This is a genomic window from Nannocystis pusilla (genome assembly GCF_026626665.1).
GTDB classification, from domain to species: domain Bacteria; phylum Myxococcota_A; class Polyangia; order Nannocystales; family Nannocystaceae; genus Nannocystis; species Nannocystis pusilla.
This window is the reverse complement of the sequence record NZ_JAPNKE010000002.1, coordinates 8010484-8238629: the sequence shown is the minus strand read 5'-3', so window position 1 is coordinate 8238629 and position 228146 is coordinate 8010484. Positions and strand designations below refer to the sequence as shown.

The window sequence follows — 228146 nt, the reverse complement described above, 5'->3', positions numbered from 1 at the left end:
CGGGGCAGTCGCGACGGGGCGCGTCGGCGGCGGGGCGGTCGCGACGGCGTGCGTCGACGGCGGGGCGGTCGCGACGGGGCGCGGCTCGGTGGGGGCGAGCGCGTCGGGGCGACGGGCCGGGTCGGGGAGCTCGGGGAGCCAGGCGAGGGTGCCGGGCGGGGGCTCCTCGCAGGTCGGCTCCGGCGGGGCAGCTTCGACCGGCGCGACGGGGGCCGGTTCGCTGCTCGCCGGAGGGTTACACGCCAGGGCGGCCGCGAAGGCCACGCGCCGGAGCGTCATGTCGGCGGCTCATTGGCGGGCGATCGACGCCTGGATGCAACCGGCCGTGTTGCGCTGCATGATGCCGCGCGGGTTGGCCCACGACTGGGCGTTCCACAAGGTCTTGTTGTCCTTGTCGATGCCGATCACGTCGGAGGGCAAGGTGAGCTTGACGAAGGGGCGCTGGTTGTTGGAGCAGTCGGCGTAGGCCTCGACCGGACCAGGACCCCACAGCAGGGTGCGGCCGCTGATCTTGCTCGGGTCGGTGACGCGGTAGGTCACCGTCATCTGATAGATCGGGTTGGTCTCGGACGCCTGCAGGGTCTGCGCGAAGCTCTCGACCTCGCAGGCGACCAGCGGGTCGGAGACGCTCTCGCTGCACAGGCGCTCGGCCCACTCGCCGAACACGGCCTCGCCGTCCTTGCCGTTCATCGCCTGGTCGACGTTGGTCTTGGTGTAGTAGTCGATCAGGCACGGCTCGTACTTGAGAGTGACCTTGATCTTCGCGGTGCCGACGAACGGGTTCTCGTCCTGGTTCTCGGCCTGGATCAGCTCCACACACGTGAAGCCGAACGGCTCCTCTTCTTCCTCCTTGCAGGCGGACACGAAGAGAGCGCTGGTAGAGCAGAAGCCGAGAGCGGCGATGAGCGAGAGGCGGGACATCGCCGCCAGTGTTGCAAACCCGAGCGCCGGGTCGCAAGCACGTTCGCCGCGGGCCGCGCGGACGGTTTCACGGGCGCGCGGCGGCGGCTGCGCATGAGCCTGGACGGTGTCCGATCGGCGGTTTGACTGTGACGGGCATCACCAGGCCGCTGGGTCCCGCGTGCTAGCGTCGCCGGCGCCTCATGACGGCTACGGCGGCGAAATCGACGCTTCACGAGCGGCTGGCAGCGGCGCAGACCCGAGTGTTCGCTCGCGCGGCCGTCTGGCGGCAGCGGGCGGCGGTGAGCGGGCGCGCCGGTAGCGAGCCGCGCTGGTCCCTGGGTGTCCCGGACATCAGCCTCGCGTGCGAGGTGCTGCTGGCCGATCGCCTGTTCCACGACCTCACTCCCGAAGAAGCTGCAGGCCTGGCCCGGTGGATCCGCGCCGACCAGCAGCCCTCCGGGGCGTGGCACCTGCCAGGCGGCGGGCCCGACCTGTCCCTGACCGTGTTCGGCTGGTGGGCCCTGGTCGAGGCGGGCGACGACCCGTCGGCCGAGCACCTGGTGCGGGCCAGGCGCGTGGTCCACGAGCTCGGCGGGGCCCAGCGCGCCAACGCGGCGGTGCGCATGTGGCTGGCGATGGCCGACGCGATCCCGTGGAGCTGGGTGCCGACCTTCCCGGCCGAGCTGTGGCTGCTGCCGGCGTGGGCGATCCTGTCGCCGAGCCGGGTGGCGCCGTGGGGCCGCGGGGTGATGACGCCGTACCTGCTGCTGTCGCGCGCGCCGGCGCGGGTCCACCTGTCGGACCCGCGGGCGCTGCTGCTCACGCGGCCCGACGGCGAGCCGATCTTGCCGCGCTTGACGCAGCCGGGACTGGCGGGAGATCTGCTGCAGAGCTTCGACCAGGCGGTCAAGGTGATCCGCAAGCTGCCGCGCGGGCCGGTGCTGACGACCGCGCTCGCCCGCGTGCAGCGCTGGCTGGTCGACGCGCAGCAGCGCCACGGCGGGTGGTTCTCGGCCCAGCCGACGCTCCTCAGCCTGATGGCGCTGCGGGTGCTCGGGGCCAGCTTCGACGACCCGCGGATCCGCGAGGGCCTCGACTACCTCCGGCGCGCGCGCGGACGCACCCGCTTCGCCGGCGGGACCATCGGCCAGGCGGTGCACCTGGCCCAGGGGCAGGTGAGCGAGCCGCTGGCGACCACGGCCCGGCTGGTGCGGGTGGCCCTGGCCGCCGGCGACGCCGACGCCGAGGCGATGCTGACCTGGCTCTTGGACCAGGAGGTCACCGCGCCCGGCGAGTGGCAGCTGCGGGTCAACGCGCCCGCGGGCGGCTGGCCGTACGAGCCAGGGGCCGACCGCTACGTCGACACGCTGTCGACCTGCGCGGTGCTCGAGGCGCTGGCGGCGGCGCCGAAGTCGTCGCCGCTGCAGACGCGGATCCGCGCGGCCGCGCGGCGGGCGGTCGAGGTGCTGCTGGCGATGCAGGAGCTCGACGGCGGGTTCTGCCGGTTCGAGCGCGGCGAGTCCGACGTGTTCATGACCCGCTTCCCGATCCGCGACGTCGCCCTGCTGACGGCCGGCGACCCGCACGGGCCCGGGCGCGTGCGCGTGACCGCGGCGGCGCTGCGCCGCTGGCCCGCCTCGGGTTCCAGGGCGACGACGACCGCGTGGCCCGCGGGCTCGAGTTCCTGTGGCGCCGGGTGACGATGGACCTGTCCTCGAAGACATCTGATATGTCCTCGCGGACATCCGATTACATCGACGTGGCGACGCTCGCCGAGGTCGGCCTGTGCGCGGCGGCCCTGTGCCCGCCGACCCACCCGCTGCGGCAGACGGTCGAGCGCCAGCTCCGCGGGCGCCAGCGCGAGGACGGCAGCTTCGGCGCGCCGGTGCTGACGGCGCTGGCGGCCCAGGCCCTGATGGCGCTCGAGGGCGCGGCCTGCGTGCAGACGCAGCGGGCCGTGCGTGCGCTGGTGCAGGCGATCGAGGCCGACAAGGAGGACCTCGGCGGGGCGTGGTCGGAGGGCTTCGGGCTGTCTCCGGTGTGCCACGACCCGACCGCCGGGGTGCGCGAGGCGGCGCTGGCCCTCGACCAGTTCGTGGCGCTCGGCGGCAACCTTCGAGATTGACCTTCTCTTAAAGACATGCGCGAAAGGACATGACCATGCAGCCAGACAAGAACGAAGCGGGAGCGAGGCCGGGGCGCGCTACGACGTCGTGATCATCGGCGCGGGCATGGCCGGCTGCGCGGTGGCCCAGGCGCTGGCGCTGGCCGACAAGGGCCGGCGGCGCAAGATCCTGGTGATCGACCGCCACAAGGGCTCGGCGCCGCGGTTCGCCGGCGAGTTCATCCACCCGCGCGGGGCCCAGGTGCTCGAGGACCTCGGCTTCTACGGCCCGCTCAAGGCGGCCGGCGCGGTCGACGTCGACGGCTTCACGGTGCGCGAGCGGGCCGAGGGCCGCTACGTCGAGCTGCCGTACGCCGACGTGGCGGGGCAGCGGCCGCAGGGGATCGCGGTCCACCACAAGACGCTGGTGAAGGTGATGCGGCAGGTGATCTCGCGCCGGCCGCAGGTCGAGCTGCACGAGGGCTGGACGATCAAGTCGCTGGTCCGCGGGTTCGGCGAGCGCGTGCTCGGGGCGGTGCTCAGCGGGCCCGACGGCGAAGAGGTCGAGGTGCGCGCCGACCTGGTGGTGGCGGCCGACGGCAAGGCGAGCCAGGTCCGCCGCCTCGCCGGCCTGCCCGACGACCGGCAGACGATCGGCTTCACCGCGGGGCTCGAGCTGCGCAACGCGGCGGTGTCGGCGGCGACGTGGGGCAACATCGTGCTCGGGGCGTGGGGGCCGGTGCTGGTCTACCCGATCCACCGCGACGCGGAGGGCCTGACGTACCGGGTGACGCTCGACCTGCCGGCCCAGCTGCCGGCCAAGGGCGCGAAGCTGGCGGAGTTCCTGCTCGAGACGTTCATCCCGTACCTGCCGAGCGCGCTCGGGGAGCAGCTGGCGGCGGCGATCAGCAATCACAAGGGGCCGTTCGAGATGGCGCCGACGGTCAACCTGCCGGCCCCGCGCGCGAGCTTCCCCGGGCTGGTGCTGGTCGGCGACGCGGCCGGCTGCTCGCACCCGATCACCGCGAGCGGGATGACGATGGGCCTGCGCGACGCGGAGGTGCTCGGCGAGCAGGCGCGCCTGCGGGCCGGGGCGTCGCTGCACGAGGCGTGGCTCGACGACGCGGCGGTCCGCCGCTACCGGGCGATCCACGACCGCTACGTGCCGACCCGCCAGGCGCTGGCCGACGCATGTATGAGGTGTTTCGCGGCGGCAACGAGGGGGCGCGGGCGATCCAGCGGGCGCTGTTCGACTACTGGGAGGCGAGCCACGAGTCGCGCGTGCGCTCGATGGCGCTGCTGTCGTGCGCGGAGGGCCGACCGTCGGTGTTCCTCACGGAGTACCTCAAGACGGCCCGCCACGCGCTCGAGACGAGCCTGGTGCCCCGCCACGCGCGGGCGCTGCCGGCCCGCGACCGCCTGCGCCAGGTGACAGGGGCGGCGATGCTGGCGAGCAACAAGCTCGGGCTGGTGGCGCAGGTGATGTGGGCGCAGGTCCGGCCGTCCTGGCTGCCACACCGCGACGAAGAGCGGGCGTAAAGAGAGACCCGGCGAGGCTCCGCGGCGTCGCTCGCGTGCGCGACGACCTGCGGCGCGGCGGCTCGCGCGGGGCGCTCGTGCTATACGCGGCCATCCGCTTGACCACGAAAATTCGAGAACAAGAGCTCGCGCAGGTCTGGCGCTCCTGCTGGCGGTCGTGGCGTGCGAGGCGCCCGTGGCGGAGTCACCGTCGGTGGCGGAGTCACCGTCGGTGAGCACGCCGCCCGTGAGCGCGCCGCCGACAGACCCGGCCCCGAAGACGGCAGCGGCGTTCGACGCGGCGGCGGCGTTCGACGAATGTGAAAGAGCTGCGGGCCAACTACGCGTACCTCGAGCGCCAGGACTTCGACGTCGAGGCCCACCTGCAGCGCACGCGCGAGGCGGCGCTGCGGACGACCACCGCGAGCCAGCTGCGGCGGGTGCTGCACCGCTCGGCGTTCGCGTTCACCGACCCGCATCTGCTGGTCGCGCCGCTCGACGACGACGACCCGAACGTGTGGCCGACCAGCGCGGACCTGGCGGTCGCACTGCAGGGCGATCGCTACGTCGTGGCCGACGTGCGCGCAGGCTCGGCCGCGGACGCGGCAGGCGTGCGCCCGGGGTGGACGGTGCGCAAGGTCGACGGGGCCGACATCGAGGCGTGCGTGACGGCGCTGTTCGAGGGCCTGCTCCCGGCACCCACCGTGCAGCAGCGCACCTACGCGGCGATCCTGGTGGTCAACGGCAAGCGCGTCGGCGGTCGCGTGCTCGAGCTCGAGGTCGACGGCGCGCCGCGGACGGTCGAGCTGGCGAACCCGCGCGAGCTGGCGCGCACGGTGGCGAAGATGGAGCCGCTGAGCGTCGAGGTGCGCGAGCAGGTGGCGATCTTCCGTTTTAATAATTCGCTGGATCGGCAGGAGACGATCGCTGCGTTCGACGCGGCGATCCGCGAGCACGCGGAGGTCGAGGCGATGATCCTCGACCTTCGCAACACACCGAGCGGCGGCAACACCGACGTCGCCCGCGGGATCATCGGTCACTTCGTCCGCGAGGCGCGGCCGTATCAGGTCCACGAGATCCCCGCGGTCGAGCGCAGCACCACCGTCCCGCGCCGCTTCGTCGAGTACGTCCTGCCGCGCGCACCTCTTTTCGATGGGAAAGTCGCGGTGCTCGGCAGCCGGTGGACCGGGAGCATGGGCGAAGGGCTGTTGATGGGGCTGCACGCGGCCGCGGGGGCGCGCACGTTCGCCTCGGACCTCGGCGATCTGCTCGGGGCGGTGTACTCGTTCGAGCTGCCGGCCCTGGGCGCGACGCTCGAGCTCGGCGGGGAGTCGCTGTTCCACGTCGACGGCACGCCCCGCGGCGACTACGTCGCCGACGTGCCGCTGGCCTCGGCAGAACGCGATGCGGCGGGCGGAGATCCCGCAATGGCAGCAGCGCTGGCGTGGCTGGCCGCGCAGCGGTGAATTGCGAGCAGGCGACGGGCAGCGGAGTGACCTGTCGCGTCAGGTCCTCGGCACGCGCACCATGAACGTCGCGCCGCCCGGCGAGCTCGTGACCGTCAGCGTCCCGCCGTGAGACTCCGCGATCCGCTTGACGATCGCCAGACCCAGGCCCGTGCCGCCGCTCTTGCCATGGGTCGCGAACGGCTCGAACAGCCGGGACGTCAGCTCGGGCGCGATGCCCGGTCCGTTGTCGGCGACGATGAACACGGCGTCGTCGCCGTCGAGGCGGAGCGTCGCCGTCACCCGCGGCGTGGGCGTGCGCTGCTTCGCCAGCGCCTCGCAGGCGTTCTTGATCAGGTTGACGAGCCCGCGCTGGAGCCGGGGCGCATCGACCGAGACCACCTCGTCGGTCGGCACGAGCACCTCCAGCTCCAGCGCGTCGGACTTGAACAGGTGGCGCGTCTTGTCGCGGAGCTGACGCCCGAGCTCGCCGAGGCGCACCGACACGCGCTCGATCGCCGCCTCGCGCGTGAAGTCGAGGACGTCGTTGACGATGCTCATCGCCTCGTGGCTCGACTCGCGCACGTACGGGACGTACTCCCGCACCTCGTCCGTGCGGCCGACGGCGACCGCTTCGTCGATCATGTCGCACAGCCCCTGGATGTTGCCCAGCGGGGTGCGCAGGTCGTGCACGATCATCGCCAGCGCGCCCCCCAGCGCCGAGAGCCGCTCGGTCTGCACCACGCGCTCCTGCAGGCGGGCGTTCTCCAGCGCCTGGCCCGCGCTGGCGAGGAACAGCTCCAGGAGGTAGACCTTCTCGGCGTCGAAGGAGCTCGTCTCGCGCAGCGCCGCGGCGATGCGGTACGACTCGAGGTGCATGATCGCCAGGTCGTCGCGCAGCGTGACGGCGCCGGCGGGGCCGCGGTGGGTCAGCGAGCCGACGATCCCGAGCACGGGCCCCGCGCGCCTGGGGTCTTGCCACGCCCCGACGCCGAACAGCGGGTCGAAGCGGCCGTCGGGCCCGGTGCGCCCGAGCAGCGCCGCATCCGAGCCGACCATGGCCACGACCTGGCCGAGGATGTTGTGGAGCAGGGTGTTGACCTCGCGCTCGCCGCCGCGCAGCCCGCCGATGACCTCGATCAGCGCCTCGAGGCCGCGGACCTTGTGCCAGTCATGCACGCCCTTGGTGGCGATCTGGCGGATCTCCTCGGGGGCGAACGGCTTGCAGTGGTAGCCGACGTTGGCGCCCGCCTTGGCGATCACCTCGTCGAGCGACGCGTCGCTGTAGGCCGTGACGAAGATCAGCTCGGCCCGGGTGTCGCGCTCGCGGATCCGCTGCGCCGTGCGCAGGCCGTCCCAGCCGGGCATGCGCATGTCGAGGAAGATCACGGCGTACGGGCGGCCCGCTGCGATGGCGGCCTCGACCTTGGCCAGGGCCTCGGGGCCGGTCGCCGCCTCGTCGACCTCGAACACCAGGAGCTCGGCGGAGGCCGTCGAGCCGGTCGCGGCGGGTTTGTCACCGAACAGCGCCGCGGCCGCGGACGCGAGCGCGGGGTCCTTGCGCGGCGGCGGGAGGAGCGACTCACGGATGCTGTCGCGCACGACCTCCTCGTCGTCCACGATCAGGATGCGGGTGTTGTATGCGGCGTTCATGGCGGTGCGGACTCGGGCGGCTGGCGGAGCGGGGCGTGACGGTGCAAGTCGCGCCCAGGCCGGGGCCGGGGCTGCGCAGGGTGAGGCTGCCGTGGTGCGAGGCGACGATCTGCGCCGAGGCGTACAGGCCGAGCCCGGTCCCGCCGGGCTTGGTCGTGGTGCCCCGCGCGATCGGGAACTCGCCGCCCGGCGCCGCGAAGCCGCAGGCGTTGTCGGTGAACGCGATCTCGAGCCGGTCGTCCGCGACTGTCCTTACGGACAGCTGTAGCGTACGGCCCGCGGTCCCGGCGGGCAGGGCCGCGTCGAACGCTTCGACCACGTTCTTGAGGACGTTGACGAACACCTGCATCATTCGGGTGCGATCGGCCTCGATGCGCGGCACGTGGGGCGGGATGTCGAGGCTCACCGCCACGCCGCGCTTGTGCAGCGCCGCGCGCTGGAGCGCGAGCGCGTCGTCCAGCAGCTCGGTCACCGCGAGCGGCCGGCGGACCTCGCCGCCGCGGATGAACTGGCGCTGGATGTTCATGATCTCCTGGACGTGCGCGATCGAGGCGACGAAGAAGGTCAGCGTCTCGCGCCAATGCCTCATGCGCTCGCGCAGGCGGGCCGTCACCGCGTCGACGAAGTCGACCAGCGCGCCGGCCCTGTCGGCGCCCAGCGCGGGCTCGAGCGCGGTCCGTTGCTTGCGCACGAACTCGGCGAGCCGGTCGAGCTGCTCGATCTCCTCCCACGCCGGCGCGGCGGCCAGCATGGCCGTGCGCGTGCCGATCCCGGTGATGCCGTTGCCGATGTCGTGGAGGACGCTGGTGAGCACCTCGAAGCGACCCTCTTGCACGGCGGTGAGCTGCAGCGCCTCGCGAGCGACCGTCTCGTTGTCCACGGCCTCGGTGACGTCGCCGAGCGCCGCCATGTACGTGTCGCGGTCGATGCGGATCACGTCGAGCGAGTAGTGGCGGCGGGTCGCGCCCGCGGCGACGTGCAGCACCCGGCCGCGCACGACGGGTCCGGACAGCGGCGAGTAGGACGCGACGGCCTCCCGCAGGTCGGGAGCGACGTCGGCGAGCGCGTGGAACAAGTTGTCGAGCTGTCCGCGGCGGGCGATCGGCATCAACAGCTGGGCGGCGACGGCGTTCAGCATCCGCACCTCGCCGTCGGGCCCGAAGTCGGCGAGCCCGACCGGGCACAGGTAGAGGAACCGAAGCAGGCGCTCGGACTCCTCGGCGGACGGCCGCAGCTCGTCCATGCTCATCCTCAGCGCTCGATCACGACGAGGTATTGGTTGCCCCCGTCGGCGCGCTTGAGCATGCGCAGGCGCACCGGCCTGGGCTTCATGCGGTAGGTGAACACATAGTCGAGGCGCTCGTCGAGGTCGCCGGACTCGGCGTAGCGCTCGGCGACCATGAAGTTGTTGGTGCAGGGCGCGACCTCGATGAAGAAGTTCTTGCCGATGACGCCCTGCGGCGAGAGCCCGGACAGCTGGGATTCGCGGCGGGAGAAGTTCAGGACGACGCCGTCGCGGTCCATGCGGACGACGCCGAACGCGGCGTCATCGAGCTCGCTGGCGGTGGCCCGTTCCAGGTCGGCGAGGAGGGTCGGACTGTCGAAGTTCATCGGGTCTCCAGTCTCGGCGAGGAGCAGGCGTCGCCTCGCCGGGTCGGTGCAGCGCCCGGGGCTCTTGCGAAGAGCGCGCCCTCTCGCACGGGGTAGTGCATATCATCCCTGTGAGCCCACCTTGCATGCTCGGCCGGTCGCCGCGTGCAAGACGCCTCGCGGTGAATCGGCCTCTTTGCGGACCTCGCGGCGAGCGGCGCGACGGCTCGCCCTGCGGCCGCGGCGCTCGTCGCTCGCCTCCGCCACTCGCGCGGGCGCGGCTTCGTCGACGCCCGCGTGAACTCGCGCGAGCAGCGACGACGGCGTCCGCGCCGGCACCGCGGGAAAGTCATAGGCGGCGATTCGCGGAGCGCCACCCTGCGCCGTCCGCGAAGCGGCCCCCTGCCCCCACGTCGCATCGAGGGAATTCCCTCACGGGTGCGCGATCACGAGGACCGCCCGCGCCCGGTTCAGCACGCAGCGCAGCGCCTGCTGCAGGGTCGCCGGGTCGAGCGCCGCGAAGCTCTCGTCGAGGACCACGAGGTCGACGCCCTGCAGCAGCGCGCGGGCGATGAACAGGCGGCTGCGCTCGCCGTGCGACAGCTGCCAACCTGTCTCTCCGACCATCTGCTGCAGGCCGCTCGGCATGCGCTCCAGCAGGTCGCCGAGGCCGAGCTCGCGGCAGACTGCGTCGGCCTCGGCGAGCTGGGCTTGCGTGGGCGGCCAGCCGCGGCCCATGAGCAGGTTGAAGGCGAGGGGCGCCGTGACGACGTGGTTCTCGTGGAACTGCGGCGCCGCGGCGATCCGCCGCCGCCAGCCGACCAGGCCGAGGGTCGGGCGATCGAGGCCGGCGAGCAGGACCAGGCCGCTGGTGGGCTCGCGCAGGCCGGCCACCAGCGCGCCGAGGGTCGACTTGCCGCCGCCCGAGCCGCCCTCGAGCAGGAGGCGGTCGCCGGCGGCGATGGCGAGGTCGACGTCGCGCAGGACCGGCCGCTCGCGCCCGGGGTAGCGGAAGCCGAGGCCGCGGGCCACGACGATCGGCTGTCCTTCGGGTACTGGCGGAAAAGACAGCATCAGCCCGTGCGCGCCGTCGTCGGCGGCCTCGGCGGCGCGCAGCATCGGCAGCGCCTGGCGCACCGCGACGCCGCAGCCGAGCAGCGCGGTGGCGCCGACGACGAAGGTCGAGAGGCCGCGCTGGGCCAGCAGCACCCCGCCGATGGCCGCGGCGACGGTGGCGGTCGGCGCCGTGCCGCCGACGAACGCGGGCAGCAGGGCGGCCAGGCCGAGCACCAGCCAGCCGCGCGGCAGCAGGGCGACCAGCAGCGACTCGCTGCGGTTCAGCTGCGCCTCGCGAGCGAGCACGCGGACGAGGCGGGCGTCGTCGTCGTCGTGCCAGCGCTCGGGGGCTTCTTGAGCGAGGCGCGTGCGGTGGCCGACCATGGCCTCGACGAGGTGATGCGTGAGCTCGCCGCGCGTGTCGGTCCAGGCGGCGAGGTGGCGGCCGGTGCGGCGCACGAGGACGACGCTGAGCGCGGCCCAGCCGGCCAGCAGGGCGAGGTGCAGCGCGGGCGCGGGGCCGAGGGCGAGGATCGGCACGGCCGCGGCGAACTCGAGCGCGGCCACGAGTGAGACCAGGCCGCCGCGCAGGCCGAGCGACTCGACCGCGGCGGTCTCGAGCACGCGCCCGAGCAGCAAGCCCGCGCCCTCGCGCCGCGTGAGGTCGCCGGGCAGCGCCAGCGCGCCGACCAGCAGCCGGCGCTTCAGCAGCGCGCCGGCCCGCTGGAGGATGTCGCCGGCGATCGCCGCCTGTCCCATGCGACATGGCACGATGGACAGGAGCAAGAGCAGCCAGGCCTGCGACCAGCCGGCGTCGGTGCGGCCGGCGAACACGAGGTCGCCGATGAGCGCCCAGGCGGCGATCATCAGCAGGAGCTCGGCGGCGTGCAGGCCGGCGAGCGCGGCGGTGCGGCGCACGAGGCCCTCGGCGCGCAGCAGGCGGAGCAGCGGTGCCGCCGGCGAGGGCCGCAGGACGAAGGCGCGGCCGACCCGCAAGACACCGAGGCGCTCGCGCAGCAGGGCTTCGACGGCTCGCTCGCGCCGCTGTCCCTTTAAAACCCGTGCGATCGACCAGGGCCTCGGCGCGGCCGCGCAGGGGGGCGAGGACGGGCTCGCAGACGAGGCGGCGGACCTCTGCCAGGGCGACGCGGCGCGGGCGGAGGTCGGGGGCGAGGAGCACGAGGTGGCGCCGACCGCCGCGCAGCAGGAGCAGCAAGCCGCGCCCGCCCTCGCCGACGCGCAGGACCGCGGGCGCCGCCGCTCGCAGGAGGTCGTCGATGCCGGCCAGGTCGCTGTCGACGGCCTCCGCCTCGAGCCCCAGCTCCGCGGCGGCGCCCGCGAGCCAGCGCTCGATCTCGGCGTCGTCCCGCTCGGCGAGCTCTGCCGGCCCGAGGGCGCCCAAATCGCGCAGGCTCGGCTGCAGGCCGGACGCCCCTGCCAGCGCGGCGAGGGCCTCGCCGGCGCGCTCCAGCGGCCAGCCGAGCGCGTCTAACACGTGGCCTCCGGGACATGCTCACAAAGACATGTCCATATGGACAATTTCATCATGCGGGCCGCAGCGGATGCGGTAGAGGACGGCGGACGCGAACAGGAGACATCACGGGCGCGGCGGCACACGACGGGCGCGGTGACGATACGAGCCGCGGCAGAGCGACATGTCCTCGGGGACATGGCGCGAGTTGAGGGTGTGCGGCGCGTCGAAGCGGAGCAGAACCATGTCCGCGGGGACGGACTGCGAGCGGACGAGACCGAAGTCGGCGCGGATGTCCCTAGGGACAGGACGGGAGCCGCAAGCGATGCCACCGAATCATATGTCCCCGGGGACATGTCGAGCGCGCGGCCGGCCGCGAGGATCCCCGTCGAGCTGCGCGTCATGCCGGGGCCTCTCCGGCGCGGAGCTGGCCGCCTTCGAGTCGGAGCCTGCGCCAGCGCGGGTCGCTCCAGCCCTCGGCGCGCAGCTCGGCCTCGGCGCGCAGCAGAGCCGCGTATCGTGAGTCTGGCCGATCGGCCAGGTCGATTGGAGAACCCTCTTCGACCAGGCGGCCGCCGTCGATCACCAGCACGCGGTCGAAGCCGAGGGCCGCGTCGATGTCGTGGGTGACGCACAGCAGGGTGCTGCCGCGCCAGCGCTCGCGTGCGCGGGTCAGCAGGGCGGCGCGCGCGTGGCGATCGAGGCCGCGGAACGGCTCGTCGAGGAGGACGAGGCGCGGCTCGCCGCGCAGGAGGGCGCGGCCGAGGCGGACGCGCTGGCCCTCACCGCCGGACACGAGGCCGCCGCCCTCGCCGAGGATCGACTGCAGGCCGTCGGGCAGCCGCTCGAGCACGGGGCCGAGGTCGGCGAGCTCGAGCGCCTGCGGCGACTGGTGGTGCCGAGGGTCGCTGCCGTAGTGCAGATTTCTTAAAGAGACTCGTTCCACAGCTGCACGGCCGGGTCGACCCACGCCGTGACGCGGCGCAGGGCGGCCAGCGCGGGCTCGTCGAGCGGTCTGCCGTCGACCGTGAGGCGACCGCCGGCCGGCCGGTGCCAGCCGAGCAGCAGGCCGAGCAGGCTCGACTTGCCGGCCCCCGAGGCGCCCACCACCGCCACGTGCTCGCCGGGCGCAATTTCCAGATCGAGCTCCTGCAAGATCGGGTGACCGCCAGCGACCGCGCTGACCTGCTCGAACGTCAGCGCGACGCCGCCGCTGCCCGGCCATGGCGCGGCGTGGTCCACGGGATCGGCGGCGTCGGCCGCCAGGTGGAGCGGCTCCAGCAGGCGCAGCGCGGCGGCCCGCAGCGCGGGGATCTCGAACGCCGCGGCCGCCACCTGGTCGCCGATCGCCGGCAGCGACAGCGCCCAGTAGAGCAGCAGCAGCGCGCCGGCCGGCTCGGGGTGGCGGGTGACGTAGGTGCCCCAAAGGACAGCCGCGAGGATCATCCCCAGCGCGGCGCTGAGGCCGACCGCGACGACCTGCACGCGGAACAGCGAGCGCTGGGCGCGCGACCACTCGACCAGCAGGGCCTCGTGCTCGCGCAGCAGCGAGCGCTCGGCGGCGTGGGTGCGGATCGCGGTGAGGCCGAGCAGGGCGTCGAGGTAGAAGCGGCCGAGCGCGCCGCCGTGGCTGCGGACCTTGAGGTCGCGCTCGGTCATGAGCGGCTGCAGCGCCAGCGGCAGCGCCAGCACGAGGGCCGCGGTGAGGACGATCCACGGCGCGCCGCCGGGGTCGAGCCAGATCAGCGCGAGGGCGGTGAAGATCAGCTCGAAGCCGCCGCGCACCAGGCGAGCCGCGACGTCGGGCAGGTGCCGAAGGACATGTCCTCGGTGACATCTCTCGGCCATGTCGGAGATCGGTCGGCTGGCGAGGTAGCGGTCGCCGAGGCGCGGGACCTGGGTCAGGAAGGCGACGCGCAGGCGGGCGCCGAGGCGGCGACCGACCCGGCGCACGCCGGCGGCGAGCGGGAGCTCGAGCGCGAGGACGGCGACGAAGAAGGCGAGGATCGCCGCGGCCGCGCCGAGCCGCTGCTCGCCGACGCCGATCCGCTCGCCGACGTCGAGCAGCGCGCGCAGGACCAGCGCCTCGGCGACGACCACCGCGGCGGCGGTGACGAGGCCGACCGCGAGCACCGCCGGGAGCGCGAGGCCGTCGGCGCGCACCAGCGCGAACAGCTGGCGCAGCGGCGAGATCTGCGGCTCCGTGAGGGCGGCGACGAGGTCGGGCGAGAGTGTACTTTGGGACAGGTCGTGAGGGCGCAGGGCCGGCGCGTCGGCTCGCACGCCGCGGACCCGCACGAGCACCGCGCCGCGCAGCAGGGCGGTGTCGGGGTCGTCCGGGCTCGGCGCGGCGGTGAAGAACTGCTCGGGCAGGACGGCGTACAGGGCCTCGCCCGTGAGGCCCTCGCTGGCCTCGAGCAGGCGGGCGACGAAGCGCCGGGCCTCGCCGCCGCGCGCGAGGGCGCCGGCGCGGGCGAGCGACTCGGCGAGGCGGACGGCGGCGTCGAGGCGCGCGAGGCCGAGGATGCCGGGGTCGCCGGCGCCGGCGGCGAGCCAGGCGTCGACGCGGGCGCGGGCGAGCTTCAGCGCGCGGGCGCGGGCGCGCAGCGGGCCGGTGAACTCGTCGCTGTCGAGCCACTCGCGCAGGTCCTCGGCCGGGACCGGCATGCGGTGGACGAACAGCTCGCGCTGCAGCTGCTCGCGCGGGACGAAGCGGCGGCCGACGGCGGGGTCCATGATCTGGACCAGGCCGGCGAAGCACGACCACACGACGACGAAGTGGGTCAGGCCGCCCGGCGAGAGCACGACGGCGATCGCCGGCAGCGCCGCGGACTCGGCGACGAACACGTGGTCCGGCGGGCACATGATCTGCTCGGCCTCGAGGCCGAGCTGGACCGCGACGTCCTCCATGGTGTCGATCGAGGTGCCGTCGACGTCGGTCTGACAGGCCTCGCGCAGGCGGCCGTAGCTGACCGCGAGGCCGTGGCTGTCGAGCAGGCACTTGAGGGTGGCCGGGCCGCAGTCCATGGCCGAGCTCTGGATGACCTCGGCGACGATGCGACGGCGACGCGTCGGCGAGGCGGTCATGGGGCGAGCGCCTGGCCGATCGTGCGCAGCAGCAGGGCGGCGGGCGAGACGGACTCGACCTCGACCTCGAGCACGCCGGTGAGGCCGTGCTCGGCGGGGATCTTGCTGGCTGTCCCTCCGGACATTTCATCTGTCTGTTCGGACATGTCGCACTCGACGCGGACGAGGCCGTCTTCGGCCTCGCTGGCGACGGCGGCGACGCGGCCGTGGAGGCTGCCGAACTCGGCCCACGGGAAGCCGTCGAGGCGCATGCGCGCGGGCTGGCCGGGGCGGATCCGTCCGACCCCGGCGGGGGTGAAGCGGCCGACGATCCGCAGCGGGTCGTCGGAGATGACGACCGCGACCACGGCCCCGCGCGTGAGCACGGCGCCGGCCTGCAGCGGCACCACCCCGCCGAGCCGGCCGGCGATGGGGGCGCGCAGCGAGTGTTGATCGATCTGGTGGTCGAGCGTCGCGATCGCCGCGATCTTCGCCGCCAGCACGCGCTGCAGCTCGGCCTCCTCGCGGCTGGTGCGGGCGAGGTCGATGCGCATCGTCGCCAGCCGCTCGCCGAGCTCGGCCCGGGTGCGCGCGACCTGCAGGCGGCGGATCGTCGCCACCGCGGCGCTGCCCCGCTCGCGCGCCTGCAGCAGCTCGGCGGCCTCGCTCGACTCGACGCCGAGGCCGCGCAGGCTCTCGCTGCGCTCGGACATGGTGCGCGCGAAGGCGGCGGCGATCTGGGCCTCCTGCGCGCTGGCGCTGGCCTCGCTCTGGCGCGTGCGACCGCCGGCCTCGAAGGCCTCGATCGCGGCCGCCAGCGCGGCGTGCTCGCCGGCCAGCGCGCCGAGCTCGGTGAGCAGGCCCTGGCGCTCGGCGTCGACCTCGGCGCGCGCGAGCTGCAGGCCGCGGCTGTCGAGCTCGAGCAGCAACTCGCCAACGGCGACGCGGCGGCCGAGAGCGAGGCTGGCCGAGGACACGTCCGTCGACGACCGGGGCGAGCGGCACGGCGGCCCGCGCGACCTCGAGGCGCGCCTGCTCGCTGGTGGCGATCAGGCTGACCCGCGCGAGCACCAGCCACGCGGCCCAGGCGGCGAGGAAGCCGACGGCGAGCGCGACGCCGAGGGCGGTGCCGCGAGCGCTCTCGGCCCCCAGAGCCCGCAACGAGCGCGAGAAGGCGATCGGCACGAATCGTGGGTACCGCAATCGCTGCGAGGGGTAAAGCCGGCCGCACGCGCGCGCGGCCGCGCGATCACAAGGGCGAAGACACGGATGCGAGCCGCCGCGAGACCGCGCTCGTGAGGTGCGTGCGCCGGCACTGCGGACGCGGAGGCCGACGCGCACGCGAGCGCGCGATCACTGCGTGTGCACGGGCGCGTCCGCGGGCTCGATGCCGACGCCGAGGCTGGTGCGAATGCTGGCCGGGCCGTGTAGACGCAACGAGTGGCGCCCGGCCGCGAGCGCGACGGTGCGCGGCAGTGGGTGGTCGGCGGCGACGGTGAGGCCGGGGTGCTCGCAGATCGTGCAGGGCTGCAGGCTGACGCGGGACAGCGCCGGCGGCGAAGCGCTCCGGTTCGGCGAACTCGCGGCCACCTCGGCCGTGCACGACCGCGACCGCGTCGGCGCGCGGGAGCGCGGTGGCGAGGTCGAGCCGACCGTCGTCGTCGAGGTCGACGACGACGATGCCCGCGACCTCCTGGTCGATCGACCAGGTCGTTGCACAGTGAAACCGGTGTCGCCGCCCCACACGACGGTGACGGTGCCGGCGGGGCCGCTGGCGCCGACGAGGTCGCGCGCGCCGTCGCAGTCGACGTCGACGATCGTGAGCGCGTCAGGGCGACGCCGACCTGCACGCGCGAGACGTCGGCGATCGAGAGGCACCAGCGGACCGTCGCAGGGCACGGGCGCGGAGCAGCCGGCTGGCACCAGGACGGCCGCGAGCGTGCACGCGAGGCCAGGGAGGTTCACCGAAGATCCGGAGCGGAGATAGTAATCAAACGGCGCAGCGGTGGCCTGATCGGACGCTTGTCCGGGAATTCACGAGCGCGCGGGACGCCAGATGACACGCCTGGGGGCGGTGCGATAGCGTGGTCGCAGATGAAGGGCGTCGTGTTCACCGAGTTCCTCGAGATGGTCGAGTCCCGGTTCTCGGAGGAGATGGTCGAAGAATTGCTCGGCAGCTGCGATCTGGCGTCCGGCGGGGCCTACACGTCGATCGGCACCTACGACCACCGCGAGCTGGTCGTGCTCGTCGGCGCGCTGTCCGAAGGACAGGTGCTCCGGCGGGCGCGCTGGTCCACGAGTTCGGGCGCCACCTGCTGCGCCGCTTCACCGTCGGCTTCCCCGGCTTCTTCACGGCCGCGCGCGACACGTTCGGGTTTCTGGGGCTGGTCGAGGGCTACGTCCACACCGAGGTGCGCAAGCTGTACGAGGACGCGGAGCTGCCGACGTTCGAGTGCTCGCCGGTCGCGGATGGCCGCATGGACATGGTCTATAAGTCATCTCGCGGGTTCGCCGACCTGGCGCACGGCCTCATCGAGGCGACCGCGGAGCACTACGGCGACGCGATCGCGGTCGACGTCGAGGATCTGTCGGGCGGCGCGCGGACGCACGTGCGTTTTCGGCTGCGCAAGCTACAACCTCCGGCGTGAGCGAGAGGGCCGTGGACGAGCTCGAGATCTTCCGCCGCCGCTACGACCGGGAGCGCCGGGCCCGCAAGGAGGCCGAGGTCTTCGCCGAGACGAAGACGCGCGAGCTCTACGAGACCAATCAAGCGCTGCAACGGCTGGCGGCGACGCTGCAGGAGCAAGTGGCCGAGCGCACCGCCGAGCTGCGCCGGATCGCCGAGGAGGCGGTGGCGGCCAGCGAGGCCAAGTCGCTGTTCGTCGGCGCGGTCAGCCACGAGCTGCGCACGCCGCTGAACGCGATCATCGGCTACGGCGAGCTGCTCGCGGAGGAGCTGACGGAGTTCGCGGGCGCCGGCGAGCTGGTGAGCGAGGCCGACAAGATCGTGCAGGCCGCCCGCCACCTGCACGCGCTGGTCAACGACCTGCTCGACCTGCAGAAGGTCGAGGCGGGCAAGCTGGTGCTGACGTTCTCCGAGGTCGACGTCGAGGGCGTGGTCACCGAGGTCACGGGCGCGCTGGGGGCGAAGCTGCAGGACGGGGCCAACGCGCTGCGCGTGACGGTCGAGCCCGGGGCCCGGCGGCTGCGCACCGACGAGCTGCGCCTGCGCCAGGTGCTTTATAATTTGCTCAGCAACGCGGCCAAGTTCACCCGCGAGGGCACCGTGGCGGTCCGCGTCCGCCCAGCGCTCCGCTCGGGCCGTCGTGGGGTGGTGTTCGAGGTCGAGGACACGGGGGCCGGGATGACGCCGGAACAACTGGGGCGACTGTTCACGCCCTACGTGCAAGTCGACGAGGTGCTGGCCCGCCGCCACGGCGGCACGGGGCTCGGGCTCGCGCTCACGCGCCGGCTGTGCCAGCTGCTCGGCGGTGAGATCGCGGTCGAGAGCGAATCCGGGCGCGGCTCGTGCTTCCGTGTGTTCTTGCCCGCGGCGGCGTGATCGCGCGAGCGGACGCGTGCGCGCGTCGGGGGGCGCACGCGAGGAGGGGGATGCGCGGCGTCAGCGGGCGAGCGATCGGCGTCGAGACGCATGCACGCGGGCGGAGAAGGCCGTCGGAGCGGTGTTCTTCGGCGGCTTCAGCCGATCCGCGGAGGGCCGGGGCGACGGACCGCGGGCAGCGGCGCTGCGGCGGGGGCCGGCCGGGGTGCGTCGATTCGGGCCAGGCGATGGAAGCGCCACTGCTGCACGGTCCGCAGGGCGCCACGGACCAGCATTGCGACCACGAACAAGAAGGGCACGCCGAGGAAGATCAGTGTCATGATCGCGCCGGACATGTGCTTCATATGCGATCAGCGTGGGGCCCGAATCGCCGCGGTCAACGGTCTGCACGGCCGTATTCGCGGGCGATGGACGGCGGCGATGCTGTTCGTGGGTGCGTGTGGCTCACGGGCGCCGGTCGTCGCTCCCGACGTGGAGTCGACGGCGATCGTGCTGCCGCGATCGGCCGAGGCCGAGAGGCGAGAGACAGCAGCCTCGGCGGCGCCGGTGGTGCTCGCGGAGCGCGAGGCCGCGGCGCCTGCTCGGGGATGTGAGCGGCGCGATGTCTCGTCGCTCGAGCGCTCCACGTGCTTATGCGAGGAGCAGTGCGCGCGGCAGATCGATCGCGCGGCGCTGGCGGCGAGGCTGGTGCGAGCAGGCGGCGAAGCGCCGACCTGGTTGACCACAGGACAGCCGGGGACGCTGCGTTATCCGTATCGCGAGGTCGACGGCCTCGTGCTCGAGATCGACGGCGAGGGCCGCGTCACTCGCTGCTCGCACAGCGAGTCGAACGATCCCGCCGCGACCGCGGCGATCGACTGCGCGGCGACGAGACCCACGGCGCGATGAGGCGGCACGATGGGGCGCGAGACCTCGCGCGCACGAGCCGGGTCGTGATCGCAGCCGGCCTCGGGGCGAGACGCCGGTCGCATCGTGAGCGTGCCGGTGGTGCGACGCTCGGCGAGACGACTACAGGAGCGGGACGATCGCGGCCTGGTAGGCCGAGTACGGCCTGGCGCCCACGACCTGGGCGACGACCTTGCCGGCCTTGAACACGAGCACGGTGGGGACCGTGCGTATCCCGTATCTCTGGGGCGTGTCCTGATTGTCGTCGATGTTGAGGCGGCCGACCGCGAGCTCGCCGGCGTAGTCGTCGGCGAGCTTCTGCGTGCTCGGGGCGACCGTCCGCGACGGGGCGCTCCAGGTGGCCCAGAACTCGACATGGACCGGCAGCGAGGCCTGCAGCACCTCGAGGTCGAAGTTGGCGTCGGTGAACTCGAGCACGGGCGCGTGGGTCATGGCTCATGGTGAGCACGACGCGAGGTTTGCGATCAAGCCTCCGGCAGGCCGTCGACGACGTGCTGGATCTGCGCGGCCATGCACGACGCCAGCGCCGTGTCGGGACCGCCCGTGAAGGCGCGCATCGGCAGCGCCTGGCGGAACAGCCAGGTGCCCGAGATGATGGCCAGCAGCAGGGCGGCGCGCGCCTCGGCGCGTGGAGGGCCGAGCCAGCGGGCCAGCGGCTGGATCACGCGCGCGGCCAGCAGCTCGGTGGCGAGGTCGCACACCTCGGGCTCGCCGGCGGCGTGGAGGAGGATCGACAGGGTGTCGGCCTCGCGCATCGGCTTGCTGAAGAAGTAGCGGGCGATGTGCCGGCCGACGGTGGCGCGGTCGGGCCCGAGGAACGGGCCGAGGCCGATGTCGGACTCGATGGCGGCGATGAAGAGGTCGCGCTTCGAGCCGAAGTAGCGGACCACCAGCGCAGGGGTGATGCCGGCGGCGGCGGCGATCTCTCGCATGCCCGCGTTGGCGTAGCCGCGCGTGGCGAACAGGACGCGCGCGGCGTGGAGGATCTCCGACCGGGTCTGCTCGGCGTCGCGGGGGCGCGGGGCGGCGGCGGGGCGGCGGCGGGGCGGGCTCTTGCGCTGGGCCATCGGGGCTTTTTTGTAAACGGCTGTTGACTTCTAGCACGGGCGGTCCAAGCTTGCCCGCAAGTAAACGTTCGTTTACCGAAACCGAGGAGAAGCAGGCGATGAGCGGCTGGGGCACGAAGGACATCCCACGACTGGACGGCAAGACCGCGGTGGTCACGGGCGCGAACAGCGGGATCGGCTATTACACGGCGCTGGAGCTGGCGCGCGCGGGGGCGCAGGTGGTGATCGGCTGCCGCGACGCGGCCCGCGGCGAGGAGGCGCTCAAGGGTCTGCGACAGCAGTCGGGGGGCGCGGTCAAGCTGGTGCCGCTCGACCTGTCGTCGCTGGCGTCGGTGCGGGCGTTCGCGGACGAGGTGCGGAAGCGGCACCCGAGCCTCGACCTGCTGGTCAACAACGCGGGGATCATGGCGCTGCCGCGGCGCGAGACCACGGTCGACGGGTTCGAGAAGCAGTTCGGCACCAATCACCTCGGACACTTCGCGCTGACGGGGCTGCTCCTGCCGGCGCTGCGGGCCAGCGCGGCGCCGCGGGTGGTGACCGTCAGCAGCGCGGTGGCCTGGCCGGCGCGGCTCGACCTCGACGACCTGCAGAGCGAGCGGCGCTACTCGCCGATGGGCACCTACGGGCGCTCGAAGCTGGCCAACCTGCTGTTCATGCTCGAGCTGCAGCGGCGCGCCGGCGGGACGGGCCTGCGCAGCGTGGCGGCCCACCCGGGCGGGGCGTCGACGGGGCTGCAGAAGCACGCGTTCGCCCGCAGCATCAAGTGGTTCGGGCAGCCGGCGCAGGCCGGGGCGCTGCCGTCGCTGCGCGCGGCCACTGCCCCGGACGTGCAGGGCGGCGATTACTACGGGCCGTGGCTCATGCTCATGCGCGGCGCCCCGATCCACGCGTGGATCCCCCCGCAAGCCCGCGACGAGCAGACCGCGGCGCGGCTGTGGCAGCGCTCGGAGGAGCTGACGGGGGTCAAGTTCGACCTGTCCTGACGGACAGGCGCCAAGGAGCGAGGCGATGAAGGTGCTGATCTTCGGCGCGACCGGGATGATAGGTCAGGGGGCGCTGCGCGAGTCGCTGCTCGACCCGCAGATCGATCAGGTCACGGTGGTCGGCCGCAGCCGGACAGGTCAGCACCACCCGAAGCTGCGCGAGGTGGTCCACGCGAACCTGGACGACCTGGGGCCGATCCTGCCGCTGGCGGGCCACGACGCGTGCTTCTTCTGCGTCGGGGTGTCGTCGGCGGGGCTGTCCGAGGCCGAGTACACGCGGGTGACGCACGACCTGACGTTGATGGTGGCGCGCCCGCTGGCGGCGCTGAACCCGGACATGACGTTCATTTATGTGTCGGGCAGCGGGGCGGACAGCAGCGAGCGCGGGCGCACGATGTGGGCCCGCGTGAAGGGCAAGACCGAGAACGACCTGCGCGCGCTGCCGTTCCGCGCGAGCTTCGTGGTCCGCCCGGGCTTCATCCAGCCGATGCACGGCATCCGCTCGCGCACGCGGCTTTACAACGCGCTCTACGCGGTGCTGTCGCCGCTGTACCCGCTGTGGAAGGTGCTGTTCCCGGGGCTGGTGACGAGCACGGAGCAGCTGGCGCGAGCGATGATCGCGGTGGCTCGCGACGGGACGGCCAAGTACGTGCTCGAGACGCGCGACATCAACGCGATCGGCCAGCGCGAGCTGGCCGCGCGGGCGGGGTGAAGACGTGCGGTGCGGTCGCGGCGGCTGCTGTCGGAAGGGACAGCCGTCTGAAGGATATGTCCGACCGGCGCGTCGGTTGGATGGATGTCCGAAGGGACAGGTTCCGGCCGGCGGGCATGCGTGTCCGAAGGGATACGGTCCGTCCGTGTGCGGGGTCGTCCGCGGGACCGGTCGCCTGCCAGGGGGCCGGTGAATCACCTGCGCGGACGCGGGGGCCGATGCGCGCCGTCGACCTCGAGCTCGTCGGCCCAGGCGTGCCGGGCGTGTGCGGGACCGAGGATGCTGCGGCGCGCGGCCTCGAGGGTGACCTCGGGGCGGTCGTGGTAACGGGCGCAATCGGCGTAGCTGACGAACAGCCGCGGCGAGAGGAAGACGAGCAGACCGACGGGTGAGCCGCAGGCGGCGGCCGCCGCGAGCTTGTGGTGGCCGTCGAGCACGACGGCGAAGGCGCAGCGCTCGTTGGCGTAGCAGCCGTAGGCGAGCGCGGTGGGGCGGGCGCCGGCCGCGAGGCGGTGGGTGTAGTGGTCGATGCGCGTGACGTCGGCGGCGGTGGTGAGCGGCAGCAGCAGGACCGCGAGGTCGCCGATCGTGTCGCGATACATCACCGCCGGCGCGGGCTCCGGGCTTCGAGGAGCGAAGCCGAAGGGACGGTCGTCGCCGACCTCACGGACCGCGACGCCCCACGGATCGGCCGGGTCGGTCCAGTGCAGCCCATAGTCGGCGGGGAACGTGATGCAGAGGCCGGTTTGGTGGGTCGTAGCGAGACTGACCTCGGCGTGGACGACGTCGTAGACCCCCGCGGGCAGCGGGGCGCCGGCGACCGCAAGGACGTCGGGTGCGAGCGACAACGGGCCATCGCCGGCCAGCTCGTCGTATAGCCGCCCGGACATGTCCGGTGGGACAGCATCTCCCAGGCAGCGCAAGAAGCACGCGAAGGTGTCCTGCCTCAGCTCGACGGCCGTGACGCCGCGGACCGAGAGGGCGCCGTGCTCGAGCATCTCGATCTGCAGGTCGACGAGCGCGGCGTCGGTGGCGACCACGTGATCGACGAGCAGCCGGGGCGCGGACATGGGAGCGCAGGATAGTGCTGCGAGCGGAGCGTTTCGAGCGCTCGTCCTCGCCTCCGGAGGGCCTGGGTGCGAAATGCACGTCGCTGCGGCCGCCGGGCCAAGTGGTGCTAGAGAAGCGCGATGATCGAACAGGCCGAGCTCGACCGCGTGCTCCTCGAGCGGTTCGGGTTTTCCGAGTTCCGCCCGGGGCAGCGGCGCAGCGTCGAAGAATTGTTGCTCGGCAGCGGGTCGCTGCTGTGCATTCAACCGACGGGCTACGGCAAGAGTCTTTTGTATCAATTGCCGGCGGCGCTGCTCGACGGGATCACGCTGGTGGTGTCGCCGCTGCTGGCGCTGATGCGCGACCAGCTGCAGCACCTCAACGACCGCTTCGGGCTGGCGGCGGCCAGCATCAACAGCGACCAGAGCGAGGAGGAGAACGACGCGGCGAAGGCGGCGGCGGCCCAGGGGCGCGTGCGGCTGCTGTTCGTGTCGCCGGAGCACCTCGACCACGTCGATCGCTTCGAGGCCCTGGCGGCGCTGCCGATCCGCCTGCTCGTGGTCGACGAGGCGCACTGCATCTCGACGTGGGGCCACGACTTCCGCCCTGCGTACCGGCAGATCGTCCACCTGCTGCGCGCGCTGCAGGAGCGCCACCCGTCGCTGCGGGTGCTGGGGCTGACCGCGACCGCCGACGAGCGGGTGGAGGAGGACATCCGCGCGCAACTGCAGCGGCCCGGGGCGACGCCGCTGGTGGTGCATCGCAGCAGCATGGACCGGCCCAACCTGTCGCTGGCGGTGGTCGGCCTGCACGGGATGGCGAGCAAGCTGGCCTATCTGGCGCAGATCGTGCCGCGGCTGCCGTCGCCGGGGATCGTGTACTGCGCGACGCGCGAGCGCACCGAGCTGGTCGCGGGCTACCTGCAGGCGCGCGGGCTGGAGGCGGCGGCGTATCACGCGGGGCTCGAGCCGGAGCGCAAGCGCGAGCTGCAGGGGTCGTTCCTGCACGGCGATTGCCCGGTGATCGCGGCGACCAATGCGCTGGGGATGGGCATCGACAAGTCAGACCTGCGCTACGTGATCCACGTCGACGTGCCGGGCTCGGTGACGGCCTATTATCAGGAGGTCGGCCGGGCCGGGCGCGACGGCCGGCCGGCCCGCGGGATCTTGCTGTATGACCCGGAGGACAGGCGGATCCAGGAGCACTTCATCGACTCGGCGCAGCCGCAGCCGCAGGACTTCGCGGCGATCGTCGAGGCGATCGAGCACGAGCCGCTCGGGCTGACGGCGATCAAGGTCCGCACCGGGCTCCACCCCACGCGCGTGACGGTGGTGGTCGCGGAGCTGGTCGAGCAGGGCTTTGTCCGCAAGCAGAGCGCCGGCGGCAAGCAGGTCTACGGGCTGACCCAAAAGACAGGCTCGCCGGACCTCGGCCGCTACCGCACGCAGCAGGCGGTGAGGATGCGAGATCTCGAGGAGATGCAGGCGTACGGGCGCGGCGAGGCGGACTGCCTGATGGCGACGCTGCGGCGCGCGCTCGGGGACCGCGAGGCGGCGGTCTGCGGGCGCTGCTCGCTGTGCCGCGGGCAGCAGTCGAGCGTGGACATCGAGGCGGCCACCGCGGAGGCGCAGCGCTGGCTCGAGTCGCGGCCGTCGCCGATCGCCGCGAGCGCGCGGCCGGAGGTGGCGGAGGGGCTGGCGCTGCTGGATGGGGAGATCGCCGGGCCGCTGTTCCGCAAGTTCTTTCAGGGGCGCGAGACGGCGGAGCCGCTGCCGCCGGCGCTGGCCGAGCTGCTGCGGACGCAGGTGCGCGCGCTCGGGGAGCGGTTCGAGTTCGCGGCGGTGGCGGCGGTGCCGAGCCGCGACTGGCGTCAGCGCGAGGAGGCGCTGCAGATCGCGGCCCAGACGCTCGGGGTGCCGGCCCTGCCCGAGCTGGTGGTGTGGCGCGAGGAGCCGGGGGCGCGGCAGAGCGAGCTGCGCAACAACGACCAGCGGCGCGAGAACGTCGAGAACACGATGAAGCTCGGCAGCGGCAGCGTGCGCGGCGAGGTGCTGCTGCTCGACGACTTCATCGGCTCGGGCGCGACGATCAAGGAGGCGGCGCGAGTGCTGCGCAAGGACGCGAAGCTGAAGGCGGCGATCGTGCCGCTGACGCTGGCGCGAGTGCGCTGGAAGCTCGGCTCGGCGGGACGGATCCACTGACTTCGGGGACACGTCATCGGCGAGTGATTCACGGGGAGCTCGGCGTCGCCGAGGTCGACAGGGCAGAGCTCCGATTCGGAGCGACGTCATCGGCGAGTGAGTGGCGCCGACAGGGCAGAGCCTGACTCGAGGCGACATCATCGGCGGGTGAGTGGCGGGGAGCTCGGCGTCGTTGCCGAGGTCGGCGGGGCGGTTCCACGGACTTCGGGGCGACATCATCGGCGAGTGAGTGGCGGGGAGCTCGGCGTCGTTGCCGGGCGGATCCACGGATTTCGGGCGACGTCATCGGCGAGTGATTCACGGGGAGCTCGGCGTCGTCGCCGAGGTTTGGGCAGATCCCCCGGCTTGTGGCGCCGGCGGGGCTGTGCGAGCCTCGCGGCGATGCGAGGGCAGTCGCGGAGGCGGTGGATGCAGCTCGTGGGCGGGGCGATGAGCTTGCCGGCGTGCCGCGGGCGGGCCACGCAGGCGCCGACGATGACGGAGGCGCGGCTGTTCTCCGGCGAGGATGGCGGGCAGGTCGCCGAGGCGCAGATCGTGGCGGCGATGGCGGCGAGCGACGTGGTGCTGATCGGCGAGCAGCACGGGCACCCGCTCGGGCTCGAGCTGGCGGCGGACCTGTTCGAAAATTGCTGGCGACCGGGGCCGTGGCAGCGCTGGCGCTCGAGAGCGTGACGCGCGATCATCAGGCGGAGCTCGACGCGTTCCTGCGCGCGCAGCTCGACGAGGCGGCGTTCCGCAAGGCGGCCGACCTCGAGGGCGAGCGCAAGTTCCCCGCGGGGCACCGCCGCATGGTGCTGGCGGCGCAGGCGAAGGGGCGGCCGGTGATCGCGGCCAACGCGGCGCGGGCGCTGGTGAAGCGGGCGCGGCTCGAGGGGCTGGAGCCGCTGCGGGCGCTGGGGCCCGAGGAGCAGGCGCTGGTCGAGGTGCCCGAGCAGCTGACCGAAGGGACATATCGCGAGCAGTTCGTGGCGCTCATGGGCCAGCACGCGGGCGTCGACGCGGCCACGCTCGAGGGCTTTTATCGGGCGCAGAACGTGTGGGACGCGACGATGGCGGGGTCGATCGGCCGCGCGCTGGCGGCGGGGTCGCGGCCGGTGGTGCAGGTGGTCGGTGGCTTCCACGTGGACGGGGCCGGCGGGCTGTATCAGCGTGTGCGGGCCGCGAATCCGTCGGCGAAGGTGTGGCGCCTGTCGGTGGTGGCGGAGGTCGCAGAGGCGCTGCGGGCGGAAGATCGCGGGCGCGCCGACGTCGTCGCGTACGTGGGGCCGTTGCTGGCGAGCTGAGGATCGATGGAGCGCGAGGAATTCAGGCGACGCCTGGCCGAGGCGACGCGCCGACTGCTGTCGTTGACGCGGACGTACGTGATCGACGCGCTGCCCGAGGCGGTGACTTACTCGCTGGCGATGGGGCCGTGGGTCGAGCACGTGCCGCTCGGGCCGGGGGAAGTGTTGTTCGCGGAGGATGCCGAGAGGTTCCGCGAGCGGCGCTCGTGCACGGCGGAGGAGACGATCGACCTGCTGTGGCGCGACGGCCTGGTGCCGCTGTGGATCGACATGGTGGTGGTGGCGGTCGTACACGAGCGCACGCAGGTCGAGGTCGAGGTGTCGCCGCGGTTCGTGCGTGAGACCAGGGAGCTGCAGGACGAGGAGCGACCCTTTTTGATAAAGGTTCGCAACGAGCCGCCGTGGATTCCCAGGGGGAAGATGCATGGGCCGCTGGAGCGTTTTCCGCTGCACTGGCGCGATGACCCGGAGGCGGCCAGGGTGGTGCGAGACCCGGAGGAAGGTCGCGTGTCGGTGCGACGGCTGCTGCTGCGGCGATTGCTGGCGGCGCCGCGATCGCAGAGCACGCGCGCGCTGGTGCGGCGGTATCTTCACGAGCGGCCCGCTGATCTGCCGTGGCGCGACGAGGCGGAGCAGCTCGAGGCGATCGCGGAGGCCGAGCAGGAGCTCGCCGGGTGGCCGCACGACGGGGACGACGAGGGCACGCGCTAGTACAGCGGCCCCAAAGTTCTCCAGGGGTTTCGCGCGGCATGCTTCCCTCCTCCCCCGTCTGTCCTGCGAGCGGGGTATAGGGACCGGCGATGCATGTCCATCACCCCGCATTCGGCGTCCCGTCCCCCACCGTCCCCGAGATCCGGGCGCGCTGTGAAGCGGACGCGCGCCGGCTGTGGGACGCTGCGGTGTCGCTCGCGCGCTGGCGGGTGGCGCAAGAGGAGGCGCTCGCCGCGGTGCCCTACGGCGGGCCCGACCCCGAGGCAGGTGCTGTCGAGCCTGGCGACCTCGCCCGGGCGATCGTCGCGTTGCAACCCGAGCTGCTCGGTTCGACCCTCATGGGTGCGCCCCTGGACCGCGCCCACGCGATCTGGCGGCAGCGGATCGCCGAGGCGAGCGACCTGCCGCTGGCCTACAGCTGGGGGCGTCGCTGGGCGATCCGCGAGGCGGCCGGCGCGTCCGTGGATCCGGGGGTGCTGCTCCGCAGCCTGCCGGACCGCACGCTATGGGCGCTGTCCGCCCTCGACCCGCGAAACGCCGAGGGGCTGATCACGGCCCGTGAGGCGTACTGCGCGTTGTTCGACCAGCTCGGCGCGCGGGGGCACGTCGGCCTCACCGTGCAGCCGGCCTGGCTCGAGCGGGAGCCGGACGCCGTCTGGCGCGAGCGCCTCGTCCACGGGCCGGGGTTCGCTCTCGTCGGCGAGGCGTGTTCGGGGCGACGCGCCCTGATCCGGCAGCTCCGCCGCCTTCTGCTGCAGACCCGCGGGATGAACGTCGACAACTGGCACGGCGGGGGCTCGCCCGATCCGCGGTACCGCGCCCGACCCGACGCCGTCCCCGCCTCGATCGCGCCGGGGCTCGTGTGCGCGTGGACGCGCGTGCCGGAGGACCCGCCGCTGCTCCGCTACGCCGCGGAGATGGCCCTCGATCCGGACGCCGCGTTCCAGCTGATCCTCGCCGCGACCGAGGCAGGGTGGGCACGGCTGTGCGAGATGGCGCCGGACCTCGCGCGCTGGCCGGTCGTCCCGATGCCGCCGCCGACCGACGACGAGCTCCTGCCGATCTGGCTGTGCCAGCGCCCCTACATCGAGGATGTCCTGGGCGAGCGGATCGATCTGCGCCGCCTTCTGCCGCTGCCGCCGGATCGGCTGCGCCGCCTGCTCGCGGCGGTCGATCCCCACGACCTCACCATCCCCGAGCAGGGCCACGCGGTGCGGCTCCGCGAGGCGCTGGGGGAGCTGCTCTGCGCGCGGTCCCGGGCGACGAGGCGCCAGATCCGTGAGCACCCCGAGCTCGCGGCGCTGGACGCCGGATTCTCGGGGGACGACTCGCGCTGATCACCGCGTCGCCGAGGATTCACCCGGCTCGCATGGCAATATGTCCATTCGGACATGTGCTTCTGCATCACCGCGGGAGGGACTGCGGCGCTCAGGTTGGCGGCGTGCGATGATATGTCCATTCGGACATGTTCTCTTGTACTGCCGCGTCGCGGAGTGATCGGTCAGGGGAGCCAGAGGATCGTGATGACGTGGTCGTCGATGCCGACCACGGCCGGTTCGCCGGTGAAGCCGGGGCGGGTGTTGGTGAACCATGTCGGTTCGGGGTCGGCCCACAGCTCGGCGGTGAACCACCGGCGGAGGGCGTCGAGGTCGATCATCCGGTCGGCCAGCCTGGAGGGGCTGACGGCGTCGAGCCAGCCGCCCTGTTCGGCCTCGGCGCGCTCGGCGGCCTCCTCGGCCTCGACCTCGACGATCCGGGCGCGCGCGGTGGCGAGGAGGCGGTCGGCGCAGGCGAGCATCTCGGCGCGGTCGATCGCGCGCCAGGTGCCGTCGACGAAGGTGCAGTAGGGGGCGTCCTCGGGGGTGCAGAGGCTGAAGTGATCCTCGAGGAAGGTCTGGACGACGGCGCGCCTGGCGGTCACGAGCGCGGACGGATCGGCGCCGGCCTCGGCGAGCGCCTCGCGGTGGATCGACTCGAGCACGGCGCTCGCCGGGACCGCCTTGAGCCACGCGCTGGTCCACGACGGGTACCACTGCCGCTGGATGTGCTCGGCGAGCTCGAGCCGGCGCGCGAGGTCGGGGTCGGGGCGCATGGGTCGAAGGGTAGCGAAGTTCGCGGGGACCGGGAGCGGCCGGGTGGGGCGGATCGTCGGTGGCACACCCCAGGAGCGACGGGTGCGTCGCGTCGACGCACGGCGTGACAGTCACCCGCGAGGGGCGGGTTCACGTGGGACTGTCGCCGCGAGGACGCGAGGCGCCGGGCGCGTCGCTCGCGTAAACTCGCGGGACGATGGACGTTGGCGCGTTGTTCCCCGAGTGGGAAGAGGTCGGCGAGGAGCAGCCCGCGGCGATCGCGGCGGTCTGCGCGCGGCTCGGGGTGGAGCGGGAATGGCTGGCGGAGGACGACTACATCCACGCGATCGTCGGCGGGGCGGTCGAGGGCGAGCGGGTGGCGTGGGTCGAGAAGGTCGAGAAGGACGACGGAGGCTGGGTCGACGTCGATTACTTCCTGCGCATGCGGGTCGGCGCGACGCAGGTCCGCGAGTGGACGGTCGACACGTACAACCCGTACTTCGGCTGCGAGGTCGGTCACCTGCGCTGGTGGGACGATGCGGTGGTGATGGTGTACCGGGAGAAACACCGCACGATCGTCTGCAGGGTGGGGCCGGAGGGCGCGCCGCAGCTGCGGGTCGTGGGGTTCGCGTGGACGGTGCTGAACGAGGTGCTGCTGTGCGAGAGCCGGGCGAATGGGCTGGTCGAGCGGATCCACCTGCCGGCGCTGCGGCCGATGGCGCCGCTGCCGGCGGCGCTGGCCGATCGGAGCATGGCCATGGGGGCATGTCCTGTGGGACAGCCGATCACGCGCGAGCCGACGGTGCTGCAGCGGCAGATCGCGGCGGGCTTGCCCGCGGCCTCAGGGCCGATCGCGGAGCTGTTGATCGGGGCGCTGGCGTATCGCTTCTGGGAGCCGCGGCCGCCGCTGTTCGCGACGTATCAGGAGGCGTACGCCGACGACCATCCGTGGAACACGCCGTGCTGGTTGCCGTTCTATTGGTACTGCGCGAGCTCGGCGGCGGAGCGGGCCGTGTTGCTGGCGCAGCTCGAGGCTGTCGCCGCGCGGGCGCCGGAGGCGTTCGCGGACGAAGATGACACCGCGGAGCTGGCTTGCCGGCACATCGCGGCCCGCTGCGCGAAGCTGGTGACGGCGTGCCGCGCGGGGCGGCTGCCGGACGGGGAGTCTTGCTATTTCTGGGTCGACTGGTCGCAGGAGGGGTTTGCAGGGGCAGAGGCGCTGTTTCCGGCGGGGATGTGGGCGGTGTGGCAGGCGCTGCGCCCGCGCGCCCGCGAGCTGCGGGCGTTCGGCGAGCGCAGATGAAGGAGGGCCGGCGCCGAGGCCGAGCCCGCGTCACTCGAACAGCTTGCGCAGCCGCTCGGCGAAGCCGTACCAGCCCTGCTGGTAGTCGCTGCGGTCGACCGGCGCGCCGAAGCCGTCGTGCACGATCGTCAGGCGGGTGCCCGCGCCGCCGGCCAAGGGCTCGAGCAGCCAGGTCACGCGCGTGAGCGGCTGGTCGGGCTCGCCGCGCCAGTCGGTCCAGTCGGTGACCAGCTTCTCGCCCTCGACGAGCTCGACGATCCGCGTCGGGCCGCCGTCGACGCTGCGGCCCTCGATGTCGTAGCGCCAGCCGTACGTGTACGTGCGCCGCTCGAGGTCGACCTGGGCGGCCCCGCCGAGCCAGCGGTTCATCAGCGCCGGGTCGAGCAGGGCGCGGAACACCTTGGCCGGCGGCGCCTTGATGTCGATCGAGACGCGCACCTCGTTGCGCCCGCCGGCGAAGTCGGGGAGCACGACGCCGGCTGTCCTTCCGGCCAGGTGGTCGCCGAGGTTGCCGGCGTGCAGGCGCCAGAGATCGTCGAGCACGTGGCGCGGGCGCTTGAACGGCAGGGCGCCGCGGACCGTGTGGACGACCTCGAGGGTGCTCTTCGCGGGGTCGTCGGTCGGAGCGACCGACCAGCGCACCTCGGTGTCGACGCCGTGGATCTTCCACGAGAAGGCGAGCGCGGCGTCGGGCTCGAAGGCGACGAGGCGCTGCGTGGCGTCGCCGGCCGCCGGGGCGCCGAGGGTGGCGCTGCCATGGAACGCGAAGCTGCCGCCGACGCGCGGCTCGACGGTGACGTGCTCGGCGAACCACCGCGACAGCTCGGACGGCTCGACGAGCGCGCGGAAGGCTCGCGGCGGAGGGACAGGCAGCGGGAAGCTGGCGCGGTGCTCGAATACGGGGGGGTGCTCGCTCATCTCGGTTTCCTCTTGGTGCGGGGCGCCAGCGTGCGTGCCGGCGCGGGGGGTTCGTCATCGTCGTCGGGCAGGGATTCGACGAGGTCCCGGAGGTCGCGCAGGCGCGCCGTCCAGAACACGCGGTAGGCGTCGAGCCAGGCGGTGGCGGCCTCGAGGCGCGCCGGCGAGAGCGTGTAGACCCGCTCCCGCCCGCGCCGGCGCTCGACCACCAGCTCCGCCTCGCGGAGGATCCGCAGGTGCCGCGAGACGGCCGGGCGCGTGACCGCAAACCCCCGCGCCAGCGCACCCGCGGTCTCCTCGGCGCCGCGCAGCCGCTCGAGCAAGTCGCGGCGCGTGCGGTCCGACAGCGCGAAGAACACGGCGTCGAGCGTGGCAGCGGTCGCTGGAGGGGTGCAGGTCATGTGTAAAGGAGAGGTTACGGGTTTTCGCACACGTGTCAAGAGTTGGTTACGCGTCGCGCCGGCTCGATTGCCGGGCGTCTACGCGGGCGCAGCAGCACCGCCGGGTGTGCGAGCCCGTTGCGAGGTGCGGGACCGGCACGCCGAGTTTGCGTGCGTCATCGACGACATCGCCGTCGACCGCGGCGAGCACCACCGGGCGTGCGAGGTCTGCTGGAAGCTGCAGGCCGATCGGCACGCCCGTGTGCGGCATCGACGACGTCGAGCTCGCCGTCGGCCGCAGCGTGACGGAGTATCGCCGGGCGTGCGAAGGCCGCTGGAAGCTGCAGGCCGATCGGCACGCCCGAGTTTGCGTGCGTCCTCGGCGACATCGAAGTCGCCGTCAGCCGCGGCGCGACCGGCGAGTGATGATCGTCGCGGCTGCGTCGCATGACCTCGTGCGGCAGCTCGAGCCTCGCCGAGCTCGCACGCGCGTGCCGGAGCGCAGCAGGTGATCGGTCGCTCGCTCCGCGAGCGGAAGCTCGGGCGATCCACTGTCGTCGTCACGCCCCGGGCTCGGGTGCCGAGGCGCGAGCGGATTTTTTCGTCGCGCGCTGCGACATCCGATCTGTCCGCCTGTCATGCCCGCAGGAGGCCGGACCACGCGAGCGTCGTGCTCGGCGACGGGCTCCTGCGCCGCGTCGCGAGCCTCGCGCGGCCACCAAGGATTCATCCGATGTCCACCACCTTCTCGCGTCCTCATGCTTCGATCTCCTGCTCTCTTCTCTCTGCGTCGCGCCTCGGCCCTGCGTTGCTGCTCGGCGCGTCCGTGTTCGCGCCGCTGGCCTGCGACGACGAACCGGCCGTCGACGCGTCTGCGATCGAGCTGCGCGACGGCGACGCGTGTCCGTGCGCCGGCGGCACCGACTGGCTCGGCAACCCTGTGAACACCGACGTGTGTGGCCAGCAGGTCTGCGGCGAAGATTTTCAATATTACGCGTGCGGCCCGAGCGGCTGGGTCGCGCAGGGCGGCGTGTGCGGGGGCGACGACGGCTGCGACTGTCCCGGCGGCACTGACTGGCTCGGCAACACGGTGCACGCGACCGAGTGCGGCCAGCAGGTCTGCGGCGAAGACCTTCAGTATTACGCATGCGAGCAGAGCGGGTGGGTCTCGCTGGGCGGCGTGTGCGGGGGCGGCGACGACAGCGGGGGCGGCGACGACTGCGACTGTCCGGGCGGCACCGACCATCTCGGCAACCCCGTGCACGCGACCGAGTGTGGCCAGCAGATCTGCGGCGAGGATTTTCAATATTACGCCTGCGAGCAGAGCGGCTGGGTCTCCCAGGGAGGCGTGTGCGGGGGCGACGACGGCTGCGACTGCCCCGGCGGCACGGACTGGCTCGGCAACCCGGTGCACGCGACGGTGTGCGGCCAGCAGGTCTGCGGCGAGGATCTTCAATACTACGCCTGCGGGCAGGACGGATGGGTGTCGCAGGGCGGCACCTGCGGCGGCGACGGCGGCGGCGGGCTCGTCTTCAACACGCCGGCGCAGCTGCAGAGCGCGCTCGCCGGCGGGACCGACGTCCGCGGCGCGACGATCACCTTCCCGTTCGCGCTCGACGTGGGGATGAAGGACTTCCGCGACGTGCACTTCGCCGGCGGGGTCGACGGCGGGTGGTTCTTCGGCACCGAGCTCGACGGCGCGGTGTTCTCGGGCCTGGTCCGGCGCGCGCCGTTCCTGTACGCCGACCTCGACGGCGCCGACTTCAGCGGCGCCACGCTCGATCGCTGCGACTTCGCCTTCACCTTCAACGCCGACACCGCGTCCTGGCCGGCCGCGAACGCGATCACCAGGACCGTGTGGACCGGCTCGGGCTCGCGCTCGGCGACGATGCTGCCGCACACGCGGCTCGACACGCTCGTCACGCCCGCGGGCCTCGACGCGCTGATCTCCGGCGGGCTCGTCAGCGACGGGATGCTCGGATCGTCGTGGCGCAGCTACCTCTACGACTCGTACCTCGCGTGCGTCGGCGGCGGCGGCAACAAGTACTTCCACCTCAAATCGTACGTGTTCGACGCGGTCGACGGCCGTTACTCGGGCGGGTCGTACGTGAGTCCCGCGGGCGGGCCGACCCTCGCGTTCATGCACGACCTCGACTACGAGAACAACGCCACCCCGGATTTTGCGAACTACATCGACCGCGCGCTCGCCGACCTGATCGCCTCGAACGACGCGGCCTACCTCGACGACCCGTTCGGCGGCCGCGTCAGCTGGTCGTCCGAGCGCGGGGTCGTCGACGCGCTCGCCGACGTCTACGCCGACCCCGAGGCCTGGTACGCCGCGCTGTTCAACTACGCGGTGCAGTGGAACACGCCGACCGCCAGCCGCAACGCCGCCGAGATCGCGCTGGCGCCGGACACGATCGCGGCCACCATCGCGATGCTCGGGGGCGCGGCGAAGCAGCAGTTCATCAACCTCGCCGCCGACCGGCTGTTCAGCATGGAGGACCTCGTCGGCCACCCGTATCGCACGACGATCGTGGCGGCGATCCACACGGTGCTGCGGACGCGCGCGAACGGCGGGATGCCCTGCCCGCACCTGTGAGCGCCCGCCGGGGCGTATATGTTCTTGCGGACAGGTTGTTCGCGCGGACGAGGTCGGTTTCCGCTGCGTCGCCCGATGCGATCGGCCTGCGCAGTGGACCCGTCGGCGCCTCCGTCTTCTGCCCGGGCGCCCGGTTTCTCGCCGCGCGTGCGGGCCGTCAGGTTGCTTCGAGCCGGTGCGCCATGTAACGGGCCGGCGACGTGCCCAGCGCCTTGCGGAACATCGTCACGAAGCTGCTCGCGCTCGCGTATCCGAGCTCCAGCGCGACCTGCTTGACCGAGGCGCCGCGGGTCATTCGCTGGATCGCCAGCGTCACGTGCAGGCGCTGCCGCCAGCGAACGAAACTGAGCCCGGTCTCCTTCACCAGCAGGCGATGGAGCGTCCGCTCGCCGATGCCGACGCGTCGCGCCCACGTGTCGGCGGAGGACGCGTCGGCGGGAGCGGCCACGATCGCCTCCACGAGGCGGCGGAGACGCGGCTCCGTCGGCATCGGCAAGCGGTGATTCTCCACCTTCGCGGCCGCCAGCTCGTCGAGGAGCACTCCGACGAGCCGCGCGTCGGGGCCGTCGACGTCGTACTGGGCAGGACGCGAGGCGAGTCGAAACAGGAGCTCGCGGAACAGCGTCGACACGGACACCGCGCAGCACTCCCGCGGGAGGTTCACGCCCGCCCGCGGCTCGACGAACAGGCTGTAACCCTCGAGCGGCGCCCGAGCGCGGATCCGATGGCTCACGCCGCCCGGGACCCTAGCGCGGATTGAGGCGGCACGATCCACAGCGCGTTCGAGGCCTCGCACGTGAGCTCGCCCCGGACCTGGAACACGAGCTGCGATTCGGCGTGCGAGTGGAACTCGCTCTCGATCCCGCCCGCCTCCATGCTCATGCCGATCGCGTTCGCGGGCCGCGCCACCGCGGTCCTCCACCGATCGCGCGCCTCCACGACGAAGCGGCTGGCGAGCGACTCCATCACGTCGCCCGCGCCCTTCGAATCGCTGGCGAATCGCAGCTCGCCGCGCACCGTAAAGCCGGCGCGACGGTGCTGCTCTTCACGTTTCGGGGCCATGGCTGGATCTCAAAACAATTTGTCCGGATTGCCTGATGCGGTCAAGCGACGCGAATGCCATTTTTCTCCGCGATGCATCGATTGAGTGTCGCGGAGATCGAGGCGGTCGTGGGCAAGCCGATGCCCGCCGTCCTGATGAAGCAGATCGACGCCCTCGACGAGGGCTGTCGCCGCGTGCTGACCCGGTCGCCGCTGGCGGGCTTCGGCTATCGGGACGCGGCGGGGATCCCCCGCAGCACGTTCGTCGGCGGCAGGCCGGGCTTCGTCCGCGTCGACTCGCCGAAGCGCATCGTGATCGAGGTCGGGACCGAGGTGGCGCCGATGCCCGGCAGCGGGGCCTCGTTCGTGTTCATGCTCCCCGGCGTCGGCGACACGCTGCGCCTCAACGGCGCCGTCGAAGAGCGACGAGACGGGCACCTCGTGCTCGCGGTCGCGGAGGCGTTCGTGCACTGCCCGAAATGCATCCTGCGCTCGGGGCTGTGGCAGCCGCCGCGTCCGCGCCGGACCGCAGCTCACGCCGGGGGACGGCGCGCTCGTCACCCGCGCGCTCGCAGAATTTCTCGCGTCGGCGCCGTTCGCCGTCGTCTCCACGTGGGACGCGGCGGGCGCGAGCGACACGAGCCCGCGCGGAGATCCTGCAGGCTTCATCAAGCTCCTCGACGCGCATACGCTCGCGATCCCGGACCGCCGCGGCAATCAGCGCATCGACACGTTCCACAACCTGATGACGTGCGAGCAGATCGCGCTCGCCGCGGTGGTGCCCGGACGGCAGGAGGTGCTTCACATTCACGGGACGGCATGGGTCACCGACGAGCCCGCCATCCTCTCGAGCATGGCGTTGAAGGGGAAGCCGCCGCACCTCGCGCTGTGTGTGCGGGTCCTCGGCGCCGAGCTCGTCGCCAACGAGGCGATCCGCGCCGCGAGGCCGTGGCAGCCGTCGTCCCACGTGAACCGCGCCGACGTGCCGGACCTGGTGAAGCTCGCCGCGCAGCACCTGGCCCGGAACCAGGACAGGGGCGTGAAGGCGGCGTTGCTGCGTTCGTTCGCGCGGGTCCTCGGCCCGCTCTCCGCGCCGCTCCGTCGCCTGATCGACAAGGCGCTGCGCAGCGACCTCGCCAAGGAAGGATACGAGGACGTGAGACCCGGGCTCGGGAGTCGCAAGGTGCGGGTCGCCGAGATCCGCCGCGAGACGGCGGACGCGGTGACGCTCCTCCTCGAGGACGGGGCGCCGTTCGATTTCCGGGCGGGCCAGTACTTCACGCTCTGCGTGGAGATCGACGGGGAGACGGTACGTCGCGCCTACTCCGCGTCGTCGATGCCGGGAGGCACGCGCCTGGCGCTGACGATCAAGCGGGCCCCGGGCGGACGATGCTCGAGCCACGTCAACGAGCGAGTCCGCGTCGGCGACGCGCTCGAGATCCTCGGACCCTCGGGCACGTTCGCCGTGAGCGTCGATCCGTCGACGCGGCGCGAGCTCGTCCTCGTCGCGGGCGGCAGCGGGATCACGCCGATCGTGAGCATCGCGCGGACCGTGCTCGCGCACGAGCCCGCGAGCCGCGTCGTGCTCCTCTACGGCAACCGCGGCGCGCAGGACGTCATCTTCGCGGAGGCGCTCGAGCAGCTCGGCTCCGAGCACGGCGAGCGCCTCCAGGTGTGCCACGTCCTGCAGCATCCGCCGGAGGAGTGGACGGGTGGACGCGGTCTCCTCGACGAGGCGACGTTGCGCGGCGAGCTCGAGCGCATCGCGCCCTCGTCGGCCGCGCACTACTTCGTGTGCGGCCCGGAGCCGATGCTGCTCGGGGCGCGACACGCCCTCGCAGCGCTGGGCGTCGAGGCGCAGCGCATTCACGAGGAGCGCTTCTCACCGCCGCGGCGAAGCCCCGCGAGCAAGCGAACGGTGCGCCGCCGATTGCCGCTGCTCGTCGAACAGTCGGGGCAGCGCATCGGCGCCATCGAGGTCGCGCCGGGCGAGACGTTGCTCGAAGCAGGTCTCGCGGCCGGGCTCCCCATGCCGTTCTCGTGCGCCATGGGCAACTGCGGAGAGTGCCGCGTGCGGCTCAAGAGCGGCGAGGTCGAACTGGACGAACCGAACAGCCTCACGGCCAGGGAGCGCGAGCAAGGGTACGTGCTCGCGTGCGTGACGCGTCCGCGGACGGCGACGACGGTCGAGATCGAAGAAGAAGAGCTCGAATGATTCGGCGGACCGACGACCTCGAACTCGAACACCGGGGCCGAGGAGCGATGGAGCGACGACACCGGCAGCGCCGGCCGGGATCACCCGCCGAGCGCGCGCTGGTAGTCCCGGCGATCGAACACGAAGGGTCCGAGGTCGTAGACCCAGTCGCGGTGGAACTGCTCGAAGTCCGACCAGACGACGAAGTCGTCGAAGAGGGTGATGCGGACCAACAAGAACCAACACTCGAGGATCCCGCAGGTGCACTGGAGGACGGTGGTCTTGGCGTGGATCGGATCGTCGTCCGCGACGGCGAAGCCGCGGCGGACGTCGCCCGAGGGCTCGAAAAGGTGGCGGCTCGGGAGGGCCAGCTCCTCGCGCGTCAAGTGGAGGTAGTCGCCGGCGAGCTGGTCGACGGTGAGGTCGAGCTCGGGGTCGGCACGGCGCCGCTCGGCCACCTCCCGCGCGGCGTGCGGGCGCTCGGCGTCGCGGACCCGATCGATCAGGTCACGGTCGTTGATGAGGATCGCGCACGGCTGAAACCCGCCCCCGCCCGGCCAGGAGACGTACCTCGAATTGTCGGCGAGACGGAGGCGATCGTGGGCCTCGGCGCGGCGGGCGAGCGCGAGCAGCTGCTCGGGCGAATGATGCGTATGTCCTCGGGGCCAGGTTCTCGGGCCGCGGGCAGCACCGGCGCGCGGGGCGAGGATGAACTGCGCGCCAGGTCTCGCGGGCTGCCAGCCGGCGCGAAGGCCCTCGCGCACGAGCTCGGCGACCTCGCGCGGGGTGACGGCGGCGGAGGCGAGACCGACCTCGTTGCCCGGGTGAGGGCGATGGAGTCGGACCAACATGGCGGGGCCGTCGACGCCGCGAGCCGCGACGGCGAGCAGCAGGGGCGTCCGGCCGCTGCGCTGATCGGGGGTCGGCCGCCGGCGCAGTCGCCACGAATACTCGACCCCGTCGACGACGATCCGCCTCGCTCCGCGCTTCGGGACGCTCATGAGCCTGCTCGCCGCCGCAGGATAACCGATCACGAGAGGTCGCCGTCCGGTCGGCGCACCTTCGCGTGAGCGTCGTGGCCTGTCGAGACGCAGGCGTTCGTGCGACCATCGCCGCGTGAAGCACTTCATCAACGAGCGGACCGACATCGTCCGCGAGGCGATCGACGCCGCGGTGATGCTCGGCGAGGGCAAGCTGGCCCGACTCGACGGCTATCCCGCGATCAAGGTGGTCGTCCGCGCCGACTGGGACCGCAGCCGGGTCGCGGTGATCTCGGGCGGCGGCGCCGGGCACGAGCCGGCTCACGTCGGTTTCGTCGGCGACGGGATGCTGACCGCCGCGGTGAGCGGGGAGATCTTCGCCTCGCCGAGCGTCGACGCGGTGCTCGCGGCGATCCTCGCGGTCACCGGCGCGCCGGGGTGCTTGCTCGTCGTCAAGAACTACACGGGCGATCGCCTCAACTTCGGGCTCGCCGCCGAGAAGGCGCGCGCGCTCGGCCTCGAGGTCGAGATGGTGGTCGTCGGCGACGACATCGCGCTCCCTGACGCACCGCGTCCGCGCGGCGTCGCCGGCACCCTGTTCGTGCACAAGGTCGCCGGCCACTTCGCCCGCGAAGGGGCGTCGCTCGCGGAGGTGAAGCGCGCCGCGGAGCGCGTCGCCGGGGCCGTGTGCTCGCTCGGCCTGTCGTTCTCGTCGTGCACGATCCCCGGCCAGCCGGCGGAAGCGCGGCTCGGCCCGGACGAGGTCGAGCTGGGCCTCGGGATCCACGGCGAGCCCGGGGCGGAGAAGATCCGCTACGCGCCGGTGCGCGAGCTCGCCGAGGTCCTCGTGTCGCGCCTCCACGCGCGGCTCGGCGACGCGGGCTCACCGGTGGCGCTATTAATAAACGACCTCGGCGGGGTGCCGCCGATCGAGATCGCGGTGGCCACGGGGTCGCTGCTGGCGGCGATGCGGCGCGAGGTCGGTCTGGTGTTCGGGCCGGCGCGGTTGATGACGTCGCTCGACATGAAGGGCCTGTCGCTGTCCGCGCTCGCGCTCGACCCGGAGCTCGAGCGCGCGCTGCTGTCCCCCGTCGGCCCGGCCGCGTGGGTGCCCGGGCGTCGCGTCGTCAGCGTCGCGCCGTTGCCGTTGCCCGCGCGCCTGCGGCCCGAGCCGGCTTCGCCGTCGGTCCACGCGGTGCGCCGGCGCGTGGTCGAGGTCGTGTGCGAAGAATTGATGGCCCGCGAGGCCGAGCTCAACGCGCTCGACGCGAAGGTCGGCGACGGTGACACCGGCACGACGTTCGCGACCGCGGCGCGCGCCGTGCTCGGCGAGCTCGATCGCCTCCCGTTCGCCGACGCGGGCGCGCTGTGTGCCGCGACCGCCGGGTGCCTGTCGAGCGCGATGGGCGGCTCGAGCGGGATCTTGCTGTCGATCGGGGTGTCGGCGATGGGGGTCGCAGTGAGAGCGTCGCAGGACTGGCCGGCGGCATTGCGCGCGGGCGTGGAGCGGATCCAGCAAGTCGGCGGGGCGGCGGCGGGCGATCGCACGATGCTCGACGCGCTGCTTCCGGCGATCGCGGCGCTCGAGGCCGGCGACGGGCTGGCGGGGGCCGCAGCGGCGGCGCAGCGGGGCGCGGAGGCGACGCGGACGATGATCCGGACGCACGCCGGTCGCGCGAGCTACGTGCCCGAGAGCGCGCTGCGAGGCGTGCCAGATCCAGGGGCAGTCGCGGTCGCGGCGATCTTCGGCGCGCTGGCGACTGCGTCACTCGATTGACGCGGCCTGGGCGTCACTCCGGCCGCACGACGCCGACGGCGAGATCGTGGGGAAGACCGCGGCATCGCGCCGAGGCGGCCGCGCGCGCACGAGTCTCGAGAGGCGCCGGCCGTCGTCACGAGCCACGGCGTGCGGGCTCGAGGCAGTGCTCGCGCGGCGGTCTCACGAATGACCGAATGAACATGTCACAAAAGACACATCATTGCTCCGGCGTGAGGTCGTCGCGGTGGGCCGCAACCCCGGCGAGCATGCAGGGCGGCAGCCTCGGCGGCGTGCTCGTGCAGGTTCGAGGCAGCGCTCGCGCGGCAGCCTCGAGAATGTCCGAACGGACATGTTCTTTCTTAGAAAAACACGTCAGCGGGCCGGCGTGAGGTTCTCGCGGTTGGCCGCGATCGCGGCGAGCACCGCCGGGCGGCAGCCCTCGCCGGCCTGCTCGTCGATGTGCTGCAGCAGGGCCCGGCGCATGCGGGGGTCCCAGAAGCGGCGGATGTGGCCGGCGATGCCGTCGTGGACCGCGGCGGGGTCCGGGTCGGACTCGAAGAAAGTGGCGATCTGGTTGGCCATCTGGACCAGCTTGAGCGCGTCCATGGTCGCCTCCGTCAGCGGGGGTCGGACTGCGGGGGCAGCAGGGCGTCCTGCTGCTCGCTGAACTCGCCGAAGCGGCGCTGCCACTTCGACGCCGGCTCGGTGGTCGGGCTGACCTGCACCGCGGTGACCTTGTACTCGGGGCAGTTGGTGGCCCAGTCGGAGTTCTCGGTGGTGATGACGTTGGCGCCCGAGCCGGGGAAGTGGAAGGTCGTGTAGACCACGCCGGGCTGCATGCGCTCGCTGATGGTGGCGCGCAGGACGGTCTCGCCGGCGCGGCTGACGATCTTGCACCACTCGCCGTCCTTGATCCCGCGCTGCTCGGCGTCGTGCGGGTGGAGCTCGAGGCGGTCCTCGTCGTGCCAGGTGTTGTTGGCGGTGCGCCGGGTCTGCGCGCCGACGTTGTACTGGCTGAGGATCCGCCCGGTCGTCAAGATCAGCGGGAACTTGCGATTGACCCGCTCCTGGGTGGCGACGTACTCGGTGATGACGAACTTGCCCTTGCCGCGCACGAACTCGTCGATGTGCATGACGGGGGTGCCGCCCGGGGCCCTGTCGTTGCACGGCCACTGGATGCTGCCGAGCTCGTCGAGCCGGGCGTAGCTGACGCCGGTGAAGGTCGGCGTGAGCCGGGCGATCTCGTCCATGATCTGCGACGGGTGGGTGTACTGCATCGGGTAGCCGAGCGCCTCGGCCAGCGCGAGCGTGGTCTCCCAGTCGGCCTTGCCGGCGAGCGGCGGGGTCACCTTGCGGACGCGGGAGATCCGTCGCTCCGCGTTGGTGAAGGTGCCGTCCTTCTCGAGGAACGACGAGCCCGGCAAGAACACGTGGGCGAACTTGGCGGTCTCGTTGATGAAGAGGTCCTGCACGACGAGGCACTCGAGCGACTCGAGGGCGGCGAAGACGTGCTGGGTGTTGGGGTCGGACTGGGCGATGTCCTCGCCCTGGACGTAGAGGCCCTTGAACGAGCCGCCGATGGCGGCGTCGAACATGTTGGGGATCCGCAGGCCCGGCTCGCTGTCGATGTCGACGCCCCAGGCGGCGCCGAACAGGGCCCGCACCGCGGGGTCGCTGACGTGGCGGTAGCCGGGCAGCTCGTGCGGGAAGCTGCCCATGTCGCAGCTGCCCTGCACGTTGTTCTGGCCGCGCAGCGGGTTCACGCCGACGCCGGGCCGGCCGATGTTGCCGGTGACCATGGCGAGGTTGGCGATGCCCATGACCATGGTCGAGCCCTGGCTGTGCTCGGTGACGCCGAGGCCGTAGTAGATGGCCGCGTTGCCGCCGGTGGCGTAGAGACGGGCGGCGGCGCGGAGCTCGGCCGCGGGCACGCCGGTGATCTCCTCGGTGACCTCGGGCGCGTGCCGCGGGTCGCTGATGAAGGCCTTCCACTTGTCGAAGGCGGGCTGCTCGCAGCGGGTGCGCACGAACGACTCGGCGTACAGGCCCTCGGTGACGACGACGTGCGCGAGGGCGTTGATGACGGCGACGTTGGTGCCGGGCCGCAGCTGCAGGTGATGCGCCGCCTCGACGTGGGCCGAGCGCACGAGGTCGATGCCGCGCGGGTCGATGACGATGAGCCTGGCGCCGGCGCGCAGGCGTCGCTTCATCTGCGAGGCGAACACGGGGTGGGCGTCGGTCGGGTTGGCGCCGATGACGACGATGACGTCGGCGTGTTCGACGGAGTCGAAGTTCTGGGTGCCGGCCGACTCGCCGAGGGTGGTCTTGAGGCCGTAACCGGTGGGCGAGTGGCAGACGCGGGCGCAGGTGTCGACGTTGTTGTTGCCGAAGGCGGCGCGCACGAGCTTCTGCACGAGGTAGGTCTCCTCGTTGGTGCAGCGCGAGGAGGTGATGCCGCCGACGGCGCCGCGGCCGTGCTCGGCTTGAATGCGCTTGAACTCGGAGGCGGCGTAGGCGATCGCCTCGTCCCACGAGACCTCGCGCCACGGGTCGTGGATCGATCTGCGGATCATGGGCTTGGTGATCCGGTCCTTGTGGGTGGCGTAGCCCCAGGCGAACCGACCCTTGACGCACGAGTGGCCGTGGTTGGCGTGGCCGTCCTTGTTGGGGACCATGCGCACGACCTCGCTGCCCTTGACCTCGGCGCGGAAGGAGCAACCGACGCCACAGTAGGCGCAGGTGGTGACGACGCTGTGGTCGGGCTGGCCGCGCTCGACGATCGACTTCTCGACGAGGGTGGCGGTCGGGCAGGCCTGGACGCAGGCGCCGCAGGAGACGCACTCGCTGCTCTTGAAGTCGGTGTTGCCGCTGGCGATCTTCGACTCGAAGCCGCGACCCTGCAGCGTCAGCGCGAAGGTGCCCTGGACCTCCTCGCAGGCGCGGACGCAGCGCGAGCAGGCGATGCACTTGGCGGGGTCGAAGTCGAAGTAAGGGTTCGAGGTGTCCTTCTCGGCCTGCTTGAAGTGGTTGGCGCCGTCGAAGCCGTACCGGACCTCGCGCAGGCCGACGACGCCGGCCTGCTCCTGCAGCTCGCAGTTGCCGTTGGTCGGGCAGGTGAGGCAGTCGAGCGGGTGGTCGGAGATGTACATCTCCATGACGCCGCGCCGCAGCTTGGCCAGCGGGTCGGACTGGGTCTTCACCTTCATGCCGGGCTCGACGATCGTGGTGCACGAGGCCGGGTAGCCGCGGCGACCTTCGATCTGCACGAGGCACAGGCGGCACGAGCCGAACGCCTCGAGCGACTCGGTGGCGCACAGCTTGGGCACGCGCACGCCGGCGTCGGCGGCGGCCCGCATCACCGAGGTGCCGGCCGGGACGGTGACCGCGCGACCGTCGATCTCGAGGGTGACCTGCTCGCTGCTCTTCCGCTCGGGGGTGCCGGCGTCGGGCTCTTTGACGGAGTACATGGCGTCTCTCCTGCGCGCGTCAGCGCTGGAAGTCCTCGGGGAAGTGCTCGAGCGCGCTGAGCACCGGGGCGGGGGTGAGGCCGCCCATGGCGCACAGCGAGCCGTGGGTCATGGTGTCGCAGAGGTCGCGCAGGAGGGCGAGGTTGGGGCCGCGCCGTTCATTCTTGCGGATGCGGTCGATGACCTCGACGCCGCGGGTCGAGCCGATCCGGCACGGGGTACACTTGCCGCACGACTCGATGGCGCAGAACTCCATGGCGTAGCGGGCCATGAGGGCCATGTCGACGGTGTCGTCGAAGACGACGAGGCCGCCGTGGCCGATCATGCCGCCGGCCGCGGCGAAGGCCTCGTAGTCGAGCGGGACGTCGAACTTTGACTCGGGCAAGTAGGGGCCGAGCGGGCCGCCGACCTGGACCGCGCGCACGGGACGACCGCTGGCCGTGCCGCCGCCGAAGTCGTAGACGAGCTGGCGCAGGGTCAGGCCGAAGGCCTTCTCGACCAGGCCGCCGCGCTTGATGTTGCCGGCCAGCTGGAACGGCAAGGTGCCGCGCGAGCGACCCATGCCGTAGTCGGCGTAGTACTGCCCGCCGCGGTCGAGGATGATCGGGACGCTGGCGAGGGTGATGACGTTGTTGATGACCGTCGGCTTGCCGAACAGGCCGGAGATCGCCGGCAGCGGCGGCTTGGGCCGGACCATGCCGCGCTTGCCCTCGAGGCTCTCGAGCATGGCGGTCTCCTCGCCGCAGATGTACGCGCCGGCGCCGCGGCGCAGCTCGATGTCGAAGGCGCGGCCGCTGCCGAGGACGTCGCGCCCGAGCCAGCCGGCCGCCCGCGCGGCCTCGATCGCGGCGAGCAAGGTGCGCTCGGCGTCGGGGTACTCGGAGCGGAGGTAGATGTAGCCCTGGTCGGCGCCGACGGCGAGGCCGGCGATCGTCATGCCCTCGAGCAGGACGTAGGGGTCGCCCTCCATCAACATGCGGTCGCTGAAGGTGCCGCTGTCGCCCTCGTCGGCGTTGCAGCAGACGTACTTCTGCGGGCCGGGGGCGCCGGCGACGGTGCGCCACTTGATGCCGGCCGGGAAGGCGGCGCCGCCGCGACCTCGCAGGCCGCTGCGCACGACCTCCTCGACGATGTCACTACCTGTCTTTGCGGACAGGGCGGCGCGCAGGCCCCTCAGGCCGCCGTGCTCCCGGTAGTCGGCGAGGCTCAGCGGGTCGGTGATACCGACGCGGGCGAAGGTGAGGCGCTCCTGGCTCTCCAGCCAGGTGATGTCGTCGGTGCGGCCGTGCGCGAGCGGGTGGGCGCCGCCGCGCAGGAAGTCGGCGGCGAACAGCGCGGCGACGTCGGCGACGTCGACCGGGCCGTAGGCGACGCGGCCGGCGGGGGTGGCGACCTCGACGAGGGGCTCGAGCCAGCACAGACCGCGCGTGCCGTTGCGGACGATCTGCACCGGCTCGCCGCGCGCCGCGGCCTCGCGGGCGATCGCGGCGGCGACGTCGTCGGCGCCGACGGACCGCGCGGTGGCGTCGATCGGGACGTAGACGATGTGAGTCACGCGCGCTCCTCCGCGGGGGCGACGAGCGCGTCGACGAGGCGGTCGAGGCGCTCGCCGGTGAGGCGGCCGCGCAGCTGACCGTCGAGCAGGAGCGACGGGGCGGCGGCGCAGTTGCCGAGGCAGTAGACCGGCTCGAGCGTGACGGCGCCGCCGGGCGAGGTCTCGCCGAACTTGCAGCCGAGGCGCCGCTCGAGCGCGCCCGCGAGGGCCTCGCTGCCCATGGCCTGGCAGGCCTCGGCGCGGCACAGCTTGAGGACGTGGCGCCCCGGCGGCTCGCTGCGGAAGTCGTGGTAGAAGCTGACGACGCCGTGGACCTCGGCGCGCGAGAGGTTGAGGGCGGCGGCGACGCGGCCGATGGCCTCGGGCGGGATGTGGCCGAGGCGGTCGGCGATGCCGTGCAGGACCTGCAACAAACCGCCAGGCAGGTGCCCGCTCTGGGCCAGCGCCTGGTCGATCGCGTCGGAGCTCATGGCAGCCAATCTACCGAGTTCCGCGCCCGGCCCCAAACGCGGAGTGATCACCGCCGCCTCAGCGTGTGATCCGGATGCCGCCGCTGTACACGGTGAAACGGCCTTCGCGCACGAAGCCGAGCAAGGTCATGTCGGCCTCGACCGCGAGCTCGACCGCCAGGCTCGACGGTGCGCCGACGGCGGCGAAGATCGGGATCTGGGCCATCAGGGCCTTTTGGACCAGCTCGAAGCTGGCGCGGGCGCTGACCATCAGGACGGCGTCGCTCGCGGGCAGCTGACCCGCGAGCAGGAGGGCGCCGACGAGCTTGTCGACGGCGTTGTGACGGCCGACATCCTCGCGCAGGAGACGAAGCTCACCACGGAGGTCGAACAGGCCGGCGGCGTGGATCCCTCCGGTCGCGGCGAAGGTCGCCTGCGCCCGCAGCAGCGCGCCCGGCAGGCCGGGGACCACCGTGGCGGCGAGCTGGGGGAGACCCGGGGTCAGCGGGCCGGGGGGCTGCGCGCGCAGGTTGTCGAGCGAGGCCCGGCCGCACACGCCACAGGCGGAGGTCATGACGAAGCTGCGCTTCGGGACAGCTTCGGGGAGGCGCACGCCGGCGGCGAGGTCGACGCGCACATGGTCTTCGGAGCAGGTGATGCCGGCGATCTGCTCGCGGTTGCGGACGATGCCCTCGGTGTAGAGGAAGCCGGCGGCGAGGTCGGCGTCGTCGCCGGGGGTGCGCATCGTCATCGACAGCCGGCGCGGCTCGGGGTCGTCCGCGGTGGCGACGCGGATCTCCAGCGGATCTTCGACGGCGAGCAGGTCGCGGCGAGCGCTGACCTCACCGCCGCGGTAGAGGACCGCGGCCACCGGGCGCGTGCGCGGGTCGGGCGAGGTCACGCAGAGAGGATGCCGAACTCGCGGCAGGCAGGCACGAAGTTCTCGTTCTTGTGGCTCGAGCGACTGAGCTTGTAGAGCGCGAAGCGCTGCAGCGGGGCGAGCGCCGCCCACTGCGCGGGGAGCAACGCGACGCCCTCGGCCGCGGCCTTGGTGACGACCTCGTCGGGCACGCGGGTGGTGTCGTCCCAGGCGGGCGCGGGGTCGACGGCGCAGCGCGCGGGGGCTCGCCCATGCGCTTCTCCACCATGTCGACGACGGCGGCGTTGAACCGGCGCACGCCGTCGGCGCTGGCGGGGTCGGGGCCGCCCAGGAGGGCGACGACGGCGCTGCGCTGCTCGGGGCCGAGCCTGACCCACTCCTTGAGCGAGAGCTTGATCCCGCACAGGTCGAGCTGGTGCCGCACGGCCATCGGGATGCAGCGGAGGTCGGTCTGGAAGTCGCCCTCGAAGGCGAACAGGGCGGGGTGTCGCGGCACGAGCGGGAGGCTATCGCAGGCCCGCGGCCGGCGCCAGCGCGGCAAGGATGGGACGGGTCACGGATTTCGGGCGAGAGTCAAGCGGCGAAGGAAGAGACCTGTCCTTTGGGCAATGTGTCCTCGGGGACAGGTGCTCGGCTTGACCGCGGCGGGGCGTCGGTGAAAGCTCGGCGCGATCATGGCGCCGCCGGACGACGACGACGGGTCCGACCTCGAGAGCCTGCTGCGCGGCAGGTCGTTCGAGGACCGGACGTTCACCGGGCTCGAGATGCAGGAGGCCGACCTCGCGGGCAAGGAGTTCGCGGGCTGCACGTTCGTCGGCTGCAAGGCGCAGGAGAGCCGCTGGCGCGGCTGCAGGCTCGAGGACTGCGTGTTCGACCGCTGCGACCTGACGCAGGCGCGACCGGCCGGGATGGTGGCCGGCAAGCTGCAGTTCCGCGGCTGCAAGCTGATGGGCGTCGAGTGGACGAAGCTCGGCCGCTTCGTCAACCTGAGCTTCTCCGAGTGCACGCTGCAGTTCGCGTCGTTCTTGCGCCTGAGCCTGTGCCGCACGCAGTTCGTCGACTGCACGATCACCGAGGCCAACTTCTTCGAGGTCGATCTCGGCGAGGCGGACTTCCGCGGCAGCTCGCTGACCGGCAGCGTGTTCCGCGGCTGCAAGCTGCGCAAGACCGACTTCTCGGCGGCGACGGGGGTGTTCGTCGATCCGGCCGCGAACGAGGCCCGCGAGGCGATCGTGCCGGTGGAGTCGGCGGTGCTGCTGGCGATGCACCTGGGGCTGCGGGTGGCCGGCTACTCGGGGCCGGCCGCGAAGTCGGAGCCGCGCACGGGTCGAGGGCGACGCAAGTAAGGGCCTCGCGCGGGGCCGGGGCGCGAGCGCACCGCGGACGTCGTCCTCGCGCGCGCCCGCGAACGCGCAGGTGGGCTTGCCAGGACCGGTGTTCCAGCGTCTCATCGGGGGATGAACGAGCTTGCGCGAGGTCTTGGTCGGGCGGGGTGGATGGCGGTGCTGGTACTGATCGGCTGCAGCGGGGACGACCCGGGCGCGACGACCGACAGCGGGACGTCGACGGGCACGAGCACGAGCACGAGCACGGGCGAGACGACGGACGCGCCGACGACGGGGGAGCCGGGGACGACGACGACGACGACGACCGGGGAGCCGGTCACGACGACGACGAATCCGACGACGACGGGGGAGCCGGGGACGACGACCACCACGAGCACGACGACCACGGGGGTGGACAGCACGAGCACGACGACGGGGCGGCCGACCGCGTGCGGCGACGGGATCCTCGACCCCGGCGAGCTGTGTGACGGCGACCAGATCGGCGGCGAATCGTGCGAGTCGCAGGGCTTCGACGGCGGCGAGCTCGGGTGCCTCGATTCGTGCGAGTTCGACACGCAGAACTGCAGCGCGTGCGGCGACGGCAAGGTGGATGCGGGCGAGGGCTGCGACGACGGCAATGTCGATGCGGGCGACGGCTGCGACGCAGAGTGCCAGGTCGAGGCGTGCGACCCGGACGGGCTCTACACGGTCGAGGGGGCGCCGATCGCTTATACGTGTTGCAACGGGCTGGTGTCGGTCAACATCACCGCGTTCACGTTCTCGGGCGACGGGGCGACGATCGTGTCGAGCCCGTCGAACCCGATCGGCATGACGGGCGACGCGACGATGTGCCCCGACGGCGACTTCGCCAACGAGGGCTCGATCGCGGGCGGCTGCACGGAGACGTACGCGCTCGAGGGCGACTTCGTCGACAAGGACACGTGGTCGGGGACGTACCGGCTGACGTTCACGGGCAATCAGTGCTCGTGCTTCAACGGGATGCTGGGGGCGCCGTGCGTCAATCAGATGTTCCCGGTCACTGCCAAGCGGTGAATGGTTCGCGCATGGACAGGTCTGCGAGGAGTTGATAGACCTGCCCGTGCATGCGAGCGACGGCGCGGCGAGTGACAGGGTGGACGAGCGCGCGGCGGTGGGTCGCGCGGATCCTGAGCGGAGTGGTACTGGCGTCGTGCGGACCGCGGGCGCCGGTGTCGCCGACCCCGCCGGCGTCGCCCGAGCCGCAGGACGTCGCGGCCGCTCCAGTGGAGGCCGCCGTCGCGGCGCCGCTGGTGCCGGCCGATCCGGCGGAGCAGGTGGGGTTCGAGCCGGCGGCGCTGGCGTTCGGTCGCTGTCGTCAGGGCGAGGCGGAAGAGGGGCCCTTCGTGGTCGGGGGCGCGGCCGAGAGCTGGGGCGAGGGCGAGCCGCTGTGGGTGATGACGAACGCGGGCGGGCTGGTGCGCGCGGCGGCGGGCAAGTCGTTCGAGTACTGCGGGCCGGGGATCGTCGAATCGAGCGCGGCGAAGTCGGACGAGGACGAGGAGACGTGCGTGAAGGCGGTGACGCTGGTGACCGAGGCGCCGCTGCGCTGCGACGAATCGCTCGGCAACGGGGCGGCCAAGCCGTACACGGTCGACCCCGGGCCGCCGCTGGACTTCGTGTTCGCGTTCCATCGCCGCCACACGCCGCCGACGCCGGTGCGGATGAGCTTCGCGGTGCGGGTCCACGCGGTGTGCCAAGATCCGGAAAAGGACTTCGACGAGCCGGGTGCGATGATTTCGGTGGCGGACCCGAAGGCGCCGATCGACGCGCAATTCGAAAAGCAGATCGCGGGGCTCGGCAAGCAGCGCTGGCGGGCGGTGCGGGTCGACTTTGATAAAAATGACGCGAACGAGGCGCCGCTGCACGTGCTGCACGCGGCCGAGCACGGGCGCAAGGTCAAGGCGGCGCGCTGGTCGGTGCTGCGCGAGCAGGCCGACGGGCCCGCGACCGAGCTGGTGGCAAAGGCGGACCGCTCGTGGCCCGACTCGTTCCTGCTGCGCGATCACCAGTGCGGGCTGCCGTTCTCGCTGCCGCTGCCGGTGCTGGCGTTGACGCACGGGCAGAAGCTGCACTGGGTGACCGTCGAGGACGCCGAGGCGAAGATCGTGGCGCGGGTGTGGGAGGTCGGCGAGTCACTGCGGCGAGTGACGGTGCTGCCGGTGGCGTTGAGCTCGCCGAAGTGGTGAGCCCGGGGTGTCGGTCAATCCTCGCAGAGGCGCTCGTAGGCGAGGCCGTGGAACCGGCCCGCAGCCGGGGTGCCGTCGGCGCGATCGAGGTGGGCGGTGAGGGTGGCGCGCTCGCAGCTCATCGCGGCGGGCTCGAGGCGAAAGGTGTAGTCGCCGGGTGAGACCGGGAAGCGGAGGACCTCGAGGTTGCCGAGGCGCTGTCGCTCGGGCGGTCGTTGGTGGAGTTCGTACACCTGAAGCTCGTTGTCGCCGGTGCAGTCGCCCCAATCGACGCGCACGGTCAGGTGCCCCGGCGCCTCCACGGTGAGCCGGGCGTTCTCGGGCGCTAGATCGGGCGGACTGTGCCAGGCGTGGAGGAGGTGCGGGCGATCGAGGGTGACGAGCTGCCACCGTTCGGCCCAGCACGACATGCCGCGGAGGCGCGGCACGCGACCGCCGCGGCGGCAGTGGCCTTCGTGGCAGCGCGGCCAGCCGAGCGGGGTTCGCACGCAGTCCGACGCGGGCACGCCGCATTGCGCGGAGAGGCTTTGCTCGAGGGACGCGAGCGAACGCTCGGCGGTGGCGACATTCGCGTAATACGAAGACAGACACGCCTCCGGCACGATCTCGACGCAATCGCTGTCGTGCTCGCAGAACCCGAGGGCGTCACGAGCCGGCAAATAGGCGCTCACCGCCTGACTGCAGGCCTCGACGTCGCGCGCCTGCGAAGACAGCAGGAACGGCGGCTCGGGCCGAGCGCAGGCTGTCCCGCCCCCGGCGAGCAACAGCATTGCGATGGTGAGCGGTCCGCGGATTGGTGGCCTCAGCAACGGTTGTGTCCGTGAGACAATCGGTGCGGCCTCAACGCCCGAGGCCCCGGCGGCCCAGCTCGAGGAGACGGCTGCGGCGTAGGATCGAGGCCTGGAACCAGTTGATTTGATCGTAGGCCCCCGGCGCGCCCGACAGCTTTCGCTTCCCGCCCTGGCTCATCAAGTTCTCGGGGGCCTGAGGCGCATGCGGTAGACCCACGATATGGCCGATCTCGTGGGCCAGGGTGTCCGGCGCGTATCTCCTCGCGTTTAACAGAATGAACGGGGCGCCGAAGAGATTGTCCAGCTCGCGCAGGGCCTTGCCGCGGGTGTCCCCGGTGTCGATATTCGGCACCCAGAATGCAGTGATGCGATCGGGCTCGGCGATGTGCCTGAGCACGGAGCGCTCGTCCTCGCTGTGCCGAGTGTTGCCGCCGGTTTGGAGCCAGCGTTCGTGGTTCTTCCCGACCGGGATCCCGGTGAACAACCGGGCGACTGGGATCACCGTGTGGCGGCCGCGCTCGACTTCGATCCCTAGTGGCGCGAAGAGATTGTTGGCGCGCTGAAACTGGGCGTCGATGCTGTCGGCGGCGGGTGTCGCCAGGACGGTGTTGATCACGAGCTCTCGGCTGCGCAGCCCCTGGATCCTCTTCCGCAAACCTCGGCGCCCGCGCGCGGCGCGGAGCAGCGCGGCGGCTTCGCCCGCCTGCAGGGTGTCGACGACGAGGGCGAAGCGCTCGTCGCTGAGCCCCTCGAGCAACGCGAGGGCCTCGTGCGCTCGCTCCTCGCGCAGGAGGCGACGGATCGGGTCGACGATGTCGCTGGTCTGGGCCTCGCGGGAGGCGTTCTCCTGGGAGCCGGCCTGGCCGCCGGGGAACATGGGCCGGGTGAAGCGTCGATCACTCTCGATCTGCGCGCGGACGGGATCGTCCGGCCCGGCGAAACGGATCAGCGCGTTGACGTCGACGTTGTCGAGCGCCAGGATCACGTGCCTTCGATCGGCGGCAGACAGGCCTCGTGTGGCTTGCAGCGCCTGGGACAGCAGACCCGTGTGAATGAGCGTCCGGATCCGCGCGAGCGCGAGCTCGGCGGCGGAGGGCGCGTTGGATTGGGGAGCACGACGAATCACAGGACTGGTCCCGAAGCCGCGCTGCTGGGCGACATGCGTGAGCTCGTGTGCGAGGAGCTGGACGCCGTCGCGGGCGTGCGGCCGAAACTGGTCGCGAGCGAAGAAGATGTCGCGCCCCAGGGTGAAGGCGCGGGCGTGCAACTGCCTGGCGGCCTGGGCCGAATCGGCGTTGTCGTGGATCCGCACCGCCGAGAAGTCGAGCTGAAAGGATGCCTCCATGCGGCGACGCAGCTCAGGCGCGAGCGGCACCGCAGCGCTCGTGCGCGCTCGGTCGAGCGACGCCGCACCGCTGGCAGATGGGACGGTCGAGGTTCCGCCCGGGACGGCCGCTCGCTGGACTCGCGCCAGCTCCTCCTCCTGGCTGCACGCCTCGCACGCGCGCCGCACTACGGGGGTCGGCGCGGTGCCCTGCGGCCGGGCCGCGGAATGACCGGCGGCGACGCGCGCGGCGGTTCTCTCGGCCTCAAACTCCAATGGGTCGTTGGTCGCACCGATGCGAATGTTGGTGCGGGAAGGCGCTCCGCTCCGCTGGGGTGCGCGAGCTCGCGGCGACACCGGACTGACGGGTGATCGGCGGATCAACGGAGTGTACGATGACATGGTGAACCCAGTATATGCCCGCCTGCGGTCCGAAACAGGGCGGGCTCTCGCCGTCGCTGGAGCAGGCCCAGCGGTGCGGATCTCTTTTATCGCCGCGCGGGGCCGCGAGCGGCGCGAACGCGACCAGCGACATCGCGGACGCGCTCGAGGTCAAGCGAGGGCGCGGCGGAGGGCGGCGAGCTGGCTGGCCCTGAAGGCCTTGGCGACGCTCTTGCTGCGAAACGCGTCGAAGCCGTGGAAGACGCCCGGGACGACCTCGAGCTCGACGGGGACGCCGGCGGCGACGAGGCGGCGCGCGTACTCGAGGTCCTCGTCGTGGAAGAGGTCGAAGGTGCCGACGCCGATCCACGTGGGGGGCAGACCGGCGAGAGACTCGGCGCGCGCGGGGGCGGCGTAGATCGGGACGTCGGCGCTGCCCGGCTCGCGTGCGAGGTACGAGGTCCAGCCGAAGCGGTTGCTCGGGGCGGTCCAGATCCGGTGATTCGTACCGTCGATGGTCTTGCCGACGGTGCGATCGTCGAGCATCGGATACACGAGCAGCTGGAAGGCCACCGGGACCTCGCCGCGGTCGCGGGCGAGGAGGGTGAGCCCGGCCGCGAGGCCGCCTCCGGCGCTGGCGCCGGCGACGATGATGCGATCGGGGCGCACGCGCAGGGCGCCGGCGCTGGCGTGGATCCACGTGAGCGCCGCATAAAGGTCGTCCATCGCCGCGGGGAAGGGGTGCTCGGGGGCGAGGCGGTAGGTCGGCGCGACGACGGTGATGCCGAGCTCGCGCGCGTACAGGCTCGCGAGCTCGTCGTCCTGCGCGGGGGAGCCGACGATGAAGCCGCCGCCGTGGATCCACAGCATCACCGGCGTGGGCCCGGTGACGCCGGTGGGCGTGAAGACGCGAGCGGTGCCGGCCCCCGGGATCGATCGCAGCGAGGCGCTCACGCCCGGCGTGCTGCGCGGGACGCCGTCGCTGGGGGCGATCCGGCGCATGAACTTGACGAGGCGCGGGCCGAAGGCGAAGCGTGGGATGAGGCGCGCGATGAAGGCGAGGTCGGGATGGAACTTGCTCATGGCGGGTCCTCCGAGGATAGCCGCTCGCGCGCCGCGACTGACGAGGATGCGCGGCGACGTCAGCGCGCGACGATGGTCATCGGCAGGCCGTTGGCGAGGCCGAGAGTGCCCTGCATGACCCACTGCGGCTCGTAGCCGGGGCGCAGCTTCGGCGTGAAGCGCTGCGCGAGCATGACCAGGAGCACGTGGCTCTCGAGCAGCGAGAAGTTGTTGCCGATGCAGATCCGCGGGCCGGCGGCGAACGGGTGATAGGCGTGGCCGTGACGGGCCGCCTCGCGCTCGCGGGTCCAGCGGTCGGGATCGAACCTCTCGGGGTCGTCCCAGAACTGCGGGTGCCGGTGCGTGTAGTACGGCGACAGCATCACCGCGGTGCCGGCGGGGACGTCGAAGCCGGCGAGCTTGTCGGCGGCCACGGCGTCGCGCACGTAGAACGGCGCGGCCGGGTAGAGCCGCAGCACCTCCTTGACGATCTGCAGGGCGTACGGGAGCTGGCGCAGGTCGTCGGCGGTAGGCGGGCGCCCGCCGAGCACGCGGCCCAGCTCCTCGTGCAGGCGCTCGGTCACCGCGGGGTTGCTTGCCAGGGCGTACCAGGCGAAGGTCATGGTGCGCGCGGTGGTCTCGTGGCCGGCGAAGAAGGTCGTGATCGACTCGTCGCGCAGCAGGGCCTCGGACATCGGCTGGCCGGTCTCCTCGTCGCGCGTCTTCATCAGGCGCGACAGCAGGTCGTCGGGCCAGGTCGACTCGTCGCTGGCGCGCCGCTGGGCGATGACCGCGGCGATCGATCGATGCACGGTCTCGCGCGCGGCGAGGTACCTGCGGTTCTTGGTCGTCGGCACCCACAGCGGCAGGTAGAAGCCCGTCATCGCCGTGTCTGCGAACGCGATCATCGTCCCGACCGCGTCCTTCATCTGATGGATCGACTCCATCGTCTCGGTGCTGAACATCGCCTTGAGGATGATCGAGGCGGTGATGTGGGTCATCTCCTCGGCGATCTCCACCTCGACGCTCCGCGCCGCCAGCTCGTCCCAGCGCTCGACGAGGCGCGCGCTGTCGCGGATGAACAGGCTGGCGTAGGTCTGCACGCCCTTCGGCGTGAAGAACGGGGCCATCAGCTTGCGCTGGCGTCGCCACAGCTCGCCGCTGCTGGTGACGAGGCCGTCGCCGATCAGGTACTTGCGCACCGAGTCGTAGCTGGCGCGCTTGTCGTAATTCTGCCGGTGCGAGACGCTGACGTGCTCGACCGCGTCGGGGTGCATGGCGAAGAGCAACCTGCGCCGACCGATCCGCACCTGAAAGACGTCGCCGTGCTCGCGCCACTGCTTGCCGACGAACTCGAGGAGGCCGCGCGTACGCACGCCGTGGATGAACCGCAAAAATCCAGGTCCGGGCGTCTGCATGGTGCCGGCGCAGCCTGGCACAGGGCTCCGCGGATCGCAACAAGATGTTGCGAAATGACCGGCGGCCGCGGTACGCTGCGCAAGCGAGCCGGGATGAGCACGAAGGGCCAGGGGCGGCGAGGGTCGGAGGCGCGGGGCGAGGCGGTGGTCCGCAAGGTGCTCGCGGCCGCGCTGAGCGAGGCAGGGCGCGCGGGCTACCACGGGCTGCGGATCGAAGAGGTCGCGGCGCGGGCAGGAGTCAACAAGACGACGGTGTACCGCCGCTGGCCGACCAAGCAGGCGCTGCTGCGCGAGGCGCTGCTGTCGATCACGAGCGAGGTGTTCACTTCCCCCCGCACGGGCTCGCTGCGCGCCGATCTGCTGGCGTACGTGCGCCGCAACGCCGCGCTCGCGGCCCGCCCGGAGTACCGCGGGCTGTTCCGGATCTTCGTCGCCGAGGGCGAGGACGCGAAGCTGCTGGCGATCGTGCGAGCGCTGCGCGAGGCGTTCGAGCCGGTGCCCCGCGCGGTGCTGACGGCCGCCCGGGCGCGCGGGGAGATCGGCGCAGGCGCCGACCCGGCGCTGCTGTTCGAGGTGCTCGGCGCGGCGCTCAACTGGTGGCTCTTCTTCGAACAGACGCCGGTCGACGAGGCGTTCCTGCGCCGGCTGGTCGACCTGATGGTGTCTCACATGTCTCAGCGCGCGGCCGAGTCGGCGGAGGTCACGGTGGAGATGCTGCTGGCGGCGCTCGACTGCGGCCGCGCGACGCTCTACCGCTACATCGACCGCGGGCTGCTGCCGCCGCCGGTCGAGAGCCGCCGCGGACGACCGGCCCGCTGGAGCCGGGAGGCGCTCGCGCGGGCGAGGAAGATCCGCAAGCTGCTCGCGCAGGGGTTCACGCTGGCGGCAATCGAGCAGCGGCTCGCGGAAGGCCAGCGCGTCGGCTCGACGTCTCGGTGAGACAACCGAGACATGTGGTCATTGCCACGGCGGGACGATGACCTCGCTCGTTATGTCCGACGCGGCCGTCGCGTACGCCAACCTCGTCGAGGTCGCGGCGGCGGAGGAATCGTGCGGCCTGAGCGTGCGGGTGGTCCCCGGCGCGCCGGAGGAGAGCGGGCTGTGGCGCCGCGTCCGACCGGCGGCGCTCGACGGCGGTGACATGTGCGCGGCGAAGATGCCGCTGGGCTCGATGGGCCTCGAGGCCGCCGAGGCGCAGCTCGTGTACGACTGGATCGCCGCGGGCGCGCCCGAATGAGGCGATCGCTGCAGCTCGTGGCCGGTGCCGCGACGAACTTCGACTGCAGGGCCCGATCGCCGGGCCGCCGCCCGCGGCCTCGAAGAATCGCCGGCGCGGCTCAACCGGCCGCTCTTGCTTCGGCAGCGATCGCGTCCACCTCGTCCCGCGTCAGGGCGATCGTCCGCGCGACCCAGTTCTCCTCGAGGTGGGCGAGGGAGCCGGTGCCGGGGATCGGGAGCATCACCGGCGAGCGCGCGAGCAGCCAGGCGAGCGCGAGCTGGGCCGGCGTCGCGCCGTGTCGCTTCGCGATCTCGTCGCGGACAGGTTGCGCCGCGCCGAGGTTGCCGCTCGCCAGCGGGAAGAAGGGCAGGAAGGCGATGCCGCGCGCCTCGCAGGTGGCGAGCACCGCCTCCGGCGAGTCGACTTCGGCGTGCGCCATCCGGGCCAGCGGTCCGCGTCCGCCGGCGGTGCTGTAGAGGTTCTGCACCGCGACGATCGGCGTGCGCGCGAGCGCGTCGAGGAGCTCCGCGGTGCCGACGTTGCTGAGCGCGAGGTGGCGGATCTTGCCCTCCCTCTGCAGCTCGATCATCGCGTCGAGTGACTCGCGGAAGGGCACGCCGGAGCCGGGCATGTAGCGGAGGTGCGTGACGTCGCAGCGCTCCAGTTGCAGGGTGCGCAGGTCCTCCTCGCAGCCCTGCCGGAGCTCCTCGGGCCGCGCGAACGCGGCCCACGACTTGTCCGGCAGGCGCTTGCCGCCGAGCTTGGTGGCGATGACGAGATCTTTCGGGTACGGATGCAGGGCCTCGGCGATGAGCCGGTTGGCGACGTGCGGGCCGTAGAACCAGGCGGTGTCGATGAAGTCGATGCCCAGCTCGATCGCCCGCCGCAGCACGGCGCGCGCACGGGCGGGATCGTCGGGCTCGCCCCAGACGTCCTTGCCGGGCAATTGCATGGCGCCGTAGCCGAGGCGCGTGACGGTGAGATCGCCGAGGCGAATGGTGGCCGGCGAGGCGGCGAAGTCGTGGTGCTTCTGCGAGAGGTCGACGCTCATGACGGGCAAGCTAGCCGCGAGACGCGGGCGTAACTTGGACGATGTTGGCGGTGCATGGTGCGCGCGAAGCTGCCGGGGGTGACGCCGAAGATCCGGCGAAAATGGCGGTGGAGCTGGCTCTCGTCGAAGAGGCCGACGGTGTGGGCGACCTGGGCGCCGGTCATGCCCGCGGCGAGCAGGTCGGCGGCTCGCGCCACGCGAAGACGGGTCAGGTACTCGTAGGGCGGCATGCCGACCTCGGCGCGGAAGGCCCGGATGAGGTGGAACTTGTCGGCGCCGGCGTGGGCGGCGAGCGCGTCGAGGGTGACGGGATCGGAGAGGTGGGCGCGCAAGTAATCGCGGGCCCGGCGGACCGCCCGCGGAGCCTTGTGGCGCACGGGCACCTCGCCGCGCTCGGTGCAGGTGGCGAGCACCTCGGTGAGCGTCTCGGTCACCAGCGCCTGCGCTCGGGCGTGACCGGGCCGCGTTCGGCGAGCGCCTCGTGCATGGCGGTGGCGAGCGCGGTGGCCCGCGGGGCGCGGCCTGGCTCGAGCGGCACGAAGTGCACCGGGCGCGGGACGCCGAGGGTGCGCGCGACCTCGTCCACCAGGTCCGCGGCGAACCCCGCGCCCTGCAGCGTGACGGGAGCGTGGATCCGCACGTCGCGGTAGACCTCGCCGGGCTCCTTGAGCTTGAGGCCGCCGGCGGCGAGGGTGTGCTCGTCGCCGCGATACCAGCCGTCGAAGGCGCCCTGCAAGATCACCATGACGCCGTATTGGTCGGAGTAGACGGACAGCGGGGTCGCGACGTCCTCGACGCGGTACATCCGGAGGCCGTCGAGGCCCTCGAGACGCCAGTGCTCGATGCGCGGGCCGGCCTCCTGCGAGCGCCCGCGCGCGGTCCGTCCGAGAGCCTGGGCTGAGCCATGTCCCATGGAGTCATGGTAGCCGACGGCGCGGGCGGGCGACTTGGGCGATGTTGGCGGGGACTTGTTATCCTGGGCTGTGCGTCGCCTCGCCCTCGCAGCCGCGCTGCTGGCCTGCAAGTCGTCGCCGCAGGCGCCTGCCTCGGGGACGACCGCGAGGCCCGCGTCGCCGCTCGTGCGGGCTCCCGACACCACGGACGACCGCGACGCCGACCGCGACGCCGACCGCGTGCCCGACGCGCGCGACGGATGCCCCGACGAGCCCGAAGATGTCGATGCATTCGAGGACGAAGACGGATGCGTCGATCGCGACAACGACCGCGACGGCGTGCCGGACGCGTACGAGTGGATCGACGGCCGGTGGACCAATTGCGATCGGCGGATCAAGAACGGCAACGAGACCGATTGCCGGAACCTGCCCGAAGATCTCGACGGCGAATGGGACCACGACGGCTGCCCCGACGTGATGTGCATCGATTCATGTCAGGTGAAGCTGGCCGAGCGCCTGCGACTCGATCGCCGCGGACGACCGCTGCCCGGCAGCGACGCGATCCTCGACGCAGTCGCCGAGACCCTGCGGGCCGCGCCGGACATCGAGCTCTACGTCGAGGCTCACGTCGACGCGCAGCGCGACGCGTCGGCGGCGGTGCGCGCGACCGGGCGGACGGCGGAGGCGGTCGTCGAGGCGCTGGTCGGGCGGGGGATCGATCGAGCACGGCTGACACCGCTCGGCTGGGGCCACGAGAAGCCGATCGATCGCAACACCACAGAGGACGGGCGAGCCAACAACCGACGCGTGGAGTTCGTGCAGCGCGACGGCTGCGGTTGCGAAGACCGACCGGCGGGACGGGCGGATGCGCGGCCCGCCTGGGACTGCCGGTGAGCCTGCACGTGGCGCCCAGCGGGCCGCCGGATGGATGATGCTCGCGGGCAGCGGTCAGGCGCCGACGTAGGCCGCGAGGTGCTTGCCGGTGAGCGTCGAGCGGGCGGCGACGAGGTCGGCGGGGGGGCCCTCGAAGACGACGCGGCCGCCCTCGTGGCCGGCGCCGGGGCCGAGGTCGATGATCCAGTCGGCGTGGGCCATCACGGCCTGGTGGTGCTCGATGACGATGACCGACTTGCCGGACTCGACGAGGCGGTCGAGCAGGGCGAGCAGCTGCTCGACGTCGGCGAGGTGGAGGCCGGTGGTCGGCTCGTCGAGGACGTAGATGCCGCCCTCGTCGGCCATGTGCGTGGCCAGCTTGAGGCGCTGGCGCTCGCCGCCGGACAGCGTCGTGAGCGGCTGGCCGAGGCTGAGGTAGCCGAGGCCGACGTCGGCGAGACGCTCGAGGATCGCGTGCGCGGCCGGGGTGCGCGCCTTGCCGGCGCCGAAGAACGCCTTGGCCTCGTTCACCGACATCGCCAGCACCTCGCTGATGTCGCGGCCGCCGAACTTGTACTCGAGCACCGAGGCCTGGAAGCGCTTGCCCTCGCACTCCTCGCAGGTGGTGGCGACGCCGGCCATCATCGCCAGGTCGGTGTAGATCACCCCGGCGCCGTTGCAGGCCGGGCAGGCGCCCTCGGAGTTGGCGCTGAACAGGGCCGGCTTGACGCCGTTGGCCTTGGCGAAGGCCTTGCGGATCGGCTCGAGAAGGTCGGTGTAGGTCGCGGGGTTGCTGCGCCGCGAGCCGCGGATCGCCCCCTGATCGACCGCCACCACGCCGGCGCCCGCGGGGAGCGAGCCGTGCACGAGCGAGCTCTTGCCGGAGCCGGCGACGCCGGTGACGACGACGAGGACGCCGAGCGGGATGTCGACGTCGACGTTCTTCAGGTTGTGGGCCTTGGCGCCGCGGATCTTCAGCTTGCCGGTCGGCCTCCGCACCTTCTTCTTGAGCGCGGCCCGATCGTCGAGGTGGCGGCCGGTGAGGGTGCCGCTCTTGCGCAGGCCCTCGATGGTGCCCTCGAAGCAGATGGTGCCGCCCGCCGAGCCGGCGCCGGGGCCGAGGTCGACGACGTGGTCGGCGATGGCGATCGCCTCCGGCTTGTGCTCGACGACGAGCACCGTGTTGCCCTTGTCGCGCAGCTGCAACAGCAAGTCGTTCATCCGCTGGATGTCGTGCGGGTGCAGGCCGATCGTCGGCTCGTCGAAGACGTAGGTGACGTCGGTGAGCGACGAGCCGAGGTGGCGGATCATCTTGGTGCGTTGCGCCTCGCCGCCCGACAGGGTGCCCGACGGGCGCGAGAGGCTGAGGTAGCCGAGGCCGATCGCCACGAACGAGTCGAGGGTGTGCTGCAGCTTGCCCAGCAGCGGCGCGACCGACGGCTCGCCGAGGCCGCGCACCCACTCGGCGAGGTCGCTGATCTGCATCGCGCAGGCGTCGGCGATGTTGATGCCCTTGATCTTCGACGACCGGGCGCCCTCGTTGAGACGCGTGCCGTTGCAGTCGGGGCAGACCGAGAAGGTGACCACCCGCTCGACGAAGGCGCGGATGTGCGGCTGCATCGCGTCGACGTCCTTCGCCAAGAACGACTTCTGGATCGTCGGGATCAGCCCCGCGTAGGTCAGGTTGATGCCGTCGACCTTGATCTTGGTCGGCTCCTTGTAGAGGAGGTCGTTCAGCTCTTTCTTGCTGAACTTGCGGATCGGCTTGTCGGGGTCGAAGAAGCCGCAGCCGCGGAAGATGCGGCCGTACCAGCCCTCCATGCTGTAGCCGGGGATCGTGACCGCGCCGTCGTTGAGCGACTTGCTGTCGTCGTACAGCGCGGACAGATCGAAGTCGTTGACGGTGCCGCGGCCCTCGCAGCGCGGGCACATGCCGCCGGTGATGCTGAAGCTGCGCTTCTCCTTGGTGGTGGTCTCGCCGCGCTCGATGGTGACCGCGCCGGCGCCCGAGATCGAGGCGACGTTGAACGAGAAGGCCTGCGCCGAGCCGATGTGCGGCTTGCCCAGCCGGCTGAAGAGGATCCGCAGCATCGCGTTGGCGTCGGTGGCGGTGCCGACGGTGGAGCGCGGGTCGGCGCCCATGCGCTCCTGGTCGACGATGATCGCGGTCGTCAAGCCGTCGAGCACGTCGACCTCGGGCCGCGCCATCGACGGCATGAAGCCCTGCACGAAGGCGCTGTAGGTCTCGTTGATCAGCCGCTGCGACTCGGCGGCGATCGTGCCGAACACGAGCGAGCTCTTGCCCGAGCCGGACACGCCGGTGAACACCGTGAGGCGGCGCTTCGGGAGCTCGAGGCTCACGTCCTTGAGGTTGTTGACGCGCGCGCCCTGCACGCGGATCCGGTCGTGGTTGTCCGCGGCGTGCGGCGCAGGCGACTGCGTGTCCGTCCTGGTGGCCTTGCTCATCGTCATCTCCATCGGTTGGGCGGGGCCGACGTGGCTCCGCCCCTGGCTCGATCTGTCGGCTCTCGAGCGGTCCGTCCTCGGCGACGGTCCGCGGTCTACGGAGCGGCGTCCGGCGCGGTCACGACGGCGTGCGCCGGACGGCGCGAGCCTGCTCCTGGATGCGGATCATGTTGCCGGCGGGATCGCGGACGGCGCAGTCGCGCACGCCGTAGGGCTGATCGGTGGGCTCTTGCACGATCTCGGCGGTGCTGGCCTGCAGCCGCGCGAACACGCCGTCGAGGTCGGGGGTGGCCAGCAAAAGGCTGGCGTAGGTGCCCTTGGCCATCATCTCGGCGATGGTGCGGCGCTCGTCGTCGGTGACGCCGGGGTCGGCGGCCGGCGGGTGCAGGACGATCGAGGTGGCGGACTGACCGGGAGGGCCGACGGTGATCCAGCGCAGCCCGTTGTAGCCGACGTCCTTGCGGACCTCGAAGCCGAGGAGGTCGCGGTAGAAGGCCAGGGAGGCGGCCGGATCGGTGTGCGGGAGGAAGCTGGCGTGAATGGTGATGTCCATGGCCGTGATGCTACGTGCGGCTCGCGGTCGGTGCTTCTCGATTCCTGACCGGACGCGTGACTTGCTTCGCCAGGCAGGACGGCATGCCCTCCGTGGCCTGCGCCGCGTCGCGGCGGTAGACGCTGGGCGGGACGCCGACGAGCTCGGTGAAGCGCGTGCTGAAGGTGCCCAGCGAGGAGCAGCCGACCTCGAAGCAGACCTCGGTGACGCTGAGGTCGCCGCGACGCAGCAGGGCCATCGCGCGCTCGATGCGCCGTGTCATCAAGTAGGAGTAGGGCGACTCGCCGTAGGCGAGCTTGAACTGACGGCTGAGGTGCCCGGCCGACATGTCGACGCCGCGGGCCAGCGCCTCGACGTCCAGCGGCCTGGCGTACTCGCGGTCCATGCGGTCGCGGACGCGGCGCAGCTTCGCGAGCTCCTGCAGATTCGGCGCTGCGGCGGGTCTGCTGGTCACCTGCGCGAAATTGCCACGTCGCATCGGCGTTGTCTAGCGCCGGCGTGCTCCACTCGCTGCCGCGACACGAACGTGGAGCTCGCCCGGGCCCTCGTTCGTGAAGCACTCGCACTTTGTTACGCTGCGCCATGTCTCGTCGTCGGCTGCGCGCAGGGCTCCTCGGGGTGGCGAGCGTGCTCGCGTGCGGCATCGAGGAGCTCGGCGAGCCCGAGCCGCGTGCACCGGCGACGCCGCTGTCGGTCTCGGGGCAGTTCATGCGCGCGCAGCTGGTGTCGCCGTGAGCGGAGAGCAACCGCGGGAGTTCACCGATGAGCGAATCTTTGTATGATCTCCGCGAGCACCCGTGCATGCGTCTGAGTTTTAAAGCTGCCCTGGGGCACGGTTGTTCGTCGCGGTTTGCTTGCTCGTGACGCTCGCCTCCGGCTGCGCTGCGGCGCGTTTCGAGGCCGCTCATCGGACCTGTGATCGCGCGGCCGAGGTCGAGCCGTCGGTTGCGCTGGGGTATGCCGGCCCACCCGATGCGGGCGAGTTGCGCGGGCGGGCCGCGCGTAACCATGCGGCCGCGCCACCGTGGGTGGTGGGTCAGTCGCGCGTGTATCCGCTCGATCCGTCGTTCCGCTACTGGGAGCTGTGGCCCGCCGGCGGCGACGCGAGCACTCCGCTGCTGTGCCGGCTGACCTACGACCGCACGCGCCGGCGCGGCCTGTTCGCCGCCGATCCGCTGACCGAGGTCGAGCTCACGACGGTATACGAGGTGCCCGGCAAGACGCCGCCGCAGCGGGTGCACGGGCCTGACGGGGTGCCGCAGATGTTCGTGCTCGACGGCGTCACCGAGTTCGCGCCGGGGGATGCGCTGCGCATGGCAGTGGTCGACCGCGACGTGCACTGGGGCGGCAGCTCGTTTACCGACGACCCACTGATCGCCTTCACCCTGCCCTACCGGTCGGGGGCCGCGCTCACCGGGACCAGCGGAGCGATGTGGCGCGGGACGGTCGACGTCCGCTGCGAACACCTCGACGCGTTCGCGGTGCAGTCGACCTACGTCGATGCGTTGATGCAGCTCGACGCGGGCCTGCAGCGGTGGGCCCCGCAGCTCGAGCCCCGCGACTGGGACTTCGGCCTCGCGGGCAGCGGCATGACGGCCATGCGCGCGGCGCTGGAGCGGGCGGCGTCGCTGCGCGGCTGGGACGCGCCCGAGGTGCGCGAGCGGACGAATCGCCTGCTCGCGGCTCAGCTGTGCTTCGAGCGCGCGGCGGCGCCCGAAGTGGCGCGCTGGGCCCGGCGCTCGCGTTCCGGGGGCTTCGGCGAGCTGCAGCTCGCCGCCACGGATTATCGTTGCGCGGCCGAGCCGCACGGCGAGACCGCTTGTCGGCTCACCGTCGACATCACCAGCCGCTCCGATGGGCTGGTGGCGATCCCGGTGAATCTGAGCCTGGTGCTCGCCGGCGGCCGCGAGCTCGCGCTGCTCCCCGAGCGAGCCACGGTCGCCGATCACGAGGTCCGGGACCTCGCTCCGAACAGCACCGCCACCGTGAGCTACCGGCTCGAGGTGCCGCTGCGCGACGAGCAGGGCTGGCCCGCCCGATGCTGTTGCGCTCGCGCCGGCGTCCGCTGTTCTCTTCGAGCTATCGCGTCGAGGATCTGCCGCTGCGACTCGCGCGGTGATTCGTGAAGCTGGCCAGAATCAGGTGCGATCAGGTGCCCGCGCGGGCGTCAGTCCGGCGCCTTCATGGCCGGGCCGCGGCGCATGTCGAGGGTCGAGTCGCCGATCGGGACGGCGAGCGAATCGATGGGCCGGACGGCCGCGCCTCGCGGGGTCACAGCTTCATCGTCAGCTCGACGTCGTCGGCGATCGGGATCGACAGGTAGCCGGAGCCGGGGGCGCGCACCAGGACCTTGTAGTCAGGGCAGGCGTCGGCGTTGTCGGCGACGATGCACGAGCCGGTGCGCAGGTGCGGCGCGACGAGGGCCAGGATCCGGGCGTAGAGCGGCTTGTGGCCGTCGAGCAGCACCAGGTCGATGGTCGCGGGCAGGTCGCGCGCCAGCGTCTCGAGCGCGTCGCCTTCGCGGATCTCGACGAGGTCCGCGAGCCCGGCCGCCTCGAGGTTGGCGCGGGCGTGCGCGAGCTTGTTCGGCTCGAAGTCGCTGCCGATCAACCGGCCGCCGCCGTTGTCGCGCAGCGCCGCCGCCAGGTGCAGCGTCGAGATGCCGAACGAGGTGCCGAACTCGACGATGGCGCGCGCGCGGTTGGCTCGCGCCAGCATGTAGAGCAGCGTCCCGGTGTCCGACGAGACCGGCATGTGGATGTCCTTGGCCTTGCTGTAGAAGGCCCGATAATCCGCGGCGGGATCGGACATCCGGGCGGCGCGCTCGGCGGGCGAGAGGTCGCCGAGCAGCTCGCCGAGCTGACGGCGAGACCGGGCGGCGTCCGCGAACAGCCGCTCGAGGAGCGGGGCGACGGGTGGAGTGGTGAGTGTGTTCGACATGGATCCTCTTGGAGTGGCGCTTCGTCGCGTCCCTCGTTAAAATACGAATGATTATTCGCCTTCACGATCGCGTTCGAGCGCCGCCATGCCGAGACGACCCAAGCCCGTCCTATCCCCGCGAAAGAACCCGCAGCAGGCGCGTTCGACTCGCCTCGTCGAGGCCATCCTGCAGGCCGCGGTTCGCGTTCTCGAGCGCGACGGCGCGGCCGGGTTCACTACCGTTCGGGTGGCGGAGCGGGCCGGGGTCAGCGTCGGCTCGCTCTATCAGTACTTCCCCAACAAGGAGGCGATCCTGTTCCGCCTGCAAGCGGACGAGTGGGAGGCGACGGGGCAGCTCCTCGACGGCATCTTCAGCGACACGCGCCTCGACGCCGCCGAGCGGCTGCGGGCTGCGATGCGCGCGTTCTTCCGCACGGAGTGCGACGAGGCGCCGCTCCGCCGCGCGCTCGGGGACGCCGCGCCGCTGTACCGCGATTCACCGCAGGCGCGCGAGAGACGCGAGCGCGGCCTGCCGCTGCTCGCCGGGCTCATCAGCGAGGCCGCGCCGAACATCACGCCGCGACGGCGCGCCTTCGCGGTGGAGCTCTACGTCACCCTCATGAGCGCGATCGGAAAGCAGGTCTCGGAGGCAGATCGTACGCCGGCCGAGGTCGACGCGTGGGCGACGGCGATCGCCGACATGTTCCTCGCCCACCTGCGCGAGCCGAAGCGACGCTGACCGCCAGCATCCGCGCCAGCACGAGTGCATGACACGCGAGCTCGGCGGCGACCGGCCGTCGATCGTCTTCAACCCCGCGGCCGGACCGGGGGTGGTATCGGAGGGCATCCTTTCAGGCCGACCTTGCCCTTCAAGTGCTTCAGCGCTTCGACGCTGTAGTGGTCGTAGTCGTCGATGAACGAGACGATCTCTCATTCGGAGATCCCCGGCTCGACGATGGGGTGATCGCCATCAAAGCCGAGGGCCTCGAACCAACTCTGAAGAACGACCTCTTTGAGATCGAGCGAGAGCGCGAGCAGCCACAGCAGGTCGCGCGCCCGAACGGGCCGGTGATTCGTGGCGTCGGCGCCGTAGTCCGTCACGAGCAAGGCGATGGGATCGGGGTGCGCGGCATCGGCGTAGAGCGCGACGACCTCCCTTCCCTCGGGATCGAGATCCGTGATCCCCCCGATGGTCCGCTGCCTGTCGAACAACGTCGCGCTCTGCATCCCACCGAGAAATTTCGTCCGTTCAGCTCCGCACGGAGGAAGAAGCGCTCTCGCTCGACGGCGAAGAGCTCCCGCAAGGGCCGGACGTGCGCCCTCGTTTTGCCGCGCTGAACTCGGAACCCATTGGCAGCACGGAACAGCTCCACGAACGACGGCGCGAGCTGGAAGCCCAGGTTCTTCTCCACCACACGCAGCTCGTCATCCCTCCGGGGGTCGCCGACCTCGAATGAACGCTCCAAGGTCGAGGGCCACTTGGCCGACTTCTGCTTCAAGATCGAGACACCGTGCTCGATGAGCGCGCGAAAATCCATGTCGTCATCTCCTCGCACGGCAGGACGCGGCGAGCAGCGCGACAGTCTCACGAAATTGTCGGGCCTTCGGACGAGTTTTCGGCTCCCCCGTCGAGGGCCTGGCGGAGGAGCCTGGCAGCGAACTCTCCTGCGACCTGGACGCCGGCCCAGGCGCCGCGCGGGGCTCAGGGGAACCCGGCGGCGCGTCGCGGTGGCGTCACTACCCGGCGATGAGGCACTTGCCGGTGCTGGTGCCCGTATTGTTGTCGACGCGGCACTCCTGCCATTCGGGGTGCGGGACCATGGTGTCGTCGACGATCGCGTAGATGTCGACGACGCCGTTCTTGACGTCGGCGGGGGCGTCGTTGAACGGGAGGGCGAGGGCCTCGGACTCGAGCGGGTAGAGGGCCTTGGTGGTGGTGAGCTCGCCGATCTTCATGCCGGTGTTCGGTTCGCCGGTATAGAAGCCGACGACGACGCCGGCGGGCAGGGCGGCCTCGCCGACGTTGCGGACGGTGGCGACCAGGGAGTAGTCGTCGTCCTCGCACAGCGGGGCGATGGCGACGATCGCGTCCGGGGCGCCGCGCTCGCTGTCGGGCTGCTTGTTCTGGCGGAAGTTGTTGAGGCCGGCGGCGGTCCAGTTGGGCTCCTCGCCGACGGGGAGCGAGCCGTCCTCGTTGATGTTGGTGATATGATAAGAGTGCTGATTCCAGACCCGGCGCGTGCGCACCCACTTGCCGCCGGCGGTGCCGAACACGCGCACGCCGGACTGGCCGTTGACGCCGTCCTCGACGCAGGTGATGGCCGGGTCGGCCTTGCCGTAGGCGTTGGAGACGACGACGATGTCGGCCTGACCGTCATTGTCGACGTCGGCGATCACCGGGTACTCGATCAGCGTGGCGGTGGTGTTGCAGCGCTCGAGCAGGACGTCGCCGGTCGGGCCCTCGTAGATCCGCAGGCGGTTCTGGTCGGAGTAGACGACCTCGGCCTTGCCGTCGCCGTCGAAGTCGAACACCGAGCTGCCGGTCGAGGCCGAGGAGCAGTCGACGGTCTTCTTGACCCACAGGAAGGTGTCCGGGCCGGCGACGCCGGGATCGACGAGCGCGGCGCCGCTGAACACGGCGTAGCCGATGCCGCCGGCGGTGCCGACGTCGGGGACGCCGTCGCCGTCGAAGTCGGCGACCGTGGGCGGGCCGCCGCCGTGGGTGCGGCCCCACGAGCCGGGCGCGCACGAGGCGGGGTCGAGGGTGCCGTTGATGTCGACGGGGCCGCGGACGACGACGAAGCCGTTCGGGGCGTTGGGATCGTGGCGCCAGATCGAGAGGGCGTGGTTGATGTTGTCGATGACGACGACCTCGGGCACGCCGTCGAGGTCGAAGTCGGCGATCGCCGGCCACGGGCTCTTCCAGTCCTGGGTGGCGTAGAACTGGCTCTGCGCGGCGAGCATGGTGTCGACGAAGACGCTGCCGTCGCTGTGATAGCCGCGGCTCGATGTGATGATGTCGAGGACGCCGTCGTCGTCGAGGTCGCTGACGACGAAGGATGTGTTGAGCGGGGGGTCGAAGGTGGCCTTGACGGCTCCGGTGGCGCCGTCGAGGATCGCGCCCTCGACGATGACCTCGGCGTTGCCGTCACCCTCGAGGTCGGCGATCGCCGGCATGAAGCAGGTCTGGTTGGCGGTCCACAGCAGCGAGCCGTCCTCGCCCTTGACCGCGAACACCTCGCCGTTCTTGCCGCACGCGACGACCTCGGTGCCGGGCTGGCCGTCGAAGTCGCCGCCGGCGAGCTGCTTGGTCGGGTTGACGGTGCCGGCGAGGACGTTCCACTTGTCGACGACGACGCCGTCCTCGATCGAGATCGCGTGCAGGGAGCCGTTCGTGCCGTACGCCCCGCTGGTGAAGGTGGAGAAGACGATCTCGGGGATGTCGCGCTCGCTGATCTTGCCGTCGCAGTCGTCGTCGTCGAGCTGGACGACGATCGGGGTCATCATGATGTCGCTGCTGTACGGCGGGTCGACGACGCCGCCCCAGGCGAACTTGAGGGTCGGGTTGAACTCGCCGCCGGTGGTATATTCGCAGCTCTGAAGACACTCGGGGTCGTTCGGATCTTGCGGCGGATCGTTGGGCCCGCACAGCGGGGGCTTGGTAAGACACTTGCCGGTCGGCTCGGCGACGCCGCCCATGCACATCGGGTCGGGCGGCTTCACGTCGGGCTCGCCGAGGGCGTAATCACAATACTCGGTCTCGGCGCAGTCGGCCTTCTCCTTGCAATCGGCGCCGGGCAGCTCACACTTGGTGAAGTTGCAGACCTCGCCGACGCTGCAGCACACCTCGCCGCAGAAGATCTGGCCCATCTCGCAGCACTCCGCGCCCTGACAGCTCGGGCCGGTGGTCCCGGTGGTGGTGATGTCGGTGGCGCTGACCGGGCCGCTGGTGTCGGTGGTGCCGGTTTCGGTGGTGCCGGTGCCGGTCGGCGGCTCCGTCGGGCTCACGGTCTCGCTCATCGAGCCGGAGCCCTCGGTCGCGGTCGAACCAGTGCCGGTGGGCACGTCCGTCGTGGTGGTGCCGGCGGTGCCGTCGGTGGCAGTGACAGGGGCGGTGGTCGTGGAGTTCGCGGCGCTGTCGGTGGCGGTGCCGCTGTCGCCGCAGGCGGCCAGGCCGAGCGAGGCGAGCGCGACGACGAGGCGCGCGTCGCCGAATACGTTCAAGGTGCGGTGCATCGGCCGAGGGTATCGGATCGCAGGGAGGCCGGGATCGATCGGCGATCGTCGACCCTGCGACGTCGCCGCGAGCATGAGGCGGAGATCGGGTTCGCTCGCGCCGGCCCGCGAGCCAGCGAGGCAGACGAGGCTCTGCGCGGCGCACGAGCCGCGGGCGCGTCCGGACCTGACGGGCGCGACATGCACTGCGTGGTTTTTGTGGGCAAACAAGCGCCATGCGCCTGCTGGCCGGCTCACGGTGCGGCCATGCAGAGGCCCTGCTCCGGCGGGAGACACTCGGCGTGGAAATCCGGGTTCACGGTGGGCCACGCCGCGCATATGGTGCCGGGGTAGGCGGCGTCGCAGGGGTCGGGTTGGGTCAGGTCGCAGACGGGAGTGCAGCAGAACTCGCCGGCGCAGGACGGGAGCATGTTCGCCGGGAGGCAGGTCGTGCCGGCCTCGCAGGAGAACGAGTCTGGGCACGGCTCGCCGGCTCCGAAGGCGCTCTGTGAGGGCAAGAAGCAGAAGAACCGCGGCTCGAAGACGTACGTCACGCAGCGAAGACCTGCGGGGCAGTCATCGGCGAGCGGGCTGCAGCGGACCGGGCAAACTCCGAAGAGTCCGTCTTCATACTTGATGCAGCCGCTGCAGACATCGGCGCAAGACCAGGCATCGGGCGTGCCCTCGCACATGGGAGTGCAGCGCAGACTGTCCGGGCCCCTGTTAAAGCCGAAGCACATGCTGCCGTCGGGGCAATCGTCGAAGGACGCGAGCTCGCTCGACTCACACGCCTCGCCGATGCCGGCGGGATCGTCATCGATGTCGGCGCAGAGGGCCTGCCAGCCGTCCTCGTCGTTGGGCTTGCACTTCTGTCCCCGGGGACATGTGTCGTTCCACGGGTCGCACGCGACCGGTGACGGCAGGTCGGGCATCATCACGAAGTCCTGAGTGTCCGTGGAGCCCGAGAGGGTGGATGGACCGGTGGGGACGTCGCTGGAGGCAGCGCTCGTCGTGGGGGTCGATGACGTGGTCGTCGCAGCACCGGAGGCGGAGGTCGTGGTGGTCGCGCCAGGCGCTTCGGTGGTCGCGGTTTGTCCCGGGTTCTCCGGGCCGCACGCGATCACCGCGATGACGAGGGAACAGAGCGCAATGCGGGGCTCACGGCTCGGCATGGGCTCGATGATCTGCCCCGGCGCCGATACGGGCAAGATGCGCGGGAAGCGGGCTCGTGCCGCGGCCGCCATCGAATCCCGAACCACACTTCAGGCCGGACCTGTCGCGTCCATCACGCCGGGCCGGCGTCGACTTCGATGCAGCCGAGCGCGTCATTTTGAAACACGCTCTGCGGCATCGACCAGCTCTGCGCGTTCCATAGCACGGCGCCGCCGGCGTCGAGGCCGACGAGGTCGGTCGGCGAGGTCATGCGCGCCGAGGGCAGTTGGCCGGCCTCGCATTCGGCGGTGGCGTCGACCGGGCCGGGGCCCCAGAGGAGGACGCGGCCGTCGATCCGGGTGGGGTCGGCGATTTTATAGATGATGGCCATCTCGAACTTCGAGGCGCCCTCGTCGAAGGTCTGGGCCGAGGCAGCGACCTCGCAGCCGACCAGGGGGTCGGCGACGGATTCGCTGCACAGCCGCTCGCGCCATGCCTCGACGATCGCCGCGCCGTCGGCGGCGTCGAATCGATGCTCCGGGTGCCGCTTATCATAGTAGTCGATCAGGCATTGATCGTACTTGAGGGTGAGGCGGATCTGGGCGGTGCCCACGAACAGGTCGGTCTCGACGCTCTGGGCCCGCTGGATGCTCGCGCAGACGAAGCCGAACGGCTCCTCCTCCGCGGGGCCGGTGGTGGTCGAGGTGGCGTCGTCGGTGGTGTGGGGCTCGTCCTTGCCGGAGCCGCAGGCGGCCAGCAACAGGGCGAGGGAGGCGGAAGCGAGCGGGCGCGTCACGGCGCGGAGGATGGGCGATGGCCGCGCCGGGGACAAATCAGCGCGGCCGGCCGCTCGTGCGGCTCGCCGAGCGCCGCCTGCGCAATTGCGCCCGTCGCATGCGTCGCCGGCGCGGGGTGCTGTGATTCACCGGAGTTCGTCGTCGCTCGCGCCATCGCGCGGGGCCGCGGCGTCACCTCGGTCATGCTGTCGCGCGATTTCCTTCCCCACGTCCCGAGGAGAGCTCGATGCGCCGTTCGTGCCTGGCCGTGTGCGCCGCCCTGACCCTGCCGCTGGCCGCGTGCCAGGGCGCCGACAAGACCGCCGAGACGAGCTCGTCGGCGCAGACGGTGACGGTGACGGGCAAGGCGTTCTATCTCGAGAGGATCGCGCTGCCGCCGGGGGCGATGCTGCACGTGAAGGTGGTCGACATGCAGCACGCCGACGCGGCGCTCGGGGCCGTGGCCGCCGACGACTTCAACGCGTCGCTCGTGCCCATCCCGTTCGAGCTGGAGGTCAAGGGCTCGAAGATCGAGCCGAACAGGCAGTACGGGGTGAGCGCCAGCTTGCGCGACGTCGACGACAAATTGATGTTCTCCACGGCGGCGCCGGTGGCCGTCGACTTGCGGGCCCCGGCGCCGCTGGAGATCCGTCTGGTGCGAGCGACCGGCAAATAGGTCGCCCGGCGATCACGCCTTCCAGTGCGGCGGGATCGTGCGGTCGTGGTAGGGCAGCGCGGTCAGGCGCTCCTGCCAGGCGCGCAGGTTGGCCGGCAGCGCGTCGGCGAGGCGGAGGTCGGGCAGGCGCAGGTCGAAGCGCTGCACCAGGCGGAAGTGCGGGTAGAAGCTGAAGTCGGCCAGGCCGAGGTCGCCGGCGAAGTACTCGCGGTCGCCGAGGTAGCCGGAGAAGCGCTGCAGCTCGGCGACGACGCCCTCGCGCGCGGCGGCCAGCTTCTCGGGGGTGGACTCCTCGCGGCCGAAGACCATCAGCGCGAGCGGCCGGGTGGCGGTGTTGAAGTAGCCGTCGACCTCGGCGGAGAGCCGCCGCGCCAGCGCGCGGGTCAGCGGATCACGAGCGAGCAGCGGCCGCTCGGGGTACCTGTCCTCGAGGTACTCGACGATCGCGCTCGACTCGTACAGGGCGTGGCCCTCGTCGACCAGCACCGGCACCTTGCCGCGCGGATTGAGGGCCAGAAACTCCGGCGCGCGCGTGTCGCCCTTGTCGAACGACAGCAGCTTGAACTCGTACGGCAGTTGCTTGAACTCGAGGGCGAGCCAGACCTTCCACGCGTAAGGCGAGCCGGACCCGTAATAGAACGTGCGGGGGTTGTTCGACATGGCGGCGAGCCTTGCCGAGCCCGCCGGAGCCGTCAAGGGCGAGGCAGCTACAGGCCCGACACGACGACCTGGTGCGGCTGGTGCATCCGGCGCTCCTCCTCGACGCTGAGGATCGTCTTGCCGAACGGCGTCAACGCGAGGCCGGCGAGCTTCATGCAGGCGATGCCGAACGGGATGCCGATGATCGTCAGGCAGAGGATGAGGCCGGCGAGCAGGTGCCCGATGGCGAGCCAGATGCCGGCGAAGACGAGCCACAGCAGGTTGCCCACCGCCGACAGGGCGCCGCCGTCGCCCGGGACGGTGACGACGACCCGTCCGAAAGGCCAGGCGGCGAACAGCGCGAGCTTGAACGCCTGCACCCCGAACGGCAGGCCGACGATCGTCAAGCACAGCACGATGCCGGCGGCGAAGTAGCCGAGGAACAACGGCAGGCCGGCGACGAGGAACCACAGCACGTTGAGGATCAGGCGCACCCGGGCAGCCTAGCACGCGCGCCCGGGGATGCACGGCGCCGGGTCCGCGAGCGCAGCGCGTGCTCGGGTGGTGAGGAAGCACGTCGCGCGACGACCTCACGTCGGCGCGGGTGCGATGCATGCAGCGGGCGGCGTGCGAGCGGGGGAGGTTTCGCTGGACGCGTCGTCGCGGCCGCCGCTACCGTCGGCGCACGAGGTTGCCTTGAGACTCAGCGTCGCCATGATCGTCGCCCTCGCGTGCGCCGCGTGCGGGCCGGGCAAGTCCACGACAACCGAATCCGAACCGACGACCACGCTCGAGCCGACGAGCACGTCGACGAGCGAGGGGGTCACGACGACGTCGACGACGGCGACGCCGACCAGCACGAGCCCGACGGCGACGTCGACCGGTGCGCCGGCGTCCTGCGAGGGGTTCCTGCCCGACGAGATCCTCGCGGAGCAGACCACGATCACGCTCACCAACGCCAGCGCGGGGCCGATCTGGCTCGGCGCCGTGGGCTGCGCCGGCTTGCCGAACCTGGACATCCTCGACGGCGACGGACAAGACCACTTCTTCGTCTTCGAACCCTGCTCCCCCTCCCCTGTGAGCTCTTGATGGCGGGCGATTGCGCGGTCGCCTGCGACGATTGCGTCGTCCCGGCCGGCCTGCGACTCGACCCCGGGGCCAGCTTCTCGCTGCTGTGGGCGGGGGCCGACGTCGAGTTCATGGAGATGACGGCCGAGTGCGCGCCAGGACCCGGCTGCGCGCGCGAGTGCGTGGCGGCGCGCGAGCGGCCGGCCGGCACGTACGAGATCACGGTCACGGCCGCCCAGCAGTGCGTCGGCAGCTGCGATTGCGCTTCGCCCAGCCCCAACGGTCACTGCACGGTGGACGGGGGCATCGTCCTGTCGGAGGAGCTGAAGGTCAGCGTGCCGCTCGACTTCCCGGCGACGCTCGAGATCGAGGTCTCGATCGGCGGGTGAGTAGATGTCTCATGCGCCATGTCTCGAGGGACATGGCGCATGATGCATGTATCAAGTCCGTTGCGGGGGACCGAGGCGGAGCAGCCGGCCGCTGACGTCGACGGCCCAGAAGCCGCCGTCGCCGGCGGCGGCGAGGTCGACGAGGGCGTTGTCGGCGTCGTAGCGCAGCCGCTCGGTGCCCTCGGCGAGGGAGACGACCCGCAAGGTGCCGTCGCGGCTGACCGCGGCGAGGTCGTCGGCGCCGGCCTCGACGACCGCGGCGATCGCCCCATGGAAGTGCGGCTCGCCGGGGAGAGGCGCGGGGTAGTTGGCGTTCTCTACGTGCTGTACTTTGGGCCAGGTCGAGAGGACCTGGCCCCCGGGATAGGTGACGCGGGCGAGCAGGGCGGACCAGACCTGGCCCTCGGCCTGGAAGGAGCCGAGCGTGGCGACGGCGTCGGGGCCGAGGACGAACTCGGCGTCGGCGCCCCCTTCGAGCTCGACGGTGGTGACCGCGGGCTTCTTCTTGCCGGGCGCGAGGACGGCGGTGGAGCCGGCGCGGGTGATGACGCGGGCCTCGGCGTCGCCGACCGCCCCGAGCGCGCACAGGTCACCGGTGAGGACGTAGGCGGCCTTGCTCGTGACCTTGGCCTCGGCCGGACCGATCCACGCGGCGCCCTCCGGGCCGGCCGCCAGCAGCGCCCCCGAGGGCAGGAAGGTCATCCACTGGACGTCGAGGTCGAGCTCGAGCTCGCGGGTGCTGCCGTCCGGGGCGATGAAGTGGAGGGTCTGCCCGTTGCGCACGACCGCGAGCTGGCCGTCGCGGCGGACGACGAGCTCGTCGCCGGTGAGGTCGACGCGGACCGTGGCGCCGCCGACGGTGAACTCGACGTTGTCGCCGCGATCGACGAGCAGCGAGGCGCCGCCGGCGGCGAGGCCGTCGACGCGCGCGAGCGGTCCGACCGGCTCGGCGCGGGCAGGGTCCCACAGGCGCAGGGAGCCGTCGCTCGAGGTCGAGGCGACGAGCCCGAGCGCGGCCGACCAGGCGAGGCCGCCGGGCTGCGGACCGTGACCGAGCAGGCTGCCGACGACGCGCCCGGTGGCCAGCTCGACGAGCAGCAGCGGACCCTCGTCGCAGGCGATCACGACCCGACCGCCGTCGATCGCCACCAGCTCGCGCGGCGAGAACGGCAGCGGGGTGCGCGTCGGCGCGGCGCCTCCGGCGAACACGAGCAGCTCGCGCGCGCCGTCCCTGGGCCGATCGACCGCGGCGAGCAGCGTACCCTCGGCGGTGAAACCGACGCAGCGGACCGCCTTCTCGGCGTGGAAGAGCTCCTCCTTGAGCGCGTCGGCCGACCACAGGCGCACGCCGTCGGGCGCGACCGAGGCGAGGCGCGCGCCGTCGGGAGAGAGTGCGAGGTGATGCACGCCGCTCGCGTGCTTGACCTTGGCGGCGACGAGCTTGTGCTTGGCGTCGAGGCGACGGACGACGCCCTCGGAGTCGCCGGTGTAGGCGGCGGCCGGGCCGGCGATCAGGCAGGTGAGCTTCTCGCTGGCGCGCTTGAGGCCGCCGGCGATCTTCTTGTCGACGGCGAGGGTGTGGCGATCGAGGAGCACGAGGTCGCTGGCGGTGAAGCCGAGGAGGGCGTCGCCGAACGGCTGGACCTGCTTCGGCGCGGCGACGCGGCTCGAGGTGACCTCGCGCCGCGGATGCGGGACCGCGGGCGGCTCGGCGAGCGCTCCCTGCCACGGGCCGGCGAAGGCGCTGACGAGGAAGCGGCCGTCGGCGAGGGCGACGACGAAGGCGGGAGCGCCCTGCGGGAACTCGCGGACCTGCACGAGCGCGGGCGAGGGCGCGGGCCCGACCGGGCGCAGGACTGCGCCGGCGCGGACGAGCAGCGGACGAGCCTCGTCGGCGATGGCGCCGCCCTCCTCGAGCGCGGCCTGCAGCAGCGCCCGCGCGCCGCCGCGAGCGACTCGATGCGAGGCGCGCCGCCAGAACCGCTGCGCGGCGGTGTCGTCGGCCGGTCGCCCCGGCAATTGCTCGAACAGGGCGCGCGCGCCCTGACTGTCCACGGCTCCCAGAAGATCGGCGAGGGTCGTACGCGTCGTCATCGCAGTGGCGGCGGACGCTAGCAAAGCGAATCGCGGCACACCAGCACCGATGATTGCTGGATCCACGGCGACGAATCACGGGAGCAGGCCGTCTTGTTCTGTCTCCGAAAAGAGGGTGTCCTCGGGGACATGTGTCGAATCGCGGTGGACATTTGGGGAGGTGCCCCTGGTTTTCCGGGGGCATCCGGCCGAATTCAGGGACATGTCCGTTCGGTCATGTCACGGCGCCGGGCGGACGCTCAGCCAGCGCCACGCGAACGCGCTGCCGCAGTCCGCGGCGATCGCCAGGGCGGCGGTCGCGAGCGGCGAGGCGGGCAAGGCCCACAGCAGCGGCCCGTCGGGCTCGCGCGGAAGCGAGGCGAGCGCGAGCGGGCCAGTGTCGGTGTGCAGGGCGGCAGTGATCTCGCAGGTAGGGGCGCCGGCGGGCAGCCGAAGCTCGACGCGGGCACCGGCGGGCAGCGGCAGCGGCTCGGTGACGAAGCCGGCCGGCGTCGCGGCGACGAACATGCTGCCCGGGTAGAGGCTGAAGGCGCCGGAGCTGCGCCAGACCGATCTGTCGAGCTGCTGCAGCTCCCACGGACCGCCGCCGTCGACGATGCGCGTCGGCACGCCGCCCTCGACGGTCTCGGCCCGCGGGGCGTGATAGATGCCGCGGGCGACGACGCGGGTGCGCCAGGGGCCGTGCGCGGCGGAGGGCCAGAGCTGGCGATCGGCGGGCTCCCAGCCGCCCGAGAGCAGGAACACCGGGGTGCCGGCCTTGAGCGCGCCCTCGACGATGTGGCCGCCGGGCGGGGCTGCGAGGGCGCTCTTGCCGAACGACAGCAGGGCCGGGGCGGCCAGGAGCCCGCGCCAGCGGCCGGGGGCGCGGTCGTCGAACACGAGTAGGCTGTCCTCGGGGACATGTTCGAAGATGCCGACCAGCTCGGCGGGGTCGTCGGCGAGGTCGCGGGTCCAGTAGACCTCCCGCGGGAGCAGTCGCAGCGGCGGGAGCAGCCACGCCAGCAGCAGGGCCGCGAACGCGAGGGCGGAGCGCCGCGGGCCGTGACGGTGCTCGAGGCGGGCGATGATGTGTCCCAAGAGACAGGCCGAAGCGACGGTCAGCGCCGGCACGACGTCGGCCACGAAGTAGCGGGCGTAGTAGAACTCGTAGCGCACGCCCGACTTGAGCGCGGCGGTCAGGACGATCACCGCGGCGAGGGCGACCCAGGGCAGGCGCTGGGCGTCGGCGCGGCGGACCGCGAGGCCCATTCCGACGAGGCCGAGCAGCAGCGGCAGCGGCCCGCCGTGGCGCAGCAGCACGGCGAGCACCTGCTGGTCGGGGCCGGTTTCGTCGCCGCCGAGCCAGGCGCGCTGCACGAGCACGCACGCGGCGAGGGCGAGGGCCAGGCCGGCGCCGACTCGCAGCGATCGCCGGGCCCAGTTGCGGAGCGGCGCGGAGAGGCGGCGCAGGGCGAGATCGGCGAGGAGCAGCGCGACGCCGGCGGCGATCGTCCAGGCGACCGCGACCGCGGGGCGCGGGGTGAGCCGCGGGATGTGGAAGTGGTTGGCGGCGGCGGAGAAGAAGTAAGGCCACGAGTGCAGGACGGCCTGCACGACCGCGAGCGTGGTGCCGACGACCAGCGCCGCGAACAGGGCCCGGCGGCTGCGCGAGGCCTCGTCGCGCGCGAGCAGCAGGGCGAGGGCGAGGGCGATCGCGTGGGCGACGAAGCTGCCGCGGGTGAAGGCGCCGGCGGCGAAGCAGAGGCCGCCGAGGACGGCGAGCAGCCGCGCGCCGGGGCGACCGTCGCGCTCGGCGGCACCTGCCTCGAGGGACAGCCAGGCGGCCGCGAGCAGGCTGGCGCGGGCGAGGTTCTCGGTGACGGTGAAGCTGGAGATCCACAGGTCGAGCGGATGCAGCGCGAGGCCGGCGAGGGCGACGAGGCCGATGGTGCCGGCGCGGCGGCGGACTCGCGGATCGCCGCTGTCCAGGGCGAGGCGGCGCGCGAGGCCGAACAGCGCCAGCGCCGACAACAACCAGAACGGCACGAGCGGCCAGGTCGAACGCGCGAAGCCCCAGTCGAGCTCGCACATGGCGAACCACACCGGCATCAGGTGAAAGAAGGCCGGGACGAGGCGACCCGCGCGGGCGTCCTCGATGTGGAGCCCCGCGGTCCAGCGACCCTCGCGGACGCCGACGAGCGGCGAATCCTCGGGCTGCGGCTGGACGCGGTAGGCGGCCAGGACGTCGGCCTGCGGGACGCCGCGGACCGCTCCGCGCAGCAAGCGATCGACGGGGCGCAGCCGACCGGTGCGGGCGATGTGATGCCCGACGTTGACGTAGATGCCCTGATCCTGGCCGCCCTGCAGGTAGGGCGACGGGCACATTCGCAGGCCGACGCCGGCGACGAGCAAGACGCCGAGGCCGAGCACGAGCGGGCGAGCGTGGACGGCAATGATGGCAGTGAGGGAGGCAGTCGCCGGCGCGCGACGAATGCCGACAGTACGAACGCCGCGAATGCCCCGAGCAGGCCGAGGCGCAGGGGCCACGGCTGCAGTCGGCCGAGGTCGAGCAAGATCATGCCGACGGCGCTGGCGACGAGGAAGGTGCCGGCGAGCGCGACGCCGAGGGCCGCGGCGTTCCCCAGGCGATCGCGCAGGAGCGCCGCGACCGCGAGGGCGGTGAGCAGCGCGAGGGCGGTCAGGAGGCCGGGCACGCGCGCAGGCTACCATCGCCGCGCCCCGGCGGGCTCAGCGAGCGCGAGGTCGGCGAGCATCGCCTCGCTCCACGAGACGCATCGGCGCGACGACGCATGGCCTCGTGACCCTGCTCCCTCCGACCCGGGCACCCTCGTGCCCGTCGCGGCAGGCCGGGCTCGCAATTCGTCGACTGCTCAAGCCTTCGGGCGGCCTCGTGGGGATTCGTGGCGCGGCGCTTGCGGGTGCGTACGTCGTAATGACCTCGAAGACATGTCTTTGAGACATGTGTCATTCGTCCGCCGCGCGGCGGGGCTTGCGGCGCCTGCCGAGCAGCGCGAGCAGCAGGAGCAGCAGCGGAGGAGGGCGCGACGGGGCCACCGAGCAGGTGTCGGGGATGTCGAGGTCGATCCACTCGCCGAAGCCGGAGTGGTTGCCGGCGACGTCGAACGCGCTGAGGCGGACGCGCGTGTGCGACCCGGCCTTGGCCGCCCAGTTGTCGAGGCAGAGGCCGCGGCCGAGCCTCATCTCGTGGCCGGACCAGACCTCGCCGATCTCGCCGGACAGCAGCAGCGGGTCGAGCCCGGCCCGGCCCTCCTGCTCGAGGACGACGAGCGGCTGCGGCATGGTGAGGGTGATGTAGGCCTCGCCCTCGTCGCGCTCGCTGGTGTAACCGATGCTCTCGACCTCCGGGATCGGCGGCGGCTCGTCGTCCGCTGCGTCGACGACGGTGAAGCTCCAGTCGCTGTGACCGTCGACGACGACCTCGTGCAGGCCGGGCGCCAGCGGCTCGACGGGCGTGAAGATCCACAGATCGAGGCCCGCGATCTCGTTGTAGTCGCTCCAGGTCCAGTTCGTGTCGACGACCGTGTGCATGAGCTCGACGGGGCCGTCCGGGCCGACGAGCTCGAGGGTCTCGATGTCCTCGAATTCCAGCCCGGGGAGGTTGATCCACAGCCGGGCGTTGGCCGGCACTTCGGTCGCGCCAGGCTCGGGCAGGAGGCGCGCGAGGCCGTACAAGTTGTCGCAGTACGGCGGACTGCTGTCCTCACAGCCGGCGGCGAGCAGCGCAGCGACGAGGCATGACCGGGCGCGATGCACGGGCGCAGCATAGCCGGTCGCGCCCGTGCTGTCGCGCCCGGCCTCAGGAGAGAATATGAACTTCGGGACAGGTACTGGGCGATCAGCCGAGCGCGGCGCGCAGGTGCACCGCGACGATGTCGGCGGCGGCGGCGATCAGCGGGGTCGTCGTAGAAGTCGACCTGGCCCTGCGAGGTGAGCCAGTGGATCGCCTTGGGTCCGCCGAGCGCGGCGTGGAAGCTGCGGGCGAGGGCCGGGGCGAGCGCCTTCTCCGAGTGGACGATCGCCGTGGGCACGCGGATCCGCGGCGCCGCGGCCTGGGCGTCGTAGGGGATCGTGTGCTCGCGCGACATGACCGCGAAGGCGTTGCGGTAGTTGGCGACGGCGCCGCGCGGGGTGCCATAATAATCGAAGGCTTCGGCGAGCGGCATGGCGACCTCGCCCTCGCCGACGGCGGGGATCGTGTCGACCTGGCCGGTGGCCTCCCAGCGCTCGCGCGCGGCCCGGCCGCTGGCGAGCGTGGCCTCGAAGCCGGCGGGGCCCATCCACTTGAGCTGTATCGCCACGTCGTGGAAGAACCCGGCGACGGCTGCGAATGCGCGGATCCGGGGGTCCTCGGCGACCGCGCCGGCGACGTAGCCCGCGCCCGCGCACACGCCCACGGCGCCGATCCGCCTGTCGTCGACGCGCTCGTGCGCGGCCAGGAAGTCGACCGCGGCGCGCAGGTCCTCGATCTTCTTCGGCGGCGACTCGTACTGGCGCGGCTCGCCGCCGCTCTCGCCGAAGAAGCGGTGGTCGAACGCGAGGGCGATGAAGCCCCGCTCGGCGAGCGCGCGGGCGTGGTTGCCCTGGGCCTGCTCCTTCACCGAGGTCAGCGGCCCGTCGACCACGACGGCAGGCGACCGACCTTCACGCGCAGGGAGGAACAGGTGGCCGACGATCGGCGCGCCGTGGGACTCGAAGGTGATGCGATGCGGGTCGACCATGGCGCGACGCTACCACGCGCGCATGACGTTTGGCCGACGCGGCGGTCACTCGATCGCGCCGATGTTCGGCGCGTCGCCGCGCGGCTTGCCGAAGAAGTCGTGGGCGGGGATGACGATGTCGGCGTCACCGGGCCAGCCGGCGTCGACGAGCGGACTGCCGGCGGCGGGCGCGAACGCGTCGGCGGGCGGGTCGTCGCTCGCGGGCCCCTCGCCGCCGGCGATCGCGGCGAATTAGGGGTCCTCGGCGACGAGGTCGTGCGGGCCGTCCTGCCACTGTCCGAGCGAGTAACCGAACAGGTTGTAGTCGCCGCGGTGCTCGGCCGGGTCGTACTCGCCGCCGATGTGCGTGTAGTTGATGCTGAGGATCGCGTTGTTGTAAAGGTCGAGGCCGCTGACGTTGACGCCGATCGACAGGCCGCCGTACGCGCCCTGGTGCAGGCCCCAGATCACGTTGTTCAGCACCCGTACCTCGCGCGCGTCCTCGATGTAGGCGACGAACCCGGTCTCGGGGCTGTAGAGGATGTTGTTGGCGAGCAGGAGGTTCTCGCAGTACTCGCTCGCGCCCATGCCGAGCTCGTCGGCCCAGTTGCCGAAGAAGACCGCGGCGGTGCTGGCGACGTCGTAGATCATGTTGCCGACGATCTCGCTGTCCTTGACCGCGAACAGCTCGAGGCCGTCGCTGTGGCCGTTGTAGCAGGGGCCGCAGTCGCCGTCGGTGCCGCAGCCGTGGAGGGCGTGGACGACGTTGCCGGTGAAGGAGAGGTTGACGAGGCCGGCGGCCACGACGCCGTCGTCGGCGGCGTCGTGGATCCGGTTGCCAGCGACGACGACGTCGTCGCCGCTGATGCTCATGGCCGTGCAGGCGCCGCCGACGTGCTTGCCGCCGCGCTCGGCGAAGGCGCCGTCGACGTCGCTGCGGAGGAACCGGATCGCGGGCGCGGCGATGTCGACGACGGTGCTCTCGAAGCCGCCGACGACGCGCGTGGCGTCACGGCCGTCGAACTCGTAGCGGCCGCTGGCGAAGCGCAGCTCGCCGAACACCGCCTCGCCGGCGGCGAACGCCGGGTCCCAGCCGACGTCGGTGCCGTGGTCGTCGGCGCCGGCCCGCAGCACGCGGATGACCGCGTCACCGCTTTCGGCGTCGTCGAACTGGTAGGCGGGGTAGGTGCCGGCGGCGACGAAGTAGACGTGGCCGCGCGCGAGCTCATCCGGCAGCTCGGGCAGGGCGTCGTCCCAGTCGGCGCCGCTGCCCTTCGCGCCGGCGCGGATATAATGACAGTCGTCGGCGCACGCGGTCGGCGGCGCGCCGGTGGTGCCGGTGTCGTCGCCGGTCGAGGTCGAGGAGGTCTGCGTGGTGCCCGTGCTCGGGTCCACGGTCGTGGTCGGTGGGTCGCCTTCGCTCGTCGCCCCGGAGCTCGACGTCGGGCCCGTCATCGTCGCCGCGGTCGTCGCCGCGCCCGTGCTCGACGTGCCGTCGCTGTCGCTCCCACCGCCGCCGCCGCCGCCGCACGCGCTCGTGAGCGCGACTGCGACGACCCACCCCGATCTCGCGCATCGTGTCCGCACGCGGGCGATCGTATCACGCCTGCGCGGGCGAGCTCGCTCGTGCAGATCGTCGCAATTGTTTTCGCCTCGACGATCACTTTGTGTCGACGCGTTCCCAGCCGATTGCGAACACCGGGGGCACTGGCCCTCGGGCGCGGTCGCTTGCCGGAGCGCACAAGGAGTGGACGATGCGAAGTGGAACCAGGCAGCGGCTGGCGGGTGTGACTTGCGGTCTTCTGACCCTAGGCGTGGCGCAGACGGGTCTCGCGGCCGATCAGTACCTCGAGCTCGAGCCGCCGAAGACGCTCACGGGCCGCGGATACGGCTACAACAGCATCAGCCGCGAATTCGTGCTGCGCCAGTGTGTGCAGTTCGGCAACGGCCTGCTCGACGGCTCGGGCGCGAGCGGCGACGAGTTCAAGTTCAGCTCGATCATCTCCAATCTGCAGCTGGCCGACGAGATGAACCTGGCCGTCAATACCAAGTTCTCGGCGTCGATGGGGCTCGTCAGCGCCAACGCCAGCTCGAAGGTCGACTTCTTCCAGACGACCAAGACCAACTTCAATACGCACACGATCCTCGCCAAGTATCACAACGTCGAGCCGATGAAGTTCGTCGCCGGCGACATCAACCTCAAGCCCGAGTACCTGGCGATGGTCGGCACCCCGGCGTTCCGCGCCCAGTGCGGCGACTACATCGTGATCGGCGAGCAGAAGGGCCGGTGGTTCTTCGGCACCGTCCAGCTGTCGGTGCGCGACACCCTGACGGAGAGCAAGCTGGCGGCCAGCGGGGTGATCGGGGTCGAGTACGCGACCATGAACGCCGAGGTCGGCGTCAGCACGATCAACAAGCTCAAGCAGGCCAGCAACACCCAGGACCTCGAGATCCACGTGACCTCGAGCGGGACGAACAGCGCCAGCTTGTCGGTCGACCAGTTCCTGCAGCAGGTGCAGGCCTTCCCCGGCCAGAACGGGGCCAAGCAGACGTTCAAGCTGATGGCGGTGCCGTACGAGGACATCGTCGCCAACTGGCCGGTGGGCAACCCGCTGGCCCCGCTGACCTCGGAGCAGAAGCTGACGAAGCTGGCCGAGGCGGCCTGGGGTCTGACCGCGCTGATCGACGACTCGGACTTCATGATCCAGAACGCCAAGCTGTTCGCGCTCGGGACCACGCCGGCCAAGCGCGACGCTCGGATCGCCTACATCAAGTCGCGCCGGACCTTCTACCAGGCCCAGCTCGCCGACATGCGCAACCGGGCGCGCGACTGCGACGTCGACTGGACGGGCAAGCCGGCCTGCGAGTCGCTGTACAACACGTGGAAGGACTTCGAGGACTTCGTGGTCGCCGAGTACGACCAATTCCCGATGCGCTACGTGTCGGAGTGCTACGCCGCGCGCGACGCCGGCGACGCGATCCAGAGCAAGCTGAGGCAGGCGCTGGCGACCACCACGGGTCAGTTCAGCAACACCAAGGGCGACCGCGAGATGGGCGGCGGGCCGGTCAACTTCAGCGCCAACCTGACGTTCAAGTCCGACCACACGGGCGGCGACCCGCTCGACGTGCGCAAGCTGCTGTCGACGCTGAAGATCCGGATGGAGGAGTCGAAGGCCGACCACACCACCTTCGAGACCACGCTGAAGACGTCGGTGTTCGACCTGGCGGCGCCGTCGCCGGGCGAGACGCTGGCCCAGTGCTCGTACGCGGGCACCGGCGTGAAGTCCGAGTTCGTGAGCCCCGACGTCGGGGCGGTCTGCGCGCCGCTGAAGGTGATCAACAAGAAGGCCTACGACGACTGCGTCGCGGGGCTCCAGAACATCAAGTACCACGGCATGCTCAGCGGCAAGACCGGCGAGGACCCGCGCACCGAGACGTTCAACAAGAACAGCCGCGGCGTGCTGACCTCGATGAAGTGCACGGTCGACTCGAGCTCCGGCAACGACACCCCGATGATCGGCTGCCAGTCGATCGACCTGAGATCGATCCCCCTCGACCTCGTCAATCGCCAGGACGTCGTCGCCGACGGCTGGGTCGCGCCCAAGCAGACCGACGTCAAGAAGCTGACGCCGCTCATCAAGCCGACGATGCAGCGCAGCAACGCCCTGCGCAAGCTGATAAGGCCGACGACCGCCGTGGTGGCCAAGGCCTCGCGCTGCGCCGAGGGCCTCGTCAGCGTCGCGGGGCAGTGCTTGCCGAAGCTGAAGAAGACCCGGTGACGGCCCGCGCGGGCGCGGTGGTGGGCTGCTCGGCCGGGTCCGGCCCGGGCACCTCCGCCGCGCCGCTCAGGACCGTGCGGTACTTCTGCTTGCCCTTGTCGTCGTGGTAGCGGGCCACGACCGAGCCGTCCTGCTTGACCTCCAGCACCCCGTAGTTGGGGCCGTCGATGATGGCGAAGCCGCCGTGCTCGGCCACGTCGGTGACGTGCTGGGGCAGCATGTCCTCGAACACCCAGGCGTCGAGCGGGCCGGCGATGAGCTCGTGGATCCCCGTCTCGCCGTCGACGATATGCCACGCGAGGTGGTAGTCGCCGGACAGGACGATCACCGTGCCCGGGGGCTCGCTGGCGAACACGGTGCGCAGCTCGTCGCGCTCCTCCGGGTAGGCGTGCCAGCTGTCCTTGCCGAACGGGACGAACATCGGCACGCTGGAGACGACCAGCTTGGTGCGCGCGGTCGACGACTTCAGCGCGGTGACGAGCCACTCCTTCTGCGCCTCGCCGAGCATGGTCTTGCCGGCGCCGGGCAGGTCGCGGAAGCTGCGGACGTCGAGCATGAACACCTCGACCTGCGGGGCCGGGCGGAACGAGCGGTAGAGGCCGACGTCGTCGGGGTCGGCGCTGCGCACCGGCCACTGTTCGCGGAACACCTGGCGGGCGACGGCGAGGTTCTCGGTCTCGCGGTGGGCGTTGTTGCTGATCTCGTGGTCGTCCCAGATCGCGGCGGTCGCGGTCGAGGCGAGGAACGACTGCAGGGCCTCGTCGCGGCGGACCAGCTTGTGGCGGGCGCGGTAGGTCTTGAGGTCCTTGCCCTTGTTCTTCTTCGGGATGTCGGCGTACATGGTGTCGCCGAGCATCAGGAACACGTCGGGCTTCTCGCGCTTGAGCGGGGCGAAGATCTGGAACGGGGCGTTGTCGGCCAGCAGGTCGGCGCTCCAGGCGATCTTGACGTTGCGCGGCTTGTCGGGCGCGGTGGTGAAGCTGGCGGTGTCGCTGACGAGGCGCTCGCCCTCGTGGGTGAGGACGGCGCGGTACCAGTAGCGGGTGCCCGGGTTGAGGCCGGTGACGTCGACGAGGCGGATGTGGTCGCCCTCGGCGGTGACCTCCTTGGCGGTGGTCTCGAGCGCGTCCTTGAACCTGGCGTTCTTGGCCAGCTCGAAGTGGATCGGCGCCGGCAGGGTCGAGCGGGCCCACAGGAGGACCGAGTCCTGGCCGACCTCGAAGGCGGCCGGCTTGGCGGCGAACAGCGGCTTGGGCGGCTTGGGTTTGGCGCGCTCCGAGTTGAGGGCGTCGAGCAGGTCCTCGAGGTCGTCGGCGACGTCGGGGCGGACGGACAGCGCGCTCTGCTCCTCCTTGGGGTCGTTCTCGAGGTCGAACAGCTGGGCGGTGTCGTTCTTGAGGTCGCGGATCAGCTTCCAGCGGCCGTGGACGACCGCCTGCATGTCGGTGGTGCGCTGGGCCTGGTTCGACATGTAGCGGTGCAGCTCGGTGAACACCGGCCGCTCCGCGGGGTAGGTGCCGTCCTCGATCAGCGGCAGCAGGTTGACGCCGTCGATGCCGGTGAGGTCGCCGCCGGCGAGGGCGAGCATGGTGGCGGTGGCGTCGAGCGTCGACACCGGCTGGCGGAACACCTGGCCGCCGCGGCCGGGCAGGCACATCATCATCGGCACGCGCACCTGCTCCTCGTACAGCGAGGTGCCGTGGGTGTTGTTACGGTGGTCGCCGAGCGCCTCGCCGTGGTCGGCGACCAGGAAGATCGCCGTCTTGTCGCGCAGGCCGCGTTGCTCGAGGCCGTCGATGAACTCGCCGAGCGCCCCGTCCATCGTCTGCACGAGCTCGGCGTAGGCCTCGCGGTCGCCGTGCGACTCGTGCGGGTCGAACAGGTGGATCCACTGGAAGAACCGCTTGCCCTTGGCCTTGTCGATCTGCTTCAGCGCCAGCGGCAGGACCTTGGGGCTGGCCGGCTCGCGGAAGCTCATGGTGTTGAAGTCGGTGTATTCGTCGAAGCCGGGGTCGAAGCCGGCGTCCTTGCGGAAGAACCGGCTGTAGCCGTCCCACGGGGTCGCGAGCGTGCGCAGGCCGGCGCCCTTCATCCGCTGGGCCAGGTTGCCCTCGGGCGGGATCTGCGGGATCGTGGTGTATTGCACGCCGTTGGTGAGGCTGCGGATGTCGGCGGCGGTGGCCTTGTTGGGATTGATCAATTTGCCGTCCCACATCCACAGGTCCCATTGAATGTGGGCGCTGTAGCGGCCGAGCATCAAGGCGCCCATGCCGATCGCGGTGCGCGAGCCGGGGGCGTAGGCGCGGCGGAAATCGGCGCACTGGGCCGCGAGCGCGGACAGGCGGGGGGCGGCGCTCTTGTCGGCGTCGTCGGGGTCGGGCAGGGCGTCGGCGCGGAGGGCGTCGACGCTGATCAGGATGATGTTCCAGTCGTTCTTCGGGGCCTCGACGTCGTGGTAGAGCGGGTGGTCGAGCTCTTTGAGGTGGCCGCGGGTGCGGCCCTCGCCGCGCCGCAGGTAACGCATCATCGAGGTGCCGACCGTCGAGTCGCCGACCTGGGCGCGGAAGCCCCGGTCGCTGACGTAGCCGCCGAAGGCGACCACGGCGAAGCCGGCGGCGGCGGCGGCGACGAGGCCGAGGGCGAGGCCGCCGGCGCGCGCGAGCTTGCGGATGGTGGTGGGGGCGACGCGCCAGCGCTCGAGCTGGAGCTGGGCGAGGCCGCGGCTCAGGGCGGCGTCGAGGCTGAGGACCGCGACGAGCTGCAGCCACAGGTGGACCGCGGGGTAGAGGCCGACCATGAAGCGGCGGTCGGCGAACATGAAGCCGAGGCCGACCAGCGCCGCCAGGCCGCTCCAGGCGGCCCACCAGCGCGAGCGCGGGGCGACGCCGACCCGGCTGGCCACGCGCGCGCCCCACGGCAGCAGCAGCGCCAGCGAGGCGGCCCAGGTGCCGAACCAGAGCACGGCGTGCAGGCGCTCGGTGCCCTCGCGGACCACCGCGAAGGTGTCCTCGGAGACATGTACGTAGAGGAACAGGGCGACCAGCTGGACGGCGGCGACGGCGGTGGCGAGCCAGAAGCGCGGGTCCTCCGGGGCGCCGAGGCGCGGGGCCAGGCGCTCGACGGCGACCACGACGGCGGCCGCGAACACGAGGCCGGCGGGCAGCGCGACGGTCAGGGCCGCGGGCGACTGGAGGCCGAGGATCAGCGCGGTCAGCAGCAGCAGCGGGGCGGTCATGATCAGCGCCGCGACCCGGCGCAGGCGGCGGACGGTCAGCCCGCCCGCCGGCAGCACGGCGCCGACCAGGTCGAGGACGACGAAGCCGGCGACGAGGAAGGCGGCGCCGCCGAACAAGAACAGCCCGAGCCGCGGCGAGCTCAGGGCGTCGGGGGCGACGAGGCAGGCGAGCGCCACGGCGGTGGCGAGCGATGCCGAAAATCGGTACTTCGAGGTCGTCTCGGCGATAGATAGCATGGCGGTCAGCGAGTCCGCGGCGAAAAAACCGCAGGCAAAGTCAAGTCAAGTCAGGTGCGCCGATTCGCGGCGAGCGCAGCTTCGAGGTCCCACGCCGGCGCGGTCGCGGGGCCGCTGCGTCGCTCAGGCACGCGATCGCTCGAGCGCCCGCGAGACCGCCATACGAACTGTCAGTAAGAAGAAGTTAAGTGGCATTTCTGTGAGGCTACCCGGGCCGCCGTCGCAGTCAAGGCAAATCCCGCCGGCGAACGCCCCGCTCTCGGGCCCGGCCCGAGGTCGCCCCGCCGCGACAGCCCGCGCGGAGTTCCGGTGTCACCAGGCGCGCGAAAGGAGCCGGCCGAACTGCGATGCGCGAAATCGGGCGCGGCGCCGCGAATGACGAGACCACGCAATGTCGACAGCGCCGCCGGTACGCACATTGCGAGCGGCGCTCACGACAGTCCGTATGCGTCGAGCCCGAGCGCGGCGACGACCTGCTCGACGGCGGCGGCGTCGCCGAGCTGCGCGGTGTCGACGACGACCCGCGGCGCGGCCTGCCAGGGCTCGAACTCCCGCGCCTCGACGTCGCGCCAGGTCGGCAGGACGTGGCCGGGGATGTCGGCCAGGCGGGTCTCGACGCGGCGCCGGTGCTCGCGGCGATCGCCGCAGACGACCTCGACGTCGCAGCAGACGACGCCGGCGGCGCGGGCGAGGTCGTGCCAGGCGGTGCGGGTGGCGGCGAGCGGATTGACCGCGTCGGCGACGACGGTGAAGCCGCCGGCGAGCAGATCGCCGGCGAGCGCGCGGGCGACGGCGTAGCCGCGACCGCCGAGGTCCGCGAGCGGCAGACCGTCGCGCACCAGCGCCTGCTCGATGGTGTCGATGCGCAGGTGGACGCCGCCGAGGCGCGCGGCCAGAGCCCGCGCGAGGGTGGTCTTGCCGACGCCAGGGAGCCCCGAGAGCGCGATCAACACCCGGTTCAGAGTGCCATGATTGGCGCGCCCGCAGACGCCGGCGCCGGCCGGCCGATCGCCCCCAAAGAGGCCGCTCACGTGCGAAGAGCGATTCCGCGCAGGTGGTATTCACTCCAGAGTTGGCCGTACAACGTTTCGACTTCTAACTTGACGCCCAGCGCCGATCGCGTTAGCCCGCAATCACTGCATGGCCGAGATGCCCCGAGAGCTGTTCTCCGCGACCTCCGCCGAGGGTGACCCGCTGTCGCCGGGCGCCAAGGTCGTGCTCGCGTACCTGTGGACGTTCGTCGACGCGAACCTGGCCGCGACCTACCGCAACCGCAAGGGCCCGGCCAAGGCGCCGCGCGTGATCTGCGACGCCGAGGAGATCGGCAAGGTGTTCCAGATCGATGCAGAGGCGGTCCGCCGCCACCTGCGCGCGCTCAAGGACGCCGGCTACGCGGTCCACCACCAGGACGACTCCGACAGCTCGCTGGCCCTGCTCGACGGCAAGCACCGCGACGAATACCTCAAGGTGTTCGGGCCCAAGGCCTGAGCGGCGAATCACCGCAGGGACGGTGCGGTGATTGGCCGGCGCCGCGCGGCGATGATTGTGGGGAGGCCGGGACGCTGCGGTCCGGCCGACGAATTCGCGCGAGGAAACGGGCGGCCGATCGGCCCGCGGCCTCGCTCGCGCGCCGCGGGCCGCCGGTTTTGACGACATGTCCGATCGGGCATGCTCCAAACGCCAGGCGCCCGGATCACGCCGGGTGCTCGGCGAGCCAGCTGGCGGCGTCCCGGGTGAAGAAGGCCAGCGGGTCGCTGCCGTAGGCGGGGAAGTGGCGCTCGCCGTCGCGGCGGAGGCCGACCTTGAGCAGCACGCGCTGCGAGTCGACGTGCGGCAGGTCGGTGATCGCGGAGATCTGCGGCAGCCCGAGCTCGGCGAAGCCGTAACGCAGCAGGCGCGCGGCCATCTCGGTGGCGTAGCCCCGGCCCCAGTACTCGGGGTAGAGCAGGTAGCCGACCTGGATCACCGTGTCGTCGCGGACATGATTTAATAAGTGCATGCCGACCGGCTCGCCGGTGGCTCGCTCGCTGGTGAGCCAGATGCCGAGGCCGGGGTGCCGATCGTAGTAGGCGAGGATCCGCTCGCGCAGCATCGCCTCGGTCCGGGCCCGGTCGTAGACGCCGCCGGCGAATTGCATGACCCGAGGGTCGCCATGCAGGCGCACCAGCAGGTCGAGGTCGTCGGCGGTGTAACGGCGCAGCACCAGGCGCTCGGAGGTCAGCGTGTCGTGCGGGGCTCTCATGACCGCAGCACGGTAACACGCGGCACGCGGCCGACTGACGCTTGCAGCGAGCCGCGTGACGGCGAGCCGGCGCGAGGCGGATCCTCGGGTCGCCCGGTCGCGCGCAACAGCGTTCTGGCCGGTCACGCGCGCGCAGCAGCAGCGCGGAGAAGTTCTGACCGCAGCCGAGACCCATGAGCACGAGGTGGCGGCTCTGCAGCGCGCGCGCGTGCAGCGACAGGACGATCGCCGCGGTCGCCAGGGTGCAGTTGCCGAGCGTCTCGACCACGCTCGGCAGCTCGGCCGGGCCGAGCTCGCGCTGCCAGGCGTCCAGCGCGGGGCGGTTGGGCTGGTGGGTGACGAGCGCGACCTCGGCCGGCGACAGCCCGTGGCGCGCGAGCAGGCCGCTCCACAGCCGCGACGGGGCCGCGGTCCCCAGCTCGGCGTAGACGCGGCGGGCGGGGGCCTCGAACACGTAGGTGGGCCGCGGGTCGGTGCCCTCGGCGGCGCTCCGCGGTCGGCGGACCTGCACCGTCATCGCCTCGCGCAGCTCGCTGTGGGTCTCGCCGAGCTCGTCGACGAAGCGGAACAGGCCGCCGCGGCCGACCACCACCGCGCCGGCGCCGTCGCCGATGCCGAAGGCCCCGGCGTCGGCGTAGTCGACCAGGCGGCTCCAGCCGGCCGCCGCGACGACCAGGGCGCGCTCGCAGCGGCCGGCCGCGACCGCCTCGCACGCGCTCGTCAGCGCGACCACGAAGTTGGTGAACTCGGAGTGGATCGGCACCACGGTCGCGTCGCGGCGCAGACCGAGCTCGGCGTGCAGCGCGAACAGACCGCTCGGCAGCAGGTGCTCGGCCGGCGAGACTGCGCCGTACAGGCGATCGATCGCGGTCGCGGGAACGCCGGCGTCCGCGAGCGCCGCCTGGGCCGCGCGCACGCCGAGCGCCTCGACGCGCTCGCCCGCGGCCAGCACCCGCCGCTCGCGGAAGCCGGTGAACGGCCCGGCAGGCGGCAGCGCCGCGAACAGCGGATCGTCGTTGTGACGGATCGTGTCGGGCACGGCGTGCCCGAAGCCGAGGATCCCGACCTCGGTGATCACGCAGCACCTGCCGGGAGTCGCAGCACTCACGCGGCACCGGCCGGGCCGGGCGACCGGTCGGTGCCGAAGAACTCTGCGACTGCGCGGGCGCGGCGGGCCAGCGTCGGCGCCATCACCGTCGGGTCGACGCGGACGTTGATGACGGTGGGTTGCGAGCCGGCGAGGGCCTCGCGCAGGGCGGCCTGCAGCGACGGCACGTCGTCGACGTCGACGCCGACGGCTCCGAAGCCGCGCGCCACCGCGGCCGCGTCGATCCGCCGGTGGAAGCCGTAGAAGCCGGCGTCGCCGCCGAACGCCAGCTGTTCGCCCTGCTGGATCATCCCGTGGCCGGCGTTGTCGAGCACCACCCACGTCACCGGCACGCCGAGCTCGACGGCGGTGTGGACCTCGAAGCCGTGCATGGCGAACGCCGCGTCGCCGGTGAGCGCCATGGCGCGGCGTCCGGGGGCGGCCAGCGCCGCGCCGATCACCCCCGCGACCGCGCTGCCCATCGCCGCCAGGCCCATGTCGCTGAAGTACGTGCCCGGCCGGCGCGCCTCGAAGTGATGACCGGCCCACAGGTTCGAGTTGCCGGTGTCGACGAACAGCAGGCCGTCGTCGGGCAGCGCCGCGCGCAGCTCGGTGATCACCCGCGGCGGCGACAGCGGCGAGGCCTCGGAGACGCGCTGCTCCGGCTGCTCCCACCGCGGCACCTCGCGCGCGAGGCTCACCAGGGCCTCCGGGGTCGCGCGCGGCGGATCGGCGGGCAGCGCCTCGGCGATCGCGTCGAGGGTCGCCCGCGCGTCGCCGACGAGGCCGAGCGTCACCGGGTATTCTTCCCGATCTGCAGCGGATCGACGTCGACTTGCAAGAACGCCTGTGCGCGCAGCCGCTGGCTCCACGCGCTCGAGGCGAACTCGCCGAGGCTCGAGCCGACCACGAGGATCACGTCGTCGTCCTCGAGGTAGCGGTCGGACCGCGCGTGGCCGCCCATCCCGAACACGCCGAGCGACAGCGGGTGATCCTCGGGGAACACCGACTTGCCCTTCGGCGTGGTCACCACCGGCGCCTGCAGCCGCTCGGCCAGGCGCAGCAGCGCCGGCTCGGCGCGGGCCAGCGCGACCCCGTGGCCGGCGAACAGCGTCGGCCGCCGCGCCCCCGCGAGCAGCTGCGCAGCCTGTGCGACGTCCTCGGCGCGCGCCACCGACACGCATTGCGGGCGGTAGCTCGCCGGCTCGCGCACCTCGTACGGCACCTTCACGCGCGCGAGGTCGGCGGGCAGGTTGAGGTGGACCGGCCCGGGGCGGCCCGTGGTCGCAGTGCGCAGCGCGTGTCGTAGCATTCGCATGCCCATCTGCGCGGTCACCACCATCGCCGACAGCTTCGTGATGGGCCGCAAGATCTCCACGACATCGACCCCGTGCCACGTGCTCTCCTGGATCGCCCCCAGGCCGAACATCCCGGTCGCCACCTGGCCCGTGAGGTAGAGGACCGGCAGCGAATCGGCGTGAGCCGAGGCCACGCCCGTCAGCGCGTTGGTGGCCCCCGGGCCGGAGGTGACGCAGCAGACGGCAGGCTCGCCGCGGACGCGCGCGTGGGCGTTGGCCATGAAGGCCGCGCCCGCCTCGTGGCGCGCCAGCACGAAGCGCATGCGCCCTCGGGCCTTGAGCGCCTCGAACAGCGCGCTCAGCGGGCCGCCCGGGACCCCGAAGACGTGCGAGACCCCCTCGAGCTCGAGCTGCTCGAGGAGCTGATGAATGAGCGGGGCTTCGGTGGCCATCATCTGGTCTATGGCCGTCGCCCGGCGATCAATTGCCGGGGCGCGTTTTCGGGCCGGGAGCGAGGCGCGACATGGACCTGTCTTTTGGAGCAGATTGGTGCGGCCCGCGCGGCGGGACAGGCATCGGGCGGCCTGCGAGATCTGCGTCCCAGGGCCTGCGGCGGGCCCCTCCGGCGGCTGCGGTCGATTTTTTTACCGACGCCGTAATTGATTCGCCGGCGCGTGGAACGTGCAGGTTGCGACCAGGAAAAACTTCGATGCCTGCCTCCCGACTCTCTTTCACCGCCATCCTTCTATCCACCGCGCTGCTCGCCGCTTGCGACGAAGAACCGGCCGAGTCGTCGGACGAGCCGAAGAGCTCGCGGAGCGTCGAGCGAATGCGAGAGCGAGCGGGCAAGCTCGCCGCCGTGCGGGAGCTCGCGCGCGCGGACGCGGCCAGCGTCGCCGATGAGCTCGCCGCCGAGCGCTGGCTCCGGGTCGACGGCGGCGTGCGGGCCGACGCCCATCGATCGCGCCACGTGCTCCTCGCCGGCGAGCTCAGCGAGGCGCCCGCGACCTACGCGGCGCTCAAGCAGGACCTGGGCGACCGCGTGGTGCGGGAGGTCTTGCTCGGCGGCGAGGATGCCGCCCGCCCGGTCGTGTTCCGCGACGTGGACGAGGGCATCTATACGGTGTGCGTCAGCGCCACGGGTCCTGCCAGCCCCGAGGAGCGCGCGCTGCTCGAGCGGGCCGTGGCGATCTACGAGGCCGACGGCCCGCAGCCCTTGAACGGCGAGAAGCTGCAGGCCGCCGTCGCCGCGGCGCAGGCCGAGACCGGCCACAAGCCGAAGCACCTCGACTGGGGCCCGCTGTCGCTCCGGTGCCGCCGGGTCGAGGTCGACGCGCGCCCCGAGAGCCGCATCGCCGCCTTCGAGCCGGCGTGAACGACAGCCGAGACGAGGTCGGCGCGCCTCGTCGGGACCAGCGAATTCAGAAGGTCCGGCAGCGAGGCGGCACCGTGCACCGCGGGCTCACACGACGGCGCTCGAGGCGGATGAGACCCAGCGGAAGCGGGTGAGAGCTCGCTACCTCGCGATCGAGCACGGTCCGCGTGCAAGGATGATTCGCGGAGCTCGCAGGCGCTACTGGCTTGCGTGGTGCCGAGTGAGCGAGCTCTACTTCGTTGCTGTTGCACCGAACGTACATGACGAGATGTTCAGGCCGAGAAGACTCCCCGGCGCGGATCACATCTGGCACCCTGTCGAGCCGTGATGCAGAGCCCGATGTCCCTGTCTCTCGCGTGCCTGCTCGCGTTCGAGGCCGCAGATCCAGCCCCGGTCCGCGAGCCGGAGTGCGAGCGCGCCGACGACCGATGCCAGGCCGGGCTTTACCTGCGGCGCGCGACGACGGCGAAGCAAGACCGCCACCGCGCGATGACCCTGCTCGTAGCGCATCGAGCCCACCTCGTCGGCGCGCTCGCGAAGGACACCAGCGCCAAGCACGACGCGACGCCCGAGGTCGTTCGCCCGACCCTGTCGCGCGAGGAGCAGCGCGAGCGTCTTCTCTTGCGGATCGGCGTGGGCACGCTCGTACCGGGGGCGCTGCTGTTCATCCCCATGGCCGCGCTCCTGGGCCATCGCGCGGCCGGTGAGCGCGAGCTGGCGGTCCTCAACCTCGACACCGCCGGCCGGCCCACGAGCGCAGCGGAGGACGCGACGGCGGCCGCACTCGGCCAGCGCTACACGAGCACGACCGCCGGAGCGATCGCCCTCGGGATCACCGGTGGCGTGCTCGCCGTGACGGGCATCGCTCTCCTGGCGATGGACACACGCCGCGTGGCAGTCGCACCCTGGGGAGCGCGAGGCCTCGGCGGTCTGGTGCTGACGGGCAGATTTTGAAGCATGCGCGATTTCGCGTTGTCCCGTATAGTGCCCGTCATGCCCCGTCCGTCCCTCGCCGTCCCGATGTTGCTGACGAGCGTGGCCGCGTGCACCTCCCCGCAGTACGCGATCTATCAGCAGCAGCACGCGGGCGACGGGAGCTCGGGGGCTTCGGCGAGCAACGACACGGGCGCCGAGACGAGCAGCGACTCGCCGCTGACCAACTCCGGGCCGAACAGCACCGCCGAGACGCACGCGACCGCGACGACGCAGAGCGAGAGCGAGGGGACCGCCGGAGACAGCGCGAGCACGGGCGACGACGGCAAGGCAGTGCCGGTCGCGGTCGAGGTGTTCGTGGAGCCGTCGCCGGTCACGGAGGTCGGCCCAGTGCAGGTGTCGATCTCGACGTCGCGCCCCGTCGCATCGATCGATGTCTTTAAAAGAATGAGAACGAAGACGTGCCGCTGGTGATGGGCGCCGCGCCCGGGAACCCCGTCCACGTGTTCGAGGTAACTTCGGAGGACGTGCCCGGCGACGGGATGCACACGATCCGCGCCGTGGCTCACGCGGCCGACGGCGTCAGCGGCGAGAGCAGCGAGGCGCTGCTGATCGACGTCCAACCCGGCGGCAGCGACGTGTGGCCGCCCTACGTGAAGGCCGGGCCGATCAACGGCTTCACGAGCGCGGCGCTGCGAGGCAACGGGATCGACGTCGCCGGTTACTTCGAGACGAACGATGGGCTCGAGGCGGTGGCGGTGCGCATCGACGGGACGAAAGGCCAGCCGGAGGGCGCACCCGTGTTGCTCGGGCCGGTCGCCGTGACGGGCGGCGGCCGCGGACCGGCGATCGCCGCGGCGGGCGACGATGCGGCGTTCGTGGCATGGACGCAGGCCGACAAGGGCTCGACACGGTGGGCGGTGTCGCGGGTGAAATTCGGCGAGGCGAAAGGGCCTGTGTGGACGGGGCCGAGCAAGACGTCGGCGAACGCGATCGCGGTGGTCGATGACATGCTGATCGTGGTCGGTGGGATCGAGATCGGCCCGAACACGCACGACCTCGGGGTCTGGTGGGTCTCGGCCGAGAGCGGGGATGTTCTGGACGTTCAGACGTTCGCGCCGCCTCCTGGGGATGACCCTAACAACTGGCGCGACGAGGTCGCGCGGGGCGTCGCGATGGTGGACGACGAGGTCGTCGTGGTCGGCGAGCGTGAGACCAAGAACCTCGACGACGCTCTCGTCCGCCGTACCGTGGTTCTGCGCTACAGCCTGGTTGGCGAAGCGCTCAGTGAGTGGACCTCGCCGGGCGAGCTGATGGACGAGGACGGGGGATGGCCATCGCGCCGCTGCGTGGAGGCGGCTTCGTCGTCACCGGGTTCGGCCGCAACTTACAAAGCAGCACACGTCTGGTGCTGACGCGCTGGTTTACGGCCGAGGGTGAGGCGGGCCCCGTACGAATCGAGCCGACGACCGCAGACGCGGTCGGCTTGGCAATCAGCGAGGATCGCGAGGGCAAGCTCGTGATCGTGGGTACCCTGCAGCAGCCCATGACCGACGCAAACGCCTGGGTCTTCGCGGTCCCCGGCCCGGCCGGCGCCCCTGCGTGGGAGGTCGTCCGCAACGGGCCAGGCCAGGGGCCGGACGAAGCCGCGGGCCTCGCTGTCGACGCCTGGGGCTACAGCTACGTCGTAGGCAGCGAGTTTGATGCGCTACAGCCGCGGGCGTTCGCACTGCGTTTGTACCCGTAGATGTAACGAGCGGTCCAAAGGCGGCCAGCTCCGCTTTGCTCGGGCCCGGGGCTTCAGCTGTTGCGGCGAGTGCGGGTTTATGATGAGCCGCGCCGTCAAGGCCCGCGAGCCAGGTCATTTCTACGGAGCGAAGTCTCCAGCCCAACCGGCCCATCCTCACTGCGGCACGAACACGTCGCACTGGAACTTGATCTTCGTGGCTGCAGCAGTGAAGTATTCCGCGTAACCGTCCGCGCAGATCGAGCCGAACACAGAGTGCGGCACGAGCTCGGTCCAGATCCTCAGTTCGTGGGGAGTAATCGTCCCGGTGTAGCCGCACAGGCCGTTCGGATCCTCGACGTCAGTCGTGATCACGAGCAGCACGACCGCGTCCGCGTCGCCACCTTTTGCGTCGACGAGGGCTGCGGCCCAATCCTCCGCATCGCCCACGCTCTCCTGGTCGAAGGTGTCCTGGATCACTACCACGACCAGGAGCGCGTCGTCGCGGAGGAACCCCTCGTTGCACCCGCCGGGTGCGTGGAGGTCGTCGGCGAGTGCCAGGACCGTCGCGCCTGCGGTGCCATCCGCGCCGTTCGTCCCCATCGACGCGATGCATGTGAACGCGTCCTCGAGCTTCGGCTGCCCTGTCGTGATGTAGCGGAGGCCGCTGGCGAGCTCGCAACGCTGGTTGCTCGCGCCCTTGCCGATCGGGTAGGTCATGCCGGCGCCGCGGACGAGGTCGCAGGGTTGCGGAGCCACGCCGCACGGGAACTCGGGGAGGTCGGCGCACGTATCCTGGCAGCCCGCGCAGCTCGGGTAGCCCCAGAAGCCCGCCGTGTTCGCGGACAGGATGTGGTAGTCGAAGTCCGCGAACTCGCTCTCGAGCGTGGCGATGAAGCCCGGGAAGCTCGCCTTGAGCCGCGCTTGCTTGGGCTCCATCGTCTGCGCGCCGCTGATCGTGAAGAGGAAGTCGACCTTGCCCTTGCAACCCGGGGAGGGCCGTCGCCGCCGTCCGGGATGGTGCCGACGTCGGGGATGCCGCCCGAGATCGTCGAGCCGGTGGAGCTGCTGGCCGTGCTCGCGGCGGCCGAGTCGTCGGCCGAAGTGGTGGAGGTCGACGTCGCGGTGGACGTGTCACCGCCGCTCGAGGTGGACTCCGGTGGGGGGGCGGTCGTGATGCTCGTGCTGAAGGCCATCTGGTCGCCGTCGCGGTTGCAGGCGGCGAGCATGAGGGCGGTGAGCGCGAGACGACGCATCACCGTGAGCGTAGCGCCGGGCGCGAAGACTTCACGCATGCGGGACCCGCGGTTAGAAAGGGTTGCTGACGTGCGTGAGGCCAGAGACGCCTCCCGCTGGAGCGGGCTCCACGGCAGCGCTCGTTCCCGTCGACGAACCTCGCGCATGTGAGTTCCTCGCGGACCCATCCGTGCCGAGACGATCGATGCGCAGCACCGCGGACGACGTTCCACGAGCTCCTCGCTTGCCGCCTCCCGGAGCCGCTTCACACTTGCCGCCCAACCTCGACGAAAGGCAACAGCATGAGCAAGGAAAACGGTAGCAAGGGTGGCGGTGAGAACAAGGGCGGTGAGGGAAGCAAGGGCGGTGGTGACGGCGGTAGCAAGGGCAACGGCGGGAACTGGCCGAGCAAGACCGGCAACCCTTCGGGCGGTGGCAGAGGCAACAACCCTCCGTCGAAGGGCTAGCTAGTCGAAGCCGCCTCGAGGTCCGCTCGCTCGAGGCGCTGGTTCCCCGCGAGTCGGCGCCGGCGCCGGCTCGTCGCGCATGTCCGTGAGGACAGCCCAGAGCACAATCGCGAGCCCTGCGATCGGCCACACGAAGCCGGAGCCTTGCCAGACGCTCGCCGCCCCGCCGAGGCACAGGGCGACGGCGAGCAGCCCGAACAGCGCCTCGCGGGCGGATGCTCGGGCGAAGATGCCGAGGTAGACCGCCGCCAAGCCGAGCGCTACTGCAGCGACGGCCAGCGACGCGCTGGCGAGGAGAACGACGCCGGAGACGATCGTCGCCGTGACGGAGAACAGGAGCAGCACCGGCCGAGCCACGACGCCCAGGGCGAGGAGCAGGGCGACGCACGTATACGCGAGTCCGCACCAGCGCAGCGCGAGAGTGCCGAAGCGGCGGGGCGAGGACGCAGTGTCGCTCATGGTGGCGAAGCCGGGCGAGGGAGCGCCGCGAAAGGGTGCACGAGCGAGGGCGTGCTCGCGGATGCCGAGCTTACTCGCGCATTGTCGCCCAAGAATCTCCGTGGTTCAAGTCGATGAAAAGCTGTCCTGAAGGACAGCTCAATGCGACGTGTCGTCGTGGCTCGCGGCCCGCCCTGGTGGGGCGGGGTGATGTTCGTGCCGAAGCCCCCGGCAGGCCCGAACCAGCCGCCGCGAGCGCTCGAGGGATCGGCCCATCCTCGTGTTCGCGCGCGCCTCAGACCGCGGGTCGCGGCGCGCGCCGGGACGGTACGCTTCGCTCCACGTCCCCGGACGAGCACCCCTGCGGCGCGACGGTCCCGACCCGGCCGGCGGACTCGCTCGCCGGCGCGTGGCGTAGTACGCTCTCGACGACATGCTCAGCCTCGCGCTCGTCAACCTCCTCGTGGTCGCGGACGTGCCGCCGGCCGACGCGGACGTGCCGCCGGCCGACGCGGCCTTCCACCGCGGGACCGGCTGGTACTCGGCGGGCACGACGGTGCCGGAGCCGCCGATCGCCCTCGCGCTGGTGATCGTCGCCGCCGCGGGGATGCGCGTGCGGGAGCGCCGGCGCAGGGCTGCGGCGGCATCGACGAGCCCCGCGGACCCGGCTTGATCGAGGTCGGCGGCTCGAGCGGCGGCAGACGTCACGCCAGCCGCTCGGCGGTCGAATGCTCCGACTTCGCCGGATTGCTGGGACTTCGCCGCGAGGTTGTCGCTCCCGCGCTCGCCGCGGAAGTCGGCCTCTCGGCGCCGACCGCGAGCATCGATCTTTGCGCTCGCGGTCGGCCAACGAGGAATGAATGGTTCAGCGCGGCGGCGGCGACGCTTCGAGCACCGTCGCGCCGGCCTCGTCGCTCACGATCAAGATCGCAAACCGCTCGACGCGGTCGAGGTCGTCGGTCGACAGCGTCGCGTAGTCGAAGCGGCCGCGCATGTCGGTGTAGCCATCCTTATAAAAGACGACAGCGCCGCCGTGTTGGCGGGCGTAGACCTTGACGTAGGTCGCGGGCAGGGCCGTCTGCGTCGACGCGCGGAGGACTCGGACCTGGCCGTATTGATGGGCCAGCTGGGTCGCCAGGTCGTGCGAGTAATGGGTGATCGAGCGGCGCAGGCCGGCCGCGACCGCGTCGATCACCAGGTTCGCGCCGCGCATGCCCTGGGGGATCTCCACGACCGTGCGGCCCTCGTTGCTCGATAGCGGCACCTCGAGCGTCGCGCCCGGCTCGATCCACGAGAAGCGCTCCACATCGCCCTGCACGAACGGCTGGCGCGAGAACAGCAGCTCGATGTCCATGCGGTAGAAGCGGAGCTGGCAGCTCGCCACGTTGTGGTGCTGGATGATCACCTTGCCCTGCTCGGCGGTGATGCTGAGGGCGGGCTGGCGCGCGGCCAGCTCGTCCATGCGTTGCTCGCGGCTGTCGTTGTCGACCGCGACGGCGGGGCCGCGGCCCTCGGCCTCGTCGAGCATCGCCAGCAGCGCGGCGAAGCGATTGCGCCAGCGGTCGACCGGGTGATTGCGCCACGGCTCGGCGAGGGCGCGCGCGGCCGCGAGGTCGCCGCTGCAGCAGGCGGCGTAGGCGGCGAGGTAGTCGTATTGCAGGCGCGTCGCCAGCTGCGCCGGGTCGACGCGGGCCAGCGCGGCGAGGGCGTCGTCGGTGCGGTCGAGGCTGAACAGGTAGTGGGCCGCGGCCAACAGGTCGTCGGGGCCGGGGGCCGGGCGGTGGGCGACCAGCTCGAGGAACTGGTTGTACTGCGCGGCGAGGGCGTCGTTGAGGACCTGGCGCTTGCTGCCGAGGCGGTGGGCGCGGGCGCCGACGAGCGGGGCGTACTCGAGGTGCTCGTACCAATTGCGCAGGGTCGCGTCGACCTCGACGATGCCGCCGGTGAGCGCGGGGCCGGCCTTCTGCACGAAACCGTTCTGGTGGCGCAGCCACTCGGCGACGCGCTGGCGGTCGGCGTGGGCCAGCGAATAGGCCCACAGGCGATCGTGGTAGGTGCGGCGGGCGGTGAGCAGGGCGAGGACGCGGGTGAAGGCGTCTTTGTCCTTCATGCGCCAGGCGATCTTCTCGAGCTCGATGCGGCCGAGGTTGGCGCCGGCGAGGAAGGAGAGGACCTCGTCGGTGGTGCCGTGCTGCGACACGTGGGCCCACGACCTGGCGTCGACGCGGGTCGGGGTGACGACGACGTCGAGGACCGCCGGCGGGGCCGAACCGACGAGCTCGACCTGCTCGCCGCGGTGCTGGCTGACGTGCGCGGGGAAGTGCGGGAACTGCCCGGCGGCCGGGAAGTAGAACGCGTACTCGAGCTGCTCGGTCGCGTAGGCGCCGAGGTGGAGGTTGAAGGTGCGGGTGTAGAAGCCGCCGGCGACCGGCAGGGCGCCGCGGGGGATCTGCAGCAGCACGGCGACCCGGCGATCGCGGCTGGTCGGGTTGGTGACGACGACCAGGCAGCGATAGACGACGCCGACGAGCAGCTCGCCCTCGACCACCTTCTCGCGCTGCTCGGCGCCGTCCCACTCGAAGCGGTCGTCGCTGCGGACGTAGCTCTGGCCGACCAGCAGGGCGGCGCGGGCGTCGTCCGAGGCCTCGACCGCGGCGATGCGGGTGCGCGCGGCCAGAGCCGGGGTGGCGCAGGTGAGGCTGAGGCGGGTGTCCTCGACGACGACCGCGTGCGCGCCGGCGACGAACGGCAGGTCGAGCACCGCCAATGCGCACAGGGCCGAGGCGAAGTCGCCGGCGCACTCGCCCAAATGCGGGGAGAGGAACGGACCGGCCGCGGCGTCGTGGCGGGCGAAGTCCCGCCAATAGCGATTGACCGCGATCAAGGCGTTGTCGGCCGCGGCGGCGCGGATGTGCCACCAATCCGACTCGGCCCATTCCTGGGTCTTGTCGGCGCCGCGATACAGCGGGGCGCTACGGCGGCGCTCACGCAGGTCGGCGGCCACCGTGGCGTCGCCGAAGTCGCCGCCGCGGCTGGCGGCGCGCATCGGCATCGCCGCGGCCGGCGCGGGCGGCGGGCCGCCGATCTCGGCGGGCGCCGATGCGAAGCCGTCCTCGTCGTCGCTGTCCACGTCGTCCGCCTCGCTGCGGCTGCGGCGACTGGCCCGCTTCTTGGCCTTCTCCTTGGCCATGGGCTCGGGCGCCGACTCCTCGGCGACCTCGCGCTCCATGAAGTCGAGCGACATGGAGGCGTACGCGGCCCCGCCCTCGAGCGCGGCGGCGCCGAGCAGGGTGTCGACCAGGCGATCGTCGCGCTCCGGGTCGGGCGGGATCAGGTCGACCGCGTCGCCGAGCAGGCGCAGGATCGACTCGCGCACCTCGGGCAGGCGGCGGGCCAGCAGCGCCCGCTCGAGCGCGTTGAGGCGGCCGAACGCCCAGGGTTCGCAATACTGCGAGAGGTCGGCGCCGAGCAGCCAGTGGTCGACGAAGGTCTTGCGCCGCTTGTGCTCGAGGTACGGCCGGACCACGCGGGCGAAGAACTCGGGGTCGCGGAAGTACAGGAACAGGTGCAGCTCGTGGCAGGCGTACTTGCTGTAGCGGGCGCGGCGAGCGGCGTCGTCGAGGACGTGCCACTGGGTGACGAAGGCGAACTCGCGCAAGGTGTCGGGGGCGCCGAGCGAGAGCAGGACTTGATGGGCGCGGGCGACGGTGTCGACCAGCTCGAGCTTGCCGGAGCGCAGGTCCTCGACGACGAGGGTGGCGCCGGCGGGCGCCCCGTCGACGCCGCGCAGCTCGGTGAAGTGCTTGTCGGGGGCGAGGGCGAAGCGCAGCCGGAGGTCGCGCGGGCGCAGCTCGGTGGCGGGGAGGCCGAGGTCGGCGACGCTGGTGAGCGCGGGGTCGACGACGATGACGCGCACGCTCTGGCCCGCGCCGAGGTCGGCGAGGGGGACGCGCAGCTCGCCGCCGGCGTCGGGGCGCAGGTTGGCGAGCACGACCGCGGGCGCGGGCAAGAAGTCGAGCGCGACGAAGCCGCCCTGCTCGCCGAGCATGGCCGCCTGCGGGCGCGGGGCGGCGGTCGCCGGCGCGGAAGCAGGGCGCGGCGGGCTGGGGGCGTAACCTCCGCCGCCCTTGGCGTGCTGGACCCCGGTGGTGGTGGTGCGCACGGCCCACGGGTTGAGCAGCAGACCTGGCTTTTCGAGCAGCATGCCCGGACGCCGCGGATGGTTGCGGCGCTCGAGGACGTAGCGGTACTCGTCGCCGATGTCGCGGCCCGAGACGTAGTGCGACAGCACCGGGGCGACCGCGCCGGCCAGCGGCGGCCGCGGGGCGCGACGCAGGTTGCGAGGCAGGGCGCGGTCGGGCCGGTAGCGGGTCGCCAGCACGTGCACGCGGGTCAGCGGGCCGGCGCCGCCCAGCTTGAGCCGCAGGTGATCGCCGTCGACGCGCAAGGTCGTGAGCAGCGGCAGCGGCGGCGACAGCTCGATCGAGGTCGGCCCGGCGGCGGCCCAGCCGTCGCTCATCGGGGTGTCGGCGGGGACGACGACGATCCGCATGTCGGCGACGCCGCGGCTCTGCAGCAGGTACTCGCCGGCCGCGAGGTCGCCGGCGACGGCCAGGACGCGCTCGCCCAGCGAGACGCGGGAGGACACGTCGCGCGCCGGGGCGCCGCCGCGCAGCTCGACGAGCGAGACGTCGCGCGCCTCGATCGCCGGCGGCCGGGGCAGCAGGACCTGCTCGCCGGCGACGATGTGGATCGCGCGGGCCCCGTCGAGCTCGGGCCACAGGTGGAAGTGATGCGGCTCGCTGGTCGGCAGCGAGGCGGTGAGGCGCTCGATGCCGGCGAGGGCGCCGAGCTCGATGCGGCCGCGGGCGTCGGTCTCGAGCGTGGTCGTCATCTCGAAGGTGACCGCGACGTGCTTGAAGCTGAGCGCGACGGCCCGGCCGGCCCGCGGCTCACCTGTCTTTCCGAGCAGGTGGAGGACGTGACCCTCGGCGCCGGACGACAGGTGCAACGCCTCGGTGAACTCGCTGCGGTGGATCCGCCCGACCTCGGCGCCGGCGCTGTCGGCCAGGTCGACGGTCTTCTGGGTCGAGGCGACGCGGACCTGGCCGCGCGCGGTGACGGAGACCTGGGCGGCGTCCTCGGGGACGACGAGCTCGACGACGGTCTCGCTGTCGTCGCGCAGGAGCACCGGCTGGGTCTTGGTCGAGGTCGTGCCGGCGCCGTCGGTGACCGCGAGCTCGACCACCGGGTCCTCGATCAAGGCGACCGGGGCGGGCCAGCCGGCGACGGTGAGCATCGGTCGCAGCAGGATCCGCGCGGTCTTGCCGGGCACCAGGGATTCGCGCTCGAGGTGGATGCCGGCGTGGAACTGGTAGTGCTCGGCGGGGTGCTGCAGGGTCTCGGCCTGGGCGATGTCGCCGTGGACGAGCAGGATGGTGGCGCGCGAGGGGGCGGTCGAGAACGGGATGGTGATGGCCCCGTCGTCGCGCGGCTCGAACTCGCGGCCGGCCAGCCAGACCCGCGCGTCGTCCAGCGGGCGGCCGTCCTCGGTGAGGACGCGGATCGTGGGCCCGGCGAGGCCGACGCGGACGGTGTGGCGCAGGCCGCCCTTGCGGATCAGCGCGCGGCTCGACTTGCCGCCGCCGATCAGCTCGATCACGTAGGTGCCGGGGCGGTCGCAGCCGGGCAGGGCGATCTGCCGGCGCACGCGCTGGATCGCCGGGGCGTCGCCGAGGATCACCTGCTCGTCGCTGGCGACCAGGCCGTCGAGGTCGATGGTGGTGTCGACCTCGGCGTGGCGGGCGAGGAAGTGGGCGACGGCGTCGATGCGGTAGGTCTTGACGACCAGGCGCGGGACGTTCTTGACGTCGACCTCGAGCGCGACCGGGGCGTCGGCGGCGATCCGCGCGGGGTTGCGGACGGTGAGCTCGAGGTCGACGCGGTCGCGCAACGCGGCCAGGCGGACCGGGCCGAGCAAGGCGGCCCAGCGCTCGGGCTCGGGGGCGCCGGCGAGCAGGCGGGCGGTGGCGAGCTGCTCCTCGAGCCAGTCGGCGCGCAGGTATTCGGCGAAGGCGTCGCCCTCTTCTTGCAGCAGCAACTGTTCGAGGTACTCGCGCACCAGCGGCTCGTCGTCGGCGATCGGCTCGAGGCCGGCGGACTGGGCGGCGTCGGTGCCGAGCACGACCTGCTGGTCGGTCGGGACGTGGCGCAGGCGCTCGGCGGCGGCGTAGTGCACACGGCGCGGGAGCTCGAGGTATTTCAAAAAACGCTCGCGGTCGAGGACGCCGCGGCGGCGGTCGAGGTCGAGCTGGTGGTAGAGGACCTGGGCCTTGAGGGCGTTGAAGGCGGGCGGCAGGGTGGCGACGTAGGCCCACAGCTCGGCGAGGTAGGCGGCGCGCGGGGCCGGGTCGGTGCGCCAGTCGACGTGGGTCGGCGGCCGCATGCGCACGAGCACCGCGGCGACGAAGTTCGGGTGCTTGCGCAGCTCGGGCCGCAAGGCGGCCAGCTCGTCGAGCTGGGCGCGGGTGAGGCGAGCGTGGACCGCGAGCGAGCCGAACCCGCGCGAGGACTTCTCGCCGAGATCGGCGGCGACGAAGGCGACGAGGCCGGGGAAGTCGGTGCGCTGCAGCCGCTGCAGCAGGTTGCGCCGCGCGGTGGCGTCGAGGCCCTCGCCGACGAGGTCGGGCAGGCCCCAGTCGGTGACGAAGTTGAGCTCGTGGCTGCGGCCGATCGCGTCGTGGACGAGCGCGGCCCGGTCGATGATCGCGGGGTCGAGGCGCGTGGGGTAGCGGTAGGCGGCGGTGACCGCCTCGGCCTCGTCGTCGAGCCGCACGTGGGCCTCGAAGCGGAGGGTGTCGGCGTGCTTGCCGAGGTCCTGACCTGCCCGAAGGAGCAGCTGACGGCGGGCCAGCCGGGCGTGGAGCTCGTCGGTGCGGCCGTGCCGCTTCTTCCAGCCGGCGAGGATCGCGTCGACCTCGTCGAGCCGGCCATGGTGCTGCGAGTGGACGCCGCGCCAGTAGTCGTGCTCCGGCGTGCCGGGCAACAGGCCGGCGAGGGCGGCGGCGCGGTCGTCGGAGAGCGCGAGTGCTTCGAGGTGCTCGAGGTCCATGGGGACGCTGAGGGTATGCCGCCGTCAAGGCCGGTGCCACTGCGTGCGATCGCCCGGAGAGCGCGGACCTGCGCGGGCGACGGAAGATGTCCCAAGAGACATGTTGCGCGCCGGCAGCGAACGGTACGTCGTTCGCTCGGGCGGTTCCGCGCCGGGGCGCATCGGCGGCAGGGGCGGCCCGCTATCGCCGCTCCCACCGGCTGAGCTAGGCTCCGCCCCGGATGGATCTCGAAGAGTTCAGGGCCTTCCTCGGGGTGGTCGAGACCGGTTCTTTCCTGGCCGCTGCGACCCAGCTCAACATGGCTCGGGCGACGCTGCGGCGCCGCGTCGAGGCGCTCGAGGCCCGCGCCGGGGTGCCGCTGCTCGAGCGGAGCGCCCGCGGGGTGGTGGTGACGGAGGCCGGGGCGGTCCTGGCGGCCCGCGGTCGCCACGTGCTGCAAGAGGCGAGCGCGCTGGTGGCGTCGGTGCGGGAGATCGGTCGTGAGCCGGTCGGAGTGCTGCGGGTGCTGATGTCGATGGGGCTGCCGCCGCACGCGCTCACGCCGCTGTTCGCGGCGCTGCGCCAGACGTTCCCGCGGCTGTCGCTGCAGCTGCGCTTCAGCGAGGACCCGGTGGCGGGGCCGCTGGAAGACGTCGACATGCTGTGCCACTTCGGGCCGGAGGGGCCGGAAGGGCCGTGGCTGTCGCACGAGGTGTGGCGCCTGCGCGAGTGGCTGCTGGCGTCGAACGATTACCTCGAGCGCCGCGGGACGCCGCGCACGCTCGAAGAGCTGCAGAGCCACGAGGTGCTGGCGTGGGCGCCCCCCGGCGAGGACGCGCGCGTGCTGCCGACGCTGGCCGGCGAGTCGTTCGAGGTCGAGCCGACGCTGGTGACGGCCGACGTGCACTGCCTGCGTCAGATGGTGATCGCAGGCCTGGGGATCGGCTTCTTGCCCGACGCGCTGCTGCCCGACCCCGGGGTGCCCGACGGGCTGCTGGTGCCGGTGCTGCCGGAGCTGATCGGCCGCCAGCGCAGCCTGATGGTGGCGTTCCCGGCGTCGCAGGCGGGGCTGCCCAAGCTGCGGTCGATCCTGCAGCACGTGCGCACGTTCGCCGAGCGCTCGGCCGCCCTGCGCGGCGGGTGAGCCGTGACGATCCACAATCGGCGCGTCAGCGCGCGCGGTGCCGCGGTGCCGTGATACGGTGAAGCATGCTGCGGGCGATCGTTGCTGCATTCGCGGGGGTGACGACGGGCTGCGCTTCACCTGTGATGTCCGAAGAGACAGGTGAGGCGAGCACGACGTCGACGAGCACGACGAGCGCGTCGACGGGCGAGGCGCCGACGACGAGCTCGAGCAGCACGACGACGACGGACAGCGAGACCGGCGAGCCGCCGGGCAACCTGCTGCTGTCGGACAATTTCTTGAACATCGCGCACCGCGGCGGGGCGCTGCTGCGGCCGGAGGAGACGCTGCCGGCGTTCGAGCACGCGCTCGCGGTCGGGGCCGACGTGCTCGAGCTCGACGTCCACGCGAGCAGCGACGGGGTGCTGGTGGCGATGCACGACGGCACGGTCGACCGCACGACCGAGGGGACCGGGGCGATCAAGGCGATGACTCTGGACGAGCTGCGGGCCCTCGACGCGGGCTACCGCTTCACGCCCGACGGCGGCCAGACGTTCCCGTACCGCGGGACGGGGATCTCGATCCCGACCCTGGAAGAGATCTTTAATAATTTTCCGGATTCGTACTACCTGATCGAGATCAAGCAGACCGACCCGCCGATCGTCGACGCGCTGCTGGCGGCGATCGAGGACCACGCGGCGCTCGAGCGAGTGGTGATAGCGTCGGGGGACCTCGACACGATCGTGGCGGTGCGAGCGGCGGCGCCCGCGGCGTTCACGTCGCTGAGCACGCCGGAGATGCTCGACCTCTATTTGAATGTGGGCAGCCCGGAGTACGTGGCGCCGGCGCAGTTCGTCCACTCGCCGTGGGACCTGACCAGCGCCGAGCTGGTGGCGTTCGCCCACGAGCTGGGGATGAAGGTGCACCCGTGGACGGTCAACGAGGAGGCGCGCATGGCTGACCTCATCGGCCGCGGGGTCGACGGGATCATGACCGACGACCCGGCGCTGCTCGAGACGGTGGCGCCGTGACGAGGTGACGCGGATCCACCGGCCGGCGCGAAATCGCCAGGGCTTGCGGACCGGCGGGCGATCGCGGACCGTGAGGGCGGATGCCGCTCGCCGTCTGGTCCTTGGGACATGTGCTCGCGCTGACGCTGATGACGGAGGGCGCCGCGCCGGCGGAGACGCGGATCGGCGCGTTCGTGCAGTCGCTGGCGGACGTCAGCGAGGCGCAGCGCCGCTTCGACGTGACGTTCTGGGTGTGGCTGCTGTCGCCCGCGCAGGCCGGCGGCATCGACCCCGCCAGGACGATCGAGATCACCAACGCGGCCACCAGCGACCGCCAGTACGCGGTGACGACGACGACGCCGGCAGGGTCCTACTCGCAGGTCAAGTTCCGCGCGTCGGTGCGGGCGAAGCTCGACGTCCGCCACTTCCCGTTCGACCGCCATACGCTCGAGATCCACCTCGAGGACGCGGAGCGCGACGCGCGGAGCGTGGTGTTCGTGCCGGACGCGCCGCCGAACGGGCGCGCGCCGCTGGCGGTGTCGCAGGACCTCGACCCGCAGGACTGGACCATCGGGGCGCTGTCGCTGACGACCGAGCGCCACTCGGAGCCGACCAACTACGGCGACCCGACGCAGCCGCTCGACAGCGAGTACTCGCGGGCGGTGCTGCACATCGAGATCGCCCGCAAGCACTCGCTGCGGATCTTGCTGACGCTGCTGCTCGGGACGTTCATGAGCGCGATCGTGGCGTTCTTCGCGGTGCTGCTGCCGATCCAGCAGTCGCCGCCGCGCTATACGCTGCTGTCGAGCGCGCTGTTCGTGTGCATCGCCAACCGCCTGCTGGTCGACGCCCGCCTGCCGGCCGGCAGCTCGCTCGGGCTGGTCGACCAGATGCAGCTCGTGACGATCGCGGGGCTGCTGCTACTGACTGGCGCGAGCCTGGCGCTGACCAACCTGGCGGAGAAGCGGTGGACGCCGGCCCGCGCGACCCAGTGGAGCCAGCGCGTCGGGTTCGCGTGGATCGCCGCGGTGCTCGTGATCGAGCTGGCGCTGGTGCTGGCGCACCGGGCGGCGGCGTGAGCCTCACAGGCAGCCGCTGCACAGCTTCACGTGGCCGCGCAGCTCCTCGTCGGGGGCCTGGCCGGAAGGCGCTCCGGGCTCGACGAACGAGACCCCGGTGCAGGCGCCGCTGGCGACGGTGAAATGAAGCCGGCGCCCGCAGGTGCGGCCGGGCTCGGGTAGTTGAACTCGGCCGTGATCGCGTATTCGTCGTCGTCGTCGAGCTGGCAGTTCGGCCCGCAGTCGGTCATCTGCGGCTTGCAGTCGTGCGGCTTCATGACCTCGAGGTTCTGCAGCGTCGCGTTCAACCACACGTCGTCGGGCACGTCGACGACGATGTCGGCGGCGAACGGCTGCGCGGAGCGGACGAGCAGCTGCCCGAACAGCGCGGGGTCGCAGGGGCAATCGGGGGCCCACGCGTCGACGCCGGTGCCGTCGGGGAAGGTCGCGCAGGCCTGCACGTCGGCCGGCGGGCACTCGGGCGCCGGCGAGAGGTCGCGGCACATGCGGACATTGGCCCTCCCGGCCTCGAGGGCGATCTCGCCGCTGCTGCACAGATCGTGCACCGTGACGTCGCCGCGGCGCGGCCACGCGTCCTCGACGATGTTGTCCTCGGTGGTGACGAACAGCAGGCCGCGGTACCCGGTCGGCAGGTGGACGCGGAAGTCCATGCCGATGCGGATCGGCTGCGCCTGGCCGTCGTAATAGGCGTAGATCGAGCAATCGTCCTTCCAGGCGTCCTGCGTACAATCGGTCGCCGGGTCGGGGTTCGGGACGGGGTTGCCGGGGGCGGCGAACGCCCACAAGGACAGGCGATCGAGGTTCTGGACGTCGAGGCCGTCGCCCACCGCGTACTTGCGGATCTCGACGGTGATCGTCTCTTCCTCGTGGTCGAACAGGACCTCGACGACGCCGCGGTTGGCGAAGTTCTCATCATACTCCCGGCGGCCCACGGTGAGCTTGTGAACGTCGGCGAGCGGGAACGGCAAGGCGTCGACGACGACCTCCCACGAACCATCGGGCGGGTCGACCTCGTCGCCGGTGGTCGTCGGCTCGACCGTGTCGGTCGCGCCCGTGGAGGTGGAGGTCGGCGGATTCGTCGCGGTGGACGCGTCGCTGGTCGTCGACGTGATCGGATCGCCGGTGGTGGTGCCGTCGGTGTCGCCCCCGCTGGGACGACCAGGACAGGCGGCGAGCAACAGACCGACGACGCAGACGCTGGCGAAGTGCATAAAGATCATCGCCGACGAATACCACGATTCGCCGGCGACGACCAGGGCAAAACGAGCGTCACAGGCAGCCGCTGCACAGCTGGACCTTGCCGCGCAGCTCCTCCTGCGGCGTCTGACCGGGGCTCCACGGCGCGCCGGGGTCGGCGAACGGAATGAGGGTACAGCCGCCGCTCACCGCGTAGAAGTTGAAGCCGGCGCCGTGCGGCGCGGCGTCGCTCGGGTAGTTGAATTCGGCGGTGGGCGAGAACGGGTCGGTGTCGTCGAGGATGCAGCGCGGGGCCTCGCAATCGCCGAGCTGCGGCAGACACTGCGGCTGCTTCATGGGCGCGACGTTCTGCAGGGTGGCGTTCAACCACACGTCGGCCGGCACGTCGAGGGTGATGTCGGCGGCCCACGGCTCCGCGGCGCGGATCACGAGCTGGCCGAAGTTGTCGATGCCGCACGGACATTCGGGGGACCAGGCCTCGCGGCCGCTGCCGTCGGGGAAGCCCGCGCAGGCGGCGACGTCGTCCGGCGGACAGGCAGGGGCCGGCGAGAGGTCGCGACACATGCGGACCTTGGCCCGCCCGGCCTCGAGGTCGATCTCACCGCCGCTGCACAGATCGAGGACGGTGACGTCGCTGCGCCGCGGCCACGAGTCCTCGGCGGTGTTGTCCTCGGTGGTGATGAACAGCTCGCCGCGGTAACCCCTCGGCAGGTGGACGCGGAAGTCCATGCCGGTGCGGAGCGGCTGCGACTGGCCGTCGTAATAGGCGTAGATCGCACAATTGTCCTTCCACGCGCCGTCGGTGCAATCTTCGGCTTTCGGCGGGTGCGGCACCGGCTTGGGGGAGGAGACGAATGCCCACAGCGACAGGCGCTCCAGGGCGTCGGCCTCGACCGCGTCGCCGAACACGTACTTGCGAGTCTCGATGGTGATGGTCTCCTCGTCGTGATCGAAGAGGACCTCGACCTGGCCGCGGTTGGCGAAGTTGCGGTCGAGCTCCTTGCGGCCGACGGTGAGCGTGCGGATGTCGGCGAGCGGGAACGGCAAGGCGTCGACGACGACCTCCCACGGGCCCTCGCGCGGGCCGACCTCCGTCGCCGGCAAGGGGCTGGGGGCCTCGGTCTCGCCGGCGGTGGTGCCGGTCCCGGTCTCGCCGCCGGTCGCGGTCTCGCTGTCGCCGCTTCCGGGTCGACAACCGGCGAGGACGAGGCCGCCGAACAAAGCCAGGAGGACGCCGCACGAATGGAGGGTCGGCATGATCTTCGGTTAGCACGCGGTGCGCCGAAACGGAGGCGCGCGACGAGCGCGGACCGATCGCGAATCGTGCGAGTTCGAGCCGGACCGAGCGGCAGAACCGGCGTGTTATGGTCGCGAGGATGCGACGCTCCACGCTCACTCTGGTGATGACGACGCTGGCCTGCAGCCCTCACGCGCCGCCGCCGTCGCCGAAGGTCGCGGTCGCGGATCCTGCCGCGGAGGGGCCGCCGGAGCCCGCGGCGCCGCGGGAGCCGCTGCCGCCGAAGCAGGAGCCGCGTGAGCCGTTGCCGCCGAAGTCGCCGCCGGCGAGCACGACGTGGACGACGCTGACGGTCACGCCCGGCTGCGAACTGCAGATCGCCGACACACCGGCGGCCCTGGGCCCGCCGCTGGTATGGACGCAGTGCAAGGACGGGCCGGAGGGCTGCCTCGAGGCGCCGACGCAAACCGCAGAGGCGCTGGCGCCCGACGTCGACGTGGTGGGGTCGTCGCGCGGCGGGCAGGTGACGCTCGCGACGCTCCGCTCGCTGTCGGGGCCGCGCTCGCGCTACCTGCTGGCGCCGCGCGACGGCCTGCCGTTCTTCGCGGTCGAGGGGCCGCGCGACGTTCAATGTTCTTTGGGACAGGTCGGTCTTTCGGACGACGGCGCGGTGATCGAGGTGGTGTTCGACAACGCCGGCGGCTACGCCTCGCGCGCGTACCTGCGCGGGCCGCTGGGCGAGGACGCGGCCTGGCGCGAGGTGGCCGCGGTGCTGCCGCGCAAGCAGTTCCGTGACTTCATCGGCGAGTCGGTGCTGTCGGTCGGCGGGCACGTGGTGGTCGAGCAGAACGGGGGGCCGCTGCGCTGGTACGACGCGGAGGCCAGGCGGTGGCAGGAGGTGCCGGGCTCGCGCGGCGGCTGGGAGTGCTGCGCGAGCGGGCACGGCGATGCGGTGGTGTTCTCGCTGGAGGGGATCCCCGAGCGGCCGATGGCGGCGCGGCTCGGCGAGCGGGCGCACTCGCTGCGCAGCGGGCAGGTCGCAGGCACGAGCCCGGTGATGATCGACGGGGCGCGCGCGGTGTGGCTCGAAGGTCGCGGGCGCGACAACAACAATTTTTATAAAGCGATCGCGCTGTGGACCGCGGACGTGGTCGACGGACCGGCGCTGGCGAACGCGCGCCAGGTGCTGCCGCTGCCGCTGAAGACGATGAGGGAGCCGGAGTTCGGCGACGGGGTGGTGGCGATTCCCATGCGAGAGCGCGCGGACGGAGTGATGATCGTGCGGCTCGAGCCGGAAGAGCAGCGGGCCCTGCGTGCGCCGGTCGGTCGGATGGTCGAGCGGGTGTTGTGGATCACGAGCGACGAGGTGGCGGTGCGGATCGGGTCCGGCGAGATGGGCGGAGAGCCCGGCGTGCTGCGGCGGATCCCGCTCGCGGCGCTGCCGCCGTGGACCGCGAAGTGAGGGGTTGCGGGCGCGCGTGAAACGGCCTAGCGTCGGCCGACGATCATGGATCTGCCGCGCTTCGAAGCCCTGATGGTCGACCTCACCGCGAAGGTCGCAGGACGCCCGCTCGACGCCGATCTGGCCGAGTGGCTCAACCGCGAGATCCCAGCCGACGGGCCCGAATTCGCCGCGATCGCGCAGGCCTGCCGCGAGGCGGTGGCGGCCGGGTGGATGTGCAGCCGCGAGCACGCGGGCATCAAGTACGGGCGCGTGATCAAGGCCGGGCCGGCGACGCACGGCTTCTCGGTCGACGTGGTCGACATGGACGAGATCGCCGGCGGGCATCACGTGCATCCGCAGGGCGAGATCGACATGGTGATGCCGCTCGCGGGCGAGGCGAAGTTCGACGGCCACGGCGCGGGCTGGTGCGTGTATCCGCCGGGCAGCGCGCACACGCCGACGGTCGCGGGCGGGCGAGCGTTCGTGCTCTACCTGCTGCCGCAGGGGGCGATCCAGTTCACCCCGGCGGCGTGACGCGGCGATGACGACGCCGAAGCTGTCGTACGTGCACGGCACCAGCGCGACGCCGCTGCTGGGCGAGACGATCGGCGACAACCTGCGGCGCACGGTGCTGCGGGTGCCCGACGCCGACGCGCTGGTGGTCCGCTCGCAGGGCTTCCGCGCGACGTACTCGCAGCTGTGGGCGTGGACCGGGCAGGCCGCGCGCGGGCTGATGGCGCTGGGGGTGCAGCGCGGCGACAGGGTCGGGATCTGGTCGCCCAACCGGGCCGAGTGGGTGATCTCGCAGTACGCGGCGGCGCGGGTCGGGGCGATCCTCGTCAACATCAACCCGGCGTATCGAGTCGACGAGCTGCAGTACGCGCTGCGCCAGTCGGGCGTGTCGGTGCTGCTGCTGGCGCGGCGGCACCGCGGTTCGGACTACGCGGCGATGGTCGCCGAGGTGATGCCGGGCTGCCCGGCGCTGCGCCTGACGATCGTGTTCGAGGACGGCTGGGACGCGCTGCTGGCCGGCGGGTCGGCGGTCTCGGAGGACGAGCTGGCGGCGCGCGAGGCGACGCTGCAATTCGACGACCCGGTCAACATTCAATACACCAGCGGCACCACCGGCGCGCCCAAGGGGGCGACGCTGTCGCACCACAACATCCTCAACAACGGGTTTTACATCGGCGAGACGCTGCGCTACGGCGAGCGCGACCGGGTGTGCATCCCGGTGCCGTTCTATCACTGCTTCGGCATGGTGATCGGCAACCTGGCGTGCACGAGCCACGGGGCGTGCATGGTGATCCCCGGCGAGGTGTTCGACCCGGCGGCCACGCTCGAGGCGGTGCAGGAGGAGGGGTGCACCTCGCTGTACGGCGTGCCGACGATGTTCATCGCCGAGCTCGAGCACCCGCGGTTCGCCGAGTTCGACCTGAGCACGCTGCGCACCGGGGTGATGGCCGGCTCGCCGTGCCCGATCGAGACGATGAAGCAGGTGCAGTCGCGCATGCACATGCACGAGGTGACGATCTGCTACGGCATGACCGAGACGTCGCCGGTGTCGACCCAGAGCGCCTGCGACGACCCGTTCGAACAACGCGTGACCACGGTGGGGCGGGTCCACCCGCACCTCGAGGTGAAGATCGTCGACCCGGAGACGGGGGCGGTCGTGCCGCGGGGCGTGCGCGGCGAGCTGTGCACCCGCGGCTACAGCGTGATGCTCGGCTACTGGAACGACGCGGCCGCCACGCGCGCAGCGATCGACGAGGCCCGCTGGATGCACACCGGCGACCTGGCGGTGATCGACGACGCGGGCTACGTCAGCATCGTCGGGCGGATCAAGGACCTCATCATCCGCGGCGGCGAGAACATCTACCCGCGCGAGGTCGAGGAGCTGCTGCACACGCACCCGCACGTCAGCGAGGCGCAGGTGATCGGGGTGCCGAGCCCGCGCTACGGCGAGGAGGTGATGGCGTGGGTCAAGCTGCGCGTCGGGGCCAGCGTCACCGCCGACGAGCTGCGGCAGTTCTGCCTGGCCAGGTTGGCGCGCTTCAAGGCGCCGGTGTTCTGGAAATTCGTCGAAGGCTTCCCGATGACCGTGACCGGGAAGATCCAGAAGTACCGGATGCGCGAGATCGCCGTCGCCGAGCTCGAGCAGGCCGCGCGCAGCGAGTGACGCGGGCGGCCGCGCGCAGGTGACGACCCCGCGATCGCGTGCGCGAGGCCGGGAACTCCGGTACGGTGAGGCGTGCGCGTCGCCCTCGCCGCTGCCCTGCTCCTGACCGCCTGCGGCGGGGTCGTGCCCGCGAGCACCGACGCGAGCAGCAGCAGCGGCGCCGCGAGCTCGACGAGCACCGGCGCGCCGATCGACTGCGCCGGTGGTCCCGACGATCTGTTTGAAAAGAGGATCGCGCCGTTGCTGGCGACCGACCGGCCGAAGACGTGCAACACCTGTCACCTGTCGGGCGTCGACATGGAGATGTTCGTGCAGGACACGCCGTGTCAGACGATGGCATGCCTCGAGTCGAAGGGGCTGGTCGACCTGAGCGCGCCGGAGGCCAGCGTGGTGCTCGGGTGGATCTCCCGCGCCGACCCGGCGAGCCCGCTCATCGACCAGTCGGTGATCGACGAGGAGTACCAGGCGTTCCTGGCGTGGATCGAGGCGACCGCGCAATGTGGGCTGTGCTGGTCGGGGGATTCGCCGTGCGGCGAGCCGAGCGGCGAGAACTGCGAGGAGGACGAGGCGGCGCCGGCGTGGGTCGACCCTGGCGATTGCTCGCCGCTGACCCGCGAGTCGCTGTTTCGCCACAAGGTGTACGCGTGGCGCGACCGCTGCTTCCCGTGCCACTTCGACAGCACCGACTTCGACGCGCCGAAGTGGATCGCCACCGGCTCGTGCGAGCTCGGGTCGCTGATGACGATGCGCAACGTGCTGGAGCGCGGGCTCGTGAACTACGACGAGCCGGAGCAGAGCCTGCTCCTGCTGAAGCCGCTGGCGGAGGACGCCGGCGGGGTGATGCACGGCGGGCACGACAAGTTCGCCGACAAGACCGACGAGGCCTACGTCGACTTCCTCGCGTGGATCTCCCGCGAGGTCGAGTGCGCGCCGTAAGACCTGTCCTTCGGGACAGCTAGTGCATGGAGGAGAGCTGCGCAAGTGCGCAGGTCGCCCACATTTTGTGTTGACGCCCTGGGAGCACCCCCATATATTGCGGTCGGCGCTGGTACCCTCTGCGTTTGCGAAGACGCAGCGGGTTTAAAGGGAACCCGGTGAGAATCCGGGGCTGCCCCGCAGCGGTAAGCGAGAACGAACCCCACGGAGCACTGGCCGCGAAGCCGGGAAGTGTGGGTAGTAGGAACTCGGCGGCGACGTCGAGCAGCTCGTGAGCCCGAAGACCTGCCTGCGCCCGGCGACGGGAGACATCCGCCGCCGGAACGACCTGGAAGCCTCGCGGGAGGCGCGGTGCATGCGAAGCGGAGACCCCGCGACTCGCCTCTGCCCCTGTCCCGCGCCGACTTCCGGTCGCCCGCGGGGGCGAGAGGTCGGTGCAGGGCGTTCGCTCGCGCTGATTCTCTGCCCCGGCTCCTCCTCGCGGTCCACGCGCGAACACGAGGAGGGCGAGATGGACAGGGACAGCACGACGAGCGAGACGACGCTGGGCGAGCCGACGCGCTCTGGTTTTCAGACCAGCATGCGGGTGAAGAAGCGCAGCGGCGCGCTCGAGCCGGTCGACATCCACAAGATCGTGCAGGCGGTCGACCGCTGCTGCGCCGGCCTCGACGGGGTCGACGCGGTGCGCGTGGCGACGCGGACGATCAGCGGGCTGTACGACGGCGCGACCACCCAGGAGCTCGACTCGTTGTCGATCCAGACCGCGGCGGCGCTGATCGCCGAGGAGCCGCAGTACTCGCGGCTGGCGGCGCGGCTGCTGTCGACCTACGTCGAGGCCGAGGTCGAGCTCTCCGGGGTGCGCACGTTCTCCGAGTCGGTCGCGCTCGGTCGGCGGCTGAACCTCATCCACGAGCGGCTGCAGGCGTTCGTCGGCGCGGCCGCGGACGAGCTCGACGCGGTGATCGATCGCTCGCGCGACCTCGAGTTCGAGTACTTCGGCCTGCGCACCGTCTACGACCGCTACCTGCTGCGCCACCCGCAGACGCGGCAGGTGATCGAGACGCCGCAGCAGTTCTTCATGCGGATCGCCTGCGCCCTGGCCGAGTCGGTGGCCGAGGCGCGCGAGCTGTACGCGCTGCTGTCGGCGCTCGAGTACCTGCCGAGCTCGCCGACGCTGTTCAACGCCGGCACGCGACATGAACAATTGGCCAGCTGCTTCCTGCTCGACTCGCCGCGCGACCAGCTGTCGCACATCTATCAGCGCTACCACGACGTGGCGATGCTGTCGAAGTTCTCCGGCGGGATCGGCCTGGCCTACCACCGCGTGCGCTCGCGCGGCTCGCTGATCACCGTGACCAATGGGATCTCCTGCGGCATCGTGCCGTGGCTCAAGACCCTCGACGCGTCGGTGGCGGCGGTCAACCAGGGCGGCAAGCGCAAGGGCGCGTGCTGCGTGTACCTCGAGTCGTGGCACGCCGACATCGAGGCGTTCCTCGAGCTGCGCGACAACACCGGCGACGAGGCCAGCCGCACGCACAACCTCAACCTCGCCAACTGGGTGCCCGACCTGTTCATGCGCCGGGTCGAGGCCGACGCGGCATGGAGCCTGTTCGACCCCAAGACCGTGAAGGACCTGCCCGACCTGTACGGCGAGGCGTTCGAGGCCCGCTACGTCGCGTACGAGGCGGCCGGCCTGGCCGTGCGGACGGTCCCGGCGCGCGACCTGTACGCGCGGATGATGCGGACCCTGGCGCAGACCGGCAACGGCTGGATGACTTTAAAGATCGATGCAACACCACCTGCAACCAGACCGGGGCGCAGGGACGGGTGGTGCATCTTTCGAACCTTGTACCGAGATCGTCGAGGTCACCGCGGGCGACGAGGTCGCGGTGTGCAACCTCGGCTCGATCAACCTGGCGCGGCATGTTCGAACATGTCCAGACGGACAGGTCGAGGTCGACTTTGAAAAACTGGCGCGGACGGTGCGGCTGGCGGTGCGGCAGCTCGACCGGGTGATCGACCTCAACTACTACTCGCTGCCGGGGGCGCGCGACTCGAACCATCAGTGGCGGCCCGTCGGGCTCGGGCTCATGGGCCTGCAGGACGTGTTCTTCCAGCTCGGGCTCTCCTTCGACTGCGCGGCCGCGCGGGCGCTGTCGCGGCGGATCTCCGAAGAGGTGTATTTTCATGCCCTCGCGGCCTCGTGCGCGCTCGCGCAGGAGCGCGGGGCGCACCCGACCTTCGGCGAGACCCGGGTCGCGCGCGGCGAGCTGCAGTTCGACGCGTGGCACGTGACGCCGAGCGAACCTGAACGATGGGACAGGCTCAAGGCGGACATCCGCGCGCACGGGCTGCGCAACTCGCTGCTGGTGGCGATCGCGCCGACGGCCACGATCGCGGCGATCGCCGGCTGCTACGAGTGCATCGAGCCGCAGGTGTCGAACCTGTTCAAGCGCGAGACGCTGTCGGGCGACTTCTTGCAGGTCAACCGCTACCTGGTGGCGACGCTCAAGCAGCTCGGGCTGTGGACCGAGGCGAACCGCGACCGGCTCAAGCTGGCCGAGGGCTCGGTGCAGCAGCTCGAGGAGCTGCCGGAGGCGCTCAAGCTGGTGTACCGCACCGCGTGGGAGCTGCCGATGCGCTCGCTCGTCGACATGGCGGCCGAGCGCGGGGCGTTCATCGACCAGAGCCAGTCGCTGAACCTGTTCATCGAGAGCCCGAGCATCGGCCAGCTGTCGAGCATGTACTTCTACGCGTGGAAGCGCGGGCTCAAGACGACTTACTACTTGCGCTCGCGCCCGGCGACGCGGATCGCCAAGGCCACCGTGTCGACCGCGGAGCCGCGGGCCGCGGTCGCGTGCTCGCTCGAGAACCCCGAATCCTGTGAGGCCTGCCAATGAGTCACGTCCACCGCCCCGCCCGCCTGCTCGACCCCGGCATGTGCCTCTCGCTGAGGCCGATGCAGTACCCGGTGTTCTTCGAGATGTACCGGGCGGCGATCAAGAACACCTGGACGGTCGAGGAGGTCGACTTCTCGACCGACGTCGCCGACCTGCGCGGGCGCATGTCGCCGGCCGAGCGACACCTCGTGCAGCGGCTGGTCGCGTTCTTCGCCACCGGCGACGCGATCGTCGCCAACAACGTGGTGCTGAGCCTGTACCGCCACATCAACGCGCCCGAGGCGCGGATGTACCTGTCGCGCCAGCTGTACGAAGAGGCGCTGCACGTGCAGTTCTACCTGACGCTGCTCGACACCTACGTGCCCGACCCTGACGAGCGTCACCGGGCGTTCGCGGCGATCGAGACGATCCCGTCGATCCGCCGCAAGGCCGAGTTCTGCATGCGCTGGCTCGACTCGCTGCAGGGCGCCGAGCGGCTCGAGGACCGCGCGCAGCGGCGCAAGTTCGTGCTCAACCTGATCTGCTTCGCCGCCTGCGTCGAGGGCCTGTTCTTCTTCGGCGCGTTCGCCTACGTGTACTTCCTGCGCTCGCGCGGGCTCCTGCACGGGCTGGCGGCCGGGACCAACTGGGTGTTCCGCGACGAGAGCGCGCACATGAAATTCGCGTTCGAAGTGGTGAGCACGATCCGCCGCGAGGAGCCGGAGCTGTTCGACGCGTCGCTCGAGGCCGAGGTGCAGGCGATGATCGCCGAGGCGATCGACTGCGAGACGCAGTTCGCCGAGGATCTGGTCGGCGGCGGGGTGGCCGGGCTGTCGGTCGCCGACATCCGCCAGTACCTCGAGTTCTGCGCCGACCAGCGGCTGGCGACGCTGGGGATGACGCGCCGCTACGGGGCGAAGAATCCGCTGGCGTTCATGGAATTGCAGGACGTGCAAGAGGTGGCAAACTTCTTCGAGCGCCGGGTCTCGGCGTACCAGGTCGGAGTGACCGGACAGGTGGTGCTCGATGCAGCGTTCTGACGACAACGACGAGCGGATCGAGGCGGGCCGCGTGCGCGAGGCCCGGCTCGTCGAGATGGTGTTCCCGGAGCAGACGAACCACTACGGGACGCTGTTCGGCGGGCAGGCGCTGGCGCTGATGGACAAGGCGGCGTTCGTGGCGGCGTCCCGCTACGCGCGCCGCACCGTCGTGACCGCCAGCAGCGAGCGCGTCGACTTTCACGTGCCCATCCGCCAGGGGCAACTGGTGGAGCTGATCGCTCGCGTGGTCGGGACGGGGCGGACGTCGATCACCGTGGAGGTCGAGGTCTTCGCTGAAGATCTGCTGACGGGTGATCGCCAGCTCGGGACGCGCGGGCGCTTCGTGCTGGTGGCCCTCGATGCCCACGGCAATCCCACGACGGTGCCTCCGCTCGCGGATACGCAGGCGTGACGGTCGCGCGCGGCGCGAGGAGGAACGTAGTCCCGGCTCCCTCCGCGCGCCGCCGCGAACGCGGGCCGGTTCGGCTATCATGGCGGCGAGGAGCCGCTCCATGGGATTTTCGACCGCCTCTTCGGCAAGCGCAGCGCCGGCATCGACGACCCCGAGCAGCTCCGTCTCCAGCTGTTCGACGCCGCGGCGCACGGCGACCTGTCGCGGCTGGCGAAGCTCTGCCGCGCGCATCGACAGGCGGTCGTGAGCCAGTTTCCGACCTGGCAAAAGGTCCCGGAGCATCTGCGGTCCGACCCTGCGGCGATGCAGTCGCACGTCCAGGCGCTGGTGGCGATCGCTCAGGTGTTCGCGCAAGAGCTGGGCGACGCCTCGCTGTTCCAGCGGCTGATGGGCGCGCCGCGCGACAATCCGTTGCTGCGCTGGCAAGAGGCGCTGCGCCAGGCCGAGGCGCTGATCGGCGCGCTCGACTTCGCGGCCGCGCGCGACCTGTTGACGCGCGTGCTGCCCGAGGTCGAGGGCCTCCAGGGCAGCGGAGTCGAGGCGCTGCTGCCGATCACGCTCGGGCGGATCGGCGAGTGTCACTTCGAGCTCGGCGAGGCCGAGCAGGCGCTGCCGTACATGCAGCAGGCGCTGGCGCTGTGCGAGCAGGCCGGCGACGCGGAGGGCGTGCAGATCTACCTCGGCAATCTGTTCGAGGCCCATCGCTGGCTCGAGCAGCGCGAGGCCGCGGCCGCGTGCGCGCGCAGGCTGGCCGAGCTGGCCGCCGATCCAGCGGTGCAGCGTCGACGTCTGCGCCGGGCCGCGCGGGTCGCCGCAGGGGAGCCGCGCAACCGCGTGCTGGCGGTGATCGACGGCGCGCCGCACGAGCTCGACGAGCTGCAATCCCTGGCGACGGGGCATGTCCGCTTCGTGTTCGAGCGCGACCGGATCACCCTGCGCCGCGCGACCGCGGCCACCGAAGCGGGCGAGGCTCGCGGCGGCGAGGGCGAACATGCCGAGGCCCTCGCTCATTTCGAGCGGGCTGCGGCCGCCGATCGCCACGATCCACACTGTCGTTACCAGGCCGCCTTCACCCTGCTCCACCTGCGACGCTACGCCGAAGCGGAGGCCGCCTACGCGGAAGTCGAGGGCCTGGCGCCCGGGTGGTTCCACTGCCGCTCCGATCGCTGGCTCGCGGGTCAGCTCGCGGCCGGGGCCGTCGCGCACGAGATCTTCCTCGTCGCGCACGCGCTACAGGACGGGCCGATGGCGCCCGAGGAGAAGCTCCACCTGTCCGAAGGGGCATTGACAGCAGCGCCGCGGCTGGCGCTGCTGCATCTGCTGCGCGGCAAGCAGCTCGTGCAGCTCGGGCGCGAGGCCGAGGCGGTCGCGGCGTTCCGCGCCGGCCTCGCCGGTGACGGTGAGTCGGACGTGTATAGCCGATTGCGCGTCGAGCTCGCCAATTGCTGCGAAGATCCGCAAGAGCGCGCGGGCCTGCTCCGCGACGCCCAGAGGCCCGGCGGTAACCTCATCGCCGCGGCGACCGCCCATTGCTCGCGCTCGCTCCCGCGAACGAATAGGATTCTCGCCGTGAATGCGCGCGGCTCGACCCCCGCGCGGTCTCCCCCCATGTCGCCCGATCGATGACGACGGGCGCGCCGATCGGATCGGCGGCGACAGGGCGCTGCGATGTCCCGGGCGAGCAGCACCGCGCGCGACGGTGCGGCTCGATGTGCGGCGGTCAGTCGACGCGGAAGACGACCTGCGCGCCGGTGCTGGCGCCGCTGGCCAGGTCGACGCCGAGGCGAGGCAACAATTGCGGGCACAGCGGGTCGACGAGGCGCGACCAGCAGCCGCACGGCGCGCCGGCGCCCTGGCTGCAGAAGCGCAGGTCGAGGCCGTCGAAGACGCTGCGCCAGTCGGCGATGATGGTGCTCGTCTCGAGGTCGAAGCCGTCGAGGGCGACGTCGAATTGATTGGGGCGCTGGCACGTGCCGAGGCAGCCGTCGGCGCCGAGGTCGACGCCGACGCCGGAGAAGATGGGGTCGGCGGCGGAGTGGGGCTCGAACTTGCCCCACGCGGCGAAGAAGACGTGGGCGCCGGTGACCGCGGAGCGCAGGGTGGGTTCGCCGAGCGGGGCGGGCAGATCGGCCGGGTCGGCGAGGTCGAGCTCGGGCGGGACGCCGACGCGGAAGCGGAGGCCGACGTAGTCGGCGCGCTCGCTGCGGTGGGCCTCGGAGAGGACGCCGCGGATCGTCTTGTTGAGGGCAGGGGTGCCGCGGCGGCACTCGCCGCTGGCGTCCTCGAAGTCGAGGAGGGCGACGCCGCGGGCCTGGAACTGGCCGTCGTCGATCAGCTCCAGCGGGTGCTCGGTGCCGTCGGCGGTGACGAGGCGGATGGCGTGTACGAACACGCGGAAGTCCTGCGGCTTCACGTCGGCGACGGCCTCGGGGTACACCTCGTTGCAGCTGAAGTAAGAGCCGGCGACGGTGGGGCGGAAGAACAGCTCGATGGTGCCGTCGTCAGTGTCGCGTTCGGTGCAGGCAGCGAGGACGGCGAGGGACACGAGGAGCGCGCGCATCCGTCCAGTTTAGCCGAGGCGGCCGCGGACGGGCCGGAGACGGGCCCGGACGTCCGTCGGCGGACCGATGGTTTTCACCGTTCTGCCGGCGAATTCGCAGGGATCATGCACACGGCGCGCCGCCGATGGCGGCCTCGCACTGCGATTCGTCGCCGGCCGCCTGCTCGCAGTGATACAGCCGGCACTCCAGCGAATTGCCGGACATCGTCGGCATGCCCACGGTCGGCAGCATCGCCGCGTCGGCGTTGCAGTTGTTCTCCGATTGCGGGTGCTCCTCGCCCCAGGTGCCGTGATACTGGTCGTGGCAATAGACCAGCATGCACTCGCAATAATCGGCGGCGGGCGAGCTGCCGTCCGTCGTCGCCGCGGTCGAGGTGTGCTCGTGGTCGGTCGACGTCGGCTCGGTGGCGTGCTCGTGCTCGGTGGTGTGCTCGTGCGCGGTGGTGCCGGCGGTGCTGTCGGTGGTGCCGGTGGTCGAGCTGTGCGCGTGGTCGCCGCTGGTGTCGTGCGAGTCGTGGTCGGTGCCGGAATGGGTGGTCCCGCAGGCGGCCAGGGCGAGGAGCAGGGGCGCGAGGTTCGTCTTCATGGCGAGTGGGTTCGCGGTACGTACGCCGGCGGCGAGCGGACCGGCGGATCACTGTAGCCGAGGCGGCGGCAGGGCCGCGCTGCGGCCGCTTGTCGCAGCCCTTCGCGCGCGCCGGCGGGGTGCGTGGGGCTCGCCGGCGACGCTTCAGCCCACGCGCCCGGGCGAACTCGAGACGGTGCGCGCGCGGATCTGTCAGAGACCGGAGATCCATAAGGCCTACCCCCATGCGCCGCGCTCGCGTCCTCGCCTGGTCGGCCTGGATCGCGCTAGCGACTTCGACCGCGACGACCTCGACGGGTGCACGGGCCTGGATGTCCTCGAGGACAGGTGATCGCGCGCTCGGCCTGCGTCCGCGAGGCGACCGGCGCGTCAAAGAAGACGGATGCGCCGGCGACGAGCGCTTCAGCGAGTGCGGCCCAGGTCTCTGCGCGGCAGGGGAGACCCGGCTCCACCGCAATGGTCGATGACGGCCCCCGTGAGGGGTCGACGAATTCGAGAAACGATCCGCGCCTCTCATGAAAAATGAATGTGGATTGATGCGGGTGTTCACGTCACACCGTCGCCGTCCATCGCGAGCGTCACGATCCTGTCATCGTGAGTCGCGGACTTCACGCATTCGCGTTGTCACCGCCGATGAATCGTCACTCATCCGAGCTGTCTGTGAGAGTGGGATGGAGTGCCGCGTTGGATGTGACAGTGGCGCGCCTGCGAGCCGTTTCAGGCGCGGTATGCCACAATTTGTGCCGTGATTGCTGCGATGTTTGGCCCTGCGCACCGGTGCAGGAAGCGGTCAGATCTGGGGCGACACAGCGTTCTGTGGCCGGGACTGCTGGCTCCAGGGATGCGAATGGCGGTATCGGCGCCGAAATCAATGTGTACACCGCGTCGATGAACTGGAGTAGCTTGCTTTCTTATGCACTCCCGTCATTTCCTCCTGGGCCTCCCTGCGTGTCTGGGCATCGCCTGTTCGAGCGGCGCGGGGACCGAACAATCCGGATTCAGCAGCGCGACCCTCGGCACGAGCGGCTATACGTCGCCGGCGTCGACGGGGCTCACCGAGGCCGACACGAGCAGCAGTGGGTCGACCGGCGGGGAGCCCAAGGGAGCACCGACGGCGGGACCGCCGCAGAGCCGGCGCCGACCACGGGCGGCGCGTCCACCACCGGCAACCTGAGCGGGGCGTTCGAAACAACGGGCCTGACCACGAGCGGCGGTGTGCCGACGACGACGCAGGACGCGCCGGCGACGACAGACCCCGGACCTGACGCGACGACGACTGGCACGAGCGGCACGAGCGGGACGACGGGCGACGGCACGACCGGCGGGCAGGGCAAGCCGGCCCCCGACAACGCCACCGACGAGAACCTGCTGGTGGCGCTGATCGGCGACCAGGGCACCGGCAGCGACACCAAGGCGGTGTACGAGCTGCTGCTGAGCGAGAAGGCCGACTTCGTCATCATCCTCGGCGACTTCGACTACGGCGACGACCCCGACGCGTGGGCCAGCGAGATGGAGAGCGTGCTCGGCGACAGCTTCCCGGTGTTCGGGGTGATCGGCAATCACGACACCGACGCGTGGTCAGGCTACCAGGACAAGCTGAAGGCCCGCCTGGCGAAGATCGCCGGCGCCAGCTGCGAGGGCGACCTCGGGGTCAAGTCGAGCTGCACGTACCGCGGGCTCCACTTCGTGCTGTCGGGCCTCGGCACCAAGGGCTCCGACGGCGACCACGAGAAGCACATCGCCCAGGTGCTGGCGGCCGACGACCACCTGTGGAGCCTCTGCACGTTCCACAAGAACCAGCGCGACCTGCAGGCCGGCGACAAGCCCGACGACCTGACGTGGAAGGCGCTGCAGTCGTGCCAGAACGACGGGTCGATCATCGCCATGGGCCACGAGCACTCGTACGCGCGCACGCGCACGCTCACCGACGTGGGTAACAAGGGTGCATCCCATGGTGCCACCGGGATGGCCGAGTTGTTGGAGGTGGGCCCGGGGCGCACTTTCTCGGTGGTGTCGGGCCTCGGCGGCAAGAGCATCCGCGACTGGGACTCGGGCCTCCACGGCGACGAGGACTGGTGGGGCTCCGTCTACACGAAGAATTACTGGCTCAAGAACGGGGTCGAGGAGGAGAACTTCGAGGCCGAGCACGGGGCCCTGTTCCTCCGCTTCTTCGTCGACGGCGACCCCAACGCGGCCCAGGGATATTTTAAAAATATCAAGGGCGACGTGATCGACGAGTTCGAGATCGTCCACAAATAGTGGGAGGGCAGCGCCGATCTCGCGGCGGGCGCGAATCAGGGCAGGGCGCTCAGCGCCAGGCGCTGAGGAAGGCGTTGTCGCAGGCGAGGTCGTTGGCGATCGTGGTCGAGCGCCGGGCCGAGAGCGAGGCGAACGGGTTCGGCGCCGGGGCCAGCAGCGGCTCGGCGCCGATGGCCCTGAGCACGCGTGCCTCGCCGGCGGCCTCCCACCCGCGATAGCTGGTGATCGCAAACGGGACGCCCGAGCCGCGCAGCTCGTGCATGGTCGGCTTCCACGAGGGATAGAGGAGGAGGCCGCAGTCGTAGCCGATGACGAGGTCGGGCCGCCCGAGCTCGGTCCACAGCGCGCGCCGGTACAGGCCCTGCACGGCCCGCACCGCCGGTCCGAGGTCGCCCGCGAGCAGCTCGGGGCCGACGAGGGTGATGGCGAAGCGGCGCCCGGGGAACAGCGGCTCGAGGCCGCGCCACAGCGCGGGCGAGACGTCGCGCTCGCGCTGGGCGGCGGCGATCACGTGGACGGAGGTCGTCTCGGATGTGGTCTTCAGGACATGTTCTGAGAGCAATGTGAGGACGTGGGCGAGGGTCAGCGGACGCGTGGCCAGGTCGCTCAGGCAGCGTCGCAGGGGAGGGGAGAGCTCGGGGCCGAGCCAGTCGTCCCAGCCAGTCGGGACGAGGTCGCTGCGCCGCGCGCGGGCGAGGAAGACGGCCTCGAGGCGGTCGCGCGGGTGCTCGGCGAGGAAGGCGAGGTCGTCGGCGATGCGCCGCAGGGCGGGGCAGACGAAGCCGTGCCAGCGACGGTCGAGCTCGCGGTGCGGGTCGCCGCAGTAAGCGACGCCGTCGCAGCCGAGGCAGGCCCGGGCCGGGCTGGCGCCGCACACGAGGCAGGCGTGCGCGGACGAGGGGGCAGCGAGCGGCGCAGGCCCGGCGGTCGCGGGCGGACGCGGCTCGAGGCGGGCCATCTTCTCGAGCTCGGCGCACTGGCTGGGATAGTCGAGCAGCCGCGGCATCTCGCGCGGGAGTGTAGGACCGCGAGCAAGGGCGCGGGCAGCGACCGCGCGCGAGGCCGGGGACGGGGACGCGGCGAGGAGGCCGGCGAGGTCCGCCCTCGTCGGCGGCAGCGGCTCGACGCGCCGGCGGTGCAGGTGGGGCGTGCAGCCGGCCCTGGCCGGCATGTCATTCGCCACGTGCAGCTCGGCAGCCGCAGGCCCGACGACCGCGAGCGATCGGCGGGTGCCCGGCCGATTTGCGGTGCGCGAGCGCAGTACCCGCGGGCAGGACACGCTAAGATCTCGCAAGCCCGTGCAGTCGTCGCTCGAGACCCGCGCGCCCAGGTCCCGCCTCGCGGGGGCCGACGCGAGCGAGCGCGGGGCCGTGTTCACGCGTCCCGAGGTGGTCGAGGCGCTGCTGGACCTGGCAGGTTACACGGCCGATCGGCCGCTTCACGATTGGTCGGTGCTCGAGCCGTCGTTCGGCGCGGGTGATTTTCTGCTGGCGATCGTCGAGAGATTGCTGAGCGCTGGCGCGTCCGCGGGCATCGGGCCCGAGGACGCCCGGAGGCTCGGTAAGGCGGTGCGCGGGGTCGAGGTCCACGCGGAGTCGTTCGCGCGCACGCGCGAGCGCTTGCTGGCGCGCCTGCGCCGGTGGGGGGCGAGCGGGCGCGACGCGAGCTGGCTGTGCGACGCGTGGCTGACCCGCGACGACTTCCTGCTCGCGCCGCTGACGGGCCCGTTCGACGTCGTGGTCGGTAACCCGCCGTACGTGCGGCAGGAGCGGATCCCCGAGGCCCTGCTCGCAGAATATCGCCGGCGCTATTCTACCATCTACGACCGCGCCGACCTGTACGTGCCGTTCTTCGAGCGCGGACTGCAGCTGCTCGGCGACGGCGGGCGGCTGGCGTTCATCTGCGCCAACCGCTGGCTGAAGAACCGCTACGGGGGGCCGCTGCGCGGGCTCGTGGCCCGCGACTATCACCTGTCGCACTACATCGACATGGAGGGCACGGACGCGTTCCAGTCGGAGGTGTTCGCGTATCCGGCGATCACGGTGATCCGGCGCGGGCCGGGCGAGACGACGCGGATCGCCCGCAGGCCGCAGATCGAGGGCGAGCTGCCCGCGGTGGTGCAGGCGATGACGCGCGAGGGCCCGATCGGCGACCCGCGCGTGGAGGAGGTGGCGCAGGCGGTCCGCGGCGAGGACCCGTGGTTGCTCGACGGGGCCGAGCAGCTCGAGGTGCTCCGCCGCCTCGAGCGCGAGTTCGTGACGCTCGAGGAGGCCGGCTGCAGGGTGGGGATCGGGGTGGCGACCGGCGCCGACCGGGTGTTCATCGCCGACTTCGCCGCGCTGCCGGTGGAGCCGGCGCGCAAGCTGCCGCTGGTGATGGCGGCGGACCTGCGCGAGGGGACGATCGCGTGGCGCGGTCGGGGAATCGTCAATCCGTTCGAGGCCGACGGGAGGCTGGCCGAGGCGGGTCTGTATCCGAAGTTCGCGGCGTACGTGGGGGGGCACCGCGAGGCGCTGCAGCGGCGCTACGTGGCCCGGCGCAGCCCGGAGGCGTGGTACCGGACGATCGATCGCATCGAGCCGGCGCTGACGCGCACGCCCAAGCTGCTGATCCCCGACATCAAGGGCGAGGCGACGGTGGCGTACGACGAGGGCCGCTATTATCCACACCACAATCTTTATCACGTGACGTCGTCGACGTGGGACCTGCGGGCGCTGGCGACGATCCTGCGCTCGTCGCTGGCGGTGCTGTTCGTCGCCAACTACGGGATCAAGATGGCGGGCGGCTTCTTGCGGTTCCAGGCGCAGTATCTGCGGCGGATCCGCGTGCCTCGCTGGGCCGAGGTGCCTGCGCCGGTGCGCGCGTCGCTGATCGCGGCGGCGCCGGACGACGCGGCGGCGATCGATCGCGCGACGTTCGCTTCCTATAAAATCGGGCGCGCCGAGGCCGAGACGATCCGCCGCGCGGCAGCGGGGCTCGCGTCGGGCGCAAGTCGCTTTGATGATGAAGGACATGTCGTAAGGGACATGTCCTTGATTAAGAATCATCGGAGCTGCCGAGGGTCGCGGTGAGGCTGGCGACGTCGGGCACGCCGAGGCCGGTGGCGGGGTCGAAGCCCGGGGCGGCGCGGAAGCCGGGGAGGACCTGCCAGCGGCGCTCGCCATCGGCTGTGAGCAGCGGCAGCGCGAGGTCGGTGTCACCGTCGACGATGTCGCGCAGCAGGGCGGAGTCGCGGGCGCAGGCGGCGTAGAGGCGCGGCTGGACCTGCCCGAGGCGCGCGAGCCCGTGGGCGCGGCGGCGCTGGTTGAGGCGGGCGACGATGCCGGCCCAGATCGGGGCAGCCAGGCTGGTGCCGCCGGCGTCGTCCCGGAACTCGCCGTCGAGGAGGCAGGCGTAGGCGGTCGCCTCGGGGCCCCAGGCCATCAAAGAGACGTCGGGCTGGACGCGGCCGGCGGCGAGCACGGGGGCGGCATCCGGGCCGCGGGAGAACTCGCCGGGCAGGACGCCGCGCTGATACGCGGGCACCGGTACGTGCACGCTGACGCCGCCGCTGCCGGCGAGCGCGGGCAGGCCAGTGGCGGCGCGCAGGGCCGGCGAGACCGGGGCGCTCCACGCGAGCTCGCGCCACGGCTCGTGCTCGTCACGGTGATCGCCGCCAGCGGCGACTGGGGCGCCTACGACGGCTTCCCCAGCAGCGGCCCCGCGCGCGACGTTTGTGATGCCCTCGTCCCGCGCGACACCTTCCCCGGCTGCGAGGCCCGCGTCCTCATGACTGCGATCGTCTCGCCCTCGCCGTCGGCCTCTCGATCGAAGTGATAGCCGCGCAAGAGCTCGGCGGGCCGCAGACCGCTCGCGGGGATGGGCGGCGGCGCGGCGCCTGGATCGACGAGCGCGATGCAGGCCCCTGTCGGCGGACGTCCGCGCGGCTCCAGGCCTGTCCCATCGGACAGACCTATTAATAAAAGAGCGAGAGACGATCAGGACAGGGCGTCTTCGAGGCCGGCGACCATCCACGACAGCTGCTGGCGCTGCTGATGGCTCAGCGGGCCGCGAGCGGCGGCGGCGGCCAGGGCGTCGAGCTCGGCGACGGCCAGAGAGGCGACGGGGAGGCGGGGCGCGAGGTGGCGCGCGAGGGTCCGCAAGGAGGCGAGGGTGGCGACGTCGTCGCGCGCCGCGGTGTCGAACGGCGCGGGCGCGTCGGGCCGCTCGCGCAGCAGCTGGACCAGGCGGGCGAGGTAATCGACGGTGGCGACGATCTTGTCGTAGTCGAGCCGGTCGGGGGTGTCGGTCGGCTGGCGGTAGTGCTCCCAGCGCCCGCAGCTGAGGAAGAGCACTGGGACGCCGGCCTTGCGGAAGGCGTGGTAGTCGCTGAGCGGCGGGAGGACGTCGAGGTCGGCGCGGCGCGGGTAGATGCCGCCGGCGATCGCCGCGTCCTCGACGAGGTCGCCGGTGCCGGGACTGAGCTCGGCGCCGAGGACGAACAGCGAGTCGCGGACCTCGCTCGGGCAACCCACGGGCCCGAGCGCGTGGCCGCACAGGTCCATGCACAGCATCATGTCGATGCTGGCGAGCGGCACCGTCGGGTGGGCGACGTGATGCATCGAACCCATGGTGCCGTGGAGGAAGTGCGGCGGCTCCTCGCCGTCGTACGCGGCCAGGACGACGCGCCGGCCCGACCGCCCGCGCGCGAGCAGGTCGCGCCCGAGCTCGACGAGGATAGCGACTGCAGCGGCGTTGTCGTCGGCGCCCCAGAAGACGGCGTCTTCCGACAATGAGCCCAAATGATCGTAGTGCGCGGCGACGACGATCGTGCGCTCGCCGAGCGGCCCGGCCCCGGGGACCTCGGCGAGGACGTTGGCGCCGCAGTCGGGCACGGGCTGCAAGTAGCCGTCGGTGCCGCCGGGCCGGGCTCCGATGGCGCGAAACTCGTCGACGATCCGGGTGCGCGCTGCGACCCCCTGGGGCGTGCCAGGGGCCCGTCCTGCGCACTCCGGCGAACAGAGGTAGCGAACGAGGGCCTCGATCCGCGCGCGTCTCTCCGATGGGCGAGTTTGCATGCGAGCCATCGTAGCGGAAATCGTGCGGCGGCCGGGCTGGGGACGTCGGCGGGCGCGATCTCGTACTTCTCGGCCATCGGTTCGCCTCGGTTCGCGCTGAACAAGGGTCTGAATGCGGCGAGCGTGACGAGGGCGAGACCGCTCGCGCGCGGTATGGTTTATTGACCCCACGGTCGTCATCGACCTACACTGGAAAGATCGGAGAGATCATGGGCGCATATCATGACCAATTGCAGAGGCTCGCAGAGCAGATTCGCAAGCGCTTGCCTCATGTGCACGGAGAAGAATCGACGAAGCAGGCGCTGATTCTGCCCTTCATCGCGGCCCTCGGCTACGATATCTACGATCCGACGGAGATCCGGCCCGAATACGTGGCCGACTTCGCCAAGAAGCGCCCTGGAGGTCCGGCGGAGAAGGTCGATTATGCCATTCACCTGGGCGGGACGCCGGTCATCTTCGTCGAGTGCAAGGCGGCCGACGTCTCGCTCCACAACTTCAGCGGACAGCTCGCACGCTACTTCAACGCCACTCCCGCCTGTCCGGTCGCGGTGCTGACGAACGGCGTGAAATACATGTTCTTCACCGATCTCGAGGAGCGGAACATCCTCAGCGAGAAGGCGTTCTTCGAGTTCGACATTTTGAACTTCACGGAGGCCGATGTCGAGGTATTGGAGTCGTTCTCGCGCGAACGATTCAACCCGAGCGGGGTCCGTGAGCAGGCCGAAGAGATCATCTACACGAGCAAGATCAGCGGCTACATCGGCTCCATCCTGCGAAACCCGCCCGAGAACTTCACGCGGTTCGTCCTCGGCGAGCTCAGCGTCTTCGCCGGCAAGCGGCTCACCCCTCGGGTCATCGAGAAGTTCACGCCCACGATCAAGCGCGCGATCCAGGCCACGCTGCTCGACATGGCGACGCGGTCGATCAAGGACCAGGGCGAACAGAAGACGGAGCCGCCGGTCGTCGCGCCGCCTCCGAAGCTCGAGGTGGTGGCCACGTTGCCGCCGTCGCCCGTGATGAAGGTCGAGGACAAGCCTCCAGCGCCGGCGGCACCGGCGGCACCGGCGGCCCCGGCGGCACCGACGACGCCCAATATCGTCACGACCCCGGAGGAGCTCGAGGCGCTGGACATCATTCGAGCGATCTGCGCCGATTCGCCGGTGAGCCCGAGTTCGCCGATCCTTCACAAGGACACGAGCAGCTGGTTCACGATCTCGACGATCTCCATTCGCCGGTGGTTCGTGCGCCTCTACTTCAATCAGCGCAAGAAGTCGATCTTCACCAAGGTGTCGCCCGAGCAGGCCAAGGCGCTGTCCCCCGGGTTCGAGGTCGACAAGGGGTTCGTGTACATCAATTCCGTGAAGGACCTGTACAGGCTGCGGCCGCTGCTGCTCCTCGCGTACGAGGAGGCCGCGCGGCAGACGGAGCCGGCCGAGGCCGAGGCGGGTTGAGCGGGCCGGGCGGCAGCGATGACAGAATGGCCGTGATCTGGCCATCTCACCGCCTCCAGGCTCGTGACGCGGTTTCGGAGGCGGGACCTGCTGCGCTGTTGGGTCGAGCTCGGGGTTCGTGATAAAAGAGGGCGATGGCTCTCTTCGAATCGCGGCCTGGGGTGCTGGGGCTCGTGCTCGTGACCTGCTTCGGCGCGCGCGAGGCGGCGGCTTGCCTCGACCTCGGCCTTCCGTGCGCCGATGTCGCCACGTGGACGACGGTGCAGTCGACGGCGGAGTCGCAGAAGGTGCCGCGCGACGGGATGTTTTTGCTGCGGGTGTCCGGGCCGGCGCTCACGCCGGTGCCGCTCGACGTGATGACCGTGGAGGTGACGCTCGACGGGGTGGTGGTGGACGGCGCGCTCGAGCAGACGGGGATCGGCGGGGTGCTCGGGTGGCGGCCGGCGGGGCTGCTGCAGGCCGACAGCACGTACGTGGTGGCAGGCACGATCCACAACCTCGACGCGATGCCGGGCAACCCGAGCTGCGGGCTGGAGTTCGAGCCGTTCGAGTTCGAGGTGAGCACCGCCAGCGAAGTGATGCCGCCGCTGCTGCCGCCCCAGGTGAGCGGCGAGGAGGCGGTGGAGTTCGCCGAGCCGCTCGCGCTCGACAACCTGGTGTGCTGTGACGGGGCGTTCCCGGTGACGTTCTCCGGGTGCGGCAGCGGCGGCAACACCGTGGACTTCTCGGAGGGTCACTGCGCGCCGATGCAGTACACGGGGCGGCTCGGCGTCGAGCTCACGGGCGTGGTGCCGGGCACGGGCAAGGGGGCCTCGATGCTGAGCGTGGCGCGGATGATCGGCGACGAGGTGGTCGACGAGACGCTGGTGACGGAGTCGTTCAAGTTCCGCACGCGCGAGGCGGGGCCGTTCTGCGACCAGGTGGTGCTGCGCAACCTGGTGACCGGCGAGACGGCGATGTCGGCGGTGATGTGCCACGGCGACGCGCTGGTCGATCGACTGGGGGCACAGACGCTGACGCCGGACTCGCCCGAGCTGGCGGTCTGCGTCGGCGCGCCGTACGTGTGCGAGATCGACGAGCTCGGTGATTCGTGGGACCCCGATCGCTGCACGCAGTGGCCGACGAGCGAGGAGGACACCGACGGGCCGGAGGAGCCGACGACGGGGAGCCCGACGACGGGCGGGTCGACGAGCGGGCCCGGCGAGTCGGGCAGCGGGACGGCGGGGTCGACGGCGGACGACGGGGCGACGACGAATCCGGCCGATGGATTGGTCGAGCACGGGTGCGCGTGCGCGAGCGGTGGAGCGGCGGGCGGGGCGTGGTTGGCGGCGCTGATGCTGCTGGGGCGGCGGCGACGGCGTCTTTAAACAACAAATGTGTCTTTCGAGGCAGGTAGAGGCTGGAGGGTGAGGCTTCGGTATGTCTTTTAGGACAGATTATCGAGGCGCCCCGGGGCGCGAAGGCCTGCGGTCCCGTGGCGCCGTGCGTGGCCGCCGGGCTCAGGTGTCGCTGCGGACCAGGCGGTAGCCGGCCCACGACAGCGCGGGGCCGTCGGGGCCGTCTTCGGCGGCGACGCGCTGGCCCTTGCCGCGGCCGACGCCGAAGATCCGCGCTTCGTGTGGGGCCGAGGGCACGAGCGCGTAGCGGGCCAGGGTCGAGCTGGTGGCGAACGCCTGCGGCAGCTCGAGGCGGAGCTCGAGGCCGCCGGGGACGTGCTCGAGGTGCGCGGCCTTGAAGGCGGCGACCTCGCCGGGGCCGGCTTCGGGGCGGTAGCGGCCGACGCGGTGCAGCCAGTCCTCGGGGACAGGTCCTTCGGGACAGCGGACGCCGACGCGGGTCTGGACGCCGCGGACGGTGCTGGTGAGGACGTGGTGGCCGTCGCGGTCGGCGATGGTGACGTGGGCGTCGGGGTTGTCGGCGCTGTGGAAGCCGCCGCCGGGCGCGGGGATCAGGGCGGTCTTGCCGAGCTCGGCGCGCGAGGCGAGGCCGCCGCGCTCGATGTCGAGGCGGACGACGTCGAACTCGTTGGCGTAGCGGCCGACGTGGGCCTGCAGGGCGGCGCGGTCGAAGGGCGCGCGCGCGGGTCTCGGCGTCGCCGGCGCTGGGCGGGAGGTCGAGGCCGTCGCGCTCGAGCAAGGCGGTCTGCAGGGCGAAGGCGGCGAGGTCCTCGACGCCGCCGGCCTCGCGGAAGTTGGCGAGGACGGCGACGCCGAGGCCGCGGTCGGGCAGGACGAACAGGACCGCGCGGTGGCCGAAGGTGCGGCCGGTGTGCCAGGCGACGCGACCGGCGTGGACCAGGCCGACGTGCTGCAGCGCGAGGCCGAGGCCCCAGCGCTCGTCGAAGTCGAGCGGGCCGGCGGCTTGCGGGGTCAACATGGCCGCCGCGGCGCCCTCGCCGGCCATGAGCCAGCGCAGCAGCGGGACCAGGTCGAGGACGCTGCCGTACATGCCGGCGGCCGGCCGGAGGCGCAGACGCGGCTCTTCCTCGCGCCGGCCGGCGCAGTAGCTGGCGGCCATCTGCGCCGGCGGGTCGAAGCGCAGGCCGGAGCCGCCGAGGGCGAGGCGGGCGACGTCGAGGGCGCGCTCTTCGTATGGCTTTTTAGACATGTTATCAAGGACATGTCCCATGAGCGTGTAGCCGACGTTGCTGTAGGCGTACCAGCGATCGGGGGCGGCGACGAGTGGTTCGTCGGCGACCTCGTCGGCGAGGTGGCGCCAGTCGAGCGGGCGGGCGCCGAGGCTGCCGCGGTGCCAGTCGGAGATCAGGCCGGAGCGGTGGCACAGCAGGTGGCGCAGGCGGATCGCCTCGCTGCCGGGGGCGCGCATGCGGGAGGTGGCGCTGCAGCGGCGCGTCGAGGTCGAGGTCGCCGGCCTGCCAGGCGCGCACGGCCATGAGGGCGGTGTAGATCTTGGTGAGCGAGCCGAGCGCGTAGACGGTGTCGGCGGCGGCGGGGAGCCGCGCCTCGCGGTCGGCCACGCCGAAGCCGGTGGCCCAGGCGAGCTCGCCGCGGTCGACGAGGGCGATGCTGAGGCCGACGACCGGCATCTTCTCGCGCCAGGCGTCGATGAGGGCGGCCACGGTGTCGCGCGTCTCGCCGAAGCCGGGCCCGGGCTCGACGCGCCGGCCACACGCGAGCGCGGCGGTCGCGGCGAGGAAGCTGCGGCGGCGCACGCAAGCATCGTACGCCAGAGCGCGGGGCGATCGGCGACGCGCGCTGCGATCCCAATGGAGCGCGAGGACTGGCTGGAGGTCCGGCACACGGGGTGAGCGACGACGCGGCCTCGGATGAGCGCGAGGACTGGCTCGCGGTCCTGCCACGGGCAGCGACGACGCGGCCTCGGACGGAGCGCGAGGACTGGCTCGCGGTCCTGCCACGGGGGCGAGCGTAGGCGGACGAGTCCGACGCGGAGCGGGGCGGCGGTGATGCGCGATCTCGGAATGTCCGAAGGACATGTGAGTCGCGGGGCGCCGCGCGCGGGCGCGCCTTGCTGGGCCCGGCCCGCTGCGATAGCTTGGCGCCACCGTGGACTTCCGCTCGCTCCGCGTCGCCGACCTCGAGGTTCGTCTGTTCGGCGAAGCGCCGGGGTCGGGAGAGCGGGTCGAATTCGTCGACGTACGGGCGGCGGCGGCCTTCGTGACGCAGCTGCTCGGCGACCCGCGCGACGGCCTGGTGCTGCGCCGGCTCGCCGGCGAGCTCGAGTTCTTCGGCGGCGAGGACGTGGTGAGTCGGCTGGCGGGGGCGCTGGTGGCGGGCCGCCTGGTGTTCACGCGTGCGAGGGCGCCGGAGGCTCCGCTGGTGGGGCCGGCGGGTGAGCAGGCGGAGGGCGAGCGGGCGAACGAGGACGGGTTCGCGGCGATGGAGGCGGGGCCGCCGACGCACTGGGTGGAGATCCAGCTGGTCGGTGAGGACGGCGAGGGGATCCCGGGGCAGCGCTATCGCATCGTCGCGCCGGACGGCGTCGAGTGGCGCGGCTTCACCGACTCCCTCGGCGTCGCCCGGCTGAGCCGGATCCCCGGCGGCACCTGCCAGGTCTTCTTCCCCGACCTCGACGCCGAAGCGTGGGAGCCGGCGTGACGGCGCGCAGGCGATCGCCGCGCCGCTGATTTCGTGCGATCCTGTCGGCCTCTCTCTCGCCGCAGGAGCCCGTCTTGCTGGTCCCGCTCACGATCCTCGACTTCATGCGCCGCGCCGAGCAGGTCTACGGCGAGCGCGTCGCAGTGTTCGACGAACCATCGCAGCCGGCCGCGCCGCTCGGCCCGCTGACGTACGCACGCCTGGCCGCGCTGGCCCGCGCGCAGGCGGCCGGGCTCGACGCGCTCGGGGTCGGGTTCGGCGAGCGGGTGGCGATCGTGTCGCACAACGCGGCGCGCATGCTGGTGTCGTTCTTCGGGGTGGCCGGTCACGGGCGCGTGCTGGTGCCGATCAACTTCCGCCTCAGCCCGGCCGAGATCGCGTACATCGTCGAGCACTCGGGGGCGTCGATGCTGCTGGTCGACCCGGAGCTCGACGCGGCGCTGGCGGAGGTGAAGTGCGCGCGGCGGTTCGTGCTCGGGGCCGAGAGCGACGCGCTGCTGCTGCGCCACGAGGCCGCGCCGGCGCGCTGGCAGGCCGACGAGCAGGCGACCGCGACGATCAACTACACCAGCGGGACGACCGCGCGGCCGAAGGGTGCAGCTCACGCACCGCAACCTGTGGATCAACGCGACGACGTTCGCGCTGCACACGGGGGTGTCGGACCGCGACGTGTATCTGCACACGCTGCCGATGTTCCACTGCAACGGCTGGGGCATGCCGTTCGCGCTGGCAGGGCTGGGGGCGCGACAGCACGTGCTGCGCAAGGTCGACGGGGCGGAGATCTTGCGCCGCGTGGCGGCCCACGGGATCACGCTGATGTGCGGCGCGCCGGCCGTGTTCAACGCGATCCTGGCGGCGGCGCAGCAGTGGCAGGAGAGGTGCCGGGGCGCGGCAAGGTCCGCGTGGTGTGTGCCGGGGCGCCGCCGCCGACGCGGACGATCGAGCGCGTCGAGTCGGAGCTCGGCTGGGAGTTCTTGCAGATCTACGGGCTCACCGAGACGTCGCCGCTGCTGACGATCAACCGCACGCGCGAGGAGTGGGACGGGCTCTCGGGGCACGAGCGCGCGGAGAGGCTCGGACGCGCGGGGGCGCCGGCGCTGGGGACGGAGATCGAGGTCGACGCGCACGGCGAGGTGCTGGCGCGCGGCAACACGGTGCTCGAGGGTTACTGGCAGGAGCCGAAAGCGACGGAGACGGCGCTGGAGGACGGCTGGTTCCACACCGGCGACGGCGGCACGCTCGACGCCGAGGGCCACCTGGTGATCTCGGACCGCAAGAAGGACGTGATCATCAGCGGCGGCGAGAACGTGTCGTCGATCGAGGTCGAGGACGCGCTGTGCTCGCACCCCGCGGTCGCGGAGGCCGCGGTGATCGGGGTGCCCGACGAGAAGTGGGGCGAGACGGTCAAGGCGCTGGTGGTACTCGCGCCCGGCACGTCGGCCACCGAGGCGGAGCTGATCGCCCACTGCCGCCAGCGCCTGGCCCACTACAAGTGCCCGACCTCGGTCGAGCTGCGCACCGAGCTGGCGCGCACGTCGACCGGCAAGCTGCAGAAATTCAAGCTGCGCGCGCCCTACTGGGAGGGGCGCACGCGGCAGGTCAACTGATCGCGGGTCGCCGAGCGGTCGAGCGCGGTCGCTCGACCGGGGCCTGCGCGGGAGCTCGTCGCACTCGCGCGAAGCTGGCGGATCCGTATCGCGCTCAGTACGGCTTCTCGCCCTTCTGCAGGATGAACGGGCTCGGCGGGGCCTGCACGCCGTTGACGCGCGTGCCGCCGTTGTGGATGGCGGGGAAGTACGGCTGCATGCTCTGCGGGAAGCCGAAGGTCGGCCTGGTGAGCGCGTCGAGGCGGGCCAGGTCGTCGGACGTGAGCTTCACTTCCAGCGCCTTGACGTTGTCCTCGAGCTGGGACACGAGGCGCGCGCCGATGATCGTCGAGGTCACGCCCGGACGGCCCTGCACCCACGCCAGCGCGACGCGGGCGACCGTGGTCTCGTGGGCCCTGGCGATCTCCTGCAGCGTGTCGACCAGGGTGAAGGTCTTCTCGTTGAGGAACGGCTCGACGAACGCGCCGCGGCCCGGCTTCTCGGTGCTGGTGCGGGTGTACTTGCCGCTGAGCGCGCCGCTCTTCAGCGGTGACCACGGGGTGATGCCGATGCCGAACTCGAGCGCCAGCGGCACCAGCTCCTGCTCGACCGAGCGCTCGAGCAGCGAGTACTCGATCTGCAGGCCGATGAAGGCCGACCAGCCGCGGAACTGCGCGAGCATGTTGGCCTGCGCGACCTTCCACGCCGGGGTGTCGGAGACGCCGATGTAGCGGACCTTGCCGGCGCGCACGAGGTCTTCCAGGGCCGCCATCGTCTCCTCGATCGGCGTGTGGACGTCCCAGTTGTGAAGCCAGTAGAGGTCGATGTAGTCGGTCTGCAGGCGACGCAGCGAGTTGTCGCACGCCGCGAGGATCGACTTGCGGCCCGAGCCGCCGCCGTTGGGGTCGCCGGGATAGAGGTTGCCGCTGAACTTGGTGGCGAGCACCAGGCGGTCGCGGCGCGCCGGGTGGCGGCCGATGTGGTCGCCGAGGATCTTCTCCGAGTGGCTCTTCGTGTAGAAGTTCGCCGTGTCGATGAAGTTGCCGCCGAGCTCGATGAAGCGGTCGATGATCTTCTGCGACTCCGAGACGCTCGAACCCCAACCGAGGTCCTCGCCGAAGGTCATCGCACCGAGGCAGAAGGGGCTCACGCGCAGGCCGGAGCGGCCGAGCGTCACATAATGGTCGAGGGACATCGTGACTCCTGGTATGTTCGAGTTGGTTCAGTCTCGAACTTGTTCAACCTTGAACTGGTTTAGTCTTGAACTAACTGGAGCGCAAGAGGGGTCATGACGAAAATCGACGCCGCCAGGCTGTGGTCGCTCAATCACCGTTTGCTGATGTCCGTGATCGCCACGGTGGCGGCCGAGGTGGGGGCGCTCGGCCTCGAGCCCAAGGAGCTGTTCGTGCTGTCGGAGGTCGACGAGCACCCGTACCCGGCCGAGCTGGCCGCCGCGCTGGTGATGCCGAAGCCGAGCATGACGGTGTACGTGAAGCGGCTCGAGGCGGCAGGCTTCCTGCGGCGGGAGATCGACGCGGCCGATCTGCGCAAGCATCGCCTCCTCATCACGCCCGCCGGGCGCAAGGTGATGCAGCGCGGCCTGACGCTGCTCGCCGACGCCTTCGCCGAGCGGCTCGCTCGCCTGAGCGCGGGCGAGCAGGCCCAGCTGCGCGGGCTGCTCGAGAAGCTGTGCTGATGTTCCTGAGGACATGCCATGAAGGACATGTCCCCATAGACATCCTCGGCGCGGCTCAGGGGACGCCGCAGAGGTCGGAGCGGATCAGGAAGCGCACGCCCTCGGGGGCCTCGAGCGAGAAGCCGGAGCCGCGGCCGCGGACGACGTCGAGGGTGAGGCGGGTGTGCCGCCAGCGCTCGTACTGGTCGCCGCCGATGTAGAACGGGGCGTCGCCGACGTGGCCGAGCAGGACGTCGCGGGCCCCTATTTCAATTCGCCGGCGGGGTAGCACATCGGCGCGCTGCCGTCGCAGCAGCCGCCCGACTGGTGGAACATCAGCGGGCCGTGCTGCTCGCGCAGCGCGGCGATCAGCGCCAGAGCGGCCGGGGTGGCGCTGACCGCGGGCGGCGTCTCGCTCATCAGAAGAACCCCATCGGCTTGGGGTCGTAGCTGACGAGCAGGTTCTTGGTCTGCTGATAGTGGTTCAGCATCATGCGGTGGGTCTCGCGGCCGATGCCCGACTGCTTGTAGCCGCCGAACGCCGCGTGGGCGGGGTACAAATGGTAGCAGTTGGTCCACACGCGCCCGGCGGCGATGTTGCGGCCGGCCTTGAAGGCGGTGTGGACGTCGCGGGTCCACACCCCGGCGCCGAGGCCGTAGAGCGTGTCGTTGGCCTGGGCGATCGCGTCGTCGAAGCCGTCGAAGCTGCCCACCGAGACCACCGGGCCGAAGATCTCCTCCTGGAAAATGCGCATCTTGTTGTGGCCCTCGAAGATCGTCGGCGCCACGTAGAAGCCCTCCTCCAGGCCGTCGCCGAGGCGCACGCGCTCGCCTCCGGTGCGCACGCGGGCGCCCTCCTTCTTGCCGATGTCGATGTACGAGAGGATCTTCTCCAGCTGGTCGTTGCTGGCCTGGGCGCCGATCATCGTGGCGGTGTCGAGCGGGTCGCCCTGGACGATCCGCCTGGTGCGCTCGGTCGCGAGCTCGAGGAAGGTGCCGTAGATCTTCTTGTCGACGAGGGCGCGCGACGGGCAGGTGCAGACCTCGCCCTGGTTGAGCGCGAACATGGCGAAGCCCTCGAGCGCTTTTTGGCGGAAGTCGTCGTCGTGGTCGAGGATGTCGGCGAAGAACAGGTTGGGCGACTTGCCGCCGAGCTCGAGCGTCACCGGGATGATGTTCTCGGAGGCGTACTGCATGATGAGGCGGCCGGTGGTGGTCTCGCCGGTGAACGCGACCTTGGCGACGCGCGGGCTCTGGGCCAGCGGCTTGCCGGCCTCGATGCCGAAGCCGTTGACGATGTTGACGACGCCGGGCGGGAGGATCGAGCCGATCAGCTTGGCCCACAGGAGGATCGTGGCGGGGGTCTGCTCGGCCGGCTTGAGCACGACGCAGTTGCCGGCGGCCAGCGCGGGCGCGAGCTTCCACGCGGCCATCAGCAGCGGGAAGTTCCACGGGATGATCTGGCCGACCACGCCGAGCGGCTCCTTGAGGTGATACGAGACGGTGTGCTCGTCGAGCTCGGCGAGGGTGCCCTCGTCGGCGCGGATGCAGCCGGCGAAGTAGCGGAAGTGGTCGATCGCAAGCGGCAGGTCGGCGGCCAGGGTCTCGCGGACCGGCTTGCCGTTGTCCCACGTCTCCGAGACCGCGAGCTCCTCGAGGTGGGCCTCCATGACGTCGGCGACCTTGTTGAGAAGGCGGGCCCGCTCGGCGGCCGGGGTCCTGCCCCACCTGTCCTTCGCGCCATGTGCTGCGTTCAGCGCCAGCTCGACGTCCTCGGCGCTCGAGCGCGCGACCTCGCAGAAGGTCCGCCCGGTCACCGGGCTCGGGTTCTCGAAGTAGCGCCCCTTGACGGGGGCGACGAACTCGCCGCCGATGAAGTTGTCGTAGCGCGACTCGTAGCTGACCTTCGCGCCGGGAGTGTTGGGCCTGGCATATCGCATGTCGTCGGTGCTCCTCCGCGGGCCACGATACAACCGCGGCGGAGCGCGTGCGTGGGGCCTTCAGCCGACACGCCGGCGAGGGGCGCGCCGCGCGTCCGGAGAGGCTCGATGTGGGTGGCCGACCTATCGCTGTTCCGCCGCGAGCGCGGCCGCAGTGCGCGGGCTGCGTTCAGCCAGGGCGCGGGCCGCGGGCGGCGAACTCCTGCATGAGGGGGCCGTACTGCTCGGGCGGGGGCAGGTCGGGGAAGGAGTGCTTCGCCGGGGTGCTGGCCCACGGGAGCTTCTCGGAGGTCGCGGTCTCGATGAAGGGGACGAACCACGCGTGGTCGTCGAGCATGGTGGGCCGCACCACGACGAGGTGGTCCATGCCGTCGGGGCGGGTGAACAGCCACGACTTGCAGTGGGGGCAGTGGAAGTGGCGGTTCGGGCCGTGGAGGCCGCCGATCGCCGGCTCGCCGGCGGTGAGCGCGAAGCCCTCGGAGAGCATCAGCAGGCTCAGCGAGAAGGCGCTGGCGGTCATGCGCTGGCAGCCGCGGCAGTGGCAGGCCATGGTGACGAGCGGCGGCGTGGTGACGCGGAACCGCACGCGATCGCAGCGACAGCCGCCGGTCCAGGGGAGCTTCCAGTCGTTCATCGGGTCGTCCTCGCAGGGGGGTCACCGAGGCCTGGCTGTCCGGAAGAACAGGTGCGCCCGGCGCCTGAGTTCTACCCGCCCCGAGCGGGAAGACAAGGCCGCTGCAGCGAGCGAAGCCTCGCGTGCGACGCGTCGTCGCGGTGGCGCGAGGTGTGGCACCATGCGCGGCATGTCCAGGCGTTGCCCGTGCGGTCGTCGCACCTTCGAGAGCTGCTGCGGTCCGCTCCTCGCCGGCGCGCAGCGGGCCGAGACCGCGGAAGATCTGATGCGCAGCCGCTACACGGCGTATGTGGAGGGGGCGGTGGACTATCTCCTCGAGACCACAAGCGCGACGACGCGCGGGTCGATCGATCGCCAGCAGCTCGCCGCGTATTGCCGCGGGCTGCGGGGGATGTCGCTGCGCATCGTCGATACCGTCGCAGGCGGGGCCGCGGACGACACCGGCGTGGTCGAGTTCGAGGCGTCGCTCAAGTCGGAGGGGCGCCGGTTCGTGCAGCGCGAGCGCAGCCGCTTCGTCCGCGAGGACGGACGATGGGTGTACGTCGACGGCGATGTGCAGGGATAGCGGCGGCGCCGGCTCGGTGAGGTCCTGGTTGACGGCCGGCGGGCCGTGGTCGACGTTCGCGGGATGAAGCATCGCTTTGTCGTCCTCGCACCATTCGTCGCGTTGATCATGACCACGCCGGAGACGGCCCGAGCCGAGGCGCCGTGCGATTGCGACCACGTGATCGAGCTGTCCGGAGAGGTCGTGAGCGGCGCCGACATGGGCGTGAAGCCGGGCGACAGCGTGTGCGTGCGCGGCGGCGACCGGCCGTTCTTGCGCCTGCAAAAGTTCGTCGGCGAGGAGAACGCGCCGATCGAGGTCCGTAACTGCGAGGGCCAGGTCAACATCGACAACGACGACAAGGGCTACGGCCTCACCGTCGACGAGTCGCGCTACCTGCGGGTGACCGGCGCGGGCGACCCGGACATCCCGTACGGCTTCAAGGTGCGGGCGTCGCGGACGGGGCCCGACTACTCGGCGTTCGGGGTGGCGGTGGGCGGTCTCAGCAGCGACGTCGAGATCGATCACATGGAGGTGTACGAGGCAGGGTTCGCCGGGGTGGTGATGAAGACCGAGTCGCGCTGCGACGGCTCGGCCAACCTCGGCAACTTCGTGATGTACAACTCGCGGCTTCACCACATGTACATCCACGACGTGAAGGGCGAGGGCATCTACTTCGGCAGCACCGGCTACGGCGGGCGCAAGTTCACGTGCGACGGCATGGAGGTGACGCTCTATCCCCACGAGCACCACGGGGCGTGGATCCACGACAACATCATCGAGAACACCGGGTGGGACGGGGCGCAGATCGGGGTGACGCCGAAGGACTGTCACTTCTATCGCAACACGATCAAGAACGTCGGCACCGAGGGCGAGCTGTATCAGCAGCAGGGGCTGCAGGTCGGCGGCGCGTCGAGTTGCAAGATCTGGGGGAACACCCTGCTGGATGGGCCGACCAATGGCTTCTTCATCTTCGGCGCCGGCCACACGCAGCTCTACAACAACGTGGTCGCCAACTTCGCCGACACCGGCATCTACATCAACGATCAGAACCTCGACATGGGCTCGAAGATCGAGGTCGCCCACAACACGGTGATCTCGTCGGGCGACTGGGGGATCGCGGTGTTCGGCGCGGCGCTCGGGCCGGGCTTCCTGCGCAACAACGCGGTGGCCGGGGCGGGGATGGCGGAGATCGCGATCGGCGGCGAGGTGCCCGCGTTCATCGACGAGGGCAACCAGACGGCCGACGATCCGGACGGCTTCGGGTTCGTCGACGCGGCGGCGCGCGACTTCCATTTGACGGAGAACTCGCCGCTGCGCAACGTGGGCTTCCCGGTGCCCGAGTACGAGATCGTCGACGACCACGACGGGGTGCCGCGCGACGACGGGGCGCCCGACGTCGGCGCGTACGAGTTCACCGACACCGGGACGACCAGCGATACGACGACGACGGACGGGACGTCGACGGACGGGACGGCGACGGACGGGACATCCGAGGGGCCGACGAGCGGGCCGACGAGCGGACCGACGAGCGGGCCGAGCAGCGACAGCGGCGACGACACGGGCGTCGAGACCCATGGGAGCACCGGCGGGAACTCGGACAGCGAGTCGGGCTCCGTGTCGAGCAGCGACGGGGCGACGAGCTCGGTGACCGCGAGCGCAGGGACCGAGGGCGGCTCGACCGACGCGGACGCTGCGACGGCGGGCGAGAGCGAGACCGACGCGAGCGGCTGCGCCTGCTCGAGCGACGCGAACGCGAACGCGACCGCGGCGTGGCCGATGCTGCTGGTGCTGGTGGGCTTCCGCCGGCGCAAGCAGAGCGCGGTGGCCTGAGGCGCGAGAGCGCGAGCCCGCGAGCGAAGAAGCTCGCGGGCGAGCATTTGGACGGCGCCTGCGGGGCTCGGGCGCCGAGCGGTTGTATCGACAACGAGCTTCGGACGCGCCCGGCGGCGGCTGCGAGGCTCCGGGGCGGTTCCGCTCATTGCGACGACCCGTGATTGTCGTCATTCCCCGCGGGTACCGGCGAGTGCCCGCAATGCCCCATGGTGCGGGCGATCTGGCCGAAAAGCAGTACCCAAGGGGCTGGCGGCGTGGGATGGTCGGCGCGTGGTGAAGATCGACAAGCAGGAGGCGACCCGCGTCGATCGCCTGCACCGCACCCTCGACGTGCCGCAGGCCGATCGGATGAGCAACATCCGCCAGCTGGTGGCGGCGGTGCGCGACGGCATCGAACACGCGGGCATGCTGCTCGAGCTGCTGAACGTCGATCGGCGGCACTTCCTCTACTACCGCCAGGCGGCGGTGATCCTCGGAGTCATCGAGTTCAATGCGCGCGGCGGAGTGCTGGTGACGTCGCTCGGACAGCGGCTGCTGGCCACGAGCGAGGGCTCGCGCGAGGAGCGGCAGGTGTTCGGGGAGGCGGTCGGACTGGCACGAGCGCTGCGGCCGTTCGCGTCGTTCTTCGCCGGCGAGCCGCTCGACCTGGCGACGCTGACGCGCCGACTCGAGGTGCTGACGGGGCTGTCACGGACGACGGCGGAGCGGCGGGCGCACACGCTGATCAAGTGGCGCCGCTACCTGCAGGGGCCGGACGCGGCGCCGGGCGGGCTGGAGCTCGGAGATCCAGCGCCGCAGATCGAGGCCCTGGTGGCGCGACACAACGCGCTGGTGAAGCAGCAGACGCTCTTGTGGCTGATGAGCGTCGACCCGCGCAAGTTCGAGGCGATCGTGGCGGAGCTGCTCAAGGCGATGGGCTACGTCGACGTCGAGCAGCGCGGCGGGCCGCTCGACGGCGGGGTCGACGTGGTGGCGGCGCGCATCGACGCGTGGGGGCATCGGGCGCGGATCGCCGTGCAGGCCAAGCGCTACGCGCAGCCGGTCGGGCGCCGCTACGTCGACGAGCTGCTCGGGGCCTACCGCCGCCAACAATTCGCGGAGGCGCTGCTGGTGACGACGTCGGAGTTCTCACCGCAGGCGGTCGGCGCGGCGCACGGGGAGCCGAACCTCAAGCTGGTCGACGGGCTCAAGTTCGTCGACATGCTGGCGCAGCACGGGGTGCTGCTGCGCGTCGGCCGGTTCGGTGAGCTCAAGCTGCACGGCGCCTGAATCGCAGGTGCGCCCGGCCGCGCGTTGGCGCAAGATCGGCGCATGAGCCCGACGCTCCGCCTCGCCACCCCCGACGACGCGCCCGCGCTGCGCGAGCTGATCGCCGCGTCCGCGCGCGGGCTGCAGCGAGACGATTACTCGCCGGCGCAGATCGAAGCGGCGCTGCGCTCGGCCTTCGGGGTCGACACGCAGCTGATCGCCGACGCGACGTACTTCGTGGCCGAGGCCGCGGGCAGGCCGGTGGCGTGCGGCGGCTGGAGCTTCCGGCGCACGCTGTTCGGCGGCGACGACCAGCCGGGTCGCCAGGCCGAGCGCCTCGACCCCGCCCGCGAGGCGGCGAGGATCCGCGCGTTCTTCGTCGATCCGGGGTGGGCCCGGCAGGGGCTGGGTCGGGCGATCCTGACGCGCTGCGAGTCGGAGGCCCGCGCGGCCGGCTTCGTCGCGGCGGAGCTGATGGCGACGCTGCCCGGGGTGCGCCTGTACGCGGCGCTCGGCTATCAGGCCGCGCAGCCGCAGGAGATCCCGCTGGCCGGCGGGGTGACGATCACGTTCGTGCCGATGCGCAAGGCGCCGCTGTGAGCGGTGCGATGCGACATGTCTCGAGAGACATGTATAAAGACAGAGCGGTCGCTCGCTCGATTCGGCCGGCCGCTCGACGGGCGCGGGTGAATGCGCGGATGCTGCCGCTCGCTCGCAGTGGCGCGATGATGTGGTCAATCGCGGGGAATCGTGGGTGTCGACGGGACGCCGCGTCCAGGTCGACGCGACAGCGGCCCGTGCGGGGTCGGGGAGGCGTTTCGGCGGGGCGGGGCACGCGATCGCGCCGGCGGACGACGGGCTCGGCCGGGTGCTTGTCGGTGAATGTTTATAGTGTGATGGTGGGCACAATCGGGGCCGCGCCGCCGCGGGAGCCCCTGCACGGCGAGATCGCGGCGACCTGAGCCGAATCGCGGGATTTCGAGCGCGGCGGCGCCCGATTCGAGTCGCCCTCAGACTCACGGCATTCCACGAGGGAGCCGCGAACGCCGCGCGGGCGGCGGATCCCTCGCAGCGGACGACAAGGAGTGCGAGCGATGATTTTTAACAAGAGATCCAAGCGGCGGTTCTACGCGGGCCTGATGATCGCGGCGGTGGTGGTCGGCTGCGCGGCCTCGGACGACGACGACGGTGCGGAGCAGGTCTGCGCGGTGGACGCTGACGACACCGACTGCGACGTGTGCATCAAGACCGGCTGCTGCGGCGCCTACTCGTCGTGCCAGAACGACCCGGATTGTTACTGCGTGCTCAACTGCGCCAACGAGAACCAGCCGCGCGAAGTCTGCGCGACTCGCTGCGACGTGACGACCACCGAGATCACCGACGTCCTCACCTTGCTGGGCGGCACCGACCAAACCTGCAGCGTCCAGTGCGACGACGAATGCGCCGTGTACGGCTTCGTCGACGTCGACGGGATCTGACCTGAGCTCTGACGCAACAGAGGGGGTTCGCGCGGGGTCGACACGCTGTCGTCCCCGCGCGATGTCGTGGCAATTCGTCGCCGGCAGCGCCAGGTCGGTCCAGCGCTGGCGGCGCGAGCCGACAGGTGGGCGTGGAAGCTCGCGTAGGGGCGATCCGCGGGGTCTGGAGGGCGGTGCGCGATTGCGCGCGTGCGATCCACGGCGGCCGGCGGCGGCCCGGTGGTGGTAGAAGCGTGGGCGCGTGACCGCCTCGCCGCCTCGCCGCTCGCACTTGCCCGGACGTGCCGCGCCGTGTTGATGTCCGTGCAGGAGTACGTCGCCTGGATGACGCGGCTCGGGCGGTTCTCCGAGTCGGCGGCGGCACCCGAGCACGACCCGCGAGTGTGCGCGCGCTACTTGCAACTGCACGCGCGCTGGCTCGGCGGCCCGATCGAGGCGCCGGTGGTGGCGGTGGCGGGAGGGCTGGGGTTTTATCGCGACCCGCTGGCGGGCGGCAGTGCATGGGCGTGGGCGCTGGTCGGGGCGCTGTCGCATCCGGTGGTGCCGCTGGCGGGGCCGGAGATCGTCGCGGCGGCGGAGGCGATCGCGGCGACCCTGGCGGACGACTGTGGTGATTCGCAGGTCATGACCGACACCTTCGAGGCGGAAGGCCTCGGCGAGCCGACGAGCGCGGAGGGCCAGGCGTTCGCGTGGCTGGCGAGCCCGCGCGCCCGCTTCGACGGCAATTTTCGGATTACCTCGCCTCGCTGACGGCCGACCGGCGTCGCGCGGCGCGCAGCTGCTGGCGCGATTCGACGAGGCGGCGGGGTTCCGCTTCGAGCTGACGCCGGAGCCGCCGAGCGAGGCCGAGCTGACGTGGATCGGCGAACAGCTCGCGCGACAATGGGGGGAGGACGCCGCGTACGCGCTGGCGCAGCACCTGTGGCCGGTCGCGGTCGCCGAGGTGCGGCCGGGGCAGGCGCTGTTCATGCGCGTGTACGCCGGCGACGTGCTGGCGTACTTCAACGGCTATCTGGTGCGCGGCGAGATCATCACGTCGCAGTCGACCAGCCGCGACCTCGAGCTGCAGCACGACGGCCTCGGAGTGGTGATCGACCTGAAGGCGATCGCGCGGCTCGTCGAGGCGTTCCCGGCGGTGCGAAGGCTCGACCCGACCTGCCGCACCGGGCTCGACGATCCGCCGTCGATCGGGGTCGCCAAGCGCAAGGTCGTCAACGAAAACGCGTACAAGCCGGTGCTGCTCGTCGGGGCGACGCCACCGGAGTGCGCGGCGGGGCTGCCATATTTCGCGCCGGGCCGCGGCTGGGTGGCCGGGACGGCGGGGATCGTCGGGAGGCGGGTGTGAGCGCGGCTCGTAAAAGGCGCCGCCGCGGCTGACGCCGGCGATCGTGCGTCGCCTGGCCGCGGAGCTGCAGCAGCGCCGCGCGGGCGCGGGGCTGCGGGCGTTCGTGATGGCGGCGGCGGACATCCCGGAGATGGCGGCGATGAGCGCGACTGCGTTCGGCGAGGAGGCGCTGTCGCCGGCGAAGCTGCGGTTCTATCGCGAGCGCGCGCACGCGCTGGCGATCGGGCTGCGCCGCGAGGACGCGATCGTCAGCTACACGCTGGTCGAGCTGCATCGCGGGCAGCGGCGGGTCTACGTGGTCGAGACGTGCACGCGGGCCGACGAGCAGGGCCGCGGGCACGCGTCGTGGCTGCGCGCGCGGATGGCCGGGATCGCGTATCGACTGGGCTATCGCACGCAGACGACCCACGTCCGGCAGTCGAACACCGCGGCGCAGGAGCTCAATCGCCGGGCGGGGATGGTGCTGGTGCGGGCGATCGATGAATATTATGACGACGGCGAGACGGGGCTCTATCTCGCGCGGCCGCTGACGGACGCGGACGACGATTCATAGCAGTCGGCGGCCCGTCGCTCATTGCTGCAGTCCCCCGGGGTGCGCGGCGGCGAGCGTCGCCCCGTCGAGGTACGAATCCACGGCCCCGCCGGCTGCGGACGGAGAACGGTGTACTGCAGCGCCAGGACCGGTGAAACGGCGCTTCTTTGGCGGCAGCATCGACGCGGTCCCACGCCTTCGGCCGGATTCATGCGCCCCAGGACAAGGCGTCCGTCCTCCCAGCCGTCTACTCGCCCGGGCGGCGGCGGACCACGATGTGGAGGCTCGCGTCATGGCGAGCGACGGACCTCTTCTGGTGCACTTCGATGTCACCCCGATTTTGTCGCAAGCATACGACGCTCTTCGTGATCCCCTCCGCCTGTCTGGCGGCAGGCCTGCTGTTAATGTCCCGTTCGGCGATCGCCGCGCCCGGGTTCGACGAGGGATTCGACCTGCAGTGGTCGAATACCATCACCTACGCCGGGGACTTCGACGGCGACGGAATGAAGGATATCCTCCTCAATTATGGCGACGCCACCGGTTTCCGGGCCCTGTATTCCACCGGTGCGGGTTTTAAACAGGAGTGGACCCTGGCCTGGTCGCCGACCAACGTGTACGTCGGCGACTTCAACGGCGACGGCAGGGACGATTTTTTGATCAACTACGGTGACAGCACCGGCTTCCGCGTGCTGTATGCCCATTCCATGGGGTACGGGTTCTACCAGGGGCACACCTTCGGCGGGTCTCCACCCCGGTCCACGTCGGCGATTACAACGGCGACGGCAAGGATGACCTCCTGATCAACTACGGCGACAGCACCGGCTTCCGCGTGTTCTATGCCAACGCGTCCGGCACGGGGTTCACCCAGAGCTACACCCTGGCGTGGTCGGCCACGAACGTGTGGGTCGGCGACTTCAACGGCGACGGCAAGGACGACTTCATGATCAACTACGGCGATACCACCGGCTTCCGCGTGCTATACGCCAACGCCGCGGGCAACGGGTTCGCCCAGAACTACACCCTGGCCTGGTCGCCCACGACCGTGTACGTCGGCGACTTCAACGGCGATGGCAAGGACGACTTCGCCCTCAACTACGGCGATGCGACGGGGTGGCGCTTCGTCTACTCGACCGGCAGCAACAACTTCGCGCAGCTCCACACGCGGCCCGGCGGCGTCACGCCGCTCACCGTCGACGACTTCAACGGCGACGGCAGGGACGACCTCCTCCTCAACTACGGCGACGCCACCGGCTGGCGCGCCGTCTATTCCCTGGGCACGTCGTTCAAGCAGTACTGGACGCGCTCGTGGGGGAGCACGACCGCCAGGGCGGGCGACTTCGACGGCGACGGCAGCGCCGACTTCGCGGTCCACTACGGCGATTCCCGCGGCTTCCGCTTCCTCTACGGGAGCGGCTCCGGCGAGGGCTCGTGGCCCGAGTCATGCGCGGAGATCCGCGACATCGACGCGAGCAACGGCGACGGTGAATACCTGATCGAGATCGAGGGCCACGAGGTGGTGGTCACGTGCGTGGACATGGCCTCGACGCCCAAGGAGTACTTGACGCTGCCGAACACGGGAAGCGCGAATTACTCGGCGTACGGGACGGGCCAGAACACCTCGACGCCCGCGGTGAGGACCGAGTACACCAAGGTGCGCCTGAATCCGGTCGACCTGACTGTGGACATCACCGACAAGCGCTTCAGCACGAGCAACGGCAAATGGGCCCAATTCGGCTGGAGTTACCACTACGAGTGGGATTACGCGCACGCGGCCGATTGCCGCAGCCCGTGGTCGCAGACCGGGCGCGCCAACGTCGATCTGACCGGGACGCCGTTCGCGGTCGAGCAGGACCAGTTCGTCGTCTGGGGCTCCGAGCCGGCGGGCACTGTGACGTACAGCGCCGGCGATCAGGTGGTGGAGCTCACCGGCGGCGGCTACTGCGGCGACCACCGCCCGGAGGGCACGCAGCTGCAGCTGCGGTGGGCGGATTGAGCGGTCGTCACGCCCGCGACCACGGCGGGTCGCGCATGCGGTCGATCATGAAGTCGACGAACAGGCGGACCTTGATCGGCAGGCGGTTGGTCGGTGGATAGACGGTGTACACGCCCATCGGCCAGCTCCACGCCGGCAGCACCCGCCGCAGCCGACCGGCGCGCAGCGCCGCGGCGACGTGAAGGTGGGGACGAAGATGAGGCCGTACCCGCGGATGGCGCCCTCCAGCAGCATGTGCGAGTTGTTGGCGACCATGGGCCCGGAGACCTCGGTCTCGACCTCGGCCTCGCCCGAGCGCAGCTTCCAGCGGCCCGGGGTGGCGTGATAGGCGTATTGCAAGCAGGCGTGGCGGACGAGCTCGCCCGGTGACCCAGGGTCGCCGAACTGCTCGAGATAGGCGGGGCTGGCACAGACCACGCGCTCGGTGGCGGCGAGCTTGCGGGCGATGAGGCGCCCGTCCCCGAGGTCGCCGGCGCGGATCGCCACGTCATAACCCTCGGCGATCAGGTCGACGTGGCGATCGAGGAACACCAGCTCGAGGGTGAGCTCGGGGTGGAGGCCCTTGAAGTCGGCGATGATGTCCAGCATGAACTGGATGCCGAAGCCGGTCGGGAGGGTGACCCGCAGCTTGCCGCGCGGCGCGGATTGCAGCTCGGAGGCCATCGCCGCGGCGGCCTCGATGGCCTGGAGGGCCTCGGCGCACCGCTCGAAGTAGACCCGCCCGGCCTCGGTGAGCGTCAGCTTGCGGGTGGTCCGGATCAGCAGGGGCACGCCGAGGCGCTCCTCGAGGCGCGTCACCAGCTTGCTCGCATACGAGGTGGTGACGTCGAGGCGACGGCTGGCGGCGGTGAAGCTGCCCTCCTCGACCACGCGGACGAACAGCTCGGTCTCGAACAGTCGACTCACGGCCGCCCAGAGTAGCGCCAATTCAATGGGTCGATTCGGCTCCGCAGATGCAGACCGAATCATGCGAATGGAATCGCCCGGTCGCTCGGCGCGCGTGGAACAATACGATGTTCCATTGCGACGCCGACGACCGCGATGCCGCGGCGTGGTGCGGGCCGACCCCGGCGGGCAGCGAAATCCGGGGGCTCAGATGCCTTTGCGGCGGCCGCGACCGAAGTGCCAGGCGGCGTTGATGCCGATCTCGGTGGCGAACGCGACCGAGCCGACGCCGCCGGCGATGCCGAACTCGGCGTGGCCACCGAGGCTCCAGCGCTCGCTTATCTTGCCGAGGATCATCGGCCCGCCGAGCAGCCAGCCGGCGAAATCGACGCCGCGGACGGTGCCGTGGGTGATGGCGGCGCCGAGGCCGAGGCGCAGCGAGAACAGGCCGACGATGCGCTCGTTGCCGCCGCCGATCAGGAAGTTGCCCTCGGGGCCGATGAAGTGGGTGGCCATGTCGTACGCGAGAAGGCCCTCCTGGCGGCCGCGCACGCCGCGGTAGTGCAGGCGCGGGCCGCCGCCGACGTAGCCGCGCTCGCGGGCGCCGAAGCGCTGGGAGGCGTGGACGCCGACGCCGAAGTGACCGCCGTGGAAGTCGTTGCCCGGGTACATCATCGTGTAGCCGCCGAACAGGCGCAGGGCCCAGTCGGGCGGGCGCTTGGCCGGCCTGGCCGCAGGGACAGGTTCGGGCGCGGGCGCGGAGGCGACGGCGCCCTCGGCCGGCAGGCTGCCGGCGCCCTCGGTGACGATGAAGCCGGCGCGGCGGTTGGCGGTCCAGATCTCCTGGCACTCGGCGAGCTTGGCCTCGGCCACGGTGTCCTCCGAGCGGTTGCGACAGGCGGGCGGCTCGACGCGCTCGGGCTGGCTCTCGCCGTAGCCGCGGGCGTCGAGGCGCTCGCTGCCGACGCCGCGGCGGATCAGCGCGTTGCGGATCGACTTGGCGCGCTGGTCGGACAGCTCCTGGTTGGACTTGGTGCTGCCGCGGCTGTCGGTGTGGCCCTCGACCCGGATCTTCAGCTCCGGGTACTGCTTGAGGACGGCGGCGTAGCGGTCGAGGATCTCGTCGGTGCCGCCGCCGAGCAGGGCGGCCGAGCCGGTCTCGAACTCGATCTCGCCGTTCTCGTAGTCGAGCTTGTCGCCGTGGCGCACGATCGTCACCGAGGCGCCGCGGACGATCGGCTTGTCGGCGGAGCCGTCGATCGGTGGCGTGGACACGTTCAGCGAGGCCGAGGCCTTGCAACCGGTGACGCCCGCGAGCGCGAGGACGACGACGAGGTGGCGGACAGGTCTGCGCATGCGCGGAAAATACACCACACCGGCGCCGACGAAGCGACGAACTCAATCGCCGGTGAGGCGCTGGCGGCCGGCGCGGGTCAAGCCGCAGACGAACAGCTCCATACGATTGCTGGGCAGCTGCGTGGCCTTGACCTCTTCCATGCCCATCGCGGAGATCGAGGCGAGCAGCCGCGGGATGTGCCGGACTGCGCGCCAGTCGTCGAGCTTGAGGGTGAGGAGAACACCGTGAAGCGCGTGGCGCGGGCGGGCGGCGAGGCGCCGGGCGGTGATGAGGGCGACCTGCGGGGCGAGGTTCACGTCCATCAACACCCAGTGCAGCGCGGCCGGCAGGTCGGCGCGCTGGACCATGCTCATCGGGCGATGGAGGTGAATGAAGCGATTGTCGGCCGGGGCCGCGCCGCGGTAGTCGAGGACGACCGGGTCCATGAGCGCCGGGTCGATGCCGTAGACGGTCACGCCGCGGCGCAGCAGCGCGTAGGAGGCCCCGCCGGGGCGCTGCCGATCTCGACCGCCACGTCGCCGGGGCGCACCGGGGCGCCGGACCAGATCAGCGCCTCCTCGAGCTTGCGATAGGCCCGCGAGGGCGCCTCGGGCGGCATGTCGACGGCGATCCGCCCGCCCGGGAACGGCGAGTGGCCGGGGCCGTGGACGTGGTAGCCGACCACCACGGCTCGCCCTCGGCGACGATGACGTCGAGCACCCAGTCACCGGGCTCGGCGACCTCGCCGGCGAGCAGCGGGTGCTGTCCTTCGGGCCAGGCGGCGACGAGGGCCGCGCGGGCCTCGGCGGCGCGCGGGCCGTAGCGGAAGCCGGGCGGCTCCTCGCCGGGGCGCGAGACGTCGCGCTCCCACACGTGCAGACGCACGGGATGTCCCGGAGGACATGTCCCGGAGAGCATTGTGAACACCTTCGTCGCGTCGTCGGCCGGGCCGAGCGAGGCCCCGAAGGCGCGGACGAACACGGCCGGCAGCGGGGCGTCGGCGGCCACCGGGGTCGGCGACTTGAAGGTGACGAGGCCCGGCCGGCTGTAGGCGAAGCGGAGCTCGGGGCGGAGCGCCGCGAGCTCGAACTTGACCGCCGGCTCGGCGCCGAGCTGGCACACGCAGAAGAGGAAGTGGGTCACGCGCCGCTACTTGACGAACACGGAGACCTCGCGGATGCCCCACGACTCGTCGTCGATGGGCTCGTCGAGGTTGCTGGTGAAGCTCAGGGCGATGGCGTCGCCGTCGTGCGCGGCCGCCTCGGTGGCGATCGGCAGCAGGCCGTCGCCGATGTCGCCGTTGCCGCAGGCGCTCGTCTCCTGGTTGCAGCTGAACGGCGCGGCCGAGTCGCACAGGTGCGTGTAGATGTCGACGTCGTCCAGCTTGATGATCAGCTGCTCGCCGTTGAAGGCGTCCCACGAGTCCATGACGACGGCCTCGGCGACCACGCGCAGCTCGGTGTGCGGGACCTGGGCGGCGGTGGCGGTCAGCGCCAGCACGTCGCCGGTGCCGAACGGGCCCATCATGTCGCCGAGGTCGCCGCAGGCGCCCTCGACCGCGGGGTCGAAGGTGCCGGCGCCGCCGGGCGCGACCACCTGCGTCCAGCCGGGGCTGTCGGCCTCCATGTCGCAGTAGAAGTCGGCGGCCTGACCGTCGCCGTCGGGGTCGAGCGGGTAGGTGCCGCTCGGCAGGTCGGGCTTGGCCTCGTGCAGGGCGAGGCAGCTGCTCTGCAGGCCTGCGCAGGCTCCGCCGTCGCATTGCCCGACTTGCAGTCGGTGCCCTCGACGCAGGCCGCGTCGTCGTCGCACGCGCCGCAGGTGCCGCCGCCGCAGTCCACGTCGGTCTCGTCGCCGTTCTTCTCGCCGTCGGCGCAGCCCTCCGGGACGTCGCCGGTGGTCAGCGTGTCCGAGGTCATCACCGACTCGGTGGTGGTCGGATTGGTCGTGGCTTCGGTCGACGGGTCGCCGGACGAGCTGGTGTCGGTCGTGTCGTCGGTCTCGGTGCTGTTGCCCTGGGTGGCCGGGTCGCCGCAGCCGAGGAGGAGCCCCGGCAGGGCCAGGGCGGTGACGATGAGACAGGTCTTGAAGGACATGTGGCTCAGTGCTCGTGGAGGAAGCGGTGCGCGTCGACCGAGGTGTCGACCCAGCGTATTGTGCCAGTCTTGCTGCGAAGGGCCAGGCTTTGCAGGTGCATGCGATCGCCGATCCGCCGCACACCTTTCAGCAGGGGGCCCCCGGTGACTCCCGTGGCCACGAAGAGGACGTCGCCCCGGACCAGATCCTCGACCCCGAACACGCGGTCGGGGTCTTTGTGCCCCATGGCGATCGCCCGCTTGCGTTCGTCGTCGGAGCGGAACACCAGCTTGCCGACGAACTCGCCGCCCATGCAGTGGATCGCCGCGGCCCCGAGCACGCCCTCGGGCGCGCCGCCGATGCCGTACACCATGTCGATGCCGCTCTTGGGGATGCAGGTGGCGACCACCGGCGCGACGTCGCCGTCGGTGATCAGGTGGATCCGCGCGCCGGCCTCGCGCAGCTCGGCGACCAGGTTCTCGTGGCGCGGGCGGTCGAGGACGACGACGGTGAGCTCGTCGGGCCGGCGACCCTTGGCGGCCGCGAGGGTGTAGAGGTTGTCGCGCGGCGACTTGGACAGCGAGATCTTGCCGCGACCCTCGGGGCCGCAGGCGATCTTCATCATGTAACAGTCGGGGGCGTTGAGCAGGAGGCCGCGGTCGGTCACGGCGAGGACGGTGATCGAGCCGGGCAAGCCGTTGGCGCACAGGTTGGTGCCCTCGAGCGGGTCGACGGCGATGTCGACCTCGGGCAGCGTCGGGTCGGACGGGCCGACCTTTTCGCCGATGTAGAGCATCGGCGCCTCGTCGCGCTCGCCCTCGCCGATGACGATGGTGCCGCGCGCCGCGACGCGCTCGAAGGCGTCGCGCATGGCCTTGACGGCGGCCGCGTCGGCGCCGTTGCGGTCGCCGCGGCCGATCATGGTCGAGGCGGCGATGGCGGCGGCCTCGGTGACGCGGGTGTACTCGAGGACGAGGGTGCGGTCCATGTCAGTCGTCTCCTTCGGGAGCCAGGTTGGCGAGGGCGGCCCGCAGCGGGCCAGGAAAACGCGCCGGCCGACCATCGGCGCGGGCGATACAACAGTGGCAAGTCTCGGCGAAGCCGATGGTCAAGGGCTGCCCCAGGCCCTTGCGATCGCCGGGCGCCACGAGGACGTGGTAGCCGAGGATCAGCCGCGCGTAGCCGATCTCGACCACGCCGACCATGACCGACAAGATGTCGTCGTAGCGCGCGGGCGAGAGGTAGCTGATCTGCAGGTCCGTCAGCGGCAAGGCAAAACCCGCGGCCTCGACGTCGGCGTAAGTCTGCCCAGCGTCCCGCATGAACTCGACCCGCGCCGCCTCGAGGTAGCGCGCGTAGGTGCCGTGGTACACGACTCCCATCTGGTCGGTGTCGGCGTAGATGACCCGCAACTTGACGCCGAGCCGCAGCTCTCGAGCAGGCGAACGGGTGAGCCGGGGTGTGCGCGCCATGACGAGCGGCGCGAAGGGTAAACCGCCGGCGCCGCGAGCGGGACCGCCCGGGACGTGAGTCGGGTCGCGTGGCGGGCGAAAAATGGGCGAGCGGGCGGCGTGGAGGGGCTGGGGAGGGATTCGCGAGTGTGGCCCGCTGGCGCAGGCTGCAGAGACGGCGGCCGCGCTCGCCGGACCCGGGCGACTTCGAGGCCGTGTCGGCCGACCGCTCCCGCTTAGGTCGCCCGACAAACGTGCTCGAGCGCCTCAATCCGGGCGAACAGGTGCCGAGGACCCGGCGGTGGGCCCATCGGCGCGCGGGGTGCACTCTGCTCGTGCGCCTCCATCAAGGTTCCGAGGTCTCTCGTCCCTTCGAGGGCTGTGCCTCTGCGAGAGCCATGGGCAGCGCGAGCTTCGCTCGCTCGGGCCTATTCATCAAAGACGAAACCGTCGTCGATGCAGTACAGGCGGGCGAGTTGGTCGCATTTGCCGGGGCTCTTGCTGGTCCACCACCGCTCCGCGCGCCAGGTGTCCCAGTCCGGATTATTTTTGCCCCCGAGAGGGCGTTGAGTCCCCAGCGCGAGTGCGACGAAACGCTGGCAGAGAGCCAGTTGTCACAGTGATCGTGGATGCTGAAGATCTCGCCGAACGCGGAGGTGTTGGTCCAAACCGGGCGCTCGATCACGATGTCGCCGAATTCGACTTCGGTCCTATCGATGTTGATGTGAGGGCCATTGTTGACGAGATCGGCGAGATCGTCGGCGATGACGAGGCCGCCACGTTGTATGATGCGGATCCCCGGCAAGTCCCACTGGTCGAAGCGGTTCTCGGGCGACTGAAAGTCGTCGCTGATCCAGGCGCGATAGGTGTTGGGGTGGGCCAACCCTGCGCTCTCGGCCGCCTTGCGGCACTTCAGGTCGGCGCCCGAGACGCCGCCGAGGGCACCCGTGGATGCGTACTCGTGACGAACATGATGCGGCCGTAATAGCCGCATAATTCGAGCACGGAGCGAACTCATCGTCGGTCCGGTTGGTGCCGTTGAGCTCGCCGCGATCGCATCTCTCGTGACCCTCGTCCACGATCTCGTCACCGCAGTGCGGACCCTTTTTGCAGTCGAGGCATCCATCGTACGCATCGCTGTTGTCGGGGCCGTGGTCGCAGTCCTCGACGCCATCGTGGATGTGGCCGTCGCCACAAGTCGCCTTCTTGCATGAGAAGAGGCAGAGGCCGTTGTCGTTGTTGGCCGGGCCGAGGTCGCATTCCTCATTTTCATCGCGGACTCCGTCACCGCAGAACGAGCCGTCCGGCGCGGTGGTAGAGGTGGGCGAGGTGGTGGACGTGAGCTCGCCGGTGGAGGTAGGCTCGCCGGGCTCGCCGGGCTCGCCGGTGGAGGTCGGGCTCGCCGTTGTCGGCTCGCTGGTGGTCGGTCGAGCCGTGGTCGACGCCGTCGCTCGAGCAGGCGGATCGGGGGCGGTCGACGCGCCGCTCTCGCTGTCGGTAGTGGGCGAAGCGGGCGGATCAGCGGTGCAAGCTGCCACCAGCGAAATTGCCACGAGCTTGATGCCGCGTGTCTCGGGCAGCATGCTCACTTACCTTCGACACAATAGAACCGCGCATTCAGCCCGGCGCACGGCACAGGGTTGAACTGAGGATCGAGATCCATCGTCCAGCGTTCGTCGGTCGATGAGACGCCGCCGGTGTACGCCGCGAAGTTCGTCAGGTTCTTGACGGTCCAGTCCTCGCAGTGCGTCCCCGGGGCGGCTGTGCCGTCGGGGCTGGTGCCGGTGACGACGCCTCCACCGATGTCCTGGTTGCCGTGCTCGTCGACGTTGATGGGCGCCGCGACCGAGCCGGAGAAGAACCGATCGAAAGTCTCGGCGACGACGACCCCGTCGGTGCGGACGTAGCGGCCGCGGCCGGGATAGAGGCGGTCGCGGACGTCGTTCTCGGAGTCGGACATCCAGGCGATGAAGGTCGTCCACGAGTCGTCAGCGCGGCCGCTCTGCAGCGCGTACTGGCGACACAGGCTGTCGGCGCCCTCGACTCCGCCCCAGGTGGGGTCGTTATGTAGTGCGGCAGAGGCGAAGATCCACCGGTTCTTTGTACATTGGTGGCAGCGGTCGTCGGCGATGTCGTTCGTATCATCGCACTCTTCGTCGCCATCGACGATACCATCGCCGCATATCGGGGCGCTGGGGCCGGTCGTGCCGGTGCTGCCGTCGCCGCTGGAGTCGCTGGAGGTCGTCGATACCGTGCCGGATTGCGAGACGCCGCTCGTATCCGCGTCGCCCGTCGTCATTATCGGTGCGTCGTCCGTCGAGCTGGTTATTTCACCAGTGGTGGTCGTATCGCTGTGGCCTGTAGTCGAGGAGAGGGTCGAGATATACGCTTCGCCAGGGATACAGCCGGTCCATAACAACGCAGCAGCGGGTATAAGCAGCCATATGTGCGACATCGCACCAAGGTCTCACGATCGCCGGAGGCTTGTCAACAGGGGACCGGCGATCGTCGATTTTTTGATCAAGCTTGGGCATGAACGCGCATGAACTGCGTTCGTAGGTTCGCCTGCGGGCTCTCGGAGCGAGATCGGTAGGCGGTTGCCCGGGGAGGAACGCGGGCGGAGAATCGGCAGGTTTGGCATGGCGGGAGCGCTCCTCTCTGCAAAGGGTCTGTCCTACGGACTGAAGTGAACGTTGTGCAGGAAGTCGTTTTCGCCTTCCGGAGAACGGGGGTCGGAGCCGCAGGGCCGAGTCCGGAGGACTTGCGAAGGGCCAGTGGCCGGGCGCGCGAGCGTCCAGGAGCGATCCGAAGTCGAGACGCGGACGAACCGATGGATTCATCGCGGTGTTCTCGTGCGAATGCGAGCGCCGTTGCGGGTCGAGGATCAGCGCTTCAAAAGCATAATGGCCTCGAGGTCATGTCCTTGAGGACATGCTGACGCGGGGCGCAGTCGGGCCCCGTCGACGCTCGCGGTCGGCGTGGTCGACGGGCGCGGCCGCGGGGTATCCTCCGCCGCGCCGACATGCCGACTCACAACTATGCCCAACCGCGCGGCACCACCGTCACCATCGAGATCGATTCGCCCGCGCTGGCGGAGAACGTGGTCGGCGATCCGTCGTCGCGGGCGGTCGCGGTGTACTTGCCGGAGGGCTACGACCGCGGCAACGAGCGCTTTCCGATCTTCGTCGACCTCGCGGGGTACAGCAGCTCGGGGCTCAAGCGGCTCGGGTGGACCGGGTTCGGCGAGTCGATGCCGCAGCGGCTCGATCGGCTGATCGCCAGCGGGGCGATGGGGCCGGTGATCGGCGTGTTTCCCGACTGCTTCACGGCGCTGGGCGGCAATCAGTACATCAACTCGAGCGCGCTCGGGCGATGGGAGGACTTCCTCGCCGAGGACCTGCCGGCGCGGCTGGAGCGCGAGTTCCGCGTCAAGCCCGGGCGCGCGGGGCGGGCGCTGTTCGGCCACTCGAGCGGCGGCTACGGGGCGCTGGTCCACGGGATGCGCCGCGCCGACGTGTGGGGCGCGGTCGGCTGCCACGCCGGCGACTGCAACTTCGACCTGGTCTATCGGCCAGATTTCCCCAAGCTGCTGACTGCGCTGGGGCGTCACGGCGGGGTCGAGGGCTACTTGAAGGCGTTCGCGGCCTCGCCGAAGTGGGGCGGCGGCGATCACCTGCCGCTGATGCTGCTGGCGATGGCGGCCACCTACGACCCCGACCCGTCGGCGTTCATGGGCGTGCGCCTGCCGGTCGACCCGCACACGTGCGAGCTCGACGCCGATGCTTGGGCCCGCTGGCTGCGCTGGGACCCGCTGCGGATGGTCGAGGCGCCGGAGGTGCAGGCCAACCTGCGCCGGCTGCACGGGCTGTTCATCGACGCCGGCTCGCGCGACCAATTCCTCGCGCACTTCGGCGCGCGCGCGCTGGTGCGGCGACTGTCCGCGCACGGCGTCCCGCACGTGTACGAGGAGTTCCCCGACGACCACTCGAACACCAGCTACCGCCTCGACGTGTCGCTGCCGTTCCTGTGGCGCGCGCTCGACGGGGCGAAGGCCGAGTAGCATCGAGGCGTCGTGGGCGACGCGCGCTCGACGGGGCGAAGGCCGAGTAGCATCGAGGCGTCGTGGGCGACGCGCGCCCCACGGGGCGCGAGAGGCCGCGAAGAGCCGCTGCCCTGCCTGCGGGCGCGCGCTCGACGGGGCGGGCCCCGGGTAGTATCCTGCGGGCCCATGCCGCCTGTCCGCTCGACCATCTTCGTGGCGCTCGCGCTCGCCGCGTGCCAGAACCCCGACGTGAGCCAGGGGGACAGGCCGGGGGCGAAGGCGCCGGTGAAGGCGGCCGAGAAGGCGGAGGCGGCGCCGAAGCAGCCGGAGGTCAAGCCGCCGACCCAGGCCGAGCTGCTGCGCGGGAAGATCGATCAGTTCGTGCGGTCGCCGCTGACGACCGACGTGACGGCGCTGCCGCCGGCGGAGAAGGCGGCGCTCGACAAGCTCATCGAGGCGGCGCGGCTGATGGACCCGATCTTCGACCGCCAGACGTGGGCCGGCAACGCGGCGCTGCGAGCCGAGCTCGAGAAGGACACCAGCGACCTCGGCATCGTCAAGCTCGACTACTTCACGGTGATGCGCGGGCCGTGGGACCGGCAGGAGCACTACGCCCCGTTCGCGACCACGCTGGCCCACCCGCCGGGCGCCGGCTTCTATCCCGAGGACCTCGGCGCCGATGCCTTCAAAAAGTGGGTCGCGGATCATCCGGAGGACAAGGCGGCGTTCGAGAGCCTGACCACGGTGATCGCCCGCGTCGGCGACAAGCTCGAGGCGCGGCCCTACAGCGCCGAGTACGGCGAGTGGCTCGGTCCCGCCGCCAAGGCGCTCGAGGACGCGGCCAAGCTGACGAAGAACAAGTCGCTGACGAAGTTCCTGCGCTCGCGCGCGCAGGCGTTCCGCAGCGACGATTATTATCAGTCCGACAAGGACTGGATGGACCTCGACAGCCTGGTCGAGATCACCATCGGGCCCTACGAGACCTACGAGGACGAGCTGCTCGGCCTCAAGGCCGCGTTCGAGGCGTTCGTCACCGTCAGCCACCCCAAGGCCTCGGCCGAGCTGGCGAAGTACAAGAAGTACCTGCCGGAGATGGAGCAGCACCTGCCGATCCCCGACGACGTCAAGACGAAGCGCGGCAGCGAGAGCCCGATCCGCGTGGTCGACCTGGTGTTCTCGGCCGGCGACGCGCGCAAGTCGGTGCAGACGATCGCGTTCAACCTGCCCAACGACGAGCGGGTCCGCGCCGAGAAGGGCGCCAAGAAGGTGCTGCTGCGCAACCTCATCCAGACCAATCGAGGCGATCATGCGCCCGATCGAGGGCGAGGTGCTGCACGCCGATCACGTCGCGTCGCTGTCGGGCGAGGCGTTCTTCCTGCAGGTGCTGTTCCACGAGCTGTCGCACAGCCTCGGGCCGGCGTTCGTCGGCGGCGATCCGAAGGGCAAGGACAAGGTCGACGTCCGGGTCGCGCTCGAGGCCAGCTACTCGCCGCTCGAGGAGGCCAAGGCCGATGTGATGGGCGCGTTCAACGTGCTCTACATGATCGAGAAGGGCGAGCTGCCGGCCGAGCTGAAGGACAAGGTGCTGCTGTCGTACTTCGCCGGGCTGTTCCGCAGCGCCCGCTTCGGCGTCGCCGAGGCGCACGGGCGCGGGGCGGCGCTGCAGCTGAACCGCTTCCTCGCGGCCGGGGCGGTCACGCCCGACAGCGCGAGCGGCAAGTTCAAGGTCGACCTCGCCAAGCTCGAGCAGGCCATCAGCGACCTGGTGCGCGACATCTGCCTGATCCAGCACAGCGGCGACAAGGTCGCGGCCGACAAGCTGCTCGACGAGCACGGCAAGATCACGCCGCTCCTGCAGGCCGCGCTCGACAAGCTGGGGAACATCCCGGTCGACATCCGCCCCTCTTACCCGCTCGCCGGCGAGATTCTGCCGCAGTGAGCGCGGTCGACAACATCGTCGCCGGCCCGCGCACGCTGCGGGAGTTCGCGACCCGGCTGATCGAGCAGCCCGACAAGAGCACCTCGTCGGACGCGATCCTCGAGTGCTTCCTCGATTGGGTCACCGAGACGGGGCTCGAGCTGTACCCGGCGCAGGAGGAGGCGATCCTCGAGCTCCTCGCGGGCAAGCACGTGGTGCTCAACACGCCGACCGGCTCGGGCAAGTCGCTGGTGGCGACCGCGATGCACCTGGCCGCGGTGGCCCGCAAGCGCCGCAGCGTGTACACGAGCCCGATCAAGGCGCTGGTCAGCGAGAAGTTCTTCGCCCTGTGCCGCGAGTTCGGACCCGACCGCGTCGGCATGATGACCGGCGACGCGAGCGTCAACCGCGACGCGCCGATCCTCTGCTGCACCGCGGAGATCCTCGCCAACATGGCGCTGCGCGACGGGCGGATGGCGCCGGTCGACGACGCGGTGCTCGACGAGTTCCACTACTACGGGGACCGCGACCGCGGGATGGCGTGGCAGATCCCGCTGCTCTCGCTGCCGTACACGACCTTCCTGTTGATGTCGGCGACGCTCGGCGACACGACGAAGGTCGAGGAGGGCCTCAAGCGGCTGACCAAGCAGGAGGTCGCGGTGGTGCGCTCGGCGGTCCGGCCGGTGCCGCTCGACTTCGAGTACCGCGAGACGCCGCTGCACGAGACGATCGGCTACCTGCTCGATCGCGGGCGTGCGCCGATCTACATCGTCAGCTTCACCCAGCGCGAGGCCGCCGAGGAGGCGCAGAACCTGATGAGCACGAACCTGTGCTCGCGCGAGGAGAAGGCGGCGATCGCCGAGGCGATGGCGGGGTTCCGCTTCGACACGCCGTACGGCAAGGAGATCCAGGGCTACCTCAAGCACGGCGTCGGGGTGCACCACGCGGGCCTGTTGCCGAAGTACCGCTTGCTGGTCGAAAAACTGGCGCAGCAGGGCAAGCTGCGGGTGATCTGCGGCACCGATACGCTCGGGGTCGGGGTGAACATCCCGATCCGCACGGTCCTGTTCACCAAGCTGTGCAAGTACGACGGCGAGCAGACGCGGATCCTCGGGGCCCGCGACTTCAAGCAGATCGCCGGGCGAGCCGGGCGCAAGGGTTTTGACGATCACGGCTACGTGGTGTGTCAGGCGCCCGAGCACGTGATCGAGAACAAGAAGCTCGAGGCCAAGGCGGCGGCCGACCCGAAGAAGAAGAAGTTCGTGCGCCGGCAGCCGCCCGAGAAGGGGTATGTCCCCTGGGACAGGTCGACGTTCGAGAAGCTGATCGATCGCGAGCCGGAGCCGCTGCAGTCGCGCTTCGTCGTGTCGTTCGGGATGATCTTGAGCCTCATCCAGTCGCCGGCCAACATCAACGCGTGGGGCGGCGGCTACCGCCGGCTGGTCGAGCTGATCGCGGCGGCGCACGACGAGGCGCGGGCCAAGACCCGCCACCGGCGCGAGGCGGCGACGCTGTTCCGGGCGCTGCGCAAGGCGGGCATCATCAAGCTGGTGCCGCTCGACGCGCGCAAGGACGGCGGGGGCGGGCGCGCGGTCCGGCTCGACGAGCACCTGCAGAAGGACTTCTCGCTCCACCACACGCTGTCGCTCTACCTGCTCGACACGCTCGGCCGCGTGCCGCAGGACTCGCCGACCTACGCGCTCGACGTGGTGTCGCTGGTCGAGTCGCTGCTCGAGAACCCGCAGGTGGTGCTGCAGGCGCAGGAGCACCGCGCCCGCTCGGAGAAGATCGGCGAGCTCAAGGCGGCCGGCGTCGAGTACGAGGAGCGGATGGCGGAGCTCGAGAAGGTCTCGTACCCCAAGCCGCTGGCCGACTTCATCTACGACACCTTCAACGAGTTCTCGGCGCTGCACCCGTGGGTCGGGCAGGAGAACATCCGCCCGAAGTCGGTGGTGCGCGACATGGTCGAGCGCTACGTCGCGTTCAACGACTACGTCAAGGAGTACGGGCTGCAGCGCAGCGAGGGCGTGCTGCTCCGCTACTTGATGCAGGCCTACAAGCTCCTCGTGCAGACGGTGCCCGACGCGGCCAAGACCGACGAGGTGCACGACGTGATCGGCTTCCTGCGGGCGATGTTCGAGCACGTCGACACCAGCCTCCTGCAGGAGTGGGAGCGCATGCTGCACCCGCCGGTGGTCGAGGGCGAAGCCGCGCCCGCCGGGCCGCGCGATCTGTCGGCCGATCCCAGGGCGTTCGCGGCGCGCGTGCGCGCGGAGATGCACGCGCTGGTTCGCGCGCTCGCCGAGCGCGACTATGAGGACGCGGCGGTCGGCACGCGCGCAGACCCCGAGGACCCCTGGACCCCGGATCGCTTCGCCCAGGCGATGGCCGAGTACTACGCCGAGTACCCGACGCTGCGCTTCGACCACGGGGCGCGGTTCCCCAAGTACACCCGCATCGAGGCGGTCGCCGACCAGCGCTGGCGGGTCACGCAGGTGCTCGTCGACCCCGAAGAGGACAACTTGTGGCACATCGAGGGCGAGGTCGACCTGCGCGGCGACGGCTTCCCCGAGGGTCCGCTGGTGACGATCCGGGCGATCGGGGTGTGAGACTCGGCGCGACATTCGCTCCGTGTCACACCCCGCCCGTCCCCGCGTTGCCCCGGGGCCCGTGTTTGGCCGACACTCGAGCTGGGCGCCGGCGCGTCCGCGGAGGCGACAGGATGTACGGTCTCGTCAACAAGGCGGTCGAAGATCTGGTGTGCTCGCACTACGGCGAGGGCACGTGGGCGCAGATCCAGGCGCGCGCCGGGGTGCAGCAGCCGGGCTTCGTGTCGATGGAGTCCTACCCCGACGAGGTCACGTACAAGCTGGTCGACGCCGCCAGCGAGGTGCTCGGCGCGCCGGCTGCTGAAGTGCTCGAGGCGGTCGGCGAGCACTGGATCCTGTTCACCGCGCGCCACGGCTACGGCGAGCTGCTGCCGATGTTCGGCGCGACGCTGCGCGAGTTCGTGGTCAACCTCGACAACATGCACGCGCGCGTCGGCCTGACGTTCGCGAAGCTGCGGCCGCCCAGCTTCGTGGTCCGCGAGGCCGGGCCGCAGGCGCTCGAGCTCGAGTATCACTCGAGCCGGAGGGGCTGGCGCCGATGGTGGTCGGCCTGCTCAAGGGCCTGGCCCGCACGTTCGCCGAGGACATCGCCGTCGAGCACGTCCACGGCCGCGAGCGCGGCGGCTTCGACCTGTTCCGTCTCGAACTCCAACCGGCGGCCGCCTGACCATGCTGTTGCTTCTGCGCGAGCAATGTGAGCGGCTGTTCCCGTTCTCGATCTCCCTCGACGAGGAGATGCGGATCCTCGACCTCGGGCGGTCGCTGCGGCGGTTGATGGCGGCCGACGTGTCGGGCCGGCCGTTCGACGAGTGGTTCGTGATCGACCGGCCGGTGCTGGAGGAGCTGTCGCTCAAGGCGCTGCTGGCCCGCAAGGACTCGGTGGTGCTGCTGCAGGTCCGCGACCTCGACCTGCGCCTGCGCGGGGAGATCGTCGAGGTCGACGGCGGGGCGCTGTTCGTCGGCACGCCGTGGCTGACCGAGCTCGGGCAGGTCGCCGCCGCCGGGCTGGTGCTGCGGGACTTCGCGCTGCACGACCCCACCACCGAGATGCTGGTGGTGATGAAGACGATGCAGACGGCGATCGCGGACGCCAACATCCTGGCCGACAAGCTGCGGCGCCAGGCGCAGCAGCTGCAGGCGGCCGAGCAGCTGGCGGAGCACCTGACCGCGGCCAAGAGCTCGTTCATCGCCAACATGAGCCTCGAGCTGCGCACGCCGCTCAACGCGATCTTCGGCTACAGCGAGCTGATGCTCGACGAGCTCGGCGAGGCGACGCCGGAGGAGATGCGCGACGACCTGCAGCGGATCCAGCTGGCCGGGCAGCAGCTGCTGCGGCTGGTCGCCGACGTGCTCGACCTGTCGCGCATCGAGGCCCAGCGGGTCGAGCTGCGCGAGGACGTGTTCTCGCTGGCGACCCTGCTGCGCACGGTGAAGGGGACGGTGCTGCCGCAGCTGCGCCGCGGCGTGGCGCTGGTGTGGCCCGAGGACCAGGACGCGGCGCTGTTCGGCGACTCGGAGCGGGTCCGCCAGGTGCTGCTCAACCTGCTCGCCAACGCCTGCAAGTTCACCGAGCTCGGCGAGGTCGGGCTGGCGGTGTCGCTCAAGGACGACGGGGTGGTCGAGTTCGTGGTCCACGACACCGGCATCGGCATCCGGGCAGAGCAGCAGCGGCGCGTGTTCGAGGCGTTCTACCAGGCCGACAGCTCGCTGCGGAAGCGCTTCGGCGGCTCGGGCCTGGGCCTCGCGCTGGCCCGCGGCTTCGTCGAGGCGATGGGCGGGACGATCAGCGTCGAGAGCGAGTACGAGATGGGCTCGCGCTTCACGGTGCGAGTGCCGCTCGGGCGCAATCAGGGGCCGAGGCCGAGAGCCGGCAGCAAGAGCGCCCCGCACGCGATGAGCACGAAGTAGCCGAGCACGTCGAGCTGGCTACAAGTCAAGCTGTTGGAGGAGTTGCCGTGCTGCAGACTCGTAGCTCCTGCACTGAGGCTTTCGTTCGAGAGCTTCTCGAAAGCCACTCTCGCGATCGATCTTGAAAGCGCGCTGCAAGAAGTCAGCAGTCGCTGCAAGTTCGAGCGTGCGCCAATGAGCATTTCCGCAAACGGAAAGCACGGCTTCAACGATTGCGCGCGTACTTTGAGAAACGCGTCCTGCGTAGGTGGGGGCCTTGTTGTCGGGCAGGTACTCGTATCTCCTCCAACCGTCATCATCGCTCTGCTCAAACTCTTGGACAATGCGGGAGCGGATCGAGCCACGAATCACATCGACGACCTCCGAGCAAAACGGACCGTAATGGTGGTACTCAAAGTAAAAAGGCTCGAGTTCCGGAACGCCCTTTTGTTGAAGGAGGTACATCAGCTTCTGCACACGAAGCCGTCCCTGAAGTTTGCCGGTTTTCAGGACGACATACGCGAGGAGAGCCGCGAGGTTGTATTCTTCGTCGAAGGTCGGCATGGTCGTTCTTTCTTCAGAGAACTGGAAGATCTTCTCGGACCGTTTCCGGTACGATGAGACGTCTCACGGTAAAATTGGCATCAAGGAGATTGAGAAATCCTTGAGCTTCCTGTTCAACTGGGCGCAGCTTACCCTGCTTCGAGATGAGCATGATTGAATCATCTCCCCTTTCTCCGCTAGGGCCCCACCGATAAGGTTTGTACCCTTCACGGCTAGGTTCGTCTACTCGAACGTAGAATTCGACGTCTAGGTCGGCATGCTTTTGTTGAACAAGCGCTTTCGCCTGATCCCGCAATTCATCGCAACGGGCATAGTCCGCGGTCAAGAGATCGATTGTCTTGAAGAATCTCCGCCGCTTCAGGCGATCACACAGGTCTCTGAGAGTATTATCAGGTGCGTGCCGCCAACGCTGAATAAGACTCCAAACGTGAGATTCGTCGAGGCGGCTGTAGTCTTCGAGGGGGATGTTATTCTTGTCCTCAAACAGTGCCCAGAGCGGATCGCGCCGTTCTCCCATTTCGGGAATAGCCACTTCTGAAGTTCGGAATCTTTTGCGAGGCTTCTAGCACGACGGAGTGCGAATTGAGCACCCAAGAGACAGCTCGCACGGTGTGATGAAAGTAAATTGACTGGTATAGATGATATAACGCGTGGAGATAATTCTCAACGATGTCTCTCGCGCGATCATCTACGGCGACTAGCTCCGTATCCTCTTTCACCCAAGCGTACAAAGAACCGATCAGTCGGTCGCGATCAAAACGATGACTGACGACGCCAGCCATCATTGCGTCTCGCGCGGTGTAATCTAGACGGTCGGCGTCCAACTGGCTCGAAACTAGCGTGTGATACCAACGGCGAGGTTTCCGCTGCTTGGCATCAATAAAGGGAGTAACTTTTCTGGCAGCTCCTCATCAGCTTCCCGCAAGCGACGAGCGATTGGAGACTCTTTTTCTGTAAGAATCCGAGCTGTAAGTGTCTCGTGATGAAATAGTTTCTTGCCTAGAATTTCCTCAAAAAGATGCGAAAAAGGACCGTGACCCACATCGTGGAGAAGGGCCGCGAGCGTGACCAACTTACGATCTTCTGCGACAGCTTGTCGGCCACTGTTGTGACAAGCTGCGTCATACATGCGCCCGGCAAGATGGGCTGCACCGATGGAGTGAGCGAAGCGTGAATGCTCTGCGCCGTGGAACACCAGGTTAAGCACGCCGTTCTGCTTGATCCCACGTAGGCGCTGGAAGAGCTCTTCATCAACGATCCCACGCACCAGATCGTGAAACCCATCCCGGGCGAAACTGATGTCGCCGTGCAAGGGGTCTCTGAAAATGTAGGGGCGGTGGAGCTGATCCGCGCCGGACTGCATGGCCGGAAGCTATCCCGATCTGTACATGCGTTCAACCCAGAAGATCTCTTGATAGGAGATGTATCACATGTGCGCGGTTGCCGCTCGGGCGCAATCAGGGGCCGAGGCCGAGAGCCGGCAGCAAGAGCGCCCCGCACGCGATGAGCACGAAGTAACCGAGCAGGTCGAGCACCACGCCGAAGCGGATCATCGACTGGATCCGGATGAGACCGGTGCCGTAGGCGATCGCGTTCGGCGGGGTCGAGACCGGCAGGGTGAACGCGAAGCTGGCGGCCATGGTGACGCACAGGGTGGTCGGCAGCGGGTCGATGCCGGCCGCCTGGGCGATGGCGATCAGCACCGGGACCATCATGCTGGTGGTCGCGACGTTGCTGGTGACCTCGGTCAGCCACAGCACGAGGAAGGTGCTGGTGGCGAGCAAGCCGAACGGCGAGCTGGCGAGCGGCCCGGCGCCGGCGAGGAAGCCGCGGGCGAGCGCCTCGGCGAGGCCGGTGTCGAACATCATCGCGCCGAGCGAGAAGCCGCCGCCGAGCAGGTAGAGCGTCGACCAGTCGAGCTGCATCGCCTTGTCCCACGGCAACACCGGGACGCCCGCCCGCCGACCGCCGGGGACGACGCACAGCAGCACGCCGGCGAGGATGGCGACGACGCCCTCCTGCAAGCCGCGGTCGGCCCACTGCGCCGCCGGGTGAGCGGCGCCGAGGGTGACCTTGAGGATCGACGGGAGCAGCCAGCCGACGACCGCGAGCAGGAACACGCCGGCGGCCCGCCGCTCGCCGGCCGACATCGGCCCGAGCTTGTGAAGTTGGTCGCGGACCTCGGCGGTGAGGCGGTCGAGCCGCGCGACCGGGGCGGGGAAGCGGCGGTGGGCGTAGACGAGGGCGATCGCCAGAGTGGCGAGGCCGGTCGGCAGGCCGAAGCTGATCCACTGGAAGAAGTCGAGCTGGACGCCGGCCTGCCGCTCGAGGAAGTCGAGGGCGATGACGTTGGGGGCGGTGCCGATCGGGGTGACGATGCCGCCGATCGAGCAGGCATAGGTGAGGGTCAGCAGCATGCCCTCGGCGAAGCGGTCGAACTTCGGCTGGTCTTCGGGACAGGCGGCGCCGCGGATCGCCGCGCACAGGCCGAGCGCGACGGGGATCAACATCGCGGTGGTGGCGGTGTTGGAGATCCACATCGAGCAGGCGAACGCGCCGAGGCCGACGGCCGTGCGCGCGCGGGCCGGCGAGCCGCGGACCCAGTCGCGCGCGAGCAGCCACAGCGCGGCCCGCCGGTCGAGCCCCTGCTCGCTGAGGCCGAGCGCGAGCATGAAGCCGCCGAGGAACAGGAAGATCAGCGGGCTGGCGAACGGGGCGAACGCCTTGGCCGCGGGGGTGACGTCCATCGCCACCGCCAGCGCCGGGGCGACCAGCGCCGCGGCCCCGAGCGGGACCGCCTCGCTGACCCTCAGGACCACCGTGGCGGCGAAGATCGCCGCCAGGCGGTGGGCCGGCGCGGGCAAGCCGGTGGGGGTGACGAGCAGGGCGAAGAAGACCAGCGGCGCGAGCACGCGGCCGACCCGCTGACGGGCGACGTCGAAGGCGCTGCGAGCGACGCGGTCCATGCGGCTTCAACTATTTTGGCGGAGGAACGGGATCAGCACCAGACACGGGATGCACGCGACGGCGGCGATCGAGAAGTACACCAGCGGTCCGTGGGCCTCGTACAAAAAGCCGCTGTAGGTGCCCGAGATGGTCTGCGCGAGCGAATAGATGGCGGTCGCGAACGCGAAGTGGGCCGCCTTGTGGTCGGGGTGGCAGCGGCTCATGATGAAGATCGTCTGGGCCGCGGTGGCGAGGCCGCCGCACAGCTGCTCGATGACGAGGATGGTGCCGACGTGCCACAGCGGCGGCGACAGCGTGTGCGCGAGGCTCAGCGGGGCGCCGAGGCCGAGCATGACGTCGGCGGGCAGGCGAGGGGCGGCGAGCCAGAGGTAGAGCGGCAGGGTGCCCGACATGATGAGGGCGATCGGCAGCAGCGCGCCGCAGGCCGACGCGCGCCACCCATAAACCGCCGAGCATGGCGCCGGCGATGCTGGCGGCGGTGCCGAAGCCGTTGAGCACGCCGCGGTCGGGAGTGCTGATGCCGAGCTCGCGGAACAGCACCTTCGACATGCCGAACATCAGCGCGTCGCCCAGCTTGAAGCTGAGGAGGAACAGCAGGACGACGAGGGCCCGCGGCTGCAGCAGGAAGCTGAAGTAAGCGCCGCGGACGTGGGCGATGCGAGCGCGCCAGTCGGCCGCCGCGTCGCCGGTGGACTGGGCGGCCGGGCGGGCGGCGTGGATCCGCGGCAGCCACACGCGGTGGGCCACGGCGAGCCCGACCATGAGCAAGGCGCCGAGGCCGAAGCCCGCCAGCCAGTGGACGCGACCGCCGAGGAACACCAGGCCCGAGGAGCCGACCAGCATCGCCACGCGGAAGGCGGCCACGCGGATGCCGGTGTAGCGGGCCTGGTCGGCGCGGCCGAGCGCGGTCATGTAGTAGCCGTCGCAGGCGATGTCGTGGGTGGCGCTGAACAGGCCGATGGCGATCAGCACCAGCCAGATCGCGGCGGTGCCCGAACCTGCCCCCTGGGCCATGTTGTGGGCGAGCACCGCGAGCACCGCCATCAGCACGCCGAGGCCGAACTGGGTGGCGACGATCCACTGGCGCAGGGTCCCGATCAGGTCGACGATCGGGCTCCACACGAACTTGAGGCTCGAGGTGAAGTGCAGCGCCGAGGTGAAGCCGACCTCGCGCGCGGGCAGGCCGGCGGCGGTGAAGAACTCGGCGGCGACCTGGTGGAGGATCGACCACGGCAGGCCCTCGCCGAAGTAGGTCGATGCGGTCCAGGCGACCGTGCCGGTGCGACGCTCCGGCGGCTGCTCCGGGCCGGAGGACCCCGAGGACGGGTCGGGCGGTGCAGCGGCGGTGCTCAAGCGGCTCGCCCGGTCATACCGGCAGGCGCGCCCGCGGCCAAGTTTTCAGGGCGGGCGCACAGGCCGGCGCGGCGGGCGACGGGCGCCAGGACCGAAGAGGGTCGCAAGGCCAGGCTAGGCTGCGGCCGCGAGCTCGGCTCGCCAGGGCTGAGTTTGCCGAAGTCGGCAGAGCCGTGGAAGTTGTCCTGGGTCGGCGATTGCCGCGATCGGCCGTGCGCAGCGCTGGGCGGGCGCATCGACGGCGAGCGAGGGGCCGAGCCGGTCGGCCGCCGAGGCGCGCCAGGCGGACGGGCGCCGCGCTCGGCCGATCGCGGCAAGCTACGGCCAGTTGACGCCCCAGACCTGGCGCAGCTCGGTCGGGATGTGGAACGGCAGGCGCTGGCCGCCGCGGTTGGTCAGCAGCAGGCCCTGGACGAAGGCGCGGCTGAGCAGGGCGGCGGCGTGCTGCATGGTCTCGGAGCGGTCGCCGAGGCGGTCGCCGACGCGGCCGAACAGCCGCCAGAGATCGATGAGCGGCGAGCGCTCGCGGGTGGCGGGCACGCCGAGGATGTCGGCGACGCGGTCGCCGGTGAACCAGCGCACGAACTCGGCGGGCACCCCGTCGAAGGCGGTGCCCGGGGCCAGGTACTCCATCATCTCGAGCAGGGCGCGGGTGAGCGCCTGTCCCTCGGGACAGGCCGCGAAGTGGCGCTCGCCGATGCGGTCGGCGATTGCGCGGCCCTCGGCGTAGTCGCGCGGCAGCAGCTCCTGCCGCAGCCCCATGACCGCGCCGACCACGTTCCACGTGTGCATGTACGCGTCGACCTCGTCGGCGGCGAGCGCGACGCCGAGGCGCTCCAGCCCGTCGAGGGTGGCGACCGAGAAGCTCATCAGCGTGCCGAGCATGTCCTCTTGATTGATCGGCAGGCCGAACGCCGGGTCCCAGCTCGGGTCGCGGCGCAGCAGGTGGCGGATCGTCGCGTGCATCAGCCGCACCTTCTGGACCGAGCGCAGGCCGGCGCCGCGGTCGCTGGTCGGGTCGAGGCCGCCGGGCGCCATGACGTCGACCACCAGCTGGGCGGTCTCGACGATCCGCCGCCGCGGGTTCGACTGCAGCCGGCCGGTGCGGACCAGCACCTGCGCGCCCTTGGCGGCGGCGTAGCAGATCGGCAGCGAGTAGGTGTTGAGCAGGAGGATCACCAGCGGGCCGTAGCGATGGAACACACGCTGGCCGAGCTCGATGCGCGCGGGGTCGGCCCAGCTCGGCAGGCCGGTGGCGAGGAAGTACGCGCGCGCCGGGCGGCAGCGAGGCCGCCGGCACGTCGTTGTTCTCGACGAGGTCGCGCATCAGCATGTTGATCGCGCGCACGACGTCGTCGCCGCGCGCGAACAAGTCGAGGATCACGTCGTCGGCCTCGGCGTCACCGCACGTGCGCAGGTGGTCGAGCTGCTCGTCGGACCAGCGGAGGTCGCTCATGCAGCGACGGTAAGAGCTGCCGCCGCTGCCTGTCCACGGGCGAAGGCGCGGGCCCGCGCCCTTGATCTGCCCCAAGAGACATGTGGCGATGTCGCGCCTCGGCTCGCGAACGACCGTCCGCGCTCGACATGGGCTGGTTGACCCGCGATTCCTCTCCTATACAATGTCGCGGCGATGGGTGGCCGGCGGGCGACGAAGCAGGTGAGTGATATTGCGGCGCGCATCATGGATGAGTGCACGGCGTATCGCTTGCGCATCATCAACCGCGCGATCAGCAAGCTCTACGACGACGCGCTGCGACCCTTCGAGCTGCGCATCGCCCAGCTCAACACGCTGGTCGTGGTGATGCAGACGCAGGGGCTGACGCCGAACGAGCTGTCGCAGCGGATGCACATGGACGCGTCGACGGTCAGCCGCAACGTCGAGCGCATGTGCAAGAGCGGCTGGCTCAAGCTGGCCGACATCGACGACGCGCGCTCGCACGAGATCCAGATCACCGAGAAGGGCATGAAGCTCATCGCCGACGTCGCGCCGGCGTGGGAGGCGGCCCAGCGCGAGGCCGAAGAGATGCTGGGCGTCTCGATCGGCAAGGCGATCGCCCGCGGGGCCAACCGCCTCGCCAACGAGTGACGGGCGCTCGGCCGCCGTTCCGCCCCGTCGCGGCCCTCTGCCGTGCTCGCGCGACATGCGCGAATTGGCGGTGTGGGGTTCAGGACCCGCCCCGGCCGTTCCCTGCAGGTCCGATCGCGGGTGGGTTGTAAGTCCCGCGCGAGTTCTGCATCCTGAGGTCCCTTCGGTGACTACGGCCGTCCTCCTGCTCGCCCTGGTTCAGGCGCCCGCTCCCGCGCCTTCGGGTCCGCCTCCCGAGCACGGGCCGTTTTTCGCGCCCGAAGCGGCGACCGAGTCGCACTTCCCGAGCGGACCTCCGCCGGCCGCGCCGCCGCGCTTCTCCGTCGGCAAGGGCGCGTTCTGCTTCGTCGAGGACGCGCAGTGCAGCTCGGCCCTGATCGCCAGCGTCGACGTCGGCGTCGGCATCAACGGCATCGCCGGCGACCGCGGCGTCGACCTGCCCTACGCGCACTACAACTTCCGCGGCGGCTTCACGGTCCGTCCGCTGCAACTGGCCCGCAAGCGCTGGAACCCGTGGTCGGTCGGCGTGATCGCGAGCTGGTCGCGCGGCACCGGCGTGGCCGCCAACACCGGCTCCGTCGTCGACGCGCCGGACGAGGTGGTGCAGACGACCCCGCACACCTCGGCGTATCGCTTCGGCCTCGTCAATCAGCTGTGGCTGAGCCAGAAGCGCAACGCGTTCCACGTCGACCTGACCGTCGGCGTGGTCCGCTCGTCGGTGCTCACCTACACCGGCTGGTACAACGGCACGCACCTCGAGGTCGCGGCCGGGTGGGCCGGCTGGGGCGGGTTCTTCGTCAGCGGTGACTTCCTCGACGGCGACTCGCGGGTGATCACGGGCTTCCGCGCCCACGCCATCCCCGCGCTGCCGGCCATCGGCCTCGTCTTGCTCGGCCTGCTGGCCGGAGGAGCGATGCAATGAGCGCGCTCCTGTCTCTCTCTGTCAACTTCCTGCCTGTCTCTTGGGCCATGTCGCTGGCGCTCGCGCAGCCGCCGGTGCAGACGCCGACCAGCACGCCGCCGCCGGTGCAGTCGCCGACGACGTCGACGACGAAGACCACGACGACCGCGACCGCGACCGCGACCACGCCGGCCGGGACGACGACCTCGACCTCCGGGGCGCCGGTGCAGGCGCCGAAGTCGGCCGAGCTGCCGGCGTGGGACCCGAGCGCCACCGGGGCGGTCCCCGCGGCCCCGCCCGAACCGCCGGTGCCGGTGCCCGTGGCCGAGACCCCGGCTCCGCCGCCCGCCGACGCCGCGCCCGGGCCGCAAGAGAAGCCCGGCCCGCCGTTCTACACCGACGCCGAGATGCAGGAGCTGCGGCTGCGCCACGGCCTCGAGGCGAGCGCGCCGACCAGCGAACGGAAGTCGCGCTGGCGCTGCCTGATCGCCGACCCGACCTGCGGCCTGGTGGTCGAGGTGCAGGCGACGTCGGGCTACGCGTATCGCGTGCGCCAGGGCGATGTCGCCTCGCCCGGCGATCTCTACAAGTGGAGCTCGGCCCGCGTGCAATACGACGTGTGGGTCAGCATCCCGACGCTGGTCGAGCAGCGCGGAGGCTTCAAGTACACGCGGGTGTCGCTCGGACCGAAGGGCGGCATCATCGCCAGCGACAGCAAGGACGTCTGGGGTAACGTCGGCTTCGCCGGCCGCTACTGGTTCAAGCGCGGCCGCTGGTCGCCGACGATCGAGTTCTCGAGCGGTCTGGCGTTCAAGGTCGCCGGCATCCAGAAGCCCGACGGGCGGTTCGACAACGTGCGCAGCCCGATCGGCTTCGTCGCCGACATCGGCATCGGCCTCGGCGGGTTCGGGGCGATCGTGCTCGGCGGTCAGTTCGACAGCCCGCTCGCGCGCGAGGACGTGCCGGAGAAGGTCCGCACGCAGGCCGGGGGCATGTTCTACATCGGCTTCCGCGGCAACATCCTGTGGGGCGCGCCGGCGGTGTTCGGCGTGGCCACCCACGCGGCGGCGCTGCGCGGCGTCAACGCGCCCTGAGGCGCGCGCGGATGAGCGGGCCGCGGAGGTCCGCATCGGCGTCGTGCGATCGGCTGTAATCTCGAGGCCGTTCGCGCGGCTCACCGGTCCGAGCGCATGACCCCCGGCAGTCACCTCCGGCCGGTGCCCTCCATCCCGGGCCCGACCTCCCCCGCGGCGCCGCCCCAGCGGGCGAGCACCGAACAGCTGGTCCAGCGGGCCAAGGCCGGCGAGATGAGCGCGTGGTCGCGGCTCTACCAGGACCACTACGAGCGGGTCTATCGCCACGTCCGCGCGCTCACCGGCGACGCGGGCCTGAGCGAGCTGGTGCAGGAGACGTTCGTGCAGGCGCTGCTGAAGATCGGCGGCTTCGACGGCCGCTCGCAGCTGTCGACCTGGCTGCACGGGGTGGCGATCAACGTGGTGCGCAATCACTGGCGATCGCAGCGCAGCACCGCCAAGGCGCACGCGCGGCTCGAAGTGATGCGGTCGCTCGACGCCGGCGCCCAGCCGCCCGACGGGGCGCTGCACCAGCGCCAGCGCGTGCGGGCGCTGTACGCCGCGCTCGAGACCCTGCCCGATCACCTGCGCGTGGCCTTCGTGCTGCGCGACCTCGAGGGCCTGAGCCCCGAGGAGGCCGCCGATCAGCTCGGGATCTCGAGCGGCAACCTGGCGGTGCGCGCCAGCCAGGCGCGGCAGCGGATCCGCAAACAACTGGTGGAGTGGGGCGTGCTGCCGCCGCAGAGGAGGAGCCGGCGTGAAGGACCTCGACGACATCGTCGACGCCGCCGCGACCGACCTCGCCGAGGCGATGCGGCGCGACCTGCTCGCGCCCGACTTCGCCGCGGTGGTCGCCGAGGCGCACGCGCGCGACCCGAAGCGCGTGCCTGCTGCCGCGCTGGTCGAGGTGCGCGAGCTGGCCCCGGTGGCGCAGCTGCGCCGCGACGCGAACGGCAAGGTGCCGGCGCGCGAGCAGGCCGAGTTCGCGGCGCTGCTGGCAGCGGCGCGCGCGGAGATCGATCACGACTGCGCGGCCGTGCGAGCGGCCGGGCCTCCGCCCGTACCTGTCCCCAAGGCCAGGCAGTCGCGGTCACGGGCGTGGATGTGGGCGGCGGCGGCGGCAGCGGTCGCGGCGCTGGCGTTCGGGGTCCGCCCGCTGCTGACCCGCGGGCAAGGCGGGCCCGATACGGCCCTCCAGGCGCCGTTTCAGGACCAGGCGTCGCCGTCGCGGCACGAGGTGGCGCCCACGCCGGCGCCGACGCGGGTCGAGCGGGCGCGGCCGGGCGTGGGCCCGACGGCGCCCGCGAGCGAGGCCGAGGTGCCCGCCGAATTGACGCCGCCCGTCGAGGATGTCCCGAAGAGCATGCCTGAAAAGGCAGGTGGGAAGGATGTCCCCGAGAAGGGGCCGGCGCGGCCGCGCGGCGAGTCGCCGGCGGAGCGGCTGAGGCGGCTCGACGGCGAGGCCGAGGCGAAGTGGGAGGCGGGCGACCTCGCCGCGGCCGAGGCGCTGTACCGGCAGATCGTCGCGCTGGCGCCCGGCTCGCGCGCGGCTGACCTGGCCTACGGCGACCTGTTCTCGCTGGCCCGCCAGCGCCACGGCGGCGACGAGGAGGTCGCGCTGTGGCGGACGTACCTGCAGGCGTTCCCGCGCGGGCGCTACGCGGACGACGCCCGCGCGGGCCTGTGCCGGCGGGCCGACGAGGGCGAGCGCGCGAGCTGCTGGCGTGACTACGCGACCGACTTCCCGAACGGGGTGCATCGCCACCAGGCGGCGCGCGTGCTCGAGGGCGAGCCGTGAGGGATCGAATGGTGCGAGCGGGCCGGAGAGGGAGCCGCGGCCCGGAGCGGAGGGAGAGGGCCGCGGCCGCCGAGGTGAGGAGCGCTGGCGAAGCGGTCGCAGCGAGGGCAGTGGCGGCGAGCGAGGCCGAAATGAGCGGCTTTCGCAGGGCCATCGCGGCGGAGCCGTTCGAGGCCGACGCAGCGAGGGGCGCTCGCATCGAGGCGGAGTCGATCGAGGCGGGCGCAGCGAGGGGCGCTCGCGTCGAGGCGGAGCCGATCGAGGCGGGCGCAGCGAGGAGCGCTCGCGTCGAGGCGAAGCCGATCGAGGCGGACGCAGCGCGGGGCGCTCGCGTCGAGGCGAAGCCGATCGAGGCAGGCGCAGCGAGGAGCGCTCGCGTCGAGGCGAAGCCGATCGAGGCGGACGCAGCGAGGAGCGCTCGCGTCGAGGCGAAGCCGATCGAGGCGGGCGCAGCGAGATGCGCTCGCGTCGAGGCGAAGCCGATCGAGGCCGACGCAGGGAGGCGCGCTGGCGGACTCGCGGCCGCGACGATTCGCCGGGCCGCGCTGCTGGCGTTCCTGCCGCTCGCGGCCTGTCCGCCGGTAGTCTATCAATTCCAGGACAGCTCCGACCCGCCCGTCCCGGCCACCGAAGCTGGTTCGGAGACCATGTCCCCGGGGACAGATTCGACAGTGACCGGGCCGCAGCCGCCGACGCCGGGCGAGGGCCCGGAGGAGCCGTGCTTCGACGGCGTGGTCTCCGGCGCCGAGACCGACGTCGACTGCGGCGGGCCGGTCTGTCCGCCGTGCGGGCCCGGGCAGAAGTGCGCGGGGCCGTGGGACTGCCAGGGCGACCTGTGCGTCGACAACCTGTGCGGCCCGCCGCCGCAGTGCCGGGTCGCCGCGGATTGCCCGGCGGAGTTCTGCCGCCAGCCGCTGTGCGACGGCGGCCAGTGCGTGTACCTCGACCTCGACGGCGACAAGTGCGACGACGGCGACCCGTGCACCGACGGCGACCTCTGCGTGGCCGGCAAGTGCGCGGGCGTGCCGCGCGACTGCGGCGGCTTCGACGGGCCGTGTCAGCACGCGTTTTGTAACCCGGCCTCGGGCAACTGCGCGGTCGAGTTCGCGAACGAGGGCGAGCCGTGCGAGGACGGGCTCGCGTGCACCCTCGACGACTTCTGCGCGCAGGGCCAGTGCGTGGGCAAGCCGGGGCCGGTGTCGCTGTTCGACTTCAACGACCCCGGGGCGTGGATGACCGATCCGCCGTGGATGATCGGGCCCGCGTTCCCCTCGCAGTGCGCGGTCAACGGGTTCGAAGATCCGCCCGAGGACCACTCGCCCGGCGGCGAGAACATGCTCGCGGGCGCGGCGATCGGCGGCTGCTTGCCGGACGAGCCGCTGCCCGCGGACGCGTGCCTGACGAGCCCGCCGATCGACGCGCTGCTGCTGGCGCAGCCGGTGGTGCTGCAATATTGGAGTCAGCTGTCGGCGGTGCCGCTGCCGCCGCGCGGGCCGTCCAGCGCGCGCGTCGAGGCGTGGAGCGGCAAGGCGTGGGTCCCGGTGTTCGAGAGCAAGAACGAGCCGCTCGACGAGCCCGTGTGGACGCCGCACGTCTTCGACCTCACGCCGTTCGTCAATCCCGCGCTGAAGGTCCGCTTCTGTCATCACCACCCCGAGCCGGGCCTGCCGCCGGTGGCGGGCTGGAGCGTGGACGACGTGTACGTCGGACCGCCGGAGTGTCAGCCGCCCTGATCGCAATTCGCAAGGCCGGGCTGTAATCGCGGCAGGGCCCGCGTCACTCACCGGCCAAACGCATCGCGAGAAGGACGTTGCCATGAAGACACTCCCCCTATTGCGCCGACTCGGCTTCCTGTTCTCATGCACGGCCTGCGCCGTGCTGGTCCCCACCGGCTGCGACGTGAAGGTCGACGTCGAGGAGGGCGGCGGCAAGGACGAGGAGCCGGCCCCCGATGATTGCCAGCAGCAGTACGTGAACTGCCTCGACCAGGGCCACACCGCCGACGAGTGCGCGCCGCTGCTCGAGGGCTGCGAGCCGGCGCCGGTGCCGGTGCCGGACGATTGCGAGCAGGCGTTCCAGGTGTGCCTCGAGGCCGGGATCGACCCGACGATCTGCAAGCTCGAGCTCGAGCAGTGCTTGCCGACGCAGCCGCCGCCGGTCGATTGCCAGTTCGAGGTGTCGGAGTGCCTGAAGCAGGGCCAGCCGCCCGAGGTGTGCGAGCAGCTGTGCCGCCCCACCCGTGCCCGCCGCCGCCGCCCGACGACTGCGAGCAGCAGTTCCAGGTGTGCCTCGAGGCGGGGATCGATCCGGCCAAGTGCGAGGACGAGCTGAAGCTGTGCCTGGGGCAGCCGCCGCCGCCGGAGACCTGCTGGCTGCAGTGCGAGCAGCAGGGCCTGCCGCCCGAGGAGTGCAAGGCGCTGTGCGAGCCGCAGCCGCCGCCCGACTGCGAGTGGCAATTCCAGCAGTGCCTCGAGCAGGGGATCGATCCGGCCGAGTGCGAGGCGCAATTGCAGCAGTGCTGGGAGCCGCCGCCGCCGCCGCCCGACGACTGCAAGTGGCAATTCGAGCTGTGCCTCGAGCAGGGGGGCGACCCGGCCGAGTGCGAGGCGCATTGCAGGAGTGCCTGGGCCAGCCGCCGCCCTACGATTGCTGGCAGAAGTGCGCGGAGCAGGGCCAGCCGCCGGAGGTGTGCGAGCAGCTGTGCGCGCCGAAGCCGCCCGACGACTGCGAGGGGCAGTTCCAGCAGTGCCTCGAGCAGGGGATCGATCCGGCCGAGTGCGAGGCGCAATTGCAGCAGTGCTGGGAGCCGCCGCCGCCGCCCGACGACTGCAAGTGGCAGTTCGAGGCGTGCCTGCAGCAGGGCGGCGACCCGGCCGAGTGCGAGGGGCAATTGCAGGAGTGCCTGAACCAGCAGCCGCCGCCGCCGCCGAACGACTGCGACCTCGAGCTCGAGGTCTGCCTGCAACAGGGCGGCGAGCCGGAGGAGTGCAAGGCGCAGTGGCAGCTGTGCGTGGGCCCGCCGAATCCGCCCGCGCCCGACCAGTGCTTCGACCTCCACAAGGCGTGCCTCGAGGAAGGCCAGGAACCCGCGCTGTGCGACCAGAAGCTGGCCGACTGCCTCGGCCAACCTTGAGCCCTCGCCCGGTCGGCCTCGGCGGGCTATATAGCGGCTCGCCGTGCTGTCCGCCCCCCTGCTCGCGCTCGCGCTGACGAGCTCGCCCGCCGATGCGGGGGAGACGGCGGGCGCGAGCAAGAGCTCGGCGACGGGTGCGAAGGTCGCCTCGCCTGTCGAAGCGACGGAGGCGAGCAACGATTCGCCGACGACGGAGGCGAGCAAGAGGCCGCCGACCGAGGGCGCGAAGGTTGCCTCCGAAGCCACGGAGGCGAGCGAGAGTTCGGCGACGGGTGCGAGCGCGAAGATTGCCTCGCCTGGCGGAGCGACGGAGACGAGCAAGGACTCGCCGACGGTGGAGGCGAACAAGAGGCTGCCGCCGACCGAGGGCGCGAAGGTTGCCTCGCCTGTCGGAGCGACGGAGGCGAGCAAGGACTCGCCGACGACGGAGGCGAGCAAGAGGCCGCCGCCGACCGAGGGCGCGAAGGTTGCCTCGCCTGGCGGAGCGACGGAGGCGAGCAAGGACTCGCCGACCGCGACGGTACCGGAGGCGAGCAAGAGCGCTTCGCCCGGGTCGGTGCCCGTAGCGAGCCCGGTCCCCGTGGTCCCCGCGCCGACGATCGCCGGCGCGCTCGTGCGGGTCGAGGGCGTCGAGTTCGCCGACCTCGAGCGGGCGCTGCGGGTGCGCTTGCCGTCGCTGGCGCTGGCGCAGCAGGGCGACGAGCTGCCGGCGCGCGACGGATTGCGCGCGTTCGTCGACCTGCGGCGGACGTCAGCGACGCAGGTGCAGGTCGCGCTGATCCTCGCCGACGGGCGGGCTTACTTCCGCGTGGTCGACACCGCGAACGAGCCGCCGGCGCGCCCGGTGGCCGGCGCGCTGGCGCTGCTGATCGCGGCCATCGAGGACGACTCGGTCGCCCCCGACCAGCGCGACGTGCCGGTGCCGCCGGCGATCGCCGAGCCGCCGCCTCCGCCGGGACAATCGGATGTCCCAAGGACACATGTTACAAAGACATGTCCGGAGGTGCAGCCGTGTCCGCGGTTGCCTTCGCCGCCGGCGCCGGCGCCTGCGCCGCGGCTCGAGCTCGGCCTGGTGCGCTACGACGGCGCGTCGTTCGGGCTCGACCGGCCGCTGGCCGGCGTGCGCGGGGCGATGTTCGGGCTCGGGCTCGACCTGCGCTGGCGGCGAGGAGCGATCGCCGCGTTCGAGGTGCGCGCGACGGTGGCCCCGGTCGACCGCCACACTCTGGCGCGGGTGCGCGTGGCCGCGGGGGCGGGCTTCGGCGTGCGCGTGCGGGCGTTCGAGCTGCCGATCGTCGGGCTCGTCGGGGTCGAGTGGTGGGGGCTGCCAGGCGGCGAGGTCTCGGTCGTTCGCGCGAGCTCGCGGCCCCTGGTCGGCGGCGGCCTGCGGCTGTCGCCCGGCTTCTGGCTGCGCCTGCCGGCCGTGGCGGTGCGCGCCGGGGCGCGGGCGGAGCTGTGGGCCTCGGGCGAACCCGGCCCGAACGGCCCGCGCAAGCCGCTGCTGGCGCGCCCCGGCGAGGCGGCGCTGGCGGCCGTGGGCGGAGTGGAGCTGAACCTCGGGATCGAGGTCGGGGTGTGGTTCGACCCCGGGCGGCGCAAACGGATAGGTCCGAAGGGACAGGTTCGATGAGGCAGGCGGATCGGTTGCTCGACGTTCTCTGCGACGCAAACGGAGAGGTCCGAAGGGATAGGTCCGATGAGGCAGGCGGATCGGCTGCTCGACGCATGCGCGACACGAACGAACAGGTTGGAAGAGACAGGTCTGAAAGGACAGACGGTCACACGAGGGCGGGTGACGCCGGTGTGACGCAAGCCGAAGGCGGGCGCGCCAGGCCCGGCGTCATGCAGGGTCGTTGTCGCTTCGAGCGGCGATCGTGAGATGGCTGAAGGGACAGGTCAAGACTCAGCGATCCCTGGAGGTCGCACGCGGGGGGCGGTGTCGCTTCGAGCGGGGCTCGTGAGATGGCTGAAGGGACAGGTTAAGACTCAGCGATCCCTGGAGGTCGCACGCGGGGGGCGGTGTCGCTTCGAGCGGGGCTCGTGAGATGGCTGAAGGGACATGTTACGGCTCAGCGATCCCAGGCCGCGTCGCGCGGGGTCGTTGTCGCTTCGAGCGGCGATCGTGAGATGGCTGAAGGGACATGTGACGCCCCAGCGCTCCCGCCCGGTCGCGTCAGGCCACGCGGTTGCCGGGCTCGGCCTGCCAGCGGTAGCCGATGCCGCGGACGGTCTCGATCATGGACGCGTGCTCGCCGAGCTTGGTCCGCAGGTTCTTGACGTGGACGTCGATCATGTTGGTGCCGGGGTCGTAGGCGGTCTCCCACACGTTTTGGAGCAGCTCGACGCGGGACACCACGCGGCCGGCCTCGCGCGCGAGGTAGCCGAGCAGCATGAACTCGCGGTGGGTGAGGTCGAGGTCCGCGCCGGCGAAGGTGACGGTGCGGTCCTGGCGGTCGATGCGGAGCTGGCCGACCTCGAGGTAGCGGTCGCGCTGGCCGCGGCGGCCGAGCGCGCGCACGCGGGCCAGCAGCTCGCTGAGGTCGAACGGCTTGGGCAAGAAGTCGTCGGCGCCGGCGTCGAGGCCGGAGACGCGGTCGCAGAACTCGGAGCGCGCGGTGAGCATGAGGATCGGCACCGACTTGCCGGCGGTCCGCAGGGCGCGGCACACGTTCAGGCCGTCGAGCGAGGGCAGCATCCAGTCGAGGATCACGAGGTGGTACTCGATGCTGCGCGCCTGCGAGACCGCGACCGCGCCGTCGTCGACGAGGTCGACCACGTAGCCCTCCTCGGTGAGCGCGCGCGAGAGGAAGCTGGCGAGCTTGCGGTTGTCCTCGACGACCAGGATCTTGGCCGAGGATGGTGTCGTGGGTGTCGGCATGGACGAGGTCCGGGGTGAGGAGTGGTGCAGGAGGAAGGCGCGCTCAGACGATGCCGAGCAGGTCGAGCACGCCGTGGATGAAGGCCAGCGGGTGCAGCGGACACCCGGGGAGGAACAGGTCGGGGGCGCGCTCGCGGAAGAAGCCGCCCGCGTCGGCGCCGTCGTGGTGCGGACCGCCGCCGATGGCACAGGCGCCGACGGCGATCAGCACCTTGGGCCCGACGATCGCGTCCCAGGTGCGCCGCAGCAGCGCGTCGTCGGCCGCGGCGGCGACCGGGCCCGAGACGACGAGGCCGTCGGCGTCGCGCGCGGCGTCGACCCAGTCGATGCCCCAGCGGCCCATGTCGAAGTGACCGTCGGCGCAGGCCCGCAGCTCGCGGTCGCAGCCGTCGCAGCCGCCGAGGACGAGGCGATGCAGCTTGAGCGAGCGCCCGTAGAGCCGGCGAAACGCAGCCGAGGCGCTCGCGGGGGCCGGTGCGCGGCGCTCGGGGCCGATGACGAGGTCGCCGCGGGTGCCGCTGGCGAGCCGGTGCTCGGAGCTGAAACGAACCTTGCCTTCGGGACAGGCATGGACGCACTCGCGGCAGAACACGCAGCGCCCGAGGTCGAGCGCGAGGGCGCCGCCGGTCCGCGTCAGGGCGCCGCCGGGACACACCGGGAGGCAGGCGGTGCAGTCGCTCGGGCAATCACTGTCTTTGAGGACAGGTAGGCCGCAGAAGCCCGCCGCCTCGGCGGCGCGCAGGTCCGGCAGGGCGCGTCGCGGCGGCGGCCGGAGGTTGCGGAGCATGGTCAGCACGCGAGGCCTCCGGGCGCGAGCGCCGAGCGAATGCGAGTGAGTGCGAGCTGCGGAGGGGTCCGCAGCGCGCGAGCCGTGCGAGTGAGTGCGAGCTGCGGAGGGTCCGCAGCGCGCGAGCCGAGTGAGTGAGTGCGAGGTGCGGAGGGATCCGCGGGGCGCGAGGCGAGCGAGCGAGTGCGAGGTGCGGAGGGGTCCGCAGGGCGCGAGCCGAGCGAGCGAGTGCGAGGTGCGGAGGGATCCGCGGGGCGCGAGGCGAGCGAGTGAGTGCGAGGTGCGGAGGGATCCGCAGGGCGCGAGCGGAGCGAGTGAGTGCGAGCTGCGGAGCGGTCCACGGCGCGCGAGCGGAGCGAGTGAGTGCGAGGTGCGGAGCGGTTCGTAGCGTGCGAGTCGAGCGAGTGAGTGAGAGCTGCGGAGGGGTCCGCAGCTCGCGATGGTTCGCGGTCGTGAGCGGACGGAGGTCGGAGCTGCGCGGCGCGTCGGGGCGAGCGGCGTCGGGTCGTATGGAGAGCGTCGGCGCAGCGCTCGATCGAGAAAAACTCGCGGTCCCACGCGGGCGAGGCTTCAGCACGCGAGGCCTCCGAGGGCGAGGTCGAGGCTGTGCGCGCACAGGTGGACGTCGGCGAGCGTGCCGCCGCGGACGGCGGTGGCCAGGGCGGGCCAGGCGAACATCGCCGGGTCCTGGGCGCGGTAGTCGAGCAGCCGGCCGGCGGCGTCGGTCTCGAGCAGGTGGACGATCGACCCGCGCGCCCCCTCGACCGCGGCGATCGCCAGATGACGCGGTGCGAGCGAAGGCAGCGCCGCGGCCGGGCGTGCGCCGGCGGCCCCGGCGATGCTGTGCAAGATCCACGCGACGGCCGCGTCGACCTCGCGCGCTCGCAGCGAGGCGCGGGCCAGGCAGTCGCCGTCGTACTCGACGAACACGTCGACCGCGTGGCGGCGGTAGAGGCGGCCGGGGAGGTCGCGCCGGAGGTCGTGCGGCAGGCCGCTGGCGCGCGCGGCCGGGCCGACGAGGCCGAGCTGGGCCGCGTCGCCGCCGGTGAGGCCGCCGACGCCGTCGAGCCGGGCCCGGACCGAGCGGGCGCCCAGCAGCATCGCGCTGCAGCGGGCGAAGGCGCCGCGGAGGCCGGTGAGGGTGGCGCGGACGTCGGCGATCCGCGCGGCGCCGATCGGCTCGCGCACGCCGCCGGGGCGCACGTGGCCGTGGCCGTGGCGGCTGCCGCACAGGCGCATGAGGAGGTCGCGGGCGAGCGCGTGCAGGCGGTCGAGGTCGGACGCGCCGGCGCCGAAGCCGATCGCGCGGGCGGTGGCGGCGAGGCTGACGAGGTGACCGGCGATCCGCTCGAGCTCGAGGCCGACGCCGCGGTGGACGTCGCCGGCGAGGTCGAGGTCGACGCCGGCGAGGCCCTCGATCGCCATCGCGTGGGCCCAGGCCCGGGCCACGCTGCCCTCGCCGCGCAGGGTCTCGATCAGCGCCGGGAGCTGGGCGACGGGTCGCGTGCAGAGCACCGCCTCGACGTCGTGCTCCGCTCCGGCCCGCAGCTCGACGCCGCGGATGTGGTCACCGCGGCAGTGCAGGCGCAGGGGGCCGTGATCGACGAGGCCGCCGAAGCCGGGATCGCGCTCCTCCGCGGTCTTGCCGGCCGGCCAGAACCACATGTCGCGCGGGTCGAGCGGGGCGTCGGCGGCTCGCGGCGGCGGGACGGCGAGCTGCAGGCCGTATGTCCTTTCGAGCAGGCGCTCGTGGGCGCCGAGCGGGCCGCGCAAGGCGGGCAGCGCCCGGTCGTGTGCGGCCCGTCCGCGCATCACCGCGAGGCCGCGCGGGCGCACCAGCGCCGCGGTCAGGACGATGCCGCGCACGTCGTCGCGGCGGCCGTGGTAGGTCAGCACGCGGGCGCCCGCGGCGGTCTCGCGGGCGAGCGCGGCGACGAAGGTGTCGCCCGGGAGCTCGGGCAGGTCGTCGACGGCGGCCACGAGCAAGGGGCGCGGGCCGCCGTCGCCGTCGCCCGGCGCCGCGGGGACCGGGCGCGACGACACGAGGCGCAGGAAGGAGCGCGCTCCCGGCTCGCCCGGCGGCTGCGACTGGGCCGAGCGCGGAGCGGTCATTCGCCCCCCGCAGGTGCAGGACGACGCCGAGGCCCTCGCACAGCGCGGCGCCGCCGAAGTACAGCGAGCGCGCGGCGGGGCGCGGCCGGGCGACGCGGGCCGCGAAGGTCCCCGCCGACGCCGCCAGCGCGAGCGAGACGAGCAGGTGCACGGACACGCCCGGCCAGCCGCGCGCGGACGGGAGGACGAGGGCGGCGAACAGACCGGAGAGGGCGACCGCGACGACGCCGTCGAGGTAGCGCGCGAGGCCGTGGTCGAGGACGTCGTCGGGGCGATCGGCGGCGACGACCCGTAGCGCGAGCAACGTGGCGGCGGCGCACACGAGGGCGACGGTCCAGCGCGGGCTGGCGGCGAGCTCGTCGAGGCCGACCTGGGTGCCGGCGAGCAGCGCGGCGACCAGCGCGAGGAGCTGCAGCGCGCCGCGGGGCGGGGCCCCGGCCCGGCGCTGCGAATGGTGGTAGAGGGCCAGCAGGCCGACGAACACGGCGAGGTCGCCGTGGAACGCGAGCGGCGAGGTCGGGCCGACGACCGGCGCGAGGGCGGCGAGGGCGAGCGCGGCGACGAGCGCCAGCAGGCCGCGGGGCCGCATCGCCGCGCCCTTGCGCAGCGCTCGCAGCAGGTCGCGCGCGGGCTGCAGCAGACGCACGCCCCGGCGCCCGCTCAGCCCGGCCTCGACCTGCGCGGCGACGCCGAGCCAGACGAGCGGCAACAGCAGGACGCCGGCTGTCTGCGACAGCGCGACGCCCCACGGCGCACCCGCCCCCGGAGCGGCGGTGATAAAGGACAGGAGTGGCGACAACGGAGCTCTCCCCGGCGCCGCGACCCGGCGCCCCGACTGGTGAGACTCGACGCAATCAAGGTAGGAGCGGGGCCGGTAACGGTCGAGTTAAGTGCGGTTCACCGGTTCACGGCCGATGCAGCGCGGCGCCAGATGAACTCGCGCTCATCGACGCGATCGACTGAAATATGTCCGAAGAGACATGTCGATCGCGCGCAGGTGTCGATGTGACAGCACGGCGCCGCTCGAGGTCGGTCGCCGCGGCGCGCGGCGTGGATGGCGGCGCGTTCACTGCCGCGGCCGGTCGGGCTGGGCAAGGAGCCGCGAGAGAGGGCCGGGGCGGGTCGGCACGCATGAATTTTACGGGATATTGTTGTCGGGAAACGACTATCTTGAATGATGCTGGCTTAACCAAAGCCGGGCCACGGGGCGGCCCGGACGCTGTTCATACTTGGCGCGCGCTCGGCGCGAGGACGGGAGGCGGGGGCGAAATCGCGCGCGGGCAGATCTCCGGGGCGCATCGGCGGGCGGGACGGTCTCGCGGCGAGACGGTTCGCGCGCTGGGGTGACGGGCGCCGTCACGGCGGGCGCGTCCGGAGGGTCCTTCGCGAGGGACAGGGCGCAGGGGGTTCGGTTTGACGGCGAGCTGCGCGGAGATTCGCTCGGCGAATGGCTCGGTGCGAATGATGGGAGCTTGCGTCTCCGAGTGGCATGATTCGACCGAGGCGAACCGCGCGGCAGGGGGCCTCGAATGCGCCGGCGGGGAGACCGGGGACGCGCGAATGGCAGAGCGCGAATGAGGAGAGCCGCGCGGGGCGCGACGCTTCGCGGGGGCACCGGCGCGCAAGTAAAGCCACGGGGGAGACAGTCCGCGATTCTTTGACGAGGTAGAATTGAAGAAGGTCTCGCGAACGGGTCGGCCGAATCATAGGACCCTCGAAAATGAGCGTCCCGCGAATGGCCGATGCGAATGCCGGGGCCTTGCGACACGAATGGTGACTCGACGGCCTCGGTCGCGACGACCCGATCGCGAGCAGCGGCCCGAGGCCGGCTCAGGCGCGTGGCTCGTGCGGGCGCGAAGGCGGACGAGCGCGAGCCGCAGCATCGAGCGCGGGCGCGGCGGCGGGGGGCCGAGCGCGAGCAGCAGCAACGCGACGTCGAGCGGTGCGTCAGCGACGGGCTCGGCGGAGGCGACCGAGCGCGACGAGCAGCAGCAGGGCGAGCGCGTCAGCGCCGGGCTCGGCGGACGAGCGCGAGCAGCAGCAGGGCGAGCGCGTCAGCGCCGGGCTCGGCGACCGAGCGCGAGCAGCAGCAGGGCGAGCGCGTCAGCGCCGGGCTCGGCGACCGAGCGCTAGCAGCAGCAGGGCGAGCGCGTCAGCGCCAGGCTTGGCGACGGACGAGCGCGAGCAGCAGCAGGAGCGTCAGCGCCGGGCTCGGCGGCGGCGGACGAGCGCGAGTCGCAGCAGGAGGGAGCCCGGGCGAGCGCCTCAGCGACGGGTTCGGCGGCGGCGGCCGAGCGCGAGCAGCAGCAGCGCGAAGCCGCCGGCCGGGCCGCTCTGCCGGCAACCGCAGCCGTCGTCGCCGCCTTGCTGACCGCCGGTGGTCGCGCTGCCCGTCGCGTCGGCGGTGGTGCCGGTGGGGCCAGGGCCCGTGCTCGCGGCGCCGGTGCTGCCGGTCGTCGCGCCGGTGGTCGGCGCGTCGCCCGTACCGTCGCTGGTGCCGGTGCCGTCGCTGGTGCCGTCGCTCGACTCGCCCTCCTCGACCAGGCCGCGCAGCGGACCGAGGCTGTCCATTCGGCCAGGACCAATGGGTCAGGTTCGGCGGGGAACAGCGCCTGCGCGTCGGCGCCGGCGCTGTTCGTGTGGTTCTCGGTGGCCAGGAACTCGAGGTAGGCGGGGGTGTTGATGACGTAGAGGAGGCGGACGCGGAGGTCGAGGAGGTCGTCCTGCCCGGGCGTGAGGTCGACGATGCGCGCCGGCGCGAACGCGTAGGTGACCTCGTCCCAGTGCGGCCAGGTCTCGTCGGGAAGCTGCGCGTAGCGGTCGCCGACCGGGTCGGTCTCGATGCCGGCCTGGAGGCCCTTGGGGATCCGGCTGTCCACCTGCCAGTAGTCGTTGAGCAGGAGGTGGTTGGTCGCGCCGGTCTGCTGGTGCACCGCGATCGCCTCGTAGGTGCGCTGCTGCGGGTCGCCCTCGAGGCCCTGGCCGGCGATCCACCGCCCCGAGCCCCAGACGGGCTCGCCCATGTAGCTCGCGGTGATCTCGAGCCACATGACGCGGCCCTCGGAGTAGCCGCTCGGCAGCTTGTGGCCGGTGTTGTTGGTGACCTTGACGCCCCAGCCGTCGATGCCCGCCTGCAGGTCGACCGACTCCGGCGCAGTGACCTCGAGCGTCGCCGCGCCCCCGAGCGAGAGGTCGATGCCCGCGAGCGCGACGTCGAAGTAGGCGTCGTCGATGTCGCCGCTGCCGGCGCTGCCGTACAGCGACTTCGAATTTCCACCATCCGCCGGTTCGCCCCGGCGAGGTCGTGGCGGCGGCCGCCGGTGGCGTGCACGATGCCCTGGCTGTTGAACTCGGCGCAGCCGGCGACGTTGTCGACCGCCGGCATGTGGCAGTCCTGGCACGACTTGAACTCGAGGCCCGGGGTCGCGTAGGCGCTGGCGAGCCACTCGCTGTAGGTGCGCTGCTCGTTGAACTTGGCGCCGGTCGGCTGGCCGTCGGCGTCGAGGCGGTCGCGCCCGGTGGTGACGTCGTGGCAGGTGCCGCAGTGCTCGGAGCGGCCCAGCAGATCGCCGACCATCCAGCTGTGCATCGGCTTGTCGCCGCCGTCGTACGACCACGGGCCCTGCTTCGGCACGTCGCCGGCGTCGCCGATGACGTCGTCGATGGTGTAGTGGGCGTCGCCCGGCGGCGTGACGCCGTCGTCGATCATGCGGTGGCACAGGTCGCAGTCGACGCCCGCGAGGTCGTCGGGGTCGAGGTCGTCGATCGCGGTGGCGTCGTCACGGCCGGCCACGAAGGCCCGCGGCGAGTGGCAGCGGACGCAGCTCGCGGTCTCGCCGGGCATGTCCTGGGCGGCGATCGCCACCCCGGCCCAGAACACCGGGTCGCGGGCGGAGTTGGCCATCATGCCGCCGGCCCAGGCGATCGGCGAGACGTTGGGCACGTCGGCGTGCTCGGGCGGGTTGGCGAAGGCGTGGCACTTGCGACAGTCGGCCGACTTCTCGAGCGGGTTCTGCAAGCTGCCAGGCTCGGTCGCGGCGCTCGCGGGCGCGGACAGCAGCGCGGCGAAGGCGAGTGAGACCGTGGGCCAGGCGCGGCGGGAGAACACCGTCATGGCGGGCATCTTATCGCGGCGTGCTCACAGCCGCAAACTGGAGGTCGCGGGAAACTCTCCGTGAGCCGCGCCCTACTCATGTCCGCTGGTTCGGGTCCGCATGGTAGCGATCGCGCGCTCGAGGTCCCGACACAGTTTGTCGAAAGAAGGCGAACGCGACCGACACAGCGCGAGGTCCATCCGTGCCGCCAATCGCGGTTGGTCTAGCGTCTCACTATAGCGGGTGCCGCGGAAGCGATCTTCGATCCACTTCTTACGCAGTCGAAGTGTCTCGGGAGACTGAGGGATTTGGCTAGCGCCGAGATCCAGGTAGTCACCGAGAGATTCCGCGGCCGCGACGAACCAGGTCTCGAACTCGAGATTGGCTACGACGCATGCGGCGGCTTGATCGCCGCTTCCGGACTGCGCGCGCGCTAGTAGGCGCGGTCCCAACTCGCAGGGGCGGTCCCCGTCGCCATCGAGGAGCACAAGCACGAGGCCGTGGGCCACCGGGCGAGCCGCGCGCAATTTGTTGGCAGCGACTCCTGCGAAACGTTGAAGCTCGCCGTCTCGGACCAGGCGCGTCCGCGGCTGACGGAGCGGCTGAGCGACCTCGACGTGGTACAGACTGAAGAGTTCGCTGCATATTCGTCGAACTAACGGCGGCAGAGCGAGGACTTCGCCATGGCCCTCGACGATCGACTGCACGCGCAACATGCTATGCGTCGTCCTCGTCCTCGGTCGCGAGGTTCGCACCGTCGAAGTCGAGTTGATTCCACCGGATCGCCGCTTGTCTCTGTGCGTCCACAGGATCGGGCTCGAGCTGGTCCATGCGTAGCAGCTCACCTGCCGTCGACAAGTGCTGCCGTAAGGACTCGCGGCTGCCGGGATCGGCCGGCGCGACCACCGTCCGGTTACCCGAAGCATGGACGACGAGGAGGGTGTCCTCTTCGATTCAGAAGCCTGTCGAGGATTTCGGGGCTATGACTCGTCAGCACCACCTGTGTGTGAGCTGACGCCTCTCGCAGAGCGTCGACCAGCGCGCCGGCCGCGGCCGGATGCAGGGCAGTCTCGGCTTCTTCGATGCCGACGAGGCGAACGGGACGCTTGCGGCCGAACAATTGCACCGCTGCGACTAGAATCCCAAGCGCCCTTAGGGTGCCATCGGACATATTGAGTGCCTCGAATGTCCAGGGGTGGCTCGCGCCCTTGACCGCCTGGCTGAATTGCAGAGTCTCGTAACCGCCGTGGGTGATCCTTTCAACCTTGCGAACGCCTGGGACGATGGTGGCGAGGTACTCCTCGATGCGCTGAAGGGCAGCGGGCTCTTCCTGTTGCAGCCGAGCGATGACACTGGGCAAGTTGCGGCCATCTCGAGCCAACAATTCGCCGTGCTCTGGTGTCTGTAGCCGGCGCATCTCCTCGGGGTTGAGGCTGTAAAACCCCATCGCCGCGAGGCCGTCGAAGAGTTCGCGGAATGCGGGGAAACCGGCGGCAATCGGCAAATAGAGACGATCGTCTTGTGCTGGGGGAGCCGGCGATACCGACGCCTCGAACAGGGTCTTGAGGTCGTCGCCCTTACCCGTACGCACGATCCGGTACGACGCGAGTGGTGAACCGTTCCCTTCGCGGATGATGGCTTCCTCGCGGCGGACCACGAAACCACCAAGCCGTCGGGCCGCGACGGCGAAGCGATAGATAGCCGAGCGGCCCGCCGGCAGCGCCAGCTCGAATCGCATGGCGAAGTTCCGCGGATGACCCGTGCTCTTGCGGCGAACGGCTGCAATGCCGCCCCGGCTGTTGAAGGCTTGCTGCAACGAGTGCTGCAGGGCCTCGGTGAGAAAACGCAAGGCGTCGAGGAAATTGCTTTTACCGGCCCCATTGCGGCCGACCAGCACGGTCAGAGGCCGAAGCACGACGTCGCACTGTTCGATGCTCCGGTAGTTGCGCAGGGTGACCCGGGTGACGAACGGGACCGGCGCGCTGGTGGGGAAGAGGGACTCCTGCATGCCGCGAGCCTGAGTTTATGCGCGGCACCGACGAGGCTGCAACGACGAAGCGAGGAGGAGCCGAAAGGAGACGTCCGGGGCGGGGGCGGCTATGCTCCGGCCGCATGCCTCGCGCGCGCGACGCTCTCCTCGCGGCGGTGCTGATCGCCGCCTGTACGCCGGCCCCCGACGGGCGCTCGGCCTCGCCGACGGCGTCGGGCGCCGCGCCGGCGCCGGCGAGCCCGGCGAGCCCGCCCGCGGGGCGCACGGCCAACAACGACGCGCGCGGGTTCGCCAACCAGCCCGACTACGACGGCGAGGCGGCGGCCCTCAAGGTGGCGGTCGCGTCGCGCCTGCCCGACCCGCTGCCCGCCGACCGCAAGCAGGCCTGCGCCGCGATGTTCACGGCCGCCGACGCGCTCTACCGCGACATCGACCCCGCGGGCGCGGCCCTGAAGCTGCTGCAGGCCAGCCGCGCGGCCGACCAGAGCGCCTGCGAGCGCGAGACCAGCCCGCGCGCGGCCGCCTGCGTGACGGTGCTGCTCGGCGACCGCAACGCCGAGCTGCCGTGGCTGCTCGACCAGTGCTCGCGGGCGTTCCCGGACTGATCGGACATGTTCCCTCGGACATTCTCCTGAGGACATGTTTGAAAAGGCATGTCGTTTCGGACATGCCTCTTCGACCTCACCCTCGCGCCGGCGTGAGCTCGTAGGCGAGCTTTCGCTCCGCGCCGAACCGCACCTGCTCGCGCAGCCGCAAGCCGTGGTCTCGGCGGCACGCTCTGCGTGCGCGTGAGGCCGCCGTTCGAGCCGAGATCGATCGGGGACCGCGGGTCTCCCGGAGCGCGGAGGCCGGGGCGACCGCGAGGATGCGTGCGCCCGGGCGTTCGTGTCGCGGGCTCCCTCACACGGTCGCGTACGGCGGCGAATTTCGCCTCGTAGGCGTTGGCACGTCCCGTGCTCAGGGCCGGCCGTCATGCTGTCCCGCACCCTGCTCCCGCTCCACGCGCTCGTCCTCGTCTCCGCGATCCTCGCGCCCGCTTGCAAGCCCGAGGAGGGGGCCGCGACCGACACCGACGCGACCGACTCGGCTGCGACCGACACCGACGCGACCGACACCGACGCGACCGACACCGCCGCGACGCAGCCGACCACCAGCGCGACCGACACCGCCGCGACCGACACCGCCGCGACCGACACGGACTCGACCGCGACCGACACCGATACGGACACCGGCGGTGAGGCCTGCGTCCCGCGCGATCCGGTCGTCACCGCCGAGGTCGGCATCGACTTCGGCGCCTGGCCGGTCATGGACGGCGAGCCGGAGACGATCCAGGTCGCGGCCGCCTGCATCGTCCAGACCGCGACCAACGTGGAGGGGAAGGTCGAGGTCGCCCTCCTCTGCAGCCAGGGCGATCTGCTCGACGTCGCCGTCACGCTCTTCGTCACCGCCCCGGCCGACTTCGCCATCGACATCCAGGACGGCCAGACGGTCGCGCTCGACGCCTACTGGCAGGGCGAGGGTCACCACATCGGCGAGGGCGAGTGGTTCGTCCTCAAGGCCGCCCTCACCGATGAGGTCTTGCTCGCCGGCGTCGCCCACGACAGCAACTTCGGGGTCAACGAGGTGTTCGGCGCGCTCACGGTCGACACGGTCGAGGGTATGTGCCCGCTGCCGTGCGGCAACGAGTGCTTCGACACCCTCGACCCCGAGCGGATCGCCTTCCGGTTCGTGCACGACGAGGGCCCCTCGATCGAGCTCGTCGACGGCACGCGCGGCGAGTTCCTCGCCCAGGGCCGCAAGTTCGACGCGGTGGTCTCGACCGCCGAGAAGTACTACTGCCTGAACTGCTGGAGCTGGTACGTGTGGGTCATCGGCTCCGTCCCGGCCTGAGGCCGGGGCTTTCGTGAGACCTGGCCCCGAGGCCAGGTCGGGTCCCACGTCGAGCGGCCGGTCAGCCCGGCGGTTCGAACTCGTCGCAGGCGGTGTCGATGACGCCGACGGCCTCGGCGAAGAACGGGGTGTAGTCGGCCGCGCAGACGCTGCCGATCACCCCGTTTGAAAACATGTCGACGAAGCTCTGCAGGCGCGGGGAGGCCTCGGCGCCCATGCCGTCGCCGCCGTTCGGGTCGCCGCCGGGCGGGCAGAGGCCCATCGGCAGGTTGCTGTCGCCGACCAGGCCGAGCACCACCGCCGACTTCTCCTCGCCGCCCTTGGCGGCGACGACGGCCTGGAACCACTCGGCCGGCTCGCCGGGCGAGCCCTTGCCGTCGTCGGCCATGTCGTCCTCCTCGTCGGTGATGAACACGAGCACGAGCAGCGCGTCGTCGCGGAGGAAGCCCTCGTCGCAGCCGCCGGGGGCGTTCTGCGGGTCGCCGAGCGCAGAGGTGGCGGACAGCATGACCTTCTCGTCGCCGCTGCCGTAGGTGCCGACGTTGGCGATGCACTCGAACGTCTGGGCCAGGTCGGGCTGGCTCTCCGTCATGTAGCGCTTCATGTCGGCGAGCATGCAGTGCTTGCCGGTGGCGTCGAACTCCTTGCCGGTGCCGTACTCGTAGTTGCACTGCGACAGCGGCAGGTCGTTGCAGTCGAAGCCGTTGCAGGTCATGCCCGAGCCGCCGCAGGCGTTCTCGCAGCAGACGGGGGCGGGGTGCAGTTGCACGAGCCGTTGGTGCACGTGCTGCTGAGGCCGGTGTTCATGCCGTTGTCGGTCGAGACCGCCATGATGTGGTAGTCCTTGGCCGACAGCGTATTGGTGATCGTGTCGATGAAGCCGGGGAACGAGGCGATCAGGTTGGCCTGCTCGTCGGCCATCGAGCCCGAGTTGTCGACCACGAACAAGAAGTCGATCTTCTTGCAGCCGGCCGCCAGCGGGTCGTCCTCGCCGGTGGTGCCCTGCGGCTGCTCGCCGAGGTCGAGCTTGGGCAGGCCGGGCGGCGCGCTGTCGGTGGTGGTGCCGGCGCTCGCATCGCCGGAGGTGGTGGTCGGGACGGCCGTCGAATCGCCGCTCGGGGCGTCCTGTCCGGTCGTCGTCCCCGGCGCCTGACCGGTGAGTCCGGTGGCGCCGGTGATCCCGGTGGCGGTGGCGGGGCTAGGTCCGCCGCTGTCGCCGCAACCGGCGACGACGGCGAGCCCGAGGAGTGATTCGACGGCGAATCGTGCAGGGCGGCGTATCATCGCCGGCAGCATCGCTCACTCCATGACCGCGGCGAAAGGCGTCCCGGCTATGACGATTCGTGTGCGCCGTCACGGGTGATTGTCCAGAGATTGCGCGGTGCGGCGGGCGCATCGCCGGATGTCTCTCCGGACATCTACTGTGATTTCACGAACGAGCGGCCCGGGGCACGACGTTTCACGGATACGCGCGCCGGCGGCCGAGACGCCGCGCGGGGCGGCCGCCGGGGTGAATGCGGGCGCTTCGAGGTTTCGCCGGGAATGGCAGCACCGCGCGTCAGCCGACCGGTTCGAACACGTCGCAGGCGAAGTCGATCACCCCGACCGCCTCGGTGAAGAAGGGCGTGTAGTCGGTGGCGCAGACGCTGCCGATCACCCCGTTTTCGAACCGTTCGACGAACTCCTGCAGCCGCGGCGACGACTCGGCCCCGGTGCCGTCCATGTTCGGGCCGCCGCCGGCCGGGCACAGGCCGCCCATGAGGTTGCCGTCGCCGACCAGGCCGAGCACCACCACCGCGTCGGTGTCGCCGTGCTTGGCGGCGATCAGCTGCTCGTGCCACTCCTTGGGCAGGCCGGGCGTGCCCTCGCCCTCGATCGCGTTGTCGTCCTCCTCGTCGGTGATGATGATGACCACGAGGATCGCGTCGTCGCGCAAAAAGCCCTCGTCGCACCCGCCGGGCCCGTTGAGCGGGTCGCTGACGGCCTCGAGGGTCGCCAGCACCGGCTTCTCGGCGCCGCTGCCGTGGGTGCCGATGTTGGCGACGCACTCGAAGGTGCCGGCGAGGTCGGGCTGGTCGGCCTTCATGAAGCGGCGCCCGTCGGCGAGGTCGCAGCGCTGGCCGACGGCGTTGTAGATGTTGCCGCGCCCGTAGACCTGGTCGCAGTCGGAGATCGGCAGGGCGTCGCAGGCGAAGCCGTTGCAGTCCTTGCCGAACAGCTCGCAGGTCTTCTGGCAGCAGATCGGCGCCGGCATGCAGGCGCACGAGGTTGCGTTGCACTTGGTGCTGAGGCCGGCGGCCTGGCCGTCGTCGGTCGGGACCGCCATGATGTGATAGTCCTGGGCCGCGATCGTCTGGGTGATGGTGGCGATGAAGCCGGGGAACGAGGCGATCAGGTTGGCCTGCTCGTCGGCCATCGAGCCCGAGTTGTCGATGACGAACAAGAAGTCGGCCTTGGCGCAGCCGGCCGCCGCCGGGTCGTCCGGCCTGCCGCCGTCGGACGGGGGCAGGTCGAGCTTGCCGACGACGCCGGGGTCCGGCACGTCGATGCCGCCCGTGGAGTCGTCGCTCGTCATCAGCACGACGCCGCCGGAGGTCCCGTCGCTGCCGCCGTGAGAGCTCTGGTTTTCGCACGCCGTCCCGGCGGTCCACAGCGCGACCGTCGTCGCGAACACGAAGCGATGCATGCATTTCTATATGCGCCCGATCGCCTGGACCATCGTCCGGGCGGTGGGGCCCGTCACACTCGAAGCGCGCGGCGATTCATCGCTACGATGATATGAGCCGAGTCCGCTCGACCGACAGCGCGGCCTTCACTCTGGCGAATTCGCGGGCCACGGCCGCGAGTTCGTCGCTCGCGGGCTGCTCCGCGCGGGCGGCGGCATAGAGCGACTGACAGCGTTCGGCGAGCAGTCGCGCGCCGAACCCGGCCGAGCTGCCCTTGAGCCGGTGCGCCAATTGAGCGACTCGCGCGATCTCCCGGCGCGCGGCGGCCTCTTGCAGGGCCTCGAGGTCGCCCTCGGCCTCGCGCAGGTACACGTCGATGAGGCCGGGCACGAAGGCGGGGTCGTCGGCGGTGACGTAGCCGCGGATCACCGCCAGCTCGACGGGCTGCATGCGCTCGGCGGCGACGCGGGCGATCGTGGCGCGCAGGGTCTCGAGCTTGACCGGCTTGATCAGGATCGCGTCGATGCCGGCGTCCTTGCAGCGGCCGAGCACGTCGATCTCGGTGTGGCCGGTGAGGGCGATCAGGGCGACGTCGCCGCGGACGTCGCGGATCTGCCGCGCCGCCCCGGGGCCGTCGAGCTCGGGCAGCTGGACGTCGAGGATGACCGCCACGTAGGGCCGCGCCAGCGCGCTGGCGACCGCGGCCGCGCCGTCGGCCACGCCGTCGACCGCGTAGCCGCTGCGCCGCAGGGCGGTGACCAGCAGCTCGCGACCGGCGCCGTCGTCGTCGGCGACCAGGACGCGCGGGCGGGTGTCGGCCTCGGCGGTCGGCTCGGCCGCGGGCGCGACGAGGAGCGGCATCGTCACCTCGAAGCGGAAGGTGGTGCCGACGCCGGGGTCGCTGTCGACGTCGAGGCGGCCGCCGAGCGCGTCGACCAGCTGTTTGCTGATCGACAGGCCGAGGCCGGTGCCCTCGACGCTGAGGTCGCCGACGCGGGAGAAGTCGCGGAACAGCCTGCTCATGGCCTCGGGGCCGATGCCGACGCCGGTGTCGCTGACCTCGACCTGCAGGCGCGCGACGTCGTGTTCGACCCGCGCCGAGGCGCGCAGCTCGACGTGGCCCTGGCGCGTGAACTTGATCGAGTTGCCGATCAGGTTGATGACGATCTGGCGCAGCCGCAGGCGATCGCCGCGCAGCCGCGCCGGCAGGTCCGGGGCCAGCGCGGACCGCAGCTCGAGCCCGCGCTTGTGCGCGCTCGGGCCGAGCAGGTCGACGAGCTGCTCGAGCGTGGCCCGCGGCGAGAAGTCGTCGGTCCGCAGCGACGGCCGCTTGCCCTCGATCTGCGCGGTGTCGACCAGACCGTCGATCAGCAGCAGCAGGTCCTCGCTCGAGCCGCGCAGCGTGCTGAGGTGCTGCCGGCGCTGCTCTGTCGGCAGGCCGTGGTCGTCGAGCAGCGCCAGCAGGCTCATGATCGCCTGCATCGGCGTGCGCAGCTCGTGGCTGACGTGCGCGACCATGCGCGCGCGCAGCTCGGCGGTCGCGTGGGCGGCCTCGCTGCGCTCGCGCAGGGCCCGGTTGTCTTCTGTCAATCGAGCGAGCTCGGCGCGGTCGGTGGCGACGCGGCGCCGGTTGCTCACGACAGTCGCGATGAGAGCGACCGAGAGCGCGACGACGACGACGGTCAGGACGACCGTCGCGGCCGTCAATTCGGGCCCCCGACGACGACGAAGAGCTCGGTCTCTCCTTTGCCCTTGATCTCGCTGACGCCGATGCTCTCGGTCTTGTAGTCGGGCTCGACCTGCCGCCGCGCCGCCGCGCTGACGCACACCTGGCCGACGCGGGCGTTTTGTTCGATGCGCTGGGCGGTGTTCACGGTGTCGCCCCAGATGTCGAAGATGTACTGCCGCGTGCCGACCACGCCGCCGACGACCGGGCCGACGTGGACGCCGATGCGCAGGTTCCACCGGGTCGGCAGCTCGGCGCTGGCCGCCAGGATCGCGCGGCCGAATTGCACGCAGCGCAGGGCGGGGCGCTCGTCGTCGGCGTCGAACAGGCCGGCGGCGCCCATGAAGGAGTCGCCGATCGTCTTGATCTTCTGCACCCCGAACTCGAGCGCGAGCTGCTCGAAGCGGGTGAACAGGTCCTGCAGGCTGATCAGCACCTCCTCCGGGCTGTGGCGGTCGCAATAGGCGGTGAAGCCGACGATGTCGGCGAACACCACCGCGACGTTGTCGAGCCGGCGCGGGGCGATCGTGCCGGACGACTGCAGCTCGTCGGCGATCGGGTCGGGCAGGAGCACGCGCAGCAGGTCGTTGGCGCGGCGGCCCTCGGCGGCCAGCTGGACCAGGTGGTGGCGGGCCTTGTCGCGCAGGAACTTCTTCTCGAGGCAGGCGCCGAGGCGGGCCCGCAGCAGCGCCGGGCTGACCGGCTTGGGCAGGAAGTCCTCGGCGCCGCGCTCGATGCAGGCGGCCACGCTCGAGGTCTCCTCGACCGCGGAGATCATCAGCACGCTGAGCCGCTCGAGCGCGCCCTTCTCGCGCAGCTCCTCGAGCACGGCGATGCCGTCGCTGTCGGGCAGCAAGACGTCGAGCAGGATGACGTCGAACTCCTGCTGCCACACCAGGTCGAGCGCCTCGCTGGCGGTGCCGGCGACCTCGACCGTGTTGCCGGCCTGCCGCAGTGGTGGGCCAGCAATTCGCGGCTGGTCGGGCTGTCGTCGACCACCAGGACCGAGCCGGTGCGGCGCTCGGGCTCGGCCGTGGTCGCGTCGGCGTCGGGGATGGCGAGCCGGGCCAGCCGCGCCGACGCCTCGAACGAGTTCTTCCACCCGCCGCCGCTCATCGACGCGGCCGCCTGGGTCTCGCCCAGCTGATTGACGAGGGTCGTCTGCTGCGAGCCGGGCGCGACGCCGCCTAGCACCGTGAAGAACACGGTCGCGGTGTTGCCGGTGGTGTTGCCGGCCGACATGCGCCCGCCGAGCGACAGCACCAGGAGGCGGCAGATCGCCAGGTCGAGCCGGCCGCCCTGGCTGCGCGCGCCGCTGGTCAGCGGGTCGAAGTCGATGGAGGCGGTGGTGTCGGTCAGCGGATAGCCGGTGTCGCGGACCGAGAACAGCAGCTGGTGTGATGATTTGTCCCCGGGGACAGGTTCGACCGCGATCCGGATCTCCCCGCCCGGCGCGCGCGCGATCGCGTTCTGCCCGAGCAGCCCGAGGATCTGCCGGATCTGCGCCTCGCGCCCGTAGAAGGTCGTCGGCACGCCCTGCTCGACGTAGTGGCGCACCACGACCCCGGCGCGCCCGGCCTGGATCGACAGCGCCTCGGCGGCCTCGCGCAGCAGCGCGGCCGGGTGGAACACGCGGGCCCCCTCGGCGCTGCCGCCGATGCGGCCGATGTCGAGGAGGCTCTGGACGACGCGCTCCATCTGCTCGCCGGCGCCGCCGATCTTGCGGGCCATGGCGGCGATGTCGGCCTCGGGCGGGGCGTCGGCGAGGGCGCGGGAGGCCCGCGACAGCTGGCCCAGCGGGTCGCGCAATTCGGTGGCCACGAGCGCCATGAATTCGTTGCGGGCGCGCAGGATCTCCTCGGCGATCCGGACCGCGTCGTCGAGCTGGCGCCGGCGCATCCGATCCTCGCGGATGTCGGTCAGGACGCAGACGAAGCCGCGGTGGGCCGGCACGATCGCCACCGCCACCGGCACGACCGCGCCGTCGCGGCGGCGCAGCTCGTGCTCGTGGGTGTGCGGCATGTCGATGCTGCTCTTGACCGCCGAGGTCGCGAACGGGTTCTCGAGCCCGACCGCCTGCATGATCGACTTGCCGACCAGGGCGCTGGCCGGCTGGCCGGTGAGCTCGCACAGCTTGCGGTTGACGGTGCGGACCAGGCCGCGGTCGTCGACGAGCAGCACCGCGTGGCTCAGCGCCTCGAGCATGTCGCCGACCTGGCGCTGCGTCATGCTCGACTTCACCAGCGCCTGCATCGTGCGCAGGCTGGCGCGCGCGGCCAGGTAGACGAAGATCCCACCGCCGAGGAAGATGACGCCCGCCAGCGCCACCACCGCTTCCTGCCAGCCGAGCAGGACCACGACCGCGGTGGCGACGTAGGCGGCGATGAAGACGAGGATCAGGGAGAGCAGGACCCGCCACGGGCCCGAGTGAGGTGTGACCTGACGCAGCCGCAGCAGCGCCAGGGTTTGCCTCGCCCCCATCGCCAGGACCCCAGCGCCGAGCGCGATCAAGGCAGCGGTCGCTGCGTGGAACGGCGTCATTATCCTACTGCGAGCTTGCGCGAAGCGGCTCCGGCGCTCAAGGGCCCAGGCGCCGATGGACAGGCGTCCGCGGCGCCTGGCGAGAGGAAAGCTGCTTCGTCGATCACGCTGCCCGTGAAGCGTCGCGGCGTGCGGGCCGACCGACGTTCACGGCGGCGTTCTGTCGCCATCGTCGGCGCGCTTTGGCCCGTGAACGTCGGACTGCGCACGTCGTGTGTCGGTGCGCGTTGCCGCGCCGCGAAGGCCGCCCCATAGACCCGGGCATGGCCAGGTTTCCGCAGCGCGTCCCGCGAGGGCGACCGCGCCCCGTGCGAGCGGTGGAGCGCAGCCGGATCCGGGCCCATGCACGCGCTGCGGTCGCGGCCGAGACGGCGCTCATGCGGCGGTGGTTCGGCGCCTCGAGCTTCGACGAGCGCGAGCGCAGCATCGCCAGCGTCGCCGCGGAGCAGGAGATCCCCGCCTACGCGGCGCAGCTCGAGGAGGAGTACCGCTACGACGGCGTGTGGGAGATGCGCTGCCCCGGCTTCCTGCGCATCGGCGAGGTCGCCGCGCTGCCCGACCGCGCGCTGCTCGGCTGGCTCGATCGCCTGAGCGGGCTGCGCTTGCCCAGGACCCTGGCGATCCTCGACGAGGCGCCCGAGTTCGCGTCGGCGTGGCAGCTGGCGCTGCGCGTGTACATGACGCAGACCCTCGCCGAGGCCGACCAGGACCTGCTCGGCCTGCTCGCCGTCGAGGTGTGGAAGCGCCGGCGGCCCGACCGCCCCTGCCTCGAGGTCCTGCTCGACGAGGAGTTCGCGGCCCACGTCGCCTGCCTGACCGACGCCGGCAACCTCGGCCGCTACCTCGCCTTCGTGCGCCGGGTGTTCCCGCTGCTGCAGGGCGACAACTTCGACGACGCGACTCTCGGGGCGAGAGCGCCAGTCACCTCGTGCTGTGCGTGGCGCGCCTGGCCAAGCTGTCGCTGCGCGCCGCCTTCGCCTCGCCGGCGCAGGCGAGCGACGGCATGGCCGAGGCGCTGCGCTGGTACGACCGCCTGCCCGTCCGTCGCGGCGACCTCCGCGGCCCGTTCGCGCGGATCCTCGCCGAGGGGCTCGAGGCGCTCGGCCGCGCCGACGAGGCCGAGCGGCTGCGCCGCCGCGCCGAGGCGAGGTGAATCACGGGACATGTCCGTGTTGACATGTCCTGAAGGGCATTGCCGTTCGGACATGCCTGATCAGCCAGGATCGAACGCCGTCGACGCCGCTGCCGTCGAGCCCGGCGCGGGCCTCGATGGTCGAACACGACTCACGGGCCGTAGGCGTAGAGCGCGGCGGACACCGTCCAGGTGCCGCCCTCGACCACGTCGTCGATGGCGAACTGGAACTCGTGGTCGGCGCCGGGCTGCAGCGCCGAGGTGACGGGCCCGCGCAGGGGGGCGACGAGGTCGCCCGGGCACCAGTTGGCGCGGGCGGCCATGACCGAGGCGGTCGCGCCGCAGGGGTTCTCGGCGCAGAACTTGGCGGGGCCGACCGGGAGCGGGTTGTCGGTGATCGTGCACAGCTCGCCGCAGTCGGTGCGCCAGGCGTCGAACGAGGTGACGACCTCGCCGTCGAAGCTGATGTGGTGCCGGCGCTTGCAGAACTCCTCGGCCGGGCCGATGCAGTCGCCGAGGTTGTCGGCCGCGCCGCCGTGGCCGCTGACCGTGTAGACCAGCTCCGCCTTCTTCACGCCCTCGGGCAGGCTGAACGGCACCGTGGTGGTCGCGCCGTCGACCCCGACGTCGCCGCTGAACAGCGAGATCGCCGCGAGCACCTCGCGCGGGGCCGGGCCCGGCTCGCCGTCGATGCGCACGCTGAGGTGCCAGCCGCCCGCCGAGCCGCTGACCTGGCCGGCGCCGTCGGCCCACGAGTTGATGTACGAGCGCAGGACGTGCTCGCCGGGGTGGGCGTTGGCGTAGTCGGTGATGTCGGCCTCGAGGTGGGCCGGGCCGCCGAACGGGGTGATCGAGCGCAGCAGCTCGAAGCCCGGCGGGTCGCCAGGATCGCCGCCCGGGTCGCTGATGAAGCCCATGGTCCGGTCGAAGGCGTCGCACGAGGCGGGCCAGTTCTGCCCCGGCGGCGGCGGGCTCTCCTGCCACTTGTCCCAGGGGTAACAGTCGGTGTCGAGGTCGACGACCAGGGTGACCTTTGAAAAGGGGGCCGCGCCGAGGTCGAAGGCGACGTCCTGGTGCTGGGTGTTCCAGCCGTCCATGCCGCTGATCCACGCGTTGTCGAGCACCTGAAGGCTGAACGGCTCGCGCTGGACAGGCTCGCCGGTGGTGGTGCCGGTCGGCGCTCCACTGGTCGGCGCGGTGGTCCCGGTCTCGTCGGTGCTCGCAGTGGTGCCGCCGCCGGTGGTGGTCGTGGGGCCGCCGGTGGTGGTGGTCGTCGCGGCGGTGGTCTCGCCGCCGCTCGACGGACAGGCGGCCAGCAGCAAGAGACAGCCATAAACGGACAGGTACTTGGGGGCGGCAGCGAACATGCCTCGGGAGTAGACCGATGCCGCCGCGCCCGCGCAAGCGGCCGGGGGACACAGGCCCCGCAGAGCGGCGTCACGCGCGAGTGAGCGAAGCCCCGGAAGCGACGTGCGCGGTGCATCGCCCGGGCAGATCGATCGCATCACCTCGCCCGCGAGAGGAGTCGATCGCGTCGGGCGCGGGGTCGCTCACAGATGTGTCCGAAGGGACATGTTTTGACCGGGGTCGGGACAGGCGAGGGCCGTGAGGGTGCGCATGTCCGCGAGGAGGCGCCGAGGCAATGACCTGACCCGAGAGACAGGCGGTTCAGGCGCGGCGATCTCCAAGGCTCTAAGGACTGGACCGCTCAACTCAAGCGGCCCCGGGTAGCCGTCGCTATTCCGGGCCGAGTGAGGCGATGTTCGCCGAGGAGTGATGACGTGGCCCGAGAGACAGGTCGACAGCGCGACGCGGCGGAAGAGCGGCGGCGAAGACAGGCGCCGAGAGGATGACATGACCCGAGAGACAGGTCGGCACGGCGTCGTGGCCTGCATGTCCGAAAGGTCAGCCGAGGAGGGTGCGGCGGAGCAGGCGGACGACCGTGGGGGTGGTGAGGGCGAGGGCGACGACCGACAGGACGGCCGCGGGCAGGATGTAGAGGTCGGCGTTGGCGAGCTCCGCGGGCAGCGGCGCGGTGCCGGCGGGGGCGAAGCCGGCGAGGCCCAGCAGCGCGAGGCTGGCCTCGGCGGGCAGCACCAGCGGCACGACGTGGGCGGCGACGACGAGGCTGGTGGCCCACAGCAGCAGCAGGGCGACGGCCCGGCCGGCGCACAGGAGCAGCAAGCTGAAGGTCAAGGCGATCATCGAGCCGCGGGCCCAGCCGGCGGCGTGGACGGAGTGCTCGGTGATGTGGTCGAGGAGGCCGGCGAGGGCCCCGGCAGCGTAGGCGGACCAGCGGAGGGTGCGGGTCTGGGCCGCGGTGAAGCCGGCCCACAGGTTCGGCAACCAGCGAAGCTGCGAGGGCGCCCGCTCGAACCGCTCGACCAGGTCGGACGAGGCCAGGAGCACGAGGGCGGCCAGCGGCAGCAGGCCGAGCGTCTCCCAGTCGACCTCGCCGAAGCGCAGGTGCGGCCACTGCTGGACCAGGGCGCCGATGCAGGTGGCGACCGCGGCGGCCCGCGCGGCGTAGAAGCGGACGGCGAACGCCAGAGTGGCGAGCACGTAGACCGCCATGTTGGGCCAGTCGACCGGCAACGGCCGCACCAGCTCGAAGGTGATGATCCCGAGGCCGCCGAGGATGCAGACGAGCTCGCGCGGGGTGCGACGGAAGATCCACTCACGGTCGAAGAAGGTCATGCGGGGGCCTCGGGGGAACGGCAGGATCGACTAGACACCGAAGCGCCGCGCCTGGCAAGCGGGGCGGCAAGGCCGGGAGGCGTCGATAAAGCTGTCCGAAGGGGCAGGTAGAGCCCAGGCCCGTCTCGAGGTCGCAGCGCCCCACCGGCGTCGGGGCGTCCGAACGCCTCGCGCCAGCGCCCGCAGGGACCCCGGCGCGAGGACGCGCAGCCACCGATCGCCGGCGACCGCGAGAGCGCGGCCCTCGCCGGGTGGCAGCGACTGTCTGAAAGGACAGGCGAGCGGCGAAGGGGATGGGACGCGCCTGTCCCGAGGGACAGGCACGGGAGTCGATCAGGCGGAGGCGGCGACCTCGACGTTGGCGGGGATCCGGCTCATCGCCCGCTCGGCGAGGGCGGTGATGGTGAGGAGGGGTTGACGCCGGGGTTGGCCGAGATGGCCGAGCCGTCGATGACGTAGAGGCCGTCGTAGCCGAAGGCGCGGTGCTGGTGGTCGATGACGCCGGTCTCGGCGGAGTCGCCCATGGTGCAGCCGCCGAGGATGTGCGCGGTGGTCGGAATATTGAAGAGGGTCTCGGTGAGGAGCGACATCGAGTAGCCCTGGATCTTCTCGGCCACGCGGCGAGCGATGTCGGTGGCCTCGGGGATCGATGCGGTCGGGGCCTTGCCCGAGGAGAGGTCGGTGGCGAGACCGGCGGCGCCGAGGCGCAGGCGCAGGGTGCCCTCGGCGGTCTTCATGTAGAGGAGGATGATCGAGTACTTGGCGAGGTCGGGCACCATCAGGGCGCGGGCGAACTTGATCGGGTGGCGCAGGAAGGCGCCGGCGAACCGCGACAGGCGGACCAGGGCTTTTTCGCCGGCGACGTGCGGGGCGAGCAGGAGGCGCCAGAAGCCGGAGCCGGCGGAGTAGCGGACCGGCTCGACGTGCGAGTGCTCGTCGAGCTGGATGATCGAGCCGATCGCGACGCCGCGCGAGAGGTCGTGCTGGCGCTGGGCCCCGACAACGCCGATCAGCGACTCGGAGTTGGTGCGCACGTTCTCGCCGAGGCGGTCGGACAGCTTCGGCAGGCCCGCGGGGTCCTGCTTCATGCGCAGCAGCAGCTCGACGCTGCCGAGCACGCCGCCGGCGAGGACGACGTTGCGGGCGGTGAAGCTGCGGGCCTGGCGGCCGAACAAGCCGGCGCCGGTGCGCGCCTCGACGCGATAACCCCCGCCCGGCAAGGCCCGCACGGCGGTGACCTCGGTGTCGGCCAGGAGCTCCAGGCCGCGCTTGCGGGCGAAGTAGAGGTAGTTCTTGTCGAGGGTGTTCTTGCTGCCGAAGCGACAGCCGAGCATGCAGCCGCCGCAGTAGGTGCAGCCGGTGCGCTCGGGGCCGCTGCCGCCGAAGTACGGGTCGGCGACGGTCTTGCCCGGCTCGCCGAAGTAGACCGAGACGTTCGTCGGCTCGACGGTCTTGCCCATGTCGGCGGCGACGCCCTTCATGACGCGGTCGACCGGGGTGACCGCGGGGTTCGGCGCGGCGCCCAGCATCCGCAGGGCGGTCTCGTAGTGCGGCTTCAACTCGCTCTCCCAGTCGGCCAGCCCGGCCCACGAGGGCGACTCGAAGAAACTGTTCTTCGGGACAGGTAGAGTGTTGGCGTAGACCAGCGAGCCGCCGCCGACGCCGACGCCCGAGAGCACGGTGACGTGGCGGAAGAAGGTCATCTGGAACAGGCCGCGCCAGCCGAGCTTCGGCATCCACAGCCACTTCTTGAGGTTCCAGTTGGTCTTCGGAAAGTCGGCCGGCCCGAGCTCGCGGCCCTTCTCGAGCATGAGGACGCGGTAGCCCTTCTCGGTCAGCCGCAGGCCGGACACGCTGCCGCCGAAGCCGGAGCCGACGACGATGAAGTCGTAGTCGAAGTCGGTGTTCACCGCTCGGGTGTATCACGGCCGGCGCGGCGCTGCGACGCGCCGACCGGCGCCGGCGTCGCGCAGCGAACGGTTCGGCCCGGATCGCAGGCGCCGAATCTCCACACCGCGTCGGGGATCGCGTCCCACGCAGTGGCGTGGCGAGCCTGCCAGAGACACGCGCCGGCGAACCGGCGGTCCCTCACCGCGAGTCCGGCGGAACGCCGGCAAACCGCCGTCCGCCAGCGACCCGAGCCGCGGCGCAGCTCCGAAGTCGAGGCCGCCCGCAGTCGAGGTCGCCCAGGGGAGCGGCAAGCGCTGCGTCGGTGACCGAACAGTACTACGCTGTCGCCCGAAGATGGACCACCTCACCAAAGACCAGCTCGCCCGCCTGAAGCAGCGCCTCGAAGACGAGCGCTCGTCCCTGCTCCGCCGCGAGCTCGAGCACCGCACCGAGACGACCGCGCCGCCCTCGCCCGACGTCGGCGACCAACAAGACCTCGCGGCCAACGAAGCCGCCCAGGTGGCCCAGCTCAGCATCGCCGACCACGAACGCTCCCGCCTCCGCGAGGTCGAAGACGCCCTCGCCCGCATGCAGGCCGGGACGTACGGGATCTGCGAGGACACGGAGGAGGAGATCCCGTTCGAACGCCTGTGGGCCCAACCGACGGCACGGCTGACGGTCGAGGCGCAGGAGATCCGCGAACGCGAGGCCCGCGAGCGGGCCGAGCTCCGCGAGGCGTATTGAATCGAGCGCCGCGCGAGGCTCGTTTTAAAGCGCGTCACGACCGGACGCGCTGGAGCAGGCGACGCAAGGTTCAGGCTCCGGGCGCAGCACGTGCTTGAGCGGGGCCGGCGAGCCCATGTTATGACGGAGCGTGCGGTTATACCCCTTGCTCTTGAGTCTCCTGCCAGCATTCGTCGCCTGCACGCAGGACAAGTCTGGCTCGACGGGCGGTGAGTCGTCACCGATGGAGTCGTCACCGGTGGCGTGCGGCGACAAGACCTGCGCCGAAGAGGAGATCTGCGTATTCACACCGGCGCATTGCAGACCCTGCTCGCTGCGCAACGCGGTCACGAGCTCCGGAGACACCGACACGGAGACCGAGGGGGAATGCGAGGACGAGTACGTCGACGCGACCCATGTCTGCGAAGTCGTCCCCGAGGATTGCCCAGGCGCCTATTCGCAGGAATACTGCCTGGGAATAGAGTATTGCTACGGTTACCTCGGCCCCTTCATGTTCTCCGAAGGCGTGCTCGACTGCGGAAGCCCGCCGCACACCTGCTATTGACGCTCCCCGCATCCGGCGGAGCGCACCCGGGGACCCGGCTCAGCGGTAGCCTTGCGCCTGCAGCGAGAACAGGCGCTCGTAGCGGCCGCCCTTTTCCATCAGCGTCGCGTGATCGCCGGACTCGAGGATCCGGCCGCCGTGGAGCACGATGATGTGGTCGGCGGCGCGCACCGTGGAGAAGCGGTGGGAGATCAGGATGACCATGCGGTCTTTGGAGAGGTTGCGGACGTGCTCGAACACCTGGGCCTCGGCCTCGGCGTCCATGGCGGCGGTCGGCTCGTCGAGGACGAGCACGTCGGCGCCGCTGCGCATGAAGGCGCGCGACAGGGCGATCTTCTGCCACTGACCGCCCGACAGCTCGCGACCCTCTTTGAAAAGTCGGCCGAGCTGGGTCTCGTACTGCTTCGGCATGTCTTTGATAAAGTCTTCGGACATGCCTTTTTGCGCGGACTCTTTCCAGCGCTCGCGATCTTCGAAGGCGGTGACGTCGCCGGCGCCGATGTTCTCGCCGACCTTGAGCTGGTAGCGGGCGAAGTCCTGAAAGATGACGCCGACGCGGCGGCGCAGGGCCATCGCGTCCCACTCGCGGAGGTCGCGGCCGTCGAGGAAGATCTGCCCGGCGGTCGGGTCGTACAGGCGCGTCAACAGCTTGATTAGGGTGGTCTTGCCGCTGCCGTTCTCGCCGACCAGCGCCAGGCTCTGGCCCGGGCGAATATGAAAGCTGACGTCGTGCAGCGTCGGCGCGGCCGCGCCGGGGTAGGTGAAGCCGACGTGTTCGGAGCGGATGCCGTCGCTCGGGTCGGGGCCGGCGGTGGCGGTGCCCGAGGGCGCGGCGACCTCCTGAGAGAGATATTCGTAGAGGGTCGAGAGGTAGAGGTTGTCCTCGTACATCCCGCCGATGGCGCCGAGGATCGCCGAGACCGCGCCCTGGCCCTGGCGGAACAGCAGCAGGTACATCGTCATCTCGCCGAGCGAGATCTCGCCGGCCACCGCGGCCATGGCGATCCACATATACGCGCCGTAGAAGGCGGCGGTGGCGACGAGGCCGAGAGCGCCGCTCCAGAAGCCGCGGCGCAGCGTCAGCTTGCGATCCTCCGCGTAGAGGTCGCTGAAGATCTGCTGATAGCGGCGGAGGAACAGCGGGCCGAGCCCGTAGAGCTTGACCTCCTTGGCGTAATCGAGGGTGCTGATCGCCGTCTCGTAATAATATTGCATGCGCGTCTCGGGGGCGCGCCAGCGGAACAGGCGGAAGGCGTCGCCCGAGAACTTGGCCTCGGCGAGGAACGAGGGCAGGCCGGCGAGCGCGAGGATCAGCGCGGCCCACGGCGAGAAGCCGAACAGCAGGGCGGCGAAGCTGGTCAGCGAGATGGCGTTCTGGACCAGCGAGAAGGTGCGGCCGACGAGGCTCAGCGGGCGACTCGAAGCCTCGCGGCGGGCGCGAGTCAGCTTGTCGTAGAAGTCGGCGTCCTCGAAGTGGGTGAGGTCGAGGGTCAACGCCTTGTCGAGGATCATGACGTTGACGCGCTGGCCGAGCTGGGTGCGCAGCAGCGACTGACAGACGGAGATCGATCTCTGGGCGAAGGCGAGGAGGATGACGAGCAGGGCCTCGACCGCGACGAGCCGCAGCACCGGCGCGGGGTCGTGGCTGACCTGGGCGGCGTGCACGACCGCGTCGACGATGAGCTGGCCGACGTAGGCGGCGGCCGCCGGCAACAGGCCGACGACGAGGGTGAGGACGGCGAGGGCGACGGTCAGCGGCTTGCTGGTCGACCACACCAGCTCGACGGCGCGACGGCCGTAGCGGAACACGCCGAGGAAGCGGCGCAGGCCTGGTTCGTCGGACGGAGCGGCCACGCGAGGAGTGTGACGCAAGGGTGCGCCGATCTGACGCGTCAGCGGAGGATCTCGGCGGTCTGCAGGCGAGCGGGCTCGGCAGCGGACGGTGAGCTCCGCTCGACCTCGACGGGCGCGGCCAGGGGCTCGGCGACCTGCATGCGTCCGGCCTCGACGGGCGCGGGCGGGTCGATGGGGCGCGGCAGCGACTCGGCGGTCTGCAGGTGCACGGCCGGCGGGATCTCGAGGTTCGGCGGGCTCGGGATCGCCGGCATGAAGTCGGCGGCCTGCAGGCGCATGGCCTCCTGCCGCGCCTCCGCGTCGAGCCGGATGGTCTCGGCGCGGTCGACCTCGAGGCGCTCGCCGCTTTGCCGCTGGAATTGGAGCAGCGCGATCACGGCGACGGAGGTGAGCGCGCCGAGGACGAGGAGGGCGAGGAAGATCCGCGTGCCGCGGGCGGAGTCCCGACGCGCGTGGTCGCGGACCGGCGGGGTGGGCGGGCCGTAGATCGACACGAGGCCCACGCTAGCGGAGGACGAGCCGCGCGCCCAGCGGCCGCGCGGGCCTCGTCGGCGCGGCGAGGATCCAGCGCGCGGATGCGCGGGGCTCGCTCACACCGCGGCCATGCCCTGGGCGCGGAAGTACTCGACGGTGCGGCGGATGCCCTCGAGCATGGGGACCTGGGGCGTATAGCCGAGGTCGGCGGTGGCGCGGGCGTAGCTGAAGTAGTGGTGGGTGCAGATGTAGCGGATCGAGAAGCGCGACAGGCCCTCTTCGGCGTGGAGGGTGCCGCCGCGGACGACGGTGTCGAAGGTCTCGCGGGCGGCGGCGGCGGCGTAGGCGACGGCGTAGGGGATCCGGAAGCGCGGGGTGGGGTAGCCGAGGCCGACGAGGACGCGGCGCACGAAGTCCCAGAAGTTCATCGGCTCGCCGTTGGTGATGAAGTAGGCGCGGCCCGACACCGGCGAGCCGGGCTGCAGGCGCTCGTCGGCGAGCAGCAGCGAGTCGACGATGTTGCTGACGTAGGTGAAGTCGTTGAGGCGGTCGCCGGCGCCGACGGTGAACTTGAGGTTGCCGGCCTTGGCGCGGGCGAGGATCGCCGGCAGCAGGCGGGTGTCACCTGGCCCGAAGATCATGTGCGGACGGATCGCGCAGGTCAGCACGCCGCCCTGGCCGCTGGCCTGGAGGACCTCTTCCTCGGCGATCCGCTTGGTCTCGGCGTAGGGCGCCAGCCACTTGCGGGCGTAGGGCAGGCTCTCGTCGCCGCGCTCGATGTCCTCGCCCTCGTAGACCACGCTGGCCGAGCTGACGTAGACGAGCTTTGGCACCTGGCCTTTGCGACAGGCGGCGAGGACGTTGCGGGTGCCGTCGATGTTGACGGCGCGGACCTGCTCGACGCGGCTGTGCTTGGTGTGGACCAGCGAGGCGTTGTGGAACACGACGCTCTGGCCGGCGCAGGCGCGGGCGACCAGCTCGGGGTCGCAGATGTCGCCCTGGACGAAGTCGACGTCGTCGCGCCAGCGGTCGACGCGGTGGTCGAGGACGGTGACCTTGTCACCGCGGCGGACGAGGGCGTCGACGAGGAAGCGGCCGAGGAAGCCGCAGCCGCCGGTGACGAGAGATGCGCGAGGCTCGGACATGCGAGGCGCGGACTCTAGCGGGCCGGCGTCAGCCGCTCAAGGGCAGGTCCGCAAGATCTGGTTCTTGTCGGCGTCGAACGACACGACGCACGGGTCGTAGGGCAGGTCGCCGTCGTCGAAGCCGCAGCACGGCTGGCCACCTTGAAGATCTTGCCGTCCTCGTAGTACGGACACTGGGCCCCGCGCGGGGTGCAGCAGCCGGGGTCGTCGCCCTCGGGCTCGAGGAAGGCGTCGCACTTGTCGCTGCAGGTGAACTCGCACGCGACCGGGAGGCCGCCGGCGTCGCAGCGCTCCTGGCAGAACGCGCTCAGCGCCTGCGGGTCGGGCGCGATGTCGCCGTCGCACACTTCGGGCTCGGCGGCGTGCATCTGGTCCTTGTCCTTGAACAGGCCGCCGTCGACGATGTCGAGGCTCTCGAGGCGCGCGTTGCCGCAGTAGTCGCAGGTGGAGCGGTCCCACTTGCAGCCGATGCACCTGCTGGAGTGCCCGCTGCCGTAGGGTCGCCAGGTCGGCGGGTTCAGGTCGCGGCAGTCGATGTAGATCGGCGCGCCCTTGTCGGTCACGTCGGTCACCGGGCCGAAGTCGCACTCCTCGCCGAGGTCGACGTCGACGACGCCGTCGCGGCAGGTGCGCGGGCAGCTGGAGAGGTCGACGGTGCAGTCGCTGCGGCAGCGCGCGGCGCCCTCGATCGGACATGGCGGTTGGGACATGTCCGCAGGGTCACACGCCTCGCCGGGGTCGAGCACGCCGTTGCCGCAGCGGGTGCAGGCGTCGCGGTCGAAGGTGCAGGTGTCGCGGTCGCACGCGCCGGGGGCCGGGACCTCGCCGGCGGGGCAGTAGCCGACCATGCTGCCGGCCAGCGACGGCTCGCACTCCTCGCCGGCGAGCTCGTCGACGTAGCCGTCGCCGCAGTCGCGCGGGGGGTCGAGCGGGATGACGCAGCCCACGGCCGCAGCGAGGGCGGCAGCGACGAGCAGCGCGTACGACGAGCGCATCGACGACAAGGTAGCACACGGCGCAAACCGGCCGTGGGGGCCGCCAGGAGCGCCCGAACGCGACCGAGGGCCGAGGCCGACGCGCCCCGACCGCGGCCGCCGGCGGCAGCGTTCGCGAGGTGCTCGGCCCGGCCCGTTCGCGGCGCAGCCGGTGGCGCGAGATCGCCGCCCGCGACGCGTGGACCTCGCGCCGCCCGCGCGAGCTCGACGCGGAGCTTCTGGACGATCGCGCTCCGGAGCGAGCACCGCCCGGCAGCGACGCCTCCGCGGCCGTTCGGACCGAGGCCGCGCGAGGCGTCAGCGGCAGACGAAGAACAGCTGCTCGCCGAACTGCAGCGGCTCGCAGAACTTCTCTTCGTCGGGGTTGGCGAACTGGAAGCAGCACGGCTGCCGCCCCTCCAGCAGCTTGCCCTGCTGGTCGTAGGGGCAGAGCTCGCCCTGGGCCGTGCAGCACTCGAGCTCGTCGATGGGGAGCGCCGCGGCCTGGAACGCCTGGCAGTCGGCGGCGCACTGGAACTTGCACTCGACGCGGTAGTTGCTGCCGCACGCCTTCTGGCAGTGGACGACCAGGGCGTCCTTGTCGGCCTCCTGGTTGTCACACACTTCGGGCGCGGGCTGGATGGTCTGCTCGAAGTCGACGAACAGGCCGCCGGCGATCTCGTCGCCCTCGAGCTTGTCGTTCTGGCAGTACGAGCAGCGCGAGCGGTCCCACTCGCACTTGCTGTTGCAGCGGGTCGAGGTGCCCGAGCCGTAGCGGCGGGTGACGCCGGCCGGCGAGTCGAGCTCGACGCAGTCGATCTCGAGGGCGATGTCGCCGATCTCGAGGGCGAAGTCGCATTCCTCGTCGACGTCGACCACCCCGTTGCCGCAGGCGGCGCAGGCCGAGCGGTCGACGGTGCAGTCGTCGCGGCAGGTCGCTACCCCTTCTCCGGGACATGTCGGTTCGGACATGTCCTCCGGGTCACACTCCTCGCCGGGGTCGATCACCCCGTTGCCGCAGGTGAGGCAGCCCTCGGCGGCGAAGCGGCAGGTCTGGGGGTCGCAGGCGGCGGGGCCGGCGATCCGGCCGAGCTCGGCGCAGCGGCCTGTGTAGCTGTCGGGCAGCGAGGGCTCGCAGTCCTCGTGGGCGAGAAGGTCGATGAAGCCGTCGCCGCAGTCGGCGGGCGGGTTCAGCTCGACGAGGCAGCCTGCGATCGCGCCGAGCGACGCCGCGAGGAGCCCCATGAGCCGCGAGCCGGACCTCATCTTCGAGGACGATAGCACGCCGTGCCGCGCGCTGCGCCGAGCGAGGCGGTGGTGCCCGACTCACGTTCGGTGTTCGCAGACGCGGAGCGGTGAAGCTCGCAAATCGGCAAAACCACGAGTCTGTCATCTCGAGATACGATCGTGGTGATGCAGCCTCACGATCCACCGCCTCCGCAGCAGTCTCATGCACGGTCGTCTCCTGCAGCGCTCCGCAACCGCGGGGTGATCGCGGAGGTGCTGGCGCGGGTCCTGCCCGCGCAGGGGCGCGTGCTCGAAATCGCCAGCGGGACCGGAGAGCACGCGGTGTACCTCGCGGCGGCCTTCCCTGGGGTCTCGTGGCGACCGACCGACGTGGACCCCGAGGCGCTGGCGTCGATCGCCGCGCGGGTCGAGGGCGAGGGGCCGCCCAACTTGCTGCGCCCGCTGCGGCTCGACGTCATGGAGTGGCCGTGGCCGGTCACCGAGGCCGAGGCGATCGTGTGCATCAACATGATCCACATCGCCCCGTGGTCCGCATGCGAGGCGCTGATGGCCGGGGCCGGGCGCGTGCTGGCCCCGGACCGGCCGCTCTACCTGTACGGCGCCGTCAAGCGCGGCGGCCAGCACACCGCGCCGAGCAACGCGGCCTTCGACGAGGGCCTGCGGGCCCGCGACCCGGCCTGGGGCGTGCGCGACGAGGCCGACGTCCGCGCCGCGGCCGCGGCCCACGGGCTCGCGCTGACCGAGCTGGTGGCGATGCCGGCCAACAACTTCTCGCTGGTGTTTCGCAAGTCCTGAAGGACATGCTCTCCGGGGCAGGTCGGCTGCGCTTGCGCGGGCGGGCAGCTGGGGCTATCCTGCGCAAAACCGCGCATGGCTCCCCAGCTCGATCTGTTCGCCGACCCCTCGCAGGACCCGACCTCCGGCGGCGCCGGCCGTGGCGGCGCCGGCAAGAAGACGCCGGCGCCGATCTTGCCGGCCACGCCTCCGGCCGAGCTGGCGGCGTTGGCCGAGCGGCTGCCGAAGAACCTGCGCTTCGGGACATCTTCGTGGGCCTACCCGGGCTGGTCGGGGATCGTCTACGACCTGCCGCACTCGCAGCAGCGGCTCGCGCGCGACGGGCTGGCCGCGTACGCGCGCCACCCGTTGATGCGCGCGGTGGGCATCGACCGCTCGTACTACGCGCCGCCGCGGACCGACGAGTTCGCGGCCTACGCGGCGGCGGTGCCGGGCGACTTCCGCTTCCTGGTCAAGGCCCACGAGGCCTGCACGACGGCGGTGTGGCCGAAGCACCAGCGCTACGGCAAGGTCCGCGGCCAGCCCAACGAGCGCTTCCTCGACCCGGTGTACGCCAGCGAGTTCGTGGTGGCGCCGGCCGTGGAGGGCCTCGGCGAGGCGCTAGGTCCGCTGCTGTTCCAGTTCGCCCCGCAGGACTTCGGCGCGCTCGGCGGGCCGCGCTGGCTGGTCGACCGCCTGCGCCGCTTCCTCGACGGGCTGCCCCGCGGGCCGCTCTACGCGGTCGAGCTGCGCAACCGCGAGCTGATGACCGGCGCCTACGCCGCGGCGCTGGCCGAGTTCGGCGCGTGCCACTGCATCAACGTCTACCCGAGCATGCCGCCGGCCCGCGCCCAGCGGACCCGCGTGCGCCAGGACCTGGCCCCCGCCGTGGTGTGCCGGTGGATGCTGCACCCGAGCATGAACTACGAGCGCGCCGAGGCCCGCTACGACCCGTTCGACCACCTCGTCGACGAAGACCCCGGCAACCGCGAGGAGGTCGCCCGCGTGTGCGCCGAGACCGACCTCGACCTGCCGGTCTACGTGATCGTCAACAACAAGGCCGAGGGCTCGTCACCGCGGACGATCGCCAAGCTGGCCGCGCGCGTCGCCGAGCTGCAGGGTCTTTAGCTGGTCCGAAAGACAGGTCTTCGCGCCGAAACCCCAGGGTTGACCGGGTTACGCCGGCGAAAGGACGCGGGCCCGCAGAGCGGCGAGCGGAGGCCGTGCAGAGGCAATCTGCCCCGAAAGACAGGTGTTGGGTGGGGTAGAAGCTGTCCCGAGGGGCAGGTCGCTGGGCGGCCTCTCGCAAGGACGAGCCCGCAGCTCGGGCGCAGCCATCGCAGGACAGGTTGCGCTCCTGCGCGGCAGGCTGCGGACAGGCGGCGCGCTCCGGGGCGCGTTCGCGGTGATCCCCGGGGTAGCTGTTCCGAGGGACAGGCAGCGCCGCTGGGGTGTGGCTGTCCGCGAGGACAGCCGGCGCGTCAGCGGGCGGTGGCCGGCGGGGTGGACGCGCGGGTCGGGCGGGCCGAGGCGAGGGTAGACGCCTCCGTGCCGATGATCGTCTCGAGCGTGTACATGGCGTCGAAGTAGGTGCCGTAGGCGTCGAGCGCCTCGGTCTGGATCCGCAAGAAATCTCGCGGGCGACGAACACCTCGATGATGTCGACCTCGCCGAGCTCGAAGGCTCTTTGGAGGAGCTGCAGGTTCTCCTCGAAGCGCGGCACGACCTCGCGCGAGTAGGTCTGGACGCGCTCGGCGGCGGTGTTGATGGCGTCGACGGCCCGGCGGGCGTTGAGCGCCAGCTGGTAGCGGACGACCTCGAGCTCGGTCTGCGCGACGCTCAGCTCGGCCTTGGTCTGCGCCCGCGCCAGCTGGTTGCGCTTGAAGAACGGCAGCGGGATCGTCACCATGCCGAGCACGATCTTCGAGCCGGGGATGTTCGGCGCGGTGTTCGGCTCGCGCTCGCGGCCGAAGTAGACGCCGATCCACGGCTCCGGCAGGCGGTCGCGCCGGGCCGACTTGGCCCGCGCCTCGCCGAGCTCGACCTGCGCCTCCTTGGTCTTGAGCGCGGGGTGCTCCTTCTGCACGTTGGCGATCAGGTCCTCGGGGTCGCGGACCTTGATCGGGTCGCCGAGCTCGCCGGCGGGGGCGATGAGCTGTCCCGAAGGCCAGCCGGCCATCTCGGCCAGGTGGATGCACGCGAGCCGGTAATCCAGGTCGGCGGCCAGCTTGGCCTGGCGCGCGCGGGCGAGCTCGCCCTCGGCCACGCGCACGCGCAGGCGCGAGATCTCGCCGGCCTGCTGGCGGCGGCTGGCGATGTCGAGGAGGCGCTCGGCGAACTGCTGCGTGCGCGAAGCGGTGCGCGCGCTCCTTGGCGATGAGCGCCGTGTTGTAGGCGTAGTGGACCTGCGCGTGGGTGGTCCAGCGGACCTGCGCGAGCTCGCGGTCGAGGAACTCGCGGTACTCGCGGCCGGCCTTGATGCGGAGGCTGCGTTCGCGGCCGATCTCGATCGGCTGCTGCAGCGTGCCCTGGAGCTCGAACTGCGCCGGCCCGGCGGTGGGGTTCAGGCGCGCGCCCATGCCGAGGTACAGCTGCGGGTTGTCGGGCAGCAGCGGCTTGGCGCCGGTGACCGCGGCGTCGCCGAGCTCGAGGCGCGTGCGAGCGGTGCGGACCGGCATCGCGTTCTCTTCGGCGTGTTTCAGGATTGTGTCGAGGGGCAGGACCTGCGCACCGGCGACGACTGGTTCGGGGATCGTCTGCGCCGGCTCCGGCGCTGGCGCGAGCAGCGGCGCGGGCGCGTCGGCGGCCTTGGTGCGCGCGGGGGCGGGCGCGGCTCCGGCCGCGGGGGCGAGCGATGCTGCGGCCACGGCCGCGACCAGCGTGAACAACGTCGAGGTCCGGATGAGAGCTGTGCGGCGTGGCATGCGAATCGGAGTGCGGACGGGTTCGTCGCGCGCTGTCAAGCCCGCGGACTCTTACACGCGGGGTCCGAGGTTGCCAAGGACCTTGTTCAGCTCGAGAGTTTCGACACGGTCTGCGCGCTCTGGGGGCGAGCGAAACCTTGACATGAAGGCTCCGTAATGTAAGCAATGGTGTTTGAAACACCATCCCAGGGCCTTTTGCGGGGGGAGATGCATCCTCGCCCCGCCGGGCCCTGCGCCACGCTCGCGCACGGGCGGGGCGCGCGGATTAAAAGACTCCCAGGACGTGTCGTGATGAGCAATTCCTCTGACCCCGGTCGAGCCTCGCGCTGGCTTTCCCTCCTCGACCACGCGCGACGCTGGTTCGTGCTCATGTTCGTCTTCGCGGTCGCGACCCCGCTCGGCTGCAACCACGGGGAGGCCGCCGAGGCCGACGCCGCGACCAAGCCGCCGGAGCTGCCGTACTTCGAGGACGGCGTGATCAAGCTGCCCGAGGTGTTCGCCGAGAAGGCGGCGCTGCAGAGCGGCACCGTCGAGATGACCGAGGTGTCGCCGGTGGTCCACGTGACCGGCGTGCTCGAGTTCGACGAGCTGCGGATCGCCGAGGTCGGCTCGCGCATCTCCGGGCGCGTCAAGGAGGTCAAGGTCATCGAGGGCACGAAGGTCGAGACGGGCGACATCCTGGCCACGCTCGACAGCGCGGAGCTCGGCAAGGCCCAGGCCGAGATCTCGGCCGTGGTCGCCAAGGCCGAGCTGGCCGAGCGCGACAAGGAGCGCAAGCGACGACTGCTGCAGGAGGGCATCGCCTCGCAGCGCGCGGCCGACCTGGCCAGCGCCGAGGTGTCGGTCGCCAGCGCCGAGCTGCGGGCGGCCAAGCAGCGCGTGCAGGCGCTGGGCGGCGGGTCGTCCGAGAAGGCGGCGCTCGGCGTGATGTCGCTGACCTCGCCGATCGAGGGCGACGTCGTCCGCGTGCGGGTGTTCCGCGGCCAGGCGGTCGAGCCGAGCTACACGGCCTTCACGATCGCCGACCGCAGCACGCTGTGGGTGCGCCTCAGCGTGTTCGAGGGCGAGGTGGTCAACATCCGCGTCGGCGACTCGGTCGAGATCTCGTCGCAGGTGACGCCCGACGAGGTGCTGACCGGCACGGTGACGTTCGTCAGCACGGTGCTCGACCCGGTGACCCGCAGCGCCGAGGTGCGCGTGGTGGTCCCGAACGAGGCCGGCAAGCTGCGCGTCGGTCAGGCGGTCAACGCGAGGATCCGCCCGGGCGCGGCGCGCAAGCAGGCACTGGCGATCCCGCGTAAAGCGATGGTGCAGGTCGACGGCAAGCCCACGGTGTTCGTCGAGGTCGGCGAGCGCGCCGTCATGCCGCGCACGATCGAGGTCGGCGCCCAGGGCCCCGACCTGGTCGAGATCAAGAAGGGCTTAGAGCCCGGCGAGCGCATCATCACCGAGGGAGTGTTCGCCCTCAAGTCCGAGCTGTTCCGCTAGCGAGGCGCCGAGGAGACACCCATGCTGGGCGCACTCATCGATATCTCCATCCGCCTGCGCTACCTGATGGCCGGCCTGCTGGCCGCCTTGCTGGTGGCCGGCGCGATCGCGGCCAAGAACCTGCCGATCGACGCGCTGCCGGACATCTCGACGATCCAGGTCACCGTCATCACCGAGGCGCCCGGCATGTCGGCCCTCGAGGTCGAGCGCAACGTCACCTTCCCGATGGAGAACGCCCTCAACGGCGTCCCCGGGCTCGACGAGCTGCGATCGATCTCCCGCGCCGACATCTCGTCGATCACCGTCGTCTTCCGCGACGGCACCGACCCGTGGTTCGCGCGCCAGCTGGTGTTCGAACGCATGCTGCAGGCCAAGGGCGACCTGCCCGCGACGATCCAGACGCCGATCCTGGCGCCGCTGTCGACCGGCCTCGGCGAGATCTTCCAGTTCGTGGTCCGCTCGCCGGTACACACGCGCAAGCAGCTGCGGACGATGCTCGAGTGGGAGATCGTGCCGCGCCTGCGCGGGGTGCCCGGGGTCATCGAGGTCAACTCGATCGGCGGCGACCTCAAGCAGTACCAGGTGATCGTCCAGCCCGACCGCCTCGCGGCCTACGGCCTGACGATCCGCGAGCTCAGCGAGACGCTGACCGGCTCGAACGCGATCGTGTCCGGCGGCTACATCGACCGCACGGCCGAGAGCTTCACGCTGCGCGCGGTCGGCACGTTCACCAGCATCGAGGACATCGGCAACGTGGTCCTCAAGGTCTCGGAGGGCCAGCCGGTGCTGGTCCGCCACGTCGCCGAGGTGCGCGACGGCTCGGCCCTGCGCCACGGCGTCGTCACCTTCAACGGCGAGGACGAGGCGGTCGCCGGCATCATCATGATGCTGCTCGGCTCGAACAGCCGCGACGTCATCTACGCGGTCAAGGACCGGGTGGCGGAGATCCAGGCCGACCTGCCGGCGGGCGTGGTGATCGAGGCGGTGTACGACCGCGCGAACTTCGTCGAGCGCACCCTGGCGACGGTGCTGAAGAACCTCGCCGAGGGCGCCGGGGTGGTGTTCATCGTCCTCGTGCTGTTCCTCGGCACGGTCCGCGGCGCGCTGGTGTGCGTGCTCGGCATCCCGGCCTCGATGTCGGTGGCGCTGTTCGGCATGCACTGGGCCGGGGTCGCCGGCGACCTGATGTCGCTCGGCGCGATCGACTTCGGCTTCCTCGTCGACGGCCCGATCGTCGTGCTCGAGGCGCTGATCGCCACCTTCGTCGGCCAGCAGATGTCCCGCGAGGAGCGGGCCCAGGCCTACAACTCGGCCATCGGCGCGGTGATGCGCCCGGTCGCGTTCGCGGTGGCGATCATCATGCTGGTGTACATCCCGCTGCTCAGCCTCGAAGGGGTCGAGGGGCGGCTGTTCAAGCCGATGGCCACCACCATGGCGTTCGCGCTGCTCGGCGCGCTCATCTACTCGGTGGTGTTCCTGCCGGCGCTGCTGGCGCTGTTCGTGCCGCCGCTGAAGAAGGAGGGCGCGCGCTGGCTCAACCCGATCGCGCGCGGCTACAAGCGCGCGGTGCCGCACGCGATCCGCCTGCGCTGGCCGCTGATCCTCGGCGCCGCCGCGGCGCTGTTCGTGTCCGGCTACATCTTCAAGGAGAAGGGCGCCGACTTCGTGCCGCGCATCGACGAGGGCGACATGGTGGTCAGCATCCGCCGCCCGCCGTCGATCAACCTCGAGGAGGCCAAGCGCCTCGACTACCAGACGCAGGCGATCCTCCTGAAGTACCCGGAGATCCTCAAGACGCTGACGATGACCGGCCGCGCCGAGGTGGCGATCGAGCCGGTCGGCAAGGACCGCACCGAGATCACGATCCCGCTGCTGCCCAAGGAGCAGTGGACGACCGCGCACGACCTCGACGAGCTCAGCGTGACCCTCAAGAACGACATCGAGTCGCAGGTGCCCGGCACCTTCGTCGCGGTGTCGCAGCCCATCGAGGACCGCAACAACGAGATCATCAGCGGCTCGCGCGCCGACATCCAGATCGTGGTCGCCGGCAACGAGCTGCTCGAGCTCAAGAACCTGGCCGACCAGATCGCCGACGCCGTCCGGCCGATCGAGGGCACCGGCGACCTCCGCGTCGAGCAGGTGCTCGGCATGCCCGAGCTGACCGTGCGGCCCGACCGGGCCCGCCTGGCCCGCTACGGCGTCAGCATGCAGGACGCGCTGCTGGCGATCGAGACCGCCCGCGTCGGCAAGACCTTCGGCCTGGTCTACGAGGGCATCCGCCGGTTCGACGCGCGCCTCCTGATCCCGCCGCGCGCGCCGGTGCCGGAGGCGCTCGGCGACCTGTTCGTCGAGACGGTCGACGGCCACCGCGTGCCGCTGTCCGAGGTGGCGACGATCGTCGAGGCCGAGGGACCGGCGCAGATCCGCCGCAAGAACCGGGTCCGCGTGGTCCGCGTCGAGGTCAACCTGCGCGGCCGCGACCTGCTGTCGTGGGTGAACGAGGCCCAGGCGGCGGTCAACGAGAAGGTCCAGGTCACGCCCGGCTACAAGGTCGAGTGGGCCGGTCAGTTCGAGAACTTCGAGCGCGCGTCGAAGCGCCTCGCGGTGGTCGTGCCGATCTGCCTGATGCTGATCTTCGGCATGCTGCTCTGGAACTTCGGCGACATCCGCTACGCGACGGCGGTGTTCGCGATCGTGCCGTTCGCGCTGATCGGCGGGTTCGTCGGCCTCATCATCCGCGACATGGCGTTCAGCATCCCGGCGGCGGTCGGCTTCATCGCCCTCGCCGGCGTGGCGGTGCTCAACGGGGTGGTCATGGCCACCGACGTGCGCCACGCGATCGACGAGGGCCACCCGTTCGACAAGGCGCTGGTCAAGGGCGCCGTGCACACGATGCGCGCGGTGCTCACCACCGGCGCGGTCGCGGCCCTCGGCTTCCTGCCGATGGCCCTGGCCACCGGCGCCGGCTCCGAGGTGCAGCGCCCGCTGGCCACCACGGTGGTGTTCGGCATCTTCGCGTCGACGCTGATGACGATGTTCCTGCTGCCGGCCATCCTCAAGATGACCCTCCGCCGCGAGCAGCGCGTGACGCCCGAGAACCACGCCGGGCCGCAACACGGCCTCGAGCGCTCGTAAGCGGCCGAGGCAGACACGACGAGACCGGACGGGCCACGCGGCGCGTCCGGTCTCGCTGCTTTCGGCGGCCGGCGAAAGCAGGTCGCGACCAGGCAGGCGTTGAGGCAGGCGTCGCCGTCGCTCGCCTCGACGACTCCGTCGCCTCACGCCGGCCCGCCGGTGGTCAGCGTGGGCTCGATCGTCGTCGGCTCGCCGAGGTCGTCAGGTCGCGTCGAGGCTCGGGCCGATCAACAGTCCTCGGGGACAGGCGAGGATCGAGCTCTTCGACCTGTCCCGAAGGTCAGGCGGCGGCCGACTTGGCGGTGCCGGTGAGCTGCTCGGAGACCTCCCACAGGCGGAGGGCCGCGGCGCGGTCGAGGGCGTAGCGGGTCGGGCGGGCCTGCTTCGACTTGACGAAGTACTGGCCGCTGACGCCCTCGAGCTCGGGGGCGGTGGCGGCGTAGATCGAGGTGCGAGCGCCCTGCTCGGGGGTGAGCATGAAGCGCTGGGCGAGGCCGACGAGGAAGCGGGTGATGCCGCGGGTGTCACCGTCGAGGGCGAAGCCGGAGGCGACGACGCCGGGGTGGACCGCGTTGACGGTGACGCCGGTGCCGCGCAGGCGCTCGGCGAGCTCGAGCGTGAAGAGGAGGTTGGCCAGCTTGGAGCGGCAGTAGACGGGGAAGGCGCTGTACTTGCGGCGGGCCTGGAGGTCGTCGAAGTCGAGCCCGCGGGCGGCCCGGTGGGCGTCGGAGGCGAGGACGACGATCCGCGCGGGCGCGCTCTGCTTCAGGCGGTCGAGCAGCAGGTGCGTGAGCAGGAAGTGGCCGAGGTGATTGACCGCGAAGGTGGTCTCGAAGCCGTCGGCAGTCTCGCCGCGGTCGCCCTGCACGAGGCCGGCGTTGTTGACGAGGACGTCGAGGCGCGGGTGACCGGCGAGGTACTCGGCGGCGAACCGGCGCACGTCGGCCAGCGAGGCGAGGTCGAGGCGCATGACCTCCACGGCGTCGGAGCCGCTCTGCCGCTTGATGTCGGCGACGGCGGCCTCGCCCTTGGCGGCGTCGCGCGAGGTGATCGTCACCGCCGCGCCCTGGCGCGCCAGCTCGATCGCGGTGGCCTTGCCGATCCCGGTGTTGCCGCCCGTGATCAGCACGTGTTTGCCTTGCATCGTCATGGCGCGGACCCATAGCAGAGCGACCCTGCCGGCGCCACGGGGGCAAAGGCCTCGCGCGCGGCGCCGACCGGCCCGCAGATCCGCTACAACTCCAGGGTCATGCCCGCGTCGCACCATCCCGCCGCCCGCCCGCCGCGCCCCCGCGCCGATGCCCTCGACATGACCCCAGAGACAGGTGACGCGCGAGGTCGGCGATGACCGCGATCGAGGACGAGCTGATGGCCGACGGCGAGGCGCTGCTCCGCCGGCGCGAGGCGGTCGAGCGCAGCATCACCCGCGACTTCCGCGGCTCGCGGGCGGCGTTCGCGGTCCAGGCGGCGCAAGTCGAGCGCGAGCGCGAGCGGCTGCGAGCGGAGCTGCAGCGGCTGGTCCGTGAGGTCGACGAGGCCGACCCCGATGACGAAGGCCGCGACGACGAGGAGGGGGCGGGGCCGACCACTTCTACGCGGCGCGCGAGCGCCTGGCGGTGCGCGACCGCGAGCTGGTCGGCCGCGGCGAGGCCCTCCAGCGCCGCGCGGCCGAGCTGCGCAAGGCGCCCGCGCCCGCGAAGCTGGCCGAGCTCGAGCGCGAGCGCGAGCAGCTCGAGTCGCACCTCCGCCAGTGGCGCGGCCGCTGCCGCAAGGCCGGCCTCATGCTCGACCTGCCCCGCTGGGGCGAGTTCGCCGGCAGCGCTCCGGATGACTGATCGGACTTTTAAAGAAGAAATGGAATGTCCGAAAGGACATGTCGGCCGCGACGAAGCGATCCGGCGCCGCACGGCCGAGCTGCACAAGGCCCCCGCCGAGCTCGAGCGCGAGCAGCTCGAGTCGCACCTCCGCCAGTGGCGCGGCCGCTGCCGCACTCATGCTCGGCCTGCCCCGCCGGGACGAGTTCGCCGGCAGCGCTCCGGATGACTGATTGGACATGGCCGTGAGGGCATGTCCGAAGGACATGGTTTTGCGAGCAGCCCGCCAATCGCTAGTCGAGGGTCAGCAGGACGTCGAACGCGCCGGCGCCGCGGGGCGGGGCGAGCGGGCCGGTGAACCACGCGGACACTGCCACGTGGACGCCGTGGGGGCCGGGGCTGAGGTGGGCGCCCAGGGCGCGGGCGGCGTGGCGGTAGGCGCTGCGCAGGACCGCGGGCGCCTGAACGGGAAAACTGGCGAGCAGCGCGCCGGTCTCGGGGTCGCGGACCTGCAGCTGCAGCGGCGGGACCTCGTCCTCGGGCGTGCGCGGGGCGACCGGCGCGGCGGGCACGAGCAGGTAGCCGCCGTGGAGGACCGGGTCGCCGACCGGGCGGGCGCGCAGCGACCACAACAGGCGGCCGTCGCGGGTGAGGCGGTGGATCTTGTGGTGATAGGCGGCGCCGGTGCGGGCGTGCTCGCCCTCGGTGAAGAGGAGCACGAGGTCGTCGCCGAGGGCGCGGACGTAGCCGCGCGGGAGCAGCGACGCGAGGCCCTCGGTGGCGTCGACGCGCAGCGACCAGCCGGGGGCGTCGCCCAGGCGGTCGACTGTGATGAAGCGTGGTCCGGCGAACTCGACCCTGTAGTACACGGCGGACATGGCCACTTTGAATAGCACCCTTCAAGCGAGGAGTTCGCTCAGATCGGCGCCGGGGGGCACCTCCGCGGGCCTTTGGCCCTGGCGGAAGATCCGCGCGCCGGTCACGCCCAGCAGGCTGAGCCGCGCGCCCTCGCGGCGCAGCAGCGAGCCCTCGCGCAGGCCCACCACCGGCTGCGGGTTCTCCTCGTGGAACTGCTCGATCCGCTTCTCGCGGGTCTCCCCCATGTGCGTCGAACCGGGGTCGGGGTCGAGGTAGTGCGGGTTCAGGTTGAACGGCACCAGGCCGAGCGCGCGGAAGCTCGGCGGCTCGACGATCGGCATGTCGTTGGTGGTGCCGATCGTCAGGCCGGCGATGTTCGAGCCGGCCGAGGAGCCGATGTACGGCATGTCCGAAAGGACACGTTCGCGCAGCGGCGCGAGCACGTCGAGGGCGTAGAGCTGGTGCAGCAGGCGGAAGGTGTTGCCGCCGCCGGTGAACACCGCCTCGGCCGATTGCACCGCGGCGCGCGGGTCGGCGGCCTCGTGCAGGCTGTCGAGCTGGTAGCCGAGCGCGGCGAAGCGGGCGCGCGCCTGGGCGGCGTAGGCGTCGCGGTCGCGCAGGGCGAACGGGATGAACAGGACGCGACCGACACCGCGGCCGAGGAACTGCCCGATCAGCTCGGCGCAGTGGTCGAGGTAGCCGGAGCCGTGGAGCGTGGAGTTGCTGACGAGCAGGAGGCGGGTCATGGCGGCTCGCCGAGGATAGCGCGCCGCAGCGGCGGGAGGTCGCGCGGGGCGATGGAATGGTGAGGTCGGCGAGCGACGGTCAGGCCGCGGCGGCCTCACGTGTCTCGCGCGTCCGAGCCAGCGTCCCGCCATGGATGGGTGGGCGGGGAAGAGGAACGACCTCGGCGCAATGATTGCTTGCACCGGGGCGGCGAGCGCGGGAGCTCGGTGCGATCATTGCTTGCGCAGGTCGCCGAGCGCGAGGGCCATGCGGCGGATGGCCTCGGCGAGGCCGCGCTCGTCGAGGCCGGCGAAGCCGAGGCGCAGGTATGGCAGCGGGCGCGCCTCGAAGCTGAACTGGCGGCCGACCTGGAACGCGACGCCGCGGGCCTGGGCGGCGCGCATCCACGCGGAAGGGTCGACGCCGTGCGCGCGGGCCCACAAAGCCATGCCGCCGCTCGGCGGGGTGATGCGCAGGACGTCGCCGAGGCGGCTTGCGATCGCGTGCACGAGGGCGTCGCGGCGGGCCAGGTACGTGCGACGCGCGCGGCGAATGTGGCGACCGACCTCGCCGCTCTCCAGCAGCTCGGCGGCCGCGGCTTCGAGGGTGCGGTCGCCGTTGAGATCGGTGTAGGAGCGGACCGCGACGACGCGCTCGAGCAATGGTTGGGGGGCGACGCAGTAGCCGATCCGCAACCCCGGCGCGAGCACCTTCGATAATGTGCCGATGTAGACGACGGAGCCGGCCGCGTCGCCGCTGGCGAGCGGGAGCACGGGGCGGCCTTCGTAGTGGAACTCGTGGTCGTAGTCGTCCTCGAGGATCGCCATGCGATGGGTGCGGGCGAGCGCCAGGAGCTGCAAGCGGCGACCGGCGGCGAGGGTGACGGTGGTCGGGTATTGATGGTGCGGCGTGGTGTAGACGGCGCGCACCGGCTCGCGCGCGAGCAAGCTCGCGAGGGCGTCGACGTCGAGGCCGCCGGCGTCGGCGGCGATCGGGACGAGGCGCGCGCCGGTGAGGCGCAGGGCCTCCACGCGGGGCGATAGCCGGGGTCCTCGACCGCGACGACGTCGCCGGGGCGCAGGAGGGCGCGGGCGACCAGAGAGAGGGCCATCTGGCTGCCGCGGGTGACGATCAGGTCGTCCTCGCCGCAGGCCAGACCGCGGGTGGCGGCGAGCATGTCGGCGAGGACGCGGCGCAGGTCGACGAGGCCGCGCGGGTCGCCGTAGCCGAGCAGGTCGGTGCGGGCGAGGGCGCGGCGATAGGCGCGGGCGAGGCTGGCCGCGGGCACGAGGCGCAGGTCGGGCACGCCGCCGGGCAGGGCGAGCAGGCCCGGGGTGCGCGGCATCGGGAAGTAGCCCTCGGGCCCGGGCGCGAGGTCGA

General features: G+C 71.5%; 201 protein-coding genes, 14 pseudogenes and 1 riboswitch (1 of these 216 running past the window's edge). Of the genes and pseudogenes, 102 read left to right on the top strand and 113 right to left on the bottom strand.

The genetic code is table 11. The features are described from left to right. Positions 1–288: 288 nt before the first annotated feature. Entirely contained in the window at positions 289–921 is a 633-nt protein-coding gene (locus OV079_RS36290) for a hypothetical protein (protein ID WP_267774088.1), read from the bottom strand. A 281-nt stretch (positions 922–1202) separates the two neighbouring features. On the opposite strand from OV079_RS36290, the gene OV079_RS36285 reads away from it, so the two are divergent. From OV079_RS36285 to OV079_RS36270, 4 genes are all read left to right on the top strand, one after another. Then, a complete protein-coding gene (locus OV079_RS36285; protein ID WP_267774086.1) occupies positions 1203–2603 on the top strand; it encodes a hypothetical protein in 1401 nt (466 codons plus the stop codon). Then, a complete protein-coding gene (locus OV079_RS36280) occupies positions 2567–3028 on the top strand; it encodes a hypothetical protein (protein ID WP_267774085.1) in 462 nt (153 codons plus the stop codon). The genes OV079_RS36285 and OV079_RS36280 overlap by 37 nt, the downstream gene beginning before the upstream one ends. Before the next feature lie 88 nt (positions 3029–3116). Continuing rightward, positions 3117–4439, top strand: coding sequence for an FAD-dependent monooxygenase (locus OV079_RS36275; protein WP_267774084.1), 1323 nt, complete (start codon positions 3117–3119; stop codon positions 4437–4439). A 406-nt stretch (positions 4440–4845) separates the two neighbouring features. Then, positions 4846–5991, top strand: a complete 1146-nt coding sequence (locus tag OV079_RS36270; RefSeq protein ID WP_267774082.1) for a S41 family peptidase — start codon at positions 4846–4848, stop codon at positions 5989–5991. Between the two features lie 39 nt (positions 5992–6030). On the opposite strand, the gene OV079_RS36265 is transcribed toward OV079_RS36270, so the two are convergent. The 4 genes from OV079_RS36265 to OV079_RS36250 form a co-directional block, all read right to left on the bottom strand. Further along, complete coding sequence (locus OV079_RS36265; RefSeq protein WP_267774081.1) at positions 6031–7623, bottom strand: hybrid sensor histidine kinase/response regulator; 1593 nt, start codon at positions 7621–7623, stop codon at positions 6031–6033. Beyond that, a complete protein-coding gene (locus tag OV079_RS36260; protein ID WP_267774080.1) occupies positions 7553–8866 on the bottom strand; it encodes an ATP-binding protein in 1314 nt (437 codons plus the stop codon). Before OV079_RS36260 ends, OV079_RS36265 begins: the two co-directional genes overlap by 71 nt. An 8-nt stretch (positions 8867–8874) precedes the next feature. Beyond that, positions 8875–9234, bottom strand: a complete 360-nt coding sequence (locus tag OV079_RS36255; protein ID WP_267774078.1) for a PAS domain-containing protein — start codon at positions 9232–9234, stop codon at positions 8875–8877. A 411-nt stretch (positions 9235–9645) separates the two neighbouring features. Continuing rightward, a complete protein-coding gene (locus tag OV079_RS36250) occupies positions 9646–11265 on the bottom strand; it encodes an ATP-binding cassette domain-containing protein (protein ID WP_267774076.1) in 1620 nt (539 codons plus the stop codon). A 187-nt stretch (positions 11266–11452) separates the two neighbouring features. Between OV079_RS36250 and OV079_RS36245 the strand changes: the two genes are divergently transcribed. Continuing rightward, positions 11453–11761 (top strand): hypothetical protein, encoded by a 309-nt coding sequence (locus OV079_RS36245; RefSeq protein ID WP_267774074.1) that lies wholly within the window; start codon positions 11453–11455, stop codon positions 11759–11761. A gap of 379 nt (positions 11762–12140) precedes the next feature. Here the strand turns inward: OV079_RS36245 and OV079_RS36240 are convergent, their stop codons facing one another. From OV079_RS36240 to OV079_RS36225, 4 genes are all read right to left on the bottom strand, one after another. After that, positions 12141–12686 carry an ABC transporter domain-containing protein gene (locus OV079_RS36240; RefSeq protein ID WP_267774072.1) on the bottom strand — a complete coding sequence of 182 codons (546 nt, stop codon included), beginning with the start codon at positions 12684–12686 and terminating at the stop codon, positions 12141–12143. Beyond that, entirely contained in the window at positions 12668–14827 is a 2160-nt protein-coding gene (locus tag OV079_RS36235; protein WP_267774071.1) for a cysteine peptidase family C39 domain-containing protein, read from the bottom strand. The genes OV079_RS36240 and OV079_RS36235 overlap by 19 nt, the downstream gene beginning before the upstream one ends. Beyond that, a complete protein-coding gene (locus OV079_RS56520) occupies positions 14824–15783 on the bottom strand; it encodes an HlyD family secretion protein (protein WP_267774070.1) in 960 nt (319 codons plus the stop codon). The genes OV079_RS36235 and OV079_RS56520 overlap by 4 nt, the downstream gene beginning before the upstream one ends. 376 nt (positions 15784–16159) lie before the next feature. Continuing rightward, positions 16160–16771 carry a hypothetical protein gene (locus OV079_RS36225; RefSeq protein WP_267774069.1) on the bottom strand — a complete coding sequence of 204 codons (612 nt, stop codon included), beginning with the start codon at positions 16769–16771 and terminating at the stop codon, positions 16160–16162. 129 nt (positions 16772–16900) lie between these two features. Between OV079_RS36225 and OV079_RS36220 the strand changes: the two are divergent. Continuing rightward, a pseudogene (locus OV079_RS36220) lies at positions 16901–17454 on the top strand (heme NO-binding domain-containing protein). Further along, entirely contained in the window at positions 17451–18368 is a 918-nt protein-coding gene (locus tag OV079_RS36215; RefSeq protein ID WP_267774067.1) for a sensor histidine kinase, read from the top strand. The pseudogene OV079_RS36220 and the gene OV079_RS36215 overlap by 4 nt, the downstream one beginning before the upstream one ends. Before the next feature lie 137 nt (positions 18369–18505). Here OV079_RS36215 and OV079_RS36210 read toward each other — a convergent pair whose 3' ends face one another. After that, a complete protein-coding gene (locus tag OV079_RS36210; protein WP_267774065.1) occupies positions 18506–18688 on the bottom strand; it encodes a hypothetical protein in 183 nt (60 codons plus the stop codon). Positions 18689–18839: 151 nt separating this feature from the next. Between OV079_RS36210 and OV079_RS36205 the strand changes: the two genes are divergently transcribed. Continuing rightward, positions 18840–19256 (top strand): hypothetical protein, encoded by a 417-nt coding sequence (locus OV079_RS36205; RefSeq protein ID WP_267774063.1) that lies wholly within the window; start codon positions 18840–18842, stop codon positions 19254–19256. A 120-nt stretch (positions 19257–19376) separates the two neighbouring features. Here OV079_RS36205 and OV079_RS36200 read toward each other — a convergent pair whose 3' ends face one another. Both OV079_RS36200 and OV079_RS36195 read right to left on the bottom strand, forming a co-directional pair. After that, the gene (locus OV079_RS36200) at positions 19377–19706 is read right to left on the bottom strand and encodes a thioredoxin family protein (protein WP_267774061.1); all 330 of its coding nucleotides are present in this window, start codon (positions 19704–19706) and stop codon (positions 19377–19379) included. A gap of 32 nt (positions 19707–19738) precedes the next feature. Then, the gene (locus OV079_RS36195; RefSeq protein WP_267774060.1) at positions 19739–20341 is read right to left on the bottom strand and encodes a TetR/AcrR family transcriptional regulator; all 603 of its coding nucleotides are present in this window, start codon (positions 20339–20341) and stop codon (positions 19739–19741) included. A 98-nt stretch (positions 20342–20439) separates the two neighbouring features. Here OV079_RS36195 and OV079_RS36190 point away from each other — a divergent pair, with 98 nt between their 5' ends. Then, the gene (locus OV079_RS36190; protein WP_267774059.1) at positions 20440–21324 is read left to right on the top strand and encodes an oxidoreductase; all 885 of its coding nucleotides are present in this window, start codon (positions 20440–20442) and stop codon (positions 21322–21324) included. A gap of 25 nt (positions 21325–21349) precedes the next feature. Then, positions 21350–22036 (top strand): Rossmann-fold NAD(P)-binding domain-containing protein, encoded by a 687-nt coding sequence (locus OV079_RS36185; protein WP_267774058.1) that lies wholly within the window; start codon positions 21350–21352, stop codon positions 22034–22036. Between the two features lie 194 nt (positions 22037–22230). On the opposite strand, the gene OV079_RS36180 is transcribed toward OV079_RS36185, so the two are convergent. After that, positions 22231–23106: a hypothetical protein gene (locus OV079_RS36180; protein WP_267774057.1), complete on the bottom strand. Its 876-nt coding sequence runs from the start codon at positions 23104–23106 to the stop codon at positions 22231–22233. 120 nt (positions 23107–23226) lie between these two features. On the opposite strand from OV079_RS36180, the gene OV079_RS36175 reads away from it, so the two are divergent. The 5 genes from OV079_RS36175 to OV079_RS36155 all read left to right on the top strand — a co-directional run bounded on the left by OV079_RS36175 (position 23227) and on the right by OV079_RS36155 (position 28618). Further along, positions 23227–25287 carry a RecQ family ATP-dependent DNA helicase gene (locus OV079_RS36175; RefSeq protein WP_267774055.1) on the top strand — a complete coding sequence of 687 codons (2061 nt, stop codon included), beginning with the start codon at positions 23227–23229 and terminating at the stop codon, positions 25285–25287. A 408-nt stretch (positions 25288–25695) separates the two neighbouring features. After that, positions 25696–25959 carry a hypothetical protein gene (locus OV079_RS36170; protein ID WP_267774053.1) on the top strand — a complete coding sequence of 88 codons (264 nt, stop codon included), beginning with the start codon at positions 25696–25698 and terminating at the stop codon, positions 25957–25959. Next, the gene (locus OV079_RS36165; RefSeq protein WP_267774052.1) at positions 25932–26570 is read left to right on the top strand and encodes a ChaN family lipoprotein; all 639 of its coding nucleotides are present in this window, start codon (positions 25932–25934) and stop codon (positions 26568–26570) included. The genes OV079_RS36170 and OV079_RS36165 overlap by 28 nt, the downstream gene beginning before the upstream one ends. A 6-nt stretch (positions 26571–26576) precedes the next feature. Continuing rightward, a complete protein-coding gene (locus OV079_RS36160) occupies positions 26577–27281 on the top strand; it encodes a hypothetical protein (RefSeq protein ID WP_267774051.1) in 705 nt (234 codons plus the stop codon). A gap of 89 nt (positions 27282–27370) precedes the next feature. Continuing rightward, the gene (locus tag OV079_RS36155) at positions 27371–28618 is read left to right on the top strand and encodes a hypothetical protein (RefSeq protein WP_267774050.1); all 1248 of its coding nucleotides are present in this window, start codon (positions 27371–27373) and stop codon (positions 28616–28618) included. Positions 28619–28782: 164 nt separating this feature from the next. Here the strand turns inward: OV079_RS36155 and OV079_RS36150 are convergent, their stop codons facing one another. Next, positions 28783–29373 (bottom strand): hypothetical protein, encoded by a 591-nt coding sequence (locus OV079_RS36150; RefSeq protein ID WP_267774049.1) that lies wholly within the window; start codon positions 29371–29373, stop codon positions 28783–28785. A gap of 197 nt (positions 29374–29570) precedes the next feature. Between OV079_RS36150 and OV079_RS36145 the strand changes: the two genes are divergently transcribed. Beyond that, on the top strand, positions 29571–30656 hold the full coding sequence (locus OV079_RS36145) for a hypothetical protein (protein WP_267774047.1): 1086 nt from the start codon (positions 29571–29573) through the stop codon (positions 30654–30656). Positions 30657–30686: 30 nt separating this feature from the next. Here the strand turns inward: OV079_RS36145 and OV079_RS36140 are convergent, their stop codons facing one another. Both OV079_RS36140 and OV079_RS36135 read right to left on the bottom strand, forming a co-directional pair. After that, entirely contained in the window at positions 30687–31574 is an 888-nt protein-coding gene (locus tag OV079_RS36140; protein ID WP_267774045.1) for an SRPBCC family protein, read from the bottom strand. Continuing rightward, positions 31571–31975 (bottom strand): ArsR/SmtB family transcription factor, encoded by a 405-nt coding sequence (locus tag OV079_RS36135; protein ID WP_267774043.1) that lies wholly within the window; start codon positions 31973–31975, stop codon positions 31571–31573. Before OV079_RS36135 ends, OV079_RS36140 begins: the two co-directional genes overlap by 4 nt. Before the next feature lie 805 nt (positions 31976–32780). Between OV079_RS36135 and OV079_RS36130 the strand changes: the two genes are divergently transcribed. Beyond that, on the top strand, positions 32781–34556 hold the full coding sequence (locus OV079_RS36130) for a pentapeptide repeat-containing protein (RefSeq protein WP_267774041.1): 1776 nt from the start codon (positions 32781–32783) through the stop codon (positions 34554–34556). A gap of 157 nt (positions 34557–34713) precedes the next feature. Here OV079_RS36130 and OV079_RS56515 read toward each other — a convergent pair whose 3' ends face one another. The 3 genes from OV079_RS56515 to OV079_RS36115 are packed head-to-tail and all read right to left on the bottom strand — an operon-like array spanning position 34714 to position 36068. Beyond that, positions 34714–35289, bottom strand: coding sequence for an AraC family transcriptional regulator (locus tag OV079_RS56515; protein WP_267774039.1), 576 nt, complete (start codon positions 35287–35289; stop codon positions 34714–34716). Continuing rightward, positions 35286–35618 (bottom strand): cupin domain-containing protein, encoded by a 333-nt coding sequence (locus tag OV079_RS36120; RefSeq protein WP_267774037.1) that lies wholly within the window; start codon positions 35616–35618, stop codon positions 35286–35288. The genes OV079_RS56515 and OV079_RS36120 overlap by 4 nt, the downstream gene beginning before the upstream one ends. 9 nt (positions 35619–35627) lie before the next feature. Then, positions 35628–36068: a hypothetical protein gene (locus tag OV079_RS36115; RefSeq protein ID WP_267774036.1), complete on the bottom strand. Its 441-nt coding sequence runs from the start codon at positions 36066–36068 to the stop codon at positions 35628–35630. 148 nt (positions 36069–36216) lie between these two features. Between OV079_RS36115 and OV079_RS59190 the strand changes: the two are divergent. Both OV079_RS59190 and OV079_RS36105 read left to right on the top strand, forming a co-directional pair. Further along, positions 36217–36432, top strand: a pseudogene (locus tag OV079_RS59190) (hypothetical protein); the annotation flags it as partial. Between the two features lie 18 nt (positions 36433–36450). Further along, positions 36451–37812 (top strand): ferredoxin--NADP reductase, encoded by a 1362-nt coding sequence (locus tag OV079_RS36105; protein ID WP_267778737.1) that lies wholly within the window; start codon positions 36451–36453, stop codon positions 37810–37812. 80 nt (positions 37813–37892) lie between these two features. Here the strand turns inward: OV079_RS36105 and OV079_RS36100 are convergent, their stop codons facing one another. Then, positions 37893–38792 (bottom strand): hypothetical protein, encoded by a 900-nt coding sequence (locus OV079_RS36100; RefSeq protein ID WP_267774035.1) that lies wholly within the window; start codon positions 38790–38792, stop codon positions 37893–37895. 115 nt (positions 38793–38907) lie between these two features. On the opposite strand from OV079_RS36100, the gene OV079_RS36095 reads away from it, so the two are divergent. Further along, positions 38908–40548, top strand: coding sequence for a dihydroxyacetone kinase subunit DhaK (locus OV079_RS36095; RefSeq protein ID WP_267774033.1), 1641 nt, complete (start codon positions 38908–38910; stop codon positions 40546–40548). 354 nt (positions 40549–40902) lie between these two features. Here OV079_RS36095 and OV079_RS36090 read toward each other — a convergent pair whose 3' ends face one another. The 6 genes and pseudogenes from OV079_RS36090 to OV079_RS36065 all read right to left on the bottom strand — a co-directional run bounded on the left by OV079_RS36090 (position 40903) and on the right by OV079_RS36065 (position 47311). Further along, complete coding sequence (locus tag OV079_RS36090) at positions 40903–41136, bottom strand: formate dehydrogenase subunit delta (RefSeq protein ID WP_267774031.1); 234 nt, start codon at positions 41134–41136, stop codon at positions 40903–40905. An 11-nt stretch (positions 41137–41147) separates the two neighbouring features. Beyond that, positions 41148–43997: a formate dehydrogenase subunit alpha gene (fdhF, locus tag OV079_RS36085; RefSeq protein ID WP_267774030.1), complete on the bottom strand. Its 2850-nt coding sequence runs from the start codon at positions 43995–43997 to the stop codon at positions 41148–41150. A 19-nt stretch (positions 43998–44016) separates the two neighbouring features. Further along, on the bottom strand, positions 44017–45552 hold the full coding sequence (locus OV079_RS36080; RefSeq protein ID WP_267774029.1) for a formate dehydrogenase beta subunit: 1536 nt from the start codon (positions 45550–45552) through the stop codon (positions 44017–44019). Beyond that, on the bottom strand, positions 45549–46022 hold the full coding sequence (locus OV079_RS36075; protein ID WP_267774027.1) for a formate dehydrogenase subunit gamma: 474 nt from the start codon (positions 46020–46022) through the stop codon (positions 45549–45551). The genes OV079_RS36080 and OV079_RS36075 overlap by 4 nt, the downstream gene beginning before the upstream one ends. A gap of 58 nt (positions 46023–46080) precedes the next feature. After that, on the bottom strand, positions 46081–46902 hold the full coding sequence (fdhD, locus tag OV079_RS36070; protein ID WP_267774025.1) for a formate dehydrogenase accessory sulfurtransferase FdhD: 822 nt from the start codon (positions 46900–46902) through the stop codon (positions 46081–46083). Beyond that, positions 46899–47311: pseudogene (locus tag OV079_RS36065) on the bottom strand (nitrate reductase associated protein). Before OV079_RS36065 ends, fdhD begins: the two are co-directional and overlap by 4 nt. Positions 47312–47555: 244 nt before the next feature. Between OV079_RS36065 and OV079_RS36060 the strand changes: the two are divergent. The 3 genes from OV079_RS36060 to OV079_RS36050 all read left to right on the top strand — a co-directional run bounded on the left by OV079_RS36060 (position 47556) and on the right by OV079_RS36050 (position 50431). Continuing rightward, complete coding sequence (locus OV079_RS36060; protein ID WP_267774024.1) at positions 47556–48227, top strand: pentapeptide repeat-containing protein; 672 nt, start codon at positions 47556–47558, stop codon at positions 48225–48227. 111 nt (positions 48228–48338) lie between these two features. Then, positions 48339–49259, top strand: coding sequence for a hypothetical protein (locus OV079_RS36055; RefSeq protein ID WP_267774023.1), 921 nt, complete (start codon positions 48339–48341; stop codon positions 49257–49259). Positions 49260–49381: 122 nt separating this feature from the next. Continuing rightward, a complete protein-coding gene (locus OV079_RS36050; protein ID WP_267774022.1) occupies positions 49382–50431 on the top strand; it encodes a hypothetical protein in 1050 nt (349 codons plus the stop codon). 14 nt (positions 50432–50445) lie between these two features. Here OV079_RS36050 and OV079_RS36045 read toward each other — a convergent pair whose 3' ends face one another. From OV079_RS36045 to OV079_RS36030, 4 genes are all read right to left on the bottom strand, one after another. Then, positions 50446–51201, bottom strand: coding sequence for a hypothetical protein (locus OV079_RS36045; protein ID WP_267774020.1), 756 nt, complete (start codon positions 51199–51201; stop codon positions 50446–50448). Between the two features lie 70 nt (positions 51202–51271). Beyond that, positions 51272–52822: an eCIS core domain-containing protein gene (locus tag OV079_RS36040; protein ID WP_267774019.1), complete on the bottom strand. Its 1551-nt coding sequence runs from the start codon at positions 52820–52822 to the stop codon at positions 51272–51274. Between the two features lie 276 nt (positions 52823–53098). Further along, positions 53099–54010, bottom strand: coding sequence for an alpha/beta hydrolase (locus OV079_RS36035; protein WP_267774018.1), 912 nt, complete (start codon positions 54008–54010; stop codon positions 53099–53101). A 59-nt stretch (positions 54011–54069) separates the two neighbouring features. After that, the gene (locus OV079_RS36030; RefSeq protein WP_267774016.1) at positions 54070–55407 is read right to left on the bottom strand and encodes a cytochrome P450; all 1338 of its coding nucleotides are present in this window, start codon (positions 55405–55407) and stop codon (positions 54070–54072) included. Positions 55408–55500: 93 nt separating this feature from the next. Between OV079_RS36030 and OV079_RS36025 the strand changes: the two genes are divergently transcribed. Both OV079_RS36025 and OV079_RS36020 read left to right on the top strand, forming a co-directional pair. Continuing rightward, entirely contained in the window at positions 55501–56346 is an 846-nt protein-coding gene (locus OV079_RS36025; RefSeq protein ID WP_267774015.1) for a TetR/AcrR family transcriptional regulator C-terminal ligand-binding domain-containing protein, read from the top strand. Between the two features lie 37 nt (positions 56347–56383). Beyond that, positions 56384–56644, top strand: coding sequence for a hypothetical protein (locus OV079_RS36020; protein WP_267774014.1), 261 nt, complete (start codon positions 56384–56386; stop codon positions 56642–56644). 100 nt (positions 56645–56744) lie between these two features. Here OV079_RS36020 and OV079_RS36015 read toward each other — a convergent pair whose 3' ends face one another. From OV079_RS36015 to OV079_RS36005, 3 genes are read right to left on the bottom strand one after another with little or no spacing between them, the layout of a single operon-like run. After that, the gene (locus OV079_RS36015; RefSeq protein WP_267774013.1) at positions 56745–57677 is read right to left on the bottom strand and encodes an aldo/keto reductase; all 933 of its coding nucleotides are present in this window, start codon (positions 57675–57677) and stop codon (positions 56745–56747) included. Then, on the bottom strand, positions 57674–58111 hold the full coding sequence (locus OV079_RS36010) for a helix-turn-helix domain-containing protein (protein ID WP_267774012.1): 438 nt from the start codon (positions 58109–58111) through the stop codon (positions 57674–57676). Before OV079_RS36010 ends, OV079_RS36015 begins: the two co-directional genes overlap by 4 nt. Continuing rightward, a complete protein-coding gene (locus OV079_RS36005) occupies positions 58108–58590 on the bottom strand; it encodes an AraC family ligand binding domain-containing protein (RefSeq protein WP_267774010.1) in 483 nt (160 codons plus the stop codon). The genes OV079_RS36010 and OV079_RS36005 overlap by 4 nt, the downstream gene beginning before the upstream one ends. Positions 58591–58660: 70 nt before the next feature. On the opposite strand from OV079_RS36005, the gene OV079_RS56510 reads away from it, so the two are divergent. Then, the gene (locus tag OV079_RS56510) at positions 58661–59464 is read left to right on the top strand and encodes an OmpA family protein (RefSeq protein WP_267774008.1); all 804 of its coding nucleotides are present in this window, start codon (positions 58661–58663) and stop codon (positions 59462–59464) included. Positions 59465–59518: 54 nt separating this feature from the next. On the opposite strand, the gene OV079_RS35995 is transcribed toward OV079_RS56510, so the two are convergent. The 3 genes from OV079_RS35995 to OV079_RS35985 form a co-directional block, all read right to left on the bottom strand. Next, complete coding sequence (locus OV079_RS35995; protein WP_267774006.1) at positions 59519–61909, bottom strand: excinuclease ABC subunit UvrA; 2391 nt, start codon at positions 61907–61909, stop codon at positions 59519–59521. A 118-nt stretch (positions 61910–62027) separates the two neighbouring features. Beyond that, the gene (locus tag OV079_RS35990; RefSeq protein ID WP_267774004.1) at positions 62028–62462 is read right to left on the bottom strand and encodes a VOC family protein; all 435 of its coding nucleotides are present in this window, start codon (positions 62460–62462) and stop codon (positions 62028–62030) included. A 10-nt stretch (positions 62463–62472) separates the two neighbouring features. Next, a complete protein-coding gene (locus OV079_RS35985) occupies positions 62473–62916 on the bottom strand; it encodes a helix-turn-helix transcriptional regulator (protein WP_420829567.1) in 444 nt (147 codons plus the stop codon). 128 nt (positions 62917–63044) lie between these two features. On the opposite strand from OV079_RS35985, the gene OV079_RS35980 reads away from it, so the two are divergent. Together OV079_RS35980 and OV079_RS35975 are read left to right on the top strand one after the other, a co-directional pair. Beyond that, positions 63045–63197 carry a hypothetical protein gene (locus OV079_RS35980; protein ID WP_267774000.1) on the top strand — a complete coding sequence of 51 codons (153 nt, stop codon included), beginning with the start codon at positions 63045–63047 and terminating at the stop codon, positions 63195–63197. A 293-nt stretch (positions 63198–63490) separates the two neighbouring features. Then, positions 63491–64588, top strand: a complete 1098-nt coding sequence (locus OV079_RS35975; RefSeq protein ID WP_267773999.1) for a hypothetical protein — start codon at positions 63491–63493, stop codon at positions 64586–64588. Between the two features lie 145 nt (positions 64589–64733). Here the strand turns inward: OV079_RS35975 and OV079_RS35970 are convergent, their stop codons facing one another. Continuing rightward, entirely contained in the window at positions 64734–65402 is a 669-nt protein-coding gene (locus OV079_RS35970) for an O-methyltransferase (RefSeq protein WP_267773997.1), read from the bottom strand. 85 nt (positions 65403–65487) lie between these two features. Between OV079_RS35970 and OV079_RS35965 the strand changes: the two genes are divergently transcribed. Then, positions 65488–66120, top strand: a complete 633-nt coding sequence (locus OV079_RS35965; protein ID WP_267773995.1) for a TetR/AcrR family transcriptional regulator — start codon at positions 65488–65490, stop codon at positions 66118–66120. A 191-nt stretch (positions 66121–66311) separates the two neighbouring features. Here the strand turns inward: OV079_RS35965 and OV079_RS35960 are convergent, their stop codons facing one another. From OV079_RS35960 to OV079_RS35945, 4 genes are all read right to left on the bottom strand, one after another. Continuing rightward, positions 66312–66608: a hypothetical protein gene (locus OV079_RS35960; protein ID WP_267773994.1), complete on the bottom strand. Its 297-nt coding sequence runs from the start codon at positions 66606–66608 to the stop codon at positions 66312–66314. Positions 66609–67118: 510 nt separating this feature from the next. After that, complete coding sequence (locus OV079_RS35955) at positions 67119–69617, bottom strand: FG-GAP repeat domain-containing protein (RefSeq protein WP_267773993.1); 2499 nt, start codon at positions 69615–69617, stop codon at positions 67119–67121. Positions 69618–69850: 233 nt separating this feature from the next. Next, a complete protein-coding gene (locus OV079_RS35950; RefSeq protein WP_267773992.1) occupies positions 69851–70768 on the bottom strand; it encodes a hypothetical protein in 918 nt (305 codons plus the stop codon). Positions 70769–70881: 113 nt separating this feature from the next. After that, positions 70882–71544: a hypothetical protein gene (locus tag OV079_RS35945; protein ID WP_267773990.1), complete on the bottom strand. Its 663-nt coding sequence runs from the start codon at positions 71542–71544 to the stop codon at positions 70882–70884. Positions 71545–71771: 227 nt separating this feature from the next. Here OV079_RS35945 and OV079_RS35940 point away from each other — a divergent pair, with 227 nt between their 5' ends. After that, positions 71772–72200 (top strand): YbaY family lipoprotein, encoded by a 429-nt coding sequence (locus OV079_RS35940; RefSeq protein ID WP_267773989.1) that lies wholly within the window; start codon positions 71772–71774, stop codon positions 72198–72200. 12 nt (positions 72201–72212) lie between these two features. Here the strand turns inward: OV079_RS35940 and OV079_RS35935 are convergent, their stop codons facing one another. The 3 genes from OV079_RS35935 to OV079_RS35925 all read right to left on the bottom strand — a co-directional run bounded on the left by OV079_RS35935 (position 72213) and on the right by OV079_RS35925 (position 73792). After that, positions 72213–72860 (bottom strand): glutathione S-transferase family protein, encoded by a 648-nt coding sequence (locus OV079_RS35935; RefSeq protein ID WP_267773988.1) that lies wholly within the window; start codon positions 72858–72860, stop codon positions 72213–72215. Between the two features lie 47 nt (positions 72861–72907). After that, a complete protein-coding gene (locus OV079_RS35930) occupies positions 72908–73333 on the bottom strand; it encodes a YccF domain-containing protein (protein ID WP_267773987.1) in 426 nt (141 codons plus the stop codon). Between the two features lie 96 nt (positions 73334–73429). Continuing rightward, entirely contained in the window at positions 73430–73792 is a 363-nt protein-coding gene (locus tag OV079_RS35925) for a hypothetical protein (protein WP_267773985.1), read from the bottom strand. A 135-nt stretch (positions 73793–73927) separates the two neighbouring features. Between OV079_RS35925 and OV079_RS35920 the strand changes: the two genes are divergently transcribed. After that, positions 73928–74296 (top strand): hypothetical protein, encoded by a 369-nt coding sequence (locus tag OV079_RS35920; protein WP_267773983.1) that lies wholly within the window; start codon positions 73928–73930, stop codon positions 74294–74296. 51 nt (positions 74297–74347) lie between these two features. On the opposite strand, the gene OV079_RS35915 is transcribed toward OV079_RS35920, so the two are convergent. The 5 genes and pseudogenes from OV079_RS35915 to OV079_RS56505 all read right to left on the bottom strand — a co-directional run bounded on the left by OV079_RS35915 (position 74348) and on the right by OV079_RS56505 (position 82695). After that, entirely contained in the window at positions 74348–76351 is a 2004-nt protein-coding gene (locus tag OV079_RS35915) for a WD40 repeat domain-containing protein (protein WP_267773982.1), read from the bottom strand. Positions 76352–76609: 258 nt separating this feature from the next. Continuing rightward, positions 76610–78799, bottom strand: coding sequence for a hypothetical protein (locus OV079_RS35910; protein WP_267773981.1), 2190 nt, complete (start codon positions 78797–78799; stop codon positions 76610–76612). A 555-nt stretch (positions 78800–79354) separates the two neighbouring features. After that, complete coding sequence (locus tag OV079_RS35905) at positions 79355–80164, bottom strand: hypothetical protein (RefSeq protein WP_267773979.1); 810 nt, start codon at positions 80162–80164, stop codon at positions 79355–79357. A gap of 548 nt (positions 80165–80712) precedes the next feature. Next, positions 80713–81129: pseudogene (locus OV079_RS59185) on the bottom strand (alpha/beta hydrolase); the annotation flags it as partial. Positions 81130–81360: 231 nt separating this feature from the next. Then, a complete protein-coding gene (locus OV079_RS56505) occupies positions 81361–82695 on the bottom strand; it encodes a right-handed parallel beta-helix repeat-containing protein (RefSeq protein WP_267773977.1) in 1335 nt (444 codons plus the stop codon). A gap of 227 nt (positions 82696–82922) precedes the next feature. Between OV079_RS56505 and OV079_RS35895 the strand changes: the two genes are divergently transcribed. Beyond that, a complete protein-coding gene (locus OV079_RS35895) occupies positions 82923–84887 on the top strand; it encodes a hypothetical protein (RefSeq protein ID WP_267773976.1) in 1965 nt (654 codons plus the stop codon). Here OV079_RS35895 and OV079_RS35890 read toward each other — a convergent pair. Both OV079_RS35890 and OV079_RS35885 read right to left on the bottom strand, forming a co-directional pair. Beyond that, positions 84841–88359 carry an alkaline phosphatase D family protein gene (locus OV079_RS35890; RefSeq protein ID WP_267773975.1) on the bottom strand — a complete coding sequence of 1173 codons (3519 nt, stop codon included), beginning with the start codon at positions 88357–88359 and terminating at the stop codon, positions 84841–84843. The genes OV079_RS35895 and OV079_RS35890 overlap by 47 nt on opposite strands. 431 nt (positions 88360–88790) lie before the next feature. Next, positions 88791–89312, bottom strand: a complete 522-nt coding sequence (locus OV079_RS35885; RefSeq protein WP_267773974.1) for a P-loop nucleotide/nucleoside kinase family protein — start codon at positions 89310–89312, stop codon at positions 88791–88793. Positions 89313–89499: 187 nt separating this feature from the next. On the opposite strand from OV079_RS35885, the gene OV079_RS35880 reads away from it, so the two are divergent. Beyond that, complete coding sequence (locus OV079_RS35880; protein WP_267773972.1) at positions 89500–89847, top strand: helix-turn-helix domain-containing protein; 348 nt, start codon at positions 89500–89502, stop codon at positions 89845–89847. 205 nt (positions 89848–90052) lie between these two features. Here the strand turns inward: OV079_RS35880 and OV079_RS35875 are convergent, their stop codons facing one another. The 4 genes and pseudogenes from OV079_RS35875 to OV079_RS35865 all read right to left on the bottom strand — a co-directional run bounded on the left by OV079_RS35875 (position 90053) and on the right by OV079_RS35865 (position 93441). Beyond that, on the bottom strand, positions 90053–90601 hold the full coding sequence (locus OV079_RS35875; protein WP_267773970.1) for a GNAT family N-acetyltransferase: 549 nt from the start codon (positions 90599–90601) through the stop codon (positions 90053–90055). Positions 90602–91187: 586 nt separating this feature from the next. Further along, positions 91188–91334 (bottom strand): annotated as a pseudogene (locus OV079_RS59180) (3-oxoacyl-[acyl-carrier-protein] synthase III C-terminal domain-containing protein); the annotation flags it as partial. Between the two features lie 371 nt (positions 91335–91705). Next, positions 91706–92485: a thiamine pyrophosphate-dependent enzyme gene (locus OV079_RS35870; RefSeq protein ID WP_267773968.1), complete on the bottom strand. Its 780-nt coding sequence runs from the start codon at positions 92483–92485 to the stop codon at positions 91706–91708. Then, the gene (locus tag OV079_RS35865) at positions 92482–93441 is read right to left on the bottom strand and encodes a thiamine pyrophosphate-binding protein (protein ID WP_267773966.1); all 960 of its coding nucleotides are present in this window, start codon (positions 93439–93441) and stop codon (positions 92482–92484) included. The genes OV079_RS35870 and OV079_RS35865 overlap by 4 nt, the downstream gene beginning before the upstream one ends. Before the next feature lie 254 nt (positions 93442–93695). On the opposite strand from OV079_RS35865, the gene OV079_RS35860 reads away from it, so the two are divergent. The 5 genes from OV079_RS35860 to OV079_RS35840 all read left to right on the top strand — a co-directional run bounded on the left by OV079_RS35860 (position 93696) and on the right by OV079_RS35840 (position 97041). Continuing rightward, on the top strand, positions 93696–94361 hold the full coding sequence (locus OV079_RS35860; protein ID WP_267773965.1) for a hypothetical protein: 666 nt from the start codon (positions 93696–93698) through the stop codon (positions 94359–94361). 339 nt (positions 94362–94700) lie between these two features. Beyond that, on the top strand, positions 94701–95315 hold the full coding sequence (locus tag OV079_RS35855; RefSeq protein ID WP_267773963.1) for a hypothetical protein: 615 nt from the start codon (positions 94701–94703) through the stop codon (positions 95313–95315). Positions 95316–95354: 39 nt separating this feature from the next. After that, positions 95355–95768, top strand: a complete 414-nt coding sequence (locus tag OV079_RS35850; RefSeq protein ID WP_267773961.1) for a hypothetical protein — start codon at positions 95355–95357, stop codon at positions 95766–95768. Next, entirely contained in the window at positions 95756–96709 is a 954-nt protein-coding gene (locus tag OV079_RS35845) for a hypothetical protein (protein WP_267773960.1), read from the top strand. Before OV079_RS35850 ends, OV079_RS35845 begins: the two co-directional genes overlap by 13 nt. Next, entirely contained in the window at positions 96703–97041 is a 339-nt protein-coding gene (locus OV079_RS35840; protein WP_267773959.1) for a hypothetical protein, read from the top strand. Before OV079_RS35845 ends, OV079_RS35840 begins: the two co-directional genes overlap by 7 nt. Positions 97042–97197: 156 nt before the next feature. On the opposite strand, the gene OV079_RS35835 is transcribed toward OV079_RS35840, so the two are convergent. Continuing rightward, positions 97198–97959: a hypothetical protein gene (locus OV079_RS35835; protein WP_267773958.1), complete on the bottom strand. Its 762-nt coding sequence runs from the start codon at positions 97957–97959 to the stop codon at positions 97198–97200. Positions 97960–98055: 96 nt separating this feature from the next. Here OV079_RS35835 and OV079_RS35830 point away from each other — a divergent pair, with 96 nt between their 5' ends. Both OV079_RS35830 and OV079_RS35825 read left to right on the top strand, forming a co-directional pair. Continuing rightward, complete coding sequence (locus OV079_RS35830) at positions 98056–98427, top strand: hypothetical protein (RefSeq protein ID WP_267773956.1); 372 nt, start codon at positions 98056–98058, stop codon at positions 98425–98427. A 131-nt stretch (positions 98428–98558) separates the two neighbouring features. After that, entirely contained in the window at positions 98559–98723 is a 165-nt protein-coding gene (locus tag OV079_RS35825) for a hypothetical protein (RefSeq protein ID WP_267773955.1), read from the top strand. On the opposite strand, the gene OV079_RS35820 is transcribed toward OV079_RS35825, so the two are convergent. After that, positions 98724–99182, bottom strand: a complete 459-nt coding sequence (locus tag OV079_RS35820) for a hypothetical protein (protein WP_267773954.1) — start codon at positions 99180–99182, stop codon at positions 98724–98726. Between the two features lie 412 nt (positions 99183–99594). Here OV079_RS35820 and OV079_RS35815 point away from each other — a divergent pair, with 412 nt between their 5' ends. Continuing rightward, positions 99595–99834 (top strand): hypothetical protein, encoded by a 240-nt coding sequence (locus OV079_RS35815; RefSeq protein WP_267773953.1) that lies wholly within the window; start codon positions 99595–99597, stop codon positions 99832–99834. A 192-nt stretch (positions 99835–100026) separates the two neighbouring features. Here OV079_RS35815 and OV079_RS35810 read toward each other — a convergent pair whose 3' ends face one another. Continuing rightward, positions 100027–106272, bottom strand: coding sequence for a hypothetical protein (locus OV079_RS35810; protein WP_267773951.1), 6246 nt, complete (start codon positions 106270–106272; stop codon positions 100027–100029). 221 nt (positions 106273–106493) lie between these two features. Here OV079_RS35810 and OV079_RS35805 point away from each other — a divergent pair, with 221 nt between their 5' ends. The 3 genes from OV079_RS35805 (at position 106494) to OV079_RS35795 (ending at position 109464) form a co-directional block, all read left to right on the top strand. Continuing rightward, a complete protein-coding gene (locus OV079_RS35805; protein WP_267773949.1) occupies positions 106494–107396 on the top strand; it encodes a LysR family transcriptional regulator in 903 nt (300 codons plus the stop codon). 65 nt (positions 107397–107461) lie between these two features. Then, positions 107462–108406 carry a glycerophosphodiester phosphodiesterase family protein gene (locus tag OV079_RS35800; protein ID WP_267773948.1) on the top strand — a complete coding sequence of 315 codons (945 nt, stop codon included), beginning with the start codon at positions 107462–107464 and terminating at the stop codon, positions 108404–108406. Positions 108407–108486: 80 nt separating this feature from the next. Next, complete coding sequence (locus tag OV079_RS35795; protein ID WP_267773947.1) at positions 108487–109464, top strand: ligand-gated ion channel; 978 nt, start codon at positions 108487–108489, stop codon at positions 109462–109464. 26 nt (positions 109465–109490) lie between these two features. Here the strand turns inward: OV079_RS35795 and OV079_RS35790 are convergent, their stop codons facing one another. Both OV079_RS35790 and OV079_RS35785 read right to left on the bottom strand, forming a co-directional pair. Then, positions 109491–110684, bottom strand: a complete 1194-nt coding sequence (locus OV079_RS35790) for a hypothetical protein (RefSeq protein WP_267773946.1) — start codon at positions 110682–110684, stop codon at positions 109491–109493. A 49-nt stretch (positions 110685–110733) separates the two neighbouring features. Further along, on the bottom strand, positions 110734–111918 hold the full coding sequence (locus OV079_RS35785; protein ID WP_267773944.1) for a hypothetical protein: 1185 nt from the start codon (positions 111916–111918) through the stop codon (positions 110734–110736). A gap of 119 nt (positions 111919–112037) precedes the next feature. Between OV079_RS35785 and OV079_RS35780 the strand changes: the two genes are divergently transcribed. The 8 genes and pseudogenes from OV079_RS35780 to OV079_RS35745 all read left to right on the top strand — a co-directional run bounded on the left by OV079_RS35780 (position 112038) and on the right by OV079_RS35745 (position 122411). Beyond that, positions 112038–113360: a hypothetical protein gene (locus OV079_RS35780; protein ID WP_267773942.1), complete on the top strand. Its 1323-nt coding sequence runs from the start codon at positions 112038–112040 to the stop codon at positions 113358–113360. A 45-nt stretch (positions 113361–113405) separates the two neighbouring features. Continuing rightward, the gene (locus tag OV079_RS35775; protein ID WP_267773941.1) at positions 113406–113876 is read left to right on the top strand and encodes a 4-hydroxylaminobenzoate lyase; all 471 of its coding nucleotides are present in this window, start codon (positions 113406–113408) and stop codon (positions 113874–113876) included. Between the two features lie 7 nt (positions 113877–113883). Next, entirely contained in the window at positions 113884–115518 is a 1635-nt protein-coding gene (locus OV079_RS35770; protein WP_267773940.1) for an AMP-binding protein, read from the top strand. Positions 115519–115590: 72 nt separating this feature from the next. Further along, positions 115591–116454, top strand: a complete 864-nt coding sequence (locus OV079_RS35765) for a hypothetical protein (RefSeq protein WP_267773938.1) — start codon at positions 115591–115593, stop codon at positions 116452–116454. A 93-nt stretch (positions 116455–116547) separates the two neighbouring features. Continuing rightward, a riboswitch (cobalamin riboswitch) is annotated at positions 116548–116761 on the top strand. 273 nt (positions 116762–117034) lie between these two features. Next, positions 117035–119354 (top strand): annotated as a pseudogene (locus OV079_RS59175) (ribonucleoside-diphosphate reductase subunit alpha). After that, entirely contained in the window at positions 119351–120373 is a 1023-nt protein-coding gene (locus OV079_RS35755; protein ID WP_267773936.1) for a ribonucleotide-diphosphate reductase subunit beta, read from the top strand. Before OV079_RS59175 ends, OV079_RS35755 begins: the two are co-directional and overlap by 4 nt. Continuing rightward, positions 120360–120785, top strand: a complete 426-nt coding sequence (locus tag OV079_RS35750) for an acyl-CoA thioesterase (protein ID WP_267773935.1) — start codon at positions 120360–120362, stop codon at positions 120783–120785. Before OV079_RS35755 ends, OV079_RS35750 begins: the two co-directional genes overlap by 14 nt. Before the next feature lie 303 nt (positions 120786–121088). After that, positions 121089–122411, top strand: a complete 1323-nt coding sequence (locus OV079_RS35745) for a tetratricopeptide repeat protein (protein ID WP_267773934.1) — start codon at positions 121089–121091, stop codon at positions 122409–122411. A gap of 94 nt (positions 122412–122505) precedes the next feature. Here OV079_RS35745 and OV079_RS35740 read toward each other — a convergent pair whose 3' ends face one another. Beyond that, positions 122506–123345 (bottom strand): MbnP family protein, encoded by an 840-nt coding sequence (locus OV079_RS35740; protein WP_267773933.1) that lies wholly within the window; start codon positions 123343–123345, stop codon positions 122506–122508. A gap of 103 nt (positions 123346–123448) precedes the next feature. Beyond that, positions 123449–123931 carry a hypothetical protein gene (locus tag OV079_RS35735; protein ID WP_267773931.1) on the bottom strand — a complete coding sequence of 161 codons (483 nt, stop codon included), beginning with the start codon at positions 123929–123931 and terminating at the stop codon, positions 123449–123451. A gap of 1215 nt (positions 123932–125146) precedes the next feature. Between OV079_RS35735 and OV079_RS35730 the strand changes: the two genes are divergently transcribed. Continuing rightward, positions 125147–126190: a metallophosphoesterase gene (locus OV079_RS35730; RefSeq protein ID WP_267773929.1), complete on the top strand. Its 1044-nt coding sequence runs from the start codon at positions 125147–125149 to the stop codon at positions 126188–126190. Between the two features lie 49 nt (positions 126191–126239). Here OV079_RS35730 and OV079_RS35725 read toward each other — a convergent pair whose 3' ends face one another. Further along, positions 126240–127196 (bottom strand): MSS51 C-terminal domain-containing protein, encoded by a 957-nt coding sequence (locus OV079_RS35725; protein ID WP_267773926.1) that lies wholly within the window; start codon positions 127194–127196, stop codon positions 126240–126242. 292 nt (positions 127197–127488) lie between these two features. Here OV079_RS35725 and OV079_RS35720 point away from each other — a divergent pair, with 292 nt between their 5' ends. Beyond that, positions 127489–129261, top strand: coding sequence for an Eco57I restriction-modification methylase domain-containing protein (locus OV079_RS35720; protein WP_267773925.1), 1773 nt, complete (start codon positions 127489–127491; stop codon positions 129259–129261). On the opposite strand, the gene OV079_RS35715 is transcribed toward OV079_RS35720, so the two are convergent. Continuing rightward, a complete protein-coding gene (locus tag OV079_RS35715) occupies positions 129227–129715 on the bottom strand; it encodes a S8/S53 family peptidase (RefSeq protein WP_267773923.1) in 489 nt (162 codons plus the stop codon). The two genes, OV079_RS35720 and OV079_RS35715, sit on opposite strands and share 35 nt — an antisense overlap. 108 nt (positions 129716–129823) lie before the next feature. On the opposite strand from OV079_RS35715, the gene OV079_RS35710 reads away from it, so the two are divergent. Next, positions 129824–130006: a hypothetical protein gene (locus tag OV079_RS35710; RefSeq protein WP_267773922.1), complete on the top strand. Its 183-nt coding sequence runs from the start codon at positions 129824–129826 to the stop codon at positions 130004–130006. Between the two features lie 161 nt (positions 130007–130167). On the opposite strand, the gene OV079_RS35705 is transcribed toward OV079_RS35710, so the two are convergent. Further along, positions 130168–131247: a M28 family peptidase gene (locus OV079_RS35705; RefSeq protein WP_267773921.1), complete on the bottom strand. Its 1080-nt coding sequence runs from the start codon at positions 131245–131247 to the stop codon at positions 130168–130170. 230 nt (positions 131248–131477) lie between these two features. Here OV079_RS35705 and OV079_RS35700 point away from each other — a divergent pair, with 230 nt between their 5' ends. Beyond that, positions 131478–132698 carry a type I restriction endonuclease gene (locus OV079_RS35700; protein ID WP_267773919.1) on the top strand — a complete coding sequence of 407 codons (1221 nt, stop codon included), beginning with the start codon at positions 131478–131480 and terminating at the stop codon, positions 132696–132698. 134 nt (positions 132699–132832) lie between these two features. Continuing rightward, positions 132833–134065, top strand: a complete 1233-nt coding sequence (locus OV079_RS35695) for an MYXO-CTERM sorting domain-containing protein (RefSeq protein ID WP_267773917.1) — start codon at positions 132833–132835, stop codon at positions 134063–134065. Between the two features lie 132 nt (positions 134066–134197). On the opposite strand, the gene OV079_RS35690 is transcribed toward OV079_RS35695, so the two are convergent. Both OV079_RS35690 and OV079_RS59170 read right to left on the bottom strand, forming a co-directional pair. Further along, a complete protein-coding gene (locus OV079_RS35690) occupies positions 134198–134332 on the bottom strand; it encodes a hypothetical protein (protein WP_267773916.1) in 135 nt (44 codons plus the stop codon). Positions 134333–134915: 583 nt separating this feature from the next. Then, positions 134916–135744 (bottom strand): annotated as a pseudogene (locus tag OV079_RS59170) (serine hydrolase domain-containing protein); the annotation flags it as partial. A gap of 478 nt (positions 135745–136222) precedes the next feature. Here OV079_RS59170 and OV079_RS35675 point away from each other — a divergent pair. Both OV079_RS35675 and OV079_RS35670 read left to right on the top strand, forming a co-directional pair. Continuing rightward, positions 136223–136774, top strand: coding sequence for a hypothetical protein (locus OV079_RS35675; RefSeq protein ID WP_267773913.1), 552 nt, complete (start codon positions 136223–136225; stop codon positions 136772–136774). 74 nt (positions 136775–136848) lie between these two features. Beyond that, a pseudogene (locus OV079_RS35670) lies at positions 136849–138381 on the top strand (AMP-binding protein). Between the two features lie 94 nt (positions 138382–138475). On the opposite strand, the gene OV079_RS35665 reads toward OV079_RS35670, so the two are convergent. Then, entirely contained in the window at positions 138476–139555 is a 1080-nt protein-coding gene (locus OV079_RS35665; RefSeq protein WP_267773911.1) for an aldo/keto reductase, read from the bottom strand. A gap of 93 nt (positions 139556–139648) precedes the next feature. Between OV079_RS35665 and OV079_RS35660 the strand changes: the two genes are divergently transcribed. Further along, positions 139649–140056, top strand: coding sequence for a MarR family winged helix-turn-helix transcriptional regulator (locus OV079_RS35660; RefSeq protein WP_267773909.1), 408 nt, complete (start codon positions 139649–139651; stop codon positions 140054–140056). 55 nt (positions 140057–140111) lie between these two features. Here OV079_RS35660 and OV079_RS35655 read toward each other — a convergent pair. From OV079_RS35655 to OV079_RS35645, 3 genes and pseudogenes are all read right to left on the bottom strand, one after another. Then, positions 140112–140455, bottom strand: a pseudogene (locus OV079_RS35655) (DUF779 domain-containing protein). Next, positions 140455–141975, bottom strand: coding sequence for an acetaldehyde dehydrogenase ExaC (gene exaC / locus OV079_RS35650; RefSeq protein WP_267773908.1), 1521 nt, complete (start codon positions 141973–141975; stop codon positions 140455–140457). The pseudogene OV079_RS35655 and the gene exaC overlap by 1 nt, the downstream one beginning before the upstream one ends. 169 nt (positions 141976–142144) lie before the next feature. After that, complete coding sequence (locus tag OV079_RS35645) at positions 142145–142609, bottom strand: GFA family protein (protein WP_267773907.1); 465 nt, start codon at positions 142607–142609, stop codon at positions 142145–142147. Between the two features lie 169 nt (positions 142610–142778). On the opposite strand from OV079_RS35645, the gene OV079_RS35640 reads away from it, so the two are divergent. The 10 genes from OV079_RS35640 to OV079_RS35595 all read left to right on the top strand — a co-directional run bounded on the left by OV079_RS35640 (position 142779) and on the right by OV079_RS35595 (position 151585). Beyond that, complete coding sequence (locus tag OV079_RS35640; RefSeq protein ID WP_267773906.1) at positions 142779–143174, top strand: YchJ family protein; 396 nt, start codon at positions 142779–142781, stop codon at positions 143172–143174. A 63-nt stretch (positions 143175–143237) separates the two neighbouring features. After that, positions 143238–144986 carry a right-handed parallel beta-helix repeat-containing protein gene (locus tag OV079_RS35635; RefSeq protein WP_267773905.1) on the top strand — a complete coding sequence of 583 codons (1749 nt, stop codon included), beginning with the start codon at positions 143238–143240 and terminating at the stop codon, positions 144984–144986. Positions 144987–145259: 273 nt separating this feature from the next. After that, complete coding sequence (locus tag OV079_RS56500; RefSeq protein WP_267773904.1) at positions 145260–146258, top strand: restriction endonuclease; 999 nt, start codon at positions 145260–145262, stop codon at positions 146256–146258. 42 nt (positions 146259–146300) lie between these two features. Beyond that, positions 146301–146837: a GNAT family N-acetyltransferase gene (locus OV079_RS35625; protein WP_267773902.1), complete on the top strand. Its 537-nt coding sequence runs from the start codon at positions 146301–146303 to the stop codon at positions 146835–146837. Between the two features lie 494 nt (positions 146838–147331). Continuing rightward, positions 147332–147715 (top strand): hypothetical protein, encoded by a 384-nt coding sequence (locus OV079_RS35620; RefSeq protein WP_267773900.1) that lies wholly within the window; start codon positions 147332–147334, stop codon positions 147713–147715. 291 nt (positions 147716–148006) lie between these two features. Further along, positions 148007–148465, top strand: coding sequence for a hypothetical protein (locus OV079_RS35615; RefSeq protein ID WP_267773899.1), 459 nt, complete (start codon positions 148007–148009; stop codon positions 148463–148465). A 193-nt stretch (positions 148466–148658) separates the two neighbouring features. Continuing rightward, entirely contained in the window at positions 148659–149060 is a 402-nt protein-coding gene (locus tag OV079_RS35610; RefSeq protein WP_267773898.1) for a hypothetical protein, read from the top strand. Positions 149061–149103: 43 nt separating this feature from the next. Beyond that, complete coding sequence (locus OV079_RS35605) at positions 149104–149613, top strand: GNAT family N-acetyltransferase (protein WP_267773897.1); 510 nt, start codon at positions 149104–149106, stop codon at positions 149611–149613. 344 nt (positions 149614–149957) lie between these two features. Then, positions 149958–150392: an FG-GAP repeat domain-containing protein gene (locus OV079_RS35600; protein ID WP_267773896.1), complete on the top strand. Its 435-nt coding sequence runs from the start codon at positions 149958–149960 to the stop codon at positions 150390–150392. Beyond that, positions 150389–151585: a GON domain-containing protein gene (locus OV079_RS35595; protein ID WP_276603952.1), complete on the top strand. Its 1197-nt coding sequence runs from the start codon at positions 150389–150391 to the stop codon at positions 151583–151585. The genes OV079_RS35600 and OV079_RS35595 overlap by 4 nt, the downstream gene beginning before the upstream one ends. A 45-nt stretch (positions 151586–151630) precedes the next feature. On the opposite strand, the gene OV079_RS35590 is transcribed toward OV079_RS35595, so the two are convergent. From OV079_RS35590 to OV079_RS35555, 8 genes are all read right to left on the bottom strand, one after another. Then, positions 151631–152491 carry a LysR family transcriptional regulator gene (locus OV079_RS35590; RefSeq protein WP_267773895.1) on the bottom strand — a complete coding sequence of 287 codons (861 nt, stop codon included), beginning with the start codon at positions 152489–152491 and terminating at the stop codon, positions 151631–151633. A 186-nt stretch (positions 152492–152677) separates the two neighbouring features. Beyond that, on the bottom strand, positions 152678–153826 hold the full coding sequence (locus OV079_RS35585) for an OmpA family protein (RefSeq protein ID WP_267773894.1): 1149 nt from the start codon (positions 153824–153826) through the stop codon (positions 152678–152680). Between the two features lie 42 nt (positions 153827–153868). Next, positions 153869–154282 carry a hypothetical protein gene (locus OV079_RS35580; RefSeq protein ID WP_267773893.1) on the bottom strand — a complete coding sequence of 138 codons (414 nt, stop codon included), beginning with the start codon at positions 154280–154282 and terminating at the stop codon, positions 153869–153871. Between the two features lie 91 nt (positions 154283–154373). Further along, positions 154374–154949 (bottom strand): hypothetical protein, encoded by a 576-nt coding sequence (locus OV079_RS35575; RefSeq protein ID WP_267773892.1) that lies wholly within the window; start codon positions 154947–154949, stop codon positions 154374–154376. 6 nt (positions 154950–154955) lie between these two features. Then, a complete protein-coding gene (locus OV079_RS35570; RefSeq protein ID WP_267773891.1) occupies positions 154956–155615 on the bottom strand; it encodes a fibrinogen-like YCDxxxxGGGW domain-containing protein in 660 nt (219 codons plus the stop codon). Between the two features lie 289 nt (positions 155616–155904). Further along, complete coding sequence (gene glpX / locus OV079_RS35565) at positions 155905–156867, bottom strand: class II fructose-bisphosphatase (RefSeq protein WP_267773889.1); 963 nt, start codon at positions 156865–156867, stop codon at positions 155905–155907. A 1-nt stretch (position 156868) separates the two neighbouring features. Beyond that, positions 156869–157351, bottom strand: coding sequence for an acyl-CoA thioesterase (locus OV079_RS35560; protein ID WP_267773888.1), 483 nt, complete (start codon positions 157349–157351; stop codon positions 156869–156871). Positions 157352–157676: 325 nt separating this feature from the next. After that, a complete protein-coding gene (locus OV079_RS35555) occupies positions 157677–158348 on the bottom strand; it encodes a hypothetical protein (protein ID WP_267773886.1) in 672 nt (223 codons plus the stop codon). Between the two features lie 46 nt (positions 158349–158394). Here OV079_RS35555 and OV079_RS35550 point away from each other — a divergent pair, with 46 nt between their 5' ends. After that, the gene (locus tag OV079_RS35550) at positions 158395–158544 is read left to right on the top strand and encodes a hypothetical protein (protein ID WP_267773885.1); all 150 of its coding nucleotides are present in this window, start codon (positions 158395–158397) and stop codon (positions 158542–158544) included. A gap of 371 nt (positions 158545–158915) precedes the next feature. Here OV079_RS35550 and OV079_RS35545 read toward each other — a convergent pair whose 3' ends face one another. Next, positions 158916–159629, bottom strand: a complete 714-nt coding sequence (locus OV079_RS35545; RefSeq protein WP_267773884.1) for a DUF4215 domain-containing protein — start codon at positions 159627–159629, stop codon at positions 158916–158918. 723 nt (positions 159630–160352) lie between these two features. On the opposite strand from OV079_RS35545, the gene OV079_RS35540 reads away from it, so the two are divergent. After that, positions 160353–161390, top strand: coding sequence for an alpha/beta hydrolase (locus OV079_RS35540; RefSeq protein ID WP_267773883.1), 1038 nt, complete (start codon positions 160353–160355; stop codon positions 161388–161390). 356 nt (positions 161391–161746) lie between these two features. Here OV079_RS35540 and OV079_RS35535 read toward each other — a convergent pair whose 3' ends face one another. Beyond that, on the bottom strand, positions 161747–161926 hold the full coding sequence (locus OV079_RS35535) for a hypothetical protein (protein ID WP_267778894.1): 180 nt from the start codon (positions 161924–161926) through the stop codon (positions 161747–161749). On the opposite strand from OV079_RS35535, the pseudogene OV079_RS35530 reads away from it, so the two are divergent. The 5 genes and pseudogenes from OV079_RS35530 to OV079_RS35510 form a co-directional block, all read left to right on the top strand. Further along, positions 161841–162611 (top strand): annotated as a pseudogene (locus OV079_RS35530) (dipeptidyl-peptidase 3 family protein); the annotation flags it as partial. The gene OV079_RS35535 and the pseudogene OV079_RS35530 sit on opposite strands and share 86 nt — an antisense overlap. Positions 162612–162678: 67 nt before the next feature. Continuing rightward, complete coding sequence (locus tag OV079_RS35525) at positions 162679–163311, top strand: hypothetical protein (protein WP_267778893.1); 633 nt, start codon at positions 162679–162681, stop codon at positions 163309–163311. After that, positions 163308–165899: a DEAD/DEAH box helicase gene (locus tag OV079_RS35520; RefSeq protein WP_338089121.1), complete on the top strand. Its 2592-nt coding sequence runs from the start codon at positions 163308–163310 to the stop codon at positions 165897–165899. Before OV079_RS35525 ends, OV079_RS35520 begins: the two co-directional genes overlap by 4 nt. A gap of 113 nt (positions 165900–166012) precedes the next feature. Further along, positions 166013–166597 (top strand): heme NO-binding domain-containing protein, encoded by a 585-nt coding sequence (locus OV079_RS35515; RefSeq protein WP_267773881.1) that lies wholly within the window; start codon positions 166013–166015, stop codon positions 166595–166597. Next, positions 166569–167807, top strand: coding sequence for a sensor histidine kinase (locus OV079_RS35510; protein ID WP_267773879.1), 1239 nt, complete (start codon positions 166569–166571; stop codon positions 167805–167807). Before OV079_RS35515 ends, OV079_RS35510 begins: the two co-directional genes overlap by 29 nt. 18 nt (positions 167808–167825) lie before the next feature. Here the strand turns inward: OV079_RS35510 and OV079_RS35505 are convergent, their stop codons facing one another. From OV079_RS35505 to OV079_RS35480, 6 genes are all read right to left on the bottom strand, one after another. Next, positions 167826–168350: a Panacea domain-containing protein gene (locus tag OV079_RS35505; protein ID WP_267773878.1), complete on the bottom strand. Its 525-nt coding sequence runs from the start codon at positions 168348–168350 to the stop codon at positions 167826–167828. A 13-nt stretch (positions 168351–168363) separates the two neighbouring features. Then, complete coding sequence (locus OV079_RS35500) at positions 168364–168882, bottom strand: hypothetical protein (RefSeq protein WP_267773877.1); 519 nt, start codon at positions 168880–168882, stop codon at positions 168364–168366. 303 nt (positions 168883–169185) lie between these two features. Further along, positions 169186–169713 carry an HD domain-containing protein gene (locus tag OV079_RS35495; protein ID WP_267773876.1) on the bottom strand — a complete coding sequence of 176 codons (528 nt, stop codon included), beginning with the start codon at positions 169711–169713 and terminating at the stop codon, positions 169186–169188. Positions 169714–169807: 94 nt separating this feature from the next. Beyond that, positions 169808–171316 (bottom strand): SLC13 family permease, encoded by a 1509-nt coding sequence (locus tag OV079_RS35490; RefSeq protein WP_267773875.1) that lies wholly within the window; start codon positions 171314–171316, stop codon positions 169808–169810. A gap of 10 nt (positions 171317–171326) precedes the next feature. Next, positions 171327–172670, bottom strand: a complete 1344-nt coding sequence (locus OV079_RS35485; RefSeq protein ID WP_267773874.1) for an MFS transporter — start codon at positions 172668–172670, stop codon at positions 171327–171329. A 318-nt stretch (positions 172671–172988) separates the two neighbouring features. Next, positions 172989–173873 carry an oxygenase MpaB family protein gene (locus OV079_RS35480; protein WP_267773871.1) on the bottom strand — a complete coding sequence of 295 codons (885 nt, stop codon included), beginning with the start codon at positions 173871–173873 and terminating at the stop codon, positions 172989–172991. Between the two features lie 49 nt (positions 173874–173922). On the opposite strand from OV079_RS35480, the gene OV079_RS35475 reads away from it, so the two are divergent. The 10 genes and pseudogenes from OV079_RS35475 (at position 173923) to OV079_RS35430 (ending at position 183291) form a co-directional block, all read left to right on the top strand. Continuing rightward, the gene (locus OV079_RS35475; RefSeq protein WP_267773869.1) at positions 173923–174267 is read left to right on the top strand and encodes a hypothetical protein; all 345 of its coding nucleotides are present in this window, start codon (positions 173923–173925) and stop codon (positions 174265–174267) included. 84 nt (positions 174268–174351) lie between these two features. Next, positions 174352–174756, top strand: a complete 405-nt coding sequence (locus OV079_RS35470; protein WP_267773868.1) for a MarR family winged helix-turn-helix transcriptional regulator — start codon at positions 174352–174354, stop codon at positions 174754–174756. 166 nt (positions 174757–174922) lie between these two features. Then, positions 174923–175678, top strand: coding sequence for a hypothetical protein (locus tag OV079_RS35465; RefSeq protein ID WP_267773867.1), 756 nt, complete (start codon positions 174923–174925; stop codon positions 175676–175678). Between the two features lie 47 nt (positions 175679–175725). Further along, positions 175726–176751, top strand: coding sequence for a hypothetical protein (locus OV079_RS35460; RefSeq protein WP_267773865.1), 1026 nt, complete (start codon positions 175726–175728; stop codon positions 176749–176751). 213 nt (positions 176752–176964) lie between these two features. Next, positions 176965–177429, top strand: a pseudogene (locus OV079_RS59165) (RNA polymerase sigma factor); the annotation flags it as partial. A 58-nt stretch (positions 177430–177487) separates the two neighbouring features. Continuing rightward, positions 177488–178528, top strand: coding sequence for a tetratricopeptide repeat protein (locus OV079_RS35450; protein WP_267773861.1), 1041 nt, complete (start codon positions 177488–177490; stop codon positions 178526–178528). A gap of 647 nt (positions 178529–179175) precedes the next feature. Then, a complete protein-coding gene (locus OV079_RS35445; RefSeq protein WP_267773859.1) occupies positions 179176–180261 on the top strand; it encodes a hypothetical protein in 1086 nt (361 codons plus the stop codon). 82 nt (positions 180262–180343) lie between these two features. Then, positions 180344–180859, top strand: a complete 516-nt coding sequence (locus OV079_RS35440) for a hypothetical protein (protein WP_267773857.1) — start codon at positions 180344–180346, stop codon at positions 180857–180859. Between the two features lie 280 nt (positions 180860–181139). Then, a complete protein-coding gene (locus tag OV079_RS35435) occupies positions 181140–181661 on the top strand; it encodes a hypothetical protein (RefSeq protein WP_267773856.1) in 522 nt (173 codons plus the stop codon). A gap of 580 nt (positions 181662–182241) precedes the next feature. Beyond that, positions 182242–183291 carry a hypothetical protein gene (locus OV079_RS35430; protein WP_267773855.1) on the top strand — a complete coding sequence of 350 codons (1050 nt, stop codon included), beginning with the start codon at positions 182242–182244 and terminating at the stop codon, positions 183289–183291. 543 nt (positions 183292–183834) lie between these two features. Here the strand turns inward: OV079_RS35430 and OV079_RS35425 are convergent. From OV079_RS35425 to OV079_RS56495, 3 genes are all read right to left on the bottom strand, one after another. Then, a complete protein-coding gene (locus OV079_RS35425; RefSeq protein ID WP_267773854.1) occupies positions 183835–184539 on the bottom strand; it encodes a response regulator transcription factor in 705 nt (234 codons plus the stop codon). A 43-nt stretch (positions 184540–184582) separates the two neighbouring features. Beyond that, positions 184583–185326 carry an NADH-quinone oxidoreductase subunit B family protein gene (locus OV079_RS35420; protein ID WP_267778732.1) on the bottom strand — a complete coding sequence of 248 codons (744 nt, stop codon included), beginning with the start codon at positions 185324–185326 and terminating at the stop codon, positions 184583–184585. Positions 185327–185896: 570 nt separating this feature from the next. Then, positions 185897–187369 carry an NADH-quinone oxidoreductase subunit D-related protein gene (locus OV079_RS56495; protein WP_267773853.1) on the bottom strand — a complete coding sequence of 491 codons (1473 nt, stop codon included), beginning with the start codon at positions 187367–187369 and terminating at the stop codon, positions 185897–185899. A gap of 214 nt (positions 187370–187583) precedes the next feature. Here OV079_RS56495 and OV079_RS35410 point away from each other — a divergent pair, with 214 nt between their 5' ends. Then, positions 187584–187733 (top strand): hypothetical protein, encoded by a 150-nt coding sequence (locus tag OV079_RS35410; protein WP_267773852.1) that lies wholly within the window; start codon positions 187584–187586, stop codon positions 187731–187733. Between the two features lie 156 nt (positions 187734–187889). Beyond that, complete coding sequence (locus OV079_RS35405) at positions 187890–188447, top strand: hypothetical protein (RefSeq protein WP_267773850.1); 558 nt, start codon at positions 187890–187892, stop codon at positions 188445–188447. A 1120-nt stretch (positions 188448–189567) separates the two neighbouring features. On the opposite strand, the gene OV079_RS60660 is transcribed toward OV079_RS35405, so the two are convergent. Next, the gene (locus OV079_RS60660) at positions 189568–190839 is read right to left on the bottom strand and encodes a hypothetical protein (protein WP_267773848.1); all 1272 of its coding nucleotides are present in this window, start codon (positions 190837–190839) and stop codon (positions 189568–189570) included. Positions 190840–190905: 66 nt separating this feature from the next. On the opposite strand from OV079_RS60660, the gene OV079_RS35395 reads away from it, so the two are divergent. Both OV079_RS35395 and OV079_RS35390 read left to right on the top strand, forming a co-directional pair. Continuing rightward, complete coding sequence (locus OV079_RS35395; RefSeq protein ID WP_267773846.1) at positions 190906–191109, top strand: hypothetical protein; 204 nt, start codon at positions 190906–190908, stop codon at positions 191107–191109. Between the two features lie 171 nt (positions 191110–191280). Next, positions 191281–191616 carry a hypothetical protein gene (locus OV079_RS35390; RefSeq protein WP_267773845.1) on the top strand — a complete coding sequence of 112 codons (336 nt, stop codon included), beginning with the start codon at positions 191281–191283 and terminating at the stop codon, positions 191614–191616. Between the two features lie 8 nt (positions 191617–191624). On the opposite strand, the gene OV079_RS35385 is transcribed toward OV079_RS35390, so the two are convergent. Together OV079_RS35385 and OV079_RS35380 are read right to left on the bottom strand one after the other, a co-directional pair. Beyond that, complete coding sequence (locus OV079_RS35385; protein WP_267773844.1) at positions 191625–192239, bottom strand: DUF4276 family protein; 615 nt, start codon at positions 192237–192239, stop codon at positions 191625–191627. A 10-nt stretch (positions 192240–192249) separates the two neighbouring features. Next, positions 192250–193540: pseudogene (locus tag OV079_RS35380) on the bottom strand (AAA family ATPase). A 104-nt stretch (positions 193541–193644) separates the two neighbouring features. On the opposite strand from OV079_RS35380, the gene OV079_RS35375 reads away from it, so the two are divergent. Together OV079_RS35375 and OV079_RS35370 are read left to right on the top strand one after the other, a co-directional pair. Further along, a complete protein-coding gene (locus tag OV079_RS35375; protein ID WP_267773842.1) occupies positions 193645–194127 on the top strand; it encodes a hypothetical protein in 483 nt (160 codons plus the stop codon). A 367-nt stretch (positions 194128–194494) separates the two neighbouring features. Further along, positions 194495–195412 carry a hypothetical protein gene (locus OV079_RS35370; protein ID WP_267773840.1) on the top strand — a complete coding sequence of 306 codons (918 nt, stop codon included), beginning with the start codon at positions 194495–194497 and terminating at the stop codon, positions 195410–195412. A 61-nt stretch (positions 195413–195473) separates the two neighbouring features. Here OV079_RS35370 and OV079_RS35365 read toward each other — a convergent pair whose 3' ends face one another. The 6 genes from OV079_RS35365 to OV079_RS56490 form a co-directional block, all read right to left on the bottom strand. Next, positions 195474–196181 carry a hypothetical protein gene (locus OV079_RS35365; RefSeq protein WP_267773839.1) on the bottom strand — a complete coding sequence of 236 codons (708 nt, stop codon included), beginning with the start codon at positions 196179–196181 and terminating at the stop codon, positions 195474–195476. Continuing rightward, entirely contained in the window at positions 196124–196696 is a 573-nt protein-coding gene (locus OV079_RS35360) for a hypothetical protein (protein ID WP_267773837.1), read from the bottom strand. Before OV079_RS35360 ends, OV079_RS35365 begins: the two co-directional genes overlap by 58 nt. A 274-nt stretch (positions 196697–196970) precedes the next feature. Continuing rightward, positions 196971–198098: a hypothetical protein gene (locus OV079_RS35355; protein WP_267773835.1), complete on the bottom strand. Its 1128-nt coding sequence runs from the start codon at positions 198096–198098 to the stop codon at positions 196971–196973. An 82-nt stretch (positions 198099–198180) separates the two neighbouring features. Further along, positions 198181–199716 carry an ATP-binding protein gene (locus tag OV079_RS35350; protein WP_267773834.1) on the bottom strand — a complete coding sequence of 512 codons (1536 nt, stop codon included), beginning with the start codon at positions 199714–199716 and terminating at the stop codon, positions 198181–198183. 65 nt (positions 199717–199781) lie between these two features. Next, positions 199782–200699 carry an adenylate/guanylate cyclase domain-containing protein gene (locus tag OV079_RS35345; protein ID WP_267773833.1) on the bottom strand — a complete coding sequence of 306 codons (918 nt, stop codon included), beginning with the start codon at positions 200697–200699 and terminating at the stop codon, positions 199782–199784. Beyond that, positions 200582–202285 carry a PAS domain-containing sensor histidine kinase gene (locus OV079_RS56490; RefSeq protein ID WP_267773832.1) on the bottom strand — a complete coding sequence of 568 codons (1704 nt, stop codon included), beginning with the start codon at positions 202283–202285 and terminating at the stop codon, positions 200582–200584. The genes OV079_RS35345 and OV079_RS56490 overlap by 118 nt, the downstream gene beginning before the upstream one ends. A gap of 437 nt (positions 202286–202722) precedes the next feature. Between OV079_RS56490 and OV079_RS35335 the strand changes: the two genes are divergently transcribed. Beyond that, the gene (locus OV079_RS35335; protein WP_267773831.1) at positions 202723–203742 is read left to right on the top strand and encodes a hypothetical protein; all 1020 of its coding nucleotides are present in this window, start codon (positions 202723–202725) and stop codon (positions 203740–203742) included. Here the strand turns inward: OV079_RS35335 and OV079_RS35330 are convergent. From OV079_RS35330 to OV079_RS35320, 3 genes and pseudogenes are all read right to left on the bottom strand, one after another. Beyond that, positions 203630–204844: a peptide-N-glycosidase F-related protein gene (locus OV079_RS35330; RefSeq protein WP_267773830.1), complete on the bottom strand. Its 1215-nt coding sequence runs from the start codon at positions 204842–204844 to the stop codon at positions 203630–203632. The genes OV079_RS35335 and OV079_RS35330 overlap by 113 nt on opposite strands. 538 nt (positions 204845–205382) lie before the next feature. Further along, positions 205383–206174, bottom strand: a complete 792-nt coding sequence (locus OV079_RS35325; protein ID WP_267773828.1) for a hypothetical protein — start codon at positions 206172–206174, stop codon at positions 205383–205385. A 333-nt stretch (positions 206175–206507) separates the two neighbouring features. Next, positions 206508–208084 (bottom strand): annotated as a pseudogene (locus OV079_RS35320) (GMC oxidoreductase). Between the two features lie 334 nt (positions 208085–208418). Between OV079_RS35320 and OV079_RS35315 the strand changes: the two are divergent. Both OV079_RS35315 and OV079_RS35310 read left to right on the top strand, forming a co-directional pair. Continuing rightward, positions 208419–208808, top strand: a complete 390-nt coding sequence (locus tag OV079_RS35315) for a TraR/DksA family transcriptional regulator (RefSeq protein WP_267773826.1) — start codon at positions 208419–208421, stop codon at positions 208806–208808. A 151-nt stretch (positions 208809–208959) separates the two neighbouring features. After that, positions 208960–209352 carry a hypothetical protein gene (locus tag OV079_RS35310; RefSeq protein WP_267773825.1) on the top strand — a complete coding sequence of 131 codons (393 nt, stop codon included), beginning with the start codon at positions 208960–208962 and terminating at the stop codon, positions 209350–209352. A 39-nt stretch (positions 209353–209391) separates the two neighbouring features. Here OV079_RS35310 and OV079_RS35305 read toward each other — a convergent pair whose 3' ends face one another. The 5 genes from OV079_RS35305 to OV079_RS35285 form a co-directional block, all read right to left on the bottom strand. Beyond that, positions 209392–211206: an ABC transporter ATP-binding protein gene (locus OV079_RS35305; RefSeq protein ID WP_267773824.1), complete on the bottom strand. Its 1815-nt coding sequence runs from the start codon at positions 211204–211206 to the stop codon at positions 209392–209394. Between the two features lie 38 nt (positions 211207–211244). After that, positions 211245–211700 carry a hypothetical protein gene (locus OV079_RS35300; RefSeq protein WP_267773823.1) on the bottom strand — a complete coding sequence of 152 codons (456 nt, stop codon included), beginning with the start codon at positions 211698–211700 and terminating at the stop codon, positions 211245–211247. Positions 211701–211796: 96 nt separating this feature from the next. Then, positions 211797–212825 (bottom strand): NAD-dependent epimerase/dehydratase family protein, encoded by a 1029-nt coding sequence (locus OV079_RS35295; protein ID WP_267773821.1) that lies wholly within the window; start codon positions 212823–212825, stop codon positions 211797–211799. Between the two features lie 14 nt (positions 212826–212839). After that, positions 212840–213820, bottom strand: coding sequence for a hypothetical protein (locus tag OV079_RS35290; RefSeq protein ID WP_267773820.1), 981 nt, complete (start codon positions 213818–213820; stop codon positions 212840–212842). 297 nt (positions 213821–214117) lie between these two features. Then, on the bottom strand, positions 214118–215065 hold the full coding sequence (locus OV079_RS35285) for a hypothetical protein (protein WP_267773819.1): 948 nt from the start codon (positions 215063–215065) through the stop codon (positions 214118–214120). A gap of 147 nt (positions 215066–215212) precedes the next feature. Between OV079_RS35285 and OV079_RS35280 the strand changes: the two genes are divergently transcribed. Together OV079_RS35280 and OV079_RS35275 are read left to right on the top strand one after the other, a co-directional pair. Next, a complete protein-coding gene (locus tag OV079_RS35280) occupies positions 215213–215842 on the top strand; it encodes a DUF938 domain-containing protein (protein ID WP_267773817.1) in 630 nt (209 codons plus the stop codon). A gap of 75 nt (positions 215843–215917) precedes the next feature. Then, positions 215918–216949 carry a DUF72 domain-containing protein gene (locus tag OV079_RS35275; protein WP_267773815.1) on the top strand — a complete coding sequence of 344 codons (1032 nt, stop codon included), beginning with the start codon at positions 215918–215920 and terminating at the stop codon, positions 216947–216949. On the opposite strand, the gene OV079_RS35270 is transcribed toward OV079_RS35275, so the two are convergent. Next, positions 216870–218093 carry a TolC family protein gene (locus OV079_RS35270; protein WP_476703783.1) on the bottom strand — a complete coding sequence of 408 codons (1224 nt, stop codon included), beginning with the start codon at positions 218091–218093 and terminating at the stop codon, positions 216870–216872. The genes OV079_RS35275 and OV079_RS35270 overlap by 80 nt on opposite strands. 73 nt (positions 218094–218166) lie before the next feature. On the opposite strand from OV079_RS35270, the gene OV079_RS60655 reads away from it, so the two are divergent. The 3 genes from OV079_RS60655 (at position 218167) to OV079_RS35255 (ending at position 223368) form a co-directional block, all read left to right on the top strand. Next, entirely contained in the window at positions 218167–218886 is a 720-nt protein-coding gene (locus OV079_RS60655) for a hypothetical protein (protein ID WP_267773813.1), read from the top strand. A gap of 150 nt (positions 218887–219036) precedes the next feature. Next, positions 219037–220233 carry an efflux RND transporter periplasmic adaptor subunit gene (locus tag OV079_RS35260; RefSeq protein WP_267773811.1) on the top strand — a complete coding sequence of 399 codons (1197 nt, stop codon included), beginning with the start codon at positions 219037–219039 and terminating at the stop codon, positions 220231–220233. Positions 220234–220254: 21 nt separating this feature from the next. Continuing rightward, on the top strand, positions 220255–223368 hold the full coding sequence (locus OV079_RS35255) for an efflux RND transporter permease subunit (protein WP_267773809.1): 3114 nt from the start codon (positions 220255–220257) through the stop codon (positions 223366–223368). Between the two features lie 280 nt (positions 223369–223648). Here OV079_RS35255 and OV079_RS35250 read toward each other — a convergent pair whose 3' ends face one another. Further along, complete coding sequence (locus tag OV079_RS35250) at positions 223649–224518, bottom strand: SDR family oxidoreductase (RefSeq protein ID WP_267773807.1); 870 nt, start codon at positions 224516–224518, stop codon at positions 223649–223651. Positions 224519–224984: 466 nt separating this feature from the next. Between OV079_RS35250 and OV079_RS35245 the strand changes: the two genes are divergently transcribed. Continuing rightward, positions 224985–225203 carry a hypothetical protein gene (locus tag OV079_RS35245; RefSeq protein ID WP_267773806.1) on the top strand — a complete coding sequence of 73 codons (219 nt, stop codon included), beginning with the start codon at positions 224985–224987 and terminating at the stop codon, positions 225201–225203. 272 nt (positions 225204–225475) lie between these two features. On the opposite strand, the gene OV079_RS35240 is transcribed toward OV079_RS35245, so the two are convergent. From OV079_RS35240 to OV079_RS59145, 4 genes and pseudogenes are all read right to left on the bottom strand, one after another. Further along, positions 225476–226060, bottom strand: coding sequence for a hypothetical protein (locus OV079_RS35240; protein ID WP_267773804.1), 585 nt, complete (start codon positions 226058–226060; stop codon positions 225476–225478). Positions 226061–226081: 21 nt separating this feature from the next. Next, on the bottom strand, positions 226082–226786 hold the full coding sequence (gene pepE, locus OV079_RS35235) for a dipeptidase PepE (RefSeq protein WP_267773803.1): 705 nt from the start codon (positions 226784–226786) through the stop codon (positions 226082–226084). Between the two features lie 213 nt (positions 226787–226999). Further along, the gene (locus OV079_RS54735) at positions 227000–227797 is read right to left on the bottom strand and encodes an aminotransferase-like domain-containing protein (protein WP_338088973.1); all 798 of its coding nucleotides are present in this window, start codon (positions 227795–227797) and stop codon (positions 227000–227002) included. A gap of 65 nt (positions 227798–227862) precedes the next feature. Beyond that, positions 227863–228146, bottom strand: a pseudogene (locus tag OV079_RS59145) (GntR family transcriptional regulator); its annotated part runs 334 nt beyond the window's last position; the annotation flags it as partial.

Bases quoted from the DNA above. Each gene is read 5' to 3' on its own strand.
- OV079_RS36290 (WP_267774088.1), bottom strand. From the start codon at position 921: ATGTCCCGCCTCTCGCTCATCGCCGCTCTCGGCTTCTGCTCTACCAGC.
- OV079_RS36265 (WP_267774081.1), bottom strand. From the start codon at position 7,623: ATGAACGCCGCATACAACACCCGCATCCTGATCGTGGACGACGAGGAG.
- OV079_RS36260 (WP_267774080.1), bottom strand. From the start codon at position 8,866: ATGGACGAGCTGCGGCCGTCCGCCGAGGAGTCCGAGCGCCTGCTTCGG.
- OV079_RS36255 (WP_267774078.1), bottom strand. From the start codon at position 9,234: ATGAACTTCGACAGTCCGACCCTCCTCGCCGACCTGGAACGGGCCACC.
- OV079_RS36235 (WP_267774071.1), bottom strand. From the start codon at position 14,827: ATGACCGCCTCGCCGACGCGTCGCCGTCGCATCGTCGCCGAGGTCATC.
- OV079_RS36210 (WP_267774065.1), bottom strand. From the start codon at position 18,688: ATGACACTGATCTTCCTCGGCGTGCCCTTCTTGTTCGTGGTCGCAATG.
- OV079_RS36200 (WP_267774061.1), bottom strand. From the start codon at position 19,706: ATGACCCACGCGCCCGTGCTCGAGTTCACCGACGCCAACTTCGACCTC.
- OV079_RS36195 (WP_267774060.1), bottom strand. From the start codon at position 20,341: ATGGCCCAGCGCAAGAGCCCGCCCCGCCGCCGCCCCGCCGCCGCCCCG.
- OV079_RS36190 (WP_267774059.1), top strand. From the start codon at position 20,440: ATGAGCGGCTGGGGCACGAAGGACATCCCACGACTGGACGGCAAGACC.
- OV079_RS36185 (WP_267774058.1), top strand. From the start codon at position 21,350: ATGAAGGTGCTGATCTTCGGCGCGACCGGGATGATAGGTCAGGGGGCG.
- OV079_RS36180 (WP_267774057.1), bottom strand. From the start codon at position 23,106: ATGTCCGCGCCCCGGCTGCTCGTCGATCACGTGGTCGCCACCGACGCC.
- OV079_RS36175 (WP_267774055.1), top strand. From the start codon at position 23,227: ATGATCGAACAGGCCGAGCTCGACCGCGTGCTCCTCGAGCGGTTCGGG.
- OV079_RS36170 (WP_267774053.1), top strand. From the start codon at position 25,696: ATGCAGCTCGTGGGCGGGGCGATGAGCTTGCCGGCGTGCCGCGGGCGG.
- OV079_RS36160 (WP_267774051.1), top strand. From the start codon at position 26,577: ATGGAGCGCGAGGAATTCAGGCGACGCCTGGCCGAGGCGACGCGCCGA.
- OV079_RS36155 (WP_267774050.1), top strand. From the start codon at position 27,371: ATGCATGTCCATCACCCCGCATTCGGCGTCCCGTCCCCCACCGTCCCC.
- OV079_RS36150 (WP_267774049.1), bottom strand. From the start codon at position 29,373: ATGCGCCCCGACCCCGACCTCGCGCGCCGGCTCGAGCTCGCCGAGCAC.
- OV079_RS36145 (WP_267774047.1), top strand. From the start codon at position 29,571: ATGGACGTTGGCGCGTTGTTCCCCGAGTGGGAAGAGGTCGGCGAGGAG.
- OV079_RS36140 (WP_267774045.1), bottom strand. From the start codon at position 31,574: ATGAGCGAGCACCCCCCCGTATTCGAGCACCGCGCCAGCTTCCCGCTG.
- OV079_RS36135 (WP_267774043.1), bottom strand. From the start codon at position 31,975: ATGACCTGCACCCCTCCAGCGACCGCTGCCACGCTCGACGCCGTGTTC.
- OV079_RS36120 (WP_267774037.1), bottom strand. From the start codon at position 35,618: ATGGCCCCGAAACGTGAAGAGCAGCACCGTCGCGCCGGCTTTACGGTG.
- OV079_RS36105 (WP_267778737.1), top strand. From the start codon at position 36,451: ATGGCGTTGAAGGGGAAGCCGCCGCACCTCGCGCTGTGTGTGCGGGTC.
- OV079_RS36100 (WP_267774035.1), bottom strand. From the start codon at position 38,792: ATGAGCGTCCCGAAGCGCGGAGCGAGGCGGATCGTCGTCGACGGGGTC.
- OV079_RS36090 (WP_267774031.1), bottom strand. From the start codon at position 41,136: ATGGACGCGCTCAAGCTGGTCCAGATGGCCAACCAGATCGCCACTTTC.
- fdhF (WP_267774030.1), bottom strand. From the start codon at position 43,997: ATGTACTCCGTCAAAGAGCCCGACGCCGGCACCCCCGAGCGGAAGAGC.
- OV079_RS36075 (WP_267774027.1), bottom strand. From the start codon at position 46,022: ATGAGCTCCGACGCGATCGACCAGGCGCTGGCCCAGAGCGGGCACCTG.
- OV079_RS36060 (WP_267774024.1), top strand. From the start codon at position 47,556: ATGGCGCCGCCGGACGACGACGACGGGTCCGACCTCGAGAGCCTGCTG.
- OV079_RS36055 (WP_267774023.1), top strand. From the start codon at position 48,339: ATGAACGAGCTTGCGCGAGGTCTTGGTCGGGCGGGGTGGATGGCGGTG.
- OV079_RS36045 (WP_267774020.1), bottom strand. From the start codon at position 51,201: ATGCTGTTGCTCGCCGGGGGCGGGACAGCCTGCGCTCGGCCCGAGCCG.
- OV079_RS36035 (WP_267774018.1), bottom strand. From the start codon at position 54,010: ATGAGCAAGTTCCATCCCGACCTCGCCTTCATCGCGCGCCTCATCCCA.
- OV079_RS36030 (WP_267774016.1), bottom strand. From the start codon at position 55,407: ATGCAGACGCCCGGACCTGGATTTTTGCGGTTCATCCACGGCGTGCGT.
- OV079_RS36025 (WP_267774015.1), top strand. From the start codon at position 55,501: ATGAGCACGAAGGGCCAGGGGCGGCGAGGGTCGGAGGCGCGGGGCGAG.
- OV079_RS36020 (WP_267774014.1), top strand. From the start codon at position 56,384: ATGACCTCGCTCGTTATGTCCGACGCGGCCGTCGCGTACGCCAACCTC.
- OV079_RS36015 (WP_267774013.1), bottom strand. From the start codon at position 57,677: ATGAGCGTCGACCTCTCGCAGAAGCACCACGACTTCGCCGCCTCGCCG.
- OV079_RS36005 (WP_267774010.1), bottom strand. From the start codon at position 58,590: ATGGGACATGGCTCAGCCCAGGCTCTCGGACGGACCGCGCGCGGGCGC.
- OV079_RS35995 (WP_267774006.1), bottom strand. From the start codon at position 61,909: ATGAGCAAGGCCACCAGGACGGACACGCAGTCGCCTGCGCCGCACGCC.
- OV079_RS35990 (WP_267774004.1), bottom strand. From the start codon at position 62,462: ATGGACATCACCATTCACGCCAGCTTCCTCCCGCACACCGATCCGGCC.
- OV079_RS35980 (WP_267774000.1), top strand. From the start codon at position 63,045: ATGTCTCGTCGTCGGCTGCGCGCAGGGCTCCTCGGGGTGGCGAGCGTG.
- OV079_RS35970 (WP_267773997.1), bottom strand. From the start codon at position 65,402: ATGTCGAACACACTCACCACTCCACCCGTCGCCCCGCTCCTCGAGCGG.
- OV079_RS35965 (WP_267773995.1), top strand. From the start codon at position 65,488: ATGCCGAGACGACCCAAGCCCGTCCTATCCCCGCGAAAGAACCCGCAG.
- OV079_RS35960 (WP_267773994.1), bottom strand. From the start codon at position 66,608: ATGCAGAGCGCGACGTTGTTCGACAGGCAGCGGACCATCGGGGGGATC.
- OV079_RS35955 (WP_267773993.1), bottom strand. From the start codon at position 69,617: ATGCACCGCACCTTGAACGTATTCGGCGACGCGCGCCTCGTCGTCGCG.
- OV079_RS35950 (WP_267773992.1), bottom strand. From the start codon at position 70,768: ATGCCGAGCCGTGAGCCCCGCATTGCGCTCTGTTCCCTCGTCATCGCG.
- OV079_RS35940 (WP_267773989.1), top strand. From the start codon at position 71,772: ATGCGCCGTTCGTGCCTGGCCGTGTGCGCCGCCCTGACCCTGCCGCTG.
- OV079_RS35935 (WP_267773988.1), bottom strand. From the start codon at position 72,860: ATGTCGAACAACCCCCGCACGTTCTATTACGGGTCCGGCTCGCCTTAC.
- OV079_RS35920 (WP_267773983.1), top strand. From the start codon at position 73,928: ATGGCGGGCGATTGCGCGGTCGCCTGCGACGATTGCGTCGTCCCGGCC.
- OV079_RS35890 (WP_267773975.1), bottom strand. From the start codon at position 88,359: ATGCTATCTATCGCCGAGACGACCTCGAAGTACCGATTTTCGGCATCG.
- OV079_RS35880 (WP_267773972.1), top strand. From the start codon at position 89,500: ATGGCCGAGATGCCCCGAGAGCTGTTCTCCGCGACCTCCGCCGAGGGT.
- OV079_RS35875 (WP_267773970.1), bottom strand. From the start codon at position 90,601: ATGAGAGCCCCGCACGACACGCTGACCTCCGAGCGCCTGGTGCTGCGC.
- OV079_RS35865 (WP_267773966.1), bottom strand. From the start codon at position 93,441: ATGATGGCCACCGAAGCCCCGCTCATTCATCAGCTCCTCGAGCAGCTC.
- OV079_RS35860 (WP_267773965.1), top strand. From the start codon at position 93,696: ATGCCTGCCTCCCGACTCTCTTTCACCGCCATCCTTCTATCCACCGCG.
- OV079_RS35855 (WP_267773963.1), top strand. From the start codon at position 94,701: ATGTCCCTGTCTCTCGCGTGCCTGCTCGCGTTCGAGGCCGCAGATCCA.
- OV079_RS35850 (WP_267773961.1), top strand. From the start codon at position 95,355: ATGCCCCGTCCGTCCCTCGCCGTCCCGATGTTGCTGACGAGCGTGGCC.
- OV079_RS35835 (WP_267773958.1), bottom strand. From the start codon at position 97,959: ATGGAGCCCAAGCAAGCGCGGCTCAAGGCGAGCTTCCCGGGCTTCATC.
- OV079_RS35830 (WP_267773956.1), top strand. From the start codon at position 98,056: ATGCCGCCCGAGATCGTCGAGCCGGTGGAGCTGCTGGCCGTGCTCGCG.
- OV079_RS35825 (WP_267773955.1), top strand. From the start codon at position 98,559: ATGAGCAAGGAAAACGGTAGCAAGGGTGGCGGTGAGAACAAGGGCGGT.
- OV079_RS35820 (WP_267773954.1), bottom strand. From the start codon at position 99,182: ATGAGCGACACTGCGTCCTCGCCCCGCCGCTTCGGCACTCTCGCGCTG.
- OV079_RS35815 (WP_267773953.1), top strand. From the start codon at position 99,595: ATGCTCAGCCTCGCGCTCGTCAACCTCCTCGTGGTCGCGGACGTGCCG.
- OV079_RS35810 (WP_267773951.1), bottom strand. From the start codon at position 106,272: ATGGACCTCGAGCACCTCGAAGCACTCGCGCTCTCCGACGACCGCGCC.
- OV079_RS35805 (WP_267773949.1), top strand. From the start codon at position 106,494: ATGGATCTCGAAGAGTTCAGGGCCTTCCTCGGGGTGGTCGAGACCGGT.
- OV079_RS35800 (WP_267773948.1), top strand. From the start codon at position 107,462: ATGCTGCGGGCGATCGTTGCTGCATTCGCGGGGGTGACGACGGGCTGC.
- OV079_RS35795 (WP_267773947.1), top strand. From the start codon at position 108,487: ATGCCGCTCGCCGTCTGGTCCTTGGGACATGTGCTCGCGCTGACGCTG.
- OV079_RS35790 (WP_267773946.1), bottom strand. From the start codon at position 110,684: ATGATCTTTATGCACTTCGCCAGCGTCTGCGTCGTCGGTCTGTTGCTC.
- OV079_RS35785 (WP_267773944.1), bottom strand. From the start codon at position 111,918: ATGCCGACCCTCCATTCGTGCGGCGTCCTCCTGGCTTTGTTCGGCGGC.
- OV079_RS35780 (WP_267773942.1), top strand. From the start codon at position 112,038: ATGCGACGCTCCACGCTCACTCTGGTGATGACGACGCTGGCCTGCAGC.
- OV079_RS35775 (WP_267773941.1), top strand. From the start codon at position 113,406: ATGGATCTGCCGCGCTTCGAAGCCCTGATGGTCGACCTCACCGCGAAG.
- OV079_RS35770 (WP_267773940.1), top strand. From the start codon at position 113,884: ATGACGACGCCGAAGCTGTCGTACGTGCACGGCACCAGCGCGACGCCG.
- OV079_RS35755 (WP_267773936.1), top strand. From the start codon at position 119,351: ATGAGTCACGTCCACCGCCCCGCCCGCCTGCTCGACCCCGGCATGTGC.
- OV079_RS35750 (WP_267773935.1), top strand. From the start codon at position 120,360: ATGCAGCGTTCTGACGACAACGACGAGCGGATCGAGGCGGGCCGCGTG.
- OV079_RS35745 (WP_267773934.1), top strand. From the start codon at position 121,089: ATGCAGTCGCACGTCCAGGCGCTGGTGGCGATCGCTCAGGTGTTCGCG.
- OV079_RS35740 (WP_267773933.1), bottom strand. From the start codon at position 123,345: ATGCGCGCGCTCCTCGTGTCCCTCGCCGTCCTCGCTGCCTGCACCGAA.
- OV079_RS35735 (WP_267773931.1), bottom strand. From the start codon at position 123,931: ATGAAGACGAACCTCGCGCCCCTGCTCCTCGCCCTGGCCGCCTGCGGG.
- OV079_RS35725 (WP_267773926.1), bottom strand. From the start codon at position 127,196: ATGCCGCGGCTGCTCGACTATCCCAGCCAGTGCGCCGAGCTCGAGAAG.
- OV079_RS35705 (WP_267773921.1), bottom strand. From the start codon at position 131,247: ATGCAAACTCGCCCATCGGAGAGACGCGCGCGGATCGAGGCCCTCGTT.
- OV079_RS35695 (WP_267773917.1), top strand. From the start codon at position 132,833: ATGGCTCTCTTCGAATCGCGGCCTGGGGTGCTGGGGCTCGTGCTCGTG.
- OV079_RS35665 (WP_267773911.1), bottom strand. From the start codon at position 139,555: ATGTCCCTCGACCATTATGTGACGCTCGGCCGCTCCGGCCTGCGCGTG.
- OV079_RS35660 (WP_267773909.1), top strand. From the start codon at position 139,649: ATGACGAAAATCGACGCCGCCAGGCTGTGGTCGCTCAATCACCGTTTG.
- exaC (WP_267773908.1), bottom strand. From the start codon at position 141,975: ATGCGATATGCCAGGCCCAACACTCCCGGCGCGAAGGTCAGCTACGAG.
- OV079_RS35645 (WP_267773907.1), bottom strand. From the start codon at position 142,609: ATGAACGACTGGAAGCTCCCCTGGACCGGCGGCTGTCGCTGCGATCGC.
- OV079_RS35640 (WP_267773906.1), top strand. From the start codon at position 142,779: ATGTCCAGGCGTTGCCCGTGCGGTCGTCGCACCTTCGAGAGCTGCTGC.
- OV079_RS35635 (WP_267773905.1), top strand. From the start codon at position 143,238: ATGAAGCATCGCTTTGTCGTCCTCGCACCATTCGTCGCGTTGATCATG.
- OV079_RS35625 (WP_267773902.1), top strand. From the start codon at position 146,301: ATGAGCCCGACGCTCCGCCTCGCCACCCCCGACGACGCGCCCGCGCTG.
- OV079_RS35620 (WP_267773900.1), top strand. From the start codon at position 147,332: ATGATTTTTAACAAGAGATCCAAGCGGCGGTTCTACGCGGGCCTGATG.
- OV079_RS35585 (WP_267773894.1), bottom strand. From the start codon at position 153,826: ATGCGCAGACCTGTCCGCCACCTCGTCGTCGTCCTCGCGCTCGCGGGC.
- glpX (WP_267773889.1), bottom strand. From the start codon at position 156,867: ATGGACCGCACCCTCGTCCTCGAGTACACCCGCGTCACCGAGGCCGCC.
- OV079_RS35560 (WP_267773888.1), bottom strand. From the start codon at position 157,351: ATGGCGCGCACACCCCGGCTCACCCGTTCGCCTGCTCGAGAGCTGCGG.
- OV079_RS35555 (WP_267773886.1), bottom strand. From the start codon at position 158,348: ATGAGTTCGCTCCGTGCTCGAATTATGCGGCTATTACGGCCGCATCAT.
- OV079_RS35545 (WP_267773884.1), bottom strand. From the start codon at position 159,629: ATGACGACGGGCGACGCGGATACGAGCGGCGTCTCGCAATCCGGCACG.
- OV079_RS35540 (WP_267773883.1), top strand. From the start codon at position 160,353: ATGCCGACTCACAACTATGCCCAACCGCGCGGCACCACCGTCACCATC.
- OV079_RS35535 (WP_267778894.1), bottom strand. From the start codon at position 161,926: ATGCCGAGGTCGCTGGTGTCCTTCTCGAGCTCGGCTCGCAGCGCCGCG.
- OV079_RS35525 (WP_267778893.1), top strand. From the start codon at position 162,679: ATGCGCCCGATCGAGGGCGAGGTGCTGCACGCCGATCACGTCGCGTCG.
- OV079_RS35515 (WP_267773881.1), top strand. From the start codon at position 166,013: ATGTACGGTCTCGTCAACAAGGCGGTCGAAGATCTGGTGTGCTCGCAC.
- OV079_RS35510 (WP_267773879.1), top strand. From the start codon at position 166,569: ATGCTGTTGCTTCTGCGCGAGCAATGTGAGCGGCTGTTCCCGTTCTCG.
- OV079_RS35505 (WP_267773878.1), bottom strand. From the start codon at position 168,350: ATGCCGACCTTCGACGAAGAATACAACCTCGCGGCTCTCCTCGCGTAT.
- OV079_RS35495 (WP_267773876.1), bottom strand. From the start codon at position 169,713: ATGCAGTCCGGCGCGGATCAGCTCCACCGCCCCTACATTTTCAGAGAC.
- OV079_RS35490 (WP_267773875.1), bottom strand. From the start codon at position 171,316: ATGGACCGCGTCGCTCGCAGCGCCTTCGACGTCGCCCGTCAGCGGGTC.
- OV079_RS35470 (WP_267773868.1), top strand. From the start codon at position 174,352: ATGGATGAGTGCACGGCGTATCGCTTGCGCATCATCAACCGCGCGATC.
- OV079_RS35460 (WP_267773865.1), top strand. From the start codon at position 175,726: ATGTCGCTGGCGCTCGCGCAGCCGCCGGTGCAGACGCCGACCAGCACG.
- OV079_RS35445 (WP_267773859.1), top strand. From the start codon at position 179,176: ATGTCCCCGGGGACAGATTCGACAGTGACCGGGCCGCAGCCGCCGACG.
- OV079_RS35440 (WP_267773857.1), top strand. From the start codon at position 180,344: ATGAAGACACTCCCCCTATTGCGCCGACTCGGCTTCCTGTTCTCATGC.
- OV079_RS35425 (WP_267773854.1), bottom strand. From the start codon at position 184,539: ATGCCGACACCCACGACACCATCCTCGGCCAAGATCCTGGTCGTCGAG.
- OV079_RS35420 (WP_267778732.1), bottom strand. From the start codon at position 185,326: ATGCTCCGCAACCTCCGGCCGCCGCCGCGACGCGCCCTGCCGGACCTG.
- OV079_RS35405 (WP_267773850.1), top strand. From the start codon at position 187,890: ATGGTGGTAGAGGGCCAGCAGGCCGACGAACACGGCGAGGTCGCCGTG.
- OV079_RS35390 (WP_267773845.1), top strand. From the start codon at position 191,281: ATGTCCTGGGCGGCGATCGCCACCCCGGCCCAGAACACCGGGTCGCGG.
- OV079_RS35375 (WP_267773842.1), top strand. From the start codon at position 193,645: ATGCCTCGCGCGCGCGACGCTCTCCTCGCGGCGGTGCTGATCGCCGCC.
- OV079_RS35370 (WP_267773840.1), top strand. From the start codon at position 194,495: ATGCTGTCCCGCACCCTGCTCCCGCTCCACGCGCTCGTCCTCGTCTCC.
- OV079_RS35360 (WP_267773837.1), bottom strand. From the start codon at position 196,696: ATGATACGCCGCCCTGCACGATTCGCCGTCGAATCACTCCTCGGGCTC.
- OV079_RS35355 (WP_267773835.1), bottom strand. From the start codon at position 198,098: ATGCATCGCTTCGTGTTCGCGACGACGGTCGCGCTGTGGACCGCCGGG.
- OV079_RS56490 (WP_267773832.1), bottom strand. From the start codon at position 202,285: ATGGGGGCGAGGCAAACCCTGGCGCTGCTGCGGCTGCGTCAGGTCACA.
- OV079_RS35335 (WP_267773831.1), top strand. From the start codon at position 202,723: ATGCGGCGGTGGTTCGGCGCCTCGAGCTTCGACGAGCGCGAGCGCAGC.
- OV079_RS35330 (WP_267773830.1), bottom strand. From the start codon at position 204,844: ATGTTCGCTGCCGCCCCCAAGTACCTGTCCGTTTATGGCTGTCTCTTG.
- OV079_RS35325 (WP_267773828.1), bottom strand. From the start codon at position 206,174: ATGACCTTCTTCGACCGTGAGTGGATCTTCCGTCGCACCCCGCGCGAG.
- OV079_RS35315 (WP_267773826.1), top strand. From the start codon at position 208,419: ATGGACCACCTCACCAAAGACCAGCTCGCCCGCCTGAAGCAGCGCCTC.
- OV079_RS35295 (WP_267773821.1), bottom strand. From the start codon at position 212,825: ATGTCCGAGCCTCGCGCATCTCTCGTCACCGGCGGCTGCGGCTTCCTC.
- OV079_RS35290 (WP_267773820.1), bottom strand. From the start codon at position 213,820: ATGCGCTCGTCGTACGCGCTGCTCGTCGCTGCCGCCCTCGCTGCGGCC.
- OV079_RS35285 (WP_267773819.1), bottom strand. From the start codon at position 215,065: ATGAGGTCCGGCTCGCGGCTCATGGGGCTCCTCGCGGCGTCGCTCGGC.
- OV079_RS35280 (WP_267773817.1), top strand. From the start codon at position 215,213: ATGCAGCCTCACGATCCACCGCCTCCGCAGCAGTCTCATGCACGGTCG.
- OV079_RS35275 (WP_267773815.1), top strand. From the start codon at position 215,918: ATGGCTCCCCAGCTCGATCTGTTCGCCGACCCCTCGCAGGACCCGACC.
- OV079_RS35260 (WP_267773811.1), top strand. From the start codon at position 219,037: ATGAGCAATTCCTCTGACCCCGGTCGAGCCTCGCGCTGGCTTTCCCTC.
- OV079_RS35255 (WP_267773809.1), top strand. From the start codon at position 220,255: ATGCTGGGCGCACTCATCGATATCTCCATCCGCCTGCGCTACCTGATG.
- OV079_RS35250 (WP_267773807.1), bottom strand. From the start codon at position 224,518: ATGACGATGCAAGGCAAACACGTGCTGATCACGGGCGGCAACACCGGG.
- OV079_RS35240 (WP_267773804.1), bottom strand. From the start codon at position 226,060: ATGTCCGCCGTGTACTACAGGGTCGAGTTCGCCGGACCACGCTTCATC.
- pepE (WP_267773803.1), bottom strand. From the start codon at position 226,786: ATGACCCGCCTCCTGCTCGTCAGCAACTCCACGCTCCACGGCTCCGGC.